The sequence below is a fragment of the Mesorhizobium sp. M0778 genome, from assembly GCF_040320105.1.
GTDB lineage: Bacteria > Pseudomonadota > Alphaproteobacteria > Rhizobiales > Rhizobiaceae > Mesorhizobium.
Window position 1 is genome coordinate 55,135 of record NZ_JAMYPA010000010.1, and the last position, 167,887, is coordinate 223,021.

The following is a 167,887-nucleotide window of genomic DNA, read 5'->3' on the forward strand; positions in this document are numbered from 1 at the left end:
ATGTCTGGACCACGCCATCCATCTTGGTCGTGGCCTTCGGCGTATAGTCATGCTGGACGCAATAGACCGCCTTGTCCGAGTCCGTATATTTCAGCAGGCCTGCGACGTCACCGAGCCACAGGAAATCGCAATCGCAAAACAGGGCCCAACCCGTGTAGCCGGCGAGAAAGGGCGTCAGAAAGCGCGTGTAGGTGAACTCCGTTGAGGCGAGCGGGTCTTTTTCCCGCCAGTACAGCCCGCGGCTACGCATCTCGTCCTGATTGATCGGAATGACGGAGACAGGCGCCGACGCATGTTTGAGCAGCGAGTGGCGCGCGACGTCGTACGCGATCGGCTCACGGCTGTCCCATCCGATAAATACCCTAAACGCATCAGTCATATTCACTACCCTGGCTTTCGATTTTAACGGTCGTACACTAACTAGTTGGCGATGGCTCGGCAACAATGGCGGTCGCCCAAGCCGGTTTCTCACAGATTTGTCCTGGCCTCGGTCTTGCTGGTTCGGGTGGAATTGGCCTCGCTCCCCAATGCCACACGCGCCCATTTCTGATAGGTGTAGCTGGCGGAATAAGCGGCAACCATCGCCCCGGTGGAACCGTCCAGAAATCCCAGCCGGAAAACATAGCTGCGCATATAAGCCCAGACAGAGCGCAAAACCGCCTTGCCTATCGAGCTTTTTTTGCCCTCGGCAAGCAGCCGCGCGGCGGACGCTTCGGCGTACCGGCCAATCTTGTCGTGGGCATCCGCCAGGTCGGCGATGGAGTCGTGCTCGATCGGCTGGGACAATCGCCCGACCTTCCCGTTCACCACTACTTTCTCGTGCACGGTATCGTCGCTGAAGCGCCCGGAGCGGTGACGAAATAGCCTGAGCACCAGATCGGGTGACCAGCCGCCATGGCGGACAATATGCCCGCAAAAGCGCGATCTTCTCGGTATTTCGAAGCCGTCATAGCCTTTTGGGTCGGCGATTGCGGCTCTGATTTCCGCACCGAGCGGCGCCTCCACCCACTCATCGGCATCCAGCGAAAGGATCCAATCCCCCGTTGCCGCGGCAAGCGCACGGTTTTTTTGCGCGCCGAAACCGGGCCAATCAAGGGTCATCAAAACCTTGGCTCCGAGATCACCGGCAATGTCCCTGGTTCTGTCGCTGCTGTCATTGTCTAGAACGACGATTTCGTCGGCAAAATCCACCGAACGAAGGCAGCGCGCGATGGACGCCTCCTCATTGCGGGTGATGATAACGACCGAGAGCACCGGCACGGTCAGAAGGTTCCGGCATCAAAGCTGCCGCTGTCATTCGAATGTATCTGCAGCATCGGCTCCCGGCCTGTTAGCGCACTGAGGGTACTAACCTAATCCAACAAAGTCGAAAATCATTTCAGATCAAGGCTTTCATACAGCGCCATCATTCGCGTTATCATGAGGTTGAAATCATAATGCTCGGCCGCCGCTCTCACCCGGGTCGCGGTCTCAAATCGTGACGACAACTGCAGCGCGTGCGCGAGCCCTGCAGCGAGGTCGCTTTCGCTGGCCGCGTCGCAAACAAGCGTCGGCTCGAACCGCTCGACAAGCTCGCGCGCTCCGCAGCCGGTGCTTACCACAGCGGGCAAGCCGCTGGCCATGGCCTCGATCACCACCGTGCCGAAAGGATCATAGATGGAAGGCAGCACGGCAATATCGGCCGCGCCGTACCACGGCAACATGTCCTTTTGCGGCCCCAGCATCTTGAGCCTTGCGCCGAGACCCAGCCTGTCACCAGTCTGCCTGAAGGCGTTGGCGCGCGAATCGTGGCCGACGACCCACAATTCCGGCTCGCCATCGAGCCTGGCGACAGCCCTCATCAGTGCAAGAAGCCCCTTTCGCGCAAAGCCCGAGCCGACAAACAGGACGACCGACCTGTTATCGTCGACGTCGAGCCGCGCGCGGACCGCGGTCCGATGCTGTTGGCGCAGTTGCGGATTGAAGCGGTCGAGGTCCACGCCGTTGGGGATATGGTGCACATTTTCCGCCGGATAATCGTAGTGACGGACAATGTCGTCTGCGACCATTTTCGAAATCGCAATGACAGCTTTGAGCCGTGGGCTGGCATAGGTTGCGCGCTCGAGGCGCAGCGTCTGGCGGTGAAAAGGGCTCAGCGCCATTGCCGCCCTGCCAAGCCGCGTCTGGAAACGCCGCCGCTCGGCAAGATAGGCGGCATGAACGCCCTCCCCGGCCCGGAAGACATCGCAGCACGGGAGGCGATCGTTGCTCTGCACCAGCGCCCGTGGCATCTCGGCGATCTTGCGGCAGGCGGCTTGAGCAAAGGACGTCGCCCGCAGCGAACGCGGAAAGCGGCGGCCGGCGCAATGGATGAACTCTATCCCTTCATTACGCGGCCAGTCGCCGGAGAGCACGGCCACCGGCCGCTGACGCGCCGCGAACGCGGCCATGATGTTTTCCAGCATGATCTCGCCTCCACCGAAAGGCGCATAACGCTGGCGCACGAACAGGATCGGCACTGTCGGTTCGGCTTGGACCTGCCGATCATGCTGAGACAGAGCCATTTGACCTCGCTACGCCGTGAAGATTTGCACATGATCGACTGGAGTGTCGTTTTCCTGAGGTAGACTGTGCGCCGCCGAGCAGAAGCCGCGCATTGCCGTCAGTAGCCGAAAGCCTCAAAATCCTCGGCATAGAGGCTAGAGACGATCCCGCGCGATCTCTTATCATAGTAATCGTCGGCCTTGCTCGTCGCATCCGTTCGGCTTTGGCTGCGGTGGATGGTGTTGCTGATTTGCCTGCCGCCACTGATCCGATCCCACACCTTTTGGAAGTCCTCGGCGAAATTTTCGACACGACCGATAAAATCAAACTCGGACGTGGGCATGACAAGCGACGATGTCTGCGGAGCCCAATGGAGGTCCGCATACAGCCAGCCATCTTCCAGGAGATCACAAAATTCACAGAAAGTCGGGATATTGCCGCGCTTACCGATGTTTTTCTTTCCCGTCGCGACCTTATCCAAATAGGCCGACAGCACGCGGCTGTAGGGATTCCGCACAAACGTGAACGCGAACACGTTCGAAATCGAATCAACCTGATCGACGGTCAATTGCGACGGACGCAACAGGGTGTCGCTCTGCAGCAATTGTTTCTTCGCGCCGGCGAGCTGGAACTTTTCGCGAAATTTAAGCTGGGCCAAGTTTATTGTGACCGTAGAGTTGGCCGACTTCGCAATGCGATTGTAGAAAAATCCGTGATCGGGATCAAACAATCCTTGCCGATCGGCGGTCAGTATCGTCAATTTGCCGCCATACGGGTATCGCTTGTAAAACGGAGAAGCCGGTATGGTCCTTTTGGCGACCGTTCGGCCAACCTTTGTTTTGATTTTCCGAAATCGTTTCAGCACATTCGAGCTCGATCCGTGAGTGGTTTCGTCCCCCGTTTACCGTGCCCACCGCGGCGTATAGCGTAAGTCTGTCGACGCTGCCAAGTTAGAGATTGAATGTAAAAAATTTGGCGGAACATTTGCGTTGTCTAACGCCTTCCCACCCCCGGAAAAACATCGCAGCACAAAAGGCGATCATTGTCCTGCACCAGGGCCGGAAGCGTTGGTCGTGCTGTGACAAGCCCGTGCGACGCGCGATGCCTCTATCCACCTCAATTGAGCTTTCGAACTTGGCGGGAGTTTCTTCGCAGTCTATTAAGCGCCGTAAGCCAGCCTTGGATAGGGCAATGCGGTAAAGACAGTCTGCCTGCTTACAGGCCTATGCCACGACAGGTAGACTGATTTCAAGGCGAGGGTTTTTGCCGATGACGACCAGCCATGTTTCGCCCGATAATGTCGTGCCGGGCAAACCCCAGCTCGGCGCATTCCGTCGCCTCGAGCGCTCGTTGCGGCCACGGCTGCAAAGCCTTCGCGACGTAGTCAGGGAGCCGTTTCTTGCCTGGGCGCATCCGGAAGCCCTCGCCTTCTACCGCAGGGCCGTGGCAACCGCATACCTGCCGGACGACTTGATCGACGTGGTCCCGCAACTCAAGATCCTGTACCTGGCAACGCCGAAGGCGGCCAGCAGCCGCATTCGAAGCAACCTTGCAGCCATGATCGGCAACGACACCGTGTCGGGGTGGCGCAGCGACCAGAACTGGAAGGTCCACAACCGAAAGGCGTCACGGTTGCAGGCGCCTCGCCATGGCATCGTGCAGTTCCACCACATGGCGACAAGTGCTGAAGCCTTGCGATTTACCTTCGTTCGCAATCCCTACACCAGGCTGTTGTCGTGCTGGGCCGACCAATATCGCGACCGTCCCCTTGTGCCTGGCTATGGCAGGGTCGAGGTCTATCTGGCCCACCGCGAACGGGCCGATCCGGCGCTGCCTGTCGGCGCTGACAAGAGCCTGTCCTTTGCAGATTTCGTCGCCTTTGCCTGCAAGACGTCCACATGGCGCATCGACAAACATTGGCAGAGGCAAAGCGACATTGTCGAAGTTCCAGGAGTTGCGTTCGACCTCATCGGCAAGACCGAGACTTTCGCAAAGGATTTCGAACGGGTTCTCGATCATGTCGGTGCAGGCGACGATATGCGGCGCGCGGCGATGCCGCCCCTGCACACCTCCTCGCGTCGCAGGCTTGCCGACTACTTCACGCCAGAACTGGCGGATTCCATCTATCGCGCATATGAGCGCGACTTCGATCAGTTTGGCTATCCGCGCGCGCTTCCAGAGTGAAAATATCGGGCGTATCGCTCAAAGGTACCCGAAAGCCTGCATCAGGGGCTTCCCACGGCCCTCGGTAAGCTCCGCCAATTCCTGCTGACCAAGGTCGGTCTTCCATCGTCCGCGCCCGTCATAGATCGGCTGATTGACCTGCTGGTTGCGGAGTACAGTATGTTGCTTCTCAAGTTCGACTTCGGCCGGCTTGAACCATTGCTGCGGCTTCCTGTGATAGTCGAGCAGGTCCGGGCTGAAGGGCAGGTTGAGAAAGCCGCAGATGCGCTCGACGATCTTGGCCGGATCCTCGACCAGATCCTCGTAGCGATAGATCAGTACATCCGGCTGTCCTTGTTCGGCGAGAACGAGCGCATTGTCGCCGATCCAGCGGTCGAGCGCCTCCCTTGGATCGCCAAGACGCTTGGCCAATGACGCCACGACGTCGCGCCCGTCCCGCACCGGCATCACGAAACGCGCCCCGGGCACGAGGCGGCGAATACGGCCGACGCGACGGATATGCCGCGGCGTTTTTTCAAGCAGCAAGGTCTTTCCGGCACCGCGCGCCGCGCGCTTCAGCTTCCAATAGCGAAACATCGCCAGCGGCGTCCATTTGAAGAAGACATTGGTTTCCTGGAACGGCAGGTAGACGTCGGGATGGGCTGCGAGGATCGTCGCGATCAACGTCGTGCCGCTATGACCGCAGCCGCATATGAATCCGGTCCGCATCACCATGTCGGCAGTGCTCCCATGGCCCGACCCCGCTCCGTCACGGCGAAAAAGAAATGCTGGCAGCCTTGAGGATGGCTATGCGGAGGCATTCGAAAACTTGGCGCCTTTCAGGAAACCGGACAATACCGCCTCCTGATAGCTTTCCTCGGATTGCGAAGCCACGGCCGTTCGCTTCCAGCTTTGTGGAAGACCAAATCCCTGCTTCTTACGTTTGAGCGTGCTTGCCGGCAAAACATTGCGATATGCGTATTTAAGCCCGCCCTTAAGCTGGCCATCCTTGTAAAGAAACGACTCCGGCAGGCTGAACGCATATTCGATCATCGTTCGCGACAGGAACGGGATACGCGCTTCGAGCGAAACCGACATGCTCAACCGATCGACCTTGGTCAGGATATTGTTGGGCAGACTGGTATGAAAATCGAGATATTGCAGGCTGCGCAACGGTCCGAGTTCCGGCTTCCACCACGCCCTGAGATGGGCGAGTTCATCATAGTCAGCAGCGATGGCAAGGCGTTCGCGATAGACGTCGCGCTGCCATCTCGTTCTGCCGGAGCCAATGGCGATGGAGAGCTCGACCGGGTCACGCGTGGTGATCAGGCGCAAATTGCGGTCCTTCAGGCGCCACCCGCTCTGTGAACCGAACGGGACGAAACGTTGCTTCCTGCGAATGCCGCTAAACCGCTTGTATGAGCGATAGCCGCCGAAAAGCTCGTCCCCGCCATCGCCCGTCAGCACGACGGTCCTGTCGCGGCTGGCAAATTCGCAGACACGAAACGCCGGGATGGCGGCCTTGTCGGAAAGCGGCTCGTCATACCATTCCCGCGTGCGGTCGAAGACGTCATCGAGCTCTGTCGGCTGCAGGATCCGGATCGCGTGTTCGGCGCCGAACAGCGCCGCGACCTTGGCCGCCTGCGCGCTCTCGTCAAATCTCGGATCTTCGAAGCCGATCGAAAACGCCTTTGCCGTGGGGTTCACCGCAACGGCATGCGACAGGACAATCGCCGAGTCTATGCCGCCACTGAGAAAATAGCCGACCGGCACATCGCTCACCATGTGAGCGGCAACGCTCGCCTGCATGCGGTCCCGCAGCCCGTCGGCCAGGCGGTCGTCATTGTCCGAGCGGAGTTCGGTAGGCATGGTCCAGTAACGCCCGACATCGACGCGGCCGGTTTCCAGATCGAATGTCAGCCGACTTGCGGCCGGAAGTTTGAAGATATTGCGGTAAAGGCTTTTGGGCGCTGGAATATAGCGGCATGCGAGATAGTCCAGGACAGCCGTCTCGTCGATCGGCGGCAGATCGTCGCCGAGCCAGGTCTGCAGCGCTTTGAGTTCCGACGCCCAGGCAAATCGGCGTCCCGAATGGAAGTAGAAGAACGGCTTCATGCCCGGCCGGTCGCGGATCGCATGCAGCTTGCGGCGTTCCCCGTCATGGATCACGGCCGCATACATGCCGTCCAGCTTCTCGCAGAGCCCTTCGAGCCCCCACACCCGATAGCCATGCAGCACAACTTCGGAATCGGACTGCGAGGTGAATACGCAGCCTTTGGCAATCAGATCGGCGCGGAGCTCGCGATAGTTGTAGATCTCACCATTGACCGTGATCGCGAACTTCCCGTCGGCGCTGACCATGGGCTGATTGCCTGCCGCCGAGAGGTCGATAATGCTGAGGCGCCGAAACCCGTGATAGAGATCGCTGGTGACACGTGCGCCGCCATAATTCGGGCCGCGGTGCACAAGCGTGTCGCGGGCCTGGTCGGCACGATGGATATCGTCGGGCGAAAAGCCCTCGGCACGATAGACGCCGAACAATCCGCACATCATTGGCTCCGCAGGAAGATCTTCGGTTCGAAAGCTTTTTGCCGGCTCCGCCAGCCGGGCCAGACCAGTATAGGAAACTGCCTGGATGCTCAACCGCCCTGCTGATTTGTACGGTCAGGCTCGAGCGGCCTCGAGCAGGCGCCTCATGTTCTTCTCCGCCTCGTCCATCACCTCGGCCCAGGGCCGTAGGCGGCCGTGATCTGGGGATCGGCCCGGGCCGAGCGCGCGGGCCGATAGAACTCGCATGATGGATCGCTGTGGCCAGCCAGACCTGCTTCTCGGCCTTCTCGAACCGGAGAGCAGAACCTAGATGGCAAAAAAGGCATCGGCATATGAGGCAAAATCGTAGCTATCGGCGTCGTGCCGCTATGTCCGCATCCGCAGACAAACCGATGCATCGGATCAATTCACACCTGCCCCTGTCGCCGATATAAGATATGCCATGCCGCAGGAAGGCCTCATCGAGCCGCTTCCAGTAATCGAGCCGCGCAAGTACATTGTCGCAGAAGGCTACATCATCTACGCTGAGGTAGTCCAAATAACCACCGACCTTACCTTTTCGAACCTTGAAACTTTCCGGGTCGTCAGGATTGCGTGGTCGCAATTTTCCGCCATAGCGCGCACCCAGTTCTCCTGAGATTTCAGATTGCTGCATTCGTTTGAACGACCTACTGACGACCACATCAGCAAGGTTGGACTCGTCGAAGGACTTTCCCACAAAGTTTCCGACACTGCGCAAAGCGTCGTTTGTATCCCGCTGCATATCTTCATAGCGCAGAAGCGCAATTTTTCGCATGTAACTTGCGGCTGCGAACCACTGCAGATTGAAAAGGGCAATCTTCTCGACGCCGTGTTTGGGGCTCCTTACACATTCGCCTATCGGACCTGCTCCCAGCTGATGGCGTTTGCAAACCTGAAAATATCCAGACACCACAGTGTCGCGGGGGTCTCGCGTCAGAAATAGGATCCGCTGCCGTTTGTAGCGTGATTTGTCGGTGCTGATCTGTGCAATGTCACGCAGCTCCTTGTGGTCGGAACCATCATGCGTGTAAGCCGCATTGACGCCCAGATCGTCAAGCATTACGCGCAGCCACGTCCGCCCGGACTTGGGAAACGAGACGACAAGGAGTGGCGGCCTTTTTGCAAAGAAGTTGGACAACAATCTCAACTTAGGCCTCCGATTGCGAGCACTTTGATTGCGCAAAATCAGCGGTTGTAAATATCGATCAAAGCATTGGCGATCCGTTGCGAAGCTGGCATCTTTGGATCAATCGACAGATTGGCATTGAGGAAGTCCCGGCTTTGCTCAAAATAGGTCGGTCTTGACCTGACCGCAGCAAGGATATCGTCGACGAGTTGATGCTCCGACCATGTTGGTTTGAAAGCGCCCATAGGACTGTCGAACTCGACCATCGGCGAAACCAGCGGAAAGAGCACCACCGGAATGCCGCAGGCGATCGCTTCGTAAACCGTGGTGCTTGGGCGAGTTACTAGCGCCAGGGCGTCCGGGAGCAGTTGTGCGAAGTCTACGGGCGATTTGTTCGGCATGTCGACTTTTGCGAACATCGTGGGATGGACACTAATGACATGGGCAAGGCCGAGTTTCGCACATGCGGCTGCCACCGCTTCAATCGATTGGCGGTCTGCGAGGTCTTCGATATCCCCCTTGAAGTTCACCAGCACGAAAAGCCCTTCATCGTGCCTGGCGCCCGCGTTTTCGACAGCACGCTCAATTACCGGGGAGCCGACAATGTAGGTCGGTTGTCGTCGTTGCTGCAGCGCTGCCGGTCCCATCGACAGGATGTAGTCAGCTCTCACAAATCGATGCGGCTGCAGCAGTCTCGCACCTCCGATGAGGCCGACCACACGGACCATTCCGAAGTTGATAGAATCTATGAACCGCCTAAAGAATTGCGGTGCATAGTCATTTCCAGTCACCAGCATGTCGCAGGGTCTGATCGTCCGCTTGAGCTCAGCAAAGCTGATATGCGACATTCCCCGGGCGTTTAGTTCAGGGCGTGCGACGCCGCCGCGTTTCAATCCGTCAATATGCGCGAATACGCATTGAATGCCGCCGTCGACCAGAAGTTGAGCCGCATCAGCCAGCAGACGAACATTGTTGCGATTGTGTGGGACGAAGTAGACCGTCCTCGTCTCTGCCCTGCCGCGAGCGTAGATACGCCCCCGCCTGAACAGGTTTCCTGGATGCACAAGCCTGTACACCGCGAGGAGCCGCTGCACAAAGTCTTCGCTGATAAGAGAAGCCGACTTGTTCCCCGACCTACCCAAAGATATGCATCGCCCTCCAAGTCTTGAACCAGCCGCCAGCCGGCAGTTTACAGCGTTCTCGCCGTAAAAAAAGGCCCTTGACCACTTGGCTGCTGTGGCCTTCCTAGTGCGTTCGCGATGCCAGGCGTGGCGGAGTCAACTAGAGGCGATGAGTGAGCACATGTGGTGTCGCGCCTCGTCCATCACCTCGGCCCAGGGCCGTTCGCGCTTTGAGACCAGCACGGCCGAAGGATAGTAGGGCGTGCGGTCGCCCTCCACTGGCCACGAACGTTTGAAGCCGTCACCAAGGATGAAGACCGATGGGACGCCGAGGGCGCCCGCCAGGTGGGCCCCGGTGTTGCTGATGGTTACGACGGCGTCCATCGCTGCAACCTGCGCGGCGAACATGTCCATGTCGACAAGCTGATCCACGGTAGGGTCGTGCAACACACGTGTCGGGTCGCCATCGGTCAAGATTTTCAGGTCTGACTCGGTCCGGCCATATTGCAGCGAAACGAACCGAAGGTCCTGTCGGCCAAGCAGGGGACGCCACGCGGCCAGCGGCGGCAGGTCCTTGCCGGGATTGGAGCTGCCCCATGCGACGCCGACCAGCGGCCGGCCGTCCTCGCTGTAGCGGGCGCGAAGTTCAGCGACCCGCGCCGGATCCGGTTTAAGCGGGACGAAATGCTCCCGGATCGTCGCCTCATTGGTTTCGAACACAGCAGTCAGATGCTGGACGCCGGCAAAGGCCTGCGCCTCGGCGTAGGCGGCCTTGTTCCCGGGACCGACAGCCCGCACATCGGCAATGGGAAATGTCCGCTGAAACAACGGCACCAACCGATGCTCGACGAGCACGATCAATCGTGCGGCGCGGACGAGCGCGCGGCCGACGGAACTCGCATGATGGATCGCGGTGGCCAGCCCCTGCTTCTCGGTCTCCATCAGGTCGACGAGCAGTACCTGGCCCGAGACATCCTGGCCGAGCCACTCACGCTCGACACGGCCTTCAACGATATGGCGCCGGGCGATCTTGAGTTCGGCCGCCGGGCCGTAAGCGCCCATCCGCATCAGCGCCTTGCCGAGCTCGTCGAGCAGATGTACCTCGCCCCTCGACTTCGCGATCGATGCTAGCGCCAGGGCTTTCGGCAGCGCGGCCGACCAATCGCGCGCCTCGATGCTTCGCCGATAATCCGCCATCTGATCGGCAATATCGCCGTCACGCCAGCGAAGGAAAAGCTGCCGCCGATGACTGCGGAACCAAACCTTGTATTTGTAGCCGGCAAGCGCGATAGCGCGGCGGAACCGGAGAAGAAATCGGCTATCGGCCATCAGCAACTCCACTGATGATTTGCCTGATCCGTCCACCTGCTTCCTGCATTGCGGACGCCCATGCCTGGCCGCCTTTTCTGACCAGTCGAACGCTTGGATATGTGGCCACGGTCTCGCCGAAGGCGGGCCACGACAGCCGAAACCCGTCGTCGAGCATGACGACCGTTGGGACGCCAAGCGCCCCCGCCAGATTGGCGCCGGTATTGCTGATCGTCACCACGGCATCGAGCGCAGCGATTTGCGCGGCAAAGCGGTCCATATCCGACAACTGGTCGACGGAAGCGTCATGGATGATGCGTCCCGGCACCCAGTGCTCGAACTCGGAGAGCGCCGGCCCGACATCGCCATATTGCAGGCTGACGAAACGTCCCGGCAGGCTGCCGAGCAACGCCCGCCAATCGTCCAGGGCCGGCAGGTCCTTGGCCTTGTTCAGGCTTCCCCAGGCAAAGCCGATCAGAGGACCGGGGCCGCGATCGAGGTAGGTGCTGCGCAACTCGGCGACCAATCGGCGGTCCGGCTCCAACGGGACGAAGGGCGCGCGTGCTGCCGGTTCATCCGGCCAGAAGTGCTTCGCCAGTGTCTCGAAGCAGGCGAAGACATCGGCGTCCACCGCCGCCACCTCCCCCTGTTCCTCCAGCCTGAGATCGAGCGCAGGATATGTTCGGCGATAGAGTGGCACCAGTCGCGGCTCGACCGAGACGATGCATCGCTCGGCAGCCGCGACCACCGGGCCAAGCAACGACGCGAACTGAAGGAAAATCGCAAGGTCGCCTTCGCGGCGCTCGACGGCAAGCCTGCGACCCGCAAGATCACTGCCATCCCATTCGGGCCTGCCTGGCATTTGCTTGCTCGACGCAATCAACTGCCAGGCACGGTTCCCGCCGCCGAGACGTCTGAGGCCACGCCCGGCTTTCTTGACAAGCCCACGATCGCCAAGCTGCTCACCCAGCAGGCCGAGTGCCAGCGCATGGTCCCGGGCCGCCTTCCAGTCGCTTCGCTCGACGCTCTCCGCCATCAGCCTCATATGCCGTTCGACGCTTTCGTTGGCATGACGCGAGGGCCGTTTAAGAAGTTCCTTTGCTCGATCAAAAAGCGTCTGTAGCCGCTTGCCCGCGCCTGCTTGCGGGCGCAGGTCCGCAGCTTTTGCTTTTTGAAGGACGGATCGTCTGTTCGGCACGGCGATCCTCAACAGGCAGCGTCGGAATGCGTCGTCAAGATCGACGAGAGTCTTTGACCAACCTCGTCGAGCACCACCGACCACGCGCGCCCTTCCTTACGAATGACGACGCCCTTCGGATACCAAGGCGTTCGATCGCCGATGACTGGCCACGCCGTCTGAAAATTGTCGTCGATCAGGAAAATAGTCGGAATACCAAGTGCTCCGGATAGATGAGCCGCCGTGTTGCTGATCGTCACGACGGCATCGAGCGCTGCGACCTGTGCAGCGAACCGGTCCATATCGACCATCTGGTCAACGCTGTCGTCATAGATAAGACGCGCGTCATTGCCATTGCGCAGGCGCCGCAGCGCCGGCTTGATCTGTCCGTACTGAAGCGAAACGAATGTCGCTTGTGTCTGGGCGATGAACCGTGCCCATTCGGGGAAGTCAGGCACATCCTTGGTGTGGGATTTGCTACCCCAGGAGAGGCCGACCAGCGGCAGATCCGTGATCGAGCGATAATGCTTGCGGAATGTCTCGACGAGCCCAGGATCTGCTCGCAGCGGCACGAAGTCGGCGGCAAGTTTCTCGGCATCGCGTCCGAACACCCAGGCGAGATCTTCGAAGGTCGCACGTTGGTCGCCGATCACATCCTGCTGCGCCGGGACCACGGTCGCCTTCGGGAACGTTCGCTGCAGAATTGATATGAGCCGCGGCTCTGCCCGAATTGTTGCACTTTGCGCATAGGCAGCGGCGGCGCCGGCCAGTCGCGCATGGCGGATAACCCGGCCAAGGCTGCGCGGGTCATCCTCCACAAGATCGATCAGCAGTGTATCCGAACCGAGGTTCTCCCCGGTCCACTCGTTGGCATTTTTCCCCTTCCGCAGCCGGCGAGCGGTAAGCCGAAGCTCGGCCGCCCGGGCGAAGTTGCCCAGCCGTTCGAAGGCCTGTCCTGCCTTCTGCATCAGCTCGGGGTTGCGGGAACGGTCAGCCATGATGGCCATTTCATTGATACTTGCTTCAAGGCCTGTCCAGTCCCTGCGCGCGATCAGCGCGTCGGCCTTGGCCTGCAGCTCAAGAACGGAATGAGGCTTGGAGCCGGCAAACAATGTCCGCGCGGCCTTTGTGTATCGGCGCAATCGCAGGCCTATCCCAGCAATCACATACCTGACATAGGAACCGTGATAAAAACTGGTCATCGCCGTCAGCGCAAAACGCTTTGCCGCAGCTGCTTGCTGCCCTCGACGATCGGGCCGGACGCCTCCAGGTGAAAGATCGAGCGATAAATTTCGCTGCGCCTGGCAAGCTCGTCATGAGTCCCGGCGTCCGCCAGAATGCCAGCGTCAAACACCAGGATGCGATCGGCTGCCTTGATGGTTGAAAGCCTGTGCGCAATGCAGATCACCGTGCGCTCGAATGCATCGTCGAAAGCAGCCTCCATGACCGCCCGTTCGTTTTCGCCGTCAAGCGCGGACGTTGCTTCATCATAGACGATTACCGGAGCATTCTTGAGCAGCGCGCGCGCGATGGCGACGCGTTGTTTCTGCCCGCCCGACAGGTTGGTGCCACTCGGCCCGACAAGAGTGTCGAGCCCGTTTTCAAGGCTGGAGGAAAAGCTGGTGACCCGGGCGAGGTCCGCCGCGGACTCGATTTCCTGATCGGTGGCGCCCGGGCGTCCGTCGCGGATGTTGTCGCGGATCGAGCCTTCGAACAGGAAGACATCCTGTGACACCAGTGCGATATTGTCGCGAACGTCGGCGAGGCCGATCTTGGAAATGTCCTTTCCGTCAATGAGGATCCGGCCCTTGTCCGGCTCAATGAGGCGCAGGATCAGATTGACGATGGTGGTCTTGCCGGCGCCGGAGCGGCCGACGATCGCCAGCTTCTCACGGGGCCGTACCTCGAAGGAAACGCCGTGCAGCGCCGGGCTGTTGCCTTCGTAGGAGAAGGCCACATCTTCAAAACGGATACCGCCCTCGACATCGGTGAGGCGCTCGCCGGCGGTTGCGAGTTGTCGCTGCTCGGGCGTATCGATCAAATCATACATCTGCTCAACCGCCACCATCTGCTTCTGGATATCGACATTGACGCGGGCCAGCCGCTTGGCGGGCTCATAGGCAAGCAGAAAGGCGGTTATGAAGGCCATGAACTCGCCCGGGGTCTTGCCGTTGCCGAGGGTCTGCCAACTGGCATAAATGACGAACAGCCCGATGATCACGCCGCCGCCGGTCTCCATCAACGGACTCATCAACGCTGACGTCCGGTTTATCTGGATGCCGCGCCTTTCCATCTTGCCGACGGCCTTTGCGAAGCTGGCGACCGCCTTGTCTTCGAGCTGAAAGGACTTGATGGTCCGGATACCTTCGACGGCTTCCGTGCCGATCGACTGGACCAGTGCAGCCAACTCCGTCTCGCCCCTTGCCAGCGCCTTGAGCTTCCTGGTTATGGCGCCCACCGACAGGAACAGCAGCGGCAGAACCGCCACGGATATCAGCGACATCATCGGATCCTGCTTGACCATGACGCTTGCCAGGCCAATCAGCGTCAGCACATCGGAGACGGTGCTGCTCGTGAGCGTCAGAATAACGGATGACCCGGCGCGCGCGTTGAACATGATCTTGGAGACGAATTTCGCCGGATGCTGATTGGCGAAACGACCGATGTCGAAACGCACCATTCGAGAAAACTGGCGGTTTTGCAGGTCCGAGACGATAGCCCGGCGAATCTTTCCCGTCGTGATGGTCTGGCAATAGGCGGCTATGCCCTTAACCAGGAAAATGCCGATGATTACGGCGCTGATACCCCATGCGGCGGCAGCGTTGCGTTCCACATAGATGCTATTGACCATGGTGCTCATGATCCAAGCCGACGCGGCGGTCGTCGCCGCAACGGCGATCGAACACAGCAAACCGGCGAGATACAGCGTTTTGTGCGGCGGCAGGTTCTCGATGATCAGACGCTTAACCAGCGGGTATGCCAGCACCGCCGAAATTCGTCTCTTTGCGCTCATTCCATTTCCCGATGCGATGTGCGTTGGTACCGGAGGGCTTCTGCTCTCTGCCGACCCGCACGATTTCGGGACGCCGCTTGAGCATCCGCGATAGTTCATATCCTATTCCATGTCTGTGGCTTCGTTCGGAGCCGCAGTCAATGCCGAACCCGACTCATTGAATGGCGACGGTCAAGGCTGCCGCACGGGCTCAATCGGCTCGGTGATACGCCGCGTCCTTGACAAGCTTTGTTCCTTCGGCTCAATCGTTTACCAATAGCTTGGGTGCATTCTCGTGGCGGGCGAAAATAGTGTCTGACATTCACAACGTGCCCTCCAAGAGGGCTGCGACCAATGGTTGGTTTTCCGACTTGGTCTGTGCATCGACGTTCTTTGGGCTGGTATTTCCCGTCGGATTTGCGCGCCGGTTGGTCAGAGTGATCTGCCGACGGCTCCAAAGAACGCATTCCAATGATACATTTTGGATTGAACGAAGAACCAAGAACGATTTGAACTCGATGACCAATCAGTTTTGAAGACAATATTATGACCAATATATTGGGCATATCGGCTTTCTACCACGACAGCGCGGCCTCCCTCGTCGTCGACGGCGCCATCATTTCGGCGGCCCAAGAGGAGCGGTTCACCCGTCGAAAAGCCGACGAACGCTTCCCCTCAAACGCCATTCGGTCCGTTTTGCAGACCGGCGGCGTCTTGCTGAAGGATGTGGACTACGTCGTATTCTATGAAAAGCCGCTGCTAAAATTTTCGCGTCTGCTTGAAACCTATCTCGACGCCGCTCCTAGCGGATTCGATTCATTCCGAAAGGCGATGCCCGCTTGGCTGACGGGAAAATTATTTCAGAAGAAGATCATTTTCGACGAACTCCGCAGAATTGACCGCGGCTTCAAGGATCCATCCCGAATCCTCTTTTCCGAACACCACGTAAGCCACGCGGCCAGCGCGTTTTTCCCGTCGCCCTTTAATGAAGCTGTGGTTTTGACTCTCGACGGCGTTGGCGAGAAAGCAACCACGACAGTTGCGATCGGCAGAGGCGCAACTCTTGATGTCGTGCGGGAATTGCGGTTTCCGCATTCGCTCGGGCTTCTATACGCGGCGTTCTGTTATTATCTCGGCTTCAAGATAAACAGTGGCGAATACAAGGTGATGGGGCTGGCCCCCTATGGTGTGCCTCGGTTCAAATCGCTGATCCTGGAAAAGCTGGTCGACCTGAAGGAGGACGGAACCTTCCGTCTCGACCAAAGCTATTTCGCGTATGCCACTGGACTGAAAATGACGAACGCACGGTTCGCCAGCCTCTTCGGACAGCCGGTAAGGCGCCCTGATACCGATCTGTTAACTGATTTTCATATGGACGTTGCCGCGTCCATCCAGGCCGTCGCCGATGAGATCGTTCTTCGGCTGACTCGCAGCTTGGCACGAGATTTTGCAATTCCCAATCTGTGCATGGCCGGCGGTGTGGCGCTTAACTGCGTGGCGAACGGCAAAGTGCTCAGAGATGGTGCCTTCAAGAGAATCTGGGTTCAGCCCGCAGCCGGCGATGCCGGAGGCTCGCTTGGGGCCGCACTCGCCGCCTGGCATCTTAAACTCGGCGGTGAGCGGGTTATAGCCAAGCAAGATTCCATGAAAGGGAGTTATCTCGGTCCGGAATTCGGTCAGAGCGAGATCGAAGCGCAACTCAGCCGAGCCAAAGCCGTTTTCGAAGTCATGCCAACCGACCAACTGATCGATGCCACGGCTGCGGCGCTGGCCGACGGCAAGGCGGTGGGGTGGTTCCAGGGCAGGATGGAATTCGGACCACGGGCGCTTGGCAACAGATCCATCCTTGCAGATCCGCGGTCGGACCATATGCAGAAGACGCTCAATCTCAAGGTCAAGTTTCGCGAGAGTTTTCGTCCGTTCGCCCCCTCAGTCCTGTCGGCACATGTGTCGGACTGGTTCGATCTGGAGGGTGAATCGCCTTATATGCTCCTCGTTGCTCCGGTCAAGCAGAGCCGTCACCGCGCGATGACTGCATCCGAGGCCGCTATGTTCGGAATAGACAAGCTGAACGTCCGTCGATCCGAGATTCCTGCCGTCACGCATGTCGACTATTCGGCCAGGATTCAGACGGTGCACGTCGAGACCAACCCGCTATACCACGCGTTGATCACCCGGTTTGAAGCGCTTACCGGCTGTCCTGTCTTGGTGAACACCAGTTTCAATGTGCGCAGCGAGCCGATCGTATGTTCCCCGACGGATGCTTTTCGCTGCTTCATGGGAACGGATCTGGACGTGCTGGTGGCTGGTAACTGCGTTCTCCATAAGCCGAAGCAGGATTCCGCCCTCGCAATGGACTACCGCGGTGAGTTTGAGCCCGATTGAGCACGCGCACGAAAGGCGTTGCTACATGGTGTCGAGATGAAGGTGGTTAAAAAGCAACTTTGGAGAGCGCGGCGCACTTTGCGCAAAGGCCTCATTATGCTTCTAGGCGATAGGGCGCTGCTCCAGATCGGTTTCCCAGGCTTGATTGCCAAATGGGCTGGTTGCCCGACACCTTTGGTTCGGCCAAACCCCTATACCCTATATGAGCTGAATCCTGTGTGGCACTCCGGCAACGGCAGATCGAGACACAATAGCCTGGGCTTCCGGGGCCCGGAAACCGCCATGCCGAAGCCGGCGCAATGTCTAAGAGTTGTCTGTATGGGAGAATCGTCTACTTATTGTACCGGAATAGAAGACGATAGCCGTACTTATCCGCACCGGCTGGGCGAATACCTGAGGGATCTGAAACCGGGAGTCGAAATTGACATCGTCAACGCAGGAGTTGGCGGATATACCTCGGTCGAGAACGTTTTGAGACTTCTTTTCCACGTAGCACCATTGTCACCTAATCTTATCGTATACTACTATACCCACAATGATGTTCATCCTCGCCGACTGGAAGGACTGTCTCGAGACTACAACCAGTATTCCTGCTCCTGGTTCGAGCCACCGTCAGGTGGCGGGCTTTCGGGTTGGTTCAAAAGACGGCAAAATCTGGCGACCGCGTATGTCGGGAACATTGTTCGACGTCGAGGCGATGGACGTCGAAATTCGAAGCACATTGCGCACAATCCACCAGACGCGTTTCGTGCGAACTTTAGTGCACTGGTCGTCCTCGCAAAGGCAGCCGGAGCCTCGGTTCTCTTCGTAAACCCCAATTATCGGCAGGAAGACCCAAACGATCCTGCTGCAAACGCGGTTTGGGAACACAGACGCATTGTGGAAGACATAGCCAAGCGAACCGGCGCCTCGGTCGTTGATCTCCATGGATCGTTGCCTTACCTTTGCCAACGCAGCGAGACTTTGGATAGAAATTATTACGACGAGGTGCATTTCACCGAGAAGGGAGCGGATTCTGCTGCCAGGATTGTTGCCAACGCGATTATGGAACAGGGTCTTCTGAACTTTTCCAAAGAGAAACCTCTAATATACTGACGTACACGAAAGAAAAACTATGAATGTTTTCCATGAATAGTATATTTTTTTGGACATCCGCTGCTTTGCTGGTTGTAGCCGCAATAGCATTGGTGCGGATGGTCATAAAAAAACGAGGAAAAGCTGACGAGGAAGCTGAGCCGGAGGACAATTACCCTCTCTGGTAGGCCCTAATCCCCTCGGTCTGCCTTGGGTTACGCCAGACGTGCGCGAGAGAGATCCCCCGGTCCCAAGGGCGCGCGGCTCATGTTGCGTTGCCGATCCACCAAAGGCGATTTCTGCACAACTGTCGGGGTCAGCGGACAGCCCGACAGACGCCTCAATGAAGCGTGAAGCGGGACCAGACTGCGCCGCGACAACATGCGCCAAAAGAACCGCATCTGAGGTCTGACGTCGTTCGAATAGTCAATCTTGAATCCTTCTGATTGCAGCTAGCCGCGAAGCGGACTACATGTCCGGCATTGCGGTTGGGGCCAGCTGTGACCACTATGGAGCGACTGTGCCATTTCTGGAGCGAGTTAAACGAAGGTACCTTCGGATACGCAATCGACTCGGATACGCCAAACCTGTCCGTCTGATGGCGTCGGATAAATTGAACGCGAAGTATGGCGACTTTGTAAGCTCTGGCGCCATTACTATACGCAAAACCCCCGTATTAACTTCTGACGATATATTCTTCACGATGGGGAGTTGCTTTGCGCAGGAAATTCGACGCGCGTTGACAAACAGACGCATCGCATGCGTCCCGTCCTACGGAAATATCAGCTTCGACCCCGCGGAGGCCATTGTAGATGAGCTGCCTCGGCAGGAACATATGAACTTCTACAACACTTTCACTGTTCGCCTCCAGCTCGAGCAAATGCTTGGCGTGTGGGATCAGGCAGACGACGACTGGTGGCAGGTCAAAAAACGCGTCCCTTGGGGCTCGGCCAGCTTTCAGGACCCGTATCGGCGCGGTATTTTCGCCAAATCTCCGGAAGTTCTCAAAGAGGTGATCGGGAGCGTAAACCGGGAGATGCGGGCTGGCTTCGATGCCGCCACGGCATTCATATTCACCTTTGGAATGACCGAGGTCTTCATCAACAAGGCCAGTGGCAAAGCAGCAGCGCAGAAGCCGCTCTATCTCGGCGGCGGCGGAATGCAGGAAACAACGCTTCACGTCAGCAGCTTTCAGGAAAACTACGCCAACGTGATGGCTGCCGTGGACATGGTCCGTGAACGCAAACCCGATGCGCCGATAATTCTCACGGTCTCACCGGTTGCATTGGCGCGCACATTTCAGGACGCGGATGTCGTCACCGCGAGCACTGAAGGCAAATCCGTTCTTCGCGCCGTGCTTGGTCAAGTCTGCCGGGAACGGGACAATGTCCATTATCTTCCCTCGTTCGAGCTTGTCACCTATGGAGGCCTCGCTCGTAGCTACAGAGAGGACTTGCGGCACGTAAAGAACTCAGTCGTCGACGAGATCGTTGAGCAGTTCTTCAATGCCTATTTTGCTCCGTCGCAGGTGCCATCAAGCGAGAATTGATACCCATGCCCTGCCGATCTCTATCGCGGCATTCGGTGACGTCCTCGCTTCATCCGATGGAGAGCCGCCGCAACCATTCAGGACTAGCATGCCTTTACGACAATCGCCTGCCCCGTTGGAAGTTCGATAATGCCTTCCGGGCGGTTTTCGAAGAATTGGTCAAAGGCCTTTCGGGCTCCAGGACAGAGCGCGGAGCCGTAGTCATCGCATATGATGATGCCATGTGCGCACACCCGATCGTAGAAGAAGGCAAGCGCGTCACGCGTCGGCTCGTATAGATCGACGTCAATATGGACCAGGGCGAAACGCCGGTCGGCTACGCTGGGAAAAGTTTCCGGTATCCATCCCACATGAAAAGTTGTGTTGCCGAAGTCCGAAATATTCTCTCTGGCTACCCTCTCGTCAGTGCTGAGATCGCCGGACTTCCACGGCGTTTGGCCGTTTCGCTTGCGATCCTCTGCGGTCGGTTCCGAGAGGCCGGCGAACGAGTCGAAAAGGTGATAGTGCCGTGGCCGAAGATCGCTCATCAGCATGAATATCGTCGACCGGCCTTGCCTTACGCCGCATTCGGCCACATCGCCGTCGATCCGCTCGATCGATCGTAGGCAGCTTTGCAGGACAAAAGCTCGCGGATCTGGAATCCCGCGGATGTTTTTGACCCGCTGCAGTGCCTTGCGGAAAAATGGCTGGTCCTTCCAGACCATATGGCTGGAATAGACATAGAAGCCGTATCTGTCCGCCTTCTTCTGTGCGATCTTATACCAAGCCACGCCTCGGCGTTTGTTTGAAAAAACAGCAAGTGCCGCGTCTCTCAATTTCACCTGTATCCTCCAGCATTCGGTATGTGTTCTGATGACGGCAGAGAGAAACTCTGCCGTCATCAGACGCGAAATGACGTCGAGTTCCGACTGAAGGACATGGCCTTATCCCGCAACGAAGCGCTTCCGGTGCACGTAATAAGCCAAGATCGGGAATGGAACTCCCATGCACTGCGACTCAAGATCACGGTCACGTACCAGGCCGGTCCGGAAATTGGTCGATTGCCAGCGGAAGTTAGCACACTGCCCGGCTTAATCTGCGCGCCGCAACGATGGCGCGGCACCTCCTCATCACATATTTGCGCACAGCAGGGCAATGCCCGCAGCAGATGTGCGTCGAAAGTGTCAGGCGCCCTCGTCGCGCCTGGAGCGTCAGAGAGCCCAACTCGGCGACCAGGGAGATCAGGCCGTCGCGATCGCGGATCAGTCTCGCCGCGCTCGCCTTGGTCAGTCCCCTGCCCTCGAGATCCTGGAACGCTACGGTAGCCCTGGGCCGACAAACGGGAGCATAAATAGTTCCCCTGTCGGCAAGGCAAGCCATGTTTGTTCTTGCTTTGTGCCGGCAGCTATGCTACTAATTTGCTTATGGTGCTGATTTGCGCCAACGACCGCCTTGCCGCGACATGCGGTTTTTCAGCCAGGCTCGACAAAGCTCGCCCGCATTGCGGGCTTTCACGGTCGAGTGCCAGCCTTTTCGGCAGCTTCCGAGAAGGGAAATCGGAATAGCAGCTTCCGGTTCTCGTCGCAGATTTCGAAGGAAAGACCTGTCAGGACCGGGCTGCCGCTGAGCAGGCCCTCGGCCAGGATTTCCTTGGCCGAAGCCATGGCGTTATCCTGAGCCGCGGACAAACCGTCCAACTCCTGACCCTCGAAATCTTCCGTCAAGCGGCCGTCATTGTTTCGGAAGTGAAAAAAATATCTCGGCATGCCGGTTCCGGTTGGTCGGTTTATCTAATTTTAGCCTTCATGCGTCAGGTCGATCGAACAGCACCCCCAGCCCATGTTCGAACGCACATGCCGCAATCATGTCGTCCAAGGCTTTTCCGGAGACCGGGCAATTCGGCATGACAGCCCTGATGGCGATCTCAGCCGCTGCGGTAGAAACCTCATCGTGGCGCCTCTTCCTGGTCTCGATATATTGCTCGATCAGAATTTTCAGGCGCCGCGCTGCAATCTCGTCAACGACCATGGTTCTCCCTCGATTCGGCACAATGTCCGTCTTCCGGGGTCCGTCTTGCGGGTGAACGGTCCGCCGCCATTGGGTAGCAGCGGACCACTCGGCTGGGTGAGCCAACGGCCCGAGGCGGGGGTGTCTCGGACCGCCACCACAATAGCTTCGAGAGGCCACACGTTCCACAGGACGCTGCCGTTGGTAATTTTCGTACACTGAACATTGCCGCGGGCAGTCCGGGACTGTGGGATTTTTGGGCTAAGCCGCCGTCGCCGGATGCCGGATCAGCTCCGGCTTTGATAGCTGTAGATGCCGGCGCCGATCGCGACCGCTCCTACGGTTATCAGGATCGATGGCAGCCCCATCGACGTGGCGATGATCCCCCAGACGATGGCGACGGCAATTGCGCCGGCCGTTCCCAACACCAGTCTAAGCCGTTTCGACATTATCTGTTTCCCCCGAAAAGCGCATCTTTGGTCTTTTTCTGATCGAAATACCGCAATGCGGCACCATTGTCTGCGCTTTGTCCAACGTTTTTACGCCGCCCCTGAGCCCGACCGCTGAGGCGTAAGCGATCCGTATGCGGCCTTGTTGCAAACACCCGCTCGACAATGAGGAAGCTTGGGCGAAAGCCCGAGAAGCGAGGCGTCAGAAAGCGAGTTATCTATGCAAAATTTTCGGAATTTACTCCGGTTCACAATCATGGGCATGGCGGCCACGACAACCGCAATAGTCATCACAGGCCTTACCCCCGAGACAACCGAAGCGACTTTGATTTGCCATAGGGTGGTCTGCCAGAAGGCGAGCAATGAACGCAGTGCTTTCGGCACCAAATATCAGCGCAAGTGCACCTGCGAAAATGTAAGCGAGGGCGCTAACAACTATCCCTCCCCGCGCAACGTCAACAAGGGGCCCATCGGCGGTTCGAGCGGCACCAGCAGTTCAGGCGGCAGTAGTGGTTCGAGCGGCACCAGCAGCTCAAGCGGCAGCAGTGGTTCGAGCGGCACCAGCAGCTCAAGCGGCAGCAGTGGTTCGAGTGGCAGCAGTGGTTCGAGTGGCAGCAGCGGCTCGAGCGGCACCAGCGGCTTGAGCGGCACCAGCGGTTCAAGCGGCAGCGGTGGTTCAAGCGGCAGCAGCGGCTCGAGCGGCACCAGTGGTTCAAGCGGCAGCAGCGGTTCGAGTGGCAGCCGTGGTTCAAGCGGCGGCAATGACGGAACAAGCAGCGGCGGATCCAACGGCAGCGGTGGAGTGTAGCAGCTGCTCAAGTGGCTCCAGCGGCGGCGGGTGGGCACACCACGTGACCCGTGCCGGCCGCCCACGACGATCAAACCCTCACGACAACGGGAGTAGTAGCTTGACGCTCCAACCGAAATCCGCGACCGCGTCCCTCACCGGCCTTGCAGGACTGCTTGGTCTTGCGCTGGCCGTCGGGGTGCTCGTCGACAGAAGCTGGCCTGTGCATTTGCAGGCCATGACTGTCATTGCAGCTACCGGGGCAGCGATGATCGCGGTCGACACGGCCTATTTCCAGACGTTTCGAAGGCGTTCAACGGGATTGCAGGCAAAGCCGATGCGAGCGCTTGAAGTCGAGCGCGTCATGCGCAAACTCATCGGCTTCATCGTCACGCTCACGACGATTGCCGCAGTCTACTGGATATTGCCGGAATACCGGCGTGAGTTTTACGCCCCCTACTGGGCAGCTCTCTACGACACCTTGCCGGCGCTGCTCGTCACCGCGCCGTTTGATGTTGCTTATGTCGATCGCCGGCAAACCGATCCGGAAGATTCATATGCCGAAATCGGTGCATTCGTCCTCGGCGGCGCAGTGCCGCAAAGGACTGAGCAGATACGCCAGCATGTGCGGGGCTGGATCGTCAAAGGCTTCTTCCTGCCGCTGATGTTCGTCTATCTGTGCTCCGCGCTAGGTTCGATCCTGGCCGGACTGGAACAACCGTATCAATTCGACATCATGCGCTGGCACGCTTTTGCAATCGATCTCCTGTTCATGGTGGATGTCCTTGTCGCGGTCGTCAGCTACATTTTCACGCTGCGCGTCCTCGACAACCATATCCGCACCGTCGAGCCCACTGTGTTCGGCTGGCTGGTTTGTCTTGCCTGTTATGAACCCATGAATGCCGCCACCCGTGCCTACCTGAATTACGAAACGGGCGCCAACTGGACGGCGGTGATGCCCACACCGGCGCTCCAGGTTTTCTGGGGATCGGCGATCGTCTTCTGCGTCTTGATTTTTGTCTGGTCCACCGTGAGCTTTGGCCTGAGATTTTCCAATCTCACCAACCGCGGAATCATCACCTGCGGACCGTATCGCTGGATCAAGCACCCCGCCTATGTTTCGAAAAACCTCTCCTGGTGGCTGGTCTCCGTCCCTTTCCTCACCGCTACGGGACCCGCTGAAGCGCTGCGGCACTCCGCCATCCTGCTCGGGCTCAACGCCGTCTATGCACTTCGCGCCATCACCGAGGAACGCCATCTGTCACGCGACCCCGATTACGCCGCCTATTGCGATTACATCGCCGAGAACGGTGCTGTAGCCCAGTTCAAACGACTGTTCGCGAAAGCGAGTCGGTCGCCGATCGGGCGTTCCGGCTGAATGATATCTTGTTTTGAGGGTTAGCGGCAGCTGGCGCTATCGTCGCAGCGCATCCGCGCGATGCCGATCCTCGCCGCTCACCGGCAACGGCCGATCGCCCTCGAGCAGGCGGGTGATCCGGGCGAAGCCGGCAAAAGCCTTTCTCGCTTCCTCGGCCGACATCCGGCCGGCCATGGCCGCAGCACAGCAATTCACCGCACATTGGTAAACCGGCCCGCGCCGCCCGGCCGGCCATTTTCGCAGGAATGCCATCGCTTCGGCAACGCTGTCGATCTCCTCCACAGGCTGTCCCTGTCCGCGCAAAATCCGCACGGGCGAAAAGAATTGCAAGCGGTCCATCGTTTCCTCCCCGTCGACCGGATGCGTACGATCGAACCCCACTAAACTCGCGAACTGGCCCTTTGGTTCCCGGCAAAAGAGGCTTGCCATGAAAAATGTTGGCTGGACGGCAAGCTCCGGCAGTCCCAATTGCGCGACATCTTGCCGTTGTACGGGAACGTTAGCGCGACTGATGCATTTCGATCCCACGAGCAGTCTTTTTGAGGGAAATGCCAAAACATGAGAATAGCCCATGTGGCGCCGCTCCATGAATCCGTGCCACCCCGGTTCTATGGAGGGACGGAGCGCATCGTCTCCTATCTGACCGAAGGATTGGTCGAGCTTGGCCATGACGTGACCCTGTTCGCCAGCGGCGATACCAAAACGTCGGCGAAATTGGTGGCGTGTCGCGAGCGTGCGCTGCGTCTCGATCCGCGCCCCCACAAATCCGAAACCGCGGCACATCTCTCTATGCTTGCCGAGGTGAGGAACCGTGCGCAGCAGTTCGACGTCATCCACTTCCATCTCAGCCACTTCCTGCATTTTCCTTTCTTCGAACACATGCCCGACCGGACGGTGACAACACCGCATGGCAGGCTCGACTATGTCGATCTGGCGCCGGCCTACGAACGTTTTCCGCGCTTTCCGATGATCTCGATTTCCCGCAGCCAGAGAGCCGGGCTCGCCAAGGCCAATTGGCTGGCGACCATCCATCACGGGCTGCCGATCGATATCTACGAGCCGACTTTCGAGACGGATGCGGACGAGCCGTATCTGGCGTTCCTGGGCCGGCTGTCGCGCGACAAGCGCCCCGATCGTGCCATCGAGATCGCCTTGCGCTCCGGGCTGAAACTGAAGCTTGCCGCAAAGATCGGCGATGACGACCGCGCGTTTTTCCACGACACTGTCGAGCCGCTGATCGACGGCGACCGTGTCGACTATATCGGCGAGATCGAAGAGGACGGAAAGGCGGAATTCCTCGGCAAGGCGGCCGGCCTGCTGTTTCCGATCGATTGGCCGGAGCCGTTCGGCCTTGCCGCGATAGAGGCGATGGCCTGCGGCACGCCGGTAATCGCCTGGAATTGCGGTGCCCTGCCGGAGATCATCGACCACGGCGTGACCGGTTTCCTTGTCGACACAGTCGATGCTGCGGTCGCCTCGATACCGGAATTGCTACGCCTCGACAGGCGTCAGGTGAGATCCGTATTCGAGAACCGTTTTTCTGCCACGAGAATGGCCCACGACTATGTGGCAGCCTATGCGCGCCTGATCGGCGCTCCCGGTGAAGCGAGAGCGTCCTGATCGGCGTCATTGCGGAAGTTGAGAACGAAACGACAGAGTTTGTGACGAATGAATCAACTCGACGAGCGTAAGCTTGATCCCGCCGTAGCCCTTGCCTCTCTCGACGAGGTCGCGCCTCGGGAGCCGCACCGGCTGTTCGCCCTCAAGCAAGGCGACTGCTTCGCGGTGGCCGACGCCTATGGCGACATCCGCGGCGCCGGCGACGGCTTTTTCCGAGACGACACGCGTGTGCTTTCGGAATTTCGGTTGACGGTCGGTGGCCGGCAAATGTCACTGCTCGGCGCATCGCTCAGCCAGGACAATGTGCTTTTCACCTCGAACCTGACCAATCTGCCGATTCAGAGTGTCGGTGGCCGGGATATTCCGCAGGGCGCGATCCACATAGAACGCGTCAGGCTGCTTTGGCAGGACCGGCTGTTCGAGCGCATCACCCTTTCCAACTACAGCCAGGAATCGTCGGCCATTCGGGTTTCCTTGCATTTCGCAGCAGATTTCCGTGACATGTTCGAGGTGCGCGGCTCGACCCGGCCCAAGCGCGGGATAGCCCATGCCGCCGAGACCAGTCCGACGTCCGTGGTGCTTCGATATGACGGGCTGGACCAGCTTGTGCGCCTGTCGGCGATCTCGTTCTCGCAAGCCCCGGACAATTTGACCACCAACCGTGCGGATTTCCTGATTGCGGTGACTAAGCGCAGCAGCGAGGTCCTCTATATCGAAGTCGGCCCGGAAGTGGCGGAGACACCCGACCGCGACCGTTTTCGGGCTGCCGCCGCCCGCGCTCGCTTCGGCATGCGCGCCAAACGCCGCCACGGCGCGACGGTGCACAGCTCTGGCCGCGTCTTCAACGACTGGATCGAGCGCGCGCGCGCGGACGTGGCGTTGCTGACCACCGAGCTTGCAACCGGACCTTACCCCTATGCCGGCATACCCTGGTTCTCGACGGCGTTTGGCCGCGACGGGGTGATCTCCGCACTGCAGATGCTGTGGTTGAATCCCGGGCTGGCGCGTGGCGTGCTCGCCTTTCTCGCCCAGCATCAGGCAACCGAAACGTCGCCGTTCAGCGATTCACAGCCGGGCAAGATCATGCACGAGACCCGCAAGGGCGAGATGGCGGCACTGCGGGAGCTCCCGTTTGGCCGCTATTACGGCGGTGTCGACACCACGCCGCTCTACATTCATCTCGCTTGTGCCTATGCGGATCGTACCGGCGACATGGCGTTCCTCGACAGCCTGTGGCCATCGCTCTGTGCTGCGGCCGAATGGACCGAAGAGATAAGCCGCGCGACCGGCTTCGTTACCTATCAGCGCGGCGCCGAGTCCGGCCTCGCCAACCAGGGCTGGAAAGACAGCTTCGATTCGGTCTTCCATGCCGACGGTCGCATGCCCAAGGGGCCGATCGCCCTGGTGGAGGTGCAAGGCTATGTCTTTGCTGCGTTCCGTGGTCTGGCAGCGCTCGCCCGCCGCCGTGGCGAGGACGACAAGGCCGATCATTGGGACGAACGCGCCGAAACCATGCGCACCGCGGTCGAACGCCATTTCTGGATGGACGATCTCAATTTCTACGCCATGGCGATCGACGGTGCCGGCGAGGTCTGCAAGGTACGGACGTCGAATGCCGGCCATCTCCTCTATGTCGGGCTGCCCGAGCCGGAACGGGCGCAATTGGTCGCCGATCAGCTGCTCTCGGCGTCGTTCCACTCGGGTTGGGGCGTCAGGACGCTGGCCGACGATGCGATATTCTTCAATCCCATGTCTTACCACAACGGTTCGATCTGGCCGCACGACACTGCCATGTGCGGTGCCGGCCTGGCACGTTATGGCGTACGCGACAGCGTGGTGCGGCTGATGAGCGGCACGTTCGAGTCGGCTGTCCATTTCAACATGCGGCTGCCGGAACTGTTCTGCGGCTTTACCAGGTCGCCGGGCGAAGCGCCGATCGCCTATCCCGTCGCGTGCCTGCCGCAGGCCTGGTCGGCGGGATCGGCCTTCATGTTGATGCAGGCCTGCCTTGGCCTGGAAATCGATGGCTGGGACGGTGAAATCCGGGTCACCCGCCCGAGGCTGCCGATCGGCATCGACACGCTGACACTGCGGCATCTGGGTGTCGGCTCGGTGGTGGTCGACCTCACATTCCAGCGTGTCGGCGATCGGGTCGTCGCCTTTCTCGCCGATCGGTATGAGGGGATGGTACCGCTCATCGTGCGCACCTGACGCCGCCTCGCTGCGGCGCATCGAAAACGACGCGCGGCACCGCAATCGTCCGGAACCGATAGCCTCTTTGTGCGTTGCAAAAATGGGCGGCGTGGGAACGCTGTTGTTTTCGCACGGCAGCGAACCAGAAAAACCAATAAAAACGGCTATCGGCGGCCGGAGGCGAGATCACATTCCATGTCAGATTATACTGTAGACCTGCTCTGGGTTTTGCTGATTGCAAGTTTTGGCTTTTCCGCTTTTGCCATTCTCCTATCGATATCCCGCCAGCGCCGCGGCCGCGCAACGGCGGCCGCATACACGCCGAGCGAGGATGTCGCATCGGAAGCGGCACGCAAGGTGCTGCGCGAGTTCGAAAAGAACGGCCAGTCGGCCGACGCGGCGCTGGTCACATGGTCGCCCGACACATTGCGTAAGATCCTGGCCGACGACCTGCCGGACGCACAGGTCATCGTCGTGTCCAACCGCGAACCTTACATCCACAACATCAAGGATGACGGGGTCCAACTTCTGGTGCCGGCCAGCGGGCTGGTTTCGGCACTCGAGCCCATCACTCGCGCCTGTGCCGGAACCTGGATCGCCTATGGCGGCGGAACGGCAGACCGTCTCACGGTCGACAAGGACGACCGGGTGCAAGTGCCGCCAGGCAATCCGTCCTACACGCTGCGCAGGGTCTGGCTGACGGAGGAGGAATATCAGGGCTATTATCTGGGCTTCGCCAATGAGGGCCTATGGCCGCTTTGCCATATCGCCTTCACCCGCCCGATCTTTCGCGCCTCGGACTGGGACGCCTACGAGGCCGTCAACCGCAAGTTCGCCGATACGGTGGTTGCCGAAGCACGCAACGAGCGGCCGATCGTGCTGGTGCAGGACTACCACTTCGCGCTGCTGCCGCGCATGATCCGCCAGCGCCTGCCGGACGCCATCATCATCACCTTCTGGCACATCCCGTGGCCCAATTCGGAAGTGTTCAGCATCTGTCCGTGGCGTGAGCGGATCCTGGAGGGATTGCTCGGCAGTTCGATCATCGGCTTTCATACCCAGTTCCATGCCAACAACTTCACCGAAAGTGTCGACCGCTTTCTGGAGAGCCGCATAGAACGGGCCGACGCGGCGATCTCCTATGGCGGACAGACCACGTTGGTCCACGCCTATCCCATTTCCATAGAATGGCCGGCCCAATTGCTGGCAAGTTTGCCGTCTGTCGAGGAGTGCCGCGCCCGTGTCCGCGATAGATTCGGCCTGTCTGCGGAGACCAAACTATGCGTTGGCGTCGAGCGCCTCGACTACACGAAAGGCATTCTCGATCGCTTCCATGCCTTGGACGAATTGTTCACCAGATATCCCGAATGGATAGGCAAGGTGGTTTTCCTGCAGATCGCGGCGCCGAGCCGGGGGACATTGCCGGCCTACCAGCAACTCCATGACGAATGCCGCCGCTGTGCCGAGGAGCTCAACCGGCGCTATGGCAGCGAGACATACAGCCCTATCCTGATGGTCGCCGAACATCATCGGCAGGAGCAGGTCTACGAGGTCTATCGCGCCGCCGACATCTGCATGGTCACCAGCCTGCATGACGGCATGAACCTTGTCGCCAAGGAATTCGTCGCGGCGCGCGACGACGAACAGGGCGTGCTTTTGCTCAGCACCTTCGCCGGCGCCTCGCGCGAATTGCTGGAGGCACTGATCGTCAACCCCTACGATGCAGCCATGATGAGCGAGGCGCTGTTGCAGGCGCTGACGATGACGCCGGAAGAGCAGCGCGAGCGTTTGCGGCCGATGCGCGAGATGGTCCGCGACAATAATGTCTACCGCTGGGCCGGCAGCATGTTGCTGGATGCCGCGCGCCTGCGCAAACGCGGCGATCTCGACAGGGTGACCGGAACTGGCGAGCGCCCGCCGTCGAACACCAACAACGTCATCTCGATGTTCGAGCGGGCACGGAAGGCAGCGTCGTGAAAAGCTTTGAACAACCGCCGGCGCCCGACCTGCCGGAAGGGCAATGGGCGCTCTTCCTCGACATCGACGGAACCCTGCTGGAACACGCTGCCCATCCCGACGCGGTGTCGGTCGGCGAGGAATTGCGCAATCTGCTTGGGCACATCGAGCAGCGGCTGGATGGTGCGGTCGCCTTCATCACCGGCCGCTCGATCCCCGCTGTGGACAAGCTGTTCCACCCGCTGAAGCTGAGGATCGCCGGCCTCTATGGGCTGGAGCACCGGCTGACGCCGACGGGTCCGATCGATGCCGCCGACGCGCCTGCCGACATCGCCGCCCTTGCCGACGAGATCGAGGCCGAACTGGGCAGCGGCAAGGTCTATGTCGAGCGCAAGGGTCCGGTCCTTGCCGTCCATACAAGAGCAGCGCCGCAACTGCTTGCGCCGGCAATCCAGTTGATCGAACAGGCATTGGCCCGGCTTCCGAAGGGTTATCGGGTGCTTCCCGGAAACGCCGGCGTCGAGCTCATGCCTCTGGAAGCCGTCAAAGGTGCTGCCATCCGGCGTTTCATGGACATTCCGCCCTTTGTCGGCCGGCGGCCGATATTCCTCGGAGACGACACATCGGACGAACACGGTTTCGAGGCCATCAACGAAATTGGCGGCATCTCGATCCGCGTGAAGCCGAACGGACCGACGGCCGCAACCTATGTCCTCGATGGCGTGACCGGCGCAATAGCCTGGCTCGGGGCCAATTTCGAAGTCTCGCCGGTCTCCGGTGCTCGACCGGCCGACAACAAGGCAGAGACCGAATCAAGGGCGAAGCTCAATATCGCAGCCACGGCAGCGTCCGGTCGATAAGCGCGTTTCTCATTGAATATCTTTAAGCCCAAAGCCGGCAAATCGTCTGCTTGCCGGTTCCCCTGCGTCAGGCTTAACCTGCGTGCCACGCGTGGAGGCGCGTGCGGTAACAAGGGGAGGACATCTCTATGACCATACAAGGCGCATCACCGGACCTGTACAATGAGGATCTCGCTCCGGCGAAGGTTCGAAACTGGGGACCGTTCTCGATCTTCAACGTCTGGACGTCGGACGTCCACAGCCTGTGGGGCTACTATCTCGCTGCCAGCCTGTTCCTGTTCTGCGGCGGCTTCGTCAACTTCATCATCGCCATCGGTATCGGTTCGCTGATCATCTATGCGTTGATGAACATGGTCGGCTATGCCGGCGTGAAGACCGGGGTGCCCTACCCGGTCCTGGCGCGCGCCTCCTTCGGCATCTGGGGCGCCAACATACCGGCGCTGGTGCGTGCCATCGTCGCCTGCTTCTGGTACGGCGCGCAGACGGCGGCGGCCTCCGGCGCGATCGTAGCCCTGCTGATCCGCTCGCAATGGTTCGCCGACTTCAACCAGAGCACACATTTCCTCGGCCACTCCGGGCTCGAGGTGATCTGCTTCGCCGTCATCTGGGCGCTGCAGCTCCTGATCATCCAGAGGGGCATGGAAACGGTGCGCCGCTTCCAGGATTGGGCCGGACCGGCGGTGTGGGTGATGATGCTGATCCTGGCGATCTATCTTTGCATCAAGGCAGGCACCTTCGCCTTCACCAGCGACATCCCGATGGATGTGCTGCTGGAAAAGACCAAGGACGCGGGCGTGCCGGGCACGCCGGGCTCCTGGACCTCGCTGTTTGCTGTGGCGGCGATCTGGGTGACCTATTTCTCAGCGCTCTACCTCAACTTCTGCGATTTCGCCCGTTATGCGCCGGACAAGGCATCGCTGCGCAAGGGCAACATCTGGGGCCTGCCGGTCAATCTCATCCTGTTCTCGCTGGTCGCCGGCGTCACCACAATCGCCGCCTTCGACGTCTATGGCGAGGTGCTGCTGCATCCTGACCAGATCTCGGCGAAATTCGACAGCTGGTTCCTGGCGGCGCTCGCGGCCCTGACCTTTGCCGTAGCGACGCTTGGCATCAATGTGGTGGCAAACTTCGTGTCGCCGGCCTTCGACTTCTCCAACGTCTTTCCACGTCAGATCGACTTCAAGAAGGGCGGCTACATCGCGGCGCTGATCGCGCTAGTGCTCTATCCCTTCGCGCCCTGGGAAGGCAGTGCCGCCTCCTTCGTCAACATCATTGGCGCGACGATGGGGCCGATCTTCGGCGTGATGATGGTCGACTACTACCTGATCCGGAAGGGCGAGGTCGATGTCGAGGCGCTCTACAGGGAGAATGGCGAATTCCGCTTCCAGGGCGGCTGGCATGTCAATGCCTTCATCGCCGCCGGTATTGGCGCGGTCTTCTCGTCGATCCTGCCCAACTTCACCGGCCTGCTGCCGTCCTGGTGGGGCGTCTATGGCTGGTTTTTCGGCGTGGCAATTGCCGGCGTCATCTATTACGTGCTGCGTACGATGGCACTCGGCGCCTGGGCCAAGATGGCCAAGGCCTAAACGGATTCGGGGCGGCGCAAGCCGCCCCGTTCATTCTGCGACCATCTCGGCCAGGCGGCGCACGGTGTTCCAGTTGCGCGACGTGCCGATGCCGAGGCGTTTGTGGCTCACCGCCGCAAGCAGCCGCGAACTCGGCGTCTCGCGCGAAAAGACGATCCAGATGTCGCCGCCGACCGCCTGCAGCTTTTCATTCCTGCCGATATAGGCCTGCAGCGCAGAGACCGCATCGGGGGAAACAGGCGCCCGCATCACGCGCACCGCCACCTGGTCCGCGGCTTTAGCCGATTCGGCTGGGAACGGATTGCCGGCCGCCAGCCTCAGCCAGCCGTCGGCGCGGCGCACGATGATGTCGACATGGCGGCCAAAAGTCTTTGCGAACGCCGCCTCCAGCCGCTGCTCCAACGCCGCGAGTTCTGTCTCCTGCGCCTCGAAGACCAGATTGCCGGTCGCCACCAGTGTGCGCGGGTTGTTCAGGCCCAGGCCTTCGGCCATCGCCTTGAGATCGGACATGACGACCCGCCGCCCCTCGCCCAGGATGATGCTGTAGAGCAGCGCGACGTAAGTTCGCATCGGCGGCTAATCTAGACCAGCCGCGACTGCTCTACCGCCGCCTCGATGAAGCTGGCAAACAGCGGGTGCGGATCGAGCGGCCGGCTTTTCAACTCGGGATGATACTGCACGCCGATGAACCAGGGATGGTCGGGATATTCGACCGTTTCCGGCAGCACGCCATCCGGCGACATGCCGGCAAACACCAGGCCGCAATCCTCGAGCCGCTCCTTGTAGTCGACATTGACCTCATAGCGATGGCGATGGCGTTCGGAAATCTGCGTATCGCCATAGATCTCGGCGATCTTCGATCCCTTGGCGAGGTCGGCCTGGTAGGCACCGAGCCGCATGGTGCCGCCGAGGTCGCCGGTTTCCCTGCGCTTTTCCAGCATGTTGCCCTTCAGCCATTCGGTCATCAAGCCGACGACCGGCTCCTCGGTTGGACCGAACTCGGTCGATGATGCGTGCTCGACGCCGGCCAGCGAACGAGCCGCCTCGATGCAGGCCATCTGCATGCCGAAGCAGATGCCGAAATACGGCACCTTGCGCTCGCGCGCGAACTTCGCCGCCAGGATCTTGCCCTCCGAGCCGCGCTCGCCAAAACCGCCGGGGACGAGAATGCCATGGACCTTTTCCAGCCACGGCGCCGGGTCTTCCTTCTCGAATATCTCGCTTTCGATCCAGTCGAGCTTGACCTTGACCCGGTTGGCGAGGCCGCCATGCGACAGCGCCTCGATCAGCGATTTGTAGGCATCCTTGAGGCCGGTATATTTGCCGACGACGGCGATAGTCACCTCGCCTTCCGGATTGTGGATGCGGTTGGACACCGCTTGCCATCGTTCCATGCGCGGCTTCGGCGCCGGATCGATGCCGAAGGCGGCCAGCACTTCCGAATCCAGCCCTTCATTGTGATAGGCCATCGGCACGTCGTAGATATGCGGCACGTCGAGCGCCTGGATGACGGCGCTTTCTCGCACGTTGCAGAACAGCGACAGTTTTCTGCGCTCTTCCTTGGGGATCGGCCGGTCGGCGCGGACCAGCAGGATATCAGGCGCAATGCCGATGCCGCGCAACTCCTTGACCGAATGCTGTGTCGGCTTGGTCTTCAGTTCGCCCGCCGTCGGAATGTAAGGCATCAAGGTCAGGTGGACGTAGACGGCGTTGTTGCGCGGCAGGTCGTTACCGAGCTGGCGGATCGCCTCCAGGAACGGCATCGCCTCGATGTCGCCGACGGTGCCACCGATCTCGCACAGAACGAAATCGTAGTCGTCATTGCCGTTGAGGACGAAGTTCTTGATCTCGTCGGTGACGTGCGGAATGACCTGCACGGTGGCGCCGAGATAGTCGCCGCGCCGCTCACGCTCGATGATGTTCTTGTAGATGCGGCCGGTGGTGATGTTGTCCTGCTGGTTGGCCGAGCGGCCGGTGAAGCGTTCATAGTGGCCAAGATCGAGATCGGTCTCGGCCCCATCATCGGTCACGAAGACTTCGCCGTGCTGGTAGGGCGACATCGTGCCGGGATCGACATTGAGATAGGGATCGAGCTTTTTGATGCGTGCGCGATAGCCTCGCGCCTGCAAGAGAGCCCCAAGGGCCGCTGCAGCAATGCCTTTTCCAAGTGAGGAAACCACGCCGCCTGTGATGAATACATATCGCGCCATGGGAGTCATCGCTTAACGCGGCCGAATTGATTCCGCCAGAGAAAAAACCGCCGCGAAGGCTTTTTCCCAAGAAGGCGCTCTGGTCATGGACGTATCAAAACAAAAGGGCCGGCGAGGCCGGCCCTTTTGGCACGATCTGTAAAGCGTCAGATGATGACTACCTTGGTGCCTACTTTCACCCGGCGGTAGAGGTCCATGACGTGCTCGTTGATCATGCGGAAGCAGCCATTGGAGGCGCTGGTTCCGATCGACTGCGGTGCAATGGTACCGTGGATGCGCAGATGGGTATCCTTCTTGCCATCGTAGAGATAGATGGCGCGCGCACCGAGCGGATTGTCGCCGCCGCCGGGCATACCGTCCTTGTACTGCCCATAATGCTTGGGTTCGCGCTTTTGCATATCCAGCGTCGGAATCCAGCGCGGCCATTCCTGCTTGTCGCCGACGGCAACCGTCCCCTTGAACTGCAGGCCTTCGCGGCCGACCGCAATGGCATAACGGCGGGCGGTTGACGATGATTCGACGAGGTAGAGACGGCGGGCGCTGGTATCGATGACGATGGTGCCGGGGTTGTAGCCGGTGAATTCGACCTCCTGCGGCACGAATTCCGGCTTGACCTTGAACTGGCGCTTGGCCTGCTTCCTTTCGAGCGCGGCGTCGAGCGCGCGCGTCTCAGGAAGCAGCGACATCGATGAAGAGGATGTGCCGCCGAACAGTCCCGCGAACAGCCCGACGCTCTGCGGCTTCTGCCCGACCGGTTCGCTGCGCAATTCGCCATTGTTGCCGGTCAGCGCAACGTTCATGGCCTCGGCCGGGATCGGCTCGGCCGACTGGATCGGCGCGATGGGTGCGATCGGTTCGATGATGTTGACGGTCTTCTTCTTGGCCGGCTTGGCATCAGCCACCTTGACCGCCGCGACCGGCTGGCTCTCCTTGGCAAGGAATGCCTGCCGTTCCGCATCGGCCTTGGCTTTCGCCGCCTCGCGCATCGCCAGCTTCCTGGCTTCGAGTGCCTTGGCGCGAGCGGCTTCCTTGTCGGCTGCGATCTTGGCTTCGATCTTGCGGATCTGCGCAAGGTCGTCCGGCGTCGGATCTTTCTTCTTCTTGAGAAGCTTCAATTGCGCCGCATCGCTTTTGGCAGCGACGTTGACGACGTCAGTTGTTGTCGCGGCTTTATGAGCCGAATTTGCCGTCGGCATAGCCGCGTAAGCGGGCGCACCTAGGCTGAGCACGGCACAAAGGCCGGCAAAAATGAAGCTGCGAAGCTGCATGGGGAAGATCCGATCGTTCAATGCTTGTTGCCCACGGCGTCGCCCGGCGCCCCCCAAGGACGCCGAAAATGCCGCGCGCAATGTATAATCGATTAGCCGGAAGCGCCTCAAGCGTAGGGCGCGGTCGAATCTTCGTGATTGTGCGGCATTTGCCGCGACTGTGTTCAAACGACAACAGATCGCGGCATCAGATGCCCGATTACTGGTTGGGGACCTGCGGCGTGGCCGGCGCGGTGGCGCCGTTTGTCGCTGGCGGCGTCGCCGGGGCTGTTGCCGGAGGCGTCGTTGCCGCGCCATTGCCGGACGGCGGGGTCGGCGCCGTGTTGCCTGAAGGCGGCGTCGTGGTGCCGGGCAATTGGTTGAGTACGCCCTTGCCTGCTCCGTCCGAGCTCGCCGGGACGCGATCGAGAATGTCGATCGGCTTCTCGCCATAGCGCGCGACGATCGACAGTGTCAGCGAAGTGACGAAGAAAGCCGCGGCCAGGATCGCTGTCGCCCGCGTCAGCGCATTGGCGGCGCCACGCGCGGTCATGAAGCCCGATCCGCCGCCGATGCCGAGACCGCCGCCTTCGGAGCGCTGCAGCAGCACCACGCCGACAAGCGCGAGCACGACCATGAGGTGGACGACGATCAGTACGGTTTCCATAATTTATCCTGGCAAGGCCTTGCGCGGCCGCTGATTTGGAGGCGGCTCAATACAATGCTTTGACGGCATTTCCAAGCCCGTGGCCGGAATATGGGAAGCAATGCGTCCTTTGCAACGATTCTGGCGCCGGCCGTCCGCTCAAATCCGGCAAGCAGTCCCGGTATCAAGCGATGTTTCGATAGGCTTCCGCGATGCCGAGGAAGTCCGCTGCCTTCAGGCTGGCGCCGCCGACCAGCGCGCCGTCGACATTCCTGACGCCGAGCAACTCGACGGCGTTGGACGGCTTGACCGAGCCGCCGTAGAGAATGCGCATCTTGGCCGCCGTATTGCCAAGCTTCCGCGCCAGTTCTTCACGGATATGCGCATGCGCCTCGGCGACGTCGGCGGCGGTCGGGGTCAAGCCGGTGCCGATCGCCCATACCGGCTCATAGGCAATGACGCTGTTGGACGCCGTGGCGTTTGGCGGTACCGAGCCCGCAACCTGGCGCGACAGCACGTCAAGCGTGGCTCCTGCTTCGCGTTCGGCTCTTGTCTCACCAATGCAGATGATAGCCACCAGCCCGGCGCGCCATGCGGCGGAGGCCTTGGCCTGCACTATGGCATCGTTCTCCTTGCGATCAGCACGGCATTCGGAATGGCCGACGATGACATGGCTGGCGCCTGCATCCTTCAGCATCTCCGCCGAAATACAGCCGGTATAGGCGCCGCTTTCCTCGGTGTGGCAATCCTCACCACCGGCCCGGACCGGCGTGCGCGACAGAATCTCGGCGGCGTGCGCAAGCAAGGTCGCCGGCACGCAGACCACGGCTTCGGTCTCGGCGTCGAGCCCGCTCATGAAGCCGTTGCCGATCATCCTGAGCTCGTTGAGCGAGGCGCTGGTCCCGTTCATTTTCCAGTTGCCGGCGACGAGCGGGCGGATTCCAGGCGTCATGGGATTTGTTTCTCCGGGCAATTTCCAGCTGGCTCTCACTATCAAAATCAGGCCACAAAGCAATCGACAGTGAGCAGGAAGGGCGCTATTGCGCTTGTTTCAGACTCGGCGCATGCGAAATGCGCAAAAATCGGAAGTACTCATGCTTGGTATGTTGAGAAGCGCGGCGGGGACCTGGGTCGCGAAACTGCTGCTGTCATTGTTGGTGTTGAGCTTCGCCGTCTGGGGCATCTCGGGGCGGCTGATGGGCGGTCTTGCCGGCCATGACGCCGTGATTACGGCCGGAGGCACCAAGGTCTCGATCAACGAATACCGCCTCGCCTACGATCGCCAGCTCAGCGTAATGTCGCAGCAATTCGGCCAGCGCATCAGCCGTGAGCAGGCGACGGCGCTCGGCATCGACAACCAGGTGCTGGCGCAACTCGTCTCGGGCGCCGTCCTCGACGAGCAGGCCCGCAAGCTCGGCCTTGGCCTGTCCAAGGACCGGCTGGCCGAACTGACCCGCGAAGACCCGGCGTTCAAAGGGCCTGGCGGAACCTTCGACAGGCGAACCTTCGAGTACCTGCTCCGGCAGATCGGCATGCGGCCGGAGGACTATCTGAAAAACCGCGCCCAGGTGGCGGTCCGCCAGCAGATCGTCGAGGCGGTTTCGGATGGCCTCAAAGCCCCGGATACATTCTTCAAGGCGGTCGCGCTCTATCGCGGCGAAGATCGCACAATCGACTACCTGACCTTGCCGAAATCGCTGGTCGAACCGATAGAAGCGCCGTCCGACAGCGTGCTTTCGGCCTATTTCGGGGAGAACAAGAAAACCTACGCCGCGCCCGAATACCGTAAGTTCTCCTATGTCAGGCTCGAACCGGAAGACATCATGGATTTGAGCGCAGTGACCGATCAACAGGTCAGCGACGACTACAACAAGAACAAGGCGCGCTACACCACGCCCGAGATGCGCACCATCGAGCAGCTTGTGTTCAAGACGCCTGATGCTGCCAAGGCGGCGCTCGATTCGCTCAGGACCGGCGCGACCTTCGACAAGATCGTCGCCGCCGAAGGCAAGACGCCGGCCGACACCCTGCTCGGCACGCTGGCCAAGGACAAGATCGCCGACAAGGCGGTTGCCGATGCTGCCTTCAAGCTCAACGCCAATGAAGTCAGCCCGGTCGTACAGGGCGCCTTTGGCCCCGTTCTGCTGCGCGTCACCGAGATCAAGCCCGAAGTGGTGAAGCCGCTGGCCGAAGTGTCCGAGCAGATCCGCAAGGATCTGGCACTGGGCGAGGCAAGTCGCATCTTGCTGGACGTGCACGACAATTACGAGGATACTCGCGCCTCCGGCAGTTCGCTCGCTGAGGCAGCTGCCAAATTGAAGCTGAAGGTCGTTACCATCGACGCCATCGACCGCACCGGCCGAAGGCCGGATGAAAGCATCGTCAAAGACCTGCCGGAATCGCCGGCGCTCATCAAGGCGGTGTTCGAATCCGAACCCGGAACCGACAATGAAGGCCTCACCACCGCCGATAACGGGTTCGTCTTCTACGACGTAAGCGCGATCACGCCGGCCCGCGACCGCACGCTGGACGAAGTCCGCCAGAAGGTCGTGGCCGACTGGACCGCGGCGGAGACCACCAAACGGCTTACCGCAAAGGCACAAGAGCTCGAGAAGCGTCTCAAGGCCGGCGCCACGCTCGAGGTGATCGCCGGTGAGCTCAAGCTCGAAAAGCGGACCAAGCGCGGTGTCAAGCGCGATGCTGACGACGTCGATTTCGGCAAGGAAGGGGCCGCCGCGATGTTCGGCGTCGGCGAAGGCGGCACCGGGCTAATCCCCTCGCCCACGGGCGACGGACAGATCCTGTTCAAGGTTGCCGAGGTATTCGAGCCCGCCGGGGCCGACGCCAACTCAGTACCCCAGGACGCGCAAAAATCCTTCACCTCCGGTATGTCCGACGACCTGCTCGACCAGTTGGTGGCGCAGTTGCAGACGCAATATGACGTCCGCATCGATCAGACGGCCGTAACCCAAGCCCTGGCCAGATGAGCGCGCTGAAGATCCACATCGCCAAGGTCGCCGCCGGTAGCGCTCTTTCCTTCGAGGAGGCGCGCGAGGCCTTCGACATCATCATGTCCGGTGACGCCACCCCCGGCCAGATCGGCGGCTTCCTGATGGCATTGCGGGTGCGCGGTGAGACCGTCAGCGAGATCGCCGGCGCCGTCGCCACCATGCGCGCCAAGATGCTGCGCGTCGAAGCCCCCGAGGGCGCCATCGACATTGTCGGCACCGGCGGCGACAATTCGCACAGCGTCAACATTTCGACCGCATCCGCCTTCGTCATCGCCGGCAGCGGCGTGCCCGTCGCCAAGCACGGCAATCGCGGACTGTCCTCGCTGACCGGCGCCGCCGATGTTCTGATCGCGTTGGGCGTCAAGATCGACATCCCTCCGGAGACGATCGGCCGCTGCATCCACGAGGCCGGAGTTGGCTTCATGTTCGCGCCGGCGCACCACCCGGCGATGAAGCATGTCGGCCCGACCCGGGTCGAGCTCGGCACCCGCACCATCTTCAACCTGCTGGGTCCGCTTTCCAATCCGGCCAGTGTCAGACGGCAGATGGTCGGCGTGTTCCTGCCCGAATGGATCATGCCGGTGGCAGAAACGTTGAAGGAGCTTGGTGCCGACCATGCCTGGGTCGTCCATGGCGACGGTTATGACGAGATCACCACCACCGGCGAGACGCAGGTCGCCGAATTGGCCGGCGGCGAGATCCGCAGCTTTGTGCTGACCCCGGAAGCGGTCGGGCTGAAGCGTCACACCAAGGACGAGTTGCGCGGCGGCGACGCCGCCCACAATGCCCAGGCTCTGCGCGACATGCTGGGCGGCGCCGCCGGCGCCTTTCGCGACACGGTGCTGATGAATGCCGGCGCCGGGCTGGTGGTGGCCGGCAAGGCGACGACACTTACCGACGGCATGGTGACGGCGGCGCAGGCCATCGACAGCGGCCGCGCGCTGAAAGTGCTCGACAGGCTGGTCGAGATTTCGAACGGTTAGAACTATGTCCGACATCCTGCGCAAGATCGAGGCTTACAAGCGCGACGAGATCGCGGCGGCCAAGGCGCAAGTGCCGTTTGCCGAGATCAAGGCACGGGCAACGGACGCCGAAGCGCCGCGCGGCTTTCTTTCCGCCCTTGAAGCAAAGCGCCAATCCGGCAGGTTCGCGCTGATTGCCGAAATCAAGAAGGCTAGCCCATCCAAAGGCCTGATCCGCGCCGATTTCGATCCGGCGGCGCTGGCCAGGGCCTATGCGGAAGGCGGTGCCGCCTGTCTTTCGGTGCTGACCGACGCACCCTCTTTCCAGGGGGCGCCCGCGTTCCTCAGCGATGCGCGCGCTGCCGTCGAGTTGCCTGCCTTGCGCAAGGATTTCCTGTTCGATCCCTATCAGGTCTACGAGGCCAGGGCATGGGGCGCCGATGCCATACTGATCATCATGGCCAGCGTCGACGACGCGTTGGCAAGAGAACTCGAAGCGACAGCTTTCGGGCTCGGCATGGACGCGCTGGTCGAAGTGCATGACGAGGCTGAGATGGAACGCGCGCTGCAGCTGTCGTCGCGGCTGATCGGTATCAACAACCGCAATCTCCGGACCTTCGAAACCAGCCTCGAGACCTCGGAACGGCTGGTCGCGATGGTGCCCGCCGACCGCCTTCTGGTCAGCGAGAGCGGTATCTTTTCGCATGACGATTGCCGCCGGCTGGAGCGGAGCGGCATCGCCACTTTTCTGGTCGGTGAGAGCCTGATGCGTCAACAGGACGTGGCCGCTGCAACGCGCCTGCTTTTGACGGGCAAGGCGCCGGCAGAGGCGATCTGAGGATGGCGGCCGCCCTCACCCATCTTGGCGCGCGCGGCGAAGCCAACATGGTCGATGTCGGCGACAAGGCTGAGACGGTGCGCACGGCAGTCGCGGAGGGCTTCGTGTCGATGCGGCCCGAGACGCTGGACATGATCCTCGCCGGCGATGCCAAGAAGGGCGACGTGCTCGGTACCGCGCGTATCGCCGGCATCATGGCGGCCAAGAAGACGCATGAACTGATCCCGCTCTGCCATCCACTGCTGCTGACCAGGATATCTGTCGATATCGAGCCGGACGCAGCTTTGCCCGGCCTGAAGGTCACAGCATTGACCCGCGTCACCGGCAAAACCGGCGTTGAGATGGAGGCCCTGAGCGCCGTCTCGGTCGCTTGCCTGACCATCTACGACATGGCCAAGGCGGTCGACCGCGCCATGGTCATCTCCGGCATCAGGCTGGTTGAAAAGACCGGCGGCAAATCCGGCGACTACAAGATCACCGAAGATGGGGTCACCGAGGCAGGCCGCTGATGGCGCTGGTCCCAGTTGCTGAGGCGCTCGAGCGCCTGTTGGACGGCGCAGCTGCACTGCAGGGCGAACGCGTCGCGCTGCTGGATGCCGCCGACCGCGTGCTGGCGGAGCCGGTTGTGGCGCTCCGCACCCAGCCGCCGTTCAACGCCTCCGCCATGGACGGCTATGCCGTGCGGGCGGCTGATATCGCGTCCTTACCAGCAAAGCTTTCGGTGGTCGGCATGGCGCCGGCCGGAAGCGGCTTTGCCGGGACGGTGCAGCAGGGGCAGGCCGTCCGTATCTTCACCGGCGCGCCGCTTCCCGAAGGCGCCGACACCATCGTCATCCAGGAGAACGTCCGCGATCTCGGCCGCGGTGTCGTCGAAGTGACGGAGCCGACGGTGCAGGGGCGAAACATCCGCCGCCTCGGGCTCGATTTCGCCAAAGGCGACGTCCTGCTGCACAAAGGCCGCCTGCTCGACCCGGCGGCCTTGTCGCTGGCGGCATCGGCCAACCACCCCGAGGTCGGCGTGGTCAAAAGGCCGTTGGTCGCCATCATCGCCACCGGCGACGAATTGCTGCCGCCGGGCAGCGAGCTTGGCCCCGACCAGATCATCTCCTCCAACGCCTATGGTGTCGCCGCCGCCGCACAGTCGGTCGGTGCGCGAGTGCTCGACCTTGGCATCGCGCCGGACCGCAGGGAGGCGATCGCTGCGCTGGTGGAAAAGGCCGTGAAGGCTGGCGCGAACGTCATCGTCACGCTGGGCGGTGCCTCGGTCGGTGACCACGATTTCGTCCATGACGTGCTGACCGGGCAAGGCATGACTCTCGATTTCTGGAAGATCGCCATGCGGCCGGGCAAGCCGCTGATGTTCGGGCGGCTGGGCGACATTCGCTGCATCGGCTTGCCCGGCAATCCGGTGGCGAGCCTGGTCTGCACCCAGCTCTTCCTGAAGCCGCTGCTGGCGCGGCTCGGCGGCCGCGCCTTTCAGCAGGATATGCGTGAGGCACGGCTCGGCGCTGCCATGCCGGCCAACGATCTCAGGCAGGATTATGTGCGGGCTGTTGTCAGCGCTGACGCCGGCACGCTCGTGGCGACGCCGTTCAGCATCCAGGATTCCTCGATGCTGAAAATGCTGGCCGATGCCAACGGGCTGATCGTCCGTGCGCCGTTCACGCCCGCCGCGGCGGCGGGCGCCGCTTGCGACGTGCTGATGCTACGCTGAACCTGCCTCACTCCGAGATCAAGGTCCGGGTCAGCGGATGGTCTGGATCGGCCAAACCGTCGATGATGTTGAAATGATGCCGGTCAGGCTCGACCACCGAACTGGTCGCGGCACCCAGGCCGATCCAGATGTTGGCCAGCAACGCGCTCTGGCGCAGGAATTCGGCGCGCTCGCCGCCGCCGGCCCAGCAGGTCAGGCGGGCCTTGTCCATCGGGCGCAGCAGCACCGGGCTTTCGGCCTGCGCCTCGGCCTCATCGATCGCCAGCGTCTCGTTCATGCCGGTGCGCATGATCGGGCGCAAATCGTGCACACCCGAGATCGATACGACATGGCGAATGCGCCGGACAATTTCGGGCGCCAGCGGCGTCGTCGTCGTAACCATCCGGCTAACAAGATGGCCACCGGCCGAGTGTCCGGTCAGCATCAGCGGCCCTGCGACCATCCCCGCCGCCTTGCCGATCGCCGCGCCGACTTCCTGGACGATGCCGCCAATGCGCATCTGCGGACAGAGCGTGTAGGACGGCGTCGCCACGGCATAGCCGCGATCAACAGCGCCAGCGGCAAGATGCGACCAGAAACTCTTGTCGAATGCCATCCAGTAGCCGCCATGGACGAACACCACGAGCCCCTTGGGCTTGGTGGCCGGCAGGAAAAGATCGAGCCGGTTGCGTGGGCCATGGCCATAGGCCATGTCGAGCCGCGCCCGGCCCTCGGTCGAAAGCACGTCGCGAAAAACCCGCGCGGGCTCGACCCAGGCCGCCGGCCAGCGATCGCTGCCGGCTATGTTGGCGCCGTTGGCATAGGCGTTGTCCCAATCGGCAATGTGACGTTCGAACACCCTGCGCCCTCCCCTGGCAATATGGCCTTGCAACGAGCGTGAGCATCGCGCGGCGCGTCGTCGCCAGCCTCACGATTCCAGCTCTCGCATCAATCTCAAGTGACAGCCGCCTTGATGGCGAAGCGCGCATCCTTCCACGCACCGGTGCGCAGGATGTCCTCAAGCACTTCGACGGCCTGCCAGACATCGGCATAGCCGACATAGAGCGGGGTGAAGCCGAAGCACATGGTCGATGGCGCGCGAAAATCGCCGATCACGCCACGTTCGATCAGCGCGCGCATGATCTGGTAGCCATGCTCGTGCATGAATGAAATCTGGCTGCCGCGTTTTTCCCCGTCGCGCGTGCTTTCGAGCGTTAGCCCGTAAGTGCCGCACTTTGCCTCGACGAGCTCGATGAACAGATCAGCCAGCGCGATGCTCTTCTTGCGCACCGCCGTCATGTCGACATCGTTCCAGATGTCGAGCGCGCCCTTCAGCGTGCGCATCGACAGGACCGGCTGGGTGCCGCACAGAAACCGGCGGATGCCGGTGCCGGCCGCATAGCCTGGCTCGAAGGCGAAGGGCCGTGCATGGCCCCACCATCCGGTGAGCGGCTGCTGGATGTCGGCAAGATGCCGCTCAGCCGCATAGATGAAGGCAGGCGCGCCCGGTCCGCCATTCAGATATTTGTAGGTGCAGCCAACGGCAAAATCGGCGTTTGCCGTGTCGAGCTCGACTGGCATCGCACCGGCGGTGTGGCAGAGATCCCAGACGATCATCGCCCCGGCTTCCTGGGCCCTGCGCGTCAGCGCCGGCATGTCGCGCAGTTCGCCCGACTTGTAGTTGATGTGGTTGACCAGCACCACGGCGGTGCGTTCGTCGATCAGCTCTTCGATGCTCGGCGCGTCGACCCCCGAGAGGCGCAGCAGCGTATCTTTTCGCGTCGAAACCACACCCTCAGCCATGTAGAGGTCTGTCGGAAAACTGTCGCCCTCGGCGACGATGACCTGCCGCTCCGGCCGCATGGCCATGGCGGCGTGCAGCAGCTTGTAGATGTTGACCGATGTCGTGTCGCAGACCACCGTCTGGCCGGCCGCGGCACCGATCAGGCGCCCGAGCTGGTCGCCGAGTTCGAGCGGCATGTTGAACCAGCCAGCCGTGTTCCAGGCGCGGATGAGATCATGCGCCCATTCTTCGGTCGCTGCCTTGCTCAATTCATCGAAAGCTGCACGCGAAGCGGCCCCTAGCGAATTGCCGTCGAGATAGATCACTCCTTGCGGCAGCACAAAGCGGTTGCGCATCGCGCGCAGCGGATCTGCAGCATCCATCGCCCTTATGGCCACGAGATCGCGAATTCCTGTCATGATTTGTCTGCTCCCCCAAGATTCACCGCAACGCCGGACACGCATCGACGGCATCCATCGGTCACGAGCGGTTCTCCATTACCTGGTATCGCGCAGCAAGGCTCCACCGGCGACAAGTTGCCTGACCACGCGGTGGAAACCAGGAGCCAAGCCAACCCAAGGTTGGCGTTTTGAGTTCGTTTCGTTCACGGTGCATTGACCAAACCGCACAGTCGATACGGCTTCAATTCCGTGCCCTTTGCCGGCTGAAGGCCGATACCAGTGCCGCCTTCTGGGAACCCAGAGGCCGCAAACGAAAGCAGAATCAAGGCGATGACGCCCGCGGCGGTGAAAATGCAGCGTTCCGGTTTGGTGAGTGGTATCGTTTCCCGAGCCCTAACACATTCATTAAACTTTAAACAGTTGCGGAACACAACTGGAACAGATAGTGTTTGTTCTGGGTTTGTTTTTCTGATTCTGTTGGGGGTCGCTATGCTGACACGCAAACAACACGAACTGCTTATGTTCATCCACGAAAGGCTGAAGGAAAGCGGTATCCCGCCCTCCTTCGACGAGATGAAGGAAGCGCTCGACCTGGCTTCCAAATCGGGAATCCACCGGCTGATTACGGCGCTGGAGGAGCGCGGCTTCATTCGCCGTTTGCCCAACCGGGCCCGTGCACTGGAGGTGCTGCGCCTGCCCGATTCGATCGCCCCCGGCCTCAATGCGGCACGCAAGTTCTCGCCGAGCGTCATCCAGGGCAGTCTTGGGCAAGGTCCTCGGCAGGGCAAGCCGACATCGTCGCGGATGCCTGCAGCCGGCAATGACGACGATGTCGTCGCCGCCGTGTCGATCCCGGTGATGGGCCGCATCGCCGCCGGTGTGCCGATCGATGCCATCCAGCACCAGACGCATTCGATCTCGGTGCCGCCGGACATGATCATGGGCGGCGAGCATTATGCGCTGGAGGTCAAAGGCGATTCGATGATCGAGGCTGGCATTTTCGACGGCGACACGGTGATCATCCGCAATGCCGATACGGCGAGCCCCGGTGAGATCGTGGTGGCACTGGTCGACGAGGAAGAAGCGACGCTGAAGCGGTTCCGCCGCAAGGGCGCCTCGATCGCCCTGGAAGCCGCCAATCCGGCCTACGAGACGCGCATCTTCGGACCAGACAGGGTCAAGGTGCAGGGCAAGCTCGTTGGGCTGATCCGCCGCTACTGAGCTGCGCCCTTGGCGCCGGCTTTTGGCTTGTCGGCTCTGCGGTATGGCGGCATGCCCCGCGCCGCGCGTGAAAATTTCCGCTGCACGTGCCAGGGCCGGTATGATTTTTCGACGGCGAAGCGGATTTCGGCGCGTGTTGCCGCTTGTGGATCGAAATAGACGGCCGCACTTCCCGCGCGCGCCAGTTGCCGTTTGGTGACGACGAGGACCAGCCGGTCGTAGTAGCAGGGATTATGGGCGGTGGCGTCGTCGATGACGATCAAGCTGGCAAAGGCGCAGGCTGGCCGTGCAGTATCGCGGTCATTGGCTAGCGCGATGATCGCGCCGGATGGATGCCTGGCAAGGCAGAGACCGTCCGTGCAAATGAACGGCATGCCCGGCGGTAAGTCGGCCGGATCGGCAATGTCGAATTGCGGATCGTTCTTTCCAGGTGTTTCCGGCGCGACGATAGCCTCTGATGTGAGCGCGCGTTTCCAGTTGTCGATGGTGAACTCATTCGGGCGTGCCCGGTTGACCGCGAGTTCACCGCTGCCGATCGGCAGCGCGACGAGCCGTGCGTCCTCCGAGATCAATACATCGGGTACGCGCGTCTGCGTTGTCGTTAGCAAGCCGGCGAGCGCAAAAGGAAGGGCCACGAGCCGCAACCAGGTCGTCGCCATGCTGGCAATGACGAGGGCGATCGTCACCAAAAGGACAGATCTCAGCGAAATCAGCCCGACCGCATCGATCGGCGAGCGCTCGGAGATCCACCCGGACAGGGCGATCATCGCCGTCAGCCCCTTGCCCATCACGTAGAGGAAAGGCCCATCCGCGCCGAACGGCATCGCCAGCGCACTGAGGACGGCGAAGGGCATGACGACCAGTGAGACGATAGGCATGATGGCCAGATTGGCGAACAGGCTGAGCGGCGCCACGCGCTGGAAATGCCATATGGCGAAAAGCGCCGTGGCGCTCCCTGCAATGATCGAGGTCATCGCCAGGCCGCCCATGCCCAGCAGTACCTTTCTAGTGGCAAAGCGTAGCGGCGACCGCCGGGGCGGCGGCGTGGTGGCCCCGCCGGCGCGGTAATCGGACCAGCCTGCATAGGCGCCGACAAGGGCCGCCGTCGCGGCGAAGGACATCTGGAAGCTCGGACCGACCACCTCGTGCGGCGACACCAGAATGACCGCGATGGCCGAGATCGCCAGGTTGCGCATGGTGAGCGCGGCCCGGTCGAACAGCACGGCGATAAGCATCACCGCCAACATGATGAAGCTGCGTTCGGCCGCCACCACAATGCCGGAAAAGACGAGGTAGGCCGCAATCGAAAAAAGCGCGGCGGCCGCCGCGTATTTCTTGACCGGCCGTCGCGATGAGAAATCGGGAAACAGCGCAAAGGCGCCGCGCAGCAGCGCCATAATGGTGCCGGCGACCAACGCCATATGCAGCCCCGAGATGGAGATGATGTGGTAGATGCCGGTACGCCGCATCGCTTCGTTGATCTCCTCGGGAATGCCGGCGCGCACGCCGACGATCAGCGCAGCAGCAATCTCGCCCTCGGCGCCGCCGATGCGGCTGCGGATATGGTCGGCGATGGATTCGCGCGCGTCTTCGATCGCGGAAGAAAGCCGCGCGGCAAACGGCATGCTGCTCGACGACACGACTTTCGGATTGCCGAGAAAAAAGCCGCTGCCGCCGATACCGGCAAAATAGCTGTCGAAGGAGAAATCATAGCTGTCGGGCCGCACCGGCCCGGTCGGCGGCAGCAGCCGCACATAGCCGGCGATCTCGGAACCGGCGGTCAGCTCAGCCGGTATTTTCATCGCCGAAACGCGGACCCGTTCCGGCATGTAGCGCAGTGTCGGCCTGGCAGTTGAGATCACATCGATCGTCAGCCTGATGCGGCCGCTCGCCATGGGCTCGAACGATACGACGCGACCCGTGAGGCGCGTCGAGATTTCGGAACCGAGCATATGCGTTCCGACACGCCAGGTCTCGACCTTGGCGGCAAGCACGCCAAGCGCGCAGAGCAACGCCGCCATGAAGCACAGGCGGGTTCTGGGCCACGACCGCGAGGCGACGGCACAGAGGGCTGCCAAGGCGACGATTGCGATCGGCTGTGGAAAGGCCGGCTCCACCGCCAGCGCAAAATATACGACCACCCCGCATGCGAGGAACACCGGCACCAGCAGGAAGGCGACCCCACGGTCGAGCTCCAGGCCGACCGCCGAGGTTACGCCGTTGCGGATACGGGACGGTGACGGGAGGCGGAAACGCCGGCGTAGGCGCACGATGGGCTCGGCCGCGGGCACGAGAACCGTTGCTGGGTCGCTCGCCGGCAGCGACGGGGCATCAAAGCGTGGAACCGGCAGCAATGCCGGTGCCGGCAGGACAGGCACGGGCGCGGCAAACAGCAAGCGTTCGCTGACGCCGCTGCCAACGTCCTCGCCCTCGCCCGCACCACGGCCTCGCACAGCCATCGGGTCTGCCCCTTGCGCCCTCGACCTCCTATGCTACATGAACGCGCAACGCGCGAAAGTCCGCAAACCCACTTCCTTCGCCTGCCTGAGAGTTCCATGCCCGACAAGGTCGTCACCCGTTTTGCCCCCTCGCCCACCGGCTATCTGCATATTGGCGGGGCGCGCACGGCGCTGTTCAACTGGCTGTATGCCAAGCACACAGCCGGCACGATGCTGCTGCGCATCGAGGACACCGACCGCGAGCGTTCCACCGATGCGGCAACCGCGGCCATCCTCGACGGGCTTTCCTGGCTTGGCCTGACATGGGACGGTGAGCCGGTGTCGCAGTTCGAGCGTGCGCCGCGCCATCGCGAGGTGGCCGAGGAACTCGTTCGCATGGGCAAGGCCTATTATTGTTACGCGACGCCTGCCGAGTTGGAGGCAATGCGCGAGAGCGCACGGGCCAAGGGGCTGCCTCCCCGCTATGACGGCCGCTGGCGCGATCGCGACCCCTCGGAGGCGCCGGCCGGCGCCAAGGGGGCGATCCGCATCAAGGCGCCGACAGACGGCGAGACGGTTGTGCATGACCGCGTCCAGGGCGACGTACGCTTTCCCAACAGGGATCTCGACGATTTCATTATTCTGCGCTCGGACGGCAACCCGACCTACATGCATGCCGTCGTCGTCGACGATCACGACATGGGCGTCACCCACATCATCCGCGGCGACGACCATTTGACCAACGCCGCCCGCCAGACGGTGATCTACCATGCCATGGGGTGGGAGGTGCCGTCGATGTCGCATATCCCGCTGATCCACGGTGCCGACGGCGCCAAGCTGTCGAAACGTCACGGTGCGCTCGGCGTCGAGGCCTATCGCGCCATGGGCTACCTGCCGGAGGCGCTGCTCAATTATCTGGCGAGGCTTGGCTGGAGCCACGGCGACGATGAGATCATGTCGATCGCCAACATGATCGCGTGGTTCGACATTGGCGACGTCAACAAAGGCGCCGCCCGTTTCGACTTCGCCAAGCTCGAGGCGCTGAACGGCGTGCACATGCGCCGCATGAACGACGCGACGCTGCTCGATATCTTCATCGCCACTCTGCCCTATCTCGAAGGCGGTCCGGCGATCGCAGCTAGCCTCGACAACAGACGCAAGGCCCAATTGCTTGCCGCTTTGCCGGGCCTGAAGGAGCGCGCCAAGACGCTGGTCGAACTTGTTGAAGGGGCTGCATTCCTATTCGTCGAGCGGCCGCTGCCGGTCGACGAGAAGGCGGGGGCGCTGCTCAGCGGTGACGCGCGCGCGATCCTGCAGGGCGCTCATGCGGCGCTGGCCACGGTTTCGGACTGGTCTGCCGCCTCGGCGGAAGCCGCGATCCGCGACTATGCGCAGGCCGGCGGCCACAAACTCGGCGCCGTGGCCCAACCTCTGCGCGCCGCGCTCACCGGCAAAAGCACCTCGCCCGGCGTCTTCGATGTGCTGGCCGTGCTTGGCCGCGAGGAAAGCCTGGCGCGGATTGCTGATCAAATCGATTAGGAAACTGGCCCAAGAAGATTGGCATTGAAAGGTGTGTTTCGCAGTGCAACATTGGGTCTTGGCCTAATCTGGCGCGCAGATTCAATTGCGGGCGCAAATGTGCGTATTCCGATGCTTTTGACGTGTTGGGTTCAATGTTTTGCCGTTGCCGGCCTGAGGAAACAAAAAGGAGCTTGCTATGACCGAACCTGCGACAAAGATGGAATTTGGCGGCAAAACCCAGGCGTCGACGGCAAAACTGGAACTCGACGGCAAAACCCATGAATTCAAGATACGAAGTGGTTCGGTAGGACCTGATGTCATCGACATCGGTTCGCTCTACAGCACCACCGGCGTATTTACCTACGATCCCGGTTTTACGTCGACGGCGAGCTGCGAATCGGAAATCACCTTCATCGATGGCGATGCCGGTATTCTCTTGCACCGCGGCTACCCGATCGACCAGCTGGCCGAGCACGGCGACTTCCTCGAAGTCTGCTATCTCTTGCTCTACGGAGAACTACCGACCAAGGCGCAGAAGGACGATTTCGACTACCGGGTGACGCGCCACACCATGGTGCACGAGCAGATGTCGCGCTTCTTCACCGGCTTCCGCCGCGATGCGCATCCGATGGCGGTGATGTGCGGCGTGGTCGGCGCGCTGTCGGCCTTCTATCACGATTCTACCGATATCTCGGACCCTTATCAACGCATGGTCGCCTCTATGCGGCTGATCGCCAAGATGCCGACGATCGCGGCGATGGCGTATAAATACCACATCGGCCAGCCGTTCATTTATCCGAAGAACGAACTGAATTTCGCAGCCAACTTCCTGCATATGTGCTTCGCCGTGCCTTGCGAGGAATACAAGATCAATCCGGTGCTGGCGCGCGCCATGGAGCGCATCTTCATCCTGCACGCCGACCACGAGCAGAACGCCTCGACCTCGACCGTCCGCCTCGCCGGCTCGTCGGGCGCCAATCCCTTTGCCTGTATCGCTGCAGGCATCGCCTGCCTGTGGGGTCCTGCACATGGCGGAGCCAACGAGGCAGCCCTGAACATGTTGGGCGAGATCGGCCATGTCGATCACATCCCGGAATTCATTGCGCGCGCCAAGGATAAGAACGATCCGTTCCGATTGATGGGCTTTGGCCACCGCGTTTATAAGAACTACGATCCGCGCGCCAAGATCATGCAGAAGACCGCGCACGAAGTCCTGGGCGAGCTCGGCATCAAGGACGATCCGCTGCTCGACATCGCCATGGAGCTGGAAAAGATCGCGCTGACCGATTCCTATTTCATCGAGAAGAAGCTCTACCCCAACGTCGATTTCTATTCCGGCATCACGCTGAAGGCGCTGGGCTTCCCCACTACCATGTTCACCGTGCTGTTCGCGGTTGCCCGCACCGTCGGCTGGATTGCGCAGTGGAAGGAGATGATCGAGGACCCGCACCAGAAGATCGGCCGTCCGCGCCAGCTTTATACCGGTGCGCCGGAACGGGATTACGTGCCGATCGCGAAGCGGTGAAGGTAGCGAGTAGCGAGTAGCGAGTAGTAGCTGAAGCAGCTTGGCTGTTACGGCCAGCACCATTTCCTATTCGCTACTCACTACTCGCTCACTTCCTCACCATGCCCATCACCACCCCCGCCGCCATCTCGCCTGACGGCTTGTCGGTTGCCATACGCCCGGCGATTTCGGCAAAACCGTCCTTCTGCCAGGCGCGGTAGGCGGTATCGGAGAATAGCGCCTCCAGCTGGCGCGCCAGATAATGCGGCCGCACATATTGGTTGTAGTGTTCCGGCACGACCGGCCGGTCGGCGATGAGATTGGGCAAGGCTGCGCTCCAAACTTTGATCAGTCCCTGCGCCATGCGCATGACCGGATCGAGCCGGTAGCAGGAGATCATCGGCACGCCCGCCAGTGCCAGTTCCAGCGATACCGTCCCCGACGCGATCAGCGCCGCATCGGCCTTGCCGAAGGCCTGCCATTTGCGTTCGGCATCGAGGATGATCTCCGGCTTCTCGTCCCAGCTCGCGACCGAGGACCTGACCAGGTCGGCGACGTGTGGCACCGTCGGCAACAGCAAGCGCAAGCGGTGCCCGCGCGCCCGCAGAATCGATACCGTTTCGCCGAACGGCCCGACCAGGCGCCGCACCTCGCCGCGGCGCGAACCGGGCAATACAAGCAACGTTTTCACACGGTCGGCGGAGAGGTCACGCGGCTGCGCCTGCGCCCTGGCGGCACCGACTATGCCCGGATCGTGTGCAAGGCGATGCCCGACATAGGTGCCGGGCGGCCCGCCCAGGCGAGCGAGTTCCTTCACTTCGAACGGCAGGATACAAAGAATGTGATCGACATATGGCTTCATCGCCGCCGCCCTGCCCGGCCGCCAAGCCCATACGCTGGGGCAGACATAGTGAACGATTGGGATCGTCGGATCGGCGGCACGCACCTTCTTGGCGACGCGCAGCGAGAAATCCGGACTGTCGATGGTGATAAGGCAGTCGGGCTTTTCATCGACAATCGCGTTTGCCGTCTGGCCGATCCGCCGCATCAGGCGCGGCAGGTCGCGCAGGATGGCGCTAAGCCCCATCAGCGCGATCTCGCTGCCGTCGAACAATGGCGCCAAACCGAGCACCTGCAAATGGCGGCCGCCGATGCCTACGAGCCGAACTTCGCGCCCGGTCATGCGCTTTAACGCCTGCACAAGATCGGCGCCAAGCAGATCGCCGGACTCCTCGCCGGCGACGACGGCTATCTTCAACGGCCGCTCATTCGCCATGCACCGGCTCCGCAGCAGGCAGGCCGATCACGAACAGGCCGAGCGCATTGGCACGCCCGATGGTGGCAGGACCTTCGAGCACCAGCGAGCGGCCGGCTTCGACGGCAATGCCGGCCAGTCCGGCGGCATGCGCCGCCTCGACGGTCAGCGGGCCAATGGAGGGCAGATCGGCACGCAGTTCCTGACCGGGCTTGGCGCATTTGACCAAAACACCACGGCTCCTGCCAGCCAGCCTCCCGTGCCCGCGTAATTGTTTTGTCCGCTCGAGCAGCCCGTCTGTGCCCTCGACGCCTTCCAGCGCGATGGCGCGGCCACCGACCGCAACAGCCGCCTGGCCAATATCCAGCGCGCCGATAGCTTTTGCTGCAGCGTGCGCCGCCTCGATGTCGCGCCAGTCGGATTTGCGTGGCGCGGTCTTGGTCAGCGGGCCTTCGGCGGCGACCAGTTCCGGCACGATCTCGTGAGCGCCGACAACCTTGATGCCGCTGCGCTCGATCCTGCGCACGAACAGTTTCAGCACCGTATCGTCCCCCCGGGTTACACCGACGAGAAGGCTGGGTAGCCAGGCGAGCAGGCCCAAATTGAGGCGCATGGCGCTAAGCCTGGGGCGGCGCGTAATATGACCCGCGGTCACCAGATGCGTAACGTGATGCCGCTTGAGCATCGGCAGCAGCGAGCCGACGTCCTCCAGCCTCAAGCTTGCCTGCTCATAGGGCTCGAAATCGGCTATGCGGTCGACCTCGCCCGCCGCCATGACGACGAAGGGAGGTTTGCCTTGCCGGGCGAGCGCTCGGGCAATTTCGACCGGGAGACTGCCGCCGCCAGCGATGATGCCGACCTTGGCATCTGGCGCGAGATCAAGGCCCTTTCCGGCAGCCTCAATCTTCGTCATCTGCCCTCAGTCTTCATCATCGGTATCGTCGCCGTCGCTACCCTTGAGCGACGGCACGGCGTAGTGCCGCTTGCCGCGACCGGCGATGAAGTCGACGATCTTCATGGCAGTCGGCGACGAGGCGAATTCCGCCTTGGCGAATTCGATGTTCTCGCCGACGGTCCGGGAGCGATCGAAGATCGTCTTGTAGGCTTTGCGCAGCAAGTGGATCTCCGAACGCGGCAGGCCGGCGCGCTTCAGGCCAATGATGTTGAGGCCGCGAAGGTTGGCACGGTTGCCAACGGCGATGGCGTAAGGAATGACGTCGCCGACGATCGCCGAGCAACCGCCGAGAAAGGCGTTATCGCCGATGCGGACAAACTGATGAACCGCGGTAAGGCCGCCGATGTAGACATTGTCACCGACTTCGCAATGCCCGCCTAACGTCGCTTGATTGGCGAAGGTGGCGTTCCTGCCGACCACGCAGTCATGTGCAATGTGGGCATAGGCGAGGAAATTGCCGTTGTCGCCGATCGTCGTTTCGCCGCGGCTGGAATCGGTGCCGAGATGCATGGTGACGCCTTCGCGGATCGCGCAGTTCTCGCCGATCACCAGCGTGGTACGGCCGCCCTTGTGCTTGGTGTTCTGCGGCGGCCCGCCCAGTATCGCCATCGGATAGACCTTGGTCGATGCACCGATGGTGGTCGCGCCCATCACCGACACATGGCTGACCAGTTCGACACGGTCGCCGATCACGGCGTCGGGGCCGACGTAGCAGAAGGGTCCGATGCGGGCGCCTTCGCCGATTTGGGCGCCTGCCTCGATGACCGACGATGGATGGATGACTGTCTGGATTTTCATTAGCATTCGTTTGTCAGCCGCTTGCGACCATCATTGCCGAGATCTCGGCTTCCGCCGCCTTGGTGCCATCGACGAGGGCCTCGCAGGCGAATTTGAGAAGATTGCCGCGTTTCTTGATTTTCTTCACATGAATTTTCAATTGGTCGCCTGGAACGACCGGCTTGCGGAACTTGGCGTTGTCGATGGTCAGGAAATAAACCAGCGACGGCTTTTCCGTACCGAGGCTGCGGATGCAGATGGCGCCGGCCGTCTGCGCCATCGCCTCGATGATGAGCACGCCGGGCATGACCGGCTGGTCGGGGAAATGACCTTGGAAATGCGGCTCGTTTATGGTGACGTTCTTGATGCCGATGGCGGATTCGTCGCCATCTATGTCGACAATGCGGTCGATCATCAAGAACGGATAGCGGTGCGGCAGGAGCTTCATCAGCCGCATTATGTCAACCGCTTCGAGCGTCGCCGCTGCGATCTCAGCCATTTCCCCCCTCACCCTGTTTGCGCGTCCGTGCAAGTCTGCGCAAGGCCGCTATCTCGCGCATGGCTTCCGCCATCGGCTGCGCCGGATATCCTCCCCAAATCTCACCTGCAGGCACATTGCTCATAAACCCGCTTCTTGCGGCAAGCTTGGCCCCGGACCCGATGGTCAAATGATCCGCAAGGCCGACGCCGCCACCCATGGTGACGTTGTCGCCTACCGTCACGGAACCGGAAATACCCGAAAGCCCGGCTATAATGCAATTGCGGCCGATGCGAACGTTGTGGGCGATCTGCACCAGATTGTCGATCTTGGTGCCCTGGCCGATGATCGTGTCGGACATGGCGCCGCGATCGACGGTCGTATTCGAGCCGATCTCGACGTCGTCCTGAATGATGACGCGGCCGATCTGCGGAACCCGCTCCGGACCCTTGGCGCCGGCAACGAAACCGAAGCCATCCTGGCCGATCCTGGCACCGCCATGGATGATGACGCGATTGCCGATCAACGCATATTGCACGCTTGCACCTGGACCGACATAGCCGTCGCGGCCGATCTGAGAGGAAGGACCGATAACCGCATGCGGGGCAATGACGGTTCCGCTGCCGATGGCAGCGCGCGGCCCGATGACCGCGCCTGCTTCGATGATCGCACCGGCCTCGACATGGGCGGTCGGATCGACATGGGCGTGCGGCGAGATACCGGTTTCGCCGGTCATCGGTCCAGGCGTTGCAGCCGCCGGGAAAAGCAGGCGCCCGACCATTGCGAAAGCCTGCTGCGGGCGCGGATGCACCAGCACCGCAATGCCCGCCGGCGCCTTGCCGGCAAATTCGGCGGGGCAGAGAACCGCTGCCGCCCGCAGTGACTGCATCAGCGCGAAATTGCGCCTCCCATCGACGAAGACAAGCGCGTTCTCGCCGCCTTCGTTGGCGGGCGCCAGAGCCTCGATCGATACATCGGAGAGACCGGAATCGACAAGCGTCGAGCCGGTCAGATTCGCGACTTCGCCGGCCGTATACCGGCGTGAGGGCGCGAAGAACACCGGATCGGTCATTCCAGAAGCAATATCCAGCTAGCGCATGACCCCGGAAATCGGAAGTCGATCCTCGGAAAGGATCATGCGCAAAAACAAAGTGCTACAACATCCTTTGCGTGTCCAATAGGACGCGCTGCGCTGTAGTGTCGGGTCACCGCCCATCCGGATCCAAACGAGCCGGAAGCATCGTTACCCGCACATCAGAAGCGGGTCGATATACCGAAGTTGAATTCCTGCACGTCGTCGGTCTTTTCCTTCTTGACCGGGATCGCATAGTCGATGCGGATCGGACCGAAGGGCGATGCCCACATCAGGCCGACACCGACAGAAGCGCGCCATTCCATTCCGGTTGTCGACTGATCGACGAGGCCACTTGCAATCTTGCTGCCGTAGAGCGTTGCCGCATCGGCAAACACTGCCCCGCGGAGGCCGAAGCTTTCCGGGATAACCGGCAGCGGGAACTGGGCTTCGGCCGAGGCGTTGAAATAAGTGGTTCCGCCGAGATGGTCGTTGCGGTTGTCCAAGGCAACCGGACCGATGCCACCATATTCGAAGCCGCGGATCATACGGTCGCTGCTCTGGAAATGGTCGAAGACACGTAGATCGCCGCCGCCATATCCCTGGACATGGCCGGCGCCGCCGGAAATGAGGCCTACCAGATCCAATTGTTCGGACAACGTCTGATAGATGCTGCCGCGCGCCGTGACCTTGATGAACTTGGCGTCGCCGCCGACGCCGGCCACTTCGGTGTTGACATTGGCATAAAGCCCGTCATGCGGGTTCTTCATGTCGTCGATGGTGTTGTAGATCAGGCCGAGGCTGACCGACGACTTGAGCCATGGGCTCTCGTTAACTCCGTTTTGGATCGCCTGGGAGACGTTGCAACCGGCCATTGGGTCGCAGTCTTCGTCGAACTCGTACTTCTCTTGCGCGATATTGTACGCGAGCTGCGTCGTGATGTTGTCGGTGATCGGCAGACCGAAACGCACTGTCGCGCCCGTCGTATCGCTGTCGTAATGGTCGTAGTTTCGGCTCTGCTTGTAGATGTCGAAGCCGGCCGCGATGCGCCGCCCAAGGAAATAAGGTTCGGTGAAAGAGAAGCTGTAGTCGCGCGAGTTCTTGCCGCCGCCCGCCGCCACCTTGATGAATTGGCCGCGACCGAGGAAATTGCGCTCACTGATAGAACCTTCGACGGACGGACCTGACGTTTCGCCACCAGTCGAATAGCCGGCACCGATCGAGAATTCACCGGTCGACTTCTCGACTACGTCGACCACCAACACGACCTGGTCCGGCTCAGAGCCCGGAACGGTGGAAATCTCGACTTTCTCAAAATAATCGAGCGCTTCCAGCCGCCTCTTCGCGCGCTGGATGAGAACCTGGTTGAACGCATCGCCTTCGCTGACATCGAATTCGCGGCGAATGACGTAGTCGCGCGTTCGATCGTTTCCGCGGATCTCGATGCGCTCGATATAGGCCTTGGTGCCCTGGTCGATTGTATACACAACCGAGATCGTGTGGTTTTCGAAGTTGCGATCGCCGCGCGGCGTCACCTGGGCGAAGGCATAGCCCGAACCGGCGACTTTCTCGGTCAGCGCGATGATCGTGTCCTCGACGTCCTTGGCGTTATAGACATCGCCCTTGTGGGTCTGGACTACCGATTCAAGCGACTTGCTGTCGACCTCGGGGATTGTGCTTTCGACACTGACATCGCCGAACGTATAACGCTCGCCCTCCTGCACCGTGATGGTGACGGTGTATTTGTTGGTGGTGTCGTCGAGTTCGCCGACAGCCGAGACGACCTGGAAGTCGGCATAGCCGTGATTGTAATAGAAGCGGCGCAACAGCTCTTGGTCGGCCCGCAGCTTGTCCTCGTCATAGACGTCGTCGCGCAGCACGAAGGAAAGGAAGGACGAGCGCTTGGTGGAGATGATGTCCGACAGACGGCGGCTCGAATAGGCGCTGTTGCCGACGAAATTGATCGCTGCGATCTGGGTGCGGCCGCCTTCGTTGATGTTGAAGACCACGTTCACGCGGTTATCGCCGAGATCCATGATCTGGGTGGTCACGGCGGCGTCGTCGCGGCCGATACGCCTGTAAGCGGCCTTGACCGCCTCAACGTCGGTGTCGAGTTGCTGTTGCGAGAAGGTGCTGCGCGGCTTCAATTGCACCGCAGCTTCAAGCGCGTTGTCCTTGAGCTTCTTGTTGCCCTGGAACAGCACCTGGTTGACGACCTGGTATTCGGAAACCTTGATGACCAGCGTCGATCCGACTTGGTTGATCTGCACGTCCGAAAACAGCCCGGTGCCGAACAGCGCCTTGACCGCATCGTCGATGTCGGAGCTGGAAAACGCCTTGCCCGGCTTGATCGTCACGTAATTGCGGATGGTGTCCGCGTCGACACGCTGATTGCCGGTGACTTCGACTCTGGAGACGACAGCCGCCTCGGCGGCCGATGTGGCAACGAACTGCACTGCGAGCGCGCCTGGTACAACCAGAGCGGCGGACATAGCCACCGCGGACGCGGCGCTCAGAAACTTGGATGCTGCCTTCATCGGGCTTTTGTACCTTTTCTCGAAGTCCCCACGGCGAGAAAACCGGACGTGCGGTAATTTCCCCTACCGTATTAACCGGATTTTCCCTACACGCAAGGCTTCTGGTTAATTTGTATTTACTTAACCCTGTGGCGTGGCTTTCGCGTCACGCATATCCCCACGCATGGTAAACGGCGTCTCAACATTGCTCGTGCCGAAGCCAAATTCCTTCATGATTTCAGCACCCAAACAGATCGTTCCAGAAAACAAAGCCCATGAAGCCGAGCACCAATATGAGGCCGCTTCGGTAAGCCATTTCCATCATCCGTTCGGACACCGGCCGCCGGATGACAGCCTCCACGCCGTAGAACAGAAGATGCCCTCCGTCGAGGGGGGGAATCGGCAAAAGGTTGAGAATCCCGATCCCGACTGACAGGAATGCAACAAGCTGTACGAGCCATTCAAAGCCGAGCTTTGCCGCCTGACCCGACATCTTGGCGATCTTGATAGGGCCGCCCAGCTGGCACTTGTCCTCGCGACCGACAACGAAACGTTGCAGGAACTGGCCGGTGCGCTGAATGACGTGTCCGGTTTCCTGGACCGCTGCCCCGACCGCCCCGGCCGGACTGTAGGTGATCAGCCGTGGCTGGCCGAGTTCCTTGTTGTTGACGACGCCGATCACGGCCACCTGGACCTTGTTGCCCAGTGCGTCCTGTTGTTCCATCAAGCGCGGCGTCGCCGTGACGGTGATTTCCTTGCCGCCGCGTAGCATGACGAAGGTGATGCTGTCGCCGGCACGGCCGGAGACCAGACGCTGGACGTCGGCAAAGGTCTCGACCTTGCTGCCGTCGACGCTGACGAATCGGTCGCCGGGCATGATGCCGGCCGCCGCCGCCGGACTGCCGACGGTAACCTCAGCCACCATCGGCTCCAGCACGGGACGGCCATGGACAGAAAAAAGCACGGAAAAGACAGCGATCGTCAGCAGGAAGTTGAACAGCGGCCCCGCCACCACTGTCGCCGCGCGCTTCCAGATCGGCTGCGTGTGGAAGGCGACCTTGCGTTCTTCGTCGCTCAGCGCCTCGATCTCCTCCGAGCTGGGCTGGCTCGACGTCGCGTTCATGTCGCCGACGAACTTGACGTAGCCGCCGAGCGGTATGGCGCAAAGCTTCCAGCGCGTGCCGCGGCTGTCGTTGAAGCCGATGATTTCAGGACCAAAACCGATCGAAAAGGCCTTTGCGCCGATACCGCACCAGCGGCCGACGAGGTAGTGGCCCATTTCGTGGACGAAAACGACCACGGTCAGCACGAACAGGAAAGGCACCAGCGTGCCGAGGACAAAGCCCTCTGTGCTGAAAACCGCGTGAAGAATCTCGTTCAATTCATGCCCTCAAATTCATCCACGGCGCAGGTCACGCCGCGACTGTGACATCAATCCAGGCGAATCCATGGCGCAACCCGCGCCAACCCGCCGTCGGATGCCGCTCAAACCGGGAACAGTCCCTGTGCGGGATGGTCGGCGGTCGCGGAAATCCAGCCGATGACGTATAGGGCGAAAGCCGCCGCGACAAGCCCGTCGACCCGGTCCATGATGCCGCCATGGCCGGGTATTAGCGCGCCGGAGTCCTTACGGCCGTGGCGTCGCTTGACCCATGATTCGAACAGGTCGCCGGCTTGCGCGACGATCGAAAGCACCAGTGCGATCACGCCAAGCACGACAACGTTGCCCGTTCCGGCTATGGCGGCCAGAAGCAGCCCGGCCACCACGCCGCCGATCGCCCCGCCGAGCGCCCCGCTCCGCGTCTTGCCCGGCGAGATCGACGGCGCCAGCCTTGGACCACCGACGGAGCGGCCGACGAAATATGCAAAAATATCGGTCGCCCAAACCACGGCGAACAGAAAGAGGATGGCCAGCAGCCCGGAACGGTCGCCGTCGCGCAAGAAGGCCAGCGACAGGCCGGAAACCGCCGCATAGGCAAGGCCGGATGCTTCCCACGGTCCTGCCTTGCGCATCGACGCCGCGATGGCAGCGACAGCAACCAGAGCCGCGACGAGCGGCAGCAGCAAAGACGCAGGCAGGCCGGCGATGAGGGCACCGATAAAGACCACGATCAGCGCCTCGGGCAGAAAGCGGAAACCTGCCGTAGCATTAGCACCTGCCGGCGCAACGGGGCGGCTCATCCGCGTCCACTCGTAGAAGATCACCGCCGCCATGGCAGCGCAAAGCAACCGGAAGGGCAGTCCGCCAAGCCAGGTCAGGCCGAGCGTAACGATGGCAAGCACGACGGCCGAAATGACGCGGAGCTGAAGGTTGCTCATCCCTCAGCCCGAGGCGACGTCTTGGGCGGCAAGTCCGCCGAAGCGGCGCTCGCGGCCGGCGAAATCGCGCAGTGCATCGGACAGGTGCTCGCGACTGAAGTCGGGCCAGTAGCAAGGCAAAAAAACAAGTTCGCTGTAGGCGGCCTGCCATAACAGGAAATTCGACAGCCGAAGCTCGCCGCTGGTGCGGATAACCAGTTCCGGGTCCGGAATGCCCTCTGTATCGAGCGAGTTGGCGAAGGACTCTGCCGTGATCGCTTCGCTGTCGATCTCGCCACGCGCCACCGCCGCGGCGAGCTTGCGCGCTGTGCGGACGATCTCGTCGCGCCCGCCATAATTGAAGGCGATGACCAGCGTCAGCGCCTCGTTGCGGAGAGTGAGCGTTTCGGCTTCCTCGAGCAGGCCTCTTATGTCGGGCTGCAGCCCTGCCCTGTCACCGATGACCCTGATTCGGACGCCGCTCTGGTGCAACTCGGCGAGATCGCGTCGGATGAAAAGCTTCAGCAGGCCCATGAGGTCGCTGACTTCGGATTTCGGCCGTGACCAGTTTTCCGACGAGAAAGCGTAGACGGTCAGGAAGGAGATGCCGAGGCTAGGGGCGGCGCGCACCGTCTTGCGCAGCGCTTCGACGCCGGCGCGGTGACCGGCGAGCCGCGGCAAGCCGCGCGCCTTGGCCCAGCGTCCGTTTCCGTCCATGATGATCGCGACATGCGCGGGCGTTGCCATGTTCTCGCTTCCGGGCCAGCCGTGGCCAGACCCTAGACCTGCATGATTTCCGCTTCCTTGTCGGAAAGCAGGTGGTCGATGGTGCTGATTGTCTCGTCGGTTAGTTTCTGAACCTGGTCGGCCCGTTTGCGGTGGTCGTCCTCGCTGATGTCGCCGTCCTTTTCCGCCTTTTTCAGAAAGTCCATGCCGTCCCGGCGAACGTGACGCACAGCGACGCGGGCATTCTCGGCATAGCCGTGCGAGATCTTGACAAGCTCCTTGCGGCGCTGCTCGTTGAGTTCAGGCAACGGGATCCTGAGATTGGTGCCGTCTACGATAGGATTGAAGCCGAGATTGGATTCACGGATGGCGCGGTCGACGGCACTGACCATCGACTTGTCCCAGACCGAAACCGAGATCATGCGCGGCTCCGGCACCGACACGGTTGCCACCTGGTTGATCGGCATGGCGGTGCCGTAGGCCTGCACCTGGATGGCGTCGAGCAGGCTGCTCGAGGCGCGGCCGGTGCGCAGCGAAGCCAGATCATGCTTGAACGCGGCGATCGCCCCGTCCATGCGCCGTTTGAGATCGTCGTATTCGCCACTCATCATCGTCTCCTCGACCCGTTTAGCCCGGGTTCACTGCCTTGAGGGTAAAACCCTGTTCGAGCCTCAATCCGCGAACTGGTCCCTCTTTCGGGTTCACGGTCCGGATTAATCGTCGGCGACAACCGTGCAACGGCCGCCGCCACGCAGGATATCACCGAAACCACCCTTCTCGTGGATCGAATAGACGATTATCGGAATGTTGTTTTCGCGCGCAAGTGCAATCGCCGCGGTATCCATGATCGAAAGCCCGCGTTTTATGACGTCGCTATGGCTGATGCGCTCGAAGCGTGTCGCGTTCGGGTCCTTCTTGGGATCAGCCGAATAGACGCCATCGACCTGAGTGCCCTTGAACAAAGCATCGGCGCCGATCTCGGCGGCGCGAAGGGCTGCAGCCGAATCGGTAGTGAAAAACGGATTGCCGGTGCCACCGGCGAAGATGACGACCTTGCCCTGGTTCATGTAGGCGGTTGCCTGACGCTGCGAAAAACTTTCGCACAGCTCGGGCATGGCGATCGCCGACAACACCACGGCGTCGACGCCGATCTTGTTGAGCGAGGTGCGTAGCGCCAGCGAATTGATGACCGTGGCAAGCATGCCCATATGGTCGCCGGTGACGCGGTCTCCGCCTTTTGATGCAACCGCGACGCCGCGAAAGATGTTGCCGCCGCCGATGACGACACCGACCTCGATGCCCAGTGCGCGGGCCTCGGCAATGTCGGCGGCGATGCGGTCGACCACCGATACGTCGATGCCGAAATGCTGTTCGCCCATCAACGCTTCGCCCGACGCTTTCAGCAAGACACGTCGGTAGAGGGGCTTCACCGTCATCTGGTCCTCGTCATCATGCGTGTGACGCGCTTCGGTGGCGCCCCGAAACACTGGGCGTTCCGATACACGAAGGGCGCCGCGATGTCACCCGGCGCCCGGGCCGGTAAGTTGAGATCGTGGACTGGGATAGCCGTCAGCTCACGCCGGCAAAAGTGCCTTGCATGAGCAGATCCGGCAGATAGCTTGCCGGCTTGTCGCCAACCGCCTGCCCACCGGTCAAGCCGCCTTGTATTTCAGGGCCGAAGAACGAATACGGAAAGGGCGTGACCGGCCGGCTCACCGCATCGAGCCGTGCCCGAAGGTCTTCGGGAATGTCGAAATCAAGCGCGCCGAGATTGTCCTTGAGCTGGTCAAGCCTGGTGGAGCCGACGATGACGGACGCAATGCCTGGCCTGTTTGCCGCCCAGTTCAGGGCGACCTGGGCCATGCTGCGGCCGAGCTGGCCGGCAACCCTCTCCAGTTCGGCGACGATTTGCCAGTTGCGGTCGGTGAATTTCTGGAAACCGGGATTGGTCGAACCACGCATTGTCTCCAGCCGGCCACCATCCTTGACGATTGTATCGAAACGGCATTTTCCGCTGAGCAGGCCGCTGGCCAACGGACTCCAGACCATGATTCCAGCGCCATAGCGCGTGCCGAACGGCACGAACTCGTGCTCGATGTTGCGCTCGGCCAGCGAATATTCGACCTGAAGCGCCGAAACCGGTTCATAGCCGCGATGCTCGGCGATCGCCTGCGCCCGGCTTGCGTACCAGGCCGGCACGTCGGACAGACCGACATGCCGGATCTTTCCGGCGCGCACCAGATCGTCCAGCGTCCGCATCACCTCCTCCGGTGGCGTCAGCCTGTCCCAGGTATGGAGGATGTAGAGGTCGATGTAATCGGTGCCGAGCCGCTTCAGCGAACCGTCTACCGCCCGCAGGATGTTCTTACGGCCGTTGCCGCCGGCATTTGGATTACCCGGTTCGGCGTTGTAGGTGAATTTGGTACTGATCACCGCCTTGTCGCGCAGCCCACGCTCGGCGATGAATTCGCCGAGCCAGGTTTCGGCCGTGCCACCGGTATAGAGATCGGCGGTATCGAACAAATTGCCACCGGCTTCGACATAGGCATCAACCAAGGCGCGCGCCGTTTCCTTCTCCGCGCCCCAGCCCCATTCCGTGCCGAACGTCATGGTGCCGAGCGCCAGACGAGTGACACGCAGCCCGCTGTTGCCGAGCGTGTAGTAGGACATGGTCATGGATTTTCTCCTGAAATTTGAAAACGGGATTGAGGTCCTTGCCTGGGATATGCAGTCAGGCCTTGGCCAGCGCATCGACCACCACCTGGAACCGACGCGGATCGAAATAGTCGTGGTAGGCGCTGATCAGACCGCTCTCGAAGCGGAAGATCGCGATATTGCTGTTGGTGTATTCAGAGCCGCCAATCAGCATCGCGCGGTTCTTGTACTCAACGACGATCGCGTCCGAATCCGCTGCCGGATAGACGGCTGTCAGCTGGGAGTCGAAGGATTCGAAATTGCCGAAGAGGCCTCGGAAGGCCGCCAGGATCGCGGCCTTACCATCGATGCTGCTTCCAAATCCTGCCGGCGGGTAGAAGACAAGGATTCGGCCATCTTCAGCCCAAAGGTTGCCCCATGCCTCAATGTCCTTGCGGTGCATCAGGTCAAAGAATTTACGCACTGTCTCGAGATTACGGGTTCGTTCGGACTTGAGGTCGGTCATTGGACGTCTCCTTGGCTGCTCGGCGATTGCCGTGTGATGCAGCCAAAGATGCGTTCTTCTTCCCTATCCGATAAGATTGCATTATCCGAATGGACTATGCGATACCATGCATGAATGGATCGCGATCTGCTTAGCCACCTACCTATAATCGTTGCCGTCGCGCGGCGTGGCGGCTTCGCCTCGGCGGCCGCCGAGCTCGGCATGAGCCCGTCAGCGGTCAGCCATGCGGTGCGGCTGGTGGAGGAGCGAATCGGCCAGCCGTTGTTTGCCCGCACCACACGCAGCGTCTCGCTGACCGAGGCTGGCACCGCCCTCGTCGCTGCGGCGGAGCCGGCGCTGGAAGACATTGCCGACCGGATCGAACGCATCCGCTCTGTCAAAGGCCGGGCAAGCGGACTGCTCAGGATCAACGCGCCGCGTTTGGCGCTGCCTCTGGCGCTGATGCCCATCCTGACGGCGATGGCGGAACGTTACCCTGACGTGACGGTGGAGATCGTCACCGACGAACGTCTGAGCGATATCGTCGGCGAGGGTTTCGACGCCGGCATCCGGCTGGGCGAGATGATCGCCGAGGATATGGTGACGGTGCGGCTGACTCAGCCGTTCCGGACGACCATTGTCGCCTCTCCGGCCTATATCGGCCGCCACGGAAAGCCGCGAACAATTGCTGATCTCTCCACCCGCAACTGCATCGGCTATCGGCTGTTGCGATCACGTGCGCTCTACCGTTGGGATCTGTCAGACCAGGGCAAGGATATCGGCGTCGAGACGCGCGGCAGCGTCGTCGTCAGCGAACCGCTGTCGGCAAAAGACATGGCCCTTGCCGGCATCGGCCTCGCATATCTGTTCGAGCCGCTTGTCAAGCCCGACATCGAGGCAGGCCGGCTGGTCGAAGTCCTTGGCGAGGCATCGATCGAGGAACCGGGACTGTTCCTCTATTTCCCGCGCCGCGCCGCGATGGCCCCGAAGCTCCGCGCCTTTATCGACACCGCGCAAGAAATCGGCCGGGCATCCTCGCGGACACCCGGCCGAAAAAGCCTTTCAAACGAATAGTTTACTTCTTGACCGCTGCCGCGACTTCCGCCGCGAAATCGGTCTCTTCCTTCTCGATGCCCTCACCGAGCGCGAAGCGCAGATAGGCGGCGATTTTGGCCGGCGCGCCGATCTCGCTTTCGGCATCCTTCAGCGCCTTCTCGACGGTGATGTCGGGATTGAGCACGAAAGCCTGCTTGAGCAGCACGACCTCTTCGTAGAACTTGCGCAAACGGCCCTCGACCATCTTCTCGATGATCGCTTCCGGCTTGCCGGACTGGCGCGCCTGGTCGGCGAAGATCGCCTTCTCGCGCTCGACCGCGGCCGGATCGAGCTCTTCGGTGGTCAAGGCCATCGGGTTGGTGGCGGCGACATGCATGGCGACTTGGCGGGCAAAGGCGTTGGCGGCCTGCGCGTTGCCTGTCGTCTCGATGGCGACCAGCACGCCGAGCTTGCCAAGGCCGTCGGCAACCGCATTGTGGACGTAGGTTGCGACAGCGCCGTGCTCGACGGTGAGCTTGGCCGAGCGGCGGAAGCCCAGATTCTCGCCGATGGTGCCGACTGCGTCCTTGATGGTCTCGGTGACCGACTTGCCCGAGCCCGGATAGGGAGCAGCGGCAACGGCCTCGGTCTTGCCGCCATAGGCAAGCGCGACCTTCGCGACATTGGCGACGATCTCCTGGAACGCAGCATTGCGCGCAACGAAATCCGTCTCGGAATTGACCTCGACGATCGCTGCCTCGCGGACGCCGGAATCGACGCCGATCAGGCCTTCGGCAGCAGTACGGCCAGCCTTCTTGTCGGCCTTGGAAATGCCCTTCTTGCGCAGCCAGTCGATGGCTTCTTCCATGTTGCCGTTGGTCTCGTTCAACGCCGCCTTGCAGTCCATCATGCCCGCGCCGGTCAAGTCGCGGAGTTCTTTGACCTGTGCAGCCGAAATGCTCATTGTCGCCTCTTTGTCTAAATGCACCGACGCACCATCGAGTTTCGATGATGCGCCTGGTGCCGGTAGCGCTTACCGCGCCAACATATTGGAAAGATGAAGGCCGCAGCCGGCCTTCGCTATTATGCTTCCGGGGTCTGGGTTGCCGGGCTCTCGGCGGCCGGGGTCGGTTCGAGCGCCGGCTCGACCGGAGCCTCGACCGATGCGCCGATGTCGACGCCGAGTGCGCCCTGCTGGCGGGCGATGCCGTCGATCGCAGCCTTGGCAATCAGATCGCAATAGAGCTGGATGGCGCGGGCCGCATCGTCATTGCCGGGGATCGGGAAGTCGATCTTGTCCGGGTCGCAGTTGGAATCGATGATGGCAACGACCGGGATGCCGAGACGCTTGGCCTCGAGGATGGCGATCGCTTCCTTGTTGGTATCGATCACGAACATCAAATCGGGCGTCGAACCCATATCCTTGATGCCGCCCAGCGCCTTGTCGAGCTTCTCACGCTCGCGGTCGAGGTTGAGGCGCTCCTTCTTGGTCAGGCCCTGAGCCTCGCCGGCCAGCATCTCGTCGAGCTTGCGCAGGCGCTGGATGGAATTCGAGATCGTCTTCCAGTTGGTCAGCATGCCGCCGAGCCAGCGCGAGTTAACATAGTACTGAGCCGAGCGCTGCGCGGCATCGGCGACGATGTCGGAGGCCTGGCGCTTGGTGCCGACGAACAGCACGCGGCCGCCCTTGGCAACAGTGTCGGAAACCTGCTTCAGCGCCTGGTGCAGCAAAGGCACCGTCTGCGAGAGGTCGATGATGTGGATGTTGTTGCGGGCGCCATAGATATAGGGCGCCATTTTCGGATTCCAGCGGTGGGTCTGGTGGCCGAAGTGAATGCCAGCTTCCAATAGCTGGCGCATGCTGAAATCAGGCAGAGCCATTCTTATTTCCTTTCCGGTTAGCCTCCACGGACACAGGCATTTTTTGGACTTGGTCCTCGAACGCCACCGGAGGTTTCCGCCGGATTTCTCCCGGGCAGACACCAAAGTCCGTGTGTGGAATGTGCGCGCATATAGAGGGGATGCGCGACAAACGCAAGCGCTGTGGCGTCTTGCGGCTCAGCGTGCGGCGATCAGCGCACCGGTGCCTATCATGGCGCCGCCGGCAAACCTGTTCATCAGCCGCATGCGCCTTGGCGTCTTGAACCAGCTCGAAGCCCGCCCGGAGAGCGCTGCGTAGAAGCCCATGGTGACGATGTTGACGCAGATCACGACCGCAACCACGAGCAGCCCATCGGCGAAGGTCATCGTATTGAGGTCAAGAATCAGCGGCATGATAGAGGCGTGGAACAGGATCGCCTTGGGATTGCCCAATGCGATGGAGATACCGAGGAAAAACGATCGAGACAGTCTTGCCTGGGTTGCGTGCTGTCCATGCGATCGCGCGGAGGCCGATCGCCACATCCGGATGCCGAGAAACACCAGATAGGCAGCACCCGCATACTTCAGGATTAAAAAAACCCATTCGAAGGCCTGTACCAGCGCCACGAGACCGAGCAGTGCCAAGGTGACCAGCACCGCGTCGCCTGCGGCGATGCCGAGTCCAGCCAGGAAAGCGCGAACGAAGCCAAGCGAGACGCCATTGGCGATAACCGTGAACATCGCCGGACCAGGCGTGGCGGCGGCAAATGTGATCGCGGCGCAGTAAGCCAAAAATGCCGTCAATGTCATCGTCGCATCTTCCCCCTCGGCACGCGCACACGCCGGAAAACAGCGACGATCTCCTCGCGGCTGCACTCGATGGCGCCGAGCCGCACCGCGCGGTCGCGCTCGAACCCGGTTATGTCATAATGCGGCGCCGATGTCTTCGGCGGCCCTTGGTAGGACGAGCGCTTGATGCCGAGCTGCGCGGCGAAGCGATGCAACTCGTCGGTGTCGTCTGCCAGCAGATGACACCAGCGGTGGCCGACCCATTTCCAGATCGCCGCATCGACATAGACCGCCATGAGGCTTGCCGCACTCCTTCATCTTGCGCCGACCAACACGCCGCTAACGATGATAGAAGGGATTAGCATAGAATATGAAGCCGCCGCCGGCCTGGAGTTGCGCTATGGTGCTGGTGATGGTCCCCTGCATGCGGTCGTGCAGTTCGACGAGTGCCGCCTCGACGGAGCCTTCATAGGCGTGCAAGCCTAACGGGTCCGGCACCCGAATATGGGCGCGGCGTGGGCCTGCCGGCTGCGGCACGAAACGATCGATCGTATCGCGCAGTGTACCCTTGCAATAATCGTTGCGGATCCGCTTCAAGTGTTCGGCGATCTCCTCCTGCGTGATGCGCGGATTGGCTGAAGCCCACGGCCCGACACGCCGCAAGCGCTGGATCGTATCCGCCAGCGTTCGGACCTGCTTCCGGCTTCCGGTATCATCCGTGTTTTCTCGCAGCCAGCGGCGCGACCGGCGCAAAAGCTCGGCACTGTCGAGCGTGCCGGCGCCGACCGAGACAAGTTCAGCAAGGCGACGGCCGAGTTCCGCGAGCAGGTCCTTCTGACGTGTGTCATACGAAACCCGCTCATCGGACCGCAGGCCATATGCAGCCTCATCGCGCGACAGCAACGTCGCATAGATATGATGGACGCGCTCCGGCAGCGAATCGGCGGCATGGCGTTCGATCTTCAGGCTGCGCTCGACGTAGGCGCACTCCTTTGCCAGCGCTGCCTCGACATTCCCCGTGAAAGCGAGCTTCCAGATCACGGGCGCGATCCAAACTTTGAAATCCGGATCCGTCAGGCGGCCGCGCTTCAGCGCTTCGAGCCCCATCTCGACCGCGCCCGGCAGCAGCGGGGCAACGATGTTGGCATGCCAGCCGACGCCGCCTTCGGGATGCAGGAGAACGCCGTGCCCTTTCAGCGCCCAGGCCACCGAATGTTCCTTGGCGGCCCCGCTATTGCCCGGGATTTGGGCGATTAGATTGTTGGCCAGCCAGAATTTCTGCATCAGCCGGCCAAGCCCGTTGACGACGCCGTGCGTGGCCCAGGATGCCGCCAGCGGGCTTACCCGCGAGACGACCTCCTTGTCGATCATCCAGTCGGTAAAGAACTCCGGATGGTTGGGCGTGATGAACGTCGCCTTGCCCGCGCCGCAACAAGCCTTCAACCTTTGCCGGTCGTCCTCCGGAAAATCGATGTGGCGGACATTGGCGACGCCGCGCAGACCGGCCAGACGGTTGAACGGCAACAGGTCGCGAAGCCCCGGAATGCCGTGCAGCATGACAATGCGGTTGACGAATGTCATGGCCTTGATCAGCGTCGCATTGGGCCGCGGCGCCACAAAAACGTCGATCCTGCTCAACCTGCTCCCCCCGCGGCGCTTACCGTCGTAAGACGTTGATATGCAATTGCGGCATGCTCAAGTCGGTGCAACATGCCCGCAAGATCAAGCGCCACTATCGCGGAGAGCAGCCGGCAGCAGCTTGCCGTCGGTTCGAGCCTATTTCGACGGGCAGGTCTTTGGCTGATCGAACAGCGACAGATTGACCAGCTTGCCGGTCATCGAGAACTCGCCATAGTCCATTACGAGACCGCGCGTGATGCCGTTCTCGTGCAGCTTGAAGCTGATCCGGTATTCCGGCACTTCCTCGCCGCCTTTGTCGGTATCGTCGAAATAGGCGATGTCAACCGGCCAGTATTTGTCGCTGGCGAGCTTGGCCAGCGCCGGCACTTCCGGATCAGTCTTGTCGGCATTGGCTTGCTTGCCGACGACGACGGTGGTGGTCATCACCTTGTTGGCATCCTCCGAGCCGTCGAACAGGTTGGTTTCGTAAAAACGCTCGCCCTTTTCCGCCTTGCCGATCATTTCAACCATTTGCTGGGTCGGGAACTGGGTCGCGGCGAGTTCCAGGCTGTTCTTCTCGGGCTTGTCGATTTCGACCTTGAGACCATTGGCCTCCTTCGTTGCCGTCCCCTTGACCTCCTTGTCGAGGTTCTGGTCGACAAAGGACTTGTTGACGAAGGAGAAGGTCTTGCCTTCGGCATCCTCGAAGGTGGTCATCTGCTGGTCGGTCAGCCTAGTATTGTCGTTGGTGACGATCTGGGTGACCAGGCGGAACTTTACCGTGTAGCCCTCGCAAGGCGAGCCATTGAACTCGTAGACCATACGGCCCGATATGCCGGTGATCCCCGAGCGATCCGACGCCTTGTCCAGGGTGATGTCATAGACGGCACGGTGCGCCTGCAGCGCCGGCACCGCAAAAGCGGGAGCCGCCCAGGAAGCCGCTGTCAGAAGAACGGCGTTGAATGCGAGGCGCGTTGCGCGCATGGGGTGCTCCGATCATCGCGGCTAATGGCAGGCCGCATGGAAAGATGGTCCAGCTTAAAAAAAGTCGTGGCGGAAGCGAGGCAAAAATAGCAATTTCGGCCCGGCCTGCGCGGCACCTTCAAGCAATAGGGAAATAGCATGAGCGAAACAATCGAAAAGCGGCTAAGCGATCTCGGCGTGACGCTGCCGGCTGCCGCTGCGCCCGCCGCCAACTACGTTCCCTATTGCAGGACCGGCAATCTGCTGTTCACCGCCGGGCAGTTGCCGCTCAAGGAGGGCAAGCTCCAGGCGAGCGGGCTGCTTGGCCGCGATGTCGACACGGCGACCGGAAAGGAAGCCGCAAAATACTGTGCGATCAACATATTGGCGCAGGCCCAGGCGGCACTTGGCGATCTCGACAAGATCCGCCGCCTGGTGAAGATCACCGTCTTCGTCGCCTCGGCATCGGATTTTGTCGAACAGCATCTGGTCGCCAACGGCGCCTCGGATTTTCTCGTCGCCGTGCTCGGCGACCGCGGCAAGCACGCCCGCTCCACCGTCGGCACCCCCTCCCTGCCGCTTAATGCCGCAGTGGAAATCGAAGCGATCTTCGAAGTCGAATGACCGGGACTGCGACCATGACCGACCTTTCCTGGCTGACTGCCCGGCCCGTCGCCCATCGCGGCCTCCACGACATGAACAAGGCGCGCTGGGAGAACACTCTTTCCGCCTTCGCCGCGGCAGCCGAGCGCGGCTATGCGATCGAGTGCGACGTGCACCTGTCATCCGACGGCGTCCCCGTCATCATCCACGATGGCGATCTGCGGCGGCTGACCGGCGAGGACGGCTTCGTCTGGCAGCGTACGGCTGCTGAGATCACGGCGCTGAAGGTCGGCGGCACCGCCGACCATTTGCCGACGCTGCAGCAGGCGCTTAATCTGGTCGACGAGCGTGTGCCGATGGTTGTCGAGCTGAAAGGCGCTGCCGGACACGACGAAGGCCTGGTCGAAGGCGTCGGCAAGATGCTCAAGCGCTATAAGGGCAAGACCGCGATCATGTCGTTCGACCATTGGCTGATCCGCGAGTTCCCGAAACATGCACCCGGCATACCCGGCGGGTTGACCGCCTACGGCAACGACAACCATCTGATCGAGGCGCATTTCGCCATGCTGGCGCATGACATCGCCTTTATCTCCTACGCCGCCGGCGACCTGCCGAACCGGTTCGTGTCGTTCGTACGTGAAAGGCTCGGCATGCCGGTGATCACCTGGACAGTGCATGACCAACCTGCCGTCGACCTGACCTTCAAATATGCCGACCAGATGACGTTCGAAGGATTCGAGCCCGATCTTGTGCGGCTTGCTTGAACGGGCTTGTACGGGTTCGCAGCGAGCTTAAGTAAGCCACATGGATCAAGGGGACGACTGCGACAGACAAACGGCGAATGCGGAGCTGTCGATCCGCATCGCCGCGGGCATCGGCGCCTTCACCAGCGCGGAATGGGACAGCCTTGGTGGCACTACGCGGGGCGAGGCAGAAAACGCCTACAACCCGCTTGTTTCATTCGCTTTTTTGAGCGCGCTAGAAGATTCCGGCTGCGCCGTTCGACGCACCGGCTGGCAGGGTCATCATCTCAGGCTGGAAACCGCGCAAGGCAAGCTGCTCGGTGCGGTCCCCTGCTATCTGAAGTCGCACAGCCAGGGCGAATATGTCTTCGACCATGGCTGGTCGGACGCATTCGAACGCGCCGGCGGGCGCTACTATCCGAAGCTGCAATGCGCGGTGCCGTTCACACCCGTCACCGGCCCTCGCCTGCTGGTCGGCAAGCGCGAGGACAGCCCCACCGTCAAGGCCGGCCTTGCGGCCGGCCTAAAGGCGGTGACGGATAAGCTCGGCGTGTCTTCCGCGCATGTCACCTTCGCGCCGGAGGATGATGTCCAGATCTTGGCGGCAGCCGGCTTCCTGCATCGCACCGACCAGCAGTTTCACTTCTTCAACGAAGGCTTTTCGAGCTACGACGATTTTCTCTCGACGTTGGCCTCGCGCAAGCGCAAGGCGATGAAAAAGGAGCGGCGTGAGGCGCTCGCCGACGGCATCTCGATCGACTGGCTGACCGGCAAGGATCTGACCGAAAAAGCCTGGGACGACTTTTACGCGTTCTACATGGATACCGGCAGCAGGAAATGGGGCCGGCCCTACCTCAACCGCGATTTCTTCTCCTTGATCGGCGAGCGCATGGCCGACGACATCCTGCTGGTGATGGCCAAACGCAACGGGCGCTACATAGCCGGCGCCATCAACTTCATCGGTTCAGACGCGCTCTACGGCCGCAATTGGGGCTGCATCGAGGACCACCCGTTCCTGCATTTCGAGGTCTGCTACCATCAGGCGATCGATTTCGCCATCTCGCGAAAGCTGAAGGTGGTTGAAGCCGGTGCGCAGGGCGAGCACAAGCTGGCGCGCGGCTACCGGCCGGTGACGATGCATTCGGCGCACTACATCGCCCATCCAGGTCTGCGCAATGCAGTGGCCGACTACCTCCAGCGCGAGCGGCGCGAAGTCGAGCGGATGAGCGAATATCTGGAAGAGCACACCCCGTTCCGCAAGGACATGGCGGAGTAGCAAAACCCGCCCGATCGCTCAACCACGTTCGAGCCTGCATGGCCGATGTCGACCGATCGTCTTGCCCGCCCGCAACAGCTTCGCTACACGAGACCGCGAGCCAAGAACCGGAGCGTGCGCCATGGCCGAAGCAACCTACGACAGCAGCAACATTTTCGCAAAAATCCTGCGCGGAGAAATCCCTTCGCACCGCGTCTACGAGGATGATGCGGTCATCGTCTTCATGGATGTGATGCCGCAAGGACCGGGTCACACGCTGGTCGTGCCGAAAGCGCCGTCGCGCAACCTGCTCGACGCGGATCCGGCGGTGCTTGGCCCCCTCTTCGCTCACGTGCAGAAAGTTGCGCGGGCAGTAAAGAAGGCCTTCGATGCCGATGGCGTCACGGTCATGCAGTTCAACGAACCAGCTTCGGGCCAGACCGTCTACCACCTCCATGTCCATGTCATTCCGCGCTTCGAAGGCATCCCCTTGAAGCCGCACAGCGGACAGATGGAACAGCCTGAAGTCCTGGCTGAGAACGCCGGCAAGATACGGACGGCGCTGGCAAACTGAATCGGGGCGAAGCCGCTCGGCCGACACTCGACCACAAGCTTCATGAAAAAAGCCCCGTTGCCGGGGCTTTTTTACTTGCAGGATTGTCAGTTCTTACGCGGCAGTTGCGGCACCAGGCTGCGCTTGCCGCCATCCTTGCCCTTCGGCTCCGACTTCTGCGCCACCGCCTTTTTCCCGGCGGGCTTTTTCGCCACCGCCTTCTTGGCTTTCGGCACGTCGTCCGGCTCTTCCTTCTTCGGCTTCACCGGCGCCTCGTCGGCGAGCGATTCGAGCTTCAGGCCGGTCTCGCCGGTTTCCTTCTTCTCGACGGTGACACGCACCGTGCCGCCCTTCTTGAGCTTGCCGAACAGCACCTCGTCGGCCAGCGGCTTCTTGATGTGCTCCTGAATGACACGGCCAAGTGGCCGCGCACCCATGCGCTCGTCATAGCCCTTGTCGGCCAGCCAGGCGATTGCATCCTGCGACAGGTCGAAGGTCACGCCGCGTTCGGAAAGCTGCGCTTCCAGCTGCATGACGAACTTCTGCACCACCTGATGGATGACCGGCACCGGCAGCGAGCCGAACGGAATGATCGCATCGAGACGGTTGCGGAACTCCGGCGTGAACAGCCGGTTGATCGCTTCGACATCGTCGCCTTCGCGTTTGGTCGAACCGAAACCGATCGCCGCGCGCTGCGCGTCGGATGCGCCCGCATTGGTGGTCATGATCAGGATGACATTGCGGAAGTCGATCTGCTTACCGTTATGGTCGGTCAGCTTGCCGTGATCCATGACCTGCAACAGGATGTTGAACAGGTCCGGATGCGCCTTTTCGACTTCGTCCAGCAACAGCACGCAATGCGGATGCTGGTCGACGCCGTCGGTCAGAAGGCCGCCCTGGTCGAAGCCGACATAGCCGGGAGGCGCGCCGATCAGCCGCGAAACGGTGTGGCGTTCCATATATTCCGACATGTCGAAGCGGATCAGCTCCACGCCGAGCGAGGCGGCGAGCTGCTTGGCCACTTCCGTCTTGCCGACACCGGTCGGACCGGAGAACAGGTACGAGCCGATCGGCTTTTCCGGTTCCCGCAGGCCGGCCCGCGCCAGCTTGATGGCCGAAGTCAGCGCGGTGATCGCGGTGTCCTGGCCATAGACGACGCGCTTCAACTCGATGTCGAGACCTTGCAGCACCTTCTCGTCGTCGGCGGAAACCGTCTTCGGCGGGATGCGCGCCATCGTGGCGATCGTCGCTTCGATCTCCTTGATGCCGATGGTCTTCTTGCGCTTGGCTTCGGGCACCAGCATCTGCGAGGCGCCGGTCTCGTCGATCACGTCGATCGCCTTGTCCGGCAGCTTGCGGTCGTTGATGTAACGCGCCGAGAGCTCGACCGAAGCCTTGATCGCTTCACTCGTGTAGCGAACCTTGTGGAACTCCTCGAAATAGGGCTTCAGTCCCTTCATGATCTCGATGGCGTCCTCGACGGTCGGCTCGTTGACGTCGATCTTCTGGAATCGCCGCACCAGCGCGCGGTCCTTCTCGAAGAACTGCCGGAACTCCTTGTAGGTGGTCGAGCCGATGCAGCGGATCGCGCCGGACGACAGCGCCGGCTTCAACAGGTTCGACGCATCCATGGCGCCGCCAGAGGTGGCTCCTGCCCCGATCACGGTGTGGATCTCATCGATGAACAGCACGGCGCCGGGATAGTCCTCGAGCTCCTTGACTACCTGCTTCAGCCGCTCCTCGAAATCGCCGCGATAACGGGTGCCGGCCAGCAGCGTGCCCATGTCGAGCGCGAAGATGGTGGCATTGTGCAGCACTTCGGGAACGTCGCCCTCGACGATGCGCTTGGCGAGGCCTTCGGCGATCGCCGTCTTGCCGACGCCGGGATCGCCGACATAGAGCGGGTTGTTCTTGGACCGGCGGCACAGCACCTGGATAGTCCGGTTGATCTCGCTCTCGCGACCGATCAGCGGATCGATCTTGCCAGCCTTGGCCTTGTTGTTCAGGTTGACGCAATAGGCAGTCAGCGCGTCCTGCTGCTGCTTCTTCTTGCCGCCTTCTTCTTGCGGCTCAGCTCCGCCCTGGCTGCCTTGCTCGTCGTCGGCGCCGCGCGGCGTCCGCGTCTCGGAAGCGCCTGGGCGCTTGGCAATGCCATGCGAGATGTAGTTGACCGCGTCGTAGCGGGTCATCTGCTGTTCCTGCAGGAAATAAGCGGCGTGGCTCTCGCGCTCGGCGAAGATGGCGACGAGCACGTTGGCGCCGGACACCTCCTCGCGGCCTGACGACTGCACATGGATCACCGCGCGCTGGATGACGCGCTGAAAACCGGCCGTCGGCTTGGAATCTTCATCGTAGCCGGTGACGAGATTGTCGAGCTCGGTGTCGATATAGGTGAGAACCGTATGCTTCAACTCGTCGAGATCGACGTTGCAGGCACGCATGACTGCGGCCGCCTCGGTGTCGTCGATCAGGGCGAGCAGCAAATGTTCAAGGGTTGCATATTCATGGTGCCGCTCATTGGCGAGCGTCAGCGCTTGGTGAAGCGCCTTTTCCAGGCCTTGGGAGAAAGCCGGCATGTTACCTCACTTCTTCTCCATCACGCATTGCAGCGGATGCTGATTCTGTCGGGCGAAATCCATGACCTGAGACACTTTGGTCTCGGCCACCTCGAATGTATAGACCCCGCACTCGCCCACCCCATGATTGTGAACATGAAGCATTATGCGTGTGGCGGCTTCGCGATCCTTCTGGAAAAAACGCTCCAGCACGTGAACCACGAACTCCATGGGTGTGTAGTCGTCGTTAAGGATGAGGACCCGATACAGACTGGGCTTCTTGGTCTTGGTTTTTGTGCGCGTGATGACGGCCGTGCCGCGACCGGCCTCATTGCCGTTGCTGCCGTTCTGCATTCGCACCACGTAGCTCGTGGCAGTCAAACCTGTAGTCACGTAGTCCTGCCTCTTTCGAATCCTCATGCATGCTCGACATGTAGGTGCTCGATGGACGATTTTAAGCCCTTCTGTTTAGCTGACAATATGGCTAGGTGGCCAAACTTGACCGATTTTTCAAATCGTGAAGACCGCAAGGACCCCGATTTCGAGCTGGCATGAAAAAACCCGGCCGCGCGTTCGCGACCGGGTCTGTCTTTTGAGGCCCAAGGGCCGGCTTGGAACGTTCGTCGAATTTACTTCGCCTTGGCGACAATCGATTCGAACGGCTTGTAGGCTTCCTTGGCGAGTTCGGCATAGAGATCGCCAAGCTTGGTGGCCTCGGTGACGAAGCTCTCATAGGACTGCTTGGCGTAGTCGGACTGGATTTCGATCGCCTTATCCAGCGACTTGGCGGAGAAGAGCTTCTCGACAACGGCGCTGCCGGCCTCAAAACTTTTCTTGGTGTACTCGCCCGCCTCGGTGGCGATGGCCTGTGCACCCTTGGACAGCGATGCAAAGCTCTTCAATCCGGTGTCGGCAAATTCCTTGCCGTATTTGCTGAAATCTTCATAGGTCTGGGTCATTTCACGCATTCCCTTGAACGGTTGCCTTTGGACGATGGACGCGCCTTGTCCGGGCCGCGTTGTGCAATGCGTGTAAATATATTGTGCAGTGCACAAAAAGTCAAGATTTCCGCGGCAATGCGCATCGTGAGCCGCCGGCAATCGCTAAGATTCGAATAAAGAGAGGCTCAATCCCGCAGAAAATGGTGAACGCGGCGGTTACCATAAACGGATTGGTAACGCTGCCCGCGTTAGCGTGGCCCGAGGTGAGGCAGGACCCTTTGCCGCCTCCAAGGCAACGGAAATTCAAAGGAACTATCAGTGCGTAAGGCGTTGTCGGGCTTCGTTTCCAAATCCGCGTCCCCCCTCAAAACGATCATGATTCTCGCTATGGCGATGAGCTTCGTCGTCGCGGACGCGGCTTCATCCATGGCGGCCAAGTCGGCGGCCATCGTCATCGATGCCAAGTCCGGCAAGGTGCTTTATTCGTCGGATGCCGATGGCCGGCGCTATCCGGCCTCGCTTACCAAGATGATGACGCTCTATCTGACGTTCGAGGCATTGGCGAAGGGCAGGATCAGCAGGAATTCTCCGGTCGTGTTCTCGGCCAATGCCGCTGCCGAACCGCCAACAAAGCTCGGCGTCAAGCGGGGCGGCTCGGTCACGGTCGAGACCGCCATCCTGTCGATGGTGACCAAATCGGCAAACGATTCCGCAACTGCGCTTGGCGAGATGCTCGGCGGCAATGAGGCCAATTTCGCCCGCATGATGACCGCCAAGGCGCGGGCGCTGGGCATGCGGGGAACCGTTTTCCGCAACGCCAACGGCTTGCCTGATCCCGGGCAGTTCACGACGGCGCGCGACATGGCGCTGCTCGGTATCGCCCTGAGAGAGCATTTTCCACAATATTACGGCTATTTCTCGCAGCGCTCCTTTCTTTACGGGCGACAGCGCATCAACGGCCATAACCGTCTGCTCGGACGCATCAAGGGCGTCGACGGCATCAAGACCGGTTATACCCGCGCCTCCGGCTATAACCTGGTCTCCTCGGTATCGGATGGCGACCGGCGCATCGTAGCGGTGGTCATGGGCGGCAGGTCCGGCGGCAGCCGCGACAGCCAGATGGCCGGGTTGATCAATGCCTACATGCCGAAGGCGTCGTCGCGCGGCGGCGGCATGCTGATTGCCAAAGCCGGTGGCGGCAATCCGATTTCAGCCCTGGCCAAGGTGCTTCTGCCGAAGCATGACGCGCCGACGCCGGATAGTAAGCCGGACGACGATGCCGTTGCCTCCCTCGTCGAGGAAAATGCTCCCGTCGTTGAAGAAACCACTCCGGTCGTTCAGACCAGAAAGGTCAAGACGGCGGCCGTGGCGACAGCGGACGATGTGGCGACGGCCCGAGTCGCCGCAGCCTATGCCGAACCGGCTGCAGAGGTCGATCCGGTCAGCACGGCGTCGGTGCCATCCGGCTGGGCAATACAGGTCGCCTCTTCGCCAAAGCAATCCGAAGCAAAGGCTTTCCTCGACAAGGCGACGAAGCAGGTGCCCTCCATTCTGGCCGATGCCTCCGGTTTCACCGTCGCCTTCGACAAAGACGGCGTCACCTATTACCGCGCCCGGTTCGGTGGTTTTGGTTCGAAGACCGCCGCCTGGAAGGCTTGTAACGCTTTGAAAAAGAAGAAGATCGAGTGCTACGCCGTCCAGCAGTAAGGGCGCGAAACGATATCTTTCCCGAAAGTTCTGCGTCGAAGGAGACTAGTTGTGATTGGAGAGCAAGACGTCCTTGGCTTCGTTGATCCGCGCCGCCAGGAAAGACGTGCCACCGATATCGGGGTGCAGGCGCTGCATCAGGCGGCGGTGCGCCTTGCGGACATCCGCCGCGGCAGCCCCCGCTTCAAGACCAAGGATCTTGTAGGCCTCCTCCTTAGTCATGGCGCCCGAACCTGGCGCAACACCCAGCCCTTCGCCACCATTCGCATCAGCGTCTTTGCGCCAGATGGGAAATCTGCCGTCAAGATACGTCTCTAGCAATTGGCGGCTCTCCGGATCGCCGGAGAGCTCGCGATAAAGTTGCTGCAATTCGGCAAGCCCCATCGAGCCAAGCATCTTGCCTTCATGGCGCCCAGCCAGCACGAGGCCTTCGAGGCCGCCGGTGTCGTGATCGAGTTCCATCTCAAGCGCCGCGGTACGCACCGTCGAACGCTTGCCCGGTGCCAGTTTTGCGGCCGGCTGATTCATGCGCATGGAGCCATACCAGGCGAGCGCGGCCGACAGGATCAAGCCGCCGAGGCCCTCGCGCCCGACCAGCAGCACGGCAACGCCGACCAGCCCGAGCAGCACGGGTCCAAGGGTCCTCATGCCGCCTGCAAGCTTCCCCGGATCGGCGCGCAGGAAGATGGTGAGCATGCCGAGAAGCACCAGAAGCAATGCTACAAAAGCGATAATCGCGCCCATCAGTTTCCGCCGCCCCGCAGATGCTCGATCATCAGCCGGTCCTCCGGCCTGCCCCGGTCCTCCAGTGCTTTCAGACCGCCGGTCGCAAACACGGCGACGGACGAAAGCAGGCCGGCCAAGGTCGCGGCAGCCCGCCGATCAAACCGGAACCAGGCCCCTTTGGACAGCCGTGCAATTTCCTTGAACGCCTTTTCTGCACCGGCATCATGGCCTTCCTGAAAAACGAAGACAGGAACGCCGTGCAGACCTAGGCTACCGGCCTTTTCGGCCAGATCATCTATGTTTTCTTCCATCGCATCGCCGATATAGACCAGCGCGTTGACCTTGGCCGCCGCCGTCTGTTTCAGCGCATGGGCGAGCACCTTGCCGATCTGGGTGTGGCCGCTACGGCAGTCGATGCGCGTCATCAGCTGCTTCAGAGCTTCGGTATCGGTGACGAATGCGGAGGAACGGCACTCGCCAAGCCCGCGGAAATAGACCAGTTGAACCTTGAGCACCCCAGCCTTGCCGACGGCGTCGAACATCTCGGCCTGCAGCGCACAGGCGAGATCCCAGGTCGGCTGGCGGCTCATCGTAGCGTCGAGGGACAGGATCAGCCTGCCTGAACCGGTGGCGGATGCAGCGAGCGTCCTTGCCTGACGGAGAAAGGCGTCGATCTCGCCGGTGCTCGATTGGGACTCGACCGGCGCAGGATTGGCCTTTGCAGGCACGGGCTGCTTCTTGTCGCTCATGACATTCAAGATGTGGCGTTGTTCCCCAGCTTGCAAGCCCAGATCAGGCGACCTGCAGGACCGGTGATGATGGCAACTGCGGACAAGCGTTCGGCCGGTGCCCTTGGCGCTACGGTTCTTGGCGTCAGAGTAGGCCGAGATCGGCAAGCTCACGCCTGAGCTTCGGCGGCATTTCGATCAGCCCGGCTTTGCCCTTGCCGAGATCGGCCGGCGCGTCCGCCGGCTTCAGGTAGCGCCACCCTTGGAATGCACGGCGCGGCTGCCAGTCGGTGCGCACGACCTCGGGATCGAGGATCAGATGGCAGCGGCCGATGCCATCGTCCTCAGTGAAGGGCCGGATTTCGGTGATCAGCTGACGGCATTGGACATTGCCCTTGACCACCCAGTAGAGCGAGCCGCCGTCGGTGATCTCGGCGCCGCGCGTCGGCACCATGCGGGTGGTGTGGTAGTGTTCGGCCGGTTCGCCGGCGCGGCGCCGCTCGTCGAGGCGGAAGGCAATCCACTCTTCCAGATCCTCGACGCTGTCACAGCCGACGCAAAGCTTTATGAGATTGAGAGACATCGTTTAAGGTTTAGCCCAGCACGCGAACGCGTCAACGGCCTGATCGACTTCTCCACAGTGGTGGTCCAGGCCGCCAGACTGGCGCTCAGCACTCCACGACATTGACGGCCAATCCGCCAAGGCTGGTTTCCTTGTACTTTTCGTTCATGTCGAGGCCGGTCTGGCGCATCGTCTCGATCGCCGCATCGAGCGGCACGAAATGAACGCCATCGCCCTTGATGGCCAGCGAAGCGGCGGTCACCGCCTTGACAGCGCCAAGCGCGTTGCGCTCGATGCACGGCACCTGCACCAGGCCGCCGACCGGATCGCAGGTCATGCCGAGATGATGTTCCAGCGCGATTTCGGCAGCGTTCTCGACCTGCTCGGGCGTGCCGCCCATGACGGCGCACAATCCCGCCGCAGCCATCGCCGAAGCCGAACCGACCTCGCCCTGGCAGCCTACCTCGGCCCCCGAGATCGAAGCATTGGTCTTGATGATGCCGCCAACGGCCGCCGCCGTCAGCAGGAAATCGCGGATACTCGGCTGGTCGGCTTCGGGATGGAAATGCAGCCAATAGCGCAACACCGCGGGCAGAGTGCCGGCCGCCCCATTGGTTGGCGCGGTGACGACACGGCCGCCGGCGGCGTTCTCCTCGTTGACCGCCATTGCATAGATCGACAGCCAGTCATTGGCGAGCAGCGGGTTGGGCCGGTTCTGCTGCCATTGCTCCTGCAACTTGTCGTGCAGCATCCGGGCACGGCGGCGCACCTTCAGTCCGCCGGGCATGATGCCGTCTTGCGACAGGCCGCGCTCGATGCATCCCTTCATGGCGCTCCAGATGCCGTCGAGGCCGGCGTCGAGCTCCTTGCGCGACATCTGCGTCTCCTCGTTGACGCGCTTCATCTCGGCGATGGAAAGGCCACTTTTCGCTGCCATTGAGAGCATTTCGACGGCGTTCTTGAACGGATATGGAACCTTCTTGCCTTCGGTTGTCGCCGAGCCCCTCGCCTTCATCCGCTGCAATTCTTCCTCGGAAACGACAAAGCCGCCGCCGATCGAATAGTAGACGCGCCTCAGCAGCAACCGGTCTCCGGCATCATAGGCAGAAAACGCCATGCCATTGGCGTGACCCGGCAGCGGCGTCTTGCGATCCAGCACCAGATCCGTTGCCGGGTCGAAACGATAGGACGGATGGCCGGGCGGCGAAATCCGCTTCTCGGCGGCGATGCGAGCGGCGATGCCGTCGGCGTGGTCAGGATCCACCGTCTGCGGCGTCTGGCCGGCGAGGCCGAGCACCACGGCGCGATCGGAGCCATGGCCGATACCGGTATAGGCGAGCGAGCCATGCAGGCTGGCCGCGATTCGGTCGACCCTGGCGTCGGCCGGACGCGGCCAGTCGTCTCCCGCAATCTCGTCGAGAAACCGCCGCGCAGCCGTCATCGGCCCCATCGTGTGCGAACTCGATGGGCCGATGCCGATCTTGAACAGGTCGAAAACCGAAAGGAACACGTGGGCGTTTTCTCCTGGGACCCTGTTGAGATCTACATATAGGAATTCCCATGATGTTTTCCGCTGTTTTGAAGATCGCGGCGCTGCGCCTGCCGACCTTGTTTGCTCCGGCAGCGACATTCCGGCTTCGGCCATCGAAGCGTTGCCTCGGCTTGTGGTAAAAGCACCGCATGAGCGATTCCTTTCATCTATCGACGGCCGACCTTGCAGCGCTGGGGTTCTTCCTCGCCGCGTGGGTGCTGCATACGCTCGCCGCCGACGGAATGCTGGTCAGCCGCATGTCGCTGACGAGGGCGATGAACGCGCAGCGCGAGGCCTGGATGAGGACCATGGCCGAACGCGAGATCCGCATCGTCGACACCGCCATCATGAGCGGCCTGCAACAGGGGACCGCCTTCTTTGCCTCCAGTTCGCTGATTGCGATCGGCGGCTGTTTTGCCTTGCTCGGCGCTTCCGATCAGGTTCTCACTGTGCTGAGCGACCTGCCGTTTGGCGCCACATCCTCACGCGCCGCCTTCCAGACGAAGGTGTTCGGGCTGGTGCTGATCCTGGCCTTTTCCTTCTTCAAGTTCGGCTGGGCTTACCGGCTGTTCAACTATTGCTCGATCCTGATCGGCGCGGTGCCGATTCCGCATGGCGAGGCGTCGCGCAATCCGGTCACCGAAACGGCGGTGTGGCGCGCGGCCCGCATGAACATGCTGGCCGGGAAGCATTTCAATTCCGGGCTGCGCGGCGTGTTCTTCTCGATCGGTTATCTTGGCTGGTTCGTCGATCCCGCCGTTTTCGTGCTATCGACGCTGCTGCTTCTGGCGGTGCTGGTGCGCCGCCAATTTTTCTCGGCGGCGCGGCAGGCGGTGCTCGGTCAGCCGCCCGGCCCGGGAAAAGGCTGATCAATGCGGCCCGACAGCCAATAGGCGACGAGCCCGATCCATTCGCGAATCGCGATGGTCGTGGTCTGCAGCGCTTCGTTGGTAGATTTGCGGAACAGGCTGATACCTTCCTTACCGGAGGTGCGGTAGTCGACCGGCCATGGAACCGTCGGGAAGCCGGCTCTGTCGAACAGCGCCTTGGCGCGCGGCATGTGGAAGGCTGAGGTCACCAGCAGCCAGATCTCGCCGGGTTTCGGCGTAATCAGCCGCTTGGTGAAGACGGCATTCTCGTAGGTGTTGCGTGACTTGTCTTCCAGGATCAGACGATCGGCCGCCACGCCGAGCGCAGTGAGTACGCGTGGCGCCGTGGTTGAGTCGCCTTCGTCCTCACCGATTATTGCAACGGGGCCGCCTGAAATGACGACTCTCGCTGTCGGAAAACGCCGCGCCAGCACGGCTGCCTCGACAATTCGATCGCCACTGGCGTTGAGTTCATAACCGCCGCGAACGAAATTGATGGCGCCGTCCATACCGCCGCCGAGCACAACGATTCCGTCAACCCTTTCCGGCAGGGGTGGCTTAGGGAAACGCTCCTCGAGCGGATTGAGCATCACTGCGCCGAGCGAGGTCCATGCTGACAGTGCCAGGACAAGGAAGGCCAGCACGCTGCCGGTGGCAAATAGCCTTTTGCGCCCGACCAATGCCGCAAGCAATCCAGCCAGCAGCAGGATGATCGCGAGATTAAGCGGCTGGACGAAGAGCCACAGGACCTTGGAGACATAGAAGAACATCCCTCACCCCCTCAGATGAGAAACGATCCTACCACCATTTTTCCGGCTGAAATGTGCCGGCCGCCTGTTCGATGACATGGGCGGTCTGGAACAGCGTTTCCTCGTCGAAAGGCCGGCCGATCAGCTGCAGGCCGAGTGGCAGCCCCTTGGCGTCGAGCCCGGCCGGAACCGCGATGCCGGGCAAGCCGGCCATGTTCACCGTCACCGTAAAGATGTCGTTGAGATACATCTTGACCGGGTCGGCGGCCATGTCTTCGTCTGCGATGCCGAAGGCGGCGGACGGCGTTGCCGGCGTCAGGATGACGTCGACACCTGCGACAAACACATTTTCGAAATCGCGCTTGATCAGGTTACGAACCTTCTGCGCCTGCAGATAGTAGGCATCGTAGTAGCCAGCGGAAAGCACATAGGTGCCGATCATGATGCGGCGCTTGACCTCACGCCCGAAGCCGGCGGCGCGGGTCTTTTCATACATGTCGACAATGTCCTTGCCGGGCACGCGCAATCCATAGCGGACGCCGTCGTAACGGGCGAGGTTGGACGAGGCTTCGGCGGGCGCAACAATGTAATAGGCCGGCAGCGCGTATTTCGTGTGCGGCAGCGAGATGTCGACAATCTCGGCGCCGGCATCCCTCAGCCAGGCAATGCCCTTCTGCCACAACGCCTCGATCTCCTCGGGCATGCCGTCGACACGGTATTCCTTGGGGATGCCGACCTTCATCCCCTTGATCGAGCGGCCGATCGCCGCCTCGTAATCCGGCACCGGCAGGTCGACGGAGGTCGTGTCCTTCGGGTCGACCGAAGCCATCGACTTCAACAGGATCGCGGCATCGCGCACGTCGCGCGCGATCGGCCCGGCCTGGTCGAGCGACGAGGCGAAGGCGACGACGCCCCAACGCGAGCAGCGGCCATAGGTCGGCTTAATGCCGACCGTGCCGGTGAAGGCGGCGGGCTGGCGGATCGAGCCGCCGGTGTCGGTGGCGGTAGCGCCGGCGCACAGGAAGGCCGAGACGGCTGATGCCGAGCCACCGGACGAACCGCCCGGCACCAGCTGGGCATTGTCCAACGTGCGCGCGGTCCTGGTGCCGCCCGCCGAAACGAAGCCGCCCTCGCCCTGATGTGTCGTCGGCATTACCACCGTGTCGAGCCGCGAACGCCGCCACGGGTTGATGACAGGCCCGTAATACGAGGTCTCGTTGGACGAGCCCATAGCGAACTCGTCCATGTTGAGCTTGCCGAGCATGACGGCGCCATCCGCCCACAGATTGGCGGTGATAGTCGATTCGTAGCGCGGCTTGAACCCGTCAAGCACGTGGCTGCAGGCCTGGGTGTGGACGCCTTCGGTGCCGAACAGATCCTTGATGCCGAGCGGGATACCCTCGAGCGACCCGCCCTCGCCCTTGGCCAGTTTCGCGTCGGAGGCCTTGGCCATGTCGCGCGCTTTGTCGCCAGTGACCACCACATAGGCATTGAGCGCCGGATTGGCTCGCTCGATAGCCGAAAGATAAGCCTCGGTGACTTCGGTGGCGGTGATCTCCCTGGAGCGCAATTTGGCGCGGGCCTGCGAAATCGTCAGCTGGGTCAGGTCGCTCATCAGGCAAGACTCTTTTCGTAAAACACCGACCACTCGGAATTGGGATAATTCAGCACCGGCCCACAGCGCGAAAAACCGGCGCGTTCGTAGACGGTCCAGGCGGCGGGATGACGGTCGCCCGTCTCCAGCACCAGACGCTTCAGCCCTTCTTGGCGCGCCAAGCCCTCAATCCGCTCGACGATCATCGCACCGATTTTGCGGCCGCGATGCGAAGGCCGCGTATACATACGCTTGACCTCGCCGACGACAGCATCGTGGCGCTTCAGCGCGCCGCAACCGATGGCAAGGCCGTTATCGCGGGCGATGAAGACGGTCGTGTCGCGGTCCGCCATCTGCTCGACCGTCAAATGGTAGCAATGCTCCGGCGGCGTCAACTCCAGCAATGTGGCGTTGAGCTCCTCGACCAGCCCACGCACATCGTCCTGCAGCGGCGTCTCCGCGGCGATCTCGATTACCATCGGCCAGCTACTCCACGACCTTTGGCACGAGAAAGAAGTTCTCTTCGGTTGCCGGCGCGTTGGCGACGATGTCGGCTGCCTTGCTGCCGTCGGTGACGACGTCCTGGCGCTTCTTCATTGCCATCGGCGTGACCGAGGTCATCGGCTCGACGCCGGAAACATCGACCTCGTTCAACTGCTCGACAAAGCCCAAAATGGCGTTCAATTCGCCGGTCATGCGCTCTGCATCCTCCTCGCTCACCGCAATGCGGGCAAGGTGCGCGACGCGCTTCACGGTTTTAATATCAACGGACATGTTGTGCCTCGGGGAAAACCAGCGCTATAGCGGCGCAGCGCGTGCCGCGCAACATGCATCGTGCCGACAACTGCCCTACGGCATCGCCACGCCGTCGCAGAGGAAATAGCTGCCGCCGTTGCCGCTCTGCTCGCTTTCGTCCGCGGCAGGCCGAACCGAAACCAGGTCGATCTGCTTCGGGTTCATCTGAGTCAGTGAGAGAACATCCGGAAAGACGTAGCCCGGCTCCTGGCAGATGGCGGTCACCGCCCAGCTTGGCGACCGTGTCGCCTTGGTGATCTGCAGGAACTCGCAGTTATATTCGATGCTTTCCAGTCCGTTTGCCGACAGTACGATATTGCCGCCCTCGATCACCGTCTGCAGCGTATCCTTTTTGGCCTGCGCGCAGAGATCCTCCGATTGCAGATAGATGCCCTCGATGAAATCCTCGGCGGCCAGCGCCGGCGATGCGGCAACCAGCATAGAAATGCAAAGAGAGTTTCTCAGACCCATGTCGTCATTCCGGTTCGCTATTCCTACAGCGTAATCGTCTCGCCGATCTTCGGCAACGCCACTTTCACACCCGATCCGTCCAGCCCGGCCACAAACTTGTCGGCGGTCTGATCTATCATCGGAAATGTGCCGAAGTGAGCGGGAACGACCGTCTCGAACTTGAAGAAACGCTGGCAGGCAAGAGCTGCCACCGCGCCACCCATGGTGAAGCGGTCGCCGATCGGCACGATGCCGATCTTCGGCTCATGCAACTCGTTGATCAGCGCCATATCGGAAAAGATGTCTGTGTCGCCCATATGGTAGAGCGTCTTATCCTCGGGGAAGTGCAGGACGAGCCCGCCCGGATTGCCGAGATAGGTGTTCTGGCCGCTCTCGCCTAGAAAGGACGATGAATGCAGAGCCTGAACGAAAGTGGTGGTGAAGCCGCCGCAATCGACGGTACCGCCGATATTGCCGGGATTGATTTGCTTGTCACTGACGCCTTTGCCGACCAGGTACATGCAAATCTCGAAATTGGCGACAAGCATCGCGCCGCTTTTCTTGAGCACTTCGACGGCGCCGCTGATGTGGTCGCTGTGGCCATGGGTAAGCAACACGTGCGTGACCCCTTCGGCCGGCTCTTCCCAGCCGCCTGTCCATGACGGATTGCCGACCAGATACGGGTCGATGAGGATTTTCGCGCCTTCGATTTCGACGCGGAATGCCGAGTGTCCGTACCAGGTAAGTTTCATCAATGCCTTCCTCGATTTTTGCTTCGGTAGAGGCTAGAAGGCCGACGGCGAAATTAAAGTGCCGCGGCATATGTTGCGCGTATAGGAAGTGCGGCGTCGCGGTCAAAGGAAAAGCCGTTGGGCATCATCACGATCGAGGAGTTGCCGGGCCGGCTCGGCGGCGGCAAGACCCTGGCTGGGCTTGACCTCGGCGACAAGACGATCGGCGTGGCGGTTTCGGACCGCGGCTTGTCCTTCGCGCACCCGCGCCCTGTCATCATGCGCAAGAAATTCTCGCTCGATGCCGCGGTGCTGCTCGCTCTGCTGCAGAAGGAAAATGCTGGCGCAGTGGTAATCGGCCTCCCCATCAATATGGACGGCTCGGAAGGCCCACGCGCCCAAAAATCCCGCGCTTTCGTCCGCAACATGGCTGGATTGACCGATCTGCCGTTCGTCTTTTGGGACGAAAGGCTGTCGACGGTGGCGGCCGAGCGGACACTGATCGAGATGGATTTTTCGCGCAAGAAACGCGCCGGCAAGATCGATTCAGCGGCGGCGGCCTTCATCCTGCAGGGCGTTCTCGACCGGCTTCAGGCGCTCGGCGTCGATGCCTGGTCGAAGTAGCGATTGCGCGTTGCCTTGATCCAGCTGCCGATCGCCTTGCGGCGGCGAAATGCCCAGAACGCCATCAGCAGCAGGCCGTCGAAGACGCAAGCCTTCGCCACCATGCCCGGGATGAGCGCCGGATCGACGCCGAGCATCTGCCCGTAGAGCTGGAAAACGAGATCGTGCAATTGGCGGCTCAGCATGACATAGCCGAAATTGATGTCGTTGAGCGACAGAAAGAACCAGCCCCAGAACAGGAGGAGCGGAGCCGCCCACAGCGCGAACAAGGTGCGCATCAGCGATCGTCCCTCGAATCCGGCCGGCCCGAAATGCGGGCAAGCGAGGAATTGTGCGCCGCTGCCTTGGCCATGATATGCGCGGCCGCGCGGATTTCGCCGGTCACTGGAACTGCCGCGGCAGCGGCTGAGCGCCGCTCGGCGAGCATTGCGACATATGACGCCAGAAGTGCCGCCAATTGCACGGCGACAACCATGAACAGCCCATTGATGCCTTGCGCAGCGCCGCCGATGACGATCAACGACAGCACGCCCGAGGCCGAGATGAAGGCGATCCGCACAACACTGTCGGCTGGGTCCGGGTTGGTGGCGTCGCTGGTCAATGCTTCAACAAAGGCCCAGCAGAACAGCACCGCGACGACAAGCAATGCCACGGCGAGCGGCGCCACGACGACGGCGTTTTCAAGATCGGCAAAGCGAGTGTTCTGGACGGGAACGCCGAGCACGCCAAGGGCCGCCGCGACGCCACGATTCCCATCGATGCAGATGAACGCCAGCAGGGCGAAAACGGCCGCCCAATGCAATGCCAGAAAAGAGCTCAAAATATGCCGCATGACGCTCCTGCTTCGCAGGACAAAGACCGCTCAGCCGAACAGTCCTTGCCTTAACCATAACACTGGGCTTTGCCACCGGCCGCCGCAATGGAAACCATTTGTTAAGGTTAACGATCATCCACAGGGCGCGCGAAAAAAAGCGGCTACGACCCGGGCGACGGCACTAGTTGATCGGCGGGTAGAGCGTGTCGATGATCATCCGCGCATCGTGGCGCGAATCGAGCATTCCATAGGTGTTGCGCCACTGGCCGGCGAGGCGCGTCTCGACGAAGGCGTCGGCGATCCGCCCTGCCCCCAGCCTGCGCAGCTCTGCCGCCGCCGCCGACAATGCCAATTGCTCGGTCAACAGCCGCGCTGAGCCCTCGTCGGTTGCAGCGACCTGCATTGCTGCCTTGAGCACGCCGACGGTGCCGCGTCCGCCAGCGCCGAGATCGCGGTCGATGCCGGCCAGCACGTCATCGAACAGGCCTGGCGCGCGGCCGAGCACTCGCAACACGTCGAGCGCCATGACGTTGCCTGAACCCTCCCAGATCGCGTTGACCGGAGCTTCGCGATAGTAGCGGGCGAGCGGCCCCTCCTCGACATAGCCATTGCCGCCGAGGCATTCCATCGCCTCATAGAGCAGCGGCGGCGCAATCTTGCAGACCCAGTATTTGACGACCGGCGTCATGGCGCGGGCGAAGGCCGCCTCGCCGCGGTCGCCGGCCGCCTCGTCGAAGGAGCGCGCCAGCCGGAACGACAGCGCGGTAGCGGCGGCAACGTCGAGCGCCATGTCGGCCAACACACGCTGCATCAGCGGCTGCTCGATCAGATTGGTTCCGAACACCTGGCGGTGGCGCGTGTGGTGGACGGCCTCGGCCAGTCCGGCCCGCATGATCGCCGAGGAGGCGACGGCACAGTCGAGCCGCGTCAGGGTCACCATGTCCATGATCGTCTTCACGCCGGCGCCGGGCTCGCCAACCATCTCGCCGATTGCATTGACGAATTCCACCTCGGAGGACGCATTGGAGCGGTTGCCGAGCTTGTCCTTCAGCCGCTGAAAGCGGAAGCCGTTGCCGGATCCGTCGCCAAGCAAGCGGGGAACCAGAAAGCACGACAGTCCCTCCGGCGCCTGTCCGAGCACCAGGAAGGCATCCGACATCGGCGCCGACATGAACCATTTGTGGCCGGTCAGGCGATAAAAACCGCTGCCGGCGCGCTCGGCCTTGGTGACGTTGGCACGAACATCGGTACCGCCTTGCTTCTCGGTCATGCCCATGCCGAGCGTCAGCCCGGCTTTTTCGACCGGCGGCTTTTGGCCCTGATCGTATTTGCGCGTCGTCACCCGAGGCGCCCATTCGCGAAACAGTTTCGGGCTGGCCATCAGCGCTGCCAGCGAAGCGCTGGTCATGGTGATCGGGCAAAGATGCCCGGTTTCGAGCTCAGCCGTGAGGTAAAAGCGCGCGGCGCGCACCTGGTGGCGGCGGCCGATCTCGGCGTCGCCATTCTCCCAGACCGACGAATGCAGCCCGTTGGCGACCGAGCGGCGCATCAGCGCGTGATAGGCGGGGTGGAACTCGACCTGGTCGATGCGCCGGCCCTGGCGATCATGGGTCCTGAGCTTCGGCGTCTCGACATTGGCAAGACGGGCCAGCTCCTGCGCCTCATGCGTCAAAACGAAACGGCCAAGCCCGTCGAGGTCCTTGCGCACCGGATCGGAAAAGCGCTCGGCAAGCTGGATCAGCAACGGATCGCCCCGCCAGGCGTTGCCGCCGGCCAGCGGCGGCGGCTGGTTGGTCACGTCGTCGGTCACGCTTCGTCCTTATCACCTGAAGTCTGCGAATCCAAAGTCATCGCGGTTTATAGCCTATGGCCGGCGGCGCGCGACGAAAATACCGGGGAGAACCGATCCAATCCCAAGCCGGTGCTTGCAGCCGCGGAGCCTCCCCCCTATAGCAGCGACTTGAGATGACTGACGCATCGTCCCTTCCACTTTATCCCCACCGCCATCTTCTAGGCATCCGCGATCTTTCCCCCGCCGACATCGAGCTTCTGCTCGACCGGGCGGACCGGGCCGTTGCCATCTCGCGGCAATCGGACAAGAAGACATCGACGCTGCGCGGCCGCACCCAGATCAATCTCTTCTACGAAGCCTCGACCCGTACGCAATCGTCGTTCGAGCTGGCCGGCAAACGGCTCGGCGCCGACGTCATGAACATGTCGGTGGCAAGCTCGTCGGTGAAGAAGGGCGAGACGCTGATCGATACCGCGATGACGCTGAACGCCATGCGCCCCGACATATTGATCATCCGCCACCAATCGGCGGGCGCGGCGGCACTTCTTGCTCAAAAGGTCGGCTGCTCGGTGGTCAATGCCGGCGACGGCGCTCATGAACATCCAACGCAGGCGCTGCTCGACGCGCTGACCATCCGCCGCGCCAAGGGTCCGTTGTCGAAGCTGATCGTGGCGATCTGCGGTGACATCCTGCATTCGCGCGTGGCCCGCTCCAATATCATTCTGCTCAACGCACTCGGTGCCCAAGTACGGGTCGTCGCCCCTTCGACGCTTTTGCCCGCCGGCATCGAGAAGATGGGCGTCATCGTCACCCGCTCGATGGGCGAGGGTCTGAAGGACGCCGACGTGGTGATGATGTTGCGCCTGCAGCGCGAACGCATGGAAGGCGCTTTCGTACCCTCGGTGCGTGAATATTTCCGCTATTTCGGGCTCGACGCCGAGAAGCTGAAAGCGGCCAAGGAGGGTGCGCTGGTCATGCATCCCGGCCCGATGAACCGCGGCGTCGAGATCGCCTCCGAGATCGCCGACGGCCCGCAAAGCGTTATCCAGGAACAGGTTGAGATGGGCGTCGCCGTGCGCATGGCGGTGATGGAAGCGCTGCTCGATCCTCGCCGCAATCGCGAGGTTGCCTGATGAGCACAACGGTCTTCAGCCGCGCCCGCATCGTCGACCCATCGCGCGGCATCGACGAGATAGGCACCGTCATCGTCGAAGGGCGCAAAATCGTTGCCGCCGGCAAGGCGGCCTTGAACCAGGGCGCGCCCGAAGACGCCACGATCATCGAGTGCGCTGGTAAGGCGATCATCCCCGGCCTGATCGATGCACGTGTCTTCATCGGCGAACCGGGCGGCGAACACCGCGAAACCATCGCATCGGCGAGCATTGCTGCGGCGGCGGGCGGCGTCACCTCAATCGTCATGATGCCCGATACCGACCCGGTGATCGACAATGTCGCACTGGTCGAGTTTGTGCTGCGCACCGCCAAGGACACGGCAATCGTCAACATCTTTCCGGCGGCAGCGATCACCAAGGGGCTGGAAGGCCGCGAGATGACCGAATTCGGCCTATTGCGCGAGGCTGGAGCGGTCGCCTTCACCGACGGCCGGCATTCTATCGCCAGCGCGCTGGTGATGCGTCGCGCGCTGACCTACGCGCGCGATTTCGACGGCGTCATCGCGCATGAAACCCAGGACGCCGATCTCGCCTCGGCCGGCGTGATGAACGAAGGCCTTTACGCAAGCTGGCTTGGCCTTGCCGGCATTCCTCGCGAGGCCGAATCAATCCCCCTGGAGCGCGATCTCGCGCTGGCTCGCCTGACCGGCGGCTCCTATCACGCTGCCAAGATCTCGACGGCTATGGCGGCAGACGCGGTAGCGCGCGCAAAAGCCGACGGCGCCAACGTCACAGCAGGCGTGTCGATCCACAATCTGTCGCTCAACGAGAATGATGTCGGCGAGTACCGCACCTTCTTCCGGCTGACGCCGCCGCTGCGCGCCGAGGAAGACCGGCTGGCGATGATCGAGGCGGTCAAGGACGGCACCATCGACCTCATCGTCTCCTCGCACGACCCGCAGGACGTCGACACCAAGCGCCTGCCCTTCGCCGATGCTGCGGCCGGCGCCATCGGGCTGGAAACGCTGCTGGGCGCGGCGCTGCGGCTCTATCACAATGGCGACGTGACGCTGCTCCGGCTGGTCGAGACCTTATCCACCGCGCCGGCAAGATTGTTCAGCCTGCCCGGCGGCACGCTGAAACCGGGGGCTTTGGCCGACCTTGCACTCGTCGATCTGGACGAGCCATGGATCGTCAGCGAGAGCGGCATCCGCTCGCGCTCGAAAAACACCTGTTTCGAAGGCGCGCGGCTGCAAGGCAAGGTCTTGCAAACGATGGTGGCGGGCCGCACAGTGTTTTCGGCCTAGGACGGAACAGGCGTCACGCCTTCAAATCCGTTCAGCCAAGGAAACTTCGGGGGAACAATGGCTTACAGTCCCGTCTTGGCATTGGTGTTCGGCTATCTTCTCGGCTCGATCCCCTTCGGGCTGCTGATCACCCGTGCCGCCGGCCTCGGCGACGTGCGCAACATCGGCTCCGGCAACATCGGCGCCACCAATGTGCTGCGCACCGGCAACAAGGGTCTGGCGGCGGCCACCCTGCTGCTCGACGCCCTTAAAGGCACCGCGGCTGTGCTGATCGCCGGCCGCTTTGCACCTGAGCTCGGACTCTGGGCCGGTTTCGGTGCGTTTCTAGGCCACCTCTTTCCGGTCTGGCTCGGCTTCAAGGGCGGCAAGGGTGTCGCCACCTACCTCGGCGTGCTGATCGGCCTTGCCTGGCAGGTGGCGGTGATCTTCGCCGTTGTCTGGCTCGCGGTGGCTTTCCTGTTCCGCTACTCCTCGCTGGCGGCATTGACGGCAGCGGTCGTCGTGCCAGTGGCCTTGTACTTCCTGAGCACGCCGCAGATTGCCGGGCTTTTCGCGGCGATGAGCCTGATCGTCATCCTGAAACATCGCGCCAACATTGCGCGGCTGCTTGCCGGCACCGAGGGTAAGATCGGGGCAAAGGAGTGAGCGAGCCCGCCGCCGGGCCGCGCCTCAGCGACCGGCAGCGGCTGAGCTGGCTTCGCCTGATCCGCACGCCGAATGTCGGCCCGGCTTCCTTTCGCGACCTGATCAACCGGTTCGGTTCGGCCGAAGCAGCGCTTGCGATGCTGCCGGAGCTGATGATTTCGGGTGGCGCCAAAAAAATCGTCCGCATTCCGTCCATTGCCGAGGCCGAGGCCGAGCTGGAGGCAGCCAGGCGGGCGGGCGCCCGCTTCGTCGGCATCGGCGAGGCGGATTATCCGCCGCTGATGAAGAGCATGGACCATCCGCCGCCGTTGCTCGCGGTCAGGGGCAGTAGTGCGGTTTTCCGCTTGCCCGCGGTCGCCATCGTCGGCGCTCGCAACGCCTCGCTGGCCGGCATCAAGATGGCGCGGATGCTGGCGGCGGATCTCGGCCGCGACGGCTATGGCATCGTCTCCGGCTTGGCGCGCGGCATCGATACGGCCGCGCACCAGGGCAGCCTTTCGACCGGCACGATCGGTGTGCTCGCCGGCGGCCTCGATTTGCCCTACCCGCCCGAAAATGCCGGGCTGTGCGACGAGATTGCCGAGCGCGGTGGCGCCATCGTCTCGGAAATGCCATTTGGCTGGCAGCCGCGCGCGCAGGATTTTCCGCGCCGCAACCGGCTTGTTGCTGGCGCCGCATTGGGATTGGTGGTGGTCGAGGCCGCACAGCGCTCCGGCTCGCTGATCAGCGCCCGGCTTGCCGGTGAGATGGGCCGACTGGTCTTCGCCGTTCCCGGTTCGCCGCTCGATCCGCGCGCCGCCGGCACCAATGGCCTGCTCAAGGACGGCGCCACCCTTGTCACCGAGGCCGCCGATGTCACCAGTGCGATCGCGCCGCTGGTCGGCGCCTGGGCGCCAAGAACATCGCCGCTTGAAGAGCCGCCCGACTTTTCGGCAACGCCGCCGCCGCGCGAGGATGACCGCGACCGCGTCGTCGAGGCACTCGGCCCGACGCCGGTAGCAGTCGACGAGATCATCCGCCACACCGGCCTGCATCCCGCCCAAGTGTTCATGGTGCTGCTGGAGCTCGACCTCGCCGGCCGGCTCGAACGCCATGCCGGCGGTAGTGTCTCGCTGATTTGACCGGGAGCTTGCGCATGTCCCGGCGCGCATTCAGACGTGATTTCATGACCGATCTAAGCAACAAACCAAAGCGGACGCTGTTCACTCGTAAGACGGCCTTCGTTTGGGCGGCATTGAGCGTCGTGCTGGCGCTGCAATGGTCGATGGATCTCGGCACGCTGGGTTTTCCCGACAGCTATACAACGCCCTTCGCAAGAGGGACGAGCACGCTTCTGGGCATTTTGACGGCAGCCTGCATGGCCCAGGGTCTCTACTTTTTCCTGGCCGGCGTGTTCGGCAGAAAGGTAAGCGCCGTCGGTCTTTGCCCGCAAATCCTTGCCGCAGCGGTTCTCACGGGGGTGCCGGCGCTTATCGTGAAGGATTGTCCGCATTCGCAGCTGTGCAGCAGAGCCTATGAGGCGCTCACCGGCACGATGATGGACGATGGGGCGGGTGGTTAAGGCCACCGCATGCGTTCGGCACGAGGTTGTCACCCATTTCTTAGGTACAAACTGTTACCCATGTCTCCGGGCCGTACACCTCTGGATTTTGGTGAGCGCGATGGGATTCGAACCCATGACCTACTGATTAAAAGTCAGTTGCTCTACCGGCTGAGCTACGCGCTCCCGCGGGCTCAGAAAGGCCGCCCTCGAAATTGCGCGGAACATAGGGAGAGTGCCTCTGCCGGTCAACCGGAAAAAGACGGCTCGCACACCGGGCTTTCCAGCAGTGTCATCATGCCTTGCGGAGCGCTTCGGCGTTGACGGACTGCCTCCCTCTCGCACAAGGCCGAAGCTCGCGCTCTATGGCGACAAAGGCAAGCAGCAAATCGGGAGAACCTTTGCGGATCAGCAACTTGGGATTTTTGGCGGAACAATTTGCGCAGCCTGCCCGTTTCCCGCGATAAGGGACATGCGTTTCAAGGAGAAGACCATGAATAGGATCATGTCGGGCCTGCTGGCGACCACTCTTTCGATCTCATTCGCTGCCGCGGAGATCGTGCCAGTCAACGCTCAGCCCAGCTATGCGCCCCCGGCCCAGGGGATCACCTCGAATGTCCAGACCGTCCAGTACGAGCCGTGGCGGAGGCACCGGAGTTTCAACCGCGATTTCTCGCGTCGCGATTTCTCCCGGCGCAGTTTTGCGCGTGACGATGGCATGTATTGGCGTGGCCATCGCGGCTATCGCGAATATCGTCGCGGCTATCGCCGTCACGGTGACTACTGGTTCCCGCTGGCCGCCTTCGCCACCGGAGCGCTGATTACGGGCGCCATCGTCAACAGCCAGAATCGTGTCTATCGTGGCGATGCCCACGTGCAGTGGTGCTACGACCGTTATCGGAGCTATCGCGCTTCTGACAACACTTACCAGCCCAACTACGGTCCGCGCCGGCAGTGCCGGTCGCCTTACTGAGTCCTAAAGCGCGTCGCGTTCGATCGGCCTCATGCGACGCGCTATCGCAAAACCGCTGTTTGCGCGACATGCATTAGATTAGAGGCTGCAGGCCCGCGCCCGAAACGGCGCGGGTGTTTCATTAGTGCGTATCCGGTGGCATCCCTGCCTATTGAGTACTGAGCGTCCTGCGTACAGCGTGGCGCCAACCTGCCAGCTTGGCGGCACGTGTCGAAGCATCCATGTCCGGCTTGAACCGGCGCTCGAGCGCCCAACTCCTGGCGAATTCCGCGGCCTTCGGCCAGACACCCGCCTTCGAGCCGGCCAGCCAAGCCGCACCAAGCGCCGTCGTCTCGAGAATTGTCGGCCGGTCGACCGGCGCATCGAGAATGTCGGCCAGCCGCTGCATGGTCCAGTCCGACGCCACCATGCCGCCATCGACCCTGAGCACGGTCTTGGCCGAGGCGCCCTTCCAGTCCTTTCGCATGGCGTCAAGCAGGTCGCGGGTCTGGAAGGCAACGGATTCCAGTGCCGCGCGGGCAAATTCCGCCGGCCCCGAATTGCGGGTCAGCCCGAAGATGGCGCCGCGCGCCTCGGCATCCCAGTGCGGTGCGCCGAGCCCGACGAAAGCCGGCACCAGATAGACGTTCTGCGTTGGATCGGCTTCCGCCGCCAATTTGCCGCTCTGCTCGGCCTTGCCGATCACCTTGATGCCGTCGCGCAGCCATTGTACGGCGGCGCCGGCGATAAAGATCGAGCCCTCCAGTGCATAGGTGGTCTTGCCGTTCAGCCTATAGGCGATGGTGGTCAAAAGCCGGTTCTTCGAACGCACCAGATCGCTGCCGGTGTTGAGCAGCGCGAAGCAACCGGTGCCGTAGGTGGATTTCATCATGCCCGGATCGAAACAGGCCTGGCCGATCGCCGCCGCATGCTGGTCGCCGGCCACACCGAGGATTCTGATCTCTGCACCAAACAGGCTTTTGTCTGTGATTCCAAAATCATCGGCACAATCTTTCACCTGCGGCAGCATTCTTGCAGGTATGCCAAGAATGGCCAGCAGCTCGTCGTCCCAGGCATTTTGTTCGATGTTGTAGACCAGTGTGCGCGAGGCATTGGTGGCGTCAGTGGCGTGGACCTTGCCGCCAGTCAGGCGCCAAATCAGAAAACTGTCGATGGTGCCGGCCAGCAGTTCGCCCTTCTCGGCGCGTTTTCTGGCGCCCTTCACCTTGTCCAGCATCCAGGCGATCTTGGTGCCGGAGAAATAGGGATCGAGTAGCAGGCCGGTCTTTTTTGTGAATTTCTTCTCCAGCCCCAGCTTCTTCAGTTTCTGGCATAGCGGCGCGGTGCGGCGGTCCTGCCAGACAATCGCGTTGTGGATCGGCTTGCCGGTCTCTTTGTCCCAGATGACGACGGTTTCGCGCTGGTTGGTAATGCCGATCGCGGCGACTTCGGCTGCGTTGCGGCCAGCTGTCTTCAGCGCGGCCTTCACCGTTTCCACGACGCTTGCCCATATCTCCTCGGGATCGTGCTCGACCCAGCCGGAGGCCGGATAATATTGAGTGAATTCCTTTTGCCCGCTGCCGACGACCTTCATCTTGTCGGCGAACAGGATCGCCCGGCTCGATGTCGTCCCCTGGTCGATTGCAAGGATGTATCCGGTCATTCTCTCTCCCGTCGAAGCGAATTCAAAGGTGCTACGGTGTCTCGACGCCAGACGGCGCGGAGCCGTTCACGCAAACAGGGGAGACGGCAACATGCCGCCTCCCCTGAGCATGGCGATGCGGGCGCGGACGCCCGCATCAAACGGTCCTATTGCTGCCAGCTCTTCACCAGCTCGTCGTAGTTGATGGTGACCGGCTTTTCCTTCTCGTTCTCGATCTTGAGCTGAGGAGCGAGATTGCCCTTCTTGACCGCGTCGGCGTTCCAGTAGGCGAGGTCATGCTCTTCGGCCATCTTCGGGCCAATATCGCCCTGGACGCCCGACTTCTCGATGCGGCTCATCACCTTTTCCTGCTCGGCGCAGAGCGAGTCCATCGCTTCCTGCGGGCTCTTGGCGCCCGACGAAGCATCGCCGATCGCCTGCCACCAGAGCTGTGCCAGCTTCGGATAGTCCGGCACGTTGGTGCCGGTCGGCGACCACTGGACGCGCGCCGGCGAGCGGTAGAACTCGATCAAGCCGCCGAGCTTTGGCGCACGTTCGGTGAAGCTCTTGTCGTGGATCGTGCTCTCGCGGATGAAGGTCAGGCCGACATGGCTCTTCTTCACGTCGACCGTCTTCGAGGTGACGAACTGCGCGTAGAGCCAGGCGGCCTTGGCGCGGTCGGTCGGCGTCGACTTCATCAGCGTCCAGGAACCGACGTCCTGATAGCCGAGCTTCATGCCGTCCTTCCAGTAGACGCCATGCGGCGACGGCGCCATGCGCCACTTCGGCGTGCCGTCGTCGTTCAGCACGGCCTTGGCGCTGGCGTCGACCATGCTGGCGGTGAAGGCGGTGTACCAGAAGATCTGCTGGGCAACCGCGCCCTGCGCCGGAACTGGCCCCGATTCGGAGAAGGTCATGCCTTGGGCTTCCGCCGGTGCATAGGCCTTCAGCCAATCGAGATACTTCTGGATGGAGTAGACGGAAGCCGGACCATTGGTGTCGCCGCCGCGCGCCGTGCAGGAACCGACCGGACGCGAATTCTCGTCGACCTTGATGCCCCATTCGTCGACGGGCAGACCGTTCGGAATGCCCTTGTCGCCATTGCCGGCCATCGACAGCCAGGCGTCGGTGAACCGCCAGCCGAGCGACGGGTCCTTCTTGCCATAGTCCATATGGCCGTAGACCTTCTTGCCGTCGATCTCACGCCCGGTGAAGAACGCTGCAATGTCCTCATAGGCCGACCAATTCACCGGCACGCCGAGGTCGTAGCCGTATTTGGCCTTGAAGTCCGCCTTGTTCTTCTCGTCGTTGAACCAGTCGTAACGGAACCAGTAGAGGTTCGCGAACTGCTGGTCAGGAAGCTGGTAGAGTTTCTTGTCGGGCGCGGTGGTGAACGAGGTGCCGATGAAATCCTTCAGATCGAGATTCGGATTGGTGACATCCTTGCCGTCGCCTGCCATCCAGTCGGTCAGGTTGCGCACCTGCTGGTAGCGCCAGTGCGTGCCGATCAGATCGGAATCGTTGACCCAGCCGTCATAGAGGTTCTGGCCGGTCTGCATCTGGGTCTGGATCTTCTCGACAACGTCGCCTTCCTGGGTGACGTCGTGCGTAACCTTGATGCCGGTGATGGCTGTAAAGGCCGGCGCCAGCACCTGCGATTCATACTGATGCGTGGCGATGGTTTCGGAAACCACCTTGATATCCATGCCGGCGAAAGGTTTCGCGGCATCGATGAACCATTGCATTTCGGCTTCCTGGCCGGCGCGGTCGAGCGTCGACAGGTCGCCGATTTCCTTGTCCAGGAAGGCCTTGGCCTCGTCCATTCCGGCATAGGCGTTGCTTGCCCCGAGCAACAGGACAAGCGCAGTTGTTGATGTCAAGAATTGCCGTCGCATGTATTTCCTCCACTGTTAAGTTCAAAGTGCGATCTGGATCGGCGGCCGGCACGCCGCCGTTCCAACAGTTTCCCCCTCTATACGTAGCGGAACACGCCGACGGCGTAGACCACGGAGAGAGCGAGAGCCCACCACAGATTGGGTCCGACTAGACCCAGCCAAGCGAGATGGATAAAGGCACTGCCAAGCAGCGACAGGAACAAGCGGTCGCCGCGCGTCGTTTCGAAGCGCAGCACGCCGACGCGCGGATTGCCGCCCGGCGAGACGTATTCCCACACCGCCATGCCGCAAAGCAGCAGAAAGATGGTTCCAAAGAAGGCCGCGGTCGGCCACGTCCAGGCCATCCACGAAAAATCGAGGTTGGACGAGAGGTTAAATCCCCACAGGCGGATATTGGCCGGATCGCTGAAGCCTACCGTTATTGCCACGAAATCGATTTGAAGGGCCACCCAGGCCACGACGACCAGGGCGAGAAACAGCACGGCCCACCACCATGGGCTTCTGTCGACCTGCTCCATCATACCCTCCCCAGGGCAAAGCCCTTGGCGATGTAGTTGCGCACAAACCAGATGACGAGCGCGCCGGGAATCAGCGTCAGCACGCCGGCTGCGGCGAGCAGCCCCCAATCCATGCCGGCGGCCGAAACGGTGCGGGTCATGGTCGCGGCGATCGGCTTGGCGTCCGTGGTCGTCAGCGTGCGGGCGATCAGCAGCTCGACCCACGAGAACATGAAGCAGAAGAAGCACGCCACGCCGATGCCGCTCGCAATCAGCGGCATGAAGATCTTGATGAAGAAGCGCGGGAACGAATAGCCGTCGATATAGGCGGTCTCATCGATCTCCTTCGGCACCCCCGACATGAAGCCTTCGAGGATCCACACCGCCAGCGGCACGTTGAACAGGCAATGCGCCAGAGCCACGGCGATATGGGTGTCGATAAGGCCGAAGGCCGAATAAAGCTGGAAGAATGGCAGCGCGAACACCGCCGGCGGCGCCATGCGGTTGGTCAGCAGCCAGAAGAACAGATGCTTGTCGCCGAGGAAGCGATAGCGCGAAAAAGCATAGGCAGCAGGCAGTGCTGCGGCCACCGAAATCACCATGTTCATAACCACATAGGTGATCGAGTTGATGTAGCCCGAATACCAGGACGCGTCAGTGAAAATGGTGCGGTAATTCGCCAATGTCGGCGCGTGCGGGTAGAGCGTCAGCGACGAGACGATCTCGCCATTGGTCTTGAAGCTCATATTGATGAGCCAGTAGATCGGCAAAAGCAGGACGATGATGTAGAGCGTCGGCACGATCCACCACCAGCGCGACTCCTCGCCGCGACGGCGCATCAGCCGTGCGATCTCGTCCTGCCGCAGTGTGCTGACGAGCCCTTCCGAAGCTGTCGTCTCGCTCACTCTGTCGGCTCTCTCTTCGGTGCGGCTCATTTCAGCGCTCCGCGTCGTAATTGGTCATCACGGTGTAGAATACCCATGACAACAACAGGACGATGAGGAAGTAGACCAGCGACATCGCCGCCGCCGGGCCGAGATCGAACTGGCCAAGCGCCGTCTTGACGAGGTCGATGGACAGGAACGTCGTCGAGTTGCCGGGTCCGCCGCCGGTCACCACGAACGGCTCGGTATAGATCATGAAGCTGTCCATGAAGCGCAACAGCACTGCAATCAGCAGCACCCGGTTCATCTTCGGCAACTGGATATAGCGGAACACCGCCCAGCGCGAGGCACCGTCGATCTTGGCAGCCTGGTAGAAGGCATCCGGGATCGAGACCAGGCCGGCATAGCAGAGCAGCACCACAAGGCTGGTCCAATGCCAGACGTCCATAATGATGACGGTGACCCAGGCGTCGTAGGGATCTTGCACAAAGTTGTAGTCGATGCCGAGCGCATTGACGTAGTAGCCGAACAGGCCGATGTCGTTGCGACCGAACACCTGCCAGATGGTGCCGACGACGTTCCATGGAATCAGCAGCGGCAGCGCCATCAGCACCAGGCAGACCGGCACGCCCCAACCCTTCTTCGGCATATTGAGCGCAATGAAGATGCCGAGCGGCACTTCGATCGCCAGGATGATGAAGGAGAAGACAAGGTTGCGGATCATCGCCTGCCAGAAGCGGCTGGAGGAAAGCAGTTCCTCGAACCACTCGGTGCCGGCCCAGAAGAAGACGTTGTTGCCGAAAGTGTCCTGCACCGAATAATTGACAACCGTCATCAGCGGTATGACCGCCGAGAACGCCACCAGCAGCAGCACCGGCAGCACCAGGAACCAGGCTCTGTTGTTCCAGGTCTTTTCCACTTCAGGCTCCCATCTCGACGCGCCAGGAATCGGCATAGATGTTGATGCCGGCCGGGTCGAACCGCACCTTCGGATCAGCCGGAACTGTCTCGTCCTCGCCGATGATGGCGGCGATCTCGCGCCCTTCGAGATTGGCACGGACCACCTTGTGGCGGCCGACGTCCTCGACCTTGCTGACCCGGACGGCCATGCCCTGGCTGCCCAGGCGCACATATTCGGGACGGATGCCGAGCTCGATGGCGCCGCCGCCCGCCTTGGGCACGCCCGGCAGTTCGATCTGCTGCGAGCCCAGCTTCGCGGTCTTGCCGTCGATCGCCACCGGCATGACATTCATGCCGGGCGAGCCGATGAAATAGCCGACAAAGGTGTGGCGCGGGCGCTCGAACAGCTCCGCCGGTGTGCCGATCTGCACGATTTCGCCGTCATACATGACGACCACCCTGTCGGCGAAGGTCAACGCCTCAGTCTGGTCGTGCGTGACATAGACCATGGTGTAGCCGAAGCGGCGGTGAAGCTGCTTCAACTGCGAGCGCAGCACCCATTTCATATGCGGGTCGATGACGGTCAAAGGCTCGTCGAACAGGATGGCATTGACGTCGGAGCGCACCAGCCCGCGTCCGAGCGAGATTTTCTGCTTCTGATCGGCGGTCAGTCCGCGCGCCTTTCGTTTGGCCATATCGGCCAGCCCGGTCATCTCCAGCGTCTCGCGCACCTTGCGGTCGACGTCGGCCTCCGGCACGCCGCGATTGCGCAGCGGGAACGCCAGATTGTCGTAGACGGTCATCGTGTCGTAGATCACCGGGAACTGGAAGACCTGGGCAATGTTGCGCTCTTGGGTCGACAGATTGGTCACGTCCCTGCCGTTGAACAGCAACTGGCCGTGCGAGGGATGCAGCAATCCCGAAATGATGTTGAGCAGCGTAGTCTTGCCGCAGCCGGACGGGCCTAGCAGCGCATAGGCGCCGCCATCCTCGAACGTGTGGTGCACTTCCTTCAGCGCGAAATCGGCATCCGTGCGGGGGTTCTGCAGATAAGAGTGGCGGATATGATTGACATCGATGCGCGCCATCGCTTCCTCCTAAGCCGCCAGCTTCGGCGCGGCCACGGCGCGGCCGTGCTCGTCGAAGACCATGATGTGGCGCGGGTCGATGAACACCTCGACCTCCTCGTCCGGCTCGAAGTCGCGAATGCCGTGGGTCAGCATGACCCAGCGCGCATCGGCAAAATCGAGATGGATGAAGCTTTCCGATCCCGTGATCTCGGTGATCGTCACCTTTGCGCGCACCGGCACCGCGGCGGCGTCGGGCCGATCGAGGGAAAGATGATGAGGCTGGAAGCCGATCGTATAGATCGCATCGGCAATGCCGAAGAGTTCGGCCGGCACCGGCAATTTCACGCCGCCCTCGAGCAGGAAATCCAGGCCCTTCTTGGCAAGCACGATGGTGTTGAGCGGCGGATCGGCGAAGGTTCTCGCCGTCACCAGATCGACCGGCTTGCGGAACACTTCGATGGTCGGCCCGAACTGGGTGATGCTGCCTTCGGAAAGCGTCGCCGTGTTGCCGCCGAGCAGCAAGGCCTCGTGCGGCTCGGTCGTGGCATAAACGAAGATTGTGCCGGCGGCCGCGAATATCTTCGGCAGTTCCGCGCGTAATTCTTCGCGCAGCTTGTAGTCTAGGTTGGCGAGCGGCTCGTCGAGCAGCACGAGGCTGGCATTCTTGACGATGGCGCGGGCCAGCGCGGTGCGCTGCTGCTGGCCGCCCGACAGACTGAGAGGCGTGCGATCGAGATAGGGCGTGAGTTTGAGAAGGGCGGCGGCATTGCGCACCTCCCTGTCGATCGTTGCCTGATCCGTGCCGGCCACCCGCAGCGGTGAGGCGATGTTTTCGTAGACCGTCATCGCCGGATAGTTGATGAATTGCTGGTAGACCATGGCGACGTTGCGCTTTTGCACAGGCATGCCGGTGACATCCTTGCCATCGAACCAGACCGAGCCGGAGGTCGGCACGTCGAGGCCCGCCATCAGCCGCATCAGGCTGGTCTTGCCGGAGAGCGTCGGCCCGAGCAGGACGTTGAGCGAGCCGTGCTGAAGCGTCAGCGAGACGTCGCGGATATGTTCCGCCGCACCCACCGTCTTCGTCACGTTTCTCAGTTCAAGCATGATGCCTCCTCCCAGGCTTTCTGCATCAGTCGGCCGTCCCTATTCGGCAGCCGCTACGTGCTGCCGGCTTATTCCGCGCATGAACTCGTCGAGCACTGCCGCCTGCTCACGGCTGAGACGCAGGCCGCGCTTGGTCCGGCGCCACAATACATCCTCGGCGGTCATCGCCCATTCGTTTTCGACGAGGTAGCGCACCTCGGCTTCGTAGAGATCGGCGCCGAAGTTGCGGCCAAGATCGACGTTCGACTTGGCGAGGCCCAGCAGCTTCCTTGCGCGGGTGCCGTAGAGCCGAGTCAACCGGCGGGCCAGCCGCGCGTCGAGGAACGGGTACGCCGTTTTCAGTTTCGCCACCTCGGCATCGAAGCCGGTGACGGGAAAGTCACCGCCGGGCAGCGGCGCGTTTGCCGTCCATGGTTTGCCGCGCTTGCCGAGAAAACCCTCGATCTTCTCGAGCATCGATTCCGACAATCGGCGGTAGGTCGTGATCTTGCCGCCAAAGGCGTTGACGATCGGGGCGGCACCCTCGCCTCCATCGGCCTTCAGCACATAGTCGCGGGTGGCTTCCTGCGCCTTTGAGGCGCCATCGTCGTAGAGCGGGCGCACCGCGGAATAGGTCCAGACGATATCCGACGGATTGACCGGCTGCGCGAAATATTCGCTTGCCGCAGCGCAGAGATAGTCGATCTCGGCATCACTGATCCTGACGTCGTGCGGATCGCCGGGATAGTCCCGGTCGGTGGTGCCGATGAGCGTGAACTCGTCTTCGTATGGGATGGCGAAAATGATGCGCCCGTCCTTGTTCTGAAAGAAATAGGCGCGTGGGTCGTCGAATTTCTTGCCAACGACGATGTGGCTGCCTTGCACGAGGCGGACATTGTGCACGTCGTTCAAGCCGACGGTGGCTGAAAGCACCTGATCGACCCACGGGCCGGCGGCATTGACCAGCAGCCGCGCCTTGACCTCCTCGGTATCGCCGGTCCGCACGTTTTCAAGCCTGACCGTCCAGAGATTGCCTTCGCGGCGTGCGCTGACGACCCTTGTTCGGGTTCGAACGGTTGCACCGCGCTCGGCAGCGTCACGGGCGTTCAACACAACCAGCCGGGCATCGTTGACCCAACCGTCGGAATATTCGAACGCCTTTCGAAAAAGCGGCTTCAGCGGCTTGCCGGCCGGATCCTTGGCCATGTCCAGCGTTTTCGTCGGCGGCAGCAATTTGCGCCCGCCAATATGGTCGTAGAGAAAAAGCCCGAGCCGGATCAGCCAGGCCGGACGCAGCCCCTTGGCGTATGGCAGCACGAAGCGCATCGGCCAGATGATATGCGGCGCGTTCCTCCACAGGATCTCGCGTTCCATCAGCGCTTCGCGCACCAGGCGGAATTCGTAGAATTCGAGATAGCGCAAGCCGCCATGGATCAGTTTGGTCGAGCCGGAAGAGGTTCCGCTGGCCAGATCGTTCATCTCGGCAAGGAAGACCGAAAAGCCACGCCCAACGGCATCGCGGGCAATGCCGCAGCCATTGATGCCGCCACCGATGACGAAAATGTCATGGATCGGTGATGCGCCCAAAGAAGTCCTCCCTCGATTTCGCATTGCAGCATTTTTGAGTTTTGCGAAACCGTGGCGGGATTATTTCGAAATGATAACGAATGTCAAACGAAATATGATCGGCGGCAGATGCCGCAGCGGCATCTCTAGGAGAGCGACGTTTCGATCAGCTGAACCTCTGCCTCCTGGCAGATCTTGCGCACCGACGGGATGTCGCAACGATCGGTGATGAAGGTGTTGACCTGCGACAGATGGCCGATGCGGACGGGCGCGGTGCGCTCGAATTTGGTCTGGTCCGACACCAGGATCACATGCCGCGCGTTGGCGATGATCGCCTGAGCCACCTTCACCTCGCGAAAATCGAAGTCGAGCAGTGCGCCGTCATGGTCGATGGCCGAGGCGCCGATCACCGCAAAATCGACCTTGAACTGCCTGATGAAATCGACCGCTGCCTCGCCGACCACGCCGCCGTCGGAACCGCGCACGACACCGCCGGCGATCACCACCTCGATCGAAGGATATATGCGCATTCTGTTGGCAACATTGATGTTATTGGTGATGACCATCAGGCCAATATGATCGAGCAGCGACTTGCTGACCGCTTCCGTCGTGGTCCCGATATTGATGAACAGAGAGGCGTTGTCAGGGATCAGCCGGGCTGCCGCGCGGCCGATCGCCTCCTTCTCCTCGGCGGCGATCTTACGCCGGGCCTCATATTCCATGTTCTCGATGCCGGACGGGAACAATGCCCCGCCATGGATGCGGGACAAAAGCCGCTGGTCGCAGAGATCGTTGAGATCCTTGCGGATCGTCTGCGGCGTCACGTTGAAATGCGTCGCCAACTCCTCGACCAGTACGCGGCCATGATCTTTGGCCATCTGGATGATTTCGGAATGACGCGGCGACAGATACATCTAGCAACCTCTCATTTTCGTTTTTCTCGTCTATAGCTGAAAACGAAAGCCATGAACAGGTATGAGCCGGCTAATGAAAATCGGGCGACTGCAGAGAGAAAAGCTCCGGCGCAATCTCGACGAGGCTATCAACTCAGGCCCCGGGCGATCTCAGTGATGACCTCGAAAGCAGTATCGACGTCCGCCGCAGTCGTTTCGAACTGCCCGACCTGAAAGCGGATCGCCACCTGCCCGTCCACCCGAGTCTGCGTCACGTAGATGCGGCCGTCATCGTTGATCGCGCTGACCAACCGCAAATTGTGCTCGTCAGAGTCGATGCCCGCAGCCGTAAGATGCCGGAACGAGAGCAGCGACAGCATCGGCTCCGTTACGATCTCGAAATCCGGTTCCCGAGCCAGCCGCGCGGCAAGGCTCTCGCTCCAGGCGACATGATTGCGGATCATGGTTCGCAGATTTTCCAAGCCATGTGCACGCAGCAGGAACCAAAGTTTCAGCGCGCGGAACCTCCGTCCGAGCGGCACCGACCATTCGGAATAATTGATGACCCCGTCGCGGCCATGTGTTCTCAGGAATTCGGGCTTGATCGCCAGCGTACGCACGAGGTCTTCCGGCTGGCGAACAAACTGCATCGAGCAATCGAACTGTGCGCCCAGCCATTTGTGCGGATTGAAGACGATCGAATCCGCATGTTCGGCGCCGGCCCAGAAATGCCGGAACTCGGGGCAGATCATGGCGGAGCCGGCCCATGCGGCATCGACATGCAGGTAGAGCCCGTGCCGCTTCGCCACCGCGCCAACAGCCGCGACATCGTCGGTGCCGCCGGTACTGGTGCCGCCGACGCTGGCGATGATGCCGGCCGGCAGCATGCCGTTTTCGCGGTCGGTGACGATCGCCGCTTCCAGAGCCGCCGTCTGCATGGCGCGAAAGCGTCCGGCGACCGGAATGCGCACGAGGTTCGCCTCGCCGATGCCCGACACCCAGATCGCCCGGTCTATGGAAGTATGGACTTGGTCGGAAGAATAGACCCGCACGATCGGCTGGCCTTGCAGGCCGCTCTTGTTGCCTTGCCAGTCGAGCGCGCGCTCGCGCATGGTCAGCACGGCGGCAAGCGTCGCCGATGAAGCCGAATCCTGCATGACGCCGGAAAATCCCTCCGGCAGACCAAGCGCCTGCCGCATCCAGTCGACGACCCGCATCTCGAGCTCGGTTGCTGCCGGCGAGGTCTGCCAGAGCATGCATTGCGCAGCCATCGCGGAAACCAGATACTCGGCCACGACGGAGGCCGGTGCCGCATTGGCCGGAAAATAGGCGAAGAAACGCGGATGCTGCCAGTGCGTCATGCCCGGCAGGATCTTTTGCTCGAAATCGGCAAAGATTGCCTGCATCGTTTCGCCGTCTTCCGGCGGCGCGACATCGATGCTTTTGAAGATTTCGCCCGGCTCGACAAGCGGCCGCACCGGTCTTTCGCGAAGGCTGTTTCTGTAGTCGGCGCCCCATTCAGCCGCTCGCAGCGACCATTCGCGGAATTCGTTGCTATTCATCTTCGCCTCCGTAGCGCCTCATCGAGCCGCGATCAAAGAGCACGAAAAACGAAGGTTTCATTCGGGAAAATCAGGCAAGCTCGCAAAGGCGGTCTTCAGCGCGTTCGACCAGCTATCCGAGATCGTGCGATAATATTGATCGTCATGGTTTATTCGCTTTTTGAGGCCGACCTTGAAAGTGTCCTTTTCATAGAACAGCAGGTCGAGCGGCAGGCCGACCGACAGGTTCGACTTCAGCGTCGAATCGAACGACACCAGCAACAGCTTTACCGTCTCGGCGAAACTCATCGTCTTTTCGTAGGCCCGGATGATGATCGGCTTGCCGTATTTGGTCTCACCGATCTGGAAGAACGGCGTATCGTCGGTCGATTCGATGAAATTGCCTTCCGGATAGATCATGAACAGGCGCGGCGCGCTGCCCTTGATCTGACCGCCGAGGATGAAGGAGGCGTTGAAATAGGAATCCGCCTTTTCGCCGGCCGGCGACGAACTGGCGATGACCTCCTTGACGGTGTCTCCGACCAACCGGACTGTCTGGTACATGGAGGGCGTTTCGAGCAGCGTGGCATGGCGCTCCGCCACTGCCTTGGTGCGTTCGTCGAGCAGGCTGACTACGGCCTGGGTTGTCGCCAGATTGCCGGCCGACATCAAAACGATGACGCGCTCGCCCGGCTCCTCCCAGACATGCATCTTCCTGAAGGTCGAGATCGAATCCATGCCGGCATTGGTGCGCGTGTCCGACATGAACACGAGCCCGCGATCGATCTTCAGGCCGACGCAATAGGTCATCGAATCTCTTTGGCAACAATCTTGCCGGGATTACTGCTCCACGGTGACGGTGACCGCAAGCTGTTCTTCCGCCTGTCCCAGCCGAATTCCCGATACCGGCGTGGCGTCGCGATAATCGCGGCCGATCGCCACCTTTACATAGCGCTCGTCGGGAGAAATGCCGTTGGCGACATCGAAGGAGACCCAGCCCAGGCCCGAGACATGCGCCTCGGCCCAAGCGTGGCTTGCCGCCTGCTCGATCGCTGCATCCATCATCAGATAGCCGCTGACGTAGCGCGCCGGGAAATCCATGGCGCGAGCCGCGGCAACGAAGATATGGCTGTGGTCCTGGCAAACGCCGGTCTTGAGCGCAAGGGCCTCTTCGGCCGGCGTCGTCGCGTTGGTGGTGCCGGGTGTATAAGCGACACGCTCGCCGATCACGGCCATTAGCCGGTGCAGCCTTTCGATGTCGGTGCCCTTGCCCACCGAGGCAGCAAGCTCACGAATGCCGCTGCCGATCGTCGTCAGCGGCGTTTCATGGCCGAACAGCCAGAGCGGCGCGAAACCCTGATGCGGTCCGCAGACACCGGCGGTATCGCGCGTCACCACTTCGCCGGCTGCTTCGACTGTGATGAAGTCGCGCTCGCCCTCGACGCTCAACAGCCGGGTATCATTGCCGAAATGGTCGGTGAACCGCACTTCCTCGCGCGCGCCTTCGATCTTCAGCGCCCAGGACAGCACCGTCTGGGTGCGCCCGTTCACCGGGAGCAGCCGCAAACGCTGCAACAGATAATGCACCGGCGCATCGTAGCGGTATTCGGTCCGGTGGGTGATCTTCAGCCGCATCGCTCTCGTCCCTGGAGCATGAGCCTTACCGAAAACCGGTCTTCGTTTTTTGGGATCATGCTCAATAGAACCTGTAATCCTGCGCGATCTCATCGCCGAGCCTGGTGTTGTCGCGGATGAAATTGGCCAGGAATTCGTGCAGGCCGGCGTCGAAAATATCCTTGATCGAGCCGGCCGTCAGCATGGAATGGGTCTTGGCGGCCGTCGCATGACAGGCGTGGCGCTCACCATAGTCGTCACCCAGGAATTTGAGATGCTCCGTCAGGAAGCGGTAGCAAAAGGTCAGCGAGCGCGGCATGCGGACATTGAGGATCAGATAGTCGGCGATGTTGCTCGGCTTGTAGTCGGCGTCATAGACCCAGCGGTAGGAGCGGTGCGCCGACACCGAGCGCAGGATCGATTCCCACTGGTAGTTGTCGAGCGTCGAGCCGACCCAGGAGATCGACGGCAACAGAACATAGTACTTCACGTCCAGGATGCGCGCGGTGTTGTCGGCGCGTTCGACATAGGTGCCGAGCTGCGAGAAATCGAAGATCTCGTTGCGCAGCATGGTGCCGTAGAACGAGCCGCGGATCAGCGCCGTCTCGCGCTTGATTGCGTCGAGCGCGCTGGGCAGGTCGCGCTCGTCGATCGGCTTGGCCAACATCCGTTTCAGCGACATCCAGGCTTCGTTGATGCTTTCCCAGGTTTCACGCGTCAATGCTGTGCGCACCATGCGGGCATTGTTACGGGCCGTTTCGATAGACGACATCGTGCTCGACGGGTTCGACGTATCGCGCAGCAGGTAGTCGGCGACATTGGCGGCGGTGTAGTCCGAATATTTCTGCGTGAAGCTGGCGTCCGAGCCGGCGCTGAGCAGCACCGAATTCCACTCCTCCGAAGCATTCTGCGTGCGAGTGAGCGCCATGCGCAGGCCGGCATCCACCAACCGCGCCATGTTCTCCGCCCGCTCGATATAGCGGTTCATCCAATAGAGCCCGTTGGCGGTGCGGCCGAGAAGCATGTCAACGTGCCTCGATGCTGAGTGAGTAGCGAATAGCGAATAGCGAATAGGGGAAAATCGGCTTCATGATTTCTGTTGCAGACTCCTGATCATCGAACGCAGCATTCTCCCGATCTCATCGGCCTGGCCAAGCAAACGCAATACGTCCTGCTCAACCATCAGCGCTACCCTTCCAGACAAGATTAGGTGCGTTTCCAACTCTTTGAGAGAACCTTGCGCTATGCGAAGATATTGAACGAACGATCCCGTGTTTTCTCGCCCGTGCCCTTCGGCGACATTTGCCGCAATCGATACAGATGATCGCCGTATCTGAGACGTCATCCCGTAAACTTCGCTGCTCGGAAAGGCTTTCGTTGCCGAATAGCAATCTACAGCCAATTCAACGGCCGCCTTCCAAACAATCAAGTCCCTGTAAGAGTTAATAGTCGTGTTGGTGCCCTCTTCCCTATTCGCTACTCACTATTCGCTATTCGCTACTCACTATTCGCTATTCGCTCTAATCATCCAACACCCAAGTATCCTTCGTGCCGCCGCCTTGCGAGGAATTGACGACCAGCGAGCCTTCCTTGAGCGCTACTCGCGTCAGTCCACCGGGCACGATCTGGATACGGTCGGACACCAGCACATAGGGGCGCAGATCGACATGGCGCGGCGCCAGCCCCTTGTCCGTCAGGATCGGACAGGTCGACAGCGCCAGCGTCGGCTGGGCAATGTAGTTCGACGGTTTTGCCGCGAGCTTTTTGGAAAAATCCTCGCATTCCTTCTTGGTCGCCGCAGGTCCTACCAGCATGCCGTAACCGCCGGACCCGTGGACCTCCTTGATCACCAGTTCGTCGATGTGCTCCAGCACATATTTCAGGCTGTCCGGTTCCGAGCAGCGCCAGGTCGGGATGTTGCCGAGCATCGCCTTGCGGCCGGTGTAGAATTCGACGATTTCGGGCATGTAGGAATAGATCGCCTTGTCGTCGGCAATGCCGGTTCCGGGCGCATTGGCGATCGTGATATTGCCGGCGCGGTAGACGTCCATAATGCCCGGCACGCCAAGGGCTGAGTCCGGGCGGAAGGTCAGCGGATCGAGGAACGAGTCGTCGACGCGCCGGTAGAGCACGTCGATCTGCTTGTAGCCCTCGGTCGTGCGCATCGCGACATGGCCATCGACGACGCGCAGATCCTGCCCTTCGACGAGTTGCACCCCCATCTGGTCGGCAAGGAAAGCATGTTCGAAATAGGCCGAGTTGAAGCTGCCCGGCGTCAGCACGGCAATGGTCGGCGCGCCCTTGGTGCTTTGCGGCCGCACTGCGGCCAGCGACTGGCGCAAGAGCTGCGGATAATTCTCCACCGGCCGCACCTTGATCTGCTGGAACAACTCGGGAAAGAGCTGCATCATCGTCTCGCGGTTCTCCAGCATGTAGGAGACGCCGGACGGCGTGCGCGCATTGTCCTCCAGCACGTAGAACTCGTTCTCGCTGATGCGTACGATGTCGACGCCGATGATATGGGTATAGACGCCGGCCGGCGGCCGCACCCCGATCATTTCGGGCAGGAACGCCTCGTTCTTGGCGATCAACTCCTTCGGCACGCGGCCGGCACGCAAGATTTCCTGACGATGGTAGATGTCGTCGAGAAAGGCGTTCAGCGCCTGGACGCGCTGCTCGATGCCTTGCGTCAGCCGTCGCCATTCGTTGCCGGAAATGATGCGCGGAACGATGTCGAAGGGTATCAGCCGCTCCGATGCTTCCTGCTCGCCGTAAACGGCGAATGTGATGCCGGTCTTGCGAAAGACGCGTTCGGCGTCCTGCATCTTCTCGTTAAGCCTGGCCGGGTCCTGTTCCTTCAGCCAGCGATCGTAAGCCGAATACGGTTTTCTCAGCCCGGAAACTTCCGGAAGCATTTCATCGAACGCTGCCAATCGCATACTCCCCTGTGGCGCCATTTCACTGGCCTCGCTGGAGAAAATCAAGCGCAATCGGTGATTTGGTGGGCGCCGGCGATCAGTATATCGCTCTTGCCTAAAATTAAGGCAGTGCCGATCGGGCCGTAGTCAGGCTTTGCTTCGTGTCCGGGCAGATGCCGGATGCGGATCAAAACGCGCGAAAGGTGACGACCGTGAACGTGTCTTTGATGCCGGGAAGAATCTGCACTTTCTCGTTGACGAAGTGGCCGATGTCTTCCTCGTCGTCGACATAGAATTTGGCGAGCAGGTCGTAATTTCCGGCTGTCGAGTAGATTTCGGAAGCGATCTCGGCATCGGCCAGGGCGCTGGCAACGTCATAGGCCTTGCCCAGATCGCACTTTATCTGCACGAAAAATGCTTTCATCGCCTGGTCCTGCCCAACATCGCACGCTCTAGGTAAAATCGAGCGGCCCTTGTGGCAGACTGCCGCCCGGCTTTCAAGCATCGGCCATCGCTCAGGCTGTTCTAGCCTCGACAATGCTTTCTCGGTCTGGACACAGCTCGCGGCGCCGAATGTTTGCGCTCGGCTGAAACCCTCGAGCACTGCAAAGCGTATAGTATCATGTACCTCGGACAGCGATTTCTCAGGGACAACGGAGACAGGCCATGCGCCGCGCGTTTTTCGCATTCGCAGTCGTTCCATTCATTTTCGCATCCCAGGCCTTTGCTGGCGACGCCGAAGTCAAGGCGGCGCAAACGGTCATCGATGGTCAATTGAAGGCCTTCATCGCCAACGACGGAGCGACGGCCTACAGCTTTGCCGCACCAAATGTGAAACGCATCTTTCCAACTGTCGATACCTTCATGAACATGGTGACCAACGGCTACCCGCCGGTGCGCCAACCGCAGACCTACTCCTTCGGCAAGGTTCGCGAGACGAGCCCGACCTCGATCATCCAGCAGGTGCTGATCGTCGGCCCGGATGGCAAGGACTATGAGGCGGTCTACACGCTCGAACTACAGCCTGACGGCAGCTTTCGGATCACCGGCTGCAGCCTGCGCGCGTCCACGTCGCTCAGCACCTGAGGGTGCTTGAGGAGGGCAAAGTTGTCTCAATCCTGTCGCCGGTAGAGCGTCCAGCTCAGGCCTGAAAACCCCCAGTGTCTCGACGCGTCGGCCCGTTCATACGCCAAAGCGCATGAGGCCGTCGGTTCAACATGTTCGGCTTGCTTGTCCACATCCCCCTCGAGGATCAGCCAAGCCGGCCGGTCGGCGCACATCCTGTTTTCCGGAACCAGCCAAGCCCGACGATCCGTCCGCGCCGCAAAATAATCGACGACCATGGCGGTGCGGAAATCACTGTTGCTCGCATAGGCGGCAGCGCCGTTCCTGGTCATTTCATCGACCATAGCAGCGTACGAGCCGCGTCCGTACTGATAGAATTGGAGCAGCGACGAAATGCTTCCACTCACCACGATCGCCAGTGCTCCCACCGCAAATAGCCTGGCAGTCCCGCGAGCAGCCAAGCCGCGACCGATCATCTCGCCGGCCCAGAGCAGCAGCAATGTTTCGCTGATGATGAAATAGCGCGGAAACTCGAGATTGGGCAGATGTGTCGCCGCCATGAGCAAAGGCAGTCCGATAATCCCGATGACATAGAGGCTGGCCCGGCGATCGCACCAGACACCAGCGGAGAGGCCAACAAGACCGCAGGCGGCAACGATATACGGCCAGTCGCCGAACCAGGGGGGCAGCCCGAACAGAGAGCGGATCATTCCGCCATAGCCCTGCGCGAAGGCGGCAATCGAGAACGGCGAAACACCACCGACACTGAAGCCGAACAGCCTGCCGCCGATAAACACGCAGGCAGCCAGCGGCAGCACGGCAAGCAAGGCCGGCAGGAAGATCGACGCCAGATCCGCAACGACACGGCTGACCCTCGCCGTACGCTGCCAGGCGAGCCACGCGGTCCAGATTGCGAGGACTGCCACCATTCCGATCATGGTGAGATGGCATAGGAACCCGAAAAGGATCGCCGCTGCCAAGGCCGTGCCAGACAACCGTTTGTTGTCGAGCCGGCGCTCCAGAAAAACCACCGAAAGCAGCGTAAAGAGCACAAGGCCGGCATAGCCACGCGCCTCCGAGCCGTAGTGCACCATCGGATAGCTCACGGCAAACAACAGGCTTGTGGCAATCATCGCCCGTCGTCCGTGCGGTGCGGCGGTCGCTGCCGCCGCAACTGTCGTGGCAACACCTAGTGCTATCGACAGGCCTCGCTGGATCAAAGGCGAAGCGTCGGGGCCGATGAGATAGAGATAGACCGAGTTGAGGAAATGATTGTTGTCGTGATTGACGCGCCAGAATATCTGGTCGATCGAGGTCAGCGGCTCAATCAGCGCAAAGCTCCAGATCTCGTCCAGCCAAAGGTCGCCGCGCGCGCCAAGCAAGCGCAAAACCAAGCCGGTCACGGCGATGACCAGAACGGCAAGCAACGACCCCGCCGTCCATTGCTGGACCGCCACGGAGGGCGAAGGCGAAGGCTCGGCGCTGCCATTCGTCCGCACCGTCGTGCCAGGAACTGAAACTTGCCCCGAAACGAACAGGTTCTTGATCCTCGCCCGATGTCGTCCGGCAATGCTTATTAGGCAGACGTTTCAAAACAGTTCATGGCAGGTGCGACTCCTCCCTGGAGCCGGATTCCTGGCGAGCACGCCTACCGGACGGGGAGGTCACCGTTTGCCCATTGCTGCGTGATGATCTCAGCTTGTCCGGCGAACCTGCCAGCCCCGATCGCTTCGCGAACGTCGCGCATCAGCTGCTGGTAGTAGGACAGATTGTTCCAGGTCAGGAGCATCGCCCCGAGCGCCTCTTGCGAGCGCACCAGGTGGTGCAGATAGGCGCGCGAATAGTCGCGTGCGGCCGGGCAGTCGCTTTCCTCATCGAGCGGGCGCGGATCGTCGGCATGGCGGGCGTTGCGCAGATTGACCTTGCCGCGCCGTGTATAGGCAAGGCCATGCCGCCCTGCCCGCGTCGGCATCACGCAGTCGAACATGTCGATGCCGCGCGCCACCGACTTCAAGATGTCGTCCGGCGTACCGACACCCATCAGGTACCGCGGCCGATCAGCCGGCAACTCCGGGCAAGTGATGTCGAGCATCTCCAGCATCACCGCTTGCGGCTCGCCGACGGCCAACCCGCCGACCGCGTAGCCCTTCAGCTCCATCGCCTTCAGCGCCTGCGCCGAGCGCAGCCGCAGGTCCGGTATATCGCCGCCTTGCACAATGCCGAACATCGCCTTGCCGGGCTGCTCGCCGAACGCCGTCTTGCAGCGCTCGGCCCAGCGCAACGACAACTCCATGGCACGCTCGATCTCTTTTTCCTTGGCCGGCAGCGCCGTGCACTCGTCGAGTTGCATCTGGATGTCTGAATCGAGCAGCCCCTGGATCTCGATGGAACGCTCCGGCGACATCTCGTAGGCGCCGCCGTCGATATGCGAACGAAAGGTCACGCCGTTCTCGGTCAGTTTCCTCAGCTTCGACAGCGACATCACCTGGAAGCCGCCGCTGTCGGTGAGGATCGGATAGGGCCAGCGGGCGAATTCATGCAGGCCGCCGAGCCGAGCCACGCGCTCGGCGCCGGGTCTCAGCATCAGGTGGTAGGTATTGCCAAGGATGATGTCCGAGCCGACACCGCGCACCTGATCCATATACATGGCTTTCACCGTGCCGCCGGTGCCGACCGGCATGAAAGCGGGCGTGCGGATTTCCCCGCGCGGCATGGTGATTGAGCCGCGCCGGGCTCTGCCTTCGGTCGCCAGCACCTTGAAGGCGAATGCGTTAGTCATTGAATTCCCTAGCCATCGAACTCCTTGTCGAACACCGGCGCGTCCGGAGCCTGTCGGTCGAGCGACTGCCGGTAGCGGATGCAGCCGCGCATGAATTTCGGCCAGGGCGGCACGGCAATCGCCGGCTCGGTCTTTTCGGGTAAAAGCGACCAGAGGTCGGGGTGATGCCAGCACAGATCATGGCCGGTGGCGTCGCGGTGTTGGCGGATGCCGGCGCGCAGTTTCCTGACCTCGGCGAGCAAGGCTTCGCGGCCGAAAGTTTCCAGGTCATCGTCCATCGTTATCCTCCCTGAACAGAAGACTTGCGTCTCCATAGGAATAGAACCTGTAGCGGTTCTCGATGGCATGCGCATAGGCCGCGCGCATGGTCTGCAAACCGCAGAAGGCCGAAACCAGCATGAACAGCGTCGAACGCGGCAGATGGAAATTGGTCATCAGCATGTCTGCGGTCTTGAAGCGATAGCCGGGCGTGATGAAGATGTCGGTCGGGCCTGACCATGCTGCCAGCCTGCCGTCCTCGCCAGCCGCGCTCTCCAACAAGCGTAGCGATGTCGTGCCGACGGCGATAATGCGCCCTCCTTTTGCTTTCGCCGCATTCAGCGCCTCGGCGGTTTCCGGGCTGACCGAACCGGTTTCGGCGTGCATCTTGTGGTCGGCGGTGTCGTCCGCCTTCACCGGCAGGAACGTGCCGGCGCCGACATGCAGCGTGACGAAACGGCGCTCTATGCCCTTGGCGTCGAGCGTCGCAAACAGCTCCGGCGTGAAATGCAGCCCTGCCGTCGGCGCGGCCACGGCGCCCTCCTCCCTCGCATAAATGGTCTGGTAATCGTTGCGGTCGCGTTCGTCGTCGTCACGCTTGGAGGCGATGTAGGGCGGCAGCGGGATGTGGCCGACGGAGCGCAGCGCCTCGTCGAGGAACGGACCTGACAGGTCGAAGCCGAGCAGCACCTCGCCACCTTCCCCCTTCTCGATCACGGTCGCATCGAGTTGGCCGAGAAAGCAGGAGTTGGCGTCATGACCGAAATGGATACGATCGCCGGCGGCGATGCGCTTGCCCGGCCGCATGAAGGCGAGCCAGCGGTCGGGCGCCGTCCGCATGTGCAGCGTGGCTTCGACCTGCGCCGCTGCTTCGCCGCGCCGCCTGATGCCTTTCAGCTGCGCAGGAATGACCTTGGTGTCGTTGAAGACCAGCACATCACCAGCCTTGAGCAGGGACGGCAGGTCGCGCACGGTCATGTCCTCGAGCCCTGCGCCCGGCCTGACCACCAGCATCCTGGCACTGTCGCGCGGTTCGGCTGGGCGAAGCGCGATGCGCTCGTCCGGCAGATCGAAGTCGAAAAGATCGACGCGCAAGAAATCCCCGCCTCAAGGTTCCGGGCAGGTCACCGCCCAGGCGCCGACACCGTCTATGCTCAGCGTACCGCCCATTGCGAAGCTGGACTGCTCGCTGGCCTTGACCAGTTGCAATTTGGCGACGACCGAGCTGAGGCCCTCATCAGTGAGATCAATCAGCATGCGGTCGTCGTCTTCGAATGCCTGTCCGACGATGACTTTCGTTGAACCCGGCTGGCCGTCCGTGGTCCATGTCTTGCCGCCGGCCTCCAGCCACACACGCGCCACCGCAATGACGGCCGTGTGTCCCATCAAAACGTCGATCGATGCGGCGCCGCCGTCGGCGCTGCAGACGATCGATTCCGTCGCCAGCGCCGGAGTGGCCGCCGCGACGAGCACAAATGCGATGGCCGCGACAGCCCGGCCGGTCATTTCACGTCGGCCGCGACCTTGAGCGACACGATCTTGTCCGGATCCTGCACCGGTTCGCCGCGCTTGATCTTGTCGACATTGTCCATGCCTTCGATGACTTGGCCCCATACCGTGTATTGGCGGTTGAGGAAGGCGGCATCGTCGAAGCAGATGAAGAACTGCGAATTGGCCGAGTTCGGGTTCTGCGAGCGGGCCATCGAGCAGGTGCCGCGACCGTGGTTGGCGTTGGAGAACTCGGCCTTCAGATCGGGTTTGTCGGAACCGCCAGTGCCGGCGCGCGACGGCGCGAAAGACGGCTTGTTGGAATTGCCGAACTTGACGTCGCCGGTCTGCGCCATGAAGCCGTCGATGACGCGGTGGAAGACCACGCCGTCATAGGCGCCTTCGCGTGCCAGTTCCTTGATACGGCCGACATGGCCGGGCGCCAGGTCTGGAAACAATTCGATGACGACCTTGCCCTTGGTCGTGTCCATGATAAGCGCGTTCTCGCGGTCCTTGATCTCGGCCATGTCAGAAATATCCTTTTGAAACTTGGGTTTACTTACCGTCAGCGGCGATACGCACCTTGATCATGCGATCGGGGTCGGTCACCGTCCCGTTCTGCGCCGCTTCGCCTTTCTTGATGTGGTCCACCAGCTCCATGCCGCTGACGACATTGCCGACGATGGTGTACTGGCCGTCGAGCGGCGGTGCCGGCGCGAACATGATGAAGAATTGCGAATTGGCGGAATTCGGATCGTCGGAGCGGGCCATGCCGACCACGCCGCGCTGGTAGTGCTCGGTGCTGGAGAATTCGGCCGGCAGGTCGGGAAGATCGGAACCGCCGGTGCCGACGGCGTCGGCATTGAAGCCGCTCTTCATATTGCCGAACTTGACGTCGCCGGTCTGCGCCATGAAGCCGTCGATGACGCGGTGGAAGGCGACGTTGTCGTAGGCGCCCTGGCGCACCAGCTTTTTGATCTGCGCGACGTGCTTCGGCGCAAGGTCGGGCCTCAGCGCGACGGTCACGTCGCCGTCCTTCAGCGTTACGATCATGGTGTTTTCCGGATCGGCGGCAAAGGCCGACACGGATGCCGTCACAAGACCGGCAAGCACGGCAAGCAAGAAGGCAAGCTTTTTCAGCTGCATGGGATCTTTCTCCGAATATCTTCGTCCATGCATGTCGTTACCCAAAACCGGGCTCCACTTTTGAGCGACATGCATTTATTTCGCGAATTTGGCGGTGAGCGCGCCGGCCACGGCCGCCGGCACGAAGTGGCGGATGTCGCCTCCCATCGAAGCTATCTGGCGCACAAGTGTGGCGGTAATGGTGCGCACCGAGGGGCTGGCGGGCAGGAAAACCGTCTGCAGCTCAGGCGCCATGGTCTCGTTCATGCCGGCCATCTGCATCTCGTAGTCGAGATCGGTGCCGTCGCGCAGGCCGCGGATCATGATCGAGGCGCCATGCTTCCTGGCCGCGTCGATGACCAGACCGTCGAAGGCGACCACTTTGATGCGCGCACCGTCGCTGCCGAATTCCGCCTTCGTTGCCGTTTCGATCAGATCGACCCGTTCCTCGAAGGAAAACAATGGCTTCTTGCCGGGATGGATGCCGATCGCCGCATAGATGGTGTCCGCCACGGCCAGCGACGCCTTCAGCACGTCGAGATGGCCGTTGGTCAGCGGGTCGAAAGAGCCGGCATAAAGGGCGATGCGTTCGGTCATGGCAGGTGCTTCTAGCGAGCCTCTCCCCTAAAGGCAAATCCGATCGGCAGGCCCGCCCCATGAACCTTTTGGCCGACGTGAACGACAGATGAATGTGCCGCTCACAACGGCTTCACGCAGTGTTCACTAAGTTGCAGCTTCGAAAGATGAAACCAAACACCCATCTAACCGTTGTTAGGCGCAGGAGAACACGCACATGCTGATCTACATGCTCGCCACCGCAATGACCGTCGCCATGCTGATCGCTACCGTATTCGGGTTGCATCAGGAAGCACAGCGAGTCCGCGCCAAGGCCAATACCAAACGGTTCGAAGGCTTCGGCATCCGCAAGCCTTATCGCCACTTCTAGATTGCTGGGGTTTCTTGAGAACGCCGGCCCATAGGGCTGGCGCCGTCGCGGCAAACTCACTCGACGGTAGTGTCAGGCTCCCCACCTTCGGCATCGGTAGCAGCGCCACCTTCAGCATGGACACTCTCTTCGATCTCTTCGTCGGCTTGCGGCTCTGAAATCCGCTCCACCGAAACGACCTTCTCGCCCTCTGCGGTATTAAAGATCGTAACGCCCTTGGTGGCGCGGCTGGCAAAACGAATGCCGTTGACCGGGACGCGGATGACGGTGCCGCCATCCGAAACCAGCATGATCTGATCGTCATTGCCGACCGGGAAAGTCGCCACCAGGCGGCCGATTTCGGCCGTTTTCGACACGTCGGTGGCGCGGATACCCTTGCCGCCACGGCCGGTCAGACGGAAATCGTAGGACGACGAACGCTTGCCGTAGCCATATTCCGTAACCGTCAGCACGAACTGCTCATGTGCCTTGAGGAATTCGTAGCGCTCGTCGGAAAGCTCCGCCTCTTCGCCGACCTCCTCATTGGTAAGCTGGATTTCTTCCTCCTCACCGGCGGCAATGTCGACGACAAGCCGGCGTTCAGCCACCACCCGCTTGAGGTAGGCGGCCCGCTCGGCCGGCGGCGCATCGACATGCTCGATCACCGCCATCGAGATCACCCGGTCGCCATCGGCCATGGCTATGCCGCGTACACCGACCGAATTGCGGCTCTGGAAGACGCGTACGTCGCTGACCGAAAAGCGAATGCACTGGCCGGAACTTGCCGTCAAAAGCACGTCGTCATTGTCGGTGCAGGTCTCGACGCCGAGGATCTCGTCGCCTTCCTCGTCCAGCTTCATGGCGATCTTGCCGTTGCGGTTGACCTGGACGAAGTCCGAAAGCTTGTTGCGACGCACCGTGCCGCGCGTGGTGGCGAACATCACGTCGAGCTCGCCCCAGCTCGTCTCATCCTCCGGCAGCGGCATGATGGTGGTGATGCGCTCGCCCTGTTCGAGCGGCAGCATGTTGATCAGCGCCTTGCCGCGCGATTGCGGGTTGCCGATCGGGAGGCGCCAGACCTTTTCCTTGTAGACGATACCGCGTGAGGAGAAGAACAGCACCGGCGTGTGCGTGTTGGCGACGAACAGCCGGGTGACGAAATCCTCGTCCTTGGTCGACATGCCGGAGCGGCCCTTGCCGCCGCGGCGCTGCGCCCGGTAGAGCGACAGCGGCACGCGCTTGATGTAACCGGAATGGCTGACGGTGACGACCATGTCCTCGCGCTGGATGAGGTCCTCGTCTTCCATGTCGGCCCCGCCCTCGGCGAGCTCGGTGCGGCGCGGTGTGCCGAACTCGTCGCGCACGGCGATGAGTTCGTCCTTGACGATCTGCTGGATGCGGGCGCGGGACGACAGGATGTCCAGGTAATCCTTGATCTCGTCGCCGATCGTATTCAGCTCGTCCGCGATCTCGTCGCGGCCGAGCGCGGTCAGGCGCTGCAGGCGCAGTTCGAGGATGGCGCGGGCCTGCTCCTCGGAGAGATTGTAGGTTCCGTCCTCGTTGATGCGATGGCGCGGATCGTCGATCAACAGAATCAGCGATTCCACGTCGCCCGAAGGCCAGCGCCGCTCCATCAACTGCTCGCGCGCCGTCTGCGGGTCCGGCGCCGTGCGGATCAGCTTGATGACTTCATCGATGTTGGCAACAGCGATGGCAAGGCCGACCAGCACATGGGCGCGGTCGCGCGCCTTGCGCAGCAGGAATTTCGTGCGCCGGCTGATCACCTCCTCACGGAAGGCGACGAACGCCTTCAGCATGTCGGTCAGCGTCAGCAATTCCGGCTTGCCGCCGTTCAGCGCCACCATATTGGCGCCGAAGGACGTCTGCAGCGGGGTGAAGCGGTAAAGCTGGTTCAGGATGACGTCGGCGACGGCGTCGCGCTTCAGTTCGATAACGACGCGGTAACCCTGGCGGTCGCTCTCGTCGCGGATGTCGGAAATGCCCTCGATGCGCTTATCGCGCACCAGCTCGGCCATCTTCTCGATCATCGACGCCTTGTTCACCTGGTAGGGAACCTCGGTGATGACGATCGATTCACGGTCGTTGCCGCGTGGCTCGACGTTGACGCGGCCGCGCATGACGATGGAACCGCGGCCGGTCGAATAGGCGCTGTAGATGCCGGAGCGGCCAAGCACGATGCCGCCGGTCGGGAAATCCGGTCCAGGAATGATCTCCATCAGCGCCGGCAGGTCGATCGCCGGATTGTCGATGAGGGCAATGGCGCCGTTGCAGACCTCGCCCAGATTGTGCGGCGGGATGTTGGTGGCCATGCCAACGGCGATACCGCCGGAGCCGTTGACCAACAGGTTCGGGAAGCGCGCCGGCAGGACTTTCGGTTCACTGCCCGACGCATCGTAAGTGTCCTGGAAATCGACGGTGTCCTTGTCGATGTCCTCCAGCAACTCATGCGCGACCTTGGTCAGCCGCGATTCCGTGTAGCGCATCGCCGCCGGCGGATCGCCGTCGATCGAGCCGAAATTGCCCTGCCCGTCGATCAGCGGAACGCGCAGCGACCAATCCTGCGCCATGCGCACCAAAGCGTCATAGATCGAGGCGTCGCCATGCGGATGGTATTTACCCATCACGTCGGCGACCGGGCGTGCCGATTTCACATATTTGCGGTTCCAGTGATAGCCGCTCTCATAGGCGGCGTAGAGGATGCGGCGATGCACCGGCTTGAGGCCGTCGCGCACGTCCGGCAGCGCACGGCTGACGATTACGCTCATGGCGTAATCGAGATAGGAGCGCTGCATCTCCTCGATGATGGATATCGGCTCGATGCCGGTGGGGCCGCCGTCGGCGCCGCGCGGTGTCTTTTGGTCGGTCAAATCGGATCACAATCTAATCAGGAATCACTTGGTGCTTATATAGGAAGCCGGCCCGAAACTCCAATAATCGCGGCAGTTTTCCAGTGTCGTTTTTAGCGGCAAATTCAAAAGGATACACCAATTGCGACGATATGGCCGTGGCACCCTTTCACGAGCGTCGCCGGCGGGCGCGATAAGTTCCCGGCGTCTCGCCCATTAGCCGCCGGAAACGGCGGTTGAAGGTTGATAGATCGTTGAATCCCGCCGCAAAGGCGATCGCCGAGATCGCCTGATCTGACGTCCGCAGCCGCACGGCTGCCCTGTGCAGCCGCGCTCTCAGCAGGAACTGATAGGGCGTCATGCCGGCAACGTGCCGGAAGGTGCGCAGGAAATGGTAAGGGCTGGTGGCGGTCTCGTCGGCGAGTTCGGCAAGCGAGATCGGCCGGTCGGCATCGATTTCGATGCGGCGCACCGCTTCGGCGACACGCTTCTGGTCACGGCGGCTTGGCGCTCGTCCCCGATCCGTATCGCCGCAAGCCGCTGTCACGGCTGCGCCGGCAATGCGCAGGGCGAGTTCCTCGAACGCGCCGGTGTCGGCCATCTCGCGCGCCGCCTCCGCTTCGGCGAGCAGCGGCACCAGCGCCGACAAAGGCGGCAGGCGCGGCATGCTGAAATCAAGCTGCTTTGCGCCCGCGTCGGCGACGATCCGCTCCATATAGGCCAGTCCGAAATGGAAGGAGAGGCAGCGGTCGCCGGTGCCATGCTCATGCCCGCATTCGTAGCAGGTGCCGGGATTGCCGAGCAGGAGCGCGCCCGGCGCCAGCATCGCCGTGCCCTGGCGCGCACGATAGCGGAACGTGCCGCTGGTCACGGCGGCGACGCAGAAATCCCGATGCTCCTCCTCGAATGGCCTGTCGGCGGCACTAGCGGTGCAGATGACATCCAACACCTGCCAGCCTCGGCCCGACGCCAGCCTATGCGCGCTCGTCGTCATCGCCGAAACATAGCAATTTTTCCCAAGCGCAGAACCCCTGTCGGCTTCTATGCTTGCCGGTCTCCTGACAAGATGAGAGCGAAGCCATGTCCAATTCCTTTGCCAAGGCCCTGCACAGCGATGGGCCCGCACCGGCCCTTGCCGAGAAACTGAACCTTTACGGCCGCTTCGTCGGCGCCTGGACGTTCGACGCCACGCGCCATCTCGAAGACGGCCAGGTGCTGACCGGGCGCGGCGAGGTGCACTTCGGCTGGGTGCTAGAAGGCCGAGCGATCCAGGACGTATGGATCCTGCCCGCTCGCGACGCCGGCCCCTCGCCGTCGCTCGGCAAATGGACCTTCTATGGCACGACGTTGCGCGTCTATGACCCAGGCGTCGACGCCTGGCACATCTTCTGGAGCGACCCGCGCAACCAGTATTACAGCCGCCAGCTGGGCCGCGTCGAAGGCGACACGATCGTCCAATTGGGCGCAGACGGCACCGGCGCTTCGGTACGCTGGAGCTTTTCCCGGATCACCGGAGATTCCTTCCGCTGGCTGGGCGAGCGCTCGTATGACGACGGCGCCACCTGGCGTGTCGAAGTCGAGTTTCTGGCGCGGCGCCGCCAGCCCCTGATCCGCACGGTTTCCACTGGCACCGCTTTGCTCTACCAATCCCGTTATCCGGCATTGCCGGCGGGGAGGGTCAGCATGCCGAGCTTCGACAGCCTGTTCAACGCCTTCGTCACCATACTGGTGACGATCGATCCGCCCGGCCTGGCGCCGCTCTTCCTCGCCGTGACCCGCGGCATGAACCGCGAGGAGCGCAACCAGGTCTCCGTGCGCGCCTCGGTCATCGCCTTCCTGGTGATGGCGTTGTTCGCAGTCGCCGGCGCGTCGATCCTGTCAGTCTTCGGCATCACCCTGCCGGCCTTCCGCGTCGCCGGCGGCTTTCTGCTGTTCTTCATCGCCTTCGAAATGGTGTTCGAGCGCCGGCAGGACCGCAAGGAGAAGATCGGCGATGTCGCCATCACCAGGGACATGATCCACAACATCGCCGCCTTTCCGCTGGCGATCCCGCTTATTGCGGGTCCCGGCGCGATTTCGGCGACCGTCCTGCTCTCAAGCTCGTTTCAGGGTTTTAGCGCGCAGACAGCACTTGTCGGCATCATCGCGATCTGCCTTGTCATCACCTACCTGGTGTTCGTGCTGTCAGAGCGCATCGACCGTATCCTCGGCCAGACCGGCCGTTCGATCCTCACGCGGCTGCTTGGCGTCATACTGGCGGCGCTCGCCGTGCAGTTCGTCGCCGACGGCATCAAGGCACTGATGGCGACGTAGGAACCGCCCTACTTCGCCGTCTCGATCACTTCGAAGTCATGGGTGATCACGGCGGTCTTGGCCATCATTGCCGAGGCCGAGCAGTATTTCTCGATCGAAAGCTCGATCGCGCGCTTTACCTTGTCGTGCGACAGCGCCCGGCCCTTGACGACGAAATGCATGTGGATGCGGGTGAACACCTTGGGATCGGCTTCTGCACGGTCGGCATCGAGTTCGACGACGCAATCTTCGACCGCCTCGCGCCCCTTTTCCAGGATATGGACCACGTCATAAGCCGAACAGCCGCCGGTGCCGATCAGCACCAGCTCCATTGGGCTCGGCCCCGGCGTCTTGCCCTCCGGCCCGAACGCAGTGCCTAGCACCAGCTTGTGCCCACTGGCGGACTCGCCGACGAAAGTGCGCTCCTCGACCCATTTGACCCTTGCTTTCACTGATCCGTCCTTTCACCGCTCAAACGCACAACGTCCCGAAAATCCAAGACAGATTTTCGGGACGCCATTTCGTGGCCAAGGTGCTGGCGCTTTTCGCCGCAAGGGCAGTCCGCCCCGAGAAATCAGAACGGGATTTCGTCGTCCAGTTCGCGCGACGAACCACCGCCGGTGCCCTTGTTGGCGCCACCGCGATTGAAACTTTCTCCCGGGCCGGACTGGCCGAAATCGGACCCGCGGCTGGCACCACCACCGGCATAGTTGCCGACCTGGCCGCCGCCCTCGCCCCGTGCATCGAGCATCTGCAGCTCGCCGCGGAATTTCTGCAGCACGATTTCGGTCGTATAGCGGTCATTGCCGGTCTGGTCCTGCCACTTGCGCGTCTGCAACTGGCCCTCGACGTAGACTTTCATGCCCTTCTTCAGATACTGCTCGGCCACCTTGGCGATCTGATCGTTGAAGATCACGACATTGTGCCACTCGGTCTTTTCCTTGCGCTCTCCGGACGTCTTGTCGCGCCAGCTTTCCGACGTCGCGATGCGGATGTTGACAACCGGGTCACCCGAATTCAGGCGGCGGATTTCAGGGTCCGCCCCGAGGTTGCCCACCAGAATGACCTTGTTGACGCTACCCGCCATGATACTTCTCCGCGCTCATCCGAAACCAGATTTCTGTCGCTGCACCTTACAGGCTATGGATAAGCCCTGCCTGCCGTCGCTGCCTTTTCCCACAACGTTTTTGTTCTCTTTTCGTTCTATAGTACAGGCCCTGCACTGTCAATAGTTGTCAGCAAGAAGTAGTGTCTTGGCGTCGAATTTCCACAGACCATGGGATCGAGGCGAACGCATGAAGACGGTTGCGCATGACGATCAGCCGCAAGAAGAATGGCGGGCGGGGGTAAAGACCCGAATGCATGTCTCGGCTCGCAACGGCGCAACTCAACTTTGCATATTCGAACAATGGGTCGAACCAGCGGTTGGCGCCCCGACACATTGGCACCCGGTCGAGGAAGTGCTTACCGTCATCGCTGGCAAGGCCGAGATGTGGATCGACGAAGAGCATGTCGTCTTGACTGCCGGACAGTCGCTTGTTGTTGCCGCGCGCAGGCGACATGGCTTCCGAAACGTCGGCTCCGAAATGCTTCATATCCATGCCGTGCTCGCGTCATCAGTTTTCGAGGCGACGTTCAACGGATCCCCTGACATGGTGAGACGCTGGCTTCCAGCGAGTTTGTAAAACCTCGCCCGTCTTAAAAAACACCGCCTGTCTTAAAAACACGGCTTGCCAAACCGATAAGTATCGACTTATGCTTTTGACATGATCGAAGCAGAGATTTTTCGGGCACTGGCCGATCCGACGCGTCGCGCCGTCTATGAGCGGCTCGCCGGCGGCGAGATGACGGTGTCGGAACTGCGCACTGGCATGCCGGTATCGCAGCCGGCGGTATCGCAACACCTCGCCGTGCTGCGCGGCGCCGGCCTCGTGGTCGAGCGCCGGGCCGGTCGCAACGCCTATTACCGCGCCGATCCGAAGGGGCTTGCGCCACTGCTCGGCTGGATCGAACGCTACCGCGCGTTCTGGCCAGAGCGCATCGAAAGGCTCAAGACGGTTTTGAAGGACATGGACCAATGACCAGCCGAGGCAAAGAACGCGCGGAAATGGCGGCAGACAAGATCGAGTTCGAGTGCGAGCTGCCGGAGCCGCCGGAAAAGGTGTGGCGGGCGCTGACGGTGCCGGACCTGCTCGCGGCCTGGATGATGCCGAACGACATTGAACCAAAGATCGGTAGCCGCTTTGCCTTTAAAGCGCCGGAGGCGCCGATCGAATGCGAAATCCTCGACGCCGATCCCGGACGGCTGCTGCGCTATTCCTGGCGGGAACGGCCGGCGCCCGGCGATACACAGGCGCCGCCCGGCAGCCCGGTGGACAGCCCAATGGACGACAGCCCGGTGGACAGCATCGTCACCTTTACGCTCGATCGCACCGTTTCCGGCGGCACGCATCTGCGCATCGTCCATGATGGTTTTGCTCGGGCAGCGATGCCGGAGATCGCGATGGCAGGCGCCGGCTGTCGGCTTTCGTTTGAAGCGCGCAATCCCAGGCACAAGCAGATCGCCGCCAACATCCCGCGCCTCTTCCTGCGCGCGGCCTGAACGACAATAGTCAACGGAGAGAAACGATGAGCGGCCTTGCCAATCTGGTGCCGATGGTGATCGAGCAGTCGAGCCGCGGCGAACGCGCCTTCGACATATTTTCGCGGCTGCTGCGCGAGCGCATCGTCTTCATCAACGGCCCGATCGACGACGGCACCTCGGCGCTGGTCTGCGCCCAGCTTCTGTCGCTGGAATCCGACAATCCCGACAAGGAGGTCTCGCTCTACATCAACTCGCCGGGCGGCGTGGTGACCAGCGGTTTCGCCATCTACGACACGATGCAGTACATCAGCTGCCCGGTCTCCACCGTTTGTATGGGCTTCGCCGCCTCGATGGCCTCGTTCCTCTTGATGGCGGGCACGCCGGGGCGGCGCATCGCATTGCCCAACGCCAGCATCGTGCTGCATCAGCCTCTCGGCGGTTTCCAGGGCCAGGCCTCCGACATCCAGCGCCATGCCGAGGGCATCCTTCGCACCAAGCGGCGCATGACCGATCTTTACGCCCAGCATTGCGGCCGCACCTACGAAGAAGTGGAACGCACGCTCGACCGCGACTTTTTCATGACCGCGCAGGAGGCCAAGGATTGGGGCCTCGTTGACTATGTTTTCGACACTCGCAAACAGGCCGCGTGAACGAGCGAAGGCGGCGGCCGGCACTGAGGCGACTGAGCGCCCAGCAATTTCAGGGCAGTCGGTCTGGTCTTGCCGCTATCGCGGCACTATAGTCCGGTGATGATCGCGAACCGTCCATCCAGCCTGTTATGCGTTGCCGTCGCGACCGTTGCCGGCACGAACATGCTGGTGGGCATGGCACTTGCCCAAGATAATTCGACGTCTTCGCAAAGGGGCGCCCTGCCCGGTGTGACCAGCGACTATCGCATCGCCGAGCCAGCGCTGCAGCCCGAGCCCGACGGGGCGGTTCCCAGCAGCGGCTACGGCACATTCAAGATCGGCGATACCGAAGTTCGGATTTCCGGTAGCATCACCATCGATGTCGCCACCGGCGGGATCAGGCCTCCCAGCCGCTAAGTTCGCCTGGTATGCACCGCAAATGTGCGCTTCAAACGAACAGCCCCGCCATTGCTTGTGCAACTGACGGGGCCTCTTGGATCTAAAATCCAAATTGCCGGGAGTGTACTGCCGGCTTTTTATTTCGGATGCTTCGCGGCATTCAGCCGACGATCCGACTAGCAGTCTCTGATTGTTGTGGGGAGCGGCAGGTCAACGTTGGCAGGTAGCGCTAAACGCCTGACCTGGCTACTTATACCTGCCGCGGCTCCAGCGACACGTGGAGCCTCAAGGAACTATCCGGTGGAGTCATGCCTCTGCTCTCCTTCTGTTCGTTGCGACTGTCGTCGTCGAAGCGCTCATCGCAAAACCCGCGGCGTCTCGCAGGCTAGCCCCAGGCCGCGAGGCCATCGAAAGACGGCCGGCTTCGTTGACGTTTGGAGTCTGCCCCCGTGACGCATGGACGTCAACCTTGAATAGCCGATTACCGAAAAATGTGATCGCGAGACGCATTGTGAAGCCGGCTGTACGGGCAGCTTTTGTCAGGAGCGTGTTCGGCCTTTGTTCTTTCCGCTTGCCCGTTCGCGCGAAAGGCGGTTAAACGCATTGGTCGAGAGTTGTGGCGTCTCTCGAAAAGGCGGCGAAATTACCTACATAGGGGGTGGTCGGGAAAACCCGCCCATCCCACGAATTCCAGATTCTGAGGCGGCGACCGGCGATGGCCGACCATAAATATCTCTCCATTCGCGGGGCACGCGAACACAATCTGAAGAATGTCGATCTCGACCTGCCGCGTGACAGCCTGATTGTCATGACCGGCCTGTCGGGGTCCGGCAAGTCGTCGCTTGCCTTCGACACCATCTATGCCGAAGGCCAGCGCCGCTATGTCGAGAGCCTTTCGGCCTACGCACGGCAATTCCTCGAGATGATGCAGAAGCCGGACGTCGACCAGATCGACGGCCTGTCGCCGGCCATCTCCATCGAGCAGAAGACCACCTCGAAGAACCCGCGCTCGACGGTCGGCACCGTCACCGAGATCTACGATTATATGCGGCTTTTGTTCGCCCGCGTCGGCATCCCCTATTCGCCGGCCACCGGCCTGCCGATCGAGAGCCAGACGGTTTCGCAGATGGTCGACCGGGTGCTTGCGGTCGAAGAGGGCACCCGGCTGTTCATCCTGGCACCGATGGTGCGCGGCCGCAAAGGCGAGTACCGCAAGGAACTGCTCGAGCTGCAGAAAAAGGGTTTTCAGCGCGTCAAGGTCGACGGCGTCTTCTACGAGATCGCCGACGTGCCGGCGCTGGACAAGAAGTACAAGCACGACATCGACGTCGTCGTCGACCGCATCGTCGTGCGCGGCGATCTGGCGACGCGGCTCGCCGATTCCATCGAGACCGCGCTGAAGCTGGCCGACGGGCTGGCGGTGGCGGAATTTGCCGACAAGCCGCTCGACGCCAGCCAGACCGGCGAGGATTCGGTCAACAAGTCGAAGAACGAGACGCATGAGCGCATGCTGTTCTCGGAAAAATTCGCCTGCCCGGTGTCCGGCTTCACCATTCCCGAGATCGAGCCCAGGCTGTTCTCGTTCAACAATCCGTTCGGCGCCTGCCCGACCTGTGACGGGCTCGGCAGCCAGCGCGCCATTGACGCCAGCCTGGTCGTGCCCGACGAGAATGTCTCGCTGCGTGCCGGCGCCGTCAGCCCGTGGGCGAAGTCGACCTCACCCTATTATGCGCAGACGCTGGAAGCGCTGGGCGTTGCCTATGGCTTCAAGCTCGGCGACAAGTTCAAGGATTTGAGCGAAGAGGCAAAGCAAGCCATCCTGCACGGCACTGGCGAGCGCGAAATCGCCTTCCAGTATGATGACGGGCTGCGCTCCTACAAGACGACCAAGACCTTCGAGGGCGTCATCCCCAATCTCGAGCGCCGCTGGAAGGAAACCGAATCCGCCTGGATGCGCGAGGAGATCGAGCGCTTCATGTCGGCCACGCCCTGCCCGGCCTGCCGCGGCTACCGGCTGAAGCCCGAGGCGCTCGCAGTCAAGATCGCCGGCAAGCACATTGGCGAGGTCACCGAGCTGTCGATCCGCAAGGCTGACCAGTGGTTCACCGATTTGCCTGCTTCGCTTAACGACAAGCAGAACGAGATCGCAGTGCGCGTGCTCAAGGAAATCCGCGAGCGGCTGCGCTTCCTCAACGATGTCGGTCTCGACTATCTGACGCTGTCGCGCAACTCCGGCACGCTGTCGGGCGGCGAGAGCCAGCGCATCCGCCTCGCTTCGCAGATCGGCTCCGGCCTGACCGGCGTGCTCTACGTGCTCGACGAGCCGTCGATCGGCCTGCATCAGCGCGACAATGCCCGCCTGCTCGACACGCTGAAGCATCTGCGCGACATCGGCAACACGGTCATCGTCGTCGAGCACGACGAGGATGCCATCCTGCATGCCGACTACGTCGTCGATATCGGCCCGGCCGCCGGCATCCATGGCGGTCACATCATCGCCCAGGGCACACCGCAGCAGATCATGGCGACTCCCGCCTCGATCACCGGCAAATATCTGTCGGGCGAGCTCGAAGTGGCGACGCCTGCGGTTCGGCGCGAGGCGAAAAAGAACCGCCGGCTGAAGGTCGTCGGCGCGCGCGGCAACAATCTGAAGAACGTCACCGCTGAAATCGCGCTCGGCACGTTTACCGCCGTCACCGGCGTGTCCGGCGGCGGCAAGTCGACCTTCCTGATCGAGACCTTGTTCAAGGCGGCGTCACGCCGCATCATGGGCTCGCGTGAGCATCCTGCCGATCACGACCGCATCGAAGGGCTGGAATTCCTCGACAAGGTCATCGATATCGACCAGTCGCCGATCGGGCGCACCCCGCGCTCCAACCCTGCAACCTATACCGGCGCCTTCACGCCGATCCGCGACTGGTTCGCCGGCTTGCCGGAGGCCAAGGCGCGCGGCTACCAGCCGGGCCGTTTCTCGTTCAACGTCAAGGGCGGCCGCTGCGAGGCCTGCCAGGGCGACGGCGTCATCAAGATCGAGATGCATTTTCTGCCCGACGTCTATGTCACCTGTGATGTCTGCCACGGCAAGCGCTACAACCGCGAGACGCTCGACGTGCTGTTCAAGGGCAAGTCCATCGCCGACGTGCTCGACATGACGGTCGAGGAAGGCGTCGATTTCTTCGCCGCCGTGCCCGGCGTGCGCGACAAGCTGGAGACGCTGAAACGGGTCGGCCTCGGCTACATCCATGTTGGCCAGCAGGCGACGACTTTATCGGGCGGCGAAGCGCAGCGCATCAAGCTCGCCAAGGAACTGTCGCGCAAGGCAACCGGCAAAACGCTCTACATCCTCGACGAACCGACCACCGGCCTGCATTTCCACGATGTCGCCAAGCTGCTTGAAGTGCTGCACGAGCTGGTCGACCAGGGCAACACGGTCGTCGTCATCGAGCACAATCTAGAGGTGATTAAGACCGCTGACTGGGTTCTCGATCTTGGCCCCGAAGGTGGTGACGGCGGCGGCGAGCTGGTGGCGTCCGGCACGCCGGAGGACATCGTTCGCGAAAAGCGCAGCTATACCGGGCAGTTCCTGAGGGAATTGCTGGAGCGGCGCCCCGGAGGCAAGCGCGAAGCGGCGGAGTGATGGCAAAGAACGGTCTCATCACGGTCCAAAGCAGCTTCGGCGTGGCCGAAACCATCGATCGCCTGGTCGAGACTGTGGAACGTGCAGGATTGCTGGTCTTCGCCCGCATTGACCACGCCGCCGGTGCGCGCAATGTCGAAACATCACTGCGTCCAACCCAGCTCCTGATTTTCGGCAATCCCAAAGGCGGTACGCCACTGATGCAGGACCGGCAGCTTGCCGGCATCGATCTGCCGGTCAAGGCGCTGGCTTGGGAGGACGAGCAAGGCACGGTCTGGCTCTCCTACAATGACGCACACTGGCTGGCGGAACGCCACGGCTTGGGCGACGCTAGTCGCAATGCCGTCGCTGCGATCGCCGCCGGCATGGACAAGGTGATTGCGGCCGCTGCCGGCGCGGGCCAGTTTTGATCATGAGAGCCGCTCGGGCCGATGATCTCCCTACGGTGATCTCGCTCACCACCGACGCCTACGCGCCCTACACTGCCCGTTCGGAGCGCCGCCGATCCCCGTCACCGAGGACTATGCGCCGCGCATAGAACGCGGCGAGGTCTGGCTTTCGGAGCAGTACGGACAGCCGGCCGGCCTGATCGTTCTCGAACGGCACGATGACCACACAGTGATCTTCAGCGTCGCCGTTGCGCCCGCCTTTCAAGGCAAGGGTTTCGGCATAGCGCTGCTCGACTGGGCCGAGCAACAGACGCGCCTGTGGAGCTTGCCTGAAATCCGACTCTACACCAATTCCAGAATGGAACGGAACGTTTCGTTGTATAAGGCCTACGGCTTTCGCGAAACGGGTCGCCGGCCCAATCCATATCGGCCAGGATGGACGGTCGTCGACATGGCGAAAGCCGTCGAGACGACCGCCATCGCGTGATCCTTTTTCTGCAAACCGGGAGGACTACCATGACTCAATCAGGAACAATCCGCGCTGGCATGGGCGGCTGGACCTTCGAGCCCTGGGACACGTCCTTCTACCCGGACAAATTGTCGAAGGCCAAGCAGCTGAATTACGCCAGCCGGCAGGTGCCGACCATCGAGGTCAACGGCACCTATTATTCGAGCTTCAAGGAGCCGACCTTCGTCAAATGGGCCAACGAGGCGCCGGATGGTTTCGTCTATTCGCTGAAGGGCAACCGCTTCGTCACCAACCGCCGCGTGCTCGGCGAGGCCGGCGAATCGGTGATGCGCTTCCTCGGGTCGGGCGTCGCGGCACTTGGCGACAAGCTTGGGCCGATCCTGTGGCAGTTCGCGCCGACCAAGCGGTTCGACCCGGACGACTTCGAGGCGTTCCTCAAGCTATTGCCGGAGAAGCAGGACGGCGTTGCGCTGCGCCACGCGGTCGAGGTGCGCAATGACAGCTTCGTCGTGCCCGAGTTCGCCGCCTTGGCACGCAAGCACAAGGTCGCGATCGTTTTTGCTGATCATGCTAAATATCCAGCGATTGCCGACGTCACCGGCGATTTCATCTATGCGCGGCTGCAGACCGGCAGCGACGACAATCCCGATTGCTATACGCCCAAGGCGCTCGACGAATGGGCGGCCCGCGCCAAGACTTGGGCGCAGGGCAAGGTACCGGCCGAGCTGCCGCGCGCCGATCCTTCGACCGACGCGCCGGTCAAGCCACGCGACGTGTTCGTCTACTTCATCACCGAGGGCAAGGTCCGCGCTCCATTCGGCGCCATCGCGCTGATGAAGCGGGTCGCAGGCTGACGCCCCGCTGTCGGCGGTCCGGCTGGCCGGCTCCTAGATTACCGCCTATGCGGCGCGCTCGTCCGGACGCCGATCAACCCTGACGATCTCGTTGAAAGCATCGAGATCGACATAGAAGACCTTGGTGATCTCCGCGATAAGTTCGTCGTGTTCATATCCCTGCGATTTCAGAATGTTGATGGCGGTTATGATGTCGACACGCTCCGTGAGCCGTCGTTTCTGGTAGTCCTCGACATAGCGCTCCATCATCTGGCCCTGGCTCCCAAGCACCCGAAATGTTGGACGACAACAGATCGCTGGAGGGAGCGGCTTGCGCGCAAGCGGCCCGCGCCTTCCCCTGATCTGCCAATTTGGAACTGGTACGGAAAGCGGCCGACTCACCAAGGCCAAGCAAAATCTAGCACGCAATCTTCGGCGCGCCAGAGTTGCAAAGTAATAGAATCAATAAGAATTCAGACGGTCAGGAATTTCCGCACGTCCGCCCGGTCGAGATCCTCGGCGGGGCCGGTATGGACGATCTGGCCGCGGTCCATGATATTGACCTCGTCGGCCAATTCCCGGCAGAAATCGAGATATTGTTCGACCAAAAGCACGGCAATGCCGGCTTGGTCGCGCAGATAGCGGATGGCGCGGCCGATATCCTTGATGATCGACGGCTGGATGCCTTCGGTCGGCTCGTCGAGCACCAGCAGTTTCGGCCGCATTACCAGTGCCCTGCCGATGGCAAGCTGCTGCTGCTGGCCGCCGGACAGATCGCCGCCGCGGCGCGCGAGCATCTGCTTCAGCACCGGAAACAGCTCGAAGACGTGACCGGGAATGTTGCGGTCGGCGCGCTTCAGCGGCGCGAATCCCGATTCGAGGTTTTCCCGCACCGTAAGCAGTGGAAAGATCTCCCTGCCCTGCGGCACGAATGCGATGCCCGACCGGGCGCGATCATACGCCGCGCTCCGGTCGAGCGCCTTCCCCTCGAAGGCAACACTTCCGCTCGTCAGCCGGTGATGGCCGACGATCGATCTCATCAAACTGGTTTTGCCGACGCCGTTGCGGCCGAGCACACAGGTGATCTTGCCGGCGCCGGCCTTTAGCGAGACGCCGCGCAGCGCCTGGGCGGCGCCGTAATGCAGCGTGGCATTGGAGACTTCGAGCATGGTCAGCGCTTTCTCCAACGCCTGAAAAACGAAAGGTCGAAATGATGGAACGGAACGCGCCAGACCATGCTCATCTCCCCAGGTAGACTTCGACGACGCGCTCGTCGGCCGAAACGAAGTCGAGCGAGCCCTCGGAAAGTACCGAGCCTTCGTGCAGGCAGGTAACCTTGACGCCGAGCTCGCGCACGAAATGCATGTCGTGCTCGACGACGATGACCGAATGGTCGCGCGCGATGTCTCTAAGCAGCCGCGCGGTTTCCTCAGTCTCGGCGTCTGTCATGCCGGCAACCGGTTCGTCGACCAGCAGCAGCTTCGGATCCTGCGCCAAAAGCATGCCGATCTCGAGCCATTGTTTTTGGCCATGGCTCAAATTGGCGGCGAGTTCGTCGCGCTTGTCGCCAAGCCGGATGATGCCGAGAATGTCGTCGATCTGCCGCGCTTCCGCGGCCGAGCGACGATGGAACAGTGCCGGGAAGATCGAGCGCGGGCCTTTCAGCGCCAGCATCAGATTGTCCTCGATCGTGTGGCTTTCGAAGACGGTCGGCTTCTGGAATTTACGGCCGATGCCCATCATGGCGATTTCGGCCTCGTCGTGTTTAGTCAGGTCGACCTCGCCGTCGAAGAAGACCTCGCCCGCGTCGGGCCGCGTCTTGCCGGTGACGATGTCCATCATCGTCGTCTTGCCGGCGCCGTTGGGGCCGATGATCGCCCGCATCTCGCCCTTGTCGAGCACCAGCGACAGGTTGTTGATGGCGCGAAAACCATCGAAGGAAACCGACACGCCGTCGAGATAGAGGATGGTGTTGCTCTTCGACATCAGGCCATCACTCCGCCGGCTGCGGTTCGGCACCGGAGGCCGACCAGTCGCCCGGCCTTCTCGCCGCCGAGCGATCGGTTTTGGGCGGCACCGGCGTGTCAGGATCGGTGCCGGCTTCCTCGGCAATCGAGGCTGCCCGCAGCGCCTTGGCATTGCCGCGCCAGGAATCCCACATGCCGATGATGCCCTTGGGCAGGAACAGCGTGACGGCGACAAACAGGCCGCCCAGCGCAAACAGCCAGAACTCCGGCAGCACGCCGGTGAACCAGGATTTACCGGCATTGACCAGAAGCGCGCCAATGATCGGTCCGACGATGGTGCCGCGCCCGCCGACGGCCGCCCACACCACCACCTCGATCGAATTGGACGGCTCGAACTCGCCAGGGTTGATGATGCCGACTTGCGGCACGTAAAGCGCACCGGCGATGCCGGCCATCACCGCCGACACGGTGAAGGCGAACAGTTTGACGTTCTCCGCCCGCCAGCCGAGAAAGCGCGTGCGGCTTTCGGCGTCGCGCACCGCCATCAAAAGCTTGCCGTATTTGGAACCGACGATTGCCCAGGTGACGAAGACGGCAAACGCGAGCATGACGGCGCTGGCCGCGAACAGCGCCGAGCGTGTCATGTCGGCCTGCACGTTGAAGCCTAGAATGTCCTTGAAATCGGTCAGGCCGTTATTGCCGCCGAAACCCATGTCGTTGCGGAAAAAGGCAAGCAGCAGCGCATAGGTCATCGCCTGGGTGATGATCGACAGATAGACGCCGGTGACGCGGCTGCGGAAGGCAAACCAGCCGAAGACGAAGGCGAGCAGGCCGGGCACCGCAAGCACCATGACCGCCGCGAACCAGAAATGGTCGAAGCCATACCAGAACCACGGCAATTCCTTGTAGTTCAGGAACACCATGAAGTCGGGCAGCAGCGGATTGCCGTAGACGCCTCGCGAGCCGATCTGGCGCATCAGGTACATGCCCATCGCATAGCCGCCGAGCGCGAAGAAGGCGCCGTGGCCGAGTGAGAGGATGCCGCAATAGCCCCAGACGAGATCGAGCGCCAAGGCGAGCAGTGCGTAGCAGAGATATTTGCCGGTGAGCGCCACGATATAAGACGGCACGTAGAAGGAACTTGTCGGCGAGACCGCAAGGTTGAGCAGCGGCACGACGATGGCGGCCGCCAGCAGGACGAAGATGGTGATGGCGACGCGACGATCGGCGCCGGCGGCAAAGAAACGTCCCGTGATCATGCTTCCACCGACCTGCCCTTGAGCGCAAACAAGCCGCGCGGGCGTTTCTGGATGAACAGGATGATCAGCACCAGGACGACGATCTTGCCGAGCACCGCTCCGGCATAAGGTTCGAGGAACTTGTTGACGATGCCGAGCGAGAAGGCGCCGACCAGCGTGCCCCAGAGATTGCCGACACCGCCGAAGACGACGACCATGAAGCTATCGATGATGTAGCCACGACCGAGATTGGGCGAGACGTTGTCGATCTGGCTGAGCGCGACACCGGCTATGCCGGCAATGCCGGAGCCGAGTGCAAACGTCAGGGCGTCGACCCACGGCGTCCTGATGCCCATCGAGGCGGCCATGCGGCGGTTGGCGGTGACTGCACGCATCTGCAGCCCCCAAGGCGTGCGCTTCATCACGTAGAGCAGCACCGCGAACACGCCAAGCGCGAATACCAGGATCCAGAGCCGGTTCCATGTCACGGCAAGCTGGCCGATATTGAACGAGCCGGACATCCATGACGGGTTGCCTACCTCCTGGTTGGTCGGCCCAAAGATGGTGCGTACGGCCTGCTGCAGGATCAGCGACACACCCCATGTCGCCAGCAGCGTCTCCAGCGGCCGGCCGTAGAGGAAGCGGATCAGCCCGCGCTCGATGACAAGGCCGACGAGCGCCGCCACTAGGAAGGCCAGCGGCAAGGCGATGACCAGCGACCAGTCGAACAGACCGGGAAAGGAATTCCGGATCACCTCCTGCACGACGAAGGTCGTGTAGGCACCGAGCATGACCATCTCGCCATGCGCCATGTTGATGACGCCCATGACGCCGAAGGTGATGGCCAGGCCAATCGCCGCCAGCAGCAGCACCGATCCGAGCGATATGCCGTACCAGATATTCTGGCCGGCATCCCACAGCGCCAGCGTCGAATTGATATTGGCGATCGCAGCCGTCGCCGCGTCCTTCACCGCACCTTCGGAATTGGCCTCTACCGACGTGAGCAGCGACACCGCATCGCGGTCGCCGCGCGCGCCGATGAGAGCGATAGCCGCCAGTTTGTCGGCCTCCGGCCTGTCGGAAACGAGAACCGACGCGGCGCGGGCATGTTCGAGCAGCGCCTTGACGCTTGCCACGCTCTCATTGGCGATGGCGGTGTCGAGCGGCTCGATGTTTGCCGCGTCCGGCGTCTTGAACATGGTGTCGGCGGCGGCAATGCGCACGGCCGGGTTCTTGGAGCCAAGCGTCAGTGTGCCCAGCGCGTCGCGGATGACGCGGCGCAGCGTGTTGTTGACTTTGATCTTGGTGATGTCGGCCTTGGCAGCTTCGCCCGATTTTTCGCCGGTGAGCGCATCGAGCAGCTCAATACCGTCGCCGCTCTCCTTGCCGACAAAGACCAGTGAATCGGCCTTGCGGACGTAAAGGCTGCCCTCCGCAAGCGCGGCAAGCGGCCGTTCGACGGCCGGATCGCCGGAAGCCGCAAGCTCGCGCACGACGGCTTCGATCGCCGGAAAATTGGCGGCAGTGGCGAATTTGGCGATGACGGCGCGCAGATCTGCTTCGCTGGCGTTCGACGGCAGCAGCGCCCCCAGGAGGAGCAGCAGCATCAGGCCAATCGCGCGGATCAGGATCATCGGTTTCTGGTGGCTCTTGGAGGTTGAATGTCGCCTCCGGGCAGGCTGGAGAAAGGAGCCCGCCCGGAGGCTTTGCGGTCTGGGAGGACAGACCGGGAGGATTAGTTGGTTCCCTTGCCGCCGCATTTGCCGGTGGCAACGTTGAAGTTGCCGCAGGATAGAGGCGCGCGCCAATCGGAGATCAGGTCCTTGGAGTCGGGCAGGTAGTCGGACCATTCGTCGCCCATCACCAGGCCCGGCGTCTGCGAGACGGTTTCGAACTGGCCGTCGGCCTGGATTTCGCCGATCAGCACCGGCTTGGTGATATGATGGTTCGGCATCATGGTCGAATAACCGCCGGTCAGGTTCGGCACCGAGACGCCGACCATGGCGTCGATGACCTTGTCCGGATCGGTGGTACCGGCCTTCTCTACCGCCTTCACCCACATGTTGAAGCCGATATAGTGGGCTTCCATTGGGTCGTTGGTGGTGCGCTTGTCGTTCTTGATGAATTTGTGCCAATCGGCGATGAACTTCGCGTTCTCGGGCGTGTCGACGCTCTCGAAATAATTCCAGGCGGCGAGATGGCCGACGAGCGGCGCGGTGTCGAGACCGGCAAGCTCTTCCTCACCAACCGAGAAGGCCATGACCGGAATATCCTCGGCCTTGATGCCCTGATTGCCGAGTTCCTTGTAGAACGGCACGTTGGCGTCGCCGTTGACGGTCGAGACGACAGCGGTCTTCTTGCCGGCCGAGCCGAACTTCTTGATTGCCGAGACTTCGGTCTGCCAGTCGGAGAAGCCGAACGGCGTATAGTTGACCATGATGTCTTCGGCAGCAACGCCCTTCGCCTTCAGATAGGCTTCAAGAATTTTGTTGGTGGTGCGCGGATAGACATAGTCGGTGCCTTCGAGCACCCAGCGCTTCACCGAACCGCCATCCTCGCTCATCAGATAGTCGACCGCGGGAATGGCTTGCTGGTTCGGCGCCGCACCGGTGTAGAACACGTTGCGCTCGCTCTCCTCGCCCTCATATTGAACCGGGTAGAACAGGATGTTGTCGAGTTCGCTGAACACCGGCAGCACCGATTTGCGCGACACCGAGGTCCAGCAGCCGAACACCGCCGCGACCTTGTCCTTCGAGATCAGCTCGCGCGCTTTTTCTGCGAACAGCGGCCAGTTGGAAGCCGGATCGACGACCACCGCCTCGAGCTTCTTGCCGAGCAGGCCACCCTTGGCATTCTGCTCTTCGATGAGCATCAGCATGGCGTCCTTTAGCGTCGTCTCCGAGATCGCCATGGTTCCCGACAGCGAATGGAGGATGCCGACCTTGATGGTGTCGTCGGCCGCCTTGGCGGGAATGCTCATCAGCAGGCCGGCGGTGACCACGCCGGCCGAAAACATTTTTGTTATTGTCGAGAAACTGCCCCTCATACTTTTAAACTCCCAAGCTGGTTAACTGCATCGGAACAGACCATGCAACGGCTGTGCCAATTACCGGAGCAAGATCGGAAGATCTGAGATTTCCCAGCTCTGTCAGTCGGTTAATGTATTAGGCGCAGGAGATGAACCTCGCCTGCCAGGTTCGAACTGAGAAAAGATCACCCGTATCAGCCTAAGTTTTACTCATGTACGGGCCAATGCCCGAATTTTGAGCAGCATCACAAGAGCACTGGCGAGGATTGCAGCGCCGCAGCGAAATGGGGCAAGTTCGAACCCTTAAACGAGCGACGCCATGGCCTTCCGAACGTCTTGCATTTTCATCACCATGCTTCTGCTGGCGACGACGACTGTAGCGCGCGCCGGCTTCAGCGACGGCAAGCTGCCGGACGGCCCCTATCATTGCGAAGTCTATCTGCTTGGCATGTTCCTCAGCCTCGGCGACATCACCATCAAGGGAAACGTCTATAGCGGTCCGGTGAGCTTCGGCACCGCGCGGCAGAGTTATAACTACCAGATGGATGCAGACGGGGTGATCACTTGGCTGGGTCCGCTGGGCGGCTACACCAGCGGCGGCAACTCGATCTCGCTTACGCAAGCGACGCTGGAAAGCGGAACCACCCCCTCCTTCGACATCATCATGAAGCAGCCGGACGGTGCCTTTACCGCCTCGACCTGCACCAAACGTTGAAAAAAATATGCGCAACCTCGTGAGAATTAGCACCGGAAGGCAGAGAGCCGCCTAGCTCTCCGCCGCCACGTCGAGCGCCAGCCGGGTCATATTGGTGAAAAGCCCCTGGCGTTCTGCATAGTCGGTCTGCTCGCCGGTTGCCACATTGTCGACGACGGTCAGGATCGACAGTGCCCGGGCACCAAAATCGGCCGCGATGCGGTAGAGCGCGCTGGTTTCCATGTCCACGGCGAGCGCGCCCTGTGCCTGCGCTTCGGCAAAGCGCTCACGCCCCTGCGGATGATAAAAAATATCGCTGCAGATGGTCAGGCCGGCCCGCTGGTCGATGCCGAGTTCGGCGGCCCGGGTCAACGCCTGGGCCAACAATGCCGGATCGGGGCTGGCGTTGGCACGATAGAGCCCGAAACTCTGAACGCTTTCTGAGCTTTCACCGCGCACCGATTGCGCGATCACCAGACTGCGCAGCGCCAGCTCGGCGGTCAGCCCGCCGCAGGTGCCGGTGCGGATCAGTGTTTTCGCACCATAGAAATCCAGCAGCTCGTGCACGTAGACCAGGAATGACGGGACGCCGATGCCGGTGGACTGGATGCTGATAGGCTTGCCGCGAAACAGGCCGGTAAAACCAAGCGCGCCGCGGCGGCGGTTGACGCAGCGCGGCGCCTCCAGAAAAGTCTGCGCCATCCATTCTGCGCGCTGCGGATCGCCCGGCAGCAGCACCGTGCTTGCGTAGTCGCCCTTGCTGGCCTCGTTGTGTGGCGTCACGGCATGCTTTCCAAAACCCGTCGCCCGTTTCGCCTGCAATCATGGCAGTCTCACGGCATTGCGCAAGCGGAGCATTGGAAGGGTCAGGATTCCAGCATGTCCTTGACGATCGTGGCCAATTGCTTGAGCGAAAACGGCTTGGGCAAAAAGCCGAAATGTGCGTCGGCCGGCAAGTTCTTGGCGAATGCGTCTTCCGCATATCCGGACACGAAGATGAACTTGATGTCGGGCTGCCGCTTGCGCAATTCGCCAAGCAGCGTCGGGCCGTCCATTTCCGGCATCACCACGTCTGAGACCACGATGTCGACCTTGCCGCCGAGCGCTTCGTAGACTTCAAGCGCCTCGACGCCCGACGACGCCTCGTGGACGGTGTAGCCGCGCGACCTTAGTGCACGCATGCCGCCCATGCGTACGGCGTCCTCGTCCTCGACCAGCAGCACCGTGGCCGAGCCCGACAGATCCTTGGCTGAGTCGGCGATCTTGGCAGGTGCGGCCGGCACTTCTCCAGCCTCGCCCGCCTTCCTTGCCTCCGCAATGTGCCGCGGCAGGAAGATGCGGAACAGGGATCCCTTGCCGACTTCGGAATCGCAGAAGATGAAGCCGCCTGTCTGCTTGATGATGCCATAGACCATGGACAGGCCGAGGCCCGTTCCCTTGCCAACCTCCTTTGTCGTGAAGAAGGGCTCAAAGATCTTTTTCAGCACATCAGGCGCGATACCGCTGCCGCTGTCCTCGACCTCGACCAGCACATAGTCGGCCGGAGTAAGTTCGCGATAGGAAAAGGTCTTGCATTCCCCGGCGCTGACGTTGCGGGTGCGAACGGTGAGGTCGCCGCCGGCCGGCATCGCATCGCGCGCATTGACCGCCAGATTGACCACCACTTGCTCGAACTGCCCGATATCGACCCTGACCGGCCACAGGTCGCGGCCATGGTCGATCTTGAGCTTGATATCGTTGCCGACCAGACGGGCAAGCAGCATCCTTAGGTCGGCGAGCACGTCGGTCAGGTTGAGCACCTCCGGTCGCAGCGTCTGCTTGCGCGAGAAGGCCAGCAACTGCCGCACCAGCGAGGCCGCCCGGTTGGCATTCTGCTTGATGTTCATGATGTCCGGGAACGACGGATCGGACGGCCGGTGGTTGGTCAAAAGCAGGTCTGAGGCCATGATGATGGCGGTCAGCACATTGTTGAAATCATGCGCGATGCCGCCGGCGAGCTGGCCGACCGCCTGCATCTTCTGGCTCTGCGCCATCTGGCCCTCGAGGGCCTTTTGCTCGGTGGTCTCGACGGCATAGACGATGGCCGATTCCTCGGCGCCCTCGCCGCCGGTGCCGTCTGCGACCGCATTGACGTAGAAGCGTATGTGTCGTTCCTCATTGCCGGGCAGCACCGTATCGATCGGCTCGATATCAGCCTGTTGCTGGCGTGCCTTTTCGAACGCCGCGGCGAAGGCCGGCCGGTCGCGCTCGTGGATCACCGTATCCAGCCGCACACGCCGATCGACCGCGTCGCGGTCGACGACCGAGGAAAATAGCGACAGGAACGGCGCATTGGTGCGCAGGATGCGACCGGCATGGTCGACGCCGGCAATCGCCATCGGCGTCGAGTTGAAGAATCGCGTGAAGCGTATTTCCGAGGCGCGAAGGTCGGCCGAAGCGTCCTCGCCTTGCGTCCGGTTGAGCACGATGGTGCGAGTCGGGCCGTTGAGCCCCTCTCGGCTGGCCGAAACACGATGCATGAAGCGCACCGGCAACGCCTCCCCGGTCATCGTCGTCAGATCGAGATCGATAACGGCATTGCGCGTGGTACCCGCGTCGGCCTTGACCGAACGGACCAGCGCCATGCCGTCGCCGGCGACGATCTCCGGCAGCGTGATGGCGCCGGGGGTGAAGCTGGCCAGGTCGATGCCCAGCCACTCCGCAAGGGTCGCGTTGATATAGGTGACGCGGCCTTCCTGGTCGGCCGAAAAGAAACCGGCCGGCGCGTGGTCGAGGTGATCGATGGCCTTTTGCAGGTCGAGAAAGAACCGCTCCTGCTCGGCCCGTTCCCGCGAGATATCAGCAAGCTGCCAAGCAAGCATGGGCAGCCGCTGGCCTGGAACGCTGAACGCGCGGGCCCGGACGCGGTACCAGCGCGCGCCCGATTCGGCGCCTGGCCGAATGGACTGCGCGAGCCGAAACTCGCCGTCGCCCGCCTGGCCGTCGCGCAGGCCTGACGCCAGCCGGTATATGGTCACTGAGGCCTCGGGAACGTCTGAAAGCAAACCTTCGACCGTCTTGAGGTCGGCGGCCGACTCGGCGCCAGTCATGTCGGCATAGGTCCGGTTGGCGTAGATGATCCGGCCTTTGGTATCGGTGACCAGGAGGCCTTGCGACATCGAATCGACGAAAGCTTTCGACAGTTCGTCGCTTGTCGAGCGCGGCGTGACGTGCACGAAGCCGATCGCAGTGGCGAACAGAAAGCCGACGCCGATCATCGCCAACACGCCAAGCATGCCGAGCAGGAATGGGTCGCCAAGTCGCTCGCGGAAAAGGCCGAAGACGATCGCTGCCCCCGTCAGGACGACGATGAAGACGATGAGCCGGGTGACCGCGCCCGGTCGCGTGTTCTGGTCGACGATAGGTACCGGATAGAAATCGCCGCGCGCTTCCTTGGCCATGTTCCCCCTGCTCGTGAATTCCGGTGTCGGTTGAATCATATTCTCAGGGTCGGGAAAAGGCCCGGCGGCAAATGTCCGCTAAAAAGACGCCGTTCCGCTCCCGGTGTTTCAAGCTGTTCACGAAGCGTGAAAGGCAACTTGCGGTGGCCTGCCGCAACAGTCTAGTGTCGCGTCTCTTCGAAAGCTGATTTTGGGGGAACCAATGCTGCAATGGCTGGATGGCGTGGCGGGTCCTGGTTATGCCGCGGCAATCCTGTGGACGTTTGCAGTACTTGTCCTTCTGCTCATCATTCTTCTTATCATCAGGCTGGTGCGCAGCCTGACCTTCGGAACATTCGTCGCCGGCGGCAGGAACCGCAAGACGCGGCTGGCGGTCATGGATGCCACAGCGGTCGACAGTCACCGGCGGCTGGTGCTGGTGCGCCGCGACGATATCGAGCACCTGCTCTTGATCGGTGGTCCGACCGACGTCGTCGTCGAGCGCGACATCAGGCTCTCGGCGCTGCGCCGCCCGGCATTGACCGGAGATAACAGCCACCAGCCGGCAGCAAGATCGGCTCAGACCACAGCCGCGCCGGTGAGGCAAGCGCCGCCGCAGGCGGCAAGCGTAGCCGCAACCCCTGTCCGAGCCCGCCAGACGGCGACAATGCCGGCAACAATGCCGGCACCGGCGCCGAAACCGCCATCGAACGTCACACCGTTGCCAAATTATGGATCCGTCAACGCCAATGCTTCACGGCATGCGCCGCCGCCGACAAGACAGGACTCCCCGGCAAGATACGAGCCGCCGGCACAGCACGAGTCGATCGACGATGCGCTGATGAAGGAGCTGGAGGTTTCCCTCGACGAGCCACGCTTCAGCCAAACGCCGAGCAAGCCGGTGGCGAAGGCATCGCCCTCTCTCGACGACGAGATGACGAAGCTCCTCGGCGAGTTGTCCAATCAGAAAAGATAGGCTGATAGCGAACGGCCAATGAAAATGGCCGGAAAACCGGCCATTTTGAACGCTTTACCGATGCCGCTCTGTTTTTCCCGCCGACTCAGTCGTCGCGGTACACCTTCTCGCGCCGCTCATGGCGCTCCTGTGCCTCGATCGACAAGGTCGCGATCGGGCGCGCGTCGAGCCGCTTCAGCGCGATCGGCTCGCCTGTTTCCTCGCAATAGCCGTAGGTGCCTTCGTCAAGGCGCTGGAGGGCGGAATCGATCTTCGAGATGAGTTTTCGCTGGCGATCGCGGGCGCGAAGTTCGATGGCGCGGTCGGTTTCTGAGGAAGCCCGATCGGCGAGATCGGGATGGTTGGCGTTTTCCTGCTGCAGGATTTCGAGAGTTTCGCGCGCTTCGCGCAAGATGTCGTTCTTCCAGGTGACGAGCTTCAGGCGAAAGTAGGATTTCTGCCGCTCGTTCATGAACGGCTCGTCTTCGGAGGGTACGTAATCGGCGGTAACGATGTCGTTCATTCGACTCACCCAACAAACCCCAAATTTGGCGCCTATATATTCGCGGACCGAAAACTGCACAAGGTCAATCGACGACTGTTTCACGCAATTGTTAGTCCCGGACAAACGGCATCCGCGATGCCCTTTTTGCGAAGAATACGACCGAATTCATACATGATTCGCTATGCTTGAAGGACGCTTGCCATTGCGCACGGAGCTCTTCTGATGGCAAATCCTGCGGCGTATTGACGGGTTCGGTGCCCGGCACAACGGGGATCCGGTGACCAGACTTTACCTGCTGAGGCATGCGAAGGCCGGCTGGGCGCTGCCCGGCGTCGCCGACTTCGACCGCCCGCTCTATACATCTGGCTTCGCCGATGCCGAAGCGATGGGCGTGCTGATGCGTTCTCGCAAATACGTACCGGGCCTCACCCTGTGCTCAAGCGCCAGGCGTGCCCGCCAGACGCTGGAAAGCTTAGCTGGCCATACGGACACGGGCCGGGTGCTGTTCTTTGACGCGCTCTACAACGACGATGCCGCCGCGTACCTCGCTGCCGTCCGGCAGAATGGCGGGCTGGACGCCCTGCTCGTCATTGGCCACAATCCGATGATTGAGGATCTCGCCATGGCGCTCTCAGGCGACGGCAACGAGACCGCGCGGGCCATGCTGAACCACGGCTTCCCGACCTCCGCACTTGCGGTGGTCCGGTTCAACGGCAGTCTTGCGGAGGCTGCGCCTGGCGCCGGCTATCTCGAAGCCTTCCTGACGCCTGCCGATATCTGAGGCCATTTCAAAGCCGCGCCTCAAAGCCTATATCGGTGGCTGACCGGCCCCGCGAGAACAGATTTTGGCATCATCGCTGACGACTTTCACCGACGAGGCGAAGATCGCCTTGGATACGTTGTCAGGCCGCGCTGCCGGGCTTTTCGCTCCGTCGCTGCGTCTTGGCGTGACCGGGCTGTCCCGCGCCGGCAAGACGGTGTTCATCTCGGCCCTTGTGCACAATCTGGTCCATGGCGGACGCTTGCCGCTGTTTGAGGCACAAAAATCGGGGCGCATCGCCAGGGCCTTTCTCGAAGAGCAGCCGGACGACGCCGTACCACGCTTCCAGTACGAGGATCACATCGCGGCTCTTGTCGACGACCGTGTCTGGCCGGACTCGACGCGTGCGATTTCCGAACTGAGGCTCACCATCGAATACGAATCGGCCTCCGGTTGGAGCCGCATGTTTTCCGCCGGCAAATTGTCCGTCGACGTCGTCGATTATCCCGGCGAATGGCTGCTCGACCTGCCGCTGCTCGGCAAGTCCTACGCCGATTTTTCGCGTGAGGCCTTCGAGATGGCCGTGTTGCCGGTGCGTGTCGATCTTTCGCGGGAATGGCAGGCGCTCTCTGCCTCCGTCGACCCCAACGACGACGCCGACGAGATGACGGCGCGCCGTCTCGCCGAGAGCTTCGCCGCCTACCTCAAGGCCTGCAAGCTTGACGAGCGGGCGCTTTCGACCCTACCGCCCGGCCGCTTCCTGATGCCCGGCGATCTTGAAGGATCGCCGGCGCTGACCTTTGCGCCGCTGCCGAAACTCGGCCTCGGGCGCGCCCGCTCCGGATCGCTGCAGGCGATGATGGAGCGGCGCTACGAGGCTTACAAGACGTATGTCGTCAAACCGTTCTTTCGCGAACACATCACGCGCCTCGACCGGCAGATCGTGCTCATCGACGCCTTACAGGCATTGAACGCCGGCCCCGGTGCTATGGCCGATCTGGAACGCGCGGTCACCGAAATCCTGTCCTGTTTCCGGCCCGGCCGGGGCAACTTCCTGACCGACCTGTTTTCAAGACGCATCGACCGCATATTGGTGGCCGCGACCAAGGCCGACCATCTGCACCACGAAAGCCACGACCGGCTGCAGGCGATCGTGCGGCGGCTTGCCGACCGCGCCGTGGCGCGGGCGAATTTCACTGGTGCCGACGTCGACGTCGTCGCCATGGCGGCCATGCGCGCGACTCGGGAAGGCACGGTCAAGCAGGGCCGTGAGACTTTGCCGGTCATTATCGGCACGCCATTGCGTGGCGAAAAAATCAATGGCGAAACCTTTGACGGAAAGACCGAAACAGCCATATTTCCCGGTGATTTGCCGGAGAAAGTTGATGCGGTGTTCGATGGTTTCGAATCGAAGCACCAGCAGAACGATGACGACCCGGCGATCCGCTTCGTGCGCTTTCGCCCGCCGAAACTCGAGCGCACGGCCGAGGGCGTGACGCTGTCGCTGCCGCATATCAGGCTCGACCGCGCGGTGCAGTTCCTGATCGGAGATCATCTCGCATGAGCGCGCCCCGCAGACCGGCGGCCTTTCGCATCGAGCCGGAGCCCCAGCCGAAGGTAGATCCGACGGCTCGCCATTCCGGGGCCGAGGCCGCGCCGGCGCGAAAGCCGCGTAACGTGAAGGCGGATCTTGCCGTGGTCACACCGGCGGAGATCGACGTCTTCGACGAGCCTGATGTCGTCGCTGCCGAACCGCCGCCGGCGATTGCGCCGCGAAAACGTTCGCTGCTTGGCTGCCTCTTCTTCGGCGCGCTGGGCGTTCTGGTTTCGCTCGCCCTTGGCCTCTGGACCGACCAGCTGATTCGCGACCTGTTCGAGCGCGCCGAGTGGCTGGGCTGGCTGGCGGCCGGAATGGCATTGATCGCCATCCTGGCGCTTGTAGTCATCCTTATCCGCGAATTCGTGGCGATTGCTCGCCTCGCCGAGGTCGAAAAGTTGCAGAAGCGGGCGCTCGATGCGATTGCCCGCGATGATCCGAAGGCCGCCCGCGCCGTGGTCGACGAGTTGTCGGCATTTGTCGCGGCCAAGCCCGAAACCGCGGCCGGCAGGCGCTCGCTGGCCGAATTGCGCGGCGAGATCATCGATGGCGGCAATCTGGTGCGGCTGGCCGAGACCGAGATCCTCGGCCCGCTCGATGCCCGCGCCAAGATGATGATCCTCGAAGCGGCGAAGCGCGTGTCCCTGGTGACCGCGGTCAGTCCGCGCGCGCTGGTCGACGTCGCTTATGTCGTGTTCGAAGCCGGCCGGCTGATTCGCCGTCTGTCGGAGCTCTATGGCGGCCGCCCCGGCACGCTAGGCTTTTTTCGCCTGGCGCGCAGCGTTCTCGCCCATCTCGCGGTCACTGGGTCGATCGCCGTCGGCGACAGTTTCGTCCAGCAGATCGTCGGCCATGGCCTTGCGGCTCGGCTCTCGGCCAAGCTCGGCGAAGGCGTCGTCAACGGCATGATGACGGCGCGCATCGGCATTGCAGCGATGGAAACGGCAAGGCCCCTGCCCTTTAACGCCGTCAGGCGTCCAGGATTGGGCGATTTCCTTTCCGCGCTGACCTCCTTTGCGGCAAAGAAAGAAAAAGAAACATCCGCTTCCGAGACGTGACTACCGCCTTGGGGTGACAAAGCATTAACCAATCTTGTTCATGGTCGGAAGCGTCCAAACCAGTCTCTTTGTTGCCGGGTGTCGTCGATGAAAAGCGTTATTTTGTCCAACGTGCTGCACGTGGCGCTCGCCCTTGTCGCAACCATCGGCATTGCCGGAAAGGCTTCGGCGGCGGAACCGGACAAGCAGTTCTTTCGATCGGTCGAGGGCAAATGGGTCGGCCCCGGAGAAATCGTTGCCGGCAAATACAAGGGCACGAAATTCACCTGCAGCTTCATTGGCTCGACGCCTGACGGCAAGGTCGGCATGTCGCTCGACGGCGGCTGCCGGGTCGGTATGTTCACCCAGCAGATGTCGGCAACGATCGAACACATGGGCCGGCAGGGCTACAAGGGCAGCTTCATGGGCGGGGCCGCCGGCTCCGGCCTCGACATTATCGGCGGCAATGTCGTCGATGCGCACAAGGTGGTTTTCACCATTAATCGTAATCAGTTGCGCGGCGTGATGCAGGCGCTTGTCCCCGACGACAATTCGATGACGGTGACCGTTGCCGTGCGGGTCGACCAGCAGCTGGTCCCGGTCATCGGTATGAAGTTGAAGCGGATCGATGCAGTCGAGGTCGGCTCCATAACTCCGAACTGAGCTTTCGGCGTGAAAAGGCGGCAACCAAACGCCGCCGCCCTCCTTGACATGCAGATGGGTGCTCAGCCCTTGATCGCTGCAATCAGCTCGTCATAGGCCTTGCAGGCCTCGGCTGCTGTCGTGCCGCCCTGATACTTGGTTGTGACCGCCTGGACCTTGGCTGTGAGGTCGGCTGCCTTGGCCGGATCCTTGGTAATCGCAGCCTGAAGTGCCGCAGTCATGTCCTGAGCCTTCTTGGTCAGCATCTCGGTCGTGCACTCGGGTGCCTTCGAACAGGCAGAGCCGGCAAGTGCCGCGATGCCAACGGCAACCAGCAAGAACTTCTTCATGTCAGTCATCTCCTCAAAAAGGGCCGCGACTTGATCGTCGCTCACCCTCCACTGGCCGAAGCCGGGCGTCCTTAGCGCCGGATTGCGAAAACAAGCAACGCCCGGAGGCCCATTATCCTGTGCAGTGCGCCTGCAATATCGCCTGCACAATGCGCCGGATTCACACTGTTCGATCCGCTCCGAAGCCCCTATCTTGGCCGCTTGACTCCCAGGAGAGCGGAAGGGCAGGCATGGCGGCAGAGGCATCGAACAGCGATCTGATCCAGGTGGTGGCGCTGCTTGCCGCCGGCGTCGTTGCGGTGCCGATCTTCAGGCGCATGGGACTTGGCTCCATCCTCGGCTATTTGGCGGCCGGCGTCGTGATCGGCCCATTCGGGCTGCGCGTCTTTTCCGAATCGGAAGCCATTCTTCATGTCGCCGAACTCGGCGTCGTCATGTTCCTGTTCATCATCGGGCTGGAGATGCAGCCGTCACGCCTATGGGGCCTGCGCCGCGAGATTTTCGGGCTTGGTGCGCTGCAGGTCGGCGTCTGCGCGGTTCTGCTGACCGGCGTCGGCCTGGCGGGAGGTTTCCCGATCGCGCAATCCTTCGTCGCTGGCGCCGGTTTCGTACTCACCTCGACGGCAATCGTCATGCAATTGCTGGAAGAACGCGGCGACCTGGCAACGCCCAAGGGCCAGCGCATCGTCTCGGTCCTGCTTTTGGAAGATTTGGCCATCGTGCCGCTGCTGGCGCTGATAGCCTTCCTCGCGCCGGGCGGCGCCGATATGAGCCTGTCGGATAGGTTGACGGAGGTCGGCATCGGCCTTGCCGCGATCGTCGGGCTGGTGGTTGCCGGGCGCTATCTGCTCAATCCGTTCTTCCGTATCCTGGCGGATGCGCGCGCCCGTGAGGTGATGACCGCAGCTGCCCTTCTGGTCGTTCTCGGGTCAGCGCTCGCCATGCAGCTTTCCGGCCTGTCGATGGCCATGGGCGCCTTCCTGGCCGGCGTGCTTTTGTCGGAATCGACCTTCCGCCACCAGCTGGAGGCCGACATCGAACCGTTCCGCGGCATTCTGCTCGGGCTGTTCTTCCTCGCCGTCGGCATGTCGCTCGACCTGCATGTCGTCGTCGTCAACTGGCAGCTCATTGCCATCTATGTCGCCGCCTACATGGTGATGAAGGCGATCGGCATCTATATCGTTGCCCGCGTCCTCAAAACCGACCATCGGGAAGCGCTCGAGCGCGCCGTCTTCATGGCGCAAGGCGGCGAATTCGCCTTCGTCGTCTATTCCGCGGCGGCTGCGGTGGGCATTATCGACGGCCAAGCCAATGCGATGCTGACCGCCATTGTCATCATTTCCATGGTGCTGACGCCGTTGGCGATCATTGCACTGCGGTATCTGACGCCGCGCGACGAGCAGTCGCTTGAAGGCGTCGATGTCGCCAACGGCCTGACCGGCAGCGTGCTGATCATAGGCTTTGGCCGGTTCGGCCAGATCGCCAGCCAGCCGCTTTTGTTGCGCGGCATCGACGTGTCGATCATCGACAACGAGGTCGAAATGATCCAAGCAGCGGCCGATTTCGGCTTCAAGGTCTATTACGGCGACGGCACGCGGCTGGACATCCTGCGAGCCGCGGGAGCCGGGCGGGCACGCGCCGTGCTGATCTGCATTGACAAGCCCGATGCCGCCGTGCGCATCGCGGAACTGATCAAGGCGGAGTTTCCCTTGCTGACAGTGCTGGCACGGGCGTTCGACCGCGGCACCGCGTTGCAGCTCATTCGTGCCGGCGTTGACTATCAGCTCCGCGAGACGTTCGAATCGGCGCTTGTCTTCGGCGGCTCGACGCTGGAAGCCCTCGGCGTCGACCCGGAAGAGGTCGCCGAGGTAGTCGAGGACGTCCGCCGCCGCGACGCTGCCCGTTTCGAGCTTCAACAGGCCGAAGGCATCCGCGCCGGACGGCGCTTCCTCAAAGGCAATATTGGCACCCCCATCCCGACGCCGCTCAGCACACCACGCCGCGCGGGTCAGGCGCTCAATGAGGAAACCGCCGGCGTGCTGCAGAAATCCGAGCCGGCCGATTAATCCTTGGGAAGATGCGAATGATGGATGAACTGGACGAACGCGCGCTCTCCGTCACCAGATTCTGGCGCCACGCCGGGGAGGACGCATGGTTCGAGAAGAACGACGCTTTTGATGCCGACTTCCGCACCCGGTTTCTCGATCTGCACTTCGCCGCCGCCCGCCGCGAATGCGACGGCTGGTCCGAACACGCCGAAGGGTCGCTGGCACTGATGATCCTGCTCGACCAGTTTCCGCGAAACTGCTTTCGCGGCACTGGCCACATGTACGCCACGGACCCGCTGGCGCGGCATTTTGCCGGGAAGGCGATCGCTGCCGGCCATGACTTGGCGCTCGACGAAGAGCTCCGCGTCTTTCTTTATCTGCCCTATGAGCATTCGGAGGATCTCGCCGATCAGCTCAAATCGATGGAGCTTACCGCCGCCAAAGCCCCGTCCTATCTGAAATATACGGTAGAACACCGCGACATCATCCAGCGCTTCGGCCGCTTTCCACACCGAAACAGGATGCTTGGCCGGGAGACGACACCGGACGAACAAATGTTCCTCGACGGTGGTGGGTTTTCCGGCTGATTTTCGGCCACCGATGGCGGCAGCGTCAGGTCTTCCACCATTTCCGGCCTGACGGCAGCCGTTCAATACCCGACGTGTCGACGGCGGCCAGTCGCTCCGACACGCTCTTGCCGTCGACCACAAGCTTCGGTGCAATTTCTGCCAGCGGTGCCAGCACGAAGGCGCGCTCCAGCATGCGCGGATGCGGCACCTCCAGTCCGGTCTCGTGGATGATGCGGTCACCGAACACCAGAATGTCGATGTCGATCAGGCGCGGACCCCAGCGCTCCTCCCGCACCCGCTTCAGTTTTCGCTCGGCGTCGAGGCAAAGGTCGAGCAAAGCCCGCGGCGCAAGCGCGGTCGAGATCTCGGCCGCCGCATTGAGGAAATCCGGCTGATCGAGCTTGCCCCAGGGCGGCGTTCGGTAGAGCGACGAAACGGCAACGACGCGCGTGCTCTCGTCGGCATCCAGAATGCCCAGTGCCGCAGCCATCGACTTCGCCGGATCACCGAGATTGCCGCCAAGGCTGATATAGACGGTGTTGTTGTTACTATTCTGGCCAGACAACGGTCACCTCGACATGATCGAGCACACCCGGCACCGGGGCGTTCGGCTTGCGCACGGTGATCTCGGCCTTTTTGATCTGCGGAAACCGCGCCGTCAGCGCCCTCGCCACTTCGAGCGCCAGCGCTTCGATCAGAAAGCGCCGCTCGCCGGTAATGATCTTTTCGATGACCGCAAAGGCGATGCCGTAATTGACGGTGTCCTCGATAGAATCGTCGACCAGCGCCCGCCCGGGGTCTACCGTGAGCGCCGCATCGACATAAAAGCGCTGGCCGAGCGTCTCCTCTTCGTCCAGCACACCGTGCCGGGCGAAGAAGGCGCAGTTCTTCATGCGGATGACATACATGGCTCAGCTTTCCCCGATCTCACGTGCGAGCATAGCATCGGCAATAGCCAACGCATCCACGTTGATTGCGACATCGTGGACGCGAAAAAGATGCGCGCCTTTGAGCCTCAGGATGACGCTTGTGGCGGCGGTTCCGGCGCCCCTTGCCGCTGCGTCGCGGCCGGTGACGGTGCCGATAAAGCGCTTTCGCGATGTGCCGGCCATCAGCGGAAAGCCCAGCGCACGAAGCTCGGAAAACCGTGCCATCAGGTCAAGGTTTTCCGCGGCTGTCTCCTTGGCGAAGCCGAAGCCCGGATCGAGCACGATGTGGTCGTCGGCAACACCGCTCCGTTGCGCGATTTCCAGCGACTTCCTGAGGAAGAAGAGCTGATCGGCAATCACGTCGGGCAGTTTCTGCCGGTCCCGTCCCGTGTGCATGATGACAAGGCCGGCGCCGGTTTCGGCAGCGACGCTGGCAATGCCCGGCTCGCGCTGCAGGCCCCAGACGTCGTTGACGATATGTGCACCGGCTTGGACGGCAAGCCGCGCCGTATCCTGGCGATAGGTATCGACCGAGATCAGCGTTCCGCCAGACGTCGCGAGCGCCTCGATGATGGGCACTATGCGGGCCTGCTCTTCCTTTGCAGACACCGGAGAGGCACCGGGACGCGTCGATTCTCCGCCGATGTCGATGACGGAGGCTCCCTCCTCCACCATACGGCGCGCCTGGTCCACCGCTTTTTCCGGGGCATCGAACAGCCCGCCGTCGGAAAAACTGTCCGGCGTGACGTTGAGGATGCCGACGACGATGGCCTTGCCGCCAAGGTCAAGATGGCGCCCATGCGCCAGCTGCCATCGCCCTGTCATCATTGCCCATCAACCATGTTCGATCCCACGTCATGACCGGGGATCAATTCCGTTGCGCCGGAGACGGCGGTAAAGCAAGGTGGGCAAAGAGGCAACACGATGAAACGATCCCTCCTCTGCGCCCTGATGCTCGCTCTGACCGCATTCCCGGCCGGCGCTACGACTCTCGTCAAGACATATAGTTATTTCCCGATCGGCGGCAGGACGCTCGACGACATCGGGACCCAGCTGTCGAAACTCGGGCCTCAGGTGAAAAGCACCGGGTCGCGGCATCCCGGCGCCACCCAGATGGCGTTCACCACCCGCGTCAGTTATGCGCAAAAGCCGGGCTCGTGCTGGATTGCCGACGCTGCCGTTACCGTCAAGGTCAAGGTTATCCTTCCCGAGTGGCGCCGCCCGCGCAAAGCCGATGCAGGCGTCAAGCTGTTCTGGGAGACTTTGTCCGCCGACATCAAGCGCCATGAGGAACGCCACGTCGAGATTGCCAAGAACCATGGCCGCGAACTAGAAGACGCCTTGAAGGCGAGCTACCCTGAAAAGACCTGCGAATTGGCCAAGGCCAAGGCCGCGAAAATTACAGCGGCCATGCTTGCCAAGCACGACCAGGACCAGATGCGCTTCGATCGTGTGGAAAGCGTCAATTTCCAAAGCCGCATCCTGCGGCTTTTGCACTATCGCATCGAGCGCATTGAGAATGGACGGCTCGCTCCCGGCTGAACTCCGCGTCGGACAAAGCCAAATTTGGAACAAAGCCAATTTGGCGAAGCATAGTGCCAGCTTCGAAAAACTTTCGAGCCGCTGTCGAAATCGGCCTATAGCGAACGACATATGCCAGGTTCGCAGGGATCAGCCTCCGGCAAACGCCAATCGGCGTACTAGATGCTTCCCAGCCCGTCGCGGAAGTGCACGCAGGCATAATGGATGAACGGATATGGACCAGGCTATCGACAAGCAAGCGATGGTGGAAACCAGCACGCCGCTGACCGAAACCGAGAAAAACGCCATCATCGGCGGCGTGCTTTTGTCAATGCTGCTGGCGGCGCTCGACCAGACCATCGTCGCGCCGGCGATGCCGACGATGGCACGTCTGCTCGGGCATGCCGAATATCTGCCGTGGATCGTAACCGGCTATCTTCTGACCGCGACCGCAGTGGCGCCGCTCTACGGCAAGATCTCCGATATCTATGGCCGCCGGCCGACCGTCTATGCGGCAATCCTGATCTTTCTCGCCGGGTCGCTGGTCAGCGCCACGGCCCCCAACATGCTGGTCCTGGTTGTCGGCCGGGCGATCCAGGGCGCCGGCGGCGGCGGGCTCTTCGCCCTGACGCAGACCGTGATCGGCGACCTCGTGCCGCCGCGCGAGCGGGCTCGCTACGCCGCCTGGATTTCGGGCACCTGGGCCGTCGCCAGCATCGCCGGGCCGCTGCTCGGCGGCACCTTCGCCGAACATCTGCATTGGTCGCTGATCTTCTGGATCAACATTCCGCTCGGCCTGCTGGCGATGGCGATCATTAACAATCCGCTCAAGAAGCTGCCGATCGCCGCAAAACATCACCGAATCGACGGCCTCGGCGCGCTGCTTCTGGTCGCGGCCACCTCGCTGCTGCTGCTTGCCTTGAACTGGGGCGGCAGCGAGTATCCGTGGCTGTCGCGTGAAATCCTTGGACTGCTCGCCTGCTCAGCGGTGTTCTGGAGCGCGTTCGCGCTGCGGCTGATGCGCGCGGCCGAACCGCTGATCTCGCTGGAAGTGCTCGGCAATCCGATCGTTCTCGCCGGCACGTTGTCGATGTTCCTGCTGCAGGCCGCCAATGTCGGCTTGTCGGTCTATCTGCCGGTCTACCTGCAATCGGTCGTCGGCCTGTCAGTCAGCGAATCTGGCACCGCGTTGCTTGGGCTGATGCTCGGCACGGTGGCCGGTGCGACATTCAGCGCGCGAATGATCCCACGCTTTTTCCACTACAAGCGCATTGCCATGGTCGGAACTGTTTTCTCGATCCTGTGCCTCGGCGTGCTCAGCCTGGTCGCCGGGCATGCCTCGCTATTGCTTGTCGAGGTGTTGACGACCTGCATAGGCCTGGGCACAGGCACGACCTTTCCGGTTGCCACTGTCTCGGTCCAGAACGCCGTCGATCGCATGCACCTTGGCGTGGCGACCGGCGTTCTCACCTTCCTCCGCTCGCTGGGTAGTGCGCTTGGCGTCGCCATGCTTGGTGCCGTCGCCCTTGGTTACGGGCTGCCGCTGGCCAGCGAAGGCACGCAGACGGCCGGCCATATCGCCTCAGCCACGCCGTTCGTGATGATCTTTCTTGCCGCCGCCGCGACCTTGCTGCTGTCGTTCATCACGCTCTGGCTGATGCCGGAGAAAACGCTTCGCGGCCATGCCGAGGCTTCGGCCCCAGCCCTGGCGGAGTAGACCGGCCTGGTGAAATCCGGCGAGCTTCAGTCGACCACGCCGAGCTTCTTCTGCAGGCTGGTCGACGAAGTCGTATACTGGAACACGATGCGCTCGCCGGGGCTGATGATGCGCTTGGCTGCCTGTGCCATTAGAGCGACCTCATGGAAGCCCGACAGGATCAGCTTCAGCTTGCCGGGGTACCAGTTGATGTCGCCGACGGCGAAGATGCCGGGCACCGACGTCTGGAATTTTTCGGTGTCGACCGGGATCAGGTTTTCGTGGAGATTGAGGCCCCATTCGGCGATTGGGCCGAGCTTCATCGTCAGGCCGAAAAATGGCAGCATCCGCGTGCACGGCACTTCGACATCGCCCTCCGGCCCCTTGATCGTGGCGGAGGCTAGCTGGCCGTCGCTGCCGGTCAGGCCCGTCACCTGTCCGACTTGGAATTCCAGCTGCTTTATCTCTTGCATGGCATACATCTTGTTGACGCTGTCGGGCGCTGCCCGGAATTCGGGCCGCCGATGCACCAGCGTCACGCTCTTGGCCACCGGCTGCAGGTTCAGCGTCCAGTCGAGCGCCGAATCGCCGCCGCCGACGATGACGAGGTCATGGCCGCGAAAGTCCTCCATCCGGCGCACCGAGTAGAACACGCTCTTGCCTTCATAAGGTTCGATGCCTGGAATCGGCGGCCGCTTCGGCTGGAAAGAGCCGCCGCCGGCGGCAATCACCACAATTTTGGCTTCGAACACCTCGTTTTCGTCGGTAGTGACGCGGAAGCTGCCGTCCTCCAGCCTTTCCAGGCTCGAAACCATGCGGTTATAGGTGAATTCGGGCTTGAACGGCGCGATCTGCTCAAGCAGCTTGTCGACCAGACCTTGCGCCGAGATCGAGGGCCAACCCGGAATGTCGTAGATCGGCTTTTCCGGGTAGAGTTCGGCGCACTGCCCGCCGGGCCGGTCGAGTATGTCGATCAGATGGCACTTCATGTCGAAGAGGCCGAGCTCGAATACGGCAAACAGGCCGACAGGCCCTGCCCCGACAATGAGTACGTCCGTCTTGGTGATAGCGGTCATGAAGCATGCGCCTTTATGGGAAAACGGCGCGACACTGCATGACCATTGGTCCGCTGCCAAGCGGCAGCCGCAAAAATCGGCTTCAGCCTTGGCGGGCCGGCACGCGCACGACCAGCCCATCGAGGGCGTCGCGCACCTTGATCTGGCATGACAGCCGCGAATTCGGCTGGACGTCGTAGGCGAAGTCCAGCATGTCTTCTTCCATGGCTTCCGGCTCGCCGACCTCCGCCGTCCAGGCTTCGTCGACATAGACATGGCAGGTCGCGCAGGCGCAGGCGCCGCCGCATTCCGCTTCTATTCCCGGCACCGCATTGCGGATCGCATTTTCCATGACGGTCGAGCCGTTTTCGGCATCCACGTCAAAATGCGTGCCGTCATGGGCGATGAAGGTCAGCTTGGTCATTTGTCACCTGAAGGGAGTCTGAGCCGACATAATCACTCTGCCAGACAAGTCAACTGCGGCGCGAAAGCGCCGCTGCGTGGCGTTTTGGGAATAAGTTCTATCGGCTGATGGCGGCGACGAAGTCGCGCACTTCTTCGATCAGTGAGCCAAGGCGCTTCAGCGTGCTGGCGTCGTCGGGCCGGCATTCGATCGCACTGGCGCAATCGGCAATGGCGAAGGCGCCGACCCCGCGCGCCGAGCCTTTGAGCCCGTGCGCCAGTAGCAGCCGCTGCCTGACATCCGCATCGACGATCTTGTCGCGCACCGATAGCGCCTGCTGCACGAACAGTGCCAGCACCTCTTGCTCGAGGCTCCGATCGCCCATCGTCTGGCGCGCAAGATGCGCCAGATCGATCGGCCGCGCCCCAGCTGTCCCTGACACGTCACCGCCGGGCATCGAGAAGGCAATGCCGTTTTCGCCACGTATCACTTTGAGACTCCGTTCTTCGACCGCCGCAAAAAATAGGCGTATCCGGTGGACAACGGGTTAATGATTGACCCGGAAAAATGTCGCGATAACGGCGCCGGAATCACGGCTGTGTTAACCTTATATTTAAAGTTTTACGTATCGGACGGAATGCATGTTTTCTTTACCCCGCTGTGTCATTACGATACGACAGGTCCATTTTCAGCCTCCTGCGCGGGACACGCTAGGCAGAATCAATAAGCACAACCATAAGTCCCGCGGCAGCTTGTACAGGGTAGCGAAGGCATGGCGAAGAAACCAACGACGACAAAAACGCTCGACAGCGACGTAGCCAGGGAACTCGAAAAGGCACTTGATATCGATCTGAGCGGCGATGCCGGCGGCGACTTCGACATCGCGGCATCCATGGAAGATTTGGAAGCGCAGATATCGCAAGCCGCCGACGAACTGGCGCGCGAAGGCCGCAGCCAGAACGAGGCGCCTGCCCCCGACCAGGCCCAGAATGCAGCACCCGCCGCCAATCAAAGCCAGAACCTAAATCCCGCGCCAAAAGCCAAGCCGGCTGAGTTGCGTCCTGTCGCAACGCGCAATGGCTCGCAGCCGCCAGCTTTCTCGCCGGCCAACGACGATCGTCAAAAAGACTATAAGACGCTCCTGCACACCCTCAACCGGCGCGCCTCGAACACGATCTATTGGGTCGTGGCTTTTGTTTCGCTGGCCTGGATCGCCGGCGCCGGTGGCCTCGCGAACCTGTTGTTCGGACCTGGCATCTGGAACATCCGCACCTTCGATCAGTTTTTCGCCCGTCCCGAGTTGATCGGCCTGGCGGTCGCGGCAATCGTGCCCGTCATCCTGTTCTGGGCATTCGCAGTGATGATTCGCCGCGCTCAGGAGATGCGCCTTGCCGCGCAGTCGATGACCGAGGTGGCCTTCCGTCTGGCCGAGCCGGAAAATCTTGCCCAGGATCGCGTCATGATGATCGGCCAAGCGGTTCGCCGCGAGGTGGCGGCCATGGGCGAAGGCATCGAACGCACGCTTGCGCGCGCCGTCGAGCTCGAAACGCTGGTTCACAGCGAGGTGAACCAGATCGAGCGCTCCTATTCGGAGAACGAGTCCCGCATCCGCTCGCTGGTCGACGGGCTGGGCAGCGAGCGCGAAGCGGTCGTCACCCATGCCGAGCGTGTGCGCGCCTCGATCACCGGTGCCCACGAGACGCTGAAGGACGAGATCAACGCCGCCAGCGATATCATTCGCGACAGCATTCTCAACGCCTCGACCAAGCTGTCGATGACGATCAACGAATCCGGCGACACGCTGATCGACAGGATCAACGGGAGCTCGATGTCGATCTTCGATTCGGTGGAAGGCCGGCTCGAATCGATCACCGACCGGCTGTCGACGTCGGGCGAGGCCTTCGCCAGCCTGCTCGACACCCGCATCGCCAAGCTGACGGACACCACCGATGGCCTGACGCGGTCGCTGACCGACCTGCTCGACGACCGCACGACCGGCATGGTGTCGCTGCTCGGCGGTGCCGCGCGCACACTCAATTCCGAATTCGAAGCCAGCCTCAACGGCATCGAGCGGACGCTTGCCGAACGTGGCCAGGCGCTGATCAGCGAGTTCCAGACCCGCGCCGAGGCGCTCGACACCGGTACGCAGAAGCTCAACGCCGCGCTGGAGGCTCGCGCACGCCAGATCAACGAGACGCTGGTCGAGCGCGCGCGCGAAATCGCCCACACCTTCCAGGATAGCAAGGAGACGCTGTCGGCGATGATCGATCAGGGCAAGACCCAGATCGGCGCCGACATGGCCGACATCATCTCATCGACCTCGACCATGCTCGAAGCCCGCGCCGGCGATTTCGCCGGGCGCATGGAAGCGGCGCGCCATGTCGTATCGCGATCGTTCGATACGGACATCCAGCGGCTTGCGGATGCTCGCGCCGGCATCGAGGAAGCCGTCGAAAACCACAGCCGCAAACTTTCCGAAAGCCGCGACCGGATGGCGGCGGCAATGCAGGCCGATCTGGCGAAGTTCGCCGAGGGCCGCGCCGAAATCGATGCGGCGGTGACCAACCAGGTGCAGAAGCTTGCCGAAGGCCGCGGCCTGATCTCGCGCGCCCTTGAAGAGGATCTGCGCAAGGTCAACGAATCGCGTGCAGCGATCGACGCTTCGCTGGGCAGCCATCTAGAAAGCCTTGAAGAGGGCCGCAACCGGCTCGCCCAGGCCTTGAACGAAGACTCTGGAAAACTCGTACAAGCCCGCACGATCATTGATGAAATGGTTGCCGGGCACGTCGGAAAGCTCGCCGAAGGCCGCAGCATTCTTTCGCGCGCGCTCGAGGCCGACCTCGGCAAGCTGGCAGACAGTCGCGCCAGCATCGACGGCCTTGTCGCCGGTCAAGTCGAAAAGATCGCCGAGGGTCGCGCCATACTCGCCAGTGCGCTGGAATCCGACATCGCCGGCATCAATGGCCTCATCGAGGCCCATTCGGCGAAATTGGCGCAAGACCGCAGCGGTCTTTCCCAGTCGCTCGAGAACGACCTGTCCGACATCAGAGGTCTGATCGCCGATCATTCGGGCAGGCTCGCCGATGATCGCAGCCTGCTTTCGAAGACGCTTGAAGACGATCTTGCCAAGCTGGCCGAAAGCCGGTCGAGCATCGACGGGCTGGTTGCCGGCCAGGTCGAGAAGCTTGCCGAAGGCCGCGATATCCTCAAGCGCGCGCTGGAATCGGACCTGAACGCGATCAAGGGCGTCATCGCTGGCCAGTCCGAAAAGCTGGCGGAAGACCGTGGCCAGCTGTCACGGGCACTGGAGAGCGACTTGGAGGCTGTGCGCGGCGTTGTCTCCGATCACATGAACAAGCTCGCGGAAGACCGTTCGACGCTGTCGAAGGCGCTCGAAGACGATCTCGCCAAGTTGGCCGAAAGCCGCTCGAGCATCGATGTGATGGTTGCCGGCCAAGTCGAAAAACTGGCAGAGGGCCGCGACATCCTCAAACGCGCGCTGGAAGACGATCTGAGCACCGTCAAGGGCGTCATTGCCAGTCAATCCGAGAAGCTGGCGGAGGATCGCGGTCAGCTGTCGCGCGCACTGGAGACCGATCTCGAGACCGTGCGGGGCGTCGTCTCCGAACATATGAACAAGCTCGCCGAGGACCGTTCGGCCCTGTCGAAGGCGCTCGAGGACGATCTCGCCAGGCTGGCAGAAAGCCGGTCGAGCATCGACGGGCTGGTTTCCGGTCAGGTCGAGAAGCTGGCCGAGGGCCGCGACATCCTCAAGCGCGCGCTGGAAGACGATCTCGCCAAGCTGGCCGAAAGCCGCTCGAGCATCGACGGGCTGGTTTCCGGCCAGGTCGAGAAACTGGCCGAAGGCCGCGACATCCTCAAACGCGCTTTGGAGGCCGATCTCAACACGATCAGGGGCGCCATCGCCGACCAGTCGCAGCTATTAACCGACAATCGCGCACAGTTTTCGCGCGCCCTAGAGGCCGATCTCGGCAACGTCAACAGCCTTGTCGCTACCCACGCGGAGAAGCTCGTCCAGGACCGCTCGACCCTGTCGAAGGCGCTCGAGGACGATCTCGCCAAGCTGGGCGAAAGCCGCTCGAGCATCGATGGGCTGGTTGCCGGCCAGGTCGAGAAGCTTGCCGAAGGCCGCGACATCCTCAGGCGCGCTCTGGAAGCCGATCTGGAGAGGCTTGCATTGAGCCGCAGCGAGGTCGACGAGATTGTCGCCGGTCATGTCGGCAAGCTGACCGAGGGCCGCGACATGCTGACCCGCGCATTGCAGGACGATCTCTCCAGGCTCGCCGACACGCGCAAGGATGTCGACCGTTCGCTGTCCGGCCATATCGACCAGATCGCCGCCAGGAGCACCGACATCTCCGATGCCATCGCTGCCGACGTGGAAAAGATCGAGCAGGCGTTCAGCCGGCAGACAGGCATCATCGAGGAGCGCGCCAGCACCATGGAGCGGGCGCTGTCGACGGGTGTCGACAACGTTCGCAGTGTGCTCGAAAGAAGCGCGGTCTTCGTCGCCGGGGCGCTGCGCGAGAAGGTCATGGAAGTCACCAGCGCTCTGCATGAGCAGGCGGGCGCTGCATTCAGCGATGCCGACCGCAAGATCGCCGAGCGCGCCGAGCAGACCTCGGCCGCTCTGCTCGCCAGGGCGGAGGACATCGCCCGCACCTTCGAGGAGGCGGATCGTCGCCTCGCCGCCCGCGCCGAGGATACGTCGAGCGCACTGATTGCCCGCGCCGACGACACGTCGAACACCTTGCTCGCGCGCGCCCAGGAGACGGCCGATCAGCTGGCAACCCGAGCAAGTGAGATTGCCGGTACCTTCGACGCGGCGGACCACAGGCTGGTCTCTCGCGCCATCGAAACGGCCCAGTCGCTGGCTGCACGTGCCGGCGACATCTTGCGCAATTTCGAAACAGCTGACGAGCGGCTGGGCGTGCGCATCGGCGAATCCGCCGAAGCTCTCGCGGCACGTGCGTCGGATCTCGGCCGCATTTTCGATGCCGCCGACCAGCAACTTATTTCGCGCATTGCCGAAGGCTCCGAAGCACTTTCGGCACGTGCGTCCGAGATCGGCCGCATCTTCGAGGAGGCCGATCATCGCCTGGTGTCCCGTATCGCCGACAGCAGCACCGCAATCGGCGAACATGCCGACAACATTGTCGGTGCCTTCACCAGCACCGAGCAGCGGGTTGCCGAACGCGCCAGGCAGACTGGCCAGGAACTCGCCGTCCATGCCCGTGAAATCGAGCAGCTGCTTGCCGGTGCCGACGAACGCCTGGCATCGAGTGCTGCCGCCACAGCGGCCCGCGTCGAGGAGCAGGTCGCCAGCGTCGAGAACCGCCTCGCCTACACTGCCGAGACAATGGGCCAAAAGCTCAACGAACAGGTCTCGAACGCCGAGGCGCAGTTAGTCTCGCGTGCCAACACGATCGCCGAAACCTTCACCGCGGTCGGCCAGCATATCGGCCAGAGCACCAACGACGCTGCAAAGACCATCGGTGCCAATACTCGCGAGCTCAGTACGATGCTTGCGGCACGTTCGGCCGAAATATCGAAAATCCTGGACGAGACGGCACGGCCTCTGGTCGAGCGCTTCGCCCAGGGCGGCTCCGAGCTGCAAAAGAGCATGGAAGAGGTCACCGAACGTGCGACAGAGAAGCTGCGCACTCAAAACGCCGCCCTCGTCGACGCCCTCGCCAGCCGCACGGCCGAAACTCTGTCGGCCGTCGAAGGCGCGCGCTCGACGCTTGCCGACAGCGTTGCCGACCTCATCGGCCGCATGACCACCTCCAGCTCGCAGCTCGGTCAATTGATCGAGGAGGCGGCGACCAATCTCGGCCAGGTCGACGAACGCCTGACTGGGAGCACGCAAAGCTTCGCGGCGACCACGGAAAAGACCGCCCAGACTTTCGCCAGCTCGGCGCGCCTTGTCGATTCGAACACGACGCGGCTCACCGAGCTGTCGTCCTCGACCTTGCGCGAGGTTGCCTCTATCGCCACCAAGTTCGACGAGCACAGCCGGTTGCTGTCCAGCGCCTCGGATCTGCTGAGCTCGGCCCAGAGCAACCTCGAGCACACGCTCGAAAGGCAATCGTCGCTGGAGGACCTCGCCGTCGGCCTTGTTAAGAAGTCGGAAGATCTCGAAAGGGTCATGCGCTCGTTCGAGAATCTGGTCGGCCAGACGCTGCAGAACGCCGAAGGCAAGACGCTGGAATCCGCCGACAAGATCCGTGCCGCGATTTCCGAAGTGGTCGATTCGGCTACCAAGCGCTTTGCCGATGCGACCGAGGAAATGCGGCGCACCGCCGGCTCGATCAAGAGCGAGCTCGACCTCACCCGAGCCGAGCTCAAGAAAGGCGTCATCGAGATGCCGGAAGAGGCAAAGGAATCAACAACGGCTATCCGCCGTGCCGTTTCCGAGCAGATCAACGCGCTGAAGGAACTTTCTGAAATCGTTGCCAAATCTGGCCGCAGCGCCGACAGTTCGGAACAGCGCAACCTGCGTCCGGCGCCGCAAGCGCCTGCCGCACGCGCCGCCGAGCCGCCACGCCGCCCGGCTCCGGCTCCGGAACAGCGCCGTGCACCGCAGGCGCCTTCGGGCGAGACGGCGCTGCGCGGCACGCTCGACCTCGAACGTCCCGCAGACACAGCGCTGCGCCAGCGCGACCCCAACGGCCGCACGCCGCAAGGCGGCTGGGTGCGCGACCTCCTGACCGGTGCATCGCGCGAAGACGACGCCAAGCCGGCGGCGCCTGCCGAAGCGCCGCGCCCGGCTCCCGCTCCGCGTTCGCCGCTTCATGTCGTGGAATCGCTGAACTCGCTCTCCGTCGATATCGCCCGAGCCATCGATCACGATGCCTCGATCGAGCTGTGGAACCGATACCGGCGCGGCGAGCGCGACGTCTTCACGCGCCGTCTTTACACGCTGAAGGGCCAGCAGACGTTCGACGAGATCCGCCGCAAATATCAGTCGGAGGCGGAGTTCCGCGCTGCTGTCGATCGTTACTGCGACGATTTCGAAAAGCTGCTCAAAGACGTGTCGCGCAACGACCGCGACAACATCATGGCGCAGACCTACCTGACGTCGGATACCGGCAAGGTCTACACCATGCTGGCCCACGCCAGCGGCCGCTTGCATTGATCAGACGACAATGGAACATGAAAAAGGCGGGAAATTCCCGCCTTTTTCGCGCCGTGCTGATCTTGATCCTATCAACGCATGAAGCGACACCCCAGGATGCGTTCAAATGACGAGGCATCCTGCTCTATCTGTTGTTTAGCCGCATTTCTGCGGTGCCAAGTAACACCATTAGGCAGAATGCTCTAGGGTCAAAAACCAAACACTCTGAACGACCGAATTCGACCCATTTTTGCCGTTCCGATATCGGGCCTCACCATCTCCAAGGCGGTACATTCACCCACTATTCGGCGAGAAAAATCTCGTTCCGATCAAAGCCGCCCTAAGTTGTGTGCGTCAAGTTCTGCAAAAATGGCGTGGCAGTAGCTGTGACGTCGGCGTGTCCGCCGCGCAGCCCCCGTGTTTAGCGGAGCGGCGGCCACACCGCGGTGCT

Annotated in this window: 159 protein-coding genes, 1 tRNA gene and 2 pseudogenes (1 of these 162 cut by a window edge); 56 read left to right on the plus strand and 106 right to left on the minus strand. The window is 61.8% G+C overall.

Annotated features, from left to right (window positions below):
- From NKI22_RS16175 to NKI22_RS16190, 4 genes are all read right to left on the minus strand, one after another.
- Positions 1-379, minus strand: partial view of a glycosyltransferase gene (locus NKI22_RS16175; protein ID WP_352640883.1) — the 5' portion only. It extends 344 nt beyond the left edge of the window; the window shows 379 of its 723 coding nt (coding positions 1-379); the start codon lies at positions 377-379; its stop codon lies off the left edge, out of view.
- Positions 380-468: 89 nt separating this feature from the next.
- A complete protein-coding gene (locus NKI22_RS16180) occupies positions 469-1,260 on the minus strand; it encodes a glycosyltransferase family 2 protein (RefSeq protein ID WP_352482628.1) in 792 nt (263 codons plus the stop codon).
- A gap of 113 nt (positions 1,261-1,373) precedes the next feature.
- The gene (locus tag NKI22_RS16185; RefSeq protein WP_352816190.1) at positions 1,374-2,543 is read right to left on the minus strand and encodes a glycosyltransferase family 4 protein; all 1,170 of its coding nucleotides are present in this window, start codon (positions 2,541-2,543) and stop codon (positions 1,374-1,376) included.
- Positions 2,544-2,641: 98 nt separating this feature from the next.
- Positions 2,642-3,283 (minus strand): sulfotransferase family protein, encoded by a 642-nt coding sequence (locus tag NKI22_RS16190; RefSeq protein ID WP_023717682.1) that lies wholly within the window; start codon positions 3,281-3,283, stop codon positions 2,642-2,644.
- Positions 3,284-3,792: 509 nt separating this feature from the next.
- Between NKI22_RS16190 and NKI22_RS16195 the strand changes: the two genes are divergently transcribed.
- On the plus strand, positions 3,793-4,707 hold the full coding sequence (locus tag NKI22_RS16195; protein ID WP_023717683.1) for a sulfotransferase family protein: 915 nt from the start codon (positions 3,793-3,795) through the stop codon (positions 4,705-4,707).
- Positions 4,708-4,725: 18 nt separating this feature from the next.
- Here the strand turns inward: NKI22_RS16195 and NKI22_RS16200 are convergent, their stop codons facing one another.
- The 8 genes from NKI22_RS16200 to NKI22_RS16235 form a co-directional block, all read right to left on the minus strand.
- On the minus strand, positions 4,726-5,421 hold the full coding sequence (locus NKI22_RS16200; RefSeq protein WP_352958597.1) for a sulfotransferase family protein: 696 nt from the start codon (positions 5,419-5,421) through the stop codon (positions 4,726-4,728).
- Positions 5,422-5,493: 72 nt separating this feature from the next.
- Complete coding sequence (gene asnB / locus NKI22_RS16205; protein WP_352816192.1) at positions 5,494-7,236, minus strand: asparagine synthase (glutamine-hydrolyzing); 1,743 nt, start codon at positions 7,234-7,236, stop codon at positions 5,494-5,496.
- A gap of 349 nt (positions 7,237-7,585) precedes the next feature.
- Positions 7,586-8,440 carry a sulfotransferase domain-containing protein gene (locus tag NKI22_RS16210; protein ID WP_353040565.1) on the minus strand — a complete coding sequence of 285 codons (855 nt, stop codon included), beginning with the start codon at positions 8,438-8,440 and terminating at the stop codon, positions 7,586-7,588.
- 2 nt (positions 8,441-8,442) lie between these two features.
- Positions 8,443-9,459 (minus strand): hypothetical protein, encoded by a 1,017-nt coding sequence (locus tag NKI22_RS16215; protein ID WP_352640889.1) that lies wholly within the window; start codon positions 9,457-9,459, stop codon positions 8,443-8,445.
- A gap of 201 nt (positions 9,460-9,660) precedes the next feature.
- Complete coding sequence (locus NKI22_RS16220; protein ID WP_352716633.1) at positions 9,661-10,833, minus strand: glycosyltransferase family 9 protein; 1,173 nt, start codon at positions 10,831-10,833, stop codon at positions 9,661-9,663.
- Positions 10,823-11,857 carry a glycosyltransferase family 9 protein gene (locus NKI22_RS16225; protein ID WP_352494619.1) on the minus strand — a complete coding sequence of 345 codons (1,035 nt, stop codon included), beginning with the start codon at positions 11,855-11,857 and terminating at the stop codon, positions 10,823-10,825. The genes NKI22_RS16220 and NKI22_RS16225 overlap by 11 nt, the downstream gene beginning before the upstream one ends.
- Positions 11,858-12,018: 161 nt before the next feature.
- Positions 12,019-13,131: a glycosyltransferase family 9 protein gene (locus NKI22_RS16230; protein ID WP_352850895.1), complete on the minus strand. Its 1,113-nt coding sequence runs from the start codon at positions 13,129-13,131 to the stop codon at positions 12,019-12,021.
- 65 nt (positions 13,132-13,196) lie between these two features.
- Positions 13,197-15,002 carry an ABC transporter ATP-binding protein gene (locus NKI22_RS16235; protein WP_051409617.1) on the minus strand — a complete coding sequence of 602 codons (1,806 nt, stop codon included), beginning with the start codon at positions 15,000-15,002 and terminating at the stop codon, positions 13,197-13,199.
- A gap of 525 nt (positions 15,003-15,527) precedes the next feature.
- Between NKI22_RS16235 and NKI22_RS16240 the strand changes: the two genes are divergently transcribed.
- The 3 genes from NKI22_RS16240 (at position 15,528) to NKI22_RS16250 (ending at position 19,989) form a co-directional block, all read left to right on the plus strand.
- Positions 15,528-17,366, plus strand: coding sequence for a carbamoyltransferase family protein (locus NKI22_RS16240; protein WP_352816196.1), 1,839 nt, complete (start codon positions 15,528-15,530; stop codon positions 17,364-17,366).
- A gap of 282 nt (positions 17,367-17,648) precedes the next feature.
- Positions 17,649-18,461, plus strand: a complete 813-nt coding sequence (locus NKI22_RS16245; RefSeq protein WP_352816197.1) for an SGNH/GDSL hydrolase family protein — start codon at positions 17,649-17,651, stop codon at positions 18,459-18,461.
- A gap of 682 nt (positions 18,462-19,143) precedes the next feature.
- Positions 19,144-19,989 (plus strand): GSCFA domain-containing protein, encoded by an 846-nt coding sequence (locus NKI22_RS16250; protein ID WP_352816243.1) that lies wholly within the window; start codon positions 19,144-19,146, stop codon positions 19,987-19,989.
- An 83-nt stretch (positions 19,990-20,072) separates the two neighbouring features.
- On the opposite strand, the gene NKI22_RS16255 is transcribed toward NKI22_RS16250, so the two are convergent.
- From NKI22_RS16255 to NKI22_RS16275, 5 genes are all read right to left on the minus strand, one after another.
- Positions 20,073-20,810 carry a TylF/MycF/NovP-related O-methyltransferase gene (locus NKI22_RS16255; protein ID WP_352816199.1) on the minus strand — a complete coding sequence of 246 codons (738 nt, stop codon included), beginning with the start codon at positions 20,808-20,810 and terminating at the stop codon, positions 20,073-20,075.
- 669 nt (positions 20,811-21,479) lie between these two features.
- Complete coding sequence (locus NKI22_RS31470) at positions 21,480-21,734, minus strand: DUF6894 family protein (protein ID WP_023717696.1); 255 nt, start codon at positions 21,732-21,734, stop codon at positions 21,480-21,482.
- A 37-nt stretch (positions 21,735-21,771) separates the two neighbouring features.
- Positions 21,772-21,996: a hypothetical protein gene (locus NKI22_RS16265; RefSeq protein ID WP_023717697.1), complete on the minus strand. Its 225-nt coding sequence runs from the start codon at positions 21,994-21,996 to the stop codon at positions 21,772-21,774.
- Between the two features lie 266 nt (positions 21,997-22,262).
- Positions 22,263-22,424 (minus strand): hypothetical protein, encoded by a 162-nt coding sequence (locus NKI22_RS16270; RefSeq protein WP_023717698.1) that lies wholly within the window; start codon positions 22,422-22,424, stop codon positions 22,263-22,265.
- Between the two features lie 435 nt (positions 22,425-22,859).
- Positions 22,860-23,243: a hypothetical protein gene (locus NKI22_RS16275; protein ID WP_352850898.1), complete on the minus strand. Its 384-nt coding sequence runs from the start codon at positions 23,241-23,243 to the stop codon at positions 22,860-22,862.
- A gap of 32 nt (positions 23,244-23,275) precedes the next feature.
- On the opposite strand from NKI22_RS16275, the gene NKI22_RS16280 reads away from it, so the two are divergent.
- A complete protein-coding gene (locus NKI22_RS16280) occupies positions 23,276-24,589 on the plus strand; it encodes a methyltransferase family protein (protein ID WP_352816202.1) in 1,314 nt (437 codons plus the stop codon).
- A 36-nt stretch (positions 24,590-24,625) separates the two neighbouring features.
- Here NKI22_RS16280 and NKI22_RS31475 read toward each other — a convergent pair whose 3' ends face one another.
- Positions 24,626-25,162, minus strand: coding sequence for a DUF982 domain-containing protein (locus NKI22_RS31475; protein WP_502896333.1), 537 nt, complete (start codon positions 25,160-25,162; stop codon positions 24,626-24,628).
- Between NKI22_RS31475 and NKI22_RS16290 the strand changes: the two genes are divergently transcribed.
- The 5 genes from NKI22_RS16290 to NKI22_RS16310 all read left to right on the plus strand — a co-directional run bounded on the left by NKI22_RS16290 (position 25,148) and on the right by NKI22_RS16310 (position 32,804).
- Entirely contained in the window at positions 25,148-26,209 is a 1,062-nt protein-coding gene (locus NKI22_RS16290; RefSeq protein WP_352816203.1) for a glycosyltransferase family 4 protein, read from the plus strand. The genes NKI22_RS31475 and NKI22_RS16290 overlap by 15 nt on opposite strands.
- Before the next feature lie 48 nt (positions 26,210-26,257).
- Positions 26,258-28,420 (plus strand): amylo-alpha-1,6-glucosidase, encoded by a 2,163-nt coding sequence (locus NKI22_RS16295; RefSeq protein ID WP_352816205.1) that lies wholly within the window; start codon positions 26,258-26,260, stop codon positions 28,418-28,420.
- Between the two features lie 177 nt (positions 28,421-28,597).
- Positions 28,598-30,379 carry an alpha,alpha-trehalose-phosphate synthase (UDP-forming) gene (locus NKI22_RS16300; protein WP_352482652.1) on the plus strand — a complete coding sequence of 594 codons (1,782 nt, stop codon included), beginning with the start codon at positions 28,598-28,600 and terminating at the stop codon, positions 30,377-30,379.
- A complete protein-coding gene (gene otsB, locus NKI22_RS16305) occupies positions 30,376-31,218 on the plus strand; it encodes a trehalose-phosphatase (protein WP_023717704.1) in 843 nt (280 codons plus the stop codon). Before NKI22_RS16300 ends, otsB begins: the two co-directional genes overlap by 4 nt.
- 128 nt (positions 31,219-31,346) lie before the next feature.
- Complete coding sequence (locus tag NKI22_RS16310) at positions 31,347-32,804, plus strand: NCS1 family nucleobase:cation symporter-1 (protein ID WP_352482653.1); 1,458 nt, start codon at positions 31,347-31,349, stop codon at positions 32,802-32,804.
- Positions 32,805-32,834: 30 nt separating this feature from the next.
- Here NKI22_RS16310 and NKI22_RS16315 read toward each other — a convergent pair whose 3' ends face one another.
- From NKI22_RS16315 to tpiA, 5 genes are all read right to left on the minus strand, one after another.
- Positions 32,835-33,374, minus strand: coding sequence for a DUF1697 domain-containing protein (locus tag NKI22_RS16315; RefSeq protein WP_023717705.1), 540 nt, complete (start codon positions 33,372-33,374; stop codon positions 32,835-32,837).
- 11 nt (positions 33,375-33,385) lie between these two features.
- Complete coding sequence (gene pyrG / locus NKI22_RS16320) at positions 33,386-35,014, minus strand: CTP synthase (RefSeq protein WP_352448839.1); 1,629 nt, start codon at positions 35,012-35,014, stop codon at positions 33,386-33,388.
- Positions 35,015-35,160: 146 nt separating this feature from the next.
- On the minus strand, positions 35,161-36,282 hold the full coding sequence (locus NKI22_RS16325) for a L,D-transpeptidase (protein WP_023717706.1): 1,122 nt from the start codon (positions 36,280-36,282) through the stop codon (positions 35,161-35,163).
- 199 nt (positions 36,283-36,481) lie between these two features.
- Positions 36,482-36,928 carry a preprotein translocase subunit SecG gene (gene secG, locus NKI22_RS16330; RefSeq protein ID WP_023717707.1) on the minus strand — a complete coding sequence of 149 codons (447 nt, stop codon included), beginning with the start codon at positions 36,926-36,928 and terminating at the stop codon, positions 36,482-36,484.
- 163 nt (positions 36,929-37,091) lie between these two features.
- The gene (tpiA, locus tag NKI22_RS16335) at positions 37,092-37,859 is read right to left on the minus strand and encodes a triose-phosphate isomerase (protein WP_023717708.1); all 768 of its coding nucleotides are present in this window, start codon (positions 37,857-37,859) and stop codon (positions 37,092-37,094) included.
- Between the two features lie 142 nt (positions 37,860-38,001).
- On the opposite strand from tpiA, the gene NKI22_RS16340 reads away from it, so the two are divergent.
- From NKI22_RS16340 to NKI22_RS16360, 5 genes are read left to right on the plus strand one after another with little or no spacing between them, the layout of a single operon-like run.
- Positions 38,002-39,894 carry a SurA N-terminal domain-containing protein gene (locus NKI22_RS16340; protein ID WP_352816207.1) on the plus strand — a complete coding sequence of 631 codons (1,893 nt, stop codon included), beginning with the start codon at positions 38,002-38,004 and terminating at the stop codon, positions 39,892-39,894.
- A complete protein-coding gene (trpD, locus tag NKI22_RS16345) occupies positions 39,891-40,901 on the plus strand; it encodes an anthranilate phosphoribosyltransferase (RefSeq protein ID WP_352816209.1) in 1,011 nt (336 codons plus the stop codon). The genes NKI22_RS16340 and trpD overlap by 4 nt, the downstream gene beginning before the upstream one ends.
- A 4-nt stretch (positions 40,902-40,905) precedes the next feature.
- Positions 40,906-41,718 carry an indole-3-glycerol phosphate synthase TrpC gene (trpC, locus tag NKI22_RS16350; RefSeq protein WP_352816211.1) on the plus strand — a complete coding sequence of 271 codons (813 nt, stop codon included), beginning with the start codon at positions 40,906-40,908 and terminating at the stop codon, positions 41,716-41,718.
- 2 nt (positions 41,719-41,720) lie between these two features.
- The gene (gene moaC / locus NKI22_RS16355; RefSeq protein ID WP_023717712.1) at positions 41,721-42,227 is read left to right on the plus strand and encodes a cyclic pyranopterin monophosphate synthase MoaC; all 507 of its coding nucleotides are present in this window, start codon (positions 41,721-41,723) and stop codon (positions 42,225-42,227) included.
- The gene (locus tag NKI22_RS16360) at positions 42,227-43,432 is read left to right on the plus strand and encodes a molybdopterin molybdotransferase MoeA (RefSeq protein ID WP_352816213.1); all 1,206 of its coding nucleotides are present in this window, start codon (positions 42,227-42,229) and stop codon (positions 43,430-43,432) included. The genes moaC and NKI22_RS16360 overlap by 1 nt, the downstream gene beginning before the upstream one ends.
- A 7-nt stretch (positions 43,433-43,439) precedes the next feature.
- Here NKI22_RS16360 and NKI22_RS16365 read toward each other — a convergent pair whose 3' ends face one another.
- Positions 43,440-44,270, minus strand: coding sequence for a hormone-sensitive lipase (locus tag NKI22_RS16365; RefSeq protein ID WP_352816214.1), 831 nt, complete (start codon positions 44,268-44,270; stop codon positions 43,440-43,442).
- 95 nt (positions 44,271-44,365) lie between these two features.
- The gene (gene kynU, locus NKI22_RS16370) at positions 44,366-45,613 is read right to left on the minus strand and encodes a kynureninase (protein ID WP_352816216.1); all 1,248 of its coding nucleotides are present in this window, start codon (positions 45,611-45,613) and stop codon (positions 44,366-44,368) included.
- A 471-nt stretch (positions 45,614-46,084) separates the two neighbouring features.
- On the opposite strand from kynU, the gene lexA reads away from it, so the two are divergent.
- A complete protein-coding gene (gene lexA, locus NKI22_RS16375; protein WP_352790155.1) occupies positions 46,085-46,816 on the plus strand; it encodes a transcriptional repressor LexA in 732 nt (243 codons plus the stop codon).
- On the opposite strand, the gene NKI22_RS16380 is transcribed toward lexA, so the two are convergent.
- Positions 46,810-49,275, minus strand: coding sequence for a ComEC/Rec2 family competence protein (locus tag NKI22_RS16380; RefSeq protein ID WP_352816218.1), 2,466 nt, complete (start codon positions 49,273-49,275; stop codon positions 46,810-46,812). The genes lexA and NKI22_RS16380 overlap by 7 nt on opposite strands.
- A gap of 96 nt (positions 49,276-49,371) precedes the next feature.
- Between NKI22_RS16380 and gltX the strand changes: the two genes are divergently transcribed.
- Both gltX and gltA read left to right on the plus strand, forming a co-directional pair.
- Positions 49,372-50,793, plus strand: a complete 1,422-nt coding sequence (gltX, locus tag NKI22_RS16385) for a glutamate--tRNA ligase (RefSeq protein ID WP_352816219.1) — start codon at positions 49,372-49,374, stop codon at positions 50,791-50,793.
- A gap of 178 nt (positions 50,794-50,971) precedes the next feature.
- Complete coding sequence (gene gltA, locus NKI22_RS16390; RefSeq protein ID WP_023717718.1) at positions 50,972-52,300, plus strand: citrate synthase; 1,329 nt, start codon at positions 50,972-50,974, stop codon at positions 52,298-52,300.
- 88 nt (positions 52,301-52,388) lie between these two features.
- Here gltA and lpxB read toward each other — a convergent pair whose 3' ends face one another.
- The 13 genes from lpxB to NKI22_RS16455 all read right to left on the minus strand — a co-directional run bounded on the left by lpxB (position 52,389) and on the right by NKI22_RS16455 (position 65,516).
- Positions 52,389-53,555: a lipid-A-disaccharide synthase gene (lpxB, locus tag NKI22_RS16395; RefSeq protein WP_352816221.1), complete on the minus strand. Its 1,167-nt coding sequence runs from the start codon at positions 53,553-53,555 to the stop codon at positions 52,389-52,391.
- On the minus strand, positions 53,545-54,447 hold the full coding sequence (locus NKI22_RS16400; RefSeq protein ID WP_352816223.1) for an LpxI family protein: 903 nt from the start codon (positions 54,445-54,447) through the stop codon (positions 53,545-53,547). Before NKI22_RS16400 ends, lpxB begins: the two co-directional genes overlap by 11 nt.
- A gap of 6 nt (positions 54,448-54,453) precedes the next feature.
- Positions 54,454-55,287 (minus strand): acyl-ACP--UDP-N-acetylglucosamine O-acyltransferase, encoded by an 834-nt coding sequence (gene lpxA / locus NKI22_RS16405; RefSeq protein WP_352816225.1) that lies wholly within the window; start codon positions 55,285-55,287, stop codon positions 54,454-54,456.
- Positions 55,288-55,300: 13 nt separating this feature from the next.
- Complete coding sequence (gene fabZ / locus NKI22_RS16410) at positions 55,301-55,765, minus strand: 3-hydroxyacyl-ACP dehydratase FabZ (RefSeq protein ID WP_023717722.1); 465 nt, start codon at positions 55,763-55,765, stop codon at positions 55,301-55,303.
- Entirely contained in the window at positions 55,758-56,816 is a 1,059-nt protein-coding gene (gene lpxD / locus NKI22_RS16415; protein ID WP_352482670.1) for a UDP-3-O-(3-hydroxymyristoyl)glucosamine N-acyltransferase, read from the minus strand. Before lpxD ends, fabZ begins: the two co-directional genes overlap by 8 nt.
- Positions 56,817-56,998: 182 nt before the next feature.
- A complete protein-coding gene (gene bamA / locus NKI22_RS16420) occupies positions 56,999-59,353 on the minus strand; it encodes an outer membrane protein assembly factor BamA (protein ID WP_352482671.1) in 2,355 nt (784 codons plus the stop codon).
- A gap of 217 nt (positions 59,354-59,570) precedes the next feature.
- Positions 59,571-60,713, minus strand: a complete 1,143-nt coding sequence (rseP, locus tag NKI22_RS16425; protein WP_352482672.1) for an RIP metalloprotease RseP — start codon at positions 60,711-60,713, stop codon at positions 59,571-59,573.
- 104 nt (positions 60,714-60,817) lie between these two features.
- A complete protein-coding gene (locus NKI22_RS16430; protein ID WP_023717726.1) occupies positions 60,818-61,651 on the minus strand; it encodes a phosphatidate cytidylyltransferase in 834 nt (277 codons plus the stop codon).
- Between the two features lie 3 nt (positions 61,652-61,654).
- On the minus strand, positions 61,655-62,377 hold the full coding sequence (locus NKI22_RS16435; RefSeq protein ID WP_352640924.1) for an isoprenyl transferase: 723 nt from the start codon (positions 62,375-62,377) through the stop codon (positions 61,655-61,657).
- Positions 62,378-62,409: 32 nt separating this feature from the next.
- Entirely contained in the window at positions 62,410-62,964 is a 555-nt protein-coding gene (gene frr / locus NKI22_RS16440; protein ID WP_084642476.1) for a ribosome recycling factor, read from the minus strand.
- Between the two features lie 105 nt (positions 62,965-63,069).
- Positions 63,070-63,792, minus strand: a complete 723-nt coding sequence (pyrH, locus tag NKI22_RS16445; protein WP_023717729.1) for a UMP kinase — start codon at positions 63,790-63,792, stop codon at positions 63,070-63,072.
- A 133-nt stretch (positions 63,793-63,925) separates the two neighbouring features.
- Positions 63,926-65,032 carry an aldo/keto reductase gene (locus tag NKI22_RS16450; RefSeq protein WP_352643301.1) on the minus strand — a complete coding sequence of 369 codons (1,107 nt, stop codon included), beginning with the start codon at positions 65,030-65,032 and terminating at the stop codon, positions 63,926-63,928.
- A 55-nt stretch (positions 65,033-65,087) separates the two neighbouring features.
- A complete protein-coding gene (locus NKI22_RS16455) occupies positions 65,088-65,516 on the minus strand; it encodes a nuclear transport factor 2 family protein (RefSeq protein WP_352482295.1) in 429 nt (142 codons plus the stop codon).
- Positions 65,517-65,630: 114 nt separating this feature from the next.
- Here NKI22_RS16455 and NKI22_RS16460 point away from each other — a divergent pair, with 114 nt between their 5' ends.
- Entirely contained in the window at positions 65,631-66,569 is a 939-nt protein-coding gene (locus tag NKI22_RS16460; RefSeq protein ID WP_023717732.1) for a LysR family transcriptional regulator, read from the plus strand.
- A 1-nt stretch (position 66,570) separates the two neighbouring features.
- On the opposite strand, the gene tsf is transcribed toward NKI22_RS16460, so the two are convergent.
- The 6 genes from tsf to NKI22_RS16490 form a co-directional block, all read right to left on the minus strand.
- Complete coding sequence (tsf, locus tag NKI22_RS16465) at positions 66,571-67,494, minus strand: translation elongation factor Ts (RefSeq protein WP_023717733.1); 924 nt, start codon at positions 67,492-67,494, stop codon at positions 66,571-66,573.
- Positions 67,495-67,613: 119 nt separating this feature from the next.
- Entirely contained in the window at positions 67,614-68,411 is a 798-nt protein-coding gene (gene rpsB, locus NKI22_RS16470) for a 30S ribosomal protein S2 (protein ID WP_023717734.1), read from the minus strand.
- 177 nt (positions 68,412-68,588) lie between these two features.
- Complete coding sequence (locus NKI22_RS16475) at positions 68,589-69,200, minus strand: LysE family translocator (protein ID WP_352587146.1); 612 nt, start codon at positions 69,198-69,200, stop codon at positions 68,589-68,591.
- Complete coding sequence (locus NKI22_RS16480; RefSeq protein WP_023717736.1) at positions 69,197-69,475, minus strand: DUF4031 domain-containing protein; 279 nt, start codon at positions 69,473-69,475, stop codon at positions 69,197-69,199. Before NKI22_RS16480 ends, NKI22_RS16475 begins: the two co-directional genes overlap by 4 nt.
- Positions 69,476-69,518: 43 nt before the next feature.
- Complete coding sequence (locus tag NKI22_RS16485; protein ID WP_352482291.1) at positions 69,519-70,817, minus strand: lysophospholipid acyltransferase family protein; 1,299 nt, start codon at positions 70,815-70,817, stop codon at positions 69,519-69,521.
- A gap of 138 nt (positions 70,818-70,955) precedes the next feature.
- Positions 70,956-71,783 carry a cell envelope integrity EipB family protein gene (locus NKI22_RS16490; protein WP_023717738.1) on the minus strand — a complete coding sequence of 276 codons (828 nt, stop codon included), beginning with the start codon at positions 71,781-71,783 and terminating at the stop codon, positions 70,956-70,958.
- A 138-nt stretch (positions 71,784-71,921) separates the two neighbouring features.
- On the opposite strand from NKI22_RS16490, the gene NKI22_RS16495 reads away from it, so the two are divergent.
- The 4 genes from NKI22_RS16495 to NKI22_RS16510 all read left to right on the plus strand — a co-directional run bounded on the left by NKI22_RS16495 (position 71,922) and on the right by NKI22_RS16510 (position 74,937).
- Complete coding sequence (locus NKI22_RS16495; protein ID WP_352817441.1) at positions 71,922-72,386, plus strand: RidA family protein; 465 nt, start codon at positions 71,922-71,924, stop codon at positions 72,384-72,386.
- A gap of 14 nt (positions 72,387-72,400) precedes the next feature.
- A complete protein-coding gene (locus NKI22_RS16500; RefSeq protein WP_352587137.1) occupies positions 72,401-73,129 on the plus strand; it encodes a glycerophosphodiester phosphodiesterase in 729 nt (242 codons plus the stop codon).
- Between the two features lie 40 nt (positions 73,130-73,169).
- Entirely contained in the window at positions 73,170-74,384 is a 1,215-nt protein-coding gene (locus NKI22_RS16505) for a GNAT family N-acetyltransferase (protein WP_352587134.1), read from the plus strand.
- A 121-nt stretch (positions 74,385-74,505) separates the two neighbouring features.
- Positions 74,506-74,937, plus strand: coding sequence for an HIT family protein (locus tag NKI22_RS16510; protein ID WP_352482287.1), 432 nt, complete (start codon positions 74,506-74,508; stop codon positions 74,935-74,937).
- A gap of 86 nt (positions 74,938-75,023) precedes the next feature.
- Here NKI22_RS16510 and clpA read toward each other — a convergent pair whose 3' ends face one another.
- The 3 genes from clpA to NKI22_RS16525 form a co-directional block, all read right to left on the minus strand.
- Positions 75,024-77,492, minus strand: a complete 2,469-nt coding sequence (gene clpA / locus NKI22_RS16515) for an ATP-dependent Clp protease ATP-binding subunit ClpA (RefSeq protein WP_023717743.1) — start codon at positions 77,490-77,492, stop codon at positions 75,024-75,026.
- Between the two features lie 6 nt (positions 77,493-77,498).
- A complete protein-coding gene (clpS, locus tag NKI22_RS16520) occupies positions 77,499-77,825 on the minus strand; it encodes an ATP-dependent Clp protease adapter ClpS (protein ID WP_023717744.1) in 327 nt (108 codons plus the stop codon).
- 275 nt (positions 77,826-78,100) lie between these two features.
- Entirely contained in the window at positions 78,101-78,430 is a 330-nt protein-coding gene (locus NKI22_RS16525; protein WP_023717745.1) for a phasin family protein, read from the minus strand.
- Positions 78,431-78,730: 300 nt separating this feature from the next.
- Here NKI22_RS16525 and NKI22_RS16530 point away from each other — a divergent pair, with 300 nt between their 5' ends.
- Positions 78,731-80,119, plus strand: coding sequence for an SPOR domain-containing protein (locus NKI22_RS16530; protein WP_352817438.1), 1,389 nt, complete (start codon positions 78,731-78,733; stop codon positions 80,117-80,119).
- 45 nt (positions 80,120-80,164) lie between these two features.
- Here the strand turns inward: NKI22_RS16530 and NKI22_RS16535 are convergent, their stop codons facing one another.
- The 4 genes from NKI22_RS16535 to NKI22_RS16550 all read right to left on the minus strand — a co-directional run bounded on the left by NKI22_RS16535 (position 80,165) and on the right by NKI22_RS16550 (position 83,645).
- Positions 80,165-80,863: a DnaJ domain-containing protein gene (locus tag NKI22_RS16535; protein ID WP_023717747.1), complete on the minus strand. Its 699-nt coding sequence runs from the start codon at positions 80,861-80,863 to the stop codon at positions 80,165-80,167.
- A complete protein-coding gene (locus NKI22_RS16540; protein ID WP_352482282.1) occupies positions 80,863-81,594 on the minus strand; it encodes a vWA domain-containing protein in 732 nt (243 codons plus the stop codon). Before NKI22_RS16540 ends, NKI22_RS16535 begins: the two co-directional genes overlap by 1 nt.
- A gap of 124 nt (positions 81,595-81,718) precedes the next feature.
- Positions 81,719-82,156, minus strand: coding sequence for a DUF1489 family protein (locus tag NKI22_RS16545; protein ID WP_352817435.1), 438 nt, complete (start codon positions 82,154-82,156; stop codon positions 81,719-81,721).
- 85 nt (positions 82,157-82,241) lie between these two features.
- Positions 82,242-83,645, minus strand: coding sequence for an L-serine ammonia-lyase (locus tag NKI22_RS16550; RefSeq protein ID WP_023717750.1), 1,404 nt, complete (start codon positions 83,643-83,645; stop codon positions 82,242-82,244).
- A 170-nt stretch (positions 83,646-83,815) separates the two neighbouring features.
- Between NKI22_RS16550 and NKI22_RS16555 the strand changes: the two genes are divergently transcribed.
- Positions 83,816-84,535: a DUF599 domain-containing protein gene (locus tag NKI22_RS16555; protein ID WP_352494594.1), complete on the plus strand. Its 720-nt coding sequence runs from the start codon at positions 83,816-83,818 to the stop codon at positions 84,533-84,535.
- Here the strand turns inward: NKI22_RS16555 and NKI22_RS16560 are convergent.
- From NKI22_RS16560 to NKI22_RS16585, 6 genes are all read right to left on the minus strand, one after another.
- Entirely contained in the window at positions 84,508-85,305 is a 798-nt protein-coding gene (locus NKI22_RS16560; RefSeq protein ID WP_023717753.1) for a YdcF family protein, read from the minus strand. The two genes, NKI22_RS16555 and NKI22_RS16560, sit on opposite strands and share 28 nt — an antisense overlap.
- Before the next feature lie 28 nt (positions 85,306-85,333).
- The gene (locus NKI22_RS16565) at positions 85,334-86,899 is read right to left on the minus strand and encodes an amidase (RefSeq protein WP_023717754.1); all 1,566 of its coding nucleotides are present in this window, start codon (positions 86,897-86,899) and stop codon (positions 85,334-85,336) included.
- A complete protein-coding gene (locus tag NKI22_RS16570; RefSeq protein WP_352482278.1) occupies positions 86,899-87,357 on the minus strand; it encodes a GNAT family N-acetyltransferase in 459 nt (152 codons plus the stop codon). Before NKI22_RS16570 ends, NKI22_RS16565 begins: the two co-directional genes overlap by 1 nt.
- 7 nt (positions 87,358-87,364) lie before the next feature.
- Positions 87,365-87,652: an Asp-tRNA(Asn)/Glu-tRNA(Gln) amidotransferase subunit GatC gene (gene gatC / locus NKI22_RS16575; protein WP_023717756.1), complete on the minus strand. Its 288-nt coding sequence runs from the start codon at positions 87,650-87,652 to the stop codon at positions 87,365-87,367.
- 75 nt (positions 87,653-87,727) lie between these two features.
- The gene (locus NKI22_RS16580; RefSeq protein ID WP_023717757.1) at positions 87,728-88,144 is read right to left on the minus strand and encodes a hypothetical protein; all 417 of its coding nucleotides are present in this window, start codon (positions 88,142-88,144) and stop codon (positions 87,728-87,730) included.
- Between the two features lie 23 nt (positions 88,145-88,167).
- Positions 88,168-88,875 carry a metal-dependent hydrolase gene (locus NKI22_RS16585; RefSeq protein WP_023717758.1) on the minus strand — a complete coding sequence of 236 codons (708 nt, stop codon included), beginning with the start codon at positions 88,873-88,875 and terminating at the stop codon, positions 88,168-88,170.
- A gap of 117 nt (positions 88,876-88,992) precedes the next feature.
- On the opposite strand from NKI22_RS16585, the gene ruvX reads away from it, so the two are divergent.
- Positions 88,993-89,478, plus strand: coding sequence for a Holliday junction resolvase RuvX (gene ruvX, locus NKI22_RS16590; RefSeq protein ID WP_023717759.1), 486 nt, complete (start codon positions 88,993-88,995; stop codon positions 89,476-89,478).
- Here the strand turns inward: ruvX and NKI22_RS16595 are convergent.
- The 3 genes from NKI22_RS16595 to NKI22_RS16605 all read right to left on the minus strand — a co-directional run bounded on the left by NKI22_RS16595 (position 89,445) and on the right by NKI22_RS16605 (position 92,102).
- Positions 89,445-89,756 (minus strand): DUF6105 family protein, encoded by a 312-nt coding sequence (locus NKI22_RS16595; RefSeq protein ID WP_023717760.1) that lies wholly within the window; start codon positions 89,754-89,756, stop codon positions 89,445-89,447. The two genes, ruvX and NKI22_RS16595, sit on opposite strands and share 34 nt — an antisense overlap.
- Positions 89,756-90,310, minus strand: coding sequence for a hypothetical protein (locus NKI22_RS16600; protein WP_352817432.1), 555 nt, complete (start codon positions 90,308-90,310; stop codon positions 89,756-89,758). The genes NKI22_RS16595 and NKI22_RS16600 overlap by 1 nt, the downstream gene beginning before the upstream one ends.
- 163 nt (positions 90,311-90,473) lie before the next feature.
- Positions 90,474-92,102, minus strand: coding sequence for a DNA alkylation response protein (locus NKI22_RS16605; RefSeq protein WP_023717762.1), 1,629 nt, complete (start codon positions 92,100-92,102; stop codon positions 90,474-90,476).
- A gap of 155 nt (positions 92,103-92,257) precedes the next feature.
- Here NKI22_RS16605 and NKI22_RS16610 point away from each other — a divergent pair, with 155 nt between their 5' ends.
- The 5 genes from NKI22_RS16610 to NKI22_RS16630 are packed head-to-tail and all read left to right on the plus strand — an operon-like array spanning position 92,258 to position 96,709.
- Positions 92,258-93,217, plus strand: coding sequence for an aspartate carbamoyltransferase catalytic subunit (locus NKI22_RS16610; RefSeq protein WP_352643323.1), 960 nt, complete (start codon positions 92,258-92,260; stop codon positions 93,215-93,217).
- Positions 93,217-94,503, plus strand: a complete 1,287-nt coding sequence (locus NKI22_RS16615) for a dihydroorotase (RefSeq protein WP_352716606.1) — start codon at positions 93,217-93,219, stop codon at positions 94,501-94,503. Before NKI22_RS16610 ends, NKI22_RS16615 begins: the two co-directional genes overlap by 1 nt.
- A 57-nt stretch (positions 94,504-94,560) precedes the next feature.
- Entirely contained in the window at positions 94,561-95,148 is a 588-nt protein-coding gene (gene plsY, locus NKI22_RS16620; protein WP_352587113.1) for a glycerol-3-phosphate 1-O-acyltransferase PlsY, read from the plus strand.
- Positions 95,145-96,269, plus strand: a complete 1,125-nt coding sequence (gene dprA / locus NKI22_RS16625; protein ID WP_352817429.1) for a DNA-processing protein DprA — start codon at positions 95,145-95,147, stop codon at positions 96,267-96,269. Before plsY ends, dprA begins: the two co-directional genes overlap by 4 nt.
- 44 nt (positions 96,270-96,313) lie before the next feature.
- A complete protein-coding gene (locus NKI22_RS16630; protein ID WP_352817426.1) occupies positions 96,314-96,709 on the plus strand; it encodes a hypothetical protein in 396 nt (131 codons plus the stop codon).
- Positions 96,710-96,798: 89 nt separating this feature from the next.
- Here the strand turns inward: NKI22_RS16630 and NKI22_RS16635 are convergent.
- Positions 96,799-96,874: transfer RNA gene (locus NKI22_RS16635), tRNA-Lys, on the minus strand.
- 307 nt (positions 96,875-97,181) lie between these two features.
- On the opposite strand from NKI22_RS16635, the gene NKI22_RS16640 reads away from it, so the two are divergent.
- Positions 97,182-97,661 carry a BA14K family protein gene (locus NKI22_RS16640; RefSeq protein ID WP_023717768.1) on the plus strand — a complete coding sequence of 160 codons (480 nt, stop codon included), beginning with the start codon at positions 97,182-97,184 and terminating at the stop codon, positions 97,659-97,661.
- A 148-nt stretch (positions 97,662-97,809) separates the two neighbouring features.
- On the opposite strand, the gene glpK is transcribed toward NKI22_RS16640, so the two are convergent.
- From glpK to NKI22_RS16720, 16 genes are all read right to left on the minus strand, one after another.
- Positions 97,810-99,303, minus strand: coding sequence for a glycerol kinase GlpK (glpK, locus tag NKI22_RS16645; protein WP_023717769.1), 1,494 nt, complete (start codon positions 99,301-99,303; stop codon positions 97,810-97,812).
- Between the two features lie 146 nt (positions 99,304-99,449).
- Positions 99,450-101,177 carry an ABC transporter substrate-binding protein gene (locus NKI22_RS16650; RefSeq protein WP_023717770.1) on the minus strand — a complete coding sequence of 576 codons (1,728 nt, stop codon included), beginning with the start codon at positions 101,175-101,177 and terminating at the stop codon, positions 99,450-99,452.
- 77 nt (positions 101,178-101,254) lie between these two features.
- Positions 101,255-101,521 (minus strand): DUF2160 domain-containing protein, encoded by a 267-nt coding sequence (locus NKI22_RS16655; RefSeq protein WP_031193610.1) that lies wholly within the window; start codon positions 101,519-101,521, stop codon positions 101,255-101,257.
- Between the two features lie 173 nt (positions 101,522-101,694).
- Positions 101,695-102,609: a carbohydrate ABC transporter permease gene (locus NKI22_RS16660; protein ID WP_352642121.1), complete on the minus strand. Its 915-nt coding sequence runs from the start codon at positions 102,607-102,609 to the stop codon at positions 101,695-101,697.
- 1 nt (position 102,610) lies between these two features.
- A complete protein-coding gene (locus tag NKI22_RS16665) occupies positions 102,611-103,477 on the minus strand; it encodes a carbohydrate ABC transporter permease (RefSeq protein ID WP_352958602.1) in 867 nt (288 codons plus the stop codon).
- 1 nt (position 103,478) lies between these two features.
- A complete protein-coding gene (locus tag NKI22_RS16670; RefSeq protein WP_023717773.1) occupies positions 103,479-104,546 on the minus strand; it encodes an ABC transporter ATP-binding protein in 1,068 nt (355 codons plus the stop codon).
- A 9-nt stretch (positions 104,547-104,555) separates the two neighbouring features.
- Complete coding sequence (locus NKI22_RS16675; protein WP_352482266.1) at positions 104,556-105,635, minus strand: ABC transporter ATP-binding protein; 1,080 nt, start codon at positions 105,633-105,635, stop codon at positions 104,556-104,558.
- A 39-nt stretch (positions 105,636-105,674) separates the two neighbouring features.
- Positions 105,675-107,201: a glycerol-3-phosphate dehydrogenase gene (gene glpD, locus NKI22_RS16680; RefSeq protein ID WP_023717775.1), complete on the minus strand. Its 1,527-nt coding sequence runs from the start codon at positions 107,199-107,201 to the stop codon at positions 105,675-105,677.
- A 125-nt stretch (positions 107,202-107,326) separates the two neighbouring features.
- Positions 107,327-108,094, minus strand: coding sequence for a DeoR/GlpR family DNA-binding transcription regulator (locus NKI22_RS16685; protein WP_023717776.1), 768 nt, complete (start codon positions 108,092-108,094; stop codon positions 107,327-107,329).
- A 128-nt stretch (positions 108,095-108,222) separates the two neighbouring features.
- Entirely contained in the window at positions 108,223-109,635 is a 1,413-nt protein-coding gene (locus tag NKI22_RS16690; protein ID WP_352958604.1) for a pyridoxal phosphate-dependent decarboxylase family protein, read from the minus strand.
- Between the two features lie 57 nt (positions 109,636-109,692).
- Complete coding sequence (locus NKI22_RS16695) at positions 109,693-110,424, minus strand: proteasome-type protease (RefSeq protein ID WP_352482263.1); 732 nt, start codon at positions 110,422-110,424, stop codon at positions 109,693-109,695.
- Positions 110,425-110,454: 30 nt separating this feature from the next.
- Positions 110,455-111,249: a transglutaminase family protein gene (locus tag NKI22_RS16700; RefSeq protein WP_023717778.1), complete on the minus strand. Its 795-nt coding sequence runs from the start codon at positions 111,247-111,249 to the stop codon at positions 110,455-110,457.
- 61 nt (positions 111,250-111,310) lie between these two features.
- The gene (locus NKI22_RS16705; RefSeq protein ID WP_023717779.1) at positions 111,311-112,252 is read right to left on the minus strand and encodes an alpha-E domain-containing protein; all 942 of its coding nucleotides are present in this window, start codon (positions 112,250-112,252) and stop codon (positions 111,311-111,313) included.
- Between the two features lie 63 nt (positions 112,253-112,315).
- Positions 112,316-112,675, minus strand: a complete 360-nt coding sequence (locus NKI22_RS16710) for a four helix bundle protein (protein ID WP_352482308.1) — start codon at positions 112,673-112,675, stop codon at positions 112,316-112,318.
- Positions 112,676-112,748: 73 nt separating this feature from the next.
- A complete protein-coding gene (locus tag NKI22_RS16715) occupies positions 112,749-114,161 on the minus strand; it encodes a circularly permuted type 2 ATP-grasp protein (protein WP_023717781.1) in 1,413 nt (470 codons plus the stop codon).
- 172 nt (positions 114,162-114,333) lie between these two features.
- On the minus strand, positions 114,334-114,570 hold the full coding sequence (locus NKI22_RS16720) for an Lrp/AsnC ligand binding domain-containing protein (RefSeq protein WP_023674883.1): 237 nt from the start codon (positions 114,568-114,570) through the stop codon (positions 114,334-114,336).
- A gap of 242 nt (positions 114,571-114,812) precedes the next feature.
- Here NKI22_RS16720 and NKI22_RS16725 point away from each other — a divergent pair, with 242 nt between their 5' ends.
- Positions 114,813-115,232 carry a DUF4864 domain-containing protein gene (locus NKI22_RS16725; protein ID WP_023717782.1) on the plus strand — a complete coding sequence of 140 codons (420 nt, stop codon included), beginning with the start codon at positions 114,813-114,815 and terminating at the stop codon, positions 115,230-115,232.
- A gap of 26 nt (positions 115,233-115,258) precedes the next feature.
- On the opposite strand, the gene NKI22_RS16730 is transcribed toward NKI22_RS16725, so the two are convergent.
- The 8 genes from NKI22_RS16730 to coaD form a co-directional block, all read right to left on the minus strand.
- Positions 115,259-116,638, minus strand: coding sequence for a glycosyltransferase family protein (locus NKI22_RS16730; RefSeq protein ID WP_352642110.1), 1,380 nt, complete (start codon positions 116,636-116,638; stop codon positions 115,259-115,261).
- Positions 116,639-116,859: 221 nt separating this feature from the next.
- The gene (tgt, locus tag NKI22_RS16735; RefSeq protein WP_352482259.1) at positions 116,860-117,990 is read right to left on the minus strand and encodes a tRNA guanosine(34) transglycosylase Tgt; all 1,131 of its coding nucleotides are present in this window, start codon (positions 117,988-117,990) and stop codon (positions 116,860-116,862) included.
- Between the two features lie 8 nt (positions 117,991-117,998).
- Positions 117,999-118,268 (minus strand): hypothetical protein, encoded by a 270-nt coding sequence (locus tag NKI22_RS16740; protein ID WP_023717785.1) that lies wholly within the window; start codon positions 118,266-118,268, stop codon positions 117,999-118,001.
- Positions 118,258-119,343: a tRNA preQ1(34) S-adenosylmethionine ribosyltransferase-isomerase QueA gene (gene queA / locus NKI22_RS16745; RefSeq protein ID WP_352642107.1), complete on the minus strand. Its 1,086-nt coding sequence runs from the start codon at positions 119,341-119,343 to the stop codon at positions 118,258-118,260. Before queA ends, NKI22_RS16740 begins: the two co-directional genes overlap by 11 nt.
- A 12-nt stretch (positions 119,344-119,355) precedes the next feature.
- Positions 119,356-119,754 carry a hypothetical protein gene (locus NKI22_RS16750; RefSeq protein WP_352642105.1) on the minus strand — a complete coding sequence of 133 codons (399 nt, stop codon included), beginning with the start codon at positions 119,752-119,754 and terminating at the stop codon, positions 119,356-119,358.
- Entirely contained in the window at positions 119,751-120,263 is a 513-nt protein-coding gene (locus NKI22_RS16755; RefSeq protein ID WP_254817363.1) for a peptidylprolyl isomerase, read from the minus strand. The genes NKI22_RS16750 and NKI22_RS16755 overlap by 4 nt, the downstream gene beginning before the upstream one ends.
- Before the next feature lie 28 nt (positions 120,264-120,291).
- Entirely contained in the window at positions 120,292-120,882 is a 591-nt protein-coding gene (locus tag NKI22_RS16760) for a peptidylprolyl isomerase (RefSeq protein ID WP_023717789.1), read from the minus strand.
- Positions 120,883-120,957: 75 nt separating this feature from the next.
- Positions 120,958-121,458, minus strand: coding sequence for a pantetheine-phosphate adenylyltransferase (gene coaD, locus NKI22_RS16765; protein WP_023717790.1), 501 nt, complete (start codon positions 121,456-121,458; stop codon positions 120,958-120,960).
- Between the two features lie 196 nt (positions 121,459-121,654).
- Here coaD and NKI22_RS16770 point away from each other — a divergent pair, with 196 nt between their 5' ends.
- Entirely contained in the window at positions 121,655-121,807 is a 153-nt protein-coding gene (locus NKI22_RS16770) for a hypothetical protein (protein WP_023717791.1), read from the plus strand.
- A gap of 56 nt (positions 121,808-121,863) precedes the next feature.
- Here the strand turns inward: NKI22_RS16770 and gyrA are convergent, their stop codons facing one another.
- Both gyrA and NKI22_RS16780 read right to left on the minus strand, forming a co-directional pair.
- Positions 121,864-124,674: a DNA gyrase subunit A gene (gene gyrA, locus NKI22_RS16775; RefSeq protein WP_352642099.1), complete on the minus strand. Its 2,811-nt coding sequence runs from the start codon at positions 124,672-124,674 to the stop codon at positions 121,864-121,866.
- A 148-nt stretch (positions 124,675-124,822) separates the two neighbouring features.
- Positions 124,823-125,647, minus strand: coding sequence for a helix-turn-helix transcriptional regulator (locus NKI22_RS16780; protein ID WP_352642097.1), 825 nt, complete (start codon positions 125,645-125,647; stop codon positions 124,823-124,825).
- An 86-nt stretch (positions 125,648-125,733) separates the two neighbouring features.
- On the opposite strand from NKI22_RS16780, the pseudogene NKI22_RS16785 reads away from it, so the two are divergent.
- Positions 125,734-126,249 (plus strand): annotated as a pseudogene (locus NKI22_RS16785) (hypothetical protein); the annotation flags it as partial.
- An 87-nt stretch (positions 126,250-126,336) separates the two neighbouring features.
- A complete protein-coding gene (locus NKI22_RS16790; protein WP_023717795.1) occupies positions 126,337-126,966 on the plus strand; it encodes a MarC family protein in 630 nt (209 codons plus the stop codon).
- An 8-nt stretch (positions 126,967-126,974) separates the two neighbouring features.
- Here NKI22_RS16790 and NKI22_RS16795 read toward each other — a convergent pair whose 3' ends face one another.
- Positions 126,975-127,397 (minus strand): OsmC family protein, encoded by a 423-nt coding sequence (locus NKI22_RS16795; RefSeq protein WP_352482253.1) that lies wholly within the window; start codon positions 127,395-127,397, stop codon positions 126,975-126,977.
- 122 nt (positions 127,398-127,519) lie between these two features.
- On the minus strand, positions 127,520-128,032 hold the full coding sequence (locus tag NKI22_RS16800) for a single-stranded DNA-binding protein (protein ID WP_023717797.1): 513 nt from the start codon (positions 128,030-128,032) through the stop codon (positions 127,520-127,522).
- 271 nt (positions 128,033-128,303) lie between these two features.
- Between NKI22_RS16800 and NKI22_RS16805 the strand changes: the two genes are divergently transcribed.
- The 9 genes and pseudogenes from NKI22_RS16805 (at position 128,304) to NKI22_RS16845 (ending at position 135,906) form a co-directional block, all read left to right on the plus strand.
- Positions 128,304-128,630, plus strand: a complete 327-nt coding sequence (locus NKI22_RS16805) for a cupin domain-containing protein (RefSeq protein WP_084642510.1) — start codon at positions 128,304-128,306, stop codon at positions 128,628-128,630.
- An 81-nt stretch (positions 128,631-128,711) separates the two neighbouring features.
- Positions 128,712-129,026, plus strand: a complete 315-nt coding sequence (locus tag NKI22_RS16810; protein WP_023717799.1) for an ArsR/SmtB family transcription factor — start codon at positions 128,712-128,714, stop codon at positions 129,024-129,026.
- Entirely contained in the window at positions 129,023-129,547 is a 525-nt protein-coding gene (locus NKI22_RS16815) for an SRPBCC family protein (RefSeq protein WP_023717800.1), read from the plus strand. The genes NKI22_RS16810 and NKI22_RS16815 overlap by 4 nt, the downstream gene beginning before the upstream one ends.
- Positions 129,548-129,573: 26 nt before the next feature.
- Positions 129,574-130,179: an ATP-dependent Clp protease proteolytic subunit gene (locus NKI22_RS16820; protein WP_352642091.1), complete on the plus strand. Its 606-nt coding sequence runs from the start codon at positions 129,574-129,576 to the stop codon at positions 130,177-130,179.
- Between the two features lie 99 nt (positions 130,180-130,278).
- Positions 130,279-130,575 (plus strand): hypothetical protein, encoded by a 297-nt coding sequence (locus NKI22_RS16825; RefSeq protein ID WP_352642126.1) that lies wholly within the window; start codon positions 130,279-130,281, stop codon positions 130,573-130,575.
- A 697-nt stretch (positions 130,576-131,272) separates the two neighbouring features.
- Entirely contained in the window at positions 131,273-134,194 is a 2,922-nt protein-coding gene (uvrA, locus tag NKI22_RS16830; protein WP_352958606.1) for an excinuclease ABC subunit UvrA, read from the plus strand.
- Positions 134,194-134,604, plus strand: coding sequence for a DUF302 domain-containing protein (locus NKI22_RS16835; RefSeq protein ID WP_352494577.1), 411 nt, complete (start codon positions 134,194-134,196; stop codon positions 134,602-134,604). The genes uvrA and NKI22_RS16835 overlap by 1 nt, the downstream gene beginning before the upstream one ends.
- Positions 134,601-135,070: pseudogene (locus NKI22_RS16840) on the plus strand (GNAT family N-acetyltransferase). Before NKI22_RS16835 ends, NKI22_RS16840 begins: the two are co-directional and overlap by 4 nt.
- A 29-nt stretch (positions 135,071-135,099) precedes the next feature.
- Positions 135,100-135,906: a DUF72 domain-containing protein gene (locus tag NKI22_RS16845; RefSeq protein WP_352494575.1), complete on the plus strand. Its 807-nt coding sequence runs from the start codon at positions 135,100-135,102 to the stop codon at positions 135,904-135,906.
- Positions 135,907-135,951: 45 nt separating this feature from the next.
- On the opposite strand, the gene NKI22_RS16850 is transcribed toward NKI22_RS16845, so the two are convergent.
- The 6 genes from NKI22_RS16850 to urtA all read right to left on the minus strand — a co-directional run bounded on the left by NKI22_RS16850 (position 135,952) and on the right by urtA (position 142,136).
- Positions 135,952-136,152: a hypothetical protein gene (locus NKI22_RS16850; RefSeq protein ID WP_023717807.1), complete on the minus strand. Its 201-nt coding sequence runs from the start codon at positions 136,150-136,152 to the stop codon at positions 135,952-135,954.
- Positions 136,153-136,358: 206 nt separating this feature from the next.
- Complete coding sequence (gene urtE, locus NKI22_RS16855; protein ID WP_126041867.1) at positions 136,359-137,054, minus strand: urea ABC transporter ATP-binding subunit UrtE; 696 nt, start codon at positions 137,052-137,054, stop codon at positions 136,359-136,361.
- 70 nt (positions 137,055-137,124) lie between these two features.
- Complete coding sequence (gene urtD / locus NKI22_RS16860) at positions 137,125-137,871, minus strand: urea ABC transporter ATP-binding protein UrtD (protein ID WP_023717809.1); 747 nt, start codon at positions 137,869-137,871, stop codon at positions 137,125-137,127.
- A gap of 7 nt (positions 137,872-137,878) precedes the next feature.
- Positions 137,879-139,111 (minus strand): urea ABC transporter permease subunit UrtC, encoded by a 1,233-nt coding sequence (gene urtC, locus NKI22_RS16865; RefSeq protein WP_352494574.1) that lies wholly within the window; start codon positions 139,109-139,111, stop codon positions 137,879-137,881.
- Positions 139,108-140,724, minus strand: a complete 1,617-nt coding sequence (gene urtB, locus NKI22_RS16870) for an urea ABC transporter permease subunit UrtB (RefSeq protein ID WP_352958608.1) — start codon at positions 140,722-140,724, stop codon at positions 139,108-139,110. Before urtB ends, urtC begins: the two co-directional genes overlap by 4 nt.
- 101 nt (positions 140,725-140,825) lie before the next feature.
- The gene (gene urtA, locus NKI22_RS16875; RefSeq protein WP_352448748.1) at positions 140,826-142,136 is read right to left on the minus strand and encodes an urea ABC transporter substrate-binding protein; all 1,311 of its coding nucleotides are present in this window, start codon (positions 142,134-142,136) and stop codon (positions 140,826-140,828) included.
- Positions 142,137-142,437: 301 nt separating this feature from the next.
- On the opposite strand from urtA, the gene NKI22_RS16880 reads away from it, so the two are divergent.
- Positions 142,438-142,833: a hypothetical protein gene (locus NKI22_RS16880; RefSeq protein WP_352482241.1), complete on the plus strand. Its 396-nt coding sequence runs from the start codon at positions 142,438-142,440 to the stop codon at positions 142,831-142,833.
- 51 nt (positions 142,834-142,884) lie between these two features.
- Here the strand turns inward: NKI22_RS16880 and NKI22_RS16885 are convergent, their stop codons facing one another.
- A complete protein-coding gene (locus NKI22_RS16885; protein ID WP_023717814.1) occupies positions 142,885-143,595 on the minus strand; it encodes a purine-nucleoside phosphorylase in 711 nt (236 codons plus the stop codon).
- An 83-nt stretch (positions 143,596-143,678) separates the two neighbouring features.
- The gene (gene cckA, locus NKI22_RS16890; protein WP_352958610.1) at positions 143,679-146,252 is read right to left on the minus strand and encodes a cell cycle histidine kinase CckA; all 2,574 of its coding nucleotides are present in this window, start codon (positions 146,250-146,252) and stop codon (positions 143,679-143,681) included.
- Between the two features lie 202 nt (positions 146,253-146,454).
- Between cckA and NKI22_RS16895 the strand changes: the two genes are divergently transcribed.
- Positions 146,455-147,207: a flagellar biosynthetic protein FliO gene (locus NKI22_RS16895; protein WP_031193614.1), complete on the plus strand. Its 753-nt coding sequence runs from the start codon at positions 146,455-146,457 to the stop codon at positions 147,205-147,207.
- A gap of 85 nt (positions 147,208-147,292) precedes the next feature.
- Here the strand turns inward: NKI22_RS16895 and dksA are convergent, their stop codons facing one another.
- Positions 147,293-147,709 carry an RNA polymerase-binding protein DksA gene (gene dksA / locus NKI22_RS16900; RefSeq protein ID WP_023717816.1) on the minus strand — a complete coding sequence of 139 codons (417 nt, stop codon included), beginning with the start codon at positions 147,707-147,709 and terminating at the stop codon, positions 147,293-147,295.
- A gap of 259 nt (positions 147,710-147,968) precedes the next feature.
- Here dksA and NKI22_RS16905 point away from each other — a divergent pair, with 259 nt between their 5' ends.
- The 4 genes from NKI22_RS16905 to NKI22_RS16920 all read left to right on the plus strand — a co-directional run bounded on the left by NKI22_RS16905 (position 147,969) and on the right by NKI22_RS16920 (position 151,748).
- Positions 147,969-148,472, plus strand: a complete 504-nt coding sequence (locus tag NKI22_RS16905; RefSeq protein WP_023717817.1) for a SixA phosphatase family protein — start codon at positions 147,969-147,971, stop codon at positions 148,470-148,472.
- Positions 148,473-148,536: 64 nt separating this feature from the next.
- Entirely contained in the window at positions 148,537-150,015 is a 1,479-nt protein-coding gene (locus tag NKI22_RS16910) for a YcjX family GTP-binding protein (protein WP_023717818.1), read from the plus strand.
- Positions 150,012-151,106, plus strand: a complete 1,095-nt coding sequence (locus NKI22_RS16915) for a YcjF family protein (RefSeq protein ID WP_023717819.1) — start codon at positions 150,012-150,014, stop codon at positions 151,104-151,106. The genes NKI22_RS16910 and NKI22_RS16915 overlap by 4 nt, the downstream gene beginning before the upstream one ends.
- A gap of 87 nt (positions 151,107-151,193) precedes the next feature.
- Complete coding sequence (locus NKI22_RS16920; RefSeq protein WP_023717820.1) at positions 151,194-151,748, plus strand: hypothetical protein; 555 nt, start codon at positions 151,194-151,196, stop codon at positions 151,746-151,748.
- Between the two features lie 62 nt (positions 151,749-151,810).
- Here NKI22_RS16920 and NKI22_RS16925 read toward each other — a convergent pair whose 3' ends face one another.
- A complete protein-coding gene (locus NKI22_RS16925; RefSeq protein WP_023717821.1) occupies positions 151,811-152,077 on the minus strand; it encodes a hypothetical protein in 267 nt (88 codons plus the stop codon).
- A 230-nt stretch (positions 152,078-152,307) separates the two neighbouring features.
- Between NKI22_RS16925 and NKI22_RS16930 the strand changes: the two genes are divergently transcribed.
- Positions 152,308-154,143 (plus strand): monovalent cation:proton antiporter-2 (CPA2) family protein, encoded by a 1,836-nt coding sequence (locus NKI22_RS16930; protein ID WP_352958612.1) that lies wholly within the window; start codon positions 152,308-152,310, stop codon positions 154,141-154,143.
- Between the two features lie 20 nt (positions 154,144-154,163).
- Entirely contained in the window at positions 154,164-154,712 is a 549-nt protein-coding gene (locus NKI22_RS16935) for a DUF924 family protein (RefSeq protein ID WP_352817444.1), read from the plus strand.
- A 25-nt stretch (positions 154,713-154,737) separates the two neighbouring features.
- Here the strand turns inward: NKI22_RS16935 and folK are convergent, their stop codons facing one another.
- The 3 genes from folK to folP are packed head-to-tail and all read right to left on the minus strand — an operon-like array spanning position 154,738 to position 156,451.
- Positions 154,738-155,259: a 2-amino-4-hydroxy-6-hydroxymethyldihydropteridine diphosphokinase gene (folK, locus tag NKI22_RS16940; protein ID WP_352817415.1), complete on the minus strand. Its 522-nt coding sequence runs from the start codon at positions 155,257-155,259 to the stop codon at positions 154,738-154,740.
- A complete protein-coding gene (gene folB, locus NKI22_RS16945; RefSeq protein ID WP_023717825.1) occupies positions 155,243-155,602 on the minus strand; it encodes a dihydroneopterin aldolase in 360 nt (119 codons plus the stop codon). Before folB ends, folK begins: the two co-directional genes overlap by 17 nt.
- 3 nt (positions 155,603-155,605) lie before the next feature.
- On the minus strand, positions 155,606-156,451 hold the full coding sequence (folP, locus tag NKI22_RS16950; protein ID WP_023717826.1) for a dihydropteroate synthase: 846 nt from the start codon (positions 156,449-156,451) through the stop codon (positions 155,606-155,608).
- Between the two features lie 96 nt (positions 156,452-156,547).
- On the opposite strand from folP, the gene NKI22_RS16955 reads away from it, so the two are divergent.
- Together NKI22_RS16955 and NKI22_RS16960 are read left to right on the plus strand one after the other, a co-directional pair.
- Positions 156,548-157,165 (plus strand): DUF922 domain-containing Zn-dependent protease, encoded by a 618-nt coding sequence (locus NKI22_RS16955; protein ID WP_023717827.1) that lies wholly within the window; start codon positions 156,548-156,550, stop codon positions 157,163-157,165.
- Between the two features lie 214 nt (positions 157,166-157,379).
- The gene (locus tag NKI22_RS16960) at positions 157,380-158,861 is read left to right on the plus strand and encodes an MDR family MFS transporter (RefSeq protein WP_023717828.1); all 1,482 of its coding nucleotides are present in this window, start codon (positions 157,380-157,382) and stop codon (positions 158,859-158,861) included.
- A gap of 26 nt (positions 158,862-158,887) precedes the next feature.
- On the opposite strand, the gene NKI22_RS16965 is transcribed toward NKI22_RS16960, so the two are convergent.
- The 3 genes from NKI22_RS16965 to NKI22_RS16975 all read right to left on the minus strand — a co-directional run bounded on the left by NKI22_RS16965 (position 158,888) and on the right by NKI22_RS16975 (position 160,785).
- Positions 158,888-159,916, minus strand: coding sequence for an NAD(P)/FAD-dependent oxidoreductase (locus tag NKI22_RS16965; protein WP_352817409.1), 1,029 nt, complete (start codon positions 159,914-159,916; stop codon positions 158,888-158,890).
- Positions 159,917-159,998: 82 nt separating this feature from the next.
- Positions 159,999-160,319, minus strand: coding sequence for a 2Fe-2S iron-sulfur cluster-binding protein (locus NKI22_RS16970; RefSeq protein ID WP_006334837.1), 321 nt, complete (start codon positions 160,317-160,319; stop codon positions 159,999-160,001).
- Positions 160,320-160,416: 97 nt separating this feature from the next.
- On the minus strand, positions 160,417-160,785 hold the full coding sequence (locus tag NKI22_RS16975) for an Hpt domain-containing protein (protein WP_023717831.1): 369 nt from the start codon (positions 160,783-160,785) through the stop codon (positions 160,417-160,419).
- Between the two features lie 285 nt (positions 160,786-161,070).
- On the opposite strand from NKI22_RS16975, the gene NKI22_RS16980 reads away from it, so the two are divergent.
- Positions 161,071-167,457 carry an apolipoprotein A-IV repeat region-like domain-containing protein gene (locus NKI22_RS16980; RefSeq protein ID WP_352817407.1) on the plus strand — a complete coding sequence of 2,129 codons (6,387 nt, stop codon included), beginning with the start codon at positions 161,071-161,073 and terminating at the stop codon, positions 167,455-167,457.
- The last annotated feature ends 430 nt before the right edge of the window (positions 167,458-167,887 follow it).

Excerpts from the sequence above, each read along its gene's own strand:
- NKI22_RS16480 (WP_023717736.1), bottom strand. The coding sequence starts at position 69,475 with ATGGCGGTCTATGTCGATGCGGCGATCTGGAAATGGGTCGGCCACCGC.
- clpS (WP_023717744.1), bottom strand. The coding sequence starts at position 77,825 with ATGCAGAACGGCAGCAACGGCAATGAGGCCGGTCGCGGCACGGCCGTC.
- NKI22_RS16495 (WP_352817441.1), top strand. The coding sequence starts at position 71,922 with ATGAGCGAAACAATCGAAAAGCGGCTAAGCGATCTCGGCGTGACGCTG.
- bamA (WP_352482671.1), bottom strand. The coding sequence starts at position 59,353 with ATGAAGGCAGCATCCAAGTTTCTGAGCGCCGCGTCCGCGGTGGCTATG.
- NKI22_RS16310 (WP_352482653.1), top strand. The coding sequence starts at position 31,347 with ATGACCATACAAGGCGCATCACCGGACCTGTACAATGAGGATCTCGCT.
- NKI22_RS16700 (WP_023717778.1), bottom strand. The coding sequence starts at position 111,249 with ATGCGGCTGAAGATCACCCACCGGACCGAATACCGCTACGATGCGCCG.
- NKI22_RS16640 (WP_023717768.1), top strand. The coding sequence starts at position 97,182 with ATGAATAGGATCATGTCGGGCCTGCTGGCGACCACTCTTTCGATCTCA.
- frr (WP_084642476.1), bottom strand. The coding sequence starts at position 62,964 with ATGAGTGGCGAATACGACGATCTCAAACGGCGCATGGACGGGGCGATC.
- NKI22_RS16915 (WP_023717819.1), top strand. The coding sequence starts at position 150,012 with ATGAGCGCGCCCCGCAGACCGGCGGCCTTTCGCATCGAGCCGGAGCCC.
- asnB (WP_352816192.1), bottom strand. The coding sequence starts at position 7,236 with ATGTGCGGATTGTTCGGCGTCTATCGTGCCGAGGGCTTTTCGCCCGAC.
- NKI22_RS16455 (WP_352482295.1), bottom strand. The coding sequence starts at position 65,516 with ATGACCGACCTCAAGTCCGAACGAACCCGTAATCTCGAGACAGTGCGT.
- NKI22_RS16805 (WP_084642510.1), top strand. The coding sequence starts at position 128,304 with ATGCATGTCTCGGCTCGCAACGGCGCAACTCAACTTTGCATATTCGAA.
- NKI22_RS16535 (WP_023717747.1), bottom strand. The coding sequence starts at position 80,863 with ATGGGCGCGATTATCGCTTTTGTAGCATTGCTTCTGGTGCTTCTCGGC.
- NKI22_RS16820 (WP_352642091.1), top strand. The coding sequence starts at position 129,574 with ATGAGCGGCCTTGCCAATCTGGTGCCGATGGTGATCGAGCAGTCGAGC.
- NKI22_RS16810 (WP_023717799.1), top strand. The coding sequence starts at position 128,712 with ATGATCGAAGCAGAGATTTTTCGGGCACTGGCCGATCCGACGCGTCGC.
- NKI22_RS16600 (WP_352817432.1), bottom strand. The coding sequence starts at position 90,310 with ATGCGGCATATTTTGAGCTCTTTTCTGGCATTGCATTGGGCGGCCGTT.
- NKI22_RS16845 (WP_352494575.1), top strand. The coding sequence starts at position 135,100 with ATGACTCAATCAGGAACAATCCGCGCTGGCATGGGCGGCTGGACCTTC.
- tsf (WP_023717733.1), bottom strand. The coding sequence starts at position 67,494 with ATGAGCATTTCGGCTGCACAGGTCAAAGAACTCCGCGACTTGACCGGC.
- NKI22_RS16220 (WP_352716633.1), bottom strand. The coding sequence starts at position 10,833 with ATGGCCGATAGCCGATTTCTTCTCCGGTTCCGCCGCGCTATCGCGCTT.
- NKI22_RS31470 (WP_023717696.1), bottom strand. The coding sequence starts at position 21,734 with ATGCCGAGATATTTTTTTCACTTCCGAAACAATGACGGCCGCTTGACG.
- NKI22_RS16270 (WP_023717698.1), bottom strand. The coding sequence starts at position 22,424 with ATGTCGAAACGGCTTAGACTGGTGTTGGGAACGGCCGGCGCAATTGCC.
- gltX (WP_352816219.1), top strand. The coding sequence starts at position 49,372 with ATGCCCGACAAGGTCGTCACCCGTTTTGCCCCCTCGCCCACCGGCTAT.
- NKI22_RS16290 (WP_352816203.1), top strand. The coding sequence starts at position 25,148 with ATGAGAATAGCCCATGTGGCGCCGCTCCATGAATCCGTGCCACCCCGG.
- NKI22_RS16340 (WP_352816207.1), top strand. The coding sequence starts at position 38,002 with ATGCTTGGTATGTTGAGAAGCGCGGCGGGGACCTGGGTCGCGAAACTG.
- pyrG (WP_352448839.1), bottom strand. The coding sequence starts at position 35,014 with ATGGCGCGATATGTATTCATCACAGGCGGCGTGGTTTCCTCACTTGGA.
- NKI22_RS16895 (WP_031193614.1), top strand. The coding sequence starts at position 146,455 with ATGCTGCAATGGCTGGATGGCGTGGCGGGTCCTGGTTATGCCGCGGCA.
- NKI22_RS16570 (WP_352482278.1), bottom strand. The coding sequence starts at position 87,357 with ATGGTAATCGAGATCGCCGCGGAGACGCCGCTGCAGGACGATGTGCGT.
- NKI22_RS16580 (WP_023717757.1), bottom strand. The coding sequence starts at position 88,144 with ATGGGTCTGAGAAACTCTCTTTGCATTTCTATGCTGGTTGCCGCATCG.
- fabZ (WP_023717722.1), bottom strand. The coding sequence starts at position 55,765 with ATGGCTGAGATCGCAGCGGCGACGCTCGAAGCGGTTGACATAATGCGG.
- NKI22_RS16325 (WP_023717706.1), bottom strand. The coding sequence starts at position 36,282 with ATGCAGCTTCGCAGCTTCATTTTTGCCGGCCTTTGTGCCGTGCTCAGC.
- NKI22_RS16815 (WP_023717800.1), top strand. The coding sequence starts at position 129,023 with ATGACCAGCCGAGGCAAAGAACGCGCGGAAATGGCGGCAGACAAGATC.
- NKI22_RS16660 (WP_352642121.1), bottom strand. The coding sequence starts at position 102,609 with ATGAGCCGCACCGAAGAGAGAGCCGACAGAGTGAGCGAGACGACAGCT.
- kynU (WP_352816216.1), bottom strand. The coding sequence starts at position 45,613 with ATGACAGGAATTCGCGATCTCGTGGCCATAAGGGCGATGGATGCTGCA.
- gltA (WP_023717718.1), top strand. The coding sequence starts at position 50,972 with ATGACCGAACCTGCGACAAAGATGGAATTTGGCGGCAAAACCCAGGCG.
- NKI22_RS16295 (WP_352816205.1), top strand. The coding sequence starts at position 26,258 with ATGAATCAACTCGACGAGCGTAAGCTTGATCCCGCCGTAGCCCTTGCC.
- cckA (WP_352958610.1), bottom strand. The coding sequence starts at position 146,252 with ATGGCCAAGGAAGCGCGCGGCGATTTCTATCCGGTACCTATCGTCGAC.
- NKI22_RS16435 (WP_352640924.1), bottom strand. The coding sequence starts at position 62,377 with ATGGCAACGCCCGCGCATGTCGCGATCATCATGGACGGAAACGGACGC.
- NKI22_RS16565 (WP_023717754.1), bottom strand. The coding sequence starts at position 86,899 with ATGAGCGACCTGACCCAGCTGACGATTTCGCAGGCCCGCGCCAAATTG.
- NKI22_RS16955 (WP_023717827.1), top strand. The coding sequence starts at position 156,548 with ATGAAACGATCCCTCCTCTGCGCCCTGATGCTCGCTCTGACCGCATTC.
- urtC (WP_352494574.1), bottom strand. The coding sequence starts at position 139,111 with ATGATCACGGGACGTTTCTTTGCCGCCGGCGCCGATCGTCGCGTCGCC.
- NKI22_RS16195 (WP_023717683.1), top strand. The coding sequence starts at position 3,793 with ATGACGACCAGCCATGTTTCGCCCGATAATGTCGTGCCGGGCAAACCC.
- NKI22_RS16380 (WP_352816218.1), bottom strand. The coding sequence starts at position 49,275 with ATGGCTGTGCGAGGCCGTGGTGCGGGCGAGGGCGAGGACGTTGGCAGC.
- NKI22_RS16245 (WP_352816197.1), top strand. The coding sequence starts at position 17,649 with ATGCCGAAGCCGGCGCAATGTCTAAGAGTTGTCTGTATGGGAGAATCG.
- NKI22_RS16615 (WP_352716606.1), top strand. The coding sequence starts at position 93,217 with ATGAGCACAACGGTCTTCAGCCGCGCCCGCATCGTCGACCCATCGCGC.
- glpK (WP_023717769.1), bottom strand. The coding sequence starts at position 99,303 with ATGACCGGATACATCCTTGCAATCGACCAGGGGACGACATCGAGCCGG.
- NKI22_RS16980 (WP_352817407.1), top strand. The coding sequence starts at position 161,071 with ATGGCGAAGAAACCAACGACGACAAAAACGCTCGACAGCGACGTAGCC.
- tgt (WP_352482259.1), bottom strand. The coding sequence starts at position 117,990 with ATGACTAACGCATTCGCCTTCAAGGTGCTGGCGACCGAAGGCAGAGCC.
- folB (WP_023717825.1), bottom strand. The coding sequence starts at position 155,602 with ATGTATGTCATCCGCATGAAGAACTGCGCCTTCTTCGCCCGGCACGGT.
- NKI22_RS16460 (WP_023717732.1), top strand. The coding sequence starts at position 65,631 with ATGGATCGCGATCTGCTTAGCCACCTACCTATAATCGTTGCCGTCGCG.
- NKI22_RS16475 (WP_352587146.1), bottom strand. The coding sequence starts at position 69,200 with ATGACATTGACGGCATTTTTGGCTTACTGCGCCGCGATCACATTTGCC.
- NKI22_RS16595 (WP_023717760.1), bottom strand. The coding sequence starts at position 89,756 with ATGCGCACCTTGTTCGCGCTGTGGGCGGCTCCGCTCCTCCTGTTCTGG.
- NKI22_RS16315 (WP_023717705.1), bottom strand. The coding sequence starts at position 33,374 with ATGCGAACTTACGTCGCGCTGCTCTACAGCATCATCCTGGGCGAGGGG.
- NKI22_RS16675 (WP_352482266.1), bottom strand. The coding sequence starts at position 105,635 with ATGCTTGAACTGAGAAACGTGACGAAGACGGTGGGTGCGGCGGAACAT.
- NKI22_RS16740 (WP_023717785.1), bottom strand. The coding sequence starts at position 118,268 with ATGGACGATGACCTGGAAACTTTCGGCCGCGAAGCCTTGCTCGCCGAG.
- NKI22_RS16755 (WP_254817363.1), bottom strand. The coding sequence starts at position 120,263 with ATGGCCGAGATCAAGGACCGCGAGAACGCGCTTATCATGGACACGACC.
- NKI22_RS16705 (WP_023717779.1), bottom strand. The coding sequence starts at position 112,252 with ATGCTTCTCGGCCGCACCGCCAACGGGCTCTATTGGATGAACCGCTAT.
- NKI22_RS16490 (WP_023717738.1), bottom strand. The coding sequence starts at position 71,783 with ATGCGCGCAACGCGCCTCGCATTCAACGCCGTTCTTCTGACAGCGGCT.
- pyrH (WP_023717729.1), bottom strand. The coding sequence starts at position 63,792 with ATGACGGTGAAGCCCCTCTACCGACGTGTCTTGCTGAAAGCGTCGGGC.
- dksA (WP_023717816.1), bottom strand. The coding sequence starts at position 147,709 with ATGAACGACATCGTTACCGCCGATTACGTACCCTCCGAAGACGAGCCG.
- folP (WP_023717826.1), bottom strand. The coding sequence starts at position 156,451 with ATGATGACAGGGCGATGGCAGCTGGCGCATGGGCGCCATCTTGACCTT.
- NKI22_RS16400 (WP_352816223.1), bottom strand. The coding sequence starts at position 54,447 with ATGACGAAGATTGAGGCTGCCGGAAAGGGCCTTGATCTCGCGCCAGAT.
- NKI22_RS16930 (WP_352958612.1), top strand. The coding sequence starts at position 152,308 with ATGGCGGCAGAGGCATCGAACAGCGATCTGATCCAGGTGGTGGCGCTG.
- NKI22_RS16960 (WP_023717828.1), top strand. The coding sequence starts at position 157,380 with ATGGACCAGGCTATCGACAAGCAAGCGATGGTGGAAACCAGCACGCCG.
- NKI22_RS16720 (WP_023674883.1), bottom strand. The coding sequence starts at position 114,570 with ATGAAAGCATTTTTCGTGCAGATAAAGTGCGATCTGGGCAAGGCCTAT.
- NKI22_RS16695 (WP_352482263.1), bottom strand. The coding sequence starts at position 110,424 with ATGACCTATTGCGTCGGCCTGAAGATCGATCGCGGGCTCGTGTTCATG.
- NKI22_RS16265 (WP_023717697.1), bottom strand. The coding sequence starts at position 21,996 with ATGGTCGTTGACGAGATTGCAGCGCGGCGCCTGAAAATTCTGATCGAG.
- NKI22_RS16825 (WP_352642126.1), top strand. The coding sequence starts at position 130,279 with ATGATCGCGAACCGTCCATCCAGCCTGTTATGCGTTGCCGTCGCGACC.
- urtA (WP_352448748.1), bottom strand. The coding sequence starts at position 142,136 with ATGAGGGGCAGTTTCTCGACAATAACAAAAATGTTTTCGGCCGGCGTG.
- rpsB (WP_023717734.1), bottom strand. The coding sequence starts at position 68,411 with ATGGCTCTGCCTGATTTCAGCATGCGCCAGCTATTGGAAGCTGGCATT.
- NKI22_RS16790 (WP_023717795.1), top strand. The coding sequence starts at position 126,337 with ATGCCGAGCTTCGACAGCCTGTTCAACGCCTTCGTCACCATACTGGTG.
- urtE (WP_126041867.1), bottom strand. The coding sequence starts at position 137,054 with ATGCTCGAAGTCTCCAATGCCACGCTGCATTACGGCGCCGCCCAGGCG.
- NKI22_RS16240 (WP_352816196.1), top strand. The coding sequence starts at position 15,528 with ATGACCAATATATTGGGCATATCGGCTTTCTACCACGACAGCGCGGCC.
- NKI22_RS16185 (WP_352816190.1), bottom strand. The coding sequence starts at position 2,543 with ATGGCTCTGTCTCAGCATGATCGGCAGGTCCAAGCCGAACCGACAGTG.
- NKI22_RS16610 (WP_352643323.1), top strand. The coding sequence starts at position 92,258 with ATGACTGACGCATCGTCCCTTCCACTTTATCCCCACCGCCATCTTCTA.
- NKI22_RS16780 (WP_352642097.1), bottom strand. The coding sequence starts at position 125,647 with ATGACGACGAGCGCGCATAGGCTGGCGTCGGGCCGAGGCTGGCAGGTG.
- NKI22_RS16510 (WP_352482287.1), top strand. The coding sequence starts at position 74,506 with ATGGCCGAAGCAACCTACGACAGCAGCAACATTTTCGCAAAAATCCTG.
- NKI22_RS16800 (WP_023717797.1), bottom strand. The coding sequence starts at position 128,032 with ATGGCGGGTAGCGTCAACAAGGTCATTCTGGTGGGCAACCTCGGGGCG.
- NKI22_RS16880 (WP_352482241.1), top strand. The coding sequence starts at position 142,438 with ATGGCCTTCCGAACGTCTTGCATTTTCATCACCATGCTTCTGCTGGCG.
- NKI22_RS16655 (WP_031193610.1), bottom strand. The coding sequence starts at position 101,521 with ATGGCCTGGACGTGGCCGACCGCGGCCTTCTTTGGAACCATCTTTCTG.
- trpD (WP_352816209.1), top strand. The coding sequence starts at position 39,891 with ATGAGCGCGCTGAAGATCCACATCGCCAAGGTCGCCGCCGGTAGCGCT.
- NKI22_RS16505 (WP_352587134.1), top strand. The coding sequence starts at position 73,170 with ATGGATCAAGGGGACGACTGCGACAGACAAACGGCGAATGCGGAGCTG.
- NKI22_RS16540 (WP_352482282.1), bottom strand. The coding sequence starts at position 81,594 with ATGAGCGACAAGAAGCAGCCCGTGCCTGCAAAGGCCAATCCTGCGCCG.
- trpC (WP_352816211.1), top strand. The coding sequence starts at position 40,906 with ATGTCCGACATCCTGCGCAAGATCGAGGCTTACAAGCGCGACGAGATC.
- NKI22_RS16250 (WP_352816243.1), top strand. The coding sequence starts at position 19,144 with ATGGGGAGTTGCTTTGCGCAGGAAATTCGACGCGCGTTGACAAACAGA.
- NKI22_RS16430 (WP_023717726.1), bottom strand. The coding sequence starts at position 61,651 with ATGAGCAACCTTCAGCTCCGCGTCATTTCGGCCGTCGTGCTTGCCATC.
- NKI22_RS16500 (WP_352587137.1), top strand. The coding sequence starts at position 72,401 with ATGACCGACCTTTCCTGGCTGACTGCCCGGCCCGTCGCCCATCGCGGC.
- NKI22_RS16585 (WP_023717758.1), bottom strand. The coding sequence starts at position 88,875 with ATGAAACTTACCTGGTACGGACACTCGGCATTCCGCGTCGAAATCGAA.
- NKI22_RS16690 (WP_352958604.1), bottom strand. The coding sequence starts at position 109,635 with ATGAATAGCAACGAATTCCGCGAATGGTCGCTGCGAGCGGCTGAATGG.
- NKI22_RS16560 (WP_023717753.1), bottom strand. The coding sequence starts at position 85,305 with ATGTTCTTCTATGTCTCCAAGGTCCTGTGGCTCTTCGTCCAGCCGCTT.
- NKI22_RS16670 (WP_023717773.1), bottom strand. The coding sequence starts at position 104,546 with ATGGCGCGCATCGATGTCAATCATATCCGCCACTCTTATCTGCAGAAC.
- NKI22_RS16750 (WP_352642105.1), bottom strand. The coding sequence starts at position 119,754 with ATGACCGGCCGGGCTGTCGCGGCCATCGCATTTGTGCTCGTCGCGGCG.
- NKI22_RS16545 (WP_352817435.1), bottom strand. The coding sequence starts at position 82,156 with ATGTCTCTCAATCTCATAAAGCTTTGCGTCGGCTGTGACAGCGTCGAG.
- moaC (WP_023717712.1), top strand. The coding sequence starts at position 41,721 with ATGGCGGCCGCCCTCACCCATCTTGGCGCGCGCGGCGAAGCCAACATG.
- NKI22_RS16760 (WP_023717789.1), bottom strand. The coding sequence starts at position 120,882 with ATGCAGCTGAAAAAGCTTGCCTTCTTGCTTGCCGTGCTTGCCGGTCTT.
- tpiA (WP_023717708.1), bottom strand. The coding sequence starts at position 37,859 with ATGACGCCTGGAATCCGCCCGCTCGTCGCCGGCAACTGGAAAATGAAC.
- NKI22_RS16360 (WP_352816213.1), top strand. The coding sequence starts at position 42,227 with ATGGCGCTGGTCCCAGTTGCTGAGGCGCTCGAGCGCCTGTTGGACGGC.
- coaD (WP_023717790.1), bottom strand. The coding sequence starts at position 121,458 with ATGACCGAACGCATCGCCCTTTATGCCGGCTCTTTCGACCCGCTGACC.
- urtD (WP_023717809.1), bottom strand. The coding sequence starts at position 137,871 with ATGTCGAAGAGCAACACCATCCTCTATCTCGACGGCGTGTCGGTTTCC.
- NKI22_RS16935 (WP_352817444.1), top strand. The coding sequence starts at position 154,164 with ATGGATGAACTGGACGAACGCGCGCTCTCCGTCACCAGATTCTGGCGC.
- NKI22_RS16235 (WP_051409617.1), bottom strand. The coding sequence starts at position 15,002 with ATGAGCGCAAAGAGACGAATTTCGGCGGTGCTGGCATACCCGCTGGTT.
- NKI22_RS16970 (WP_006334837.1), bottom strand. The coding sequence starts at position 160,319 with ATGACCAAGCTGACCTTCATCGCCCATGACGGCACGCATTTTGACGTG.
- lpxB (WP_352816221.1), bottom strand. The coding sequence starts at position 53,555 with ATGGCGAATGAGCGGCCGTTGAAGATAGCCGTCGTCGCCGGCGAGGAG.
- NKI22_RS16555 (WP_352494594.1), top strand. The coding sequence starts at position 83,816 with ATGAGCGATTCCTTTCATCTATCGACGGCCGACCTTGCAGCGCTGGGG.
- gatC (WP_023717756.1), bottom strand. The coding sequence starts at position 87,652 with ATGTCCGTTGATATTAAAACCGTGAAGCGCGTCGCGCACCTTGCCCGC.
- lexA (WP_352790155.1), top strand. The coding sequence starts at position 46,085 with ATGCTGACACGCAAACAACACGAACTGCTTATGTTCATCCACGAAAGG.
- lpxA (WP_352816225.1), bottom strand. The coding sequence starts at position 55,287 with ATGAAAATCCAGACAGTCATCCATCCATCGTCGGTCATCGAGGCAGGC.
- NKI22_RS16200 (WP_352958597.1), bottom strand. The coding sequence starts at position 5,421 with ATGGTGATGCGGACCGGATTCATATGCGGCTGCGGTCATAGCGGCACG.
- NKI22_RS16685 (WP_023717776.1), bottom strand. The coding sequence starts at position 108,094 with ATGTATCTGTCGCCGCGTCATTCCGAAATCATCCAGATGGCCAAAGAT.
- NKI22_RS16525 (WP_023717745.1), bottom strand. The coding sequence starts at position 78,430 with ATGACCCAGACCTATGAAGATTTCAGCAAATACGGCAAGGAATTTGCC.
- clpA (WP_023717743.1), bottom strand. The coding sequence starts at position 77,492 with ATGCCGGCTTTCTCCCAAGGCCTGGAAAAGGCGCTTCACCAAGCGCTG.
- NKI22_RS31475 (WP_502896333.1), bottom strand. The coding sequence starts at position 25,162 with ATGGGCTATTCTCATGTTTTGGCATTTCCCTCAAAAAGACTGCTCGTG.
- secG (WP_023717707.1), bottom strand. The coding sequence starts at position 36,928 with ATGGAAACCGTACTGATCGTCGTCCACCTCATGGTCGTGCTCGCGCTT.
- NKI22_RS16920 (WP_023717820.1), top strand. The coding sequence starts at position 151,194 with ATGAAAAGCGTTATTTTGTCCAACGTGCTGCACGTGGCGCTCGCCCTT.
- NKI22_RS16300 (WP_352482652.1), top strand. The coding sequence starts at position 28,598 with ATGTCAGATTATACTGTAGACCTGCTCTGGGTTTTGCTGATTGCAAGT.
- NKI22_RS16650 (WP_023717770.1), bottom strand. The coding sequence starts at position 101,177 with ATGCGACGGCAATTCTTGACATCAACAACTGCGCTTGTCCTGTTGCTC.
- NKI22_RS16835 (WP_352494577.1), top strand. The coding sequence starts at position 134,194 with ATGGCAAAGAACGGTCTCATCACGGTCCAAAGCAGCTTCGGCGTGGCC.
- NKI22_RS16925 (WP_023717821.1), bottom strand. The coding sequence starts at position 152,077 with ATGAAGAAGTTCTTGCTGGTTGCCGTTGGCATCGCGGCACTTGCCGGC.
- NKI22_RS16725 (WP_023717782.1), top strand. The coding sequence starts at position 114,813 with ATGCGCCGCGCGTTTTTCGCATTCGCAGTCGTTCCATTCATTTTCGCA.
- urtB (WP_352958608.1), bottom strand. The coding sequence starts at position 140,724 with ATGATCCTGATCCGCGCGATTGGCCTGATGCTGCTGCTCCTCCTGGGG.
- lpxD (WP_352482670.1), bottom strand. The coding sequence starts at position 56,816 with ATGACCGATCCGGTGTTCTTCGCGCCCTCACGCCGGTATACGGCCGGC.
- NKI22_RS16770 (WP_023717791.1), top strand. The coding sequence starts at position 121,655 with ATGCTGATCTACATGCTCGCCACCGCAATGACCGTCGCCATGCTGATC.
- NKI22_RS16630 (WP_352817426.1), top strand. The coding sequence starts at position 96,314 with ATGACCGATCTAAGCAACAAACCAAAGCGGACGCTGTTCACTCGTAAG.
- NKI22_RS16965 (WP_352817409.1), bottom strand. The coding sequence starts at position 159,916 with ATGACCGCTATCACCAAGACGGACGTACTCATTGTCGGGGCAGGGCCT.
- uvrA (WP_352958606.1), top strand. The coding sequence starts at position 131,273 with ATGGCCGACCATAAATATCTCTCCATTCGCGGGGCACGCGAACACAAT.
- NKI22_RS16450 (WP_352643301.1), bottom strand. The coding sequence starts at position 65,032 with ATGACCATGTCCTACTACACGCTCGGCAACAGCGGGCTGCGTGTCACT.
- NKI22_RS16850 (WP_023717807.1), bottom strand. The coding sequence starts at position 136,152 with ATGGAGCGCTATGTCGAGGACTACCAGAAACGACGGCTCACGGAGCGT.
- NKI22_RS16225 (WP_352494619.1), bottom strand. The coding sequence starts at position 11,857 with ATGAGGCTGATGGCGGAGAGCGTCGAGCGAAGCGACTGGAAGGCGGCC.
- plsY (WP_352587113.1), top strand. The coding sequence starts at position 94,561 with ATGGCTTACAGTCCCGTCTTGGCATTGGTGTTCGGCTATCTTCTCGGC.